The sequence below is a fragment of the Sphingobacterium sp. KH_072 genome (assembly GCF_057837975.1).
In genome coordinates this window covers 1,843,088-2,073,773 of record NZ_CM174457.1, presented here as the reverse complement: position 1 = coordinate 2,073,773, position 230,686 = coordinate 1,843,088, and the positions used below count along the sequence as shown (strand labels likewise).

The 230,686-nt window shown below is 40.4% G+C and carries 205 protein-coding genes, 4 tRNA genes and 3 pseudogenes (2 of these 212 cut by a window edge); 131 read left to right on the top strand and 81 right to left on the bottom strand.

Features of this window, described 5'->3' with window-relative positions:
• On the top strand, positions 1–2,456 hold the 3' portion of the coding sequence (locus AC3IRT_RS09685; RefSeq protein WP_489393059.1) for an outer membrane beta-barrel protein. Its footprint begins 283 nt before the window's first position; the window shows 2,456 of its 2,739 coding nt (coding positions 284–2,739); the start codon falls outside the window, past its left edge; its stop codon occupies positions 2,454–2,456.
• Positions 2,457–2,580: 124 nt separating this feature from the next.
• A complete protein-coding gene (locus AC3IRT_RS09680; protein ID WP_489393058.1) occupies positions 2,581–4,158 on the top strand; it encodes a calcineurin-like phosphoesterase C-terminal domain-containing protein in 1,578 nt (525 codons plus the stop codon).
• 45 nt (positions 4,159–4,203) lie between these two features.
• On the opposite strand, the gene AC3IRT_RS09675 is transcribed toward AC3IRT_RS09680, so the two are convergent.
• Positions 4,204–4,524: a GIY-YIG nuclease family protein gene (locus AC3IRT_RS09675; protein ID WP_489393057.1), complete on the bottom strand. Its 321-nt coding sequence runs from the start codon at positions 4,522–4,524 to the stop codon at positions 4,204–4,206.
• Positions 4,525–4,643: 119 nt separating this feature from the next.
• Between AC3IRT_RS09675 and AC3IRT_RS09670 the strand changes: the two genes are divergently transcribed.
• From AC3IRT_RS09670 to AC3IRT_RS09650, 5 genes are all read left to right on the top strand, one after another.
• Positions 4,644–5,417, top strand: a complete 774-nt coding sequence (locus AC3IRT_RS09670; protein WP_489393056.1) for an XRE family transcriptional regulator — start codon at positions 4,644–4,646, stop codon at positions 5,415–5,417.
• A 340-nt stretch (positions 5,418–5,757) separates the two neighbouring features.
• Positions 5,758–8,214, top strand: coding sequence for a glycoside hydrolase family 31 protein (locus tag AC3IRT_RS09665; protein WP_489393055.1), 2,457 nt, complete (start codon positions 5,758–5,760; stop codon positions 8,212–8,214).
• 97 nt (positions 8,215–8,311) lie between these two features.
• On the top strand, positions 8,312–10,252 hold the full coding sequence (gene glgB / locus AC3IRT_RS09660) for a 1,4-alpha-glucan branching protein GlgB (protein ID WP_489393054.1): 1,941 nt from the start codon (positions 8,312–8,314) through the stop codon (positions 10,250–10,252).
• Positions 10,253–10,256: 4 nt separating this feature from the next.
• Positions 10,257–11,687 (top strand): glycogen synthase, encoded by a 1,431-nt coding sequence (locus AC3IRT_RS09655; protein WP_489393053.1) that lies wholly within the window; start codon positions 10,257–10,259, stop codon positions 11,685–11,687.
• Positions 11,684–12,952: a glucose-1-phosphate adenylyltransferase gene (locus AC3IRT_RS09650; RefSeq protein ID WP_489393052.1), complete on the top strand. Its 1,269-nt coding sequence runs from the start codon at positions 11,684–11,686 to the stop codon at positions 12,950–12,952. The genes AC3IRT_RS09655 and AC3IRT_RS09650 overlap by 4 nt, the downstream gene beginning before the upstream one ends.
• Before the next feature lie 66 nt (positions 12,953–13,018).
• On the opposite strand, the gene AC3IRT_RS09645 is transcribed toward AC3IRT_RS09650, so the two are convergent.
• The gene (locus tag AC3IRT_RS09645; protein ID WP_489393051.1) at positions 13,019–13,810 is read right to left on the bottom strand and encodes a Cof-type HAD-IIB family hydrolase; all 792 of its coding nucleotides are present in this window, start codon (positions 13,808–13,810) and stop codon (positions 13,019–13,021) included.
• Between the two features lie 81 nt (positions 13,811–13,891).
• Here AC3IRT_RS09645 and AC3IRT_RS09640 point away from each other — a divergent pair, with 81 nt between their 5' ends.
• Complete coding sequence (locus AC3IRT_RS09640) at positions 13,892–15,097, top strand: class I SAM-dependent methyltransferase (RefSeq protein WP_489393050.1); 1,206 nt, start codon at positions 13,892–13,894, stop codon at positions 15,095–15,097.
• Here the strand turns inward: AC3IRT_RS09640 and AC3IRT_RS09635 are convergent.
• From AC3IRT_RS09635 to AC3IRT_RS09625, 3 genes are read right to left on the bottom strand one after another with little or no spacing between them, the layout of a single operon-like run.
• Entirely contained in the window at positions 15,094–17,190 is a 2,097-nt protein-coding gene (locus AC3IRT_RS09635) for a TonB-dependent receptor family protein (protein WP_489393049.1), read from the bottom strand. The genes AC3IRT_RS09640 and AC3IRT_RS09635 overlap by 4 nt on opposite strands.
• Positions 17,191–17,215: 25 nt before the next feature.
• The gene (locus AC3IRT_RS09630; RefSeq protein WP_489393048.1) at positions 17,216–18,511 is read right to left on the bottom strand and encodes a BamA/TamA family outer membrane protein; all 1,296 of its coding nucleotides are present in this window, start codon (positions 18,509–18,511) and stop codon (positions 17,216–17,218) included.
• 17 nt (positions 18,512–18,528) lie between these two features.
• Positions 18,529–19,413: a 1-aminocyclopropane-1-carboxylate deaminase/D-cysteine desulfhydrase gene (locus AC3IRT_RS09625; RefSeq protein ID WP_489393047.1), complete on the bottom strand. Its 885-nt coding sequence runs from the start codon at positions 19,411–19,413 to the stop codon at positions 18,529–18,531.
• A gap of 63 nt (positions 19,414–19,476) precedes the next feature.
• Here AC3IRT_RS09625 and AC3IRT_RS09620 point away from each other — a divergent pair, with 63 nt between their 5' ends.
• From AC3IRT_RS09620 to AC3IRT_RS09590, 7 genes are all read left to right on the top strand, one after another.
• On the top strand, positions 19,477–20,508 hold the full coding sequence (locus tag AC3IRT_RS09620; protein ID WP_489393046.1) for an RluA family pseudouridine synthase: 1,032 nt from the start codon (positions 19,477–19,479) through the stop codon (positions 20,506–20,508).
• A 22-nt stretch (positions 20,509–20,530) separates the two neighbouring features.
• Positions 20,531–21,388: an aminotransferase class IV gene (locus tag AC3IRT_RS09615; protein ID WP_489393045.1), complete on the top strand. Its 858-nt coding sequence runs from the start codon at positions 20,531–20,533 to the stop codon at positions 21,386–21,388.
• Positions 21,389–21,500: 112 nt separating this feature from the next.
• Positions 21,501–22,487, top strand: a complete 987-nt coding sequence (locus AC3IRT_RS09610) for a glycosyltransferase family protein (protein ID WP_489393044.1) — start codon at positions 21,501–21,503, stop codon at positions 22,485–22,487.
• A gap of 3 nt (positions 22,488–22,490) precedes the next feature.
• Entirely contained in the window at positions 22,491–23,156 is a 666-nt protein-coding gene (bamJ, locus tag AC3IRT_RS09605; protein ID WP_489393043.1) for a BamJ family beta-barrel-assembly machinery protein, read from the top strand.
• A gap of 2 nt (positions 23,157–23,158) precedes the next feature.
• The gene (locus tag AC3IRT_RS09600) at positions 23,159–24,064 is read left to right on the top strand and encodes an aldo/keto reductase (protein ID WP_489393042.1); all 906 of its coding nucleotides are present in this window, start codon (positions 23,159–23,161) and stop codon (positions 24,062–24,064) included.
• A gap of 271 nt (positions 24,065–24,335) precedes the next feature.
• Positions 24,336–25,211: an AraC family transcriptional regulator gene (locus AC3IRT_RS09595; protein WP_489393041.1), complete on the top strand. Its 876-nt coding sequence runs from the start codon at positions 24,336–24,338 to the stop codon at positions 25,209–25,211.
• 4 nt (positions 25,212–25,215) lie between these two features.
• Positions 25,216–25,668, top strand: a complete 453-nt coding sequence (locus AC3IRT_RS09590) for a DUF983 domain-containing protein (RefSeq protein ID WP_489393040.1) — start codon at positions 25,216–25,218, stop codon at positions 25,666–25,668.
• Positions 25,669–25,745: 77 nt separating this feature from the next.
• Here AC3IRT_RS09590 and AC3IRT_RS09585 read toward each other — a convergent pair whose 3' ends face one another.
• Positions 25,746–27,281: a family 43 glycosylhydrolase gene (locus tag AC3IRT_RS09585; RefSeq protein ID WP_489393039.1), complete on the bottom strand. Its 1,536-nt coding sequence runs from the start codon at positions 27,279–27,281 to the stop codon at positions 25,746–25,748.
• 314 nt (positions 27,282–27,595) lie between these two features.
• Between AC3IRT_RS09585 and AC3IRT_RS09580 the strand changes: the two genes are divergently transcribed.
• From AC3IRT_RS09580 to AC3IRT_RS09570, 3 genes are read left to right on the top strand one after another with little or no spacing between them, the layout of a single operon-like run.
• Complete coding sequence (locus AC3IRT_RS09580) at positions 27,596–27,973, top strand: VOC family protein (protein WP_489393038.1); 378 nt, start codon at positions 27,596–27,598, stop codon at positions 27,971–27,973.
• 47 nt (positions 27,974–28,020) lie between these two features.
• Positions 28,021–28,383 (top strand): hypothetical protein, encoded by a 363-nt coding sequence (locus AC3IRT_RS09575; protein WP_489393037.1) that lies wholly within the window; start codon positions 28,021–28,023, stop codon positions 28,381–28,383.
• A gap of 25 nt (positions 28,384–28,408) precedes the next feature.
• Positions 28,409–28,813, top strand: coding sequence for a two-component regulator propeller domain-containing protein (locus AC3IRT_RS09570; protein ID WP_489393036.1), 405 nt, complete (start codon positions 28,409–28,411; stop codon positions 28,811–28,813).
• A 594-nt stretch (positions 28,814–29,407) separates the two neighbouring features.
• Here the strand turns inward: AC3IRT_RS09570 and AC3IRT_RS09565 are convergent.
• Positions 29,408–29,947 (bottom strand): hypothetical protein, encoded by a 540-nt coding sequence (locus tag AC3IRT_RS09565; RefSeq protein ID WP_489393035.1) that lies wholly within the window; start codon positions 29,945–29,947, stop codon positions 29,408–29,410.
• Between the two features lie 166 nt (positions 29,948–30,113).
• Here AC3IRT_RS09565 and AC3IRT_RS09560 point away from each other — a divergent pair, with 166 nt between their 5' ends.
• From AC3IRT_RS09560 to AC3IRT_RS09550, 3 genes are read left to right on the top strand one after another with little or no spacing between them, the layout of a single operon-like run.
• Complete coding sequence (locus AC3IRT_RS09560) at positions 30,114–30,695, top strand: hypothetical protein (protein ID WP_489393034.1); 582 nt, start codon at positions 30,114–30,116, stop codon at positions 30,693–30,695.
• A 3-nt stretch (positions 30,696–30,698) separates the two neighbouring features.
• Positions 30,699–32,822 (top strand): cation:proton antiporter, encoded by a 2,124-nt coding sequence (locus AC3IRT_RS09555; protein WP_489393033.1) that lies wholly within the window; start codon positions 30,699–30,701, stop codon positions 32,820–32,822.
• A gap of 8 nt (positions 32,823–32,830) precedes the next feature.
• Complete coding sequence (locus AC3IRT_RS09550) at positions 32,831–33,193, top strand: hypothetical protein (protein ID WP_489393032.1); 363 nt, start codon at positions 32,831–32,833, stop codon at positions 33,191–33,193.
• Positions 33,194–33,267: 74 nt separating this feature from the next.
• Here AC3IRT_RS09550 and AC3IRT_RS09545 read toward each other — a convergent pair whose 3' ends face one another.
• Together AC3IRT_RS09545 and AC3IRT_RS09540 are read right to left on the bottom strand one after the other, a co-directional pair.
• Positions 33,268–34,869 carry an SDR family oxidoreductase gene (locus tag AC3IRT_RS09545; protein WP_489393031.1) on the bottom strand — a complete coding sequence of 534 codons (1,602 nt, stop codon included), beginning with the start codon at positions 34,867–34,869 and terminating at the stop codon, positions 33,268–33,270.
• A 19-nt stretch (positions 34,870–34,888) separates the two neighbouring features.
• Entirely contained in the window at positions 34,889–36,112 is a 1,224-nt protein-coding gene (locus tag AC3IRT_RS09540) for an AMP-binding protein (RefSeq protein WP_489393030.1), read from the bottom strand.
• 705 nt (positions 36,113–36,817) lie between these two features.
• Between AC3IRT_RS09540 and AC3IRT_RS09535 the strand changes: the two genes are divergently transcribed.
• Positions 36,818–36,905, top strand: a tRNA-Ser gene (locus tag AC3IRT_RS09535).
• Positions 36,906–37,582: 677 nt separating this feature from the next.
• Here AC3IRT_RS09535 and AC3IRT_RS09530 read toward each other — a convergent pair.
• The 4 genes from AC3IRT_RS09530 to istA (AC3IRT_RS09515) form a co-directional block, all read right to left on the bottom strand.
• Positions 37,583–37,795 carry a hypothetical protein gene (locus AC3IRT_RS09530; protein ID WP_489393029.1) on the bottom strand — a complete coding sequence of 71 codons (213 nt, stop codon included), beginning with the start codon at positions 37,793–37,795 and terminating at the stop codon, positions 37,583–37,585.
• A gap of 555 nt (positions 37,796–38,350) precedes the next feature.
• Entirely contained in the window at positions 38,351–38,599 is a 249-nt protein-coding gene (locus AC3IRT_RS09525) for a hypothetical protein (RefSeq protein WP_489393028.1), read from the bottom strand.
• Positions 38,600–38,849: 250 nt separating this feature from the next.
• Positions 38,850–39,599, bottom strand: a complete 750-nt coding sequence (istB, locus tag AC3IRT_RS09520; RefSeq protein WP_489393027.1) for an IS21-like element helper ATPase IstB — start codon at positions 39,597–39,599, stop codon at positions 38,850–38,852.
• Between the two features lie 19 nt (positions 39,600–39,618).
• Entirely contained in the window at positions 39,619–41,148 is a 1,530-nt protein-coding gene (gene istA / locus AC3IRT_RS09515) for an IS21 family transposase (RefSeq protein WP_489393026.1), read from the bottom strand.
• A gap of 155 nt (positions 41,149–41,303) precedes the next feature.
• Here istA (AC3IRT_RS09515) and traM point away from each other — a divergent pair, with 155 nt between their 5' ends.
• The 7 genes from traM (at position 41,304) to AC3IRT_RS09480 (ending at position 46,486) form a co-directional block, all read left to right on the top strand.
• Positions 41,304–42,020 (top strand): conjugative transposon protein TraM, encoded by a 717-nt coding sequence (gene traM / locus AC3IRT_RS09510; RefSeq protein WP_489393025.1) that lies wholly within the window; start codon positions 41,304–41,306, stop codon positions 42,018–42,020.
• 100 nt (positions 42,021–42,120) lie between these two features.
• Positions 42,121–43,023 (top strand): conjugative transposon protein TraN, encoded by a 903-nt coding sequence (gene traN / locus AC3IRT_RS09505; RefSeq protein ID WP_489393024.1) that lies wholly within the window; start codon positions 42,121–42,123, stop codon positions 43,021–43,023.
• A 17-nt stretch (positions 43,024–43,040) separates the two neighbouring features.
• Entirely contained in the window at positions 43,041–43,598 is a 558-nt protein-coding gene (locus AC3IRT_RS09500; protein ID WP_489393023.1) for a conjugal transfer protein TraO, read from the top strand.
• Positions 43,599–43,652: 54 nt separating this feature from the next.
• A complete protein-coding gene (locus AC3IRT_RS09495; RefSeq protein ID WP_489396123.1) occupies positions 43,653–44,057 on the top strand; it encodes a DUF3872 domain-containing protein in 405 nt (134 codons plus the stop codon).
• Between the two features lie 104 nt (positions 44,058–44,161).
• Positions 44,162–44,437: a molybdenum ABC transporter permease gene (locus AC3IRT_RS09490; RefSeq protein ID WP_489393022.1), complete on the top strand. Its 276-nt coding sequence runs from the start codon at positions 44,162–44,164 to the stop codon at positions 44,435–44,437.
• Positions 44,438–44,500: 63 nt separating this feature from the next.
• Positions 44,501–45,814, top strand: a complete 1,314-nt coding sequence (locus AC3IRT_RS09485) for a hypothetical protein (RefSeq protein ID WP_489393021.1) — start codon at positions 44,501–44,503, stop codon at positions 45,812–45,814.
• A gap of 288 nt (positions 45,815–46,102) precedes the next feature.
• Positions 46,103–46,486: a response regulator gene (locus AC3IRT_RS09480; RefSeq protein ID WP_489393020.1), complete on the top strand. Its 384-nt coding sequence runs from the start codon at positions 46,103–46,105 to the stop codon at positions 46,484–46,486.
• 31 nt (positions 46,487–46,517) lie between these two features.
• Here AC3IRT_RS09480 and AC3IRT_RS09475 read toward each other — a convergent pair whose 3' ends face one another.
• The 4 genes from AC3IRT_RS09475 to AC3IRT_RS09460 form a co-directional block, all read right to left on the bottom strand.
• Positions 46,518–47,234 (bottom strand): hypothetical protein, encoded by a 717-nt coding sequence (locus tag AC3IRT_RS09475; protein WP_489393019.1) that lies wholly within the window; start codon positions 47,232–47,234, stop codon positions 46,518–46,520.
• Between the two features lie 63 nt (positions 47,235–47,297).
• Complete coding sequence (locus AC3IRT_RS09470) at positions 47,298–48,290, bottom strand: hypothetical protein (RefSeq protein WP_489393018.1); 993 nt, start codon at positions 48,288–48,290, stop codon at positions 47,298–47,300.
• Between the two features lie 26 nt (positions 48,291–48,316).
• Complete coding sequence (locus tag AC3IRT_RS09465; protein WP_489393017.1) at positions 48,317–49,264, bottom strand: hypothetical protein; 948 nt, start codon at positions 49,262–49,264, stop codon at positions 48,317–48,319.
• 337 nt (positions 49,265–49,601) lie between these two features.
• Complete coding sequence (locus tag AC3IRT_RS09460) at positions 49,602–50,135, bottom strand: antirestriction protein ArdA (protein WP_489393016.1); 534 nt, start codon at positions 50,133–50,135, stop codon at positions 49,602–49,604.
• A 478-nt stretch (positions 50,136–50,613) separates the two neighbouring features.
• On the opposite strand from AC3IRT_RS09460, the gene AC3IRT_RS09455 reads away from it, so the two are divergent.
• Both AC3IRT_RS09455 and AC3IRT_RS09450 read left to right on the top strand, forming a co-directional pair.
• Positions 50,614–50,775, top strand: coding sequence for a hypothetical protein (locus AC3IRT_RS09455; RefSeq protein WP_162835070.1), 162 nt, complete (start codon positions 50,614–50,616; stop codon positions 50,773–50,775).
• A 26-nt stretch (positions 50,776–50,801) separates the two neighbouring features.
• A complete protein-coding gene (locus AC3IRT_RS09450) occupies positions 50,802–52,439 on the top strand; it encodes a recombinase family protein (protein WP_489393015.1) in 1,638 nt (545 codons plus the stop codon).
• Positions 52,440–52,530: 91 nt separating this feature from the next.
• Here AC3IRT_RS09450 and AC3IRT_RS09445 read toward each other — a convergent pair.
• The 4 genes and pseudogenes from AC3IRT_RS09445 to AC3IRT_RS09430 form a co-directional block, all read right to left on the bottom strand.
• Positions 52,531–52,869: pseudogene (locus AC3IRT_RS09445) on the bottom strand (TlpA family protein disulfide reductase); the annotation flags it as partial.
• Between the two features lie 184 nt (positions 52,870–53,053).
• Entirely contained in the window at positions 53,054–53,905 is an 852-nt protein-coding gene (locus tag AC3IRT_RS09440) for an IS3 family transposase (protein ID WP_489393014.1), read from the bottom strand.
• Positions 53,902–54,180, bottom strand: coding sequence for a transposase (locus tag AC3IRT_RS09435; protein ID WP_489393013.1), 279 nt, complete (start codon positions 54,178–54,180; stop codon positions 53,902–53,904). Before AC3IRT_RS09435 ends, AC3IRT_RS09440 begins: the two co-directional genes overlap by 4 nt.
• A gap of 117 nt (positions 54,181–54,297) precedes the next feature.
• Positions 54,298–55,545, bottom strand: a complete 1,248-nt coding sequence (locus tag AC3IRT_RS09430; RefSeq protein ID WP_489393012.1) for a TlpA family protein disulfide reductase — start codon at positions 55,543–55,545, stop codon at positions 54,298–54,300.
• A 485-nt stretch (positions 55,546–56,030) separates the two neighbouring features.
• Between AC3IRT_RS09430 and AC3IRT_RS09425 the strand changes: the two genes are divergently transcribed.
• From AC3IRT_RS09425 to AC3IRT_RS09360, 14 genes are all read left to right on the top strand, one after another.
• Positions 56,031–56,603 carry a discoidin domain-containing protein gene (locus tag AC3IRT_RS09425; protein WP_489393011.1) on the top strand — a complete coding sequence of 191 codons (573 nt, stop codon included), beginning with the start codon at positions 56,031–56,033 and terminating at the stop codon, positions 56,601–56,603.
• Positions 56,604–56,634: 31 nt separating this feature from the next.
• The gene (locus AC3IRT_RS09420; RefSeq protein WP_489393010.1) at positions 56,635–59,733 is read left to right on the top strand and encodes a SusC/RagA family TonB-linked outer membrane protein; all 3,099 of its coding nucleotides are present in this window, start codon (positions 56,635–56,637) and stop codon (positions 59,731–59,733) included.
• Between the two features lie 25 nt (positions 59,734–59,758).
• Positions 59,759–61,567, top strand: a complete 1,809-nt coding sequence (locus AC3IRT_RS09415; RefSeq protein ID WP_489393009.1) for a RagB/SusD family nutrient uptake outer membrane protein — start codon at positions 59,759–59,761, stop codon at positions 61,565–61,567.
• Between the two features lie 496 nt (positions 61,568–62,063).
• Positions 62,064–62,999 carry an ABC-three component system protein gene (locus AC3IRT_RS09410; protein WP_489393008.1) on the top strand — a complete coding sequence of 312 codons (936 nt, stop codon included), beginning with the start codon at positions 62,064–62,066 and terminating at the stop codon, positions 62,997–62,999.
• Positions 62,996–63,232, top strand: coding sequence for an ABC-three component system middle component 8 (locus tag AC3IRT_RS09405; RefSeq protein WP_489393007.1), 237 nt, complete (start codon positions 62,996–62,998; stop codon positions 63,230–63,232). The genes AC3IRT_RS09410 and AC3IRT_RS09405 overlap by 4 nt, the downstream gene beginning before the upstream one ends.
• Positions 63,229–65,043 (top strand): DUF2326 domain-containing protein, encoded by a 1,815-nt coding sequence (locus AC3IRT_RS09400; protein WP_489393006.1) that lies wholly within the window; start codon positions 63,229–63,231, stop codon positions 65,041–65,043. Before AC3IRT_RS09405 ends, AC3IRT_RS09400 begins: the two co-directional genes overlap by 4 nt.
• A 670-nt stretch (positions 65,044–65,713) precedes the next feature.
• Positions 65,714–66,709 carry a ComEC/Rec2 family competence protein gene (locus AC3IRT_RS09395; protein ID WP_489393005.1) on the top strand — a complete coding sequence of 332 codons (996 nt, stop codon included), beginning with the start codon at positions 65,714–65,716 and terminating at the stop codon, positions 66,707–66,709.
• Positions 66,693–69,089, top strand: coding sequence for an RNA-directed DNA polymerase (locus tag AC3IRT_RS09390; RefSeq protein WP_489393004.1), 2,397 nt, complete (start codon positions 66,693–66,695; stop codon positions 69,087–69,089). Before AC3IRT_RS09395 ends, AC3IRT_RS09390 begins: the two co-directional genes overlap by 17 nt.
• On the top strand, positions 69,090–70,526 hold the full coding sequence (locus tag AC3IRT_RS09385) for a DNA polymerase (RefSeq protein ID WP_489393003.1): 1,437 nt from the start codon (positions 69,090–69,092) through the stop codon (positions 70,524–70,526).
• A gap of 660 nt (positions 70,527–71,186) precedes the next feature.
• Positions 71,187–71,831: a hypothetical protein gene (locus AC3IRT_RS09380; protein WP_489393002.1), complete on the top strand. Its 645-nt coding sequence runs from the start codon at positions 71,187–71,189 to the stop codon at positions 71,829–71,831.
• A 27-nt stretch (positions 71,832–71,858) separates the two neighbouring features.
• On the top strand, positions 71,859–72,140 hold the full coding sequence (tnpA, locus tag AC3IRT_RS09375) for an IS66 family insertion sequence element accessory protein TnpA (protein ID WP_489393001.1): 282 nt from the start codon (positions 71,859–71,861) through the stop codon (positions 72,138–72,140).
• A 1-nt stretch (position 72,141) separates the two neighbouring features.
• Positions 72,142–72,480: an IS66 family insertion sequence element accessory protein TnpB gene (gene tnpB / locus AC3IRT_RS09370; RefSeq protein ID WP_489393000.1), complete on the top strand. Its 339-nt coding sequence runs from the start codon at positions 72,142–72,144 to the stop codon at positions 72,478–72,480.
• A 48-nt stretch (positions 72,481–72,528) separates the two neighbouring features.
• Complete coding sequence (gene tnpC, locus AC3IRT_RS09365; protein ID WP_489392999.1) at positions 72,529–74,004, top strand: IS66 family transposase; 1,476 nt, start codon at positions 72,529–72,531, stop codon at positions 74,002–74,004.
• A gap of 263 nt (positions 74,005–74,267) precedes the next feature.
• Entirely contained in the window at positions 74,268–74,546 is a 279-nt protein-coding gene (locus AC3IRT_RS09360; protein ID WP_489392998.1) for a helix-turn-helix domain-containing protein, read from the top strand.
• A 675-nt stretch (positions 74,547–75,221) separates the two neighbouring features.
• Here AC3IRT_RS09360 and AC3IRT_RS09355 read toward each other — a convergent pair.
• Positions 75,222–75,497 (bottom strand): helix-turn-helix domain-containing protein, encoded by a 276-nt coding sequence (locus tag AC3IRT_RS09355; protein WP_489392997.1) that lies wholly within the window; start codon positions 75,495–75,497, stop codon positions 75,222–75,224.
• Positions 75,498–76,369: 872 nt separating this feature from the next.
• Between AC3IRT_RS09355 and AC3IRT_RS09350 the strand changes: the two genes are divergently transcribed.
• From AC3IRT_RS09350 to AC3IRT_RS09335, 4 genes are read left to right on the top strand one after another with little or no spacing between them, the layout of a single operon-like run.
• Positions 76,370–77,005: a thioredoxin domain-containing protein gene (locus AC3IRT_RS09350; RefSeq protein WP_489392996.1), complete on the top strand. Its 636-nt coding sequence runs from the start codon at positions 76,370–76,372 to the stop codon at positions 77,003–77,005.
• Positions 77,006–77,022: 17 nt separating this feature from the next.
• On the top strand, positions 77,023–80,229 hold the full coding sequence (locus AC3IRT_RS09345; RefSeq protein WP_489392995.1) for a SusC/RagA family TonB-linked outer membrane protein: 3,207 nt from the start codon (positions 77,023–77,025) through the stop codon (positions 80,227–80,229).
• A 13-nt stretch (positions 80,230–80,242) separates the two neighbouring features.
• The gene (locus AC3IRT_RS09340; RefSeq protein ID WP_489392994.1) at positions 80,243–81,670 is read left to right on the top strand and encodes a RagB/SusD family nutrient uptake outer membrane protein; all 1,428 of its coding nucleotides are present in this window, start codon (positions 80,243–80,245) and stop codon (positions 81,668–81,670) included.
• Positions 81,671–81,685: 15 nt separating this feature from the next.
• On the top strand, positions 81,686–81,976 hold the full coding sequence (locus AC3IRT_RS09335) for a hypothetical protein (RefSeq protein WP_489392993.1): 291 nt from the start codon (positions 81,686–81,688) through the stop codon (positions 81,974–81,976).
• An 88-nt stretch (positions 81,977–82,064) separates the two neighbouring features.
• On the opposite strand, the gene AC3IRT_RS09330 is transcribed toward AC3IRT_RS09335, so the two are convergent.
• On the bottom strand, positions 82,065–82,406 hold the full coding sequence (locus tag AC3IRT_RS09330; protein WP_489392992.1) for a hypothetical protein: 342 nt from the start codon (positions 82,404–82,406) through the stop codon (positions 82,065–82,067).
• A gap of 407 nt (positions 82,407–82,813) precedes the next feature.
• Here AC3IRT_RS09330 and AC3IRT_RS09325 point away from each other — a divergent pair, with 407 nt between their 5' ends.
• Complete coding sequence (locus AC3IRT_RS09325; RefSeq protein WP_489392991.1) at positions 82,814–83,248, top strand: DUF1810 domain-containing protein; 435 nt, start codon at positions 82,814–82,816, stop codon at positions 83,246–83,248.
• A 63-nt stretch (positions 83,249–83,311) separates the two neighbouring features.
• Here the strand turns inward: AC3IRT_RS09325 and AC3IRT_RS09320 are convergent, their stop codons facing one another.
• The 4 genes from AC3IRT_RS09320 to prmC form a co-directional block, all read right to left on the bottom strand.
• The gene (locus tag AC3IRT_RS09320; RefSeq protein WP_489392990.1) at positions 83,312–83,590 is read right to left on the bottom strand and encodes a DUF3761 domain-containing protein; all 279 of its coding nucleotides are present in this window, start codon (positions 83,588–83,590) and stop codon (positions 83,312–83,314) included.
• A gap of 295 nt (positions 83,591–83,885) precedes the next feature.
• Positions 83,886–85,118, bottom strand: coding sequence for a site-specific integrase (locus AC3IRT_RS09315; protein ID WP_489392989.1), 1,233 nt, complete (start codon positions 85,116–85,118; stop codon positions 83,886–83,888).
• Positions 85,119–85,368: 250 nt separating this feature from the next.
• Positions 85,369–85,441: transfer RNA gene (locus tag AC3IRT_RS09310), tRNA-Lys, on the bottom strand.
• Positions 85,442–85,620: 179 nt separating this feature from the next.
• Positions 85,621–86,478, bottom strand: coding sequence for a peptide chain release factor N(5)-glutamine methyltransferase (gene prmC, locus AC3IRT_RS09305; protein WP_489392988.1), 858 nt, complete (start codon positions 86,476–86,478; stop codon positions 85,621–85,623).
• 63 nt (positions 86,479–86,541) lie between these two features.
• Here prmC and ribD point away from each other — a divergent pair, with 63 nt between their 5' ends.
• The 3 genes from ribD to AC3IRT_RS09290 are packed head-to-tail and all read left to right on the top strand — an operon-like array spanning position 86,542 to position 88,917.
• Positions 86,542–87,594, top strand: a complete 1,053-nt coding sequence (ribD, locus tag AC3IRT_RS09300) for a bifunctional diaminohydroxyphosphoribosylaminopyrimidine deaminase/5-amino-6-(5-phosphoribosylamino)uracil reductase RibD (RefSeq protein ID WP_489392987.1) — start codon at positions 86,542–86,544, stop codon at positions 87,592–87,594.
• A gap of 32 nt (positions 87,595–87,626) precedes the next feature.
• Positions 87,627–88,118, top strand: a complete 492-nt coding sequence (locus AC3IRT_RS09295) for a DUF2851 family protein (protein WP_489392986.1) — start codon at positions 87,627–87,629, stop codon at positions 88,116–88,118.
• The gene (locus AC3IRT_RS09290) at positions 88,084–88,917 is read left to right on the top strand and encodes a DUF2851 family protein (RefSeq protein ID WP_489392985.1); all 834 of its coding nucleotides are present in this window, start codon (positions 88,084–88,086) and stop codon (positions 88,915–88,917) included. Before AC3IRT_RS09295 ends, AC3IRT_RS09290 begins: the two co-directional genes overlap by 35 nt.
• Here the strand turns inward: AC3IRT_RS09290 and AC3IRT_RS09285 are convergent.
• Entirely contained in the window at positions 88,912–89,562 is a 651-nt protein-coding gene (locus AC3IRT_RS09285) for an ankyrin repeat domain-containing protein (RefSeq protein ID WP_489392984.1), read from the bottom strand. The genes AC3IRT_RS09290 and AC3IRT_RS09285 overlap by 6 nt on opposite strands.
• A 337-nt stretch (positions 89,563–89,899) precedes the next feature.
• On the opposite strand from AC3IRT_RS09285, the gene AC3IRT_RS09280 reads away from it, so the two are divergent.
• The 7 genes from AC3IRT_RS09280 (at position 89,900) to AC3IRT_RS09250 (ending at position 96,177) form a co-directional block, all read left to right on the top strand.
• Positions 89,900–90,460: a UbiX family flavin prenyltransferase gene (locus tag AC3IRT_RS09280; RefSeq protein WP_489392983.1), complete on the top strand. Its 561-nt coding sequence runs from the start codon at positions 89,900–89,902 to the stop codon at positions 90,458–90,460.
• A 189-nt stretch (positions 90,461–90,649) separates the two neighbouring features.
• On the top strand, positions 90,650–91,921 hold the full coding sequence (locus tag AC3IRT_RS09275) for a dihydroorotase (RefSeq protein ID WP_489392982.1): 1,272 nt from the start codon (positions 90,650–90,652) through the stop codon (positions 91,919–91,921).
• Positions 91,922–91,930: 9 nt separating this feature from the next.
• The gene (locus AC3IRT_RS09270) at positions 91,931–92,599 is read left to right on the top strand and encodes a hypothetical protein (protein WP_489396086.1); all 669 of its coding nucleotides are present in this window, start codon (positions 91,931–91,933) and stop codon (positions 92,597–92,599) included.
• Between the two features lie 10 nt (positions 92,600–92,609).
• Entirely contained in the window at positions 92,610–93,233 is a 624-nt protein-coding gene (locus tag AC3IRT_RS09265) for a DUF4199 domain-containing protein (protein ID WP_489396085.1), read from the top strand.
• A gap of 57 nt (positions 93,234–93,290) precedes the next feature.
• Positions 93,291–94,241 (top strand): glycosyltransferase family 2 protein, encoded by a 951-nt coding sequence (locus tag AC3IRT_RS09260; RefSeq protein ID WP_489396122.1) that lies wholly within the window; start codon positions 93,291–93,293, stop codon positions 94,239–94,241.
• Positions 94,242–95,237, top strand: coding sequence for a glycosyltransferase (locus tag AC3IRT_RS09255; protein WP_489396084.1), 996 nt, complete (start codon positions 94,242–94,244; stop codon positions 95,235–95,237).
• Between the two features lie 175 nt (positions 95,238–95,412).
• Positions 95,413–96,177, top strand: coding sequence for an MBL fold metallo-hydrolase (locus tag AC3IRT_RS09250; RefSeq protein WP_489396083.1), 765 nt, complete (start codon positions 95,413–95,415; stop codon positions 96,175–96,177).
• 9 nt (positions 96,178–96,186) lie between these two features.
• Here the strand turns inward: AC3IRT_RS09250 and AC3IRT_RS09245 are convergent, their stop codons facing one another.
• Both AC3IRT_RS09245 and AC3IRT_RS09240 read right to left on the bottom strand, forming a co-directional pair.
• Positions 96,187–96,981 carry a murein L,D-transpeptidase catalytic domain family protein gene (locus AC3IRT_RS09245; RefSeq protein WP_489396082.1) on the bottom strand — a complete coding sequence of 265 codons (795 nt, stop codon included), beginning with the start codon at positions 96,979–96,981 and terminating at the stop codon, positions 96,187–96,189.
• Between the two features lie 76 nt (positions 96,982–97,057).
• Positions 97,058–98,068: a L,D-transpeptidase gene (locus AC3IRT_RS09240; RefSeq protein ID WP_489396081.1), complete on the bottom strand. Its 1,011-nt coding sequence runs from the start codon at positions 98,066–98,068 to the stop codon at positions 97,058–97,060.
• 402 nt (positions 98,069–98,470) lie between these two features.
• Here AC3IRT_RS09240 and AC3IRT_RS09235 point away from each other — a divergent pair, with 402 nt between their 5' ends.
• The 3 genes from AC3IRT_RS09235 to AC3IRT_RS09225 are packed head-to-tail and all read left to right on the top strand — an operon-like array spanning position 98,471 to position 104,324.
• The gene (locus AC3IRT_RS09235) at positions 98,471–99,637 is read left to right on the top strand and encodes an efflux RND transporter periplasmic adaptor subunit (protein WP_489396080.1); all 1,167 of its coding nucleotides are present in this window, start codon (positions 98,471–98,473) and stop codon (positions 99,635–99,637) included.
• Positions 99,638–99,689: 52 nt separating this feature from the next.
• A complete protein-coding gene (locus AC3IRT_RS09230) occupies positions 99,690–102,857 on the top strand; it encodes an efflux RND transporter permease subunit (RefSeq protein WP_489396079.1) in 3,168 nt (1,055 codons plus the stop codon).
• 3 nt (positions 102,858–102,860) lie between these two features.
• Positions 102,861–104,324, top strand: a complete 1,464-nt coding sequence (locus AC3IRT_RS09225; RefSeq protein ID WP_489396078.1) for an efflux transporter outer membrane subunit — start codon at positions 102,861–102,863, stop codon at positions 104,322–104,324.
• 4 nt (positions 104,325–104,328) lie between these two features.
• On the opposite strand, the gene AC3IRT_RS09220 is transcribed toward AC3IRT_RS09225, so the two are convergent.
• Entirely contained in the window at positions 104,329–105,765 is a 1,437-nt protein-coding gene (locus AC3IRT_RS09220; protein WP_489396077.1) for an alkaline phosphatase, read from the bottom strand.
• A gap of 204 nt (positions 105,766–105,969) precedes the next feature.
• On the opposite strand from AC3IRT_RS09220, the gene AC3IRT_RS09215 reads away from it, so the two are divergent.
• The 4 genes from AC3IRT_RS09215 to AC3IRT_RS09200 are packed head-to-tail and all read left to right on the top strand — an operon-like array spanning position 105,970 to position 110,412.
• Positions 105,970–106,962 carry an NAD(P)H-dependent glycerol-3-phosphate dehydrogenase gene (locus AC3IRT_RS09215; RefSeq protein ID WP_489396076.1) on the top strand — a complete coding sequence of 331 codons (993 nt, stop codon included), beginning with the start codon at positions 105,970–105,972 and terminating at the stop codon, positions 106,960–106,962.
• Positions 106,963–106,970: 8 nt separating this feature from the next.
• Positions 106,971–107,864: an oxygen-dependent coproporphyrinogen oxidase gene (gene hemF, locus AC3IRT_RS09210; RefSeq protein WP_489396075.1), complete on the top strand. Its 894-nt coding sequence runs from the start codon at positions 106,971–106,973 to the stop codon at positions 107,862–107,864.
• A 15-nt stretch (positions 107,865–107,879) separates the two neighbouring features.
• Complete coding sequence (locus AC3IRT_RS09205; RefSeq protein ID WP_489396074.1) at positions 107,880–109,136, top strand: M16 family metallopeptidase; 1,257 nt, start codon at positions 107,880–107,882, stop codon at positions 109,134–109,136.
• Positions 109,126–110,412 (top strand): M16 family metallopeptidase, encoded by a 1,287-nt coding sequence (locus tag AC3IRT_RS09200; protein WP_489396073.1) that lies wholly within the window; start codon positions 109,126–109,128, stop codon positions 110,410–110,412. The genes AC3IRT_RS09205 and AC3IRT_RS09200 overlap by 11 nt, the downstream gene beginning before the upstream one ends.
• 315 nt (positions 110,413–110,727) lie before the next feature.
• On the opposite strand, the gene AC3IRT_RS09195 is transcribed toward AC3IRT_RS09200, so the two are convergent.
• A tRNA-Cys gene (locus AC3IRT_RS09195) sits at positions 110,728–110,798 on the bottom strand.
• Positions 110,799–111,120: 322 nt separating this feature from the next.
• On the opposite strand from AC3IRT_RS09195, the gene AC3IRT_RS09190 reads away from it, so the two are divergent.
• Positions 111,121–111,756: a porin family protein gene (locus AC3IRT_RS09190; protein ID WP_489396072.1), complete on the top strand. Its 636-nt coding sequence runs from the start codon at positions 111,121–111,123 to the stop codon at positions 111,754–111,756.
• A 115-nt stretch (positions 111,757–111,871) separates the two neighbouring features.
• On the opposite strand, the gene AC3IRT_RS09185 is transcribed toward AC3IRT_RS09190, so the two are convergent.
• From AC3IRT_RS09185 to AC3IRT_RS09170, 4 genes are all read right to left on the bottom strand, one after another.
• Positions 111,872–113,068: a glutamate-5-semialdehyde dehydrogenase gene (locus AC3IRT_RS09185; RefSeq protein ID WP_489396071.1), complete on the bottom strand. Its 1,197-nt coding sequence runs from the start codon at positions 113,066–113,068 to the stop codon at positions 111,872–111,874.
• Positions 113,069–113,100: 32 nt separating this feature from the next.
• The gene (proB, locus tag AC3IRT_RS09180; RefSeq protein ID WP_489396070.1) at positions 113,101–113,901 is read right to left on the bottom strand and encodes a glutamate 5-kinase; all 801 of its coding nucleotides are present in this window, start codon (positions 113,899–113,901) and stop codon (positions 113,101–113,103) included.
• Positions 113,894–114,709: a pyrroline-5-carboxylate reductase gene (proC, locus tag AC3IRT_RS09175; RefSeq protein WP_489396069.1), complete on the bottom strand. Its 816-nt coding sequence runs from the start codon at positions 114,707–114,709 to the stop codon at positions 113,894–113,896. Before proC ends, proB begins: the two co-directional genes overlap by 8 nt.
• Before the next feature lie 279 nt (positions 114,710–114,988).
• Positions 114,989–115,723 (bottom strand): DUF4397 domain-containing protein, encoded by a 735-nt coding sequence (locus AC3IRT_RS09170; protein WP_489396068.1) that lies wholly within the window; start codon positions 115,721–115,723, stop codon positions 114,989–114,991.
• A 420-nt stretch (positions 115,724–116,143) separates the two neighbouring features.
• Here AC3IRT_RS09170 and AC3IRT_RS09165 point away from each other — a divergent pair, with 420 nt between their 5' ends.
• The gene (locus tag AC3IRT_RS09165) at positions 116,144–116,422 is read left to right on the top strand and encodes a transposase (RefSeq protein WP_489393147.1); all 279 of its coding nucleotides are present in this window, start codon (positions 116,144–116,146) and stop codon (positions 116,420–116,422) included.
• Positions 116,419–117,270: an IS3 family transposase gene (locus AC3IRT_RS09160; RefSeq protein WP_489396067.1), complete on the top strand. Its 852-nt coding sequence runs from the start codon at positions 116,419–116,421 to the stop codon at positions 117,268–117,270. The genes AC3IRT_RS09165 and AC3IRT_RS09160 overlap by 4 nt, the downstream gene beginning before the upstream one ends.
• A gap of 131 nt (positions 117,271–117,401) precedes the next feature.
• Here the strand turns inward: AC3IRT_RS09160 and AC3IRT_RS09155 are convergent, their stop codons facing one another.
• On the bottom strand, positions 117,402–118,088 hold the full coding sequence (locus AC3IRT_RS09155; protein WP_489396066.1) for a hypothetical protein: 687 nt from the start codon (positions 118,086–118,088) through the stop codon (positions 117,402–117,404).
• A 322-nt stretch (positions 118,089–118,410) separates the two neighbouring features.
• Between AC3IRT_RS09155 and AC3IRT_RS09150 the strand changes: the two genes are divergently transcribed.
• A complete protein-coding gene (locus tag AC3IRT_RS09150; protein WP_489396065.1) occupies positions 118,411–118,893 on the top strand; it encodes a hypothetical protein in 483 nt (160 codons plus the stop codon).
• A gap of 146 nt (positions 118,894–119,039) precedes the next feature.
• Here AC3IRT_RS09150 and AC3IRT_RS09145 read toward each other — a convergent pair whose 3' ends face one another.
• The 6 genes from AC3IRT_RS09145 to AC3IRT_RS09120 form a co-directional block, all read right to left on the bottom strand.
• The gene (locus AC3IRT_RS09145; protein WP_489396064.1) at positions 119,040–119,777 is read right to left on the bottom strand and encodes a hypothetical protein; all 738 of its coding nucleotides are present in this window, start codon (positions 119,775–119,777) and stop codon (positions 119,040–119,042) included.
• A 198-nt stretch (positions 119,778–119,975) separates the two neighbouring features.
• Positions 119,976–121,142 carry a molecular chaperone DnaJ gene (gene dnaJ, locus AC3IRT_RS09140; protein ID WP_489396063.1) on the bottom strand — a complete coding sequence of 389 codons (1,167 nt, stop codon included), beginning with the start codon at positions 121,140–121,142 and terminating at the stop codon, positions 119,976–119,978.
• Positions 121,143–121,154: 12 nt separating this feature from the next.
• Positions 121,155–121,700, bottom strand: a complete 546-nt coding sequence (locus AC3IRT_RS09135) for a nucleotide exchange factor GrpE (protein WP_489396062.1) — start codon at positions 121,698–121,700, stop codon at positions 121,155–121,157.
• Between the two features lie 147 nt (positions 121,701–121,847).
• Complete coding sequence (locus tag AC3IRT_RS09130; protein WP_489396061.1) at positions 121,848–122,528, bottom strand: cell division ATP-binding protein FtsE; 681 nt, start codon at positions 122,526–122,528, stop codon at positions 121,848–121,850.
• Between the two features lie 6 nt (positions 122,529–122,534).
• Positions 122,535–122,738 carry a fructose-6-phosphate aldolase gene (locus AC3IRT_RS09125; protein WP_489396060.1) on the bottom strand — a complete coding sequence of 68 codons (204 nt, stop codon included), beginning with the start codon at positions 122,736–122,738 and terminating at the stop codon, positions 122,535–122,537.
• 133 nt (positions 122,739–122,871) lie between these two features.
• Positions 122,872–123,885: an acyl-CoA reductase gene (locus AC3IRT_RS09120; RefSeq protein ID WP_489396059.1), complete on the bottom strand. Its 1,014-nt coding sequence runs from the start codon at positions 123,883–123,885 to the stop codon at positions 122,872–122,874.
• A gap of 172 nt (positions 123,886–124,057) precedes the next feature.
• Between AC3IRT_RS09120 and AC3IRT_RS09115 the strand changes: the two genes are divergently transcribed.
• Together AC3IRT_RS09115 and putP are read left to right on the top strand one after the other, a co-directional pair.
• Complete coding sequence (locus AC3IRT_RS09115) at positions 124,058–124,408, top strand: 4Fe-4S dicluster domain-containing protein (RefSeq protein WP_489396058.1); 351 nt, start codon at positions 124,058–124,060, stop codon at positions 124,406–124,408.
• Positions 124,409–124,530: 122 nt separating this feature from the next.
• Positions 124,531–126,027 (top strand): sodium/proline symporter PutP, encoded by a 1,497-nt coding sequence (gene putP, locus AC3IRT_RS09110; RefSeq protein WP_489396057.1) that lies wholly within the window; start codon positions 124,531–124,533, stop codon positions 126,025–126,027.
• Between the two features lie 69 nt (positions 126,028–126,096).
• Here the strand turns inward: putP and rpsU are convergent, their stop codons facing one another.
• Entirely contained in the window at positions 126,097–126,288 is a 192-nt protein-coding gene (gene rpsU, locus AC3IRT_RS09105; protein ID WP_066753982.1) for a 30S ribosomal protein S21, read from the bottom strand.
• A 103-nt stretch (positions 126,289–126,391) separates the two neighbouring features.
• Entirely contained in the window at positions 126,392–127,021 is a 630-nt protein-coding gene (locus tag AC3IRT_RS09100) for an HAD family hydrolase (protein WP_489396056.1), read from the bottom strand.
• Positions 127,022–127,109: 88 nt separating this feature from the next.
• Between AC3IRT_RS09100 and AC3IRT_RS09095 the strand changes: the two genes are divergently transcribed.
• The 6 genes from AC3IRT_RS09095 (at position 127,110) to AC3IRT_RS09070 (ending at position 135,442) form a co-directional block, all read left to right on the top strand.
• Positions 127,110–127,183: transfer RNA gene (locus tag AC3IRT_RS09095), tRNA-Ile, on the top strand.
• Between the two features lie 184 nt (positions 127,184–127,367).
• A complete protein-coding gene (locus tag AC3IRT_RS09090) occupies positions 127,368–128,633 on the top strand; it encodes a phage integrase SAM-like domain-containing protein (protein ID WP_489396055.1) in 1,266 nt (421 codons plus the stop codon).
• 432 nt (positions 128,634–129,065) lie between these two features.
• Positions 129,066–130,205 carry a cysteine desulfurase family protein gene (locus AC3IRT_RS09085; RefSeq protein ID WP_489396054.1) on the top strand — a complete coding sequence of 380 codons (1,140 nt, stop codon included), beginning with the start codon at positions 129,066–129,068 and terminating at the stop codon, positions 130,203–130,205.
• Positions 130,206–130,225: 20 nt separating this feature from the next.
• Positions 130,226–131,104, top strand: coding sequence for a DUF4007 family protein (locus AC3IRT_RS09080; protein ID WP_489396053.1), 879 nt, complete (start codon positions 130,226–130,228; stop codon positions 131,102–131,104).
• A complete protein-coding gene (locus AC3IRT_RS09075; RefSeq protein ID WP_489396052.1) occupies positions 131,091–134,324 on the top strand; it encodes a hypothetical protein in 3,234 nt (1,077 codons plus the stop codon). The genes AC3IRT_RS09080 and AC3IRT_RS09075 overlap by 14 nt, the downstream gene beginning before the upstream one ends.
• An 8-nt stretch (positions 134,325–134,332) precedes the next feature.
• Entirely contained in the window at positions 134,333–135,442 is a 1,110-nt protein-coding gene (locus AC3IRT_RS09070; protein WP_489396051.1) for a phosphoadenosine phosphosulfate reductase domain-containing protein, read from the top strand.
• A gap of 15 nt (positions 135,443–135,457) precedes the next feature.
• On the opposite strand, the gene AC3IRT_RS09065 is transcribed toward AC3IRT_RS09070, so the two are convergent.
• The 14 genes from AC3IRT_RS09065 to AC3IRT_RS09000 form a co-directional block, all read right to left on the bottom strand.
• Positions 135,458–137,044: an ORC-CDC6 family AAA ATPase gene (locus AC3IRT_RS09065; protein ID WP_489396050.1), complete on the bottom strand. Its 1,587-nt coding sequence runs from the start codon at positions 137,042–137,044 to the stop codon at positions 135,458–135,460.
• Complete coding sequence (locus AC3IRT_RS09060; protein ID WP_489396049.1) at positions 137,037–137,747, bottom strand: hypothetical protein; 711 nt, start codon at positions 137,745–137,747, stop codon at positions 137,037–137,039. Before AC3IRT_RS09060 ends, AC3IRT_RS09065 begins: the two co-directional genes overlap by 8 nt.
• Positions 137,748–137,760: 13 nt before the next feature.
• Positions 137,761–139,596 (bottom strand): ATP-binding protein, encoded by a 1,836-nt coding sequence (locus AC3IRT_RS09055; RefSeq protein WP_489396048.1) that lies wholly within the window; start codon positions 139,594–139,596, stop codon positions 137,761–137,763.
• Between the two features lie 83 nt (positions 139,597–139,679).
• On the bottom strand, positions 139,680–140,417 hold the full coding sequence (gene istB / locus AC3IRT_RS09050) for an IS21-like element helper ATPase IstB (RefSeq protein WP_489396047.1): 738 nt from the start codon (positions 140,415–140,417) through the stop codon (positions 139,680–139,682).
• A 23-nt stretch (positions 140,418–140,440) separates the two neighbouring features.
• The gene (gene istA / locus AC3IRT_RS09045; RefSeq protein WP_489396046.1) at positions 140,441–141,991 is read right to left on the bottom strand and encodes an IS21 family transposase; all 1,551 of its coding nucleotides are present in this window, start codon (positions 141,989–141,991) and stop codon (positions 140,441–140,443) included.
• Between the two features lie 204 nt (positions 141,992–142,195).
• Positions 142,196–145,618, bottom strand: a complete 3,423-nt coding sequence (locus AC3IRT_RS09040; RefSeq protein ID WP_489396045.1) for a hypothetical protein — start codon at positions 145,616–145,618, stop codon at positions 142,196–142,198.
• Positions 145,618–147,090 (bottom strand): DNA phosphorothioation-dependent restriction protein DptG, encoded by a 1,473-nt coding sequence (dptG, locus tag AC3IRT_RS09035; RefSeq protein WP_489396044.1) that lies wholly within the window; start codon positions 147,088–147,090, stop codon positions 145,618–145,620. Before dptG ends, AC3IRT_RS09040 begins: the two co-directional genes overlap by 1 nt.
• A gap of 2 nt (positions 147,091–147,092) precedes the next feature.
• Positions 147,093–148,811, bottom strand: a complete 1,719-nt coding sequence (gene dptF / locus AC3IRT_RS09030; RefSeq protein WP_489396043.1) for a DNA phosphorothioation-dependent restriction protein DptF — start codon at positions 148,809–148,811, stop codon at positions 147,093–147,095.
• Between the two features lie 9 nt (positions 148,812–148,820).
• Positions 148,821–149,045: a hypothetical protein gene (locus AC3IRT_RS09025; RefSeq protein WP_489396042.1), complete on the bottom strand. Its 225-nt coding sequence runs from the start codon at positions 149,043–149,045 to the stop codon at positions 148,821–148,823.
• 330 nt (positions 149,046–149,375) lie between these two features.
• Positions 149,376–150,230, bottom strand: coding sequence for a DUF1016 N-terminal domain-containing protein (locus AC3IRT_RS09020; RefSeq protein ID WP_489396041.1), 855 nt, complete (start codon positions 150,228–150,230; stop codon positions 149,376–149,378).
• 11 nt (positions 150,231–150,241) lie between these two features.
• Positions 150,242–150,664: a tetratricopeptide repeat protein gene (locus AC3IRT_RS09015; protein ID WP_489396040.1), complete on the bottom strand. Its 423-nt coding sequence runs from the start codon at positions 150,662–150,664 to the stop codon at positions 150,242–150,244.
• Positions 150,665–150,765: 101 nt separating this feature from the next.
• Positions 150,766–151,350 (bottom strand): ORF6N domain-containing protein, encoded by a 585-nt coding sequence (locus AC3IRT_RS09010; protein ID WP_489396039.1) that lies wholly within the window; start codon positions 151,348–151,350, stop codon positions 150,766–150,768.
• Between the two features lie 56 nt (positions 151,351–151,406).
• A complete protein-coding gene (locus AC3IRT_RS09005) occupies positions 151,407–151,907 on the bottom strand; it encodes a mismatch-specific DNA-glycosylase (RefSeq protein WP_489396038.1) in 501 nt (166 codons plus the stop codon).
• Between the two features lie 79 nt (positions 151,908–151,986).
• A complete protein-coding gene (locus tag AC3IRT_RS09000) occupies positions 151,987–152,577 on the bottom strand; it encodes a hypothetical protein (protein ID WP_489396037.1) in 591 nt (196 codons plus the stop codon).
• A gap of 776 nt (positions 152,578–153,353) precedes the next feature.
• Here AC3IRT_RS09000 and AC3IRT_RS08995 point away from each other — a divergent pair.
• The 4 genes from AC3IRT_RS08995 to AC3IRT_RS08980 are packed head-to-tail and all read left to right on the top strand — an operon-like array spanning position 153,354 to position 158,934.
• The gene (locus tag AC3IRT_RS08995; RefSeq protein ID WP_489396036.1) at positions 153,354–153,989 is read left to right on the top strand and encodes a thioredoxin domain-containing protein; all 636 of its coding nucleotides are present in this window, start codon (positions 153,354–153,356) and stop codon (positions 153,987–153,989) included.
• Between the two features lie 20 nt (positions 153,990–154,009).
• Positions 154,010–157,213, top strand: coding sequence for a SusC/RagA family TonB-linked outer membrane protein (locus AC3IRT_RS08990; RefSeq protein WP_489396035.1), 3,204 nt, complete (start codon positions 154,010–154,012; stop codon positions 157,211–157,213).
• 14 nt (positions 157,214–157,227) lie between these two features.
• Entirely contained in the window at positions 157,228–158,655 is a 1,428-nt protein-coding gene (locus AC3IRT_RS08985) for a RagB/SusD family nutrient uptake outer membrane protein (protein ID WP_489396034.1), read from the top strand.
• Between the two features lie 12 nt (positions 158,656–158,667).
• Positions 158,668–158,934, top strand: coding sequence for a hypothetical protein (locus AC3IRT_RS08980; RefSeq protein ID WP_489396033.1), 267 nt, complete (start codon positions 158,668–158,670; stop codon positions 158,932–158,934).
• A gap of 219 nt (positions 158,935–159,153) precedes the next feature.
• Here the strand turns inward: AC3IRT_RS08980 and AC3IRT_RS08975 are convergent, their stop codons facing one another.
• Together AC3IRT_RS08975 and AC3IRT_RS08970 are read right to left on the bottom strand one after the other, a co-directional pair.
• The gene (locus AC3IRT_RS08975) at positions 159,154–159,495 is read right to left on the bottom strand and encodes a hypothetical protein (protein ID WP_489396032.1); all 342 of its coding nucleotides are present in this window, start codon (positions 159,493–159,495) and stop codon (positions 159,154–159,156) included.
• 349 nt (positions 159,496–159,844) lie between these two features.
• Positions 159,845–160,363 (bottom strand): cyclic nucleotide-binding domain-containing protein, encoded by a 519-nt coding sequence (locus AC3IRT_RS08970; RefSeq protein WP_489396031.1) that lies wholly within the window; start codon positions 160,361–160,363, stop codon positions 159,845–159,847.
• Between the two features lie 515 nt (positions 160,364–160,878).
• Here AC3IRT_RS08970 and AC3IRT_RS08965 point away from each other — a divergent pair.
• The 18 genes from AC3IRT_RS08965 (at position 160,879) to AC3IRT_RS08880 (ending at position 173,411) form a co-directional block, all read left to right on the top strand.
• On the top strand, positions 160,879–161,832 hold the full coding sequence (locus AC3IRT_RS08965; RefSeq protein WP_489396030.1) for a hypothetical protein: 954 nt from the start codon (positions 160,879–160,881) through the stop codon (positions 161,830–161,832).
• 530 nt (positions 161,833–162,362) lie between these two features.
• Positions 162,363–162,971, top strand: coding sequence for a LytS family sensor histidine kinase (locus AC3IRT_RS08960; protein WP_489396029.1), 609 nt, complete (start codon positions 162,363–162,365; stop codon positions 162,969–162,971).
• Positions 162,972–162,982: 11 nt separating this feature from the next.
• A complete protein-coding gene (locus tag AC3IRT_RS08955; RefSeq protein ID WP_489396028.1) occupies positions 162,983–163,726 on the top strand; it encodes a LytR/AlgR family response regulator transcription factor in 744 nt (247 codons plus the stop codon).
• A gap of 137 nt (positions 163,727–163,863) precedes the next feature.
• Entirely contained in the window at positions 163,864–164,730 is an 867-nt protein-coding gene (locus tag AC3IRT_RS08950; RefSeq protein ID WP_489396027.1) for an RteC domain-containing protein, read from the top strand.
• A 296-nt stretch (positions 164,731–165,026) separates the two neighbouring features.
• The gene (locus AC3IRT_RS08945; protein ID WP_489396026.1) at positions 165,027–165,164 is read left to right on the top strand and encodes a hypothetical protein; all 138 of its coding nucleotides are present in this window, start codon (positions 165,027–165,029) and stop codon (positions 165,162–165,164) included.
• Between the two features lie 171 nt (positions 165,165–165,335).
• Positions 165,336–165,629: a hypothetical protein gene (locus AC3IRT_RS08940; RefSeq protein WP_489396025.1), complete on the top strand. Its 294-nt coding sequence runs from the start codon at positions 165,336–165,338 to the stop codon at positions 165,627–165,629.
• Positions 165,630–165,740: 111 nt separating this feature from the next.
• Positions 165,741–166,016 (top strand): hypothetical protein, encoded by a 276-nt coding sequence (locus tag AC3IRT_RS08935; RefSeq protein ID WP_489396024.1) that lies wholly within the window; start codon positions 165,741–165,743, stop codon positions 166,014–166,016.
• Between the two features lie 27 nt (positions 166,017–166,043).
• Positions 166,044–166,886, top strand: coding sequence for a DUF8464 domain-containing protein (locus AC3IRT_RS08930; RefSeq protein ID WP_489396023.1), 843 nt, complete (start codon positions 166,044–166,046; stop codon positions 166,884–166,886).
• An 18-nt stretch (positions 166,887–166,904) separates the two neighbouring features.
• Positions 166,905–167,858 (top strand): DUF8464 domain-containing protein, encoded by a 954-nt coding sequence (locus AC3IRT_RS08925; RefSeq protein WP_489396022.1) that lies wholly within the window; start codon positions 166,905–166,907, stop codon positions 167,856–167,858.
• A gap of 622 nt (positions 167,859–168,480) precedes the next feature.
• Positions 168,481–169,605 carry a DNA cytosine methyltransferase gene (locus AC3IRT_RS08920; RefSeq protein WP_489396021.1) on the top strand — a complete coding sequence of 375 codons (1,125 nt, stop codon included), beginning with the start codon at positions 168,481–168,483 and terminating at the stop codon, positions 169,603–169,605.
• Positions 169,606–169,618: 13 nt separating this feature from the next.
• Positions 169,619–170,029 carry a plasmid mobilization protein gene (locus AC3IRT_RS08915; RefSeq protein ID WP_489396020.1) on the top strand — a complete coding sequence of 137 codons (411 nt, stop codon included), beginning with the start codon at positions 169,619–169,621 and terminating at the stop codon, positions 170,027–170,029.
• Positions 170,030–170,040: 11 nt separating this feature from the next.
• The gene (locus AC3IRT_RS08910; RefSeq protein ID WP_489396019.1) at positions 170,041–171,186 is read left to right on the top strand and encodes a relaxase/mobilization nuclease domain-containing protein; all 1,146 of its coding nucleotides are present in this window, start codon (positions 170,041–170,043) and stop codon (positions 171,184–171,186) included.
• Between the two features lie 38 nt (positions 171,187–171,224).
• The gene (locus AC3IRT_RS08905; RefSeq protein ID WP_489396018.1) at positions 171,225–171,860 is read left to right on the top strand and encodes a ParA family protein; all 636 of its coding nucleotides are present in this window, start codon (positions 171,225–171,227) and stop codon (positions 171,858–171,860) included.
• Positions 171,857–172,204 carry a hypothetical protein gene (locus AC3IRT_RS08900; protein ID WP_489396017.1) on the top strand — a complete coding sequence of 116 codons (348 nt, stop codon included), beginning with the start codon at positions 171,857–171,859 and terminating at the stop codon, positions 172,202–172,204. Before AC3IRT_RS08905 ends, AC3IRT_RS08900 begins: the two co-directional genes overlap by 4 nt.
• Positions 172,201–172,521 (top strand): hypothetical protein, encoded by a 321-nt coding sequence (locus AC3IRT_RS08895; RefSeq protein WP_489396016.1) that lies wholly within the window; start codon positions 172,201–172,203, stop codon positions 172,519–172,521. The genes AC3IRT_RS08900 and AC3IRT_RS08895 overlap by 4 nt, the downstream gene beginning before the upstream one ends.
• Positions 172,522–172,528: 7 nt before the next feature.
• Positions 172,529–172,834, top strand: a complete 306-nt coding sequence (locus tag AC3IRT_RS08890; protein WP_489396015.1) for a DUF4134 family protein — start codon at positions 172,529–172,531, stop codon at positions 172,832–172,834.
• 41 nt (positions 172,835–172,875) lie between these two features.
• Complete coding sequence (locus AC3IRT_RS08885) at positions 172,876–173,184, top strand: DUF4134 domain-containing protein (protein WP_489396014.1); 309 nt, start codon at positions 172,876–172,878, stop codon at positions 173,182–173,184.
• Positions 173,181–173,411 carry a plasmid transfer protein gene (locus AC3IRT_RS08880; protein WP_489396013.1) on the top strand — a complete coding sequence of 77 codons (231 nt, stop codon included), beginning with the start codon at positions 173,181–173,183 and terminating at the stop codon, positions 173,409–173,411. The genes AC3IRT_RS08885 and AC3IRT_RS08880 overlap by 4 nt, the downstream gene beginning before the upstream one ends.
• 16 nt (positions 173,412–173,427) lie before the next feature.
• Here AC3IRT_RS08880 and AC3IRT_RS08875 read toward each other — a convergent pair whose 3' ends face one another.
• The 4 genes and pseudogenes from AC3IRT_RS08875 to AC3IRT_RS08860 form a co-directional block, all read right to left on the bottom strand.
• Positions 173,428–174,474: an IS3 family transposase gene (locus tag AC3IRT_RS08875; protein WP_489395111.1), complete on the bottom strand. Its 1,047-nt coding sequence runs from the start codon at positions 174,472–174,474 to the stop codon at positions 173,428–173,430.
• A pseudogene (locus tag AC3IRT_RS08870) lies at positions 174,387–174,590 on the bottom strand (transposase); the annotation flags it as partial. The pseudogene AC3IRT_RS08870 and the gene AC3IRT_RS08875, both read right to left, overlap by 88 nt.
• A gap of 39 nt (positions 174,591–174,629) precedes the next feature.
• The gene (locus AC3IRT_RS08865) at positions 174,630–175,106 is read right to left on the bottom strand and encodes a ParA family protein (RefSeq protein WP_489396012.1); all 477 of its coding nucleotides are present in this window, start codon (positions 175,104–175,106) and stop codon (positions 174,630–174,632) included.
• A 157-nt stretch (positions 175,107–175,263) separates the two neighbouring features.
• Entirely contained in the window at positions 175,264–175,455 is a 192-nt protein-coding gene (locus AC3IRT_RS08860) for a hypothetical protein (RefSeq protein ID WP_489396011.1), read from the bottom strand.
• A gap of 376 nt (positions 175,456–175,831) precedes the next feature.
• On the opposite strand from AC3IRT_RS08860, the gene mobA reads away from it, so the two are divergent.
• The 6 genes from mobA (at position 175,832) to AC3IRT_RS08830 (ending at position 183,033) form a co-directional block, all read left to right on the top strand.
• Positions 175,832–176,266: a conjugal transfer protein MobA gene (mobA, locus tag AC3IRT_RS08855; RefSeq protein ID WP_118197117.1), complete on the top strand. Its 435-nt coding sequence runs from the start codon at positions 175,832–175,834 to the stop codon at positions 176,264–176,266.
• 94 nt (positions 176,267–176,360) lie between these two features.
• Positions 176,361–177,227: an AadS family aminoglycoside 6-adenylyltransferase gene (locus AC3IRT_RS08850; RefSeq protein ID WP_489396010.1), complete on the top strand. Its 867-nt coding sequence runs from the start codon at positions 176,361–176,363 to the stop codon at positions 177,225–177,227.
• A 13-nt stretch (positions 177,228–177,240) separates the two neighbouring features.
• Complete coding sequence (gene mobB, locus AC3IRT_RS08845; protein ID WP_489396009.1) at positions 177,241–178,545, top strand: conjugal transfer protein MobB; 1,305 nt, start codon at positions 177,241–177,243, stop codon at positions 178,543–178,545.
• A gap of 152 nt (positions 178,546–178,697) precedes the next feature.
• A complete protein-coding gene (gene mobC, locus AC3IRT_RS08840) occupies positions 178,698–180,695 on the top strand; it encodes a conjugal transfer protein MobC (protein WP_489396008.1) in 1,998 nt (665 codons plus the stop codon).
• Positions 180,696–180,905: 210 nt separating this feature from the next.
• On the top strand, positions 180,906–182,108 hold the full coding sequence (locus tag AC3IRT_RS08835; protein ID WP_489396007.1) for an MFS transporter: 1,203 nt from the start codon (positions 180,906–180,908) through the stop codon (positions 182,106–182,108).
• A gap of 136 nt (positions 182,109–182,244) precedes the next feature.
• Entirely contained in the window at positions 182,245–183,033 is a 789-nt protein-coding gene (locus AC3IRT_RS08830) for an RteC domain-containing protein (RefSeq protein WP_449369346.1), read from the top strand.
• Positions 183,034–183,121: 88 nt separating this feature from the next.
• Here AC3IRT_RS08830 and AC3IRT_RS08825 read toward each other — a convergent pair whose 3' ends face one another.
• The 4 genes and pseudogenes from AC3IRT_RS08825 to AC3IRT_RS08810 all read right to left on the bottom strand — a co-directional run.
• Positions 183,122–183,925: an rRNA adenine N-6-methyltransferase family protein gene (locus AC3IRT_RS08825; protein ID WP_118196619.1), complete on the bottom strand. Its 804-nt coding sequence runs from the start codon at positions 183,923–183,925 to the stop codon at positions 183,122–183,124.
• A 394-nt stretch (positions 183,926–184,319) separates the two neighbouring features.
• Positions 184,320–186,179: a type IA DNA topoisomerase gene (locus AC3IRT_RS08820; RefSeq protein ID WP_489396121.1), complete on the bottom strand. Its 1,860-nt coding sequence runs from the start codon at positions 186,177–186,179 to the stop codon at positions 184,320–184,322.
• 42 nt (positions 186,180–186,221) lie between these two features.
• Positions 186,222–187,268, bottom strand: coding sequence for an IS3 family transposase (locus AC3IRT_RS08815; RefSeq protein WP_489395111.1), 1,047 nt, complete (start codon positions 187,266–187,268; stop codon positions 186,222–186,224).
• Positions 187,181–187,384, bottom strand: a pseudogene (locus tag AC3IRT_RS08810) (transposase); the annotation flags it as partial. The pseudogene AC3IRT_RS08810 and the gene AC3IRT_RS08815, both read right to left, overlap by 88 nt.
• A 76-nt stretch (positions 187,385–187,460) precedes the next feature.
• On the opposite strand from AC3IRT_RS08810, the gene AC3IRT_RS08805 reads away from it, so the two are divergent.
• From AC3IRT_RS08805 to AC3IRT_RS08780, 6 genes are all read left to right on the top strand, one after another.
• On the top strand, positions 187,461–188,420 hold the full coding sequence (locus AC3IRT_RS08805) for an ArdC family protein (protein ID WP_489396006.1): 960 nt from the start codon (positions 187,461–187,463) through the stop codon (positions 188,418–188,420).
• A gap of 30 nt (positions 188,421–188,450) precedes the next feature.
• Complete coding sequence (locus tag AC3IRT_RS08800) at positions 188,451–189,260, top strand: DUF4099 domain-containing protein (RefSeq protein ID WP_489396005.1); 810 nt, start codon at positions 188,451–188,453, stop codon at positions 189,258–189,260.
• A gap of 14 nt (positions 189,261–189,274) precedes the next feature.
• The gene (locus tag AC3IRT_RS08795) at positions 189,275–189,883 is read left to right on the top strand and encodes a hypothetical protein (RefSeq protein ID WP_489396004.1); all 609 of its coding nucleotides are present in this window, start codon (positions 189,275–189,277) and stop codon (positions 189,881–189,883) included.
• Positions 189,884–190,176: 293 nt separating this feature from the next.
• Positions 190,177–190,461 (top strand): ATP-binding protein, encoded by a 285-nt coding sequence (locus tag AC3IRT_RS08790; RefSeq protein ID WP_489396120.1) that lies wholly within the window; start codon positions 190,177–190,179, stop codon positions 190,459–190,461.
• A gap of 122 nt (positions 190,462–190,583) precedes the next feature.
• Positions 190,584–191,354 (top strand): type IV toxin-antitoxin system AbiEi family antitoxin, encoded by a 771-nt coding sequence (locus AC3IRT_RS08785; RefSeq protein WP_489396003.1) that lies wholly within the window; start codon positions 190,584–190,586, stop codon positions 191,352–191,354.
• On the top strand, positions 191,338–192,237 hold the full coding sequence (locus AC3IRT_RS08780) for a nucleotidyl transferase AbiEii/AbiGii toxin family protein (RefSeq protein WP_489396002.1): 900 nt from the start codon (positions 191,338–191,340) through the stop codon (positions 192,235–192,237). Before AC3IRT_RS08785 ends, AC3IRT_RS08780 begins: the two co-directional genes overlap by 17 nt.
• Positions 192,238–192,376: 139 nt before the next feature.
• Here the strand turns inward: AC3IRT_RS08780 and AC3IRT_RS08775 are convergent, their stop codons facing one another.
• Positions 192,377–193,609 carry an IS256 family transposase gene (locus AC3IRT_RS08775; RefSeq protein WP_489393422.1) on the bottom strand — a complete coding sequence of 411 codons (1,233 nt, stop codon included), beginning with the start codon at positions 193,607–193,609 and terminating at the stop codon, positions 192,377–192,379.
• A gap of 417 nt (positions 193,610–194,026) precedes the next feature.
• Here AC3IRT_RS08775 and AC3IRT_RS08770 point away from each other — a divergent pair, with 417 nt between their 5' ends.
• The 10 genes from AC3IRT_RS08770 (at position 194,027) to AC3IRT_RS08725 (ending at position 210,214) form a co-directional block, all read left to right on the top strand.
• Positions 194,027–195,538: a glycosyltransferase family protein gene (locus AC3IRT_RS08770; RefSeq protein WP_489396001.1), complete on the top strand. Its 1,512-nt coding sequence runs from the start codon at positions 194,027–194,029 to the stop codon at positions 195,536–195,538.
• Between the two features lies 1 nt (position 195,539).
• Positions 195,540–195,956 carry a GtrA family protein gene (locus tag AC3IRT_RS08765; RefSeq protein ID WP_489396000.1) on the top strand — a complete coding sequence of 139 codons (417 nt, stop codon included), beginning with the start codon at positions 195,540–195,542 and terminating at the stop codon, positions 195,954–195,956.
• A gap of 30 nt (positions 195,957–195,986) precedes the next feature.
• Complete coding sequence (locus AC3IRT_RS08760; RefSeq protein WP_489395999.1) at positions 195,987–197,264, top strand: hypothetical protein; 1,278 nt, start codon at positions 195,987–195,989, stop codon at positions 197,262–197,264.
• A 116-nt stretch (positions 197,265–197,380) separates the two neighbouring features.
• Positions 197,381–197,737: a hypothetical protein gene (locus AC3IRT_RS08755; protein WP_489395998.1), complete on the top strand. Its 357-nt coding sequence runs from the start codon at positions 197,381–197,383 to the stop codon at positions 197,735–197,737.
• Between the two features lie 227 nt (positions 197,738–197,964).
• The gene (locus tag AC3IRT_RS08750; protein ID WP_489395997.1) at positions 197,965–199,146 is read left to right on the top strand and encodes a DUF4934 domain-containing protein; all 1,182 of its coding nucleotides are present in this window, start codon (positions 197,965–197,967) and stop codon (positions 199,144–199,146) included.
• Positions 199,147–200,271: 1,125 nt separating this feature from the next.
• Positions 200,272–201,210, top strand: coding sequence for an efflux RND transporter periplasmic adaptor subunit (locus AC3IRT_RS08745; protein ID WP_489395996.1), 939 nt, complete (start codon positions 200,272–200,274; stop codon positions 201,208–201,210).
• A gap of 10 nt (positions 201,211–201,220) precedes the next feature.
• Positions 201,221–204,400 (top strand): efflux RND transporter permease subunit, encoded by a 3,180-nt coding sequence (locus AC3IRT_RS08740; RefSeq protein WP_489395995.1) that lies wholly within the window; start codon positions 201,221–201,223, stop codon positions 204,398–204,400.
• Between the two features lies 1 nt (position 204,401).
• Complete coding sequence (locus AC3IRT_RS08735; RefSeq protein ID WP_489395994.1) at positions 204,402–207,434, top strand: efflux RND transporter permease subunit; 3,033 nt, start codon at positions 204,402–204,404, stop codon at positions 207,432–207,434.
• A gap of 3 nt (positions 207,435–207,437) precedes the next feature.
• On the top strand, positions 207,438–208,898 hold the full coding sequence (locus AC3IRT_RS08730; RefSeq protein WP_489395993.1) for a TolC family protein: 1,461 nt from the start codon (positions 207,438–207,440) through the stop codon (positions 208,896–208,898).
• A gap of 83 nt (positions 208,899–208,981) precedes the next feature.
• Positions 208,982–210,214: an IS256 family transposase gene (locus AC3IRT_RS08725; protein ID WP_489393422.1), complete on the top strand. Its 1,233-nt coding sequence runs from the start codon at positions 208,982–208,984 to the stop codon at positions 210,212–210,214.
• 304 nt (positions 210,215–210,518) lie between these two features.
• Here the strand turns inward: AC3IRT_RS08725 and AC3IRT_RS08720 are convergent, their stop codons facing one another.
• The 6 genes from AC3IRT_RS08720 to AC3IRT_RS08695 form a co-directional block, all read right to left on the bottom strand.
• Positions 210,519–211,376, bottom strand: a complete 858-nt coding sequence (locus AC3IRT_RS08720; protein ID WP_489395992.1) for a peroxiredoxin family protein — start codon at positions 211,374–211,376, stop codon at positions 210,519–210,521.
• A gap of 104 nt (positions 211,377–211,480) precedes the next feature.
• Positions 211,481–212,089: a hypothetical protein gene (locus tag AC3IRT_RS08715; RefSeq protein WP_489395991.1), complete on the bottom strand. Its 609-nt coding sequence runs from the start codon at positions 212,087–212,089 to the stop codon at positions 211,481–211,483.
• Positions 212,079–212,288, bottom strand: coding sequence for a hypothetical protein (locus tag AC3IRT_RS08710; protein ID WP_489395990.1), 210 nt, complete (start codon positions 212,286–212,288; stop codon positions 212,079–212,081). Before AC3IRT_RS08710 ends, AC3IRT_RS08715 begins: the two co-directional genes overlap by 11 nt.
• A 230-nt stretch (positions 212,289–212,518) precedes the next feature.
• Positions 212,519–213,370 (bottom strand): IS3 family transposase, encoded by an 852-nt coding sequence (locus AC3IRT_RS08705; protein WP_489393126.1) that lies wholly within the window; start codon positions 213,368–213,370, stop codon positions 212,519–212,521.
• Positions 213,367–213,645, bottom strand: coding sequence for a transposase (locus AC3IRT_RS08700; protein ID WP_489393147.1), 279 nt, complete (start codon positions 213,643–213,645; stop codon positions 213,367–213,369). The genes AC3IRT_RS08705 and AC3IRT_RS08700 overlap by 4 nt, the downstream gene beginning before the upstream one ends.
• A gap of 23 nt (positions 213,646–213,668) precedes the next feature.
• Positions 213,669–214,487 carry a DUF4934 domain-containing protein gene (locus tag AC3IRT_RS08695; RefSeq protein ID WP_489395989.1) on the bottom strand — a complete coding sequence of 273 codons (819 nt, stop codon included), beginning with the start codon at positions 214,485–214,487 and terminating at the stop codon, positions 213,669–213,671.
• Positions 214,488–215,329: 842 nt separating this feature from the next.
• Here AC3IRT_RS08695 and AC3IRT_RS08690 point away from each other — a divergent pair.
• Both AC3IRT_RS08690 and AC3IRT_RS08685 read left to right on the top strand, forming a co-directional pair.
• The gene (locus AC3IRT_RS08690) at positions 215,330–215,521 is read left to right on the top strand and encodes a hypothetical protein (protein WP_489395988.1); all 192 of its coding nucleotides are present in this window, start codon (positions 215,330–215,332) and stop codon (positions 215,519–215,521) included.
• A gap of 1,579 nt (positions 215,522–217,100) precedes the next feature.
• The gene (locus AC3IRT_RS08685) at positions 217,101–217,784 is read left to right on the top strand and encodes a Crp/Fnr family transcriptional regulator (RefSeq protein ID WP_489395987.1); all 684 of its coding nucleotides are present in this window, start codon (positions 217,101–217,103) and stop codon (positions 217,782–217,784) included.
• 66 nt (positions 217,785–217,850) lie between these two features.
• Here the strand turns inward: AC3IRT_RS08685 and AC3IRT_RS08680 are convergent, their stop codons facing one another.
• Genes AC3IRT_RS08680 through nirB form a run of 4 tightly spaced genes read right to left on the bottom strand, consistent with a single transcriptional unit; the run spans position 217,851 to position 221,981 of the window.
• On the bottom strand, positions 217,851–218,237 hold the full coding sequence (locus tag AC3IRT_RS08680) for a hypothetical protein (protein WP_489395986.1): 387 nt from the start codon (positions 218,235–218,237) through the stop codon (positions 217,851–217,853).
• A 10-nt stretch (positions 218,238–218,247) separates the two neighbouring features.
• A complete protein-coding gene (locus AC3IRT_RS08675) occupies positions 218,248–219,057 on the bottom strand; it encodes a formate/nitrite transporter family protein (RefSeq protein ID WP_489395985.1) in 810 nt (269 codons plus the stop codon).
• A gap of 29 nt (positions 219,058–219,086) precedes the next feature.
• Positions 219,087–219,425, bottom strand: coding sequence for a nitrite reductase small subunit NirD (gene nirD / locus AC3IRT_RS08670; RefSeq protein ID WP_489395984.1), 339 nt, complete (start codon positions 219,423–219,425; stop codon positions 219,087–219,089).
• A 30-nt stretch (positions 219,426–219,455) separates the two neighbouring features.
• On the bottom strand, positions 219,456–221,981 hold the full coding sequence (gene nirB / locus AC3IRT_RS08665; RefSeq protein ID WP_489395983.1) for a nitrite reductase large subunit NirB: 2,526 nt from the start codon (positions 221,979–221,981) through the stop codon (positions 219,456–219,458).
• Positions 221,982–222,102: 121 nt separating this feature from the next.
• Here nirB and cobA point away from each other — a divergent pair, with 121 nt between their 5' ends.
• The 5 genes from cobA to AC3IRT_RS08640 all read left to right on the top strand — a co-directional run bounded on the left by cobA (position 222,103) and on the right by AC3IRT_RS08640 (position 229,709).
• Positions 222,103–222,867 (top strand): uroporphyrinogen-III C-methyltransferase, encoded by a 765-nt coding sequence (gene cobA, locus AC3IRT_RS08660; protein WP_489395982.1) that lies wholly within the window; start codon positions 222,103–222,105, stop codon positions 222,865–222,867.
• 793 nt (positions 222,868–223,660) lie between these two features.
• Positions 223,661–224,797, top strand: coding sequence for a formylglycine-generating enzyme family protein (locus AC3IRT_RS08655; RefSeq protein ID WP_489395981.1), 1,137 nt, complete (start codon positions 223,661–223,663; stop codon positions 224,795–224,797).
• 270 nt (positions 224,798–225,067) lie between these two features.
• Complete coding sequence (locus AC3IRT_RS08650) at positions 225,068–226,591, top strand: sulfatase family protein (RefSeq protein WP_489395980.1); 1,524 nt, start codon at positions 225,068–225,070, stop codon at positions 226,589–226,591.
• Positions 226,592–226,649: 58 nt separating this feature from the next.
• The gene (locus AC3IRT_RS08645) at positions 226,650–228,089 is read left to right on the top strand and encodes a sulfatase-like hydrolase/transferase (protein ID WP_489395979.1); all 1,440 of its coding nucleotides are present in this window, start codon (positions 226,650–226,652) and stop codon (positions 228,087–228,089) included.
• Positions 228,090–228,188: 99 nt separating this feature from the next.
• On the top strand, positions 228,189–229,709 hold the full coding sequence (locus tag AC3IRT_RS08640) for a sulfatase (protein ID WP_489395978.1): 1,521 nt from the start codon (positions 228,189–228,191) through the stop codon (positions 229,707–229,709).
• Between the two features lie 381 nt (positions 229,710–230,090).
• Here AC3IRT_RS08640 and AC3IRT_RS08635 read toward each other — a convergent pair whose 3' ends face one another.
• Positions 230,091–230,300: a hypothetical protein gene (locus AC3IRT_RS08635; RefSeq protein ID WP_489395977.1), complete on the bottom strand. Its 210-nt coding sequence runs from the start codon at positions 230,298–230,300 to the stop codon at positions 230,091–230,093.
• 244 nt (positions 230,301–230,544) lie between these two features.
• On the opposite strand from AC3IRT_RS08635, the gene AC3IRT_RS08630 reads away from it, so the two are divergent.
• Positions 230,545–230,686, top strand: partial view of an SDR family oxidoreductase gene (locus AC3IRT_RS08630; protein WP_489395976.1) — the beginning only. Its footprint extends 755 nt past the window's final position; 142 of the gene's 897 nt are visible here — the first part of the coding sequence; the start codon lies at positions 230,545–230,547; its stop codon lies off the right edge, out of view.

Sequence of the window (230,686 nt, the reverse complement as noted above, 5' to 3'; positions counted from 1 at the left end):
GTCTGTACGAACACGATCCCAATCCACTGGTCTTATCGCCCATCGTATTAGTTTCTGGAGTTTCTTTTATCGATCCCGTACAGGTATTGCGTACCATTCCGATTGTACATAAAGGTGATACGACTGTCTTCAATATGTCTGGCTTCTCTTATATGAAACAGTCTTTGCTGGAAGATGTCTTACGGAGTTCATTACCGGGATTCAATGTGCTACGCGATGGCACCACATTTTACAACGGCCAAGTAATTACTTCGGTGCAGGTAGATGGGCGCAAATTTTTTGGTGGGGATGTATTGACAGCTACTCGAAATCTGCCCGCCGATTACATCAAGCAAATTGAAGTAATCGACCATTATGGTGATATGGCGGAAATAAAAGGTATAAAAAGTAGTACGCCAGAAAAGATAATCAATATCATCCTGCACGAAGACCGGAAGAAAATTATGTTTGGACAAGCCACGGCAGGTGGCGGTACCAACGATCGTTATTTAGGAAGCGTCGGGCTTAATAAGTTCGATCGTGGACAAGAGGTTTCTATTATTGCATCGTCCAACAATACCAATACGAGTCTATTTACATTTGGCTCGCCAGATGGCGCTGGTGGACGATTGGCAAGTCTCTCTGATATTGGAGATTATGCAGATCAGGCTGACGGACTCAACACGATTAATTCCTTTGGTGTCAATTTTTCTGACAATGTTGGTCAGCGGAGTACGTTAACCGGAAGCTATGCCTATTCACGTCGGAAAAATGAAACAGTGGGAAACTCCTTATTACGATCTACGTACGATGGATATCAGATTACCAAGTCGGAAGATTTTACGTCGATCAGTGATGATCGAACACACAAATTTGATCTCGAATTAAATTCTCATTTTAAAAACAAAGATTTACTAAAAATCACCCAATCTATTGTCTTGAATAGATCAGTGCGAGATAATAAGCGTAATATCTTACTGGATAATTTTAAGGTCAGAAATGATGGTTGGTATCAAGATTCGTCCACTATAGATCGTCCTAATTATCAACTCAACGCCCTATATTCTAAATATTTTCAACATCAGAAAAGAAAATTGATAGGAGATATACGAGTAGGATATAATCGACTCGATAAAATTGAGGATGTGTCAGAGCAATATGAGATTTTTGACAATACTGCTAGTCAACCTAGTTTTAGCCGTTTCAATCAAGAGCAACTGGTTAATCAGTACGATGCGACTAAATCATTGCGCGCAGCGATATCGTATGTGGAGCCATTTTTTGATCATAGCTTGTTAGAAATCTCGTATGAGTATGACCTCACTAATATAGAGATGTCGCGACGCGTAAGGTTACCCGGGGAGGCAAATATGCCGATTATCGATTCCTTGGGGCTTAATTACGAATATTTATTTACCAGTAATAGAACAGGTTTATTGTACCAATACGAACCCAATAAGCGGTTTCGTGCCAATCTTGGTTTTGGGGTGCAGCCTTTACGTTTAGCAGGTGCGGTAGCCAATGATACGCTGAATTATCGCTATGATAATATCAATCTAATTCCTTCCGCCATGATGCGATATCGTTTCAATGATGAATTGGATTGGCAATTCACGTACAATGGACGAAACAGTCAGCCAAACTTTTTGCAGATCGCACCCATTCGTGACAATACCAATTCCCGTTTGATTATCGTCGGAAACCCCTTGTTGCGTGCAGAGTTTGTGAATCGTTTGTCGACGATTTTGCGGAAATCGATCGCCAGTAAGGGTCAATATTTGGAGTTAAATTTCGCATATAATTTTACCAGCAACAAAATTGTCACTTCCAAGACGGCAAATTCCGACGAGACGATACAGGAAACTTCCTTTGTCAATACGGATGGCTATTACGAATTGAAAAGTTACTACACCTTCAATACACCAATTTTTAACGATAAATTCAATCTGGAGACGACTGGTAATCTAGATTACTTTAACAATATCGTTTTTGTCAACGCCGAGCGTAGCCTAACCCGTCAATACCTTTTTGCTCAGAATCTACAGTTGCGCTACAGCTGGGACGAGTACTTTGAATCCGTATTTAATGCAAACTACATGCTAAATCAAGCGAATTTTGAACTGCCCCGACGTCAGAGAATCGCCGCACATTCTGCATTATTCAGTTTGGGAGGAAGAGGGTATGTAAGCAATCGTTTTATGCTAGGAGCCGAGATGTCACAAAAATTCTTTCGCGGATATGTACAGGACATCACTGATGTGAGTCCAACGATTATCAACACCTACCTAGAATACTCCTTCTGGAAGAACAAGATGGCACTTTTAAGGCTAGAATGTTTTGATTTATTGGATCAAAACAAGAATGTTGGAGTAGTCACAGAATATGTCGGTAATGATATCTTCGAATCTCGAAACAACCGATTAGGCCGTTATTTCATGCTGACGCTGAACATGCGCTTGCAACGTTTGCCAAAGTAAGCAGGTATTGCCTACGTAGATCAATTAATATTCTATTTACAGCAAGATCATGATTTCATAATATCCTCAAGTGCCCAGCACATGTCGTAAATAGTAGTTTTGCAAGTAAACTATCTATTTCAAAATGAATATTTCAAGTGTACTTTTGAGTGTTGGGTTATGTGTTTCGTTGGGCGCGTACGCACAAAATCAGGTGTCGGGCGTAGTTTTCGAGGATAGCAACCGCAATGGTAAGATCGATAAAGGGGAAACTCGCTTACCGAATGTTGCGGTAAGTAATGGTCAGGAAGTAGTGACGACCAACAACAAAGGCGAATACCAACTACCCGTGGGCAATGACAATATCATTTTTGTTATCAAACCGAGTGGCTATACTTTTCCGACGGATGACAACAAGCTGCACCAATTCTATTATATACACAAACCGCAAGGTTCACCGAAAGAACTAAAATATGCAGGCTCTGAACCGACCGGAATGCTTCCAAAATCGGTAGATTTTGCCTTGCACAAACAGGATGAATCTGAGCGATTCCATATGTTTGTATTTGGCGATCCACAAACCTACGACAAGAGAGATCTGGCATATTTCAAGAAAGGTATTATACAAGATATTGAGGCAAAGGATCATATTTCTTTTGGACTTAGTTTAGGTGATTTAGTAGGAGATGACTTGAGTTTACATCCCGACTATCAATCCACTATGGCAGCGCTTGATCTGCCTTGGTTCAACGTGATGGGTAATCATGATATGAACTATGATGTGACGGTCGATTCTTTGTCTGATGAAGCCTTTGAAAAGAACTTTGGACCTGCCAACTTCTCCTTCAATTATGGCAATGCCCACTTCATTATTTTAGATAATATTATTTATCCTAATCCAGATACGGGTAAAGGTTATACCGGCGGTTTTCGCGATGATCAGTTGACTTTTTTGGCCAATGATCTGAAGTTAGTACCTAAAGATAAATTGATTGTTATTGCGTATCATATTCCCTTGTTTCTGAATGATAAGTCTTCTACGCACTTCCGCACAGAAGATCGTCAGCGCTTTATGGATTTATTAGCGCCATTTCCCAATACACTGTCGCTTTCTGCGCACACCCACTTTCAGACACAGGTATATTTCCAAAAAGAAGATGGTTGGAAACGCGAAAAACCACATCATGAGTACAACGTAGGTACAACCTCGGGCGATTGGTATTCTGGAGAAATGAATGAGCAAGGTGTGCCGGTTTCTACCATGCGTGATGGTACGCCAAAAGGATACGTCACGCTAACGATTGATGGCAGCAAGTACGCCTTTGATTATAAAGTAGCTGGCAAACCAGCAACATATCAGATTGCACTAACTGGAACAGAGAAGGTCGCGGAGGAATTTGCGAGGAGTCATGCTTTGTTTGCTAATTTCTTTGTAGGTCAAGAAACGGATAAGGTAGAATATAGCGTTGACGGTGGCAAATGGAAAGATATGGAGTATGTACAAGAAGCGGATCCGGATTACGCCTTTAAAACACTATCGTACGATCAAGCGAAAGAAGCGATGAAGTCAGGCAAAAGACCATCCGATGCTGTGCCATCAACTCATTTATGGAAAGTGAGGTATCCTAAATTATCTGTAGGTAAGCATGAGATCGAAGTACGCGCGACGGATATGTTTGGAAAAGAACATCGCGCAACCAAAACGATTGAAGTGATGCCGTAAATAGGCCGATCAACTTCTTACATTAACATATATAACTCCACGTATCTAGCTTGCATAGTGCGTGGAGTTGTACATAGGTACCACCGGCTTTACCGCTGGATGCAGGTTCAACCAGTTTGGGTTTTGCCGTCTTACCAAGCGTTCGCGTTGCATGCGGGTGTAGGTTTGTAGTTCTTTCAGGCGATCCATTGCATTGTTTTCCGTCGCATACGTCTCCTCATAAACAATTCTGGATAGCTGCGTTGAGATATTCATCTGCGTTTGCTGTACTACATTTATATGATGCAACACCTCCGAAATGTTGTTCGTCATTAATACTTCTAAGTATCTTCTATTGCAGTCAGTAAGGATGACTATTTTATACATATCGCTATTTTTTGTTTGATAATAGATGGGTTGCAATTTGGTAGTCCATCATATTATTACTAATTTTATTGGCACAATATTACTAATAAATTTAGTCTTTCAAAAATTTACTAAGAAAAATGTCAAACATATCTACCAATCTCAAGTATCTCCGCAAAAAGAAAGGTCTTACCCAACAGCAGTTTGCTGATGCGTTAGCGATCAAAAGAGCATCTGTAGGAGCTTATGAAGAGGATCGCGCCGAGCCTAAATATGATTTGCTAAAAAAAATAGCGGATTTTTTTGAGCTGACGATGGATGAGTTAATCGATCAGGTCATTGATGAGAAGTGGAAACCTACTGCTCGCGGCAATGCAGCTAACTTGCGCGTGCTAAGTATTACGGTAGATCAGCATGATAATGAGAATATCGAACTTGTACCCGTGAAAGCCAGTGCAGGGTATATGAATGGCTACGGGGATCCAGAATATGTGCGCGAATTACCACGTTTCTCTCTACCGATGTTCAATCAAGGTACGTACCGCGCTTTTGAGATCAAAGGAGATTCTATGTTGCCATTACCTACAGGTAGTATTATTATTGCAGAGTATGTAGAAAACTGGGCCGATGTCAAAGTAGGGCAGACCTATGTCGTCGTTTCTAAATCCGAGGGTATTGTGTACAAACGAATCGGTCAAAAATTTAAAGAAGATAAGGGATTGCGATTGGTATCAGACAATAAAACGTACGAGCCCTATTGGGTAGAATCTGCAGATGTGCTAGAAGTATGGAAAGCAAAGGCATTTATTAGTACAGAATTGCCAGAACCTAATCCAGAGCCTTCGCTAGAAGCTCTGAGTTCCATGATGGCGCAGATGCAAAAAACAATAAATGCGGTAGCGGATAAGAAATAGTTTGGCCGCTTAGATTGCTGTTAAAACAGTTGTTAAGGCGTCTGCATATTCCAACATGTGGAGCGTTATGGTGTGGATGAGGGTGTACATAATAGTGCGTATTGGGTTAATAATTCGATGTATTATGACGAAATATAGGAGTACCTATGACGATGTGGTAGGTACATTAGGTTAAATGGCTTTGCCGATCGGCGAACAGCCATTATTTTTCGGCTAAAACACCTAGTCGATAGAGTGCTTGAGTTTTTTGAAATGAATCGGGTTAGATAGTGTCATTTTTACAAATAAGTCGTAATTTAAAGCAGTAATTCGAAAATTGTACTGCGATAAGATGACAGATATGACGCCCAAAGACGATAAATTAGAACAGATAAATGCCAATACAAACTCGGTAGAACTGGAAGACGAGATACATCACGTCAATAATCCGGTATTAGAACTTCCCACTATTGAAAAAAAATACCTCGGCCAAGTCACCGGATTTGTAAAAGACGGCTCGTCCTTTTACTTTACAGATGGCAAAGCCAAGGTAGAGGTCAAGCTTTTTTCTGATGAAATCATTCGGGTTCGCTTAGCGCCAGAAGGTGTTTTTTTGGCAGATTTCTCCTACGCTACGGTGAGTATGTCCAGTGGTCCGACTTCTTATACGATAGAGGAACACGATGATACCTATCAAATCACTACCGCTCGAACTTCTTGTATCATTCGTAAAGCTGATTTTCATATCTCTTTTGCCGATACCGAGGGCAAGGTGGTCAATCAGGACGCGAAAGCCATGCACTGGGAAGAAAATGTGGATTTTGGTGGCTATTATGTGTATTGTACTAAGTCTGCACCGCAAGACGAAGTGTTTTTTGGACTAGGAGATAAAGCTTCCAATCTCAACTTGCGCGGCCACCGCGTTAAGAATTGGAATTCTGACACCTATTCCTATGCTTTCAATCAAGATCCGCTTTATAAAACCATTCCCTTTTACCTCGGTGTTACGGAAGGGCAAGCATATGGTATTTTCTTCGATAATACCTTTAAGACTTATTTTGACTTTGCGGCGGAGCAGTCGGATCAAACTAGTTTCTGGTCGGAAGGCGGCGAGCTACAATATTATTATATTCAAGGACCGCAAATGATTGATGTGGTGCGCCGTTATCATCAATTAACTGGTACGCATTATTTGCCACCTCTGTGGGCGATCGGCTATCACCAATGTCGCTGGAGCTATTATCCAGAGAAGATGGTGCGCGACGTGACCACGGAGTTTCGTAAAAGACAGATTCCTTGTGATGCTATTTATCTGGATATCGATTATATGGATGGCTATCGTTGTTTTACATGGAATACAAAATATTTTCCCGATCCGCGTAAGATGATCGCTGATTTGGCAGCGGATGGTTTCAAAACGGTCGTCATGATTGATCCCGGTATTAAAGTCGATGAGAATTATTGGGTTTTCCAAGAAGGGCAATCCAACAACTATTTCTGCCGTCGTGGAGATGATTATTTTATGGAAGGTTTTGTATGGCCAGGCCGTTGTCAGTTCCCAGATTATACTAATCCTGCGGTTCGCGAATGGTGGGGAGGGTTGTACAAAGGTTTGGTGGAAGATGGTGTAGCCGGTTTCTGGAACGATATGAATGAGCCTGCCGTGTTTGGGCGGGGCACATTTCCAGATGATGTACGACATCATTACGATGGCTACCGCGGGTCGCACCGCAAAGCACACAATATTTACGGCATGCAAATGGTGCGCGCCACGTATGACGGTTTAAAAAAGCTGTATCGCGACAAAAGGCCATTCACGATTACGCGTGCCGCTTATTCTGGTGTTCAGCGTTTTTCTTCGGTGTGGACGGGGGATAATATTGCGACTTGGGAGCACTTACGCATTGGATTACTCCAGTTGCAGCGACTTTCTGTATCCGGTCTTTCGTTTTGCGGTACAGATATCGGCGGATTCACCGGAAATCCAGATGGCGAATTATATACACGATGGATGCAGTTTGGCGTGTTTTCGCCATTTATGCGCGTGCACTCCGCAGGCGATACGCGCGACCGCGAACCTTGGAGTTTCGGACCAGAATGGGAAGCCATCTGCAAGAAATTTATTGAACTAAGGTATCAGCTTTTACCTTATATATACACCGCTTTTTGGCAGCAGCATAAATATGGCGACCCAATTTTGCGACCTATTGGCATGTTGGAACAGCACATTCCGGAAAACTTACGACGAGAGGAAGAATTTGCCTTCGGCGATCATATCGTAGTTTCACCCGTTCTCAATCCAGGTCAAACCAGCAAAACGGTGTATTTACCAGAAGGTGGTTGGTATTACTATTTTGATAATACGGCTTTCGCTGGTGGTCAAGAACATCAAGTGGCGACGCCATTAGATGAAATGCCCATCTTTGTGCGTGGCGGCAGCATGATCCCCGAATATCCGATTATGCAATATACCTCCGAAACAAAGATTCCCGTGTTGACACTTCGTTTGTTCTTTGCAGAAGGTCGCTTTAACTCCTATCTATATGACGATCAGGGAGAAACATTCGGTTATGAAAATAAAGAGTATTCTTGGAAACATTTTATAGTCGAAGCAACATCCGATTCCCTGAAAGTTTCACAATTGACCGAGGGACATTATACTTCCTATCATTCTCAGTACAAGGTTTATTTGATTGGTTTGCCTTTAGAAGTGTCCGATGTGAAAGTTGATGGTGTGTTTACTTCGTTGGATAAAGATGAGCTCGGCACGTATATCTTGGTAGATCCTGCATTTAAGAAAATAGTTTGTAAGGTGTAGAACAAACGTTACAATACCATGTTGATTAGCATAGGTATGTAAGACAAGAGGCATCCTAAATCAGTATTTTTAAGCATTAGATAACAACAATCAAAATATGGGAGAGCCTGTGGTGGCATTTACATTGTTCACCGAATACGACATCATGTTGTTCCGTTCCGGAAAACACTACAAATTATACGAAAAACTGGGTTCGCGCACCGCTCAAGTCGACGGCGTGGACGGCGTATATTTTGCGGTGTGGGCGCCCAACGCAAATTATGTCTCCGTTATAGGCGATTTTAACGGTTGGAACTCATCATCCCATGCATTACAGGTACGCTGGGACGAAAGCGGTATTTGGGAAGGATTTATTCCAGCATTAGAAAATGGTACTGCGTACAAATACCATATTGGAACGCCCGGTGGTGAATTGTTGGAGAAAGCAGATCCATTTGCGATCCGAACAGAAATACCGCCGCTCACGGCATCCATTGTAGATACAACGTGGTACACGTGGGAAGATAAAGACTGGATGGGAAAACGCCAAGAACACAATGCATTGGATAGGCCTATGTCGGTATACGAAATGCATATCGGCTCTTGGATGCGTGACGCGAACGAACCAGAGCGATTTCTCACATACCGCGAAATAGCAACACGTTTGGTGCCTTATATTCAGGAAATGGGATTCACCCACGTGGAGTTTATGCCCGTGATGGAGCATCCTTATTATCCATCTTGGGGCTATCAGATCACCGGTTATTTTGCGTGCTCATCTCGCTACGGGAATCCACAAGATTTTATGCATCTTATCGAAGCATTGCACCAAGCAGATATCGGTGTAATCTTAGACTGGGTGCCTTCGCATTTTCCGGGTGATGCGCATGGTTTATATAAATTTGATGGTACACATCTGTTCGAACATGCTGATCCGAAAAAAGGATATCATCCCGATTGGAAATCATATATCTTCAACTACGGTCGCAATGAAATTAGATCTTTCCTGATTAGCAATGCGCTATTCTGGTTAGATCGCTATCATGTAGACGGGTTGCGTGTAGATGCTGTGGCATCTATGTTATACCTCGATTATTCGCGTAACTATGGCGAGTGGGAAACCAATGAGTTTGGGGGCAATGAAAATTTGGAAGCCGTTTCTTTTCTAAAAGAATTTAATGAAGCGGTATACACTCATTTTCCAGATGTGCAAACGATTGCCGAGGAATCCACTTCGTGGGCTGGCGTTAGTCGGCCGACTTTCCAAGGAGGTTTGGGTTTTGGTATGAAATGGATGATGGGCTGGATGCATGATACCTTGAGTTATTTCAAGGAAGATCCGATCAATCGAAAATACGCACACGACAACATGACCTTTGCTACGGTATACGGTTTCCATGAAAACTTTATGTTACCGTTTTCGCACGACGAAGTCGTGTATGGTAAAAAGTCGATGTTATACAAGATGCCGGGAGATGATTGGCAACGCGTGGCTAATCTTCGCACTTTGTACTTGTATATGTTCACATTTTTGGGAACAAAACTACTGTTCATGGGTGGAGAATTCGGACAAACAGGCGAATGGAATGTCGATCAATCATTAGATTGGCATTTGCTGGAGCACGCACCGCACCAAGGTGTCAAAAAACTGGTGGCTTCACTTAATGCGCTCTACAAATCGGAACCCGCATTATATGAAAAAGCATTTAGCCCCGAAGGATTTGAATGGGTAGAGATGGGCGACCGTGATCAAGGCGTGTTTGTGTATATCCGCAAAGGACATGATCGCGAGAATGACTTGCTAGTAGTTTTAAACCTCACACCAGTGGTGAGATCACAATTTCGAGTTGGCATTCCTCAAGAAGGCGTCTGGCAACCGATTTTCAATTCTGACGAAACCGATTATTACGGCAGCGGCATCAGCGCAACAGAATCGAAATCTGAGCCAATTCATTGGATGCACCGCGATCATTCGATCGCGATTGATTTACCACCCTTGGCTGGTGTGGTGTATAAGCAAAAAAAGACAAAAAGCAGAAAAGTTAAGCGCATAAACTAAGAAAATGAAAGTTATCCATTTGAGTGTAGAATGCTATCCCGTGGCCAAAGTAGGCGGATTAGCGGATGTAGTCGGCGCACTTCCTAAGTACCAGCTTACGACGGGCATCGATGCATCGGTGGTCATGCCGTGGTACGACCGGCCATTTTTGCAAAATCAAGAAACGATATCCGTAGCGACTGGTATCATTCAGCAAGGTGACGAACAGTTTAATTACGAAGTACTTAAAGAGAAAAATGAGAGCTTGGGTTTCCCCTTGTATTTCATACGAATACAGGGGAAATTGGATCGTCCAGAAGTGTATTGCTATCCCGATGAGGCCGAGCAATGGATAGCGTTCCAGCATGCTTTTTTAGATTATCTACACGGGAAAGAAGAGCTTCCTGATGTGGTGCACTGTCATGATCATCATGTCGGACTAACGCCTTTTTTGATGCAGCATAGTTTGGCCTATCGCGAACGCTTGGCCCATATTACCACCATCTTCACGGTGCACAATGGACAGTATCAAGGTTGGATAGATTGGAATAAAAGCGCCTTGCTGCCAGCGTATGATGCGTGGAAATGGGGTTTGCTCGAGTGGGATGAAGTTATTAATCCAATGGCGGCTGCCATCAAATGCTGTTCAGCGTATACCACTGTTTCCGAAGGATATTTGCAAGAGCTTTATCAGGAAGCTAATGGTTTACAAGATCTATTTAACATGGAATCTGGCAAAGCCGAAGGTATTGTAAATGGGATTGACGACGCGGTGTGGAATCCTGAAACGGATACCAGCCTAGACAAAAACTATAGCATTGGTACGGTACGATCTGGTAAGAACGCCAATAAAAAATGGTTGGGCAAAACGTATGGTATTGAATTCTCCCATCCGCTGATTGTTTTTATCGGCCGCTTTGCATTCGAGAAGGGCGCCGATTTGCTGCCTGCGATAATAGACGAAATATTTTCAAACACGAAGGAGGACTTTAGTGTTTTTATATTAGGATCTGGCGATGAAGAAATCAGCGCACAGTTGGAAGCGCGGAAATCCCGGTACGAAGGTCGGTTGGCAACTTTCATTGGTTATAACGAAGAATTGGCACATCGGGTGTATGCCGCGGCAGATCTGTTGCTGATGCCATCACGCGTAGAACCGTGCGGACTGAATCAGCTTTACGCTATGAAATACGGCACAATACCGATCGTGCGCAATACAGGTGGTCTGCGCGATACCGTGTTGGATATAACCGCAGAAGGCGGGTATGGATTTGTCTTTGACGAAGCTAATCCAGCAGACGCGGCAAATTGCACCGTTCGTGCACTTGATATTGTGCAAGATAAGAAACAGGTAGATCAGATCCGAAAAAGAATCATGAAGTTAAATTACTCATGGGAGCAATCTGCCTTGAAGTACGAAAAATTATACAACCGTTTTGTTGAAGAGAAGTTATGATACATAAAGTAGTTTCCATTGTGCTAGGTGGCGGTCGTGGTACACGCCTATATCCATTGACAGATCAGCGATCTAAGCCCGCAGTTCCGATTGCCGGTAAATATCGTTTAGTCGATATTCCCATTTCTAACTGCTTAAGCTCGGGGTTTAACAAGATTTTTGTATTGACGCAGTACAATTCGGCATCGCTTAACAAGCATATCAAAAACACCTTTAATTTTAGTGTCTTTAGTACAGGATTCGTTGATATTCTGGCAGCAGAGCAAACGAATGAAGGTGATCGATGGTACGAAGGTACAGCAGATGCTGTGCGACGTACGCAGAAAAATCTACTCGGTATAGATTATGATTATATTCTTGTGCTTTCCGGTGATCAATTGTACCAAATGGACTACTCTAAGCTAATTGATTTTCACGTAGCATCAGAGGCGGAGATAACCCTAGCCACGATTCCTGTTACAGCGAATGATGCCACTGGATTTGGTATTTTGAAAGCCAATGACAAAAATGAAATCGAATCTTTTATCGAAAAACCATCTTCAGATCTGTTGGTAGATTGGAATTCCGATGTTCCAGAACACCTAGAGAATGAAGGTCGTAAGTACCTTGCATCTATGGGGATATATGTTTTCTCGAAAGGAGTTTTGAAGCAACTACTGGAAGAAAATCCCGGAATGGATTTTGGGAAACATATCATTCCAGATGCCATTGGTGTGAATCGCGTCATGAGCTACCAGTTCGAAGATTATTGGACGGATATCGGAACGATTAGTTCTTTTTTTGAAGCCAATATTGGATTAACCGATGATATTCCTAAATTCAATTTGTTCGATAATCCGGTTTTTACGCGTGCGCGCATGCTGCCACCTTCTAAATTTGGCGGAACGACTGTAGATAATAGTATCGTGGCGGATGGTTGCATTGTACATGCCGACAAGATTAGCCGATCTGTGATCGGTATTCGTTCTCGCATTGGGATTGGAACAGTAATCCGCACGACGTATATGATGGGAGCAGATTATTATGAAAAGCTTGATGATTTGATTGAGCTTTATCACACGCAAGAACCACCTCCAATTGGTGTGGGAAATCGCTGCTACATTGAAAATGCTATTCTGGATAAGAATTGCCGTATTGGCAATGATGTACGCATCAAAGGTGGTGGCAAGCTGGAAGATGGTGACTTTGAAAAGTACTCTATCGTAGACGGAATTGTCATCATCAAGAAAGGCGTTATTATCGAAAATGGATTTACGATAGGGTAGAGAATCTAATTTTCTCGGATACTGACACATAGTATCCGAGAAAATTAGATTTTGTATCTGATTAACTTAGATTACCTGATAATGCATTAGGGCATTCCAGATACCATTCTTATCGACGTGATCGGTTATATAATCTGCACTTTCTTTTACCGCAGGGTTTGCGTTTCCCATAGCAATTCCTAGTCCGGCAAATTTTAGCATTTCAATATCATTGCCACCATCACCAAAAGCCATCGTTTCGGAAACATCAAAACCAAAATGACGGCAGAAGGCTTCTATTCCTACTTTTTTACTTTGTCCACCCGGATTCACGTCTGCGAATGTTTCAATCCAGCGCGTAGCGATGGAATTAGGCATAATGTTCGCCATGAATTCCGCTTCCTTGTCAGGATGAATAAATACATTGACTTGTAGAATACTGCCCGTATCCAATGTCTCAAAATTGGTGAGCGGAGGAGTTGGAAGATTTACTGCCTCGTACATCATATCAATTTCCGGTGTGACATGATGTATGGTTACCTCCTGTTCCGACATCAGCGAAAAGCTAACCGGTGTTTCTTTGCTATGTGCAATTAATCGCTCTACATCGGCAGAATCCATCGTAGCACGATGTAAAACAGCACCATCCTCGGCAACCACACAATATCCACCATTAAAAGTACTGTAACCATCAAAACCCAAATGTTTGATATGATCCAGATTATTGATGGAGCGGCCGGTAGATACGATCACCTTTATTCCTTTGTTTTTTAACGCTTGGATAGCATCTAAAGTAGATTGTGGTACAGTGTGCGTATTAAAGCTTATTAATGTGCCGTCGATATCGAAGAAAACTGCTTTTATATTAGGTAAGTGCATGTACAAACATATAATTATTTGCGATCATATCCTACGCGTTAACGTAGGAAGACCCTATAATTAATAGTAACTTTGCACCATATGAAATTCATACAGAAGTCGGACGTGTTGGAGCTGCTGAAAACGCATGTATCTTCCACGGAATTAGTGAAAGCAACGTTGGGAAGTTACAAAGGCGAAGAGGTGGATCTAAAGAATCTTTATCTAAAACCTGTTCGCATAAAAAACACCTACCAATTGTCGTTTACGTATCGGTATGCTAGACGCGATATCGTGAAGAACTATGCCATAGCGACAGCTGCTGAGATGCTAGCGACATTCTGTGAGCGAGAAGAATTTCATTCTATTTCTTTATTTCTACAGCGCGAAAATATCTTCTTCCAGTGGCATCCTACAAAAGGATGGAGTTACCGTGTAGAAGCAGTAGAAAAGGGCTGTGCGCCCGACCTAGAGCATAACAAGCAGAAAGAACGGAAGATCACGGACACCAAAAGTCCGTATTGGCATGAATTGCGGTTGACAGATGCCGATGGAAAAGTGTACAAGAACGCGCAGGACAAATGGAAACAGATCAATCACTATATCGAAATATTGAGCACAAGCTTGTCCGAATTGGCGGAGAATGAAACGTTGCGCATCGTCGATATGGGGGCTGGAAAGGGTTATTTGACCTTTGCGCTACATGATTATCTCACACAGCAAACGAATAGGAAGATCGAAACGGTAGGTGTGGAGTTTCGCCAAGACTTGGTAGATCTGTGCAATCAGATCGCTCAAAAATCAGAATTAGCTGGTTTGCAATTTGTAGAAGGAACTATAGAAGCGTACCAACCGGCTGTGCCGATGGATATCTTGATTGCCTTACATGCCTGTGATACAGCTACTGACGATGCGATATTTAAAGGTATTCAGCATCAAGCTAATCTCATCGTTGTTGCGCCTTGTTGCCACAAGCAGATAAGGCGCGAACTAGAACGCGTAAAAGCAAAGAATGAACTCGATTTTATGACGCGCCACGGCATCTTTATGGAACGCCATGCCGAGATGTTGACGGATAGCATCCGTGCTTTATTGTTGGAATATCACGGTTACCAAACCAAAGTGGTCGAGTTCATATCGGATGCACATACACCCAAAAATGTGCTGATTATTGGACTACGGAAAAAGATAAATCCATCTAGACAAAAAGAAATTCAAGCCAAATTAAAGGATTTGAAAACCTTCTTTGGACTTGAATCTCATTATTTGGAGCATCTACTGAAAGATGCTAATCTGTTAGCGGATTAGAAGCTTGCGCTCAATCCGCCGTAGAAATTTCTGGTAGGTGATGGATTAAAATATCGTCCGCCGAAGGCGTTGATATCGTTACCTAAACTATATGTTTGATTGAGCAGATTATCTCCACCAACAAATACTTGTATTTGCCAGTCACGACCAGTCGGAATCTGCCAATGGGCTTTCGCTTGCAGCAAATTATATCCATTGGCGAATGCCGTATTTGCGTCGTTTAATGGAATCGATGAAGTGTGGTTGTGCATGATATTGATTCCTGTACCATATGGGAATTGTAGATTTAGGGAGTTGACGGACATCCAAGCTGGGATAGAGGTGACTTTGTTGTCACTATGATCGACATTTTCTCCACCTTCCAATACGGTATACGTCTGGAATTTATAATCCTGATACGTCAGTGCCGCAGAAACGTTCATCGCGCGAATAAAGCCTGCTGAGCGCGGCGCGATTAGCTGCCCCATCAATAAAAGCTCTATTCCGCGTTGATTGATATTCCCTGCATTCACAAAGAATTCTGCGCCATTTTCCCGCAGTTGACGTACAATTCCTTCCTTTAAGGTGTATTGGTACGCACTGAGATCTACCAGCCAGCGTCTATTCTTAGTTTCAGCGCGAACGCCCACTTCGTAGTTATATCCACCTTCAGCTTGTAAGTCAGCATTAATCTGATTGTCTGACGAGCGAACTTCGGCGATGGTTGGTGGCGAATATCCCTTCGATACAGAAGCTCGCGCCGCGACTTGCGGTGCTAAGAGATAGGAAAGTGCCAATCTGGGCATCCAAGTCGTGCCAAAATTAATATCACCACGGTTATTGTCTACCGCTGGAAATCGTTGCGTAAAGCGAATATCGTTATAATTCAATCCGATGGAGGCTTCGGCTGTTAATCTCTCCAAAATGGTGGCGGCGGCTCTGTAGAAATAGAAATGTTGACCATTTCGTAAATCATCAAAGCTTTGCGGATCACCTTTCACGCCCGCCAGATTATCGAAGTTTTCAATTTTGTACCAGCCTGCTTGTGCTTCCATGCCCAACTGCATCTGCCAACTTATCCATTCATTCTGCTCTGGCGTGTACGAAACATAGGTACGAAAGCCTGCATTGCGCTCATCGCGGTGCTCGTAGTTAGTGATAAAAGGGTTTTGGAAGTCTGTAAAACTACCAAATACAGAAGCGCTGTGCAGCCACCGATCACTAATTTTATACTCATGTACTAGACCGGAGATCAAGGTTTTATTATAGATTGTGGCCTGTTGATCTTCCGCCCCCGGCATTGTGGCGGTTGCTGGTCGTGCTTGTCGCGGATTTGCATCAAACTGTGCTTGCGTGAGTCCGCCCGGCGTATTGTATGAAAGATCGGAATAAATAGCTAACAGCTTCAATTTGGCTTTTGGATGATATTGCCATTGATGTGTTGTCTGGAGATAAAGTCGTTTCATGCCAGTATGATCTCGGTAGCCATCAGACCGCATATACGCTTGATCGAATGAAAATTGATACGTATCGCTCACCTGCTGTCGGTGACTCAATTGCTGATTAAACGTGCCAAACGATCCACCAGAAAGCAAAACTTGTGTTGCGGGATCGAAGTTATCAAATCCATAAGGTGATATGCGAACCACACCGCCTGAGTTGGGGCCAAATAACGAACCATCTGGTCCCTTAATGATCGTGATTTGTTGTAATCCCACCGGATCCAAACTATTCAAATAACTATTGCCGCCGGCGTCGGTTAGTGGAATTTCGTCGATATAAATTTTGGTATTTCGCACGCCAAATGGAGAGCGCAGCATACTTCCACGCAAAGCTAAACGATAACTACCGGGCGAGCGCTCTTCCATGCGTACACCCGGTGTGCTATTGATCGCAGGTAAAATAGTGCCCGGCATTTGCGCGGTCAGCAGATCGCTTGTAATCACTTTCGCAGAAGAGGTATGCTCTAGGAACGGTTGGCTGCTAAAGTAAGAACGGATTTTCACTGGCGCGATTTCGTACCGTGTACTATCTTGCTCGGTTTGCGCAAGCACAGGGTTTGCTAGACAACATAGTAAAGCAGCACGCCAAAAATGAATTATAGGAGATTGCATAATAGTTAGTAGTGAGCATTATAATTTAAAAGGCTTCATTTAAACCCAAGAAGAATCCGCGCTGACCAAATCTCCCCATAGCGTAATCAATACACAGATTTGTACGTGTTGTTTTGTTGAATAAGACGCGCAAGCCAGCGCCGCCCGCAGGTTGCCAGTATCGGAATAGCTTAGTCCCCATTTGATCGTTTGCCGTTTGGGCGTTAGCAAAAACAACACCGCTCAAAAACCTATTTTCCAAAATCGGAAAACGATATTCTAATTCTGTGTAATAAAATGAAAGTCCCTTGAAATAGCCAAATGTATAGCCACGGCCACTTCGTGCATAGGCATCTTTACCCGTTCCGGGCAAATCAAGGTAGGGTAAATAATCATTGCCAAGCTTAAAAGATCCTAAGCTCCAGAAAGCCAGCACATGATTAGATTCATCTTTCGAGAGGTTCCAATATTTTCGGAAATCGGTGACCAGCTGATACGCGCTATGTTGGCTTCCCATCCAAGTTTGATTGGATCGTAACACCACATCTGCATAAATCCCTTTGTAGGCATTGTTTGGGTTGTCACGCGTCATGTATTGAAAATTGAGCATCAGCCCGTTATTATTATTTTGTGTATCATCGAAGTCATTCCATTCGCTATAAATACGATTTGGTGATATATCTTCTTCGTTGTTAACGGAAATACCGCGTTTTAGTTCGAAAAATACTCCAGCACCTACAAACATCCCTGGTAACAATTGCTTATACAACCGTTCATTGAAATTGTAGACATTATAATTATACGTAAATCGTTGTCGCTCAGGGTTGTTCAAAATCAGTTCATCTGCCGTAGGGTTTGGTAGCGGCTGGCCGATCCCTAGACCATAATCCAAACCTACCATGCGGGCAATATTGATATTCCCTTTCAGATTCCATTTATTTTCTTTGGTGTAGATATCATGGTTAAAGTAGCCGACGATTATTCCACGGGTAGTAACCGATAATGCGGTCGCAAAGACAGACATTGTCGTGTTTTCACGATCACCAAAAACGTGACCAGCAACCATCTTTACTCCGATCTGTGCGCCAATACTCGGATTATAATTGACATTAGGCAAATAAGCAATTCCAGACCTTCTCTTAGGTACAGCAGTGGTGTCTTTGCGTGGAAAGATGCTTTGATACGCATCTACAATATCATAGGCATCTTGATCTCCGCGAATGGTATCTGCTCGACTGATCGTAAGCACGGTGTCCGGTGCTGTACTAAGGCTGTCGGCCTGTGCATACACAGTTATAGAAGCAAACAAGAGGGCAATGAAAACAAAAAAGCGATTAAGCATGATTTCTTTAAAACAGTTTAAAATTTGTCATACATGCCTAAAAATCCTGTTAGGCCACCAGTATGAATTATGACTACGTGATCGCCCGGTCTAAAATAGTCATGCTTTACCAGATCCAATAAAGCATAAAATGCTTTGCCTGTGTAGGTTGGCTCGGTCATAATGCCCGTACTTTGTACGAAGTCGGTCACGAAAGCGAGTAGCTCTGCAGTATATTTAGCATATCCTCCAAAATGATAATCCGTGTGGAAAATGATATTATCCGGATTTACACCAAGTGTTTGTATATCTCCTTTCAAAAAATCGCCACCTTTAAGTACGGGAACCGTGTGAACCTTAGTAGGCAGATCCTGTCTGTGCACGTTAGCAGCTATACCTGCCACAGTTGTTCCGGTACCGCTAGCAACAAAAATATGATCATATTGCCGGGGTAATTCTTTCACAATCTCTTCACAGCCGAGGGTAGCATTTACACTAAATCCACCTTCTCCAATATATACAGCATCTTGTTCCAAAAAGTTTTGCTCATAAAGCATTTTTTTATCCCGGTAACTAGATCTGTCAACAAACTGCAACTCCATGCCATACAATCTGCACATCGCCAATACAGGATTATTGACTACCTCACCACGCACAAAACCATGTGTCTTAAAGCCGAATTTTGCTCCTGCACAGGCCGTCGCCAAAAGGTGATTGGACCAAGCGCCACCGAAAGTTACCAAGGTTTTTTTTTGTTCTTCACGAGCTTGTGCAAGAATATATTTGAGTTTACGCCACTTATTTCCCGAAATAAAAGGATGAATGAGGTCATCGCGCTTTACCGAGACCTGTACTTTGCGCTCGCGAAGAAGAGGTAGGTCGAGTACCTCTACTGGGCTATTGAAATGGAAATCCAAAGACATCAACCAAAGGTACTATTTCTTTCTGCATCCTTTATATATTCGAAAAATAGGTACTTTTGCAGGATGGTTGATCACTTAGAGGAAGAACACGACGAGCAGGAGCTTTTTGAGCACATCAGAATTGTTACCGACAAAAAACAAAGTCCGCTGCGGATAGACAAATTTTTGATGAATCGTGTGGAAAACACGTCTCGAAATCGCATTCAAAATGCGATTGATGCCGGTTCCGTTCTTGTAAATGATAATTTGGTAAAATCAAATTATAAGGTAAAGCCATTAGATGTTATTTCTGTGGTCTTTCCAGATCCGCCACGTGACACCGAAGTATATCCCGAAAATATTCCTCTGAATATTGTATACGAAGATGATGACGTGCTCTTGGTCAATAAAACACCAGGTATGGTCGTACATCCTGGTTTTAATAATTATACAGGCACGCTGGTCAATGCGCTTACTTATCATTTGAATCAATTGCCTACGATGCCCGGCAACACCGGTAGACCAGGTTTGGTACACCGGATCGATAAAGATACATCTGGACTGCTCGTGATTGCAAAAAATGAATGGGCGATGACTTATCTGGCCAAGCAATTTTATGAACACAGTATTGATCGTAAATATGTCGCTCTCGTGTGGGGAGATATCGAAGAAGATGGTACAATTACAGGATATATCGGTCGTGAACTAAAAGATCGCCGTATCATGACGATGTACGATGATCCAGAAAAAGGAAAGTGGTCTGTCACGAATTACAAAGTATTGGAGCGATTGGGCTATGTTACGTTGATTGAATGCGTGCTCGAAACCGGACGTACGCATCAGATTCGTACACACTTAAAATCTATCGGACATCCGCTTTTCAATGATGCTGCTTATGGTGGCGCCAGTATCAGAAAAGGCACTGTATTTGCAAAGTACAGACAATTTGTAGACAACTGTTTTTCACTTTTACCAAGACAGGCACTACATGCACGAAGTTTGGGATTTGAACACCCAACTTCCAAACAAAAAGTGGCTTTCGAAGTTCCAATACCAGCCGATTTTCAGGCTGCGTTGGACAAGTGGCGTGCGTATGCCACGATGAAAGACCAGTAACATTCTCTTACTTAAAAATTATATGCCCATACACTATATAAATGCTAATGGTAGTTTGGTCGCAGAAAATAGCCCGATCCTATCCATAGAAAATCGGGCTTTTCGGTATGGCGACGGTGTTTTTGAAACCATGCTTTGGCGGGATGGCGATATTCGCTTTCTTACCCAGCATGTCAAACGATTGCAAGAGTCTTTACAGATCTTACATATCGAAGATCACGTGCTGTACGATGCCTACTTTATTCGCTCCAAGACAGAAGAATTGATTCGCAAGAACAATTTGATGGGTAAAGATGTTCGTATCCGTCTTATTGTATATCGGGCAGGCGATGGCCTGTATGCGCCACAAACTAATAAATCAGCATACACCTTGCAGGCCGATCTGCTAACAGCGCCGATCAAAGACAAGAAAGTCGGATTAATTGTGGGACTATACAGCGAATATAAAAAAGCGTATAGCGAACTTTCCAAATTAAAATCCCTAAATGCATTAGTGTACGTGACGGCCGGCTTATTCAAAACCAAATTTGGTTTTGATGACGTGCTATTGCTCAATCAAGAAGGATATTTATGCGAATCCTTAACTTCCAATATATTCGTGTATTACGACAAAACCCTGTATACGCCAGCCATTAGCGAGGGTTGTGTAGCGGGCGTAATGCGGCAAGTGGTTATGGATATGGCGGCCGAAGAAGGCATTCCCGTAGTGGAAGCGCAAATCAGTCCAGATATTATGAAAGAAGCCGATGAGATATTTTGCACCAATGCAGTGCAAGGCATCCAGTGGGTAATGGGTTACAAGCAAAAACGATATTTCAACATGATCGCTAGGGTGTTGCAAGATAAGCTGAAGAACTTTACGTACGACATTTCATCATAAACCCATCTTGTTAACGGGATGTTACGCCGTTGTTATGGCTTTTGTCAAAATAGGATTGTATTCGGATAGCTTGATCAGAATTTATTAAATTGCTCATAAAAAAAATCACTTTATGAAGATACTGTATGCTGTACAAGGAACAGGCAATGGCCACCTGTCACGTGCCATGGATATCATACCATGCCTTCAGCAGCATGGCGAAGTAGATGTGTTGATCAGTGGAATTCAAGCAGATCTTGTATTGCCTTTTGAGGTAAAATATAAGCTACATGGACTCAGTTTCATCTTTGGTAAGCATGGCGGGGTGGATTTGTGGCGTACTTTTATGAGTTCAACCGTTCGCAAATTCTCGAAAGAGATTAATGGTCTACCCGTGGATCAGTACGATTTAGTGATTAATGATTTTGAACCTATTTCGGCTTGGGCGTGTCATCTAAAAGATATTCCTTGTATTGGTTTGAGTCACCAGATCGGTGCGCTCGATCCATTGAGTCCCAAACCTGCAGAATCGGATACGCTGGGCAAATTTATCATGAAAAATTATGCGCCAGCATCCATTTCATATGGATTTCATTTCAAATCCTACTCCAGCCGAATTTATACTCCCGTCATTCGCCAATCAGTGCGCGAATTGGATGTAGTTGATCGCGGTCATTATACCGTGTATTTGCCATCGTACGATGATGGCCATTTGCTCAAACACTTATCTCGATTTGAAGATGTCAAATGGGAGGTATTCTCTAAACACAATAAGAAACCATTTGTACTTAAAAACGTACACATCAATCCCATCAATAGCGATGCGTTTGTACAAAGTATGGCACATTCTGCAGGCGTGTTGTGTGGTGCAGGTTTTGAGACTCCGGCAGAAGCCTTATATTTGGGCAAAAAATTATTGGTAATCCCCATGAAGAACCAGTATGAGCAGCATCTGAATGCTGCTTCTTTACGGGAAATGGGTGTGCCAGTGATCAAAAGTTTAAAACGAAAATACGAATACGATATCGAGTCGTGGTTATATAGCAAATCTCGGGTGGCGGTTGATTACCCAGATAATACGGCACAAATCATTGCCGATATTGTAGAAAAACATAAATAATACATGAAAATTATTGTTGGAGCTGCCTTTCTAGGTCTATTTGCGCTAAATTCTTCTGCGCAACAATTACAATCAGGTGCCGATTCTTTGTCCTATGCTTTAGGACAAGATATTGCTCGTTCAATCAAATCCATCGGTGTGCCGATCAATGCTACTATTGTGAGCGAGTCGCTGACAAAAGCTTTGCAAGGAGAAGCTGGTCTGTTTGGAGAGCAGGAAGTGCAGCAGATTATTCGCCAGCAGCTTATGGCTGCGCAAGAAGCTAAGTCTGCCGTTTTCAAAGAAGAAAGCGATCGGTTTTTTGCGGAAAATAAAAAGCAAGAAGGTGTAGTTGTAGATTCTTCGGGCATACAATATTTGGTACTGCAACCGGGCACTGGCGAACAACCGACCGAAGATGATGAGGTGACGGTACATTATATTGGTAAGCTACTTGATGGCACTACTTTCGATAATTCATACGATCGGGGAGAGCCTATTACTTTCGGGTTGGATGGCGTGATTCCCGGTTGGCAAATTGCCTTACCATTGATGCAGAAAGGTGCGAAATATCGCTTTTTTATTCCTTATAATTTAGCGTATGGGGAGCGTGGTTCGGGTAAGATTCCACCATTCAGCACCTTGATTTTTGATATAGAATTGTTGGGCATCACGCCACAAGAAGGCTAAATATGAATTACGGAAAGATCGGCCACACCGATATGATCGCTTCAACCGTAGGTTTGGGCGGTATGTCTTTGACCGGCGGCGCAACCAAAACGAATGTTGAAATCATTCACCGCGCCTTCGATGGCGGAATTACTTATTTTGACACAGCCGATTTGTACGGAAAAGGCTTAAATGAAACCTTGTTTGGTCAGGCATTGAGTGGTTTTAGACAAAACGTGATCTTGGCGACCAAGGTGGGCAACAAATGGCGGCCGGATGGAGAAGGCTGGGATTGGAAACCAAGCAAAGCACATCTAATACGGGAGGTAGAAACCTCGCTCACTAGATTAAAAACCGATTATATCGATCTATACCAATTGCATGGCGGTACGATAGACGATCCGTTTGAAGAAATTGTGGAAGCATTTGACCTGTTGGTCAAACAGGGGAAAATACGGGCGTATGGCATTTCTTCGATCAGGCCTAATGTTTTTCAAAAGTATGCCAACCACACGGCGATTGCGAGCAATATGATGGCGTACAATCTGTTGGATAGAAGGCCGGAAGCCTATTTTCAGACGCTGGAAAGTACCGGAGTGGATGTGGCCGTTCGTGGCGCATTAGCACAAGGATTATTAATCAATAAACCTGTAAAAGAATATCTACATAATTCAGCGGGCGAGACGGCGCTTGCGCAACGAAAGGTCAATCGATTAGCGGATGAGCTTGGTCAGTCTGCTACAGCTATCGCATTGCGTTATGCGATTACGCCGTCTGCAGTAAAGCGACTCATAATCGGTATAAGATCGATGAAGCAGTTGATTGATGTATTGGATGCTTCTACTACTTTGGAATCTTTAGAAAGCCATTGTCTGGCAGATCTCGAAAAAGGATTACGCAAGGCGGAGTACACCGATCATCTCGATTAGAGAAAATTTTCTATCACTTTAGCGTATGGTTCAAAGGCCTTCTCGCAATCAAAACGCTCTATGAACCTATTTTCAGAACTTTTAAAGTTGGGCAAATTCACTATACAGAAGTTAGGAATTTAAGAACAGTTAGATTCGAAACCAATCGGAATACTGTTGTCTTAAGGTATAATGACATACTACAATGCCTAAAACAGCAAATCGTTGAATAGTACCATTATCAAAGTAATCAGTACCATGTTTTGTAGCGATTCTCCCGTAACTTTGAGGTATGAAAAATGAGATTCCTATTTACGACATTCAAAGTATCGGTGGCTTTCAACAAGACGATATTTATGTAGGTAGGTTTGGTCCGTATTCGCAAATGCATCAGCATTTACATCATCCACATCGACACAGTTTCTATCATGTCGTTCTATTTACAGCCGGAAGTGGCACACATTCCATCGATTTCGAACAGTTTGAAGTACGGCCTTGGCAGATTTATTTTATGATTCCTGGCCAAGTGCATAGTTGGAATTTTGCCGAAGCGGCAGATGGCTATGTACTCAACTTTTCAAACGCGTACTTTCAGTCGTTTTTATTGCTTTCAGATTATATACAACGGTTTAGTTTCTTTCAGGGAATTATACGTGATTCTGTAGTACAAATTCCTACCGATATCCGGGAGCCGATCAAAGCTAGCTTTGAAAAAATACTACGAGCAGGAAGCGAGAAAACGAACTTTAGTGAAGATCATATTAGAGTATTGCTTCTCGATATGTTTATGGAAATATCGCTTTTAGGTGTACAAACATCGAAGAACTACGTTCCTAACTATAACTATTTATTGCTGAAGAACTTTCAAAAATTAATTGAAACCAATTTCGCAACGTTACGACTGCCGAAGGATTACGCACAGCTACTTTACATCACGCCCAATCATCTCAATGCCTTGTGTAAGGATCTAGTGGGCATGCCAGCAGGAGAGGTGATCCGAAAACGGGTATTATTGGAAGCGAAAAGATTGTTAGTCAACTTAGATTTGTCGATCAGTGAAATTTCATTACAGCTCAATTTTAGTGACAATTCTTACTTTACCAAATTTTTCAAAAAGTATGAAGAAGTTACACCGGATGAGTTTAGAAAAAAGAGTTTTAAAAAGTAGTATTATGGAAAATAGCAAAAGCACTATAAATAGCGGGACTTCACAGGCATTTACTGTTCCGACCGAATTTAACGCTGCCTTGCAGGCTAAATGCCCGAAATGCCGACGTGGAGATATATTTGCCAATTCTATGTACGGATTTAAGGCTCAAAAGATGAATATCTATTGTCCACATTGCGATTTCAAATTCGAGCGAGAACCCGGCTATTTTTATGTTTCTATGTTTGTGAGTTATGCTTTTAACGTAGCTCAGATGATTACCATTGCGGTAGCAACCTACATTCTAACAGGTAATTTAGAAAATGTTTGGCTGTATTTAGTGAGTATCTTCTCAGGTGTATTTTTGCTTGCTCCCTTTAACTATAGATATTCCAGAGTGGTGCTATTATATTGGCTCAGTCCGGGTTTGCATTATGATCCTGAGAAGAGTAAAGATAATCCTTACAAATATCACTAATTCTTTGGGGTTAGAAATTAGGGATGCGTAAAGTGAAGGACTTTTCGCATCCCTTTATTATGATTTATGTAGTTGTATTACAATGCTTTATTCATCTTGAAATAATTAAAGATTGCGGGTTCATGTACGTTTCCAGCATGTAATAGCCCAGGGCGAGCTACGCGATCCCAACGTGTAAGTGCAGTAGCATCTATCACTTCCTTGTTAAATTTTTTCCAAATTTTACCATCTGTACTCGTAAAGAAATTGCAGTAAACTCCCCGATTCACTTCTATCTTTAGAAAGGTCGTATCTTTTTCACTTTTGGCTGTGGCTAGCAAAGATTCTTTGCCATCTTGTATCGATTTCAATGAAACATTATTGCCATGTACACTCAGTAACAAGAGATTTTGATGATCACCATACAGGGTTAATCCTTTGGACGATGCATTTTGGTTCGTCACTTCTGTTTCAAACGTATAATGCGAAGCAGTCGGACGCACACACATGACTGTACCATATTTATTATCTGGCTTTGCACCACCTTTTAGGTGAAGTTGCTGATCCTTGAGTTCATACTCATTTGTTGCATAAGGATAATTCCAAGTCCATTCAGACTTCAGCTTTTGTCCATCAAACGAATCATCAAAATCGGGAGTTTGCAAATTCTGACTAGCTCTGCTAATTGTCTGGTTTCTGATGGCTTCTTTTCCAGTTACAAAATATGGCCAAGCTTCTTCATTCATCTTAATCTGTTGTAGGATTGGTTGTCTACCTTGATATACGTTGTCACCAGTGAGATACCCGTGGCACAAGTAATAAAGTTTATCGTTCAAGCCTTTAACTCCCGTTCCATGACCTACAGATACGTATTCGTTTCCACCAACTAAAATCGGGTTTCCCTCGTATTTTTCATAAGGACCAGTAAAGTTTTTGGAGCGAGCCACTCGCACATCATAATTACTTTTTGGACCACAGCAATCGCGTGCCGCATAGATCAGATAATGGTAGTCACCATCTTTGTAGTGATATTGGCCTTCCATACCGATGCCTTCATCATCGCGCAACATCGAAAATAGCTCACCTTCTAAACGTAAACCATCTGCTGATAATTTACTTCCTACGATCTCAATATTTCTATTATCCAGTCCGTACGCTTTCCAAGTAATATACAATTGTCCATCATCGTCAAAAACAAAAGCATCAATAGCTTCTTTTCCATGCGCTATAATGATACCACGATCCACAAACGGACTTTCGGGCGAATCTGCCACCGCTACACCGATGCAACTCACACCATCCGTGCGGCGACGTGCGGTATAATAACAATATACTTTTCCGTTCAACTCATAAAGCTCCGGTGCCCAAAAAGAGGAAATAGTCCATTCAGGTTGCACCTCGAAAATATGTCCGATCTGCGTCCAATTCACTAAATCCTTGGATTTGAAGTAAGGATAAAAGGGCGCCCATTCGGAAGAAGTAGCTGTTGCGTAATACGTATCTTTCACCCGAATAACACTTGGGTCGGGGAGGTCGCCAGCTATGACTGGATTAGTAAATTGTTGCTGGGCAGAGCAAAATAAGACTACACACAATAACAGTAGAGATAAAAAGTACTGGTAGATTTTATTCATAATTAAGATGCATTTTGCATGATTAGGCAACTATTTATTTATAGTGGTAAAACCATACAGGATGTATTGATAATAGAAGTTCTTAAGTTACTAATTAGAATCTGATATCAAAACTTGACAGCTTCTACCTCCTTAAAATAAATAGCAATAATGATCTCGTCAATCGGCTTGAAATAGATACATCGTATGGATTAAGTAGTCGAGATACGACATTCTTCTCTTATGGCAATTTTGCGCTGGCATGAATTTCTTATGTTTGTTGTATGGCGTAGTAAACCACGTTACGCTCTATAGAACTTAAAACATGATGCCTTATGAATCCAAAATTCGAAGCAGGGATTAACATTGCTATTAAAATCCCGAAAGCTAAGTACGATCAAACTGTAGCATTTTATCAAAACATCCTCCAACTAGAGGTTAGAGAACAACCAATTATGCATAAAACGGTATCTCGAACACATAAGGTACAATTTGGACATAATGTAATATGGTTGGATTGTGTGGATTATTACATCCATTCCGAGACCTGGCTACCACTAACTGTTCCTGATATGGCGCAAACCAAAAGATATCTAGATGATCATCAAATCAACACTTGCGACGAATTAGAAGAATTGCCAGATAATATGCACTGGATTCAAGATCCTGCAGGTACGGTCTTCAATGTGCAGCAACGTAGAGAAGAATCCTAAAGAAATGTAGTCTACTATCTCCAAAACCCTTAAAGAAAAAATATAATATGAAAATTACTACTCCAACAGATTGTGACAACTGCCCTGAAAGAAGTATCGTAAGGGATTTTTTAATTGCTTGGCATCAGGGGCAATGGGATCAAATTGGTCATACGCTCCACAATGATTTTTCCTTTCACTTAGTAGAAAGATCGCAAACAATCTCGAAAGAAGATTTAAAAGTATACCTAAATACTCAAAAAGAACTAGAGCATCTGAGTCTCGAAAAGATCATATCTTCTGGTAATTTCAGAGCATGCAAAGGACAATTTGTGGAATCAGACAAAACAACAAACTTTGCTTATTTTATTGAGTTTACTTCACCAGATAGTCGTGTCATAAAGTCTATCGTGCTTTATAATGTAATTTAAAATAGTCACTCATAAAGATAGCTCATTGCAAAATATTCGTAGCATTATAAAAGACAAAGAGGGAAGAATGTGGTTGGGTGGTAAAAATGGGCTTTGGCGATATGAAAAGGCTGGTTTTACACAGTTATCGAAGGATTTTGTTGGCAACATCTACGAGGATAAGAAAGGTAATATCTTAACTAGTTCTTCGGACAATAAAAATGACAACGTTAATCTCAAACTAGATAAAAACAATGAATTAAAAATTTGGAAAATAGTTCGTTACGATAAAAATGATTTAGATAATGATGTTGTTTTACCGAATATCGTCATAGAAAATCAATTAATGCTCTTTGGAATGTTGCAAACGGATGATGAAAACCTATGGTTTGGTACTTTATATGGTATCAATCGCTTCGATGGTCATACTATTCAGGATTTTAAGAATTAAGTAGGTTTTATAATAGTGAATAGATAGCATGCCGCTTATATACCAATTTGGTTTAATGGTATTCTGGCTATAGCTGGAACGATCATTTACAAGAAGAAATCCAATATTCCAATTAGTATAAATCGTGCAACCTGGTGGCTGAAATAGATCAACGACAAAGGAAGATGGCATTGGAAAATCAGGAATTTTCCTAATTATTGTTAAAAATTACCTTCTTTTGGTAAAATATTGATTTTTTACAATATCATTGTGCTATTAATCGAATAGCGATCCGGAATGGATCGTTATAAATTCACTGCCAAAAGTTGATCTTTATATGTTTGCCTATTTTATCAGAATGATTGTCGCTTTATGTGCCTACATTGTTTTTCCCGCTGATGTACAAGCGCAAAATGGGAGCGAAGTGGGGTTTCATACTAATAATTCGAACACGGAGGAATTATGCATAAAATTGGAGGATGAGTTGCCAGTAGGTTTGCATCATATTCGCACACCAAAATTAGAAAATTCTTGCAACGACCCATTTACAGTCTTCTTTTCGACTACCATCTTCGCATCTAAGTTTTAATATCGTACGTACTGGTGGATATAGATCTAAATAAATCCTTTCGGTAGCGCTGAAATACTTAAATGGTCGGGAGAAGCTCCATTTCGAAGAGATCCAATTACTTCTTCTTGCTTGAATTCCTGAAACTGATCATAGCTTAAATCGAAAAGTGCCTGCAGGTTTACCTTTTCCATTTCTTCCTGCTCATCCACAAAATCGTCTGCATAAATCCAGATGAATTCGATCTTTAGCAAATGATATATCCCATTCTTACGATGCGTATAAAATTCACCTTCCTTTACTTTTAAGATCCTTTTTAATTGTACGAAATCAAAATATTCCGAGTTACTAATGACCCGGTCTTTCAAAATGTAATCGGCATATTCCAACAAAAAATCTAGTGCCTTTAACTTCCCGTTCGGCAAATTCAAGACTTCGTTTGCAGTGCTTATAAACTCCTGATCACTCATTTGCGTTTCTTTTGCCACAAAAGAAAAAAATAGATTTAGCAGAGGATCTGATTTTTTCTGCTCTAAGGCTTCAAGGTCTACGAACGCTTTAAAATGTGGAGATAAAGAGATCATCATAGGATGTTAAAGAAAACTAATATAGGACGAATTTTGCGATTTATTAACCTATTTTTACGTGATGATCGGATCAGAAAGGATCCTATTACGGTAGTTGAAAAACAAATAGCAAGATTACTAGTTAAACAGGTAGGCACGCGTCTATCAAATCCAAACAAATTTTACGATGCTAAAGACATTTCCCTATTTTATTACCGCTTTCATATTGCTCACCGTTGCTTGTGGCGACAATTCGAAAAAGGAAGAATTAGACAAACGGGAGGCAGCGCTAACCGAACGAGAACAGCAGATTGCTACCATCATGGAAGAATATAACCAGCTACTGCTTATGCGAGATAGCTTGTCACATATGCAGGCATCACAGCTTGATTCTATTAAAGAAAACGCAGCGTGGACAGATAGCCTTGTCGGTGAATGGGAAAGTCGGTTGGTGTGCATATCTACGAGTTGCCGCGGTTATGTGATTGGTGATCAACGTACAGAACAATGGACATTTCTGTCGGATAGCAGCGGCTTTCAATTGCAAGTAGCTGGAAAAACCAGTGACACCAAAACTTACTGGGCGCAAGCATCGGACACCAGAAACGATTTGGCGCTGAAAGAAAAGGATGCCGACAATAGCAAACCGGCGACTATATTATCCTTTGCGGAGATCAGTGGCAAACAAATACGCGGGCAGAAACGAAATACTGGGCCAGACAATTGCAAATTAGTTTTCTCCGTACTCTTAACGCCGAGATCTAGATAAAACATGGTAAACTTAGCTATACACGGATTCACTTTGCCGGTAGAAGATCCGATCATCAAGTTTTTAATCGAGTTGGTGATCATTCTCTTTATTCCCATTCTATTAAATAAAATTAAAGTTCCCCATCTTTTAGGACTAATCATTGCTGGCGCGATCGTGGGGCCAAATGGTTTCAATATCTTGCTGCGCGATAGCAGCGTAGTCGTGATCGGTACTACTGGATTGCTCTATATCATGTTTCTGGCTGGGCTTGAAATCGATATGGGCGACTTCAAAAAGAATAAATGGAAAAGTATTACTTTCTCCATATATACCTTTGCTGTGCCTTTTGTATTAGGTTTGATCGGAGGATATTATGTGTTGAATTTCTCCATCCTGACGACTATTCTATTTGCCAGTCTATTTAGTTCGCATACGCTGATCGTTTATCCGTTGGTAAGCAGTTTAGGGGTTACCAAGAAAATCTCGGTCAATGTCACCGTCGGAGGTACGATGATCACTGATGTGCTTTCTTTATTAGTGTTGGCAGTTGTCGTTGGAATGACGCAAGGCGAAGTGGGTACTGCATTTTGGGTACAACTCACAGTTTCCATGATCTTGTTCTCCCTAATTGTGCTTTTTGTGTTCCCCATTATCGCCCGTTGGTTTTTCAAGACAATACACGATAAAATATCTCAGTACATCTTTGTCGTTGTGATCATTTATTTGGGAGCACTTTTAGCAGAAATCGCTGGTGTAGAAGCTATCATTGGAGCGTTTTTCGCCGGATTAGCATTGAATCGATTGATTCCACATACTTCACCTTTAATGAATCGCGTAGAGTTTGTTGGGAATGCCTTATTCATACCTTTCTTCTTGATCAGTGTTGGTATGTTGATTGATTTTCGAGCTTTCATCAGCAGTTGGGAAACTTTGGGTGTTGCTTCAGTGATGTTAGTAGCGTCTATTGGTGGTAAATACGCGGCAGCGATGTTGACCCAAAAAACTTTCCGCTTTACCAAAGATGAAGGTATGCTGATCTTTGGTATGAGTTCGGCATCCGCGGCAGCTACTTTAGCCGCAGTGCTCGTTGGTTACAATATTATTTTGGGCGAATCACCTAATGGTGAACCCATTCGTTTGCTCAGTGAACATGTGCTAAACGGTAGTATTTTACTGATTTTGGTCTCCTGTACCATTTCTTCTTTCGTATCCATGTCTAGTGCACAGCGCATTGCGGAAGCGGAAAATGAGAAAACCGTGTCGGATAGTGATGGACAAGAAGAGAAGATTTTGATGCCAATCAATAACGAAGAAATGTCTCAAAAGATGATTAATCTAGGTTTATTGATTAAAAACAAAGGCACCAAAGAAGGAGTGTACGTGATGAATGTCATTAACGAAGAAACCAAAGAATCTTCCTTGAAAAATGCCGAGAAAATTCTAGATAATGCCGTTAAGCTAGGTGCCTCTGCCGACACCTTGATCACGCCGATAAAACGATATGATAGTTCTGTGGTGTCTGGTATAAATAATGTGATTAAGGAGAATAATGTCACCGATTTGATCATTGGTTTGCAAAAAGAGCGTGGTTTTACGCCGTCGTTTATCTATAATCTGTACAATGGTTATTTGAAAAATGAGCATGTCAATCTGATGTTGTACCATGCGATTCAACCGCTATCTACGATCAAAAAATACGTTGTGCTGATTCCACCTAGTGCAGATCGTGAGCCCGGATTCTTCTATGCGCTACTTCGGATCTGGAATATTGCTAAAAATTCGGGCGCTACGATGCAATTCTATGCAAACAACGCCATGATTGATGTACTTCAACGTATTCTCAAAAAATCCAATATAGAGGCCGAAATGACAGAAATCGCGACCTGGGAAGAAGCGCAGCAGAAAGCAGAAGATCTTGGACGAGATCAAGGGTTAATCATTGTGATGGCCGATCGAAATCTCTTTAGCTATGCCTCTCAAATGCACGCCGTGCCTGATTATCTGAATAGACAGGCGGTGGATAATAATTATATCTTGATTTATCCTTTCTCGAAAGAGCGAGACATTGCACAAGAATCTAGATCAGTCAATAATATCAATGATTTCGCCACTATTGGTAAGTTGATATCGAAAGTTTTTAAATAGTTCTATTTATGCCTAGTATATCTATTCGAGAGCTCGTAATGACATTTTATTACAAAGGCGGCGAATTATTTCGGGAAAAGCGTCTGAATCGTGACTTAAAATTGTATGATAGGCCCACAATTGAAAAAGTACAGCAGCGATATAAAGCAGCCGATGATGTTTTAAACAAAGCTAAAATGATATTAGCAGATCAATTGTTTACGGCTTCATTGAGTGGGCATACAGAAGCTAAATCAGCTTTCTTGCAATTTCATACGTGCTATCCTGAACTAAGTGGAGTGTACCTGCATCAATATCGTATTTTATCAGAGATGCTTAGCGCTTGGGAAAAAGCGGATGAAACTCTTTACATCGCCGTAGCCTCGTGCTAATTCTGAGAGCATGCAAAAAATAAAAGCGCCATTTTGGTGTCAAAACGGCGCTCTTTACTACCTAATTTCAACTTTTAATCTTCAATCACACCCATATATTTTAAGTAGGGTGTCATCAATTTTTCGTCAAAAACAGGTGGCTCTACATCTGAATCAGACAAGAATCTCTTCGTATTTGAACGATCGTAATAATAGGTGTTTTCGTATGCTTCCACCAAGCATTTACCTTCGTGGATATCTTCTGTAAACAGTGCTAACAAAGGGTAGATCGGTAATTGATCATCATTTATCCATTGTTCCAACCATTGATGGTATTCCATTCCCTCCAACTTAAGATCATAATACTCTTTCATTTTCGAGCAAAAATCTGTAAGTGATACGTCATTCTCGGCCAGTGGCGAGAGATGAAAATTTAAACCTACGGATTCTTTTTTCTTACTTATATGCACAATGGCCTTACACATATAATCTACGGTCGTCAATTCGTCTTTCAGGCCCATCACCAATGGAAATGATTTCAGTTGCACGCAGCTCCTGATTAGAGCTCCCCACCATTGATTCATCACGGTAGCTCCCGAAGTACTGTGGCATACCGCAAAACCTAATCTGAAATTGATGATAGGTAATCCTTTGGCTTTTGCCTTTTCGGCGATACTTTCCATCACCCATTTGCTTTTGATATATCCCAAATCTCGCGCTACGGCGGGCATATTTTGGTAAATGGAATCATCTTCGTACATCCAAGTTTTTTGAGTAAATGGTCGACCCCAACTAAATACCCCCATGGAAGATAGTAACACAAGATATTTTGTCTTTTGATGAACAGCCAATTCGATAATATGGTGCAAACCATCTATATTCGGCTTTTTTATCAGGGAATAAGGCTGTACGTAACTGACCGAACTACCAGAATGATAGATTACTTCCATCTTATCGGAGACAAAATCATAATCGTGATCACTCATGCCTAGTTTATTCAAAGATAGATCGCCGATCATTGCAATGGTGCGTTGGTCGTATGCTGGTAACCACGGCAATCTGAACTTTGCAAAAGTGTCTTTGATCCTTTGTATGCCATCTTCGGTGTTGGCTGCGCGCACCAAACTGTAGATCGTAGCCGAGGTATTTTTCAATAGTTCTTCGAGCAGATGCGAGCCCACAAATCCGGTTACTCCAGTTAGAAATATAGACTTCGGATTGGCCAAGACGGCAGGATCGGGCAGAGTCGTAATGTTGAAATCTGTATGTAATTCGGCATCTTGAATTAATTCCTTTTCCATTTCCTGCGCCTTGGTTTTTTGAGAAACTTCTACTTGTCTCAGCCGACTTTCTACCTCCGTCACGAAGGAAGATACGGTGGTATAGATGTATAATTCTGGCAGTGTGATTCTAGTTCTAATCTTTTCTGGTAACAATACATGCCAATGTGCAACCAGAAGTGAATAACCACCAAGTTCAAAAAAGTCGTCTTCATCGTTGATCTCTTCGATATCCAACAGTTCAGACCAAATATGCTTTATTACCTTGTGGAGATTATCTTCGTTCCATACCGGAATATGTGTAGCTTCAGATACCGTTTCTGGAATGATAAGTTTTGCCTTATCTACTTTTCCGGCATGCGTTAGTGCCATTTTTTCTACAAAGACAATCTTATCAGGAATCATGTATGCTGGCATCACCTGTTGCAGTTTTGTTTTAATAGCTAGAGGAGTTAGACTTTGTCCGATATTCACCTAATTGTTCGTGAAGCCATTCTGGCGCATCGATAAATGATTTTTTAGTGTCTTCCGGTCTGTTTAAATACCTTAAAGCTAATGGTAAACCACCAACATAAAGTTCTCCGGCAACAGATGTACCAACAGGCATTAAGTCTTCATCCAATACGAATAGGAGTGCATACGGTACTGCTTTGCCAATAATTCTTGGATTAGATTCTTCTTTAAATTCATAATTAGTAATGGCAACTGTAGCCTCGGTCGGACCATAGCTATTGATCAGTCGAATTTTCCGGTACCACGCCATCACAGTAGATTCCGTACACGCTTCTCCACCAACTCCCATTGTACGTAGCCGGCCGATCGACTTATTTGTAGGCAACGAAGCCAATACCATAGGAGGCATCAAGGGTACGGTATCGATATGATGCGCGACGATATAATCTAGCAGTGGTTCGCCAACAACTTTATTATTGGGATAAAGATAAACCGTAGCTCCTTGGACCAATGGGACCCAAATATCAATAACCGCGGCATCAAAACTTGGAGAAGCAAATTGTAATGTCTTACTGTTATAATCTATACCTAAAATCTCTGCTTGATGAGTCACAAAATGAAAAAAGGAGCGATGACCTATCATCACTCCCTTTGGCACTCCTGTACTTCCTGAAGTATAAATAACGTAAGAAGTAGAGGCGGGATCAAAATTTACATTAATATTCTCTTTTGATAAGGCATTACAATCTGCATTGTAATGCAATAAATCCAGAGATACAGAACGCGTAGTTTGATTATCTATTTTATCAAGATATATTTCCTCGCTTAAAAAGAAATCTAATCTGGCATCTTCTATCATAAAATTAATCCTAGCTTGTGGCAGATCTCCGTCAATTGGCAAATAGGCAGCACCGGTTTTTAGTACCGCCAAAAATGAGATAATTCTTCGTGCTGATTGTGCTACACATACGCCTACAATACTACCTGCTTGGATGTTTTGCTTTTGGAGGTATGCGGCCAGCTGATTAGCCTGTTGATTCAGTTCCTGATAAGTAATCTTATCATCACCATCGACCAATGCAATTTTAGTCGGATTTTGATCACTTTGCTTCTCCAACGCCGTAACGACATTGGGGTACACATTCCATAGCTCTGATTGTTCAATATAAGATTGGAAGTTGTTGGTTGTTAATGTTTTTTCTTTCATAGGAATTTTAAATTAATGATTGTAATAACGATTGTGTTTGAGGAAAACGACCATCATTGATATACTACTGGAGAGGTATTAGGGAGGATGCCTGCTGCTATATTCGCTTAATAAGTAGGTCGAAAACGATATGTATCCACATTTCTTTTCCATAACTGACTGCTAAAAACTTCGTAACTGAAATAGGGGAAATTTTAAGGTTTATATAGCTTTTAAGATCTGTAGAGCTGTAGTAAAGAATTGCGTAACTCTATACTTTAAAATACGTTGCAACTACAGGTGGCTTATTAAAAATAATATTAGATATTTACGTTGATAATTGATAAAAAATTCACACATATGATCGTTATTTTAAGATGGCAATTTATTTCCAGTTTCTGTGTTGATTATGACGCTTTTATAAATATTTAAAATGCATATAATTCAGTAAATCAAATATTTATTGATGTATAATCTGTTGTCAATATCGATTGCTAAAATCGTACGTAGCGTACCAAACGATATGGATATACAAGTAAATTGAAACTAAAAGTTTCTCATGGATAGTTTATTTACAAATAAACAAAAAACTTAAATATATTGTAGCAATTTATTGTTACTTTTTTTTCTATAAAATAATTAACAAATCACAACACGACATACCGGGTGCGTATAATTATTGTTTGGTGTTAATGGGGATAAATACTATATTTGCACTCCATTCACGGATAGGTGTCAGAGTGGTTGAATGAGCAGACCTGGAAAGTCTGTATACGGGATGACCGTATCGAGGGTTCGAATCCCTCCCTCTCCGCAGAAGTTTTTTACAACTTTTAGAAAAGGGATTAGAATAACATCTAAATCCCTTTTTTTAATACCGTTAAGCCATAAAAATACAAAAAAGTATCCTATTCTCCGCCTAAAATTTTCAAATAGATTTATTTAAAAAGTTCTGTAAATTCACGAATATTGGCAGAGTTTTGGCAGAGTTTTTTAGGTCTGCTCATTCAACCACTCTGACACCTATCCTATCATTAACGCAACATTTATATACAGGTGATCATTTACACTGTCAGAGTTTATTACAAACGCTCTGGTGATCGCTGGTTACTGTTGTATGGGTGAGGTGGAAAAAGTATTTGAAAGTGGGAAAAGAGACGGAGGTGCTTACATTAGGTGAGTGTTCACTTACTCTTAACTACCTATAAATCAATATACTTAACCCCTAAATACTACCTAATAAATCAATTATATAAAATAATCCAATCTTATATTAATCTATTTAAAAAGAGATTATTTATTTATAGTCTACCAATAAAAGTGAATATAAATGGATTGTTATATCTCTTATTACATCTATTACATCTAATAGTCTTTTGTATTCAGGATATACAGATATATTAAAATCACTACCATACATAACAGTAGAAAAGCGATAATAACATTGTAGTAACCTTTATATCTAGTTTCTTTGCTCATATGTATAGTATTTTAAATTAAGCATTCTTTGACTAGATAACCCAACCAGAATGCATCTATTGCTTTCAGCTCTGTACCATCCTTTGGTGTTATACTTACCCAACTATTCATTATACCCAAATCGTAGTCCATATCACAGTACAGCAATATACCCTGTCCCTGTATAGTATCTTCCAATGCTTCGAGAATAGCAAGTACAATGTGGTCTTGCGTGGTTATCATCATATCATTGCAAAGATAGTTTCAGGTTAATACTTTAAATTACGGTTTTCCCTTATATTATCATAATTGTAGTATTTCATTCACAAATATCTTTTATAATTATTATTGGATACTTTAAACTAATCTATTTAAAAGCTGTTACATTTATTATTGATCATTACGGTATGATTTGACCTCATATAAAGCTATCTAAGGGATTATTACACTATGAGTGGTATGGAATGTATCATATAAGGGTAAGATGTCTTATATCGCTTTATATGGCTTAATTTAGATTTATTTAGATTTTTCATTCTATTTTAGTCTATTTCTTTTTAATCTATAAATAATGTTACTTGTTATCTCTCTATCACCTTACATAGAGGCAAGACGTTATTATTAAGTTTTGATACCAGTAGTCCAGAATGATGTAAAGTGTCTTATATCGACTTATGTGAAGTGATTAGGGTGTATACTAAAAAACCCCTTATAGTTATAAGCTATAAAGGGCATTTTTAATCAATTGCTATCCAGACCAATTGGGAGTGGTCTATTTGTATGTAATATAGCATCTTTTTGTTATTTGCTCAACATTAAACTTAATGCTTTATTACTTACTTCTGCTAAATCGTGTTCAATGCTTTTTGGTGATTTTATTTTATCGGTGGCAAATTCGATAAGTTCTACTATAAGCGTTTCATCTGGTTTTACAACTGCAAACGTATGCAACAGACGATACAACGTATTATAATGTCTTACATCCAAATCTTGTACGATTGGATTTTTTGTTAGATAAGTATTGATCAATTCATTTGATTTTGCATTCATTTTGCAAAGGTAACAATAATTCACAGATATGTGATTTTTAACTGGTTATGATCTTTTGTAGTTTAATGTTTGCTGGTGTGTATGCGTTTATGTATTCTATCTCCAATATTTTGAAATAACTGTTACCGTGTAGATTTCGGAGAAACTGACCATGTAATTCCGTGGCAAATTGACCACCTAATTCGCTGGCGAACGAACGTTGCAAATGCTATAGAGGCGTTAACAAAAGTAGTGATTTAAAAGTTGTGTTTTATTGGAAGCTATTTTCTTGCACAGGCATCCTTTTCTTTCGCATTGATTCTCCCTTGAGTTCAATACGGTGTGCATCATGAACAATCCTATCCAATATTGCGTCAGCAATGGTTTTTTCACCGATCACTTCATGCCATTTGCTTACCGGCAGCTGTGAGGTAATGATAAGTGAGGTCTTTGAATGGCGATCCTCGATGATCTCCATCAAAGCCGCCCTGCTCTGGGCATCGAAGGGCTGTATGCCGAAATCATCTAGGATCAATAGCTGCTGTTTTTCAATTTTTGCAACCTCTTTGATATAGGAGCCATCGGCCTTGGCCATTTTCAGTTTGGCAAAAAGCTTTGGCGTACTGGCATATAATACCCTGTAGCCCAGCATACATGCCTGATGTCCGATTGCCGAGGCAAGGTAGCTTTTTCCGATCCCCGTACTTCCGGTAATGAGCAGGTTTTCAAACCTGTCGATAAAAGTACAGTCTGCCAACCTCATCACCTGGTTTCTATCAATGCTCCGATCCACATGGTAGTGGAGCTCCTCTATGGAAGCTTTATAACGGAATCTGGCATACAGTATCTGGCGTTCGATCCGCCGGTTCTGGCGGTAATCCCATTCGGAATCGATAAGGTGCGCCAATAGCTCATCGGAGGTGTACTGGTCGGTCTGTCCGGTTTCGATGCTGCTCTTAAAGGCATGGAACATGCCGTAGAACTTCAGTTTCTGTAATTTGTCAAGTGTGCTCGTGTTCATTTTTTATCTATTTTAAGGGTTATTGGTAATAGTCTTCGCCACGGATATTGTCATGGCTGGGCATAGGGAGTTCATCGGCAAAGAGGCTTTCGGGGTACTGGTCCATATTCTTCTCCAATATCATCTGTATGGTCTTATAGGAGTAGATACCAAAGCCCAGCGCCCTTCTACAGGCATTGATCAAACGTTCGTTGCCGGCTTTTTTGGCAAAGCCAAGGATACCCACGCATGATCTGTAGGCCTGCTCTGGATGTTGCTTGCGCTCCAGTACCTTTAAGATATAGAGCCTCACGTCGTCATGGATGCTGGTGGCCCATTCCAGAAAACGCTCTGGTGTCCAATCAGTAACGAACCTATGGGTGGTGGCCATATGCTCCCTGTCGGTGGTATAGTTGTAGGGGCTTTTCATCCGCTTGTGCATGGCGATGCGTTCATAATGATAGAATACCTCCACATTTGAGCTGCTGTACATTATCTTGACCTTTTTACCGATAAAGCGGAATGGTACGCTGTAATAATGTTTGTCCACTCCTAGGTTCACGTGCCCGTTCTTCATAACGGTGGCATAGTGTTGCTTTTTGAAGGCATAGCGCAGTACCGGAAGAGGATTCAGTGCCTCTTTTTCGATCTCTTCGAACTGCAGCCTCCTGCTGTAGTTGCGACCTTTCAAAAGTTGTGTGTTATGGGATTCCAGCGCCTCCAGTATGGCCGAATTGAGCTCGGACAGCGAATGGAATACCTTTTTGTTCAACGGGGCATAGATGCGGCTATAGGCTATCTTTACCGCTCCCTCCACCAGTGCCTTATCCCTTGGGCGGTATGCCCTGGCCGGCAGGATCGTTGTTCCATAGTGGTCTGCGAAATCGGCAAAGGTATCGTTTAGGGTAGGCTCGTAGCGGTTGCTCTTGGTAACCGCTGCCCTGAGGTTATCAGGTACGATGGCTGCCGGAACACCGCCAAGATAATGGAGCGTGTTCTCGCAGGCCGAGATAAAGTCCTCTTTCTGTTGGCTCATGACCGCTTCAACATAGGTGAGCTGGCTGGCGGCCAAGATGGCAACGAAGACCTCCACCTGGGTTACCTCGCCCGTATTCTTGTCTACGATGGCGAGTTTCTGTCCCGCAAAATCGATAAAAAGTTTATCGCCCGCTTTATGGTCCAAGTGCATCACGGGGTTCACCCTGTTCTTCCACTGGTTGTAGTAGAAACAGAACTGGGTATATTGGAAGCCATCCGGAAACTCCTTCATATAGGCCTCCCATAGCATCATACGACTGACCCCGGTCCGCTTTAGTTCACGGTCAATGCGGGGAAAACAACGTTGAAGCGATATTAACCGGTTATTGGGAGCTTGTTCACGGCTCTTGCCAAAGAAATCATCCAGTTCCTTATCGTTAAGTGAATCAATCTGCTCAAAACTACAGCCGCTGGAACTGAAGGCCCTTAAATAAACTTTGACCGTATTACGGGAAACACCAGTATGGGTAGCGATGGAAAGCTTGCTACGCCCTTGGGAATACATTCTGAGTATCTGTCTGATCTTGCTCATGCTTATAGTGGAATTGGCCATTTCGATGGATTATATATCCATCAAAAGTAGGCTGGCCGCTATAGCATTCACGCATTATTCGAACTGGTCAATTTCCCCCGAAATCGGGTGGTCAATTTCAAGCGGAATAGGTGGTCAGTTTAAACCGAAATCGGGTGGTCAGTTTCAGCGAAATCTCCAACCTGCCATCAAATCCGGCACAGACGGATAATGCGGACACAACGGTTTCGGCAAAGATTTCCTCGCAAAAAGAACATTTCGTGGCATTCACACCCGTAAGGAAAAATACGGTTTCCGCATTGTACCGTGAGCCGACCGACAGTGCTTTTTTGGCAAACTGGAACGAAACCCGAAACCGTGGTTTCTATACGGCAGGCGTTTCGGAACAGGTCATACAACCGAAAAACAGCATTAGGGCTGTGGTGCAGGAAACACAGACCGTGACAGGCGAAAGCGGTGTACGGTTGCGTTTGTTGGAAACGGCGCAAACTCCCGTCCGTTCCATTCCGGCAGGAACGGTATTGACGGCTAACGCCAAGTTTCAAAGTGGCAGGTTGCAGTTAAAAGTAACATCCATCGAATTTGAGGGCAACATTATTCCGGTCGATATAACCGTTTATGACGTGGACGGACAGCAAGGGCTATATGTGCCGTATTCCCCCGAAATGAATGCCCTGTCAGAGATTGCCTCCAACATGAGCCAAACCTCCGGCACGTCCATCATGATGACACGCTCGGCAGGGCAACAGATGGCAGGCGACCTTTCCCGTGGTGTGGTGCAAGGGGTATCGGGTTATTTCTCCAGGAAAGTGAGGACACCGAAAGTAACCGTCAAAGCCGGTCATCAGATTTTCCTCGTTTCAAAAAATTAATGTTTAACTAAAATCAAAAAGAAAATGAAATGTTCATGTTTCCAAAAAACTAACACACATGAACATTCCATATCTCCATTAAAAAATAAATAATAACGATATGAACGCAATATTTAAAAGCCTCATGACAATAGTCTGTTTAACGGTCTTTATCACAGGTGCAAATGCACAGCAAATTGCATGCAATACAACAAAATTGAGCATGGGCAAGGTTGACCCTTACGAAATGCAGGTGACGTACAGCAAAACCTCGCACCTCATATTCCCGTCCGCAATTCGCTACGTGGATTTGGGCAGTGAATACCTTATTGCAGGCAAAGCCGAGGATGCGGAAAACGTACTGCGCATTAAGGCAAGCGTAAGGGATTTTGACGAGGAAACCAATTTTTCCGTCATCACGGACGATGGTCGGTTTTACAATTTCAATGTCTTTTACAGTCCTTATCCTGCAACGCTGAATTATGATTTGCTGACCATGCAAAAAGCATCGGACAGGGAAAACGGCAACGATGTTCTGTTTGAGGAATTGGGGGGCAATTCGCCGTCACTCGCTGGTTTGCTCATGGAAACGATTTACAAAAAGAATAAAAGGATTGTAAAGCATATCGGGGCAAAAAGCTACGGCATACAATTCCTGCTAAAAGGTATCTACGTCCATAACGGAAAATTCTATTTCCATACGGAACTGCGCAACAAAAGCAATGTTCCGTTCAACATTGACTTTGTGAATTTCAAGGTTGTGGACAAGAAAGTCGCCAAGCGTACCGTGGTACAGGAAAAGGCAATGAACCCGTTGCGTATGTACAAAACGCTCGGTGAAATTACGGGCAATACCACCGACCAAAACGTGTTCCTGCTTGACCAGTTTACCATCACAGATGACAAGGTTCTGGTTATCGAAATCTTTGAAAAGAATGGAGGCAGACAACAGGTATTGCAGGTGGAAAATTCCGACCTCGTACACGCCAAGCTGGTAAGCGATATGCACCTAAAGATTAATTAACCCATAAAGAACGAACAATGATGAGATACATTTTTGCCATGGGGCTTGCCATGCTAAGCATGACGGCGGTACAGGCACAACGGATGCTCCCCAAACAAAAGGGATTGGAAATAAACGCAGGTATGCTGTCCAAAGAAATAAGCGACAATTACTATCTGAATTTGACATTGACCGTGAACGGAAAGAACGGCAATTACTGGATATGGGGTGCGGAGTACACCCATCAGCTCTCGGATTACGGGGATGTACAGATACCGCTCGAAACCTATACGGGCGAGGTGGGTTACAGTCTTCAGCTATTGGGCGATGCAAGAAAGACCGTCACGCTGAATGCAGGGCTTACCGCCGTGGCAGGTTACGAAACCATCAACCGGAGCGAAGCAATGTTACCGGACGGCTCGACCATCCTCGACAAAGACAATTTCGTCTATGGTACGGGCGGACGGCTCACGCTCGAAACATACCTGTCCGACCGCTTTGTCCTGCTCCTGCAAGGGCGGACAAAAGTATTATGGGGTACGGATTTGAAACAGTTCCGTCCATCGGCAGGGATTGGACTAAGGTTTAACTTTTAAAATTGATTTACGATGAAAATATTAATCAGAAAGTACGGGCTACATTTGCAGGCAATGTTCATGCTCTTGGCGATGTTGGTCTGCGCCGTGGTGCTGACCTCGTGTGAAAAAGACGACCTCGACATCAGGCAGAATTACCCTTTTGAGGTACAGGTGATGCCTGTACCCAAAGAGGTAACGAACGGGCAGACCGTTGAAATACGGATTACCGTTCAACGGTCGGGCAATTTCAACGATGCGAAATACTTTATTCGCTATTTCCAGTTTGACGGACAGGGAGCATTGCGCTATTACAGTGAACCGCCGTATATGCCCAATGACGTGTACCTGTTGCCACAGACACAATTTAGGCTGTATTACACCTCGCAATCTACCGTATCACAGTCGTTTGATATTTGGATTTCGGACAACTTCGGGAACGAAAAGCAAATAAGTTTCCAGTTTAACAGCCGTGATTAAAAACAGAAAATCCCGTCCAAAGTGACGGGATGTTTCCATTTTTTAAGCCTGCTATTCGTTGCTTTTTCGTAAATTCAAAGTGTTGAATTATAATAGCTATCGTTATGGGTGCATCATTGGTTTTAGGCATAATAGCATTGGTTTTGGGATTAGGTCTGCGTTACTGGATTAACCGCAGGAAGTTTTACAGGCGTAGCCCGACCGGAGCAGAGAGCTTTTCATCTTATGAGAAATCCGTTATTATTAAAACTTCTGAACGTTTGGGCAAATGGATAGCTTATGCTTTGATTATCTTCGGTGTGCTGTTTTTATGGAGTTATTCGAGACAGAAAAAGGCAAAAGAAAAAGCATCCCAAAATATGGAGATACGTAAACCGTAAAGCATCCTTTTACTTTTATAAATTTCTAATAGGTGGCAAGCCCTAATAACAAATACTTATAAATTGAAAAATAAAATTCAAACTATTGTATATGATTTTTTCGTGAACTCTTCGGACTTCAACGGAATTCCCTTACGGAATATTTCCCAAAAGCTTAATATAGAATATGAAGCTTCAATAGACTTAATAAAAGAACTTGTTATTGAAGATTTCGTTTCAATTCAGTCAAGCACCAATCCCCATATTATAGGTTTTCAGCATTATCCAATTGACAGCCAATTAAGTATTTTGGAAGAAGCAAAAAAAACTAAAGAAGTTATTCATTCATTTGGTGATTTCAAAATCTCATCGGAGGATACAGAATTCCCTATTTGTCTCTATCCAAGTAAAATTTTCCTTACCAAGAATAGAACTTTAGCTGAATTTGGTAACGCTTGTTATACGCAACAGCTAGCACTCGGAGAACCTCATTTAAAACCAATTTTTTTTGAAATAGAAGTGTTGGATAGGTATTCTAATGACCCACGATTTGATTTCAAGTTTGAAGATTATTCTGGGCGTATTTCTTGCAAATATGATGAAAATGAAAAGCCAATTGTAAGGGATGAAGATGACATCTTTCTAAAAACATTTGGATTAGGTTTCGATGAAAATGGAAACAGGTTGGCAGTAGTTTACTTAAGATACCTAAAGGATTTAACCGCCGAGCATCAAATCTATTGGAAAAGCAGAGAGAAATCAGGTAACTGTAAAATGCTTGAAGAATATCATCAGAATACAATTCAAGGCAACTGGTCATCTTCTTATTCTATTTTTTCTGGCTTCATTGGAGAACAAAAATGCATAAACGACCTAACTGAATTGATTTTTTCCAAGACTCTATTTAGAAAAACATTTGAAGAAGAGAATAGACCAAAGGAATTCACGTTTTTCTTTACACCAACTTTGAAAAATTATAATGATTTCATATTGCTACTTGATAAAATGATTTCAGAAAACATCAATAAAGATTTTTTCGAGGGGAAGGTTGAACTATTTGAATACAAAGAATTAGGAAATGGTTTGGTAGAAAAGCAGTCTAAAGGTACACTACAAATTTTCGAAGAATGGCTAACTTCAGTTTTTAACGTAGAGGGAGACGGTACAATCAGTGAACTTTTTAAACCGTTAAAGAAAATACGAAGGGAAAGACAAAATCCGGCTCATAGAATTAGTGAAAACCAATATGATTTGAAGTTTACTGATAAACAAAAACAAATTATAAGTGATGCTTATTCAGTGTTTAGAAATCTAAGAAATATATTCCATCAACATCCCAAAGCGAAGAGCTTTGAAATTCCGAATTGGTTGGAAAATGGTAAAATCAAAACTTTCTAATGAGAGTCACACTGCAAATTATGCATATTACGTTTGTTGAACCTTTTTGGCTTCACTATATTTGTATCTGAAAATATAAAAATCTTAAAGTGTTGTTACTTTAAGTCTCGATACTGAAAACTGGTAATTTTTAAGACAACGAGACGATAAGTAGGAATGCTCACGCCATAGGCGTGGGTGCTCGCTTATTCGTTGTCAGGCATACCAGTGCCCCAGTATCGGTAAGTGTAGTTGCCTGCGCTTTTTTTTAATGCAGGAACTCCATACAAAATGAAAAACTACGTCAATATGGAGACTAAGAACATAAGCCGAATTACCACTGCATTTATCAATGATAAAAGTCCAGTGATGGATTTAATACATGATGACCTCGTTGCTTCGGGGGTAGATGTTGTCTTTCGCTCTGATAACGTTGCGGACGCGAACAATCAGCTATCTTCGTTAACAACGCTACCCAATATTTGCATCATCGACCTCGATTTTTCGGATAAAGACATAATGAAGCAAATACGGGAATTAAGAAGTCAATACCCTACATTGAAGCTAATTGCACATAGTGATATGGATGATGAAAAAGTTATTAGAGAACTTGCGGAGCTTGGCTTCTCAAAATATGTGCTGATAGGCGAAAATATAAAAAAAGCCATTGACGGGGCGGTCAATGGCAGATAGATGTTTTCGAAGGTGATATCGAATTACCGGTTCATATTATCGTGACTACGAAGGGAAAGTCCGCTTCTCCTATCTTTGTCGGAGTCTGTTTTCCTTTTGTCAAATTACTTACTTGGGATTTTGCATTATCGAAAATATCTGAAGCGGTATAAACAGAATTCCTAAAATATTCGTGTGCATATAGGGCTATATCTATCATGACCTGCAAAAAGAAATAACTGTATGCACTTTCGTTGATATCACAAGCAAATAAATAAAGAATCCCATTTTCTGACTGCTGTAACACATTATTGAACTTTTCAACGGATTCTTCTCTTGTAAGAGGAAACTTGACAATTCCCCCATATCTATATTTTGGCACTAATCTATTAATCCTTTGAATATCTAATTCAATGTCTATAATATTTCTACATGATTCGATGATATGTAATTGCTTTTGACAGCCGAATTGAATTTGTCCAGGTTGTATGAATAAATTTTCCTGTAACTGAAATATCTGTATCCCATCCTTGTTTGCACCATGACCAACCAATACAATTATTAAATAATCTACTTCATTAAGTGTGGTTAGGTCATTGATAGTGTCAACATCCGGTTCTTCTAAAATAATTATTTCTGTATCAAAATCAAAAGCACCACCCGCATTGCTGGTGAAAAAATCAATATACAACTGGATAATTTTTCGGTCGTTTATTAATTCTGTTGGTGTTTTACTATAACCCTTGATAAAAAGTACGTTTCTTTCCATGATATTACTAATATTATCTTTTAGCAGTTATGTTGTCTTGCTCTTCAAATGAAACCAATTAGGCTACAACTCCTCGATTATACGGACAATCTCATCATCTTCTAATGTAAATATTATCTGCCCATATTTTTGTGGATGCTTTATTTCTGGGTCGTCAGAGATAGGGAAAAACTTTATACCGATTGTTACTATTGGTAAATTGAAATTCCATGATGACCTAATTTTAAGGTCTTTGAAACATAAGGACTGTGTTGCAGAATTAAGATACTCTTTGATTTCATCAATTCCGTTAGCGCGGAAAACCGTTTGCCAATTCTTACGTTTCTCAAAGACGATATTCTCACTAATATTTTTCAAAATATCCTTTTCATTGAAACTATTGCAAGCTTTAATGAAATCCCTAATAATTTTGCGAGGTATTTTTTGTGTCTCCCGAATTTCTTTCCGTTTGTTTTCAAGATACACAGTAAAATCGGCATCTACCAACTCATGCATTTTGTAGTACCCCTCATAAAAGGCTTCCAAAGGCGTTTTATACAGCTTGTCTTTTAAGATTTCTACATTGCTGTCTTCATTCTCAACCCTAAATTCGTTTAAAAGTAAAAAACCTTGTTCTTTTGTTGCTCTATTAAGTCCATCTATAATGTTCACGTAGTAATCCCGTTCTGTTTCTTCAAACATAACCTTGATTACAGGACTAAACCTTTCAGGCTTATCCTTTGACTTCTTTACAAGATACTTTGTTTCGTTTAGAGGGTTTTCAATCGGTCTTCCCCAACCATCAGTACAAAACTCCGATTGGTGTCTGGATATTTCAACTCTGATTTCTTTTCGTCCTCTTTCAAGGTCTGATGTAAATTCATATCCTGAGAAACACGCAAGAATAGCCTTATCCAATTCCCACTCCTCATAATCACTTGTGAAGCTTATTTGATAGCTAGATTCATACTCACGGATATAAACCGGGAACTGAATTTTACTCTCAATAATTTTTTGCTGTATCTGTTCTATATCAGACTTTCGATTTACTGCTATCTCGATTTGGGTTTCTATCATTGGGTGAATGCTATTTGTTCAACCGCCTATAAGTGGTTTCTTATTATTTCTATTTCCTCGATTTTCAGAACTTTTGTTTTGATGTTTAGTCTTTCAAATGTCTTTTCAGCTTTATACTTGCATCTATCATCATTTGTTAGGAAAAAGTCGAAATGGGATGCGTAAAAAGTATGTAATGCATCGTCAAACATATTATTGAAATGTCCGTCACTTTTATATCCGGAAAAATCGTATTTAAAAAAGATATCATGCACTTTTGAATACATGATGTTGTCGCTTGTTTTGTTGTTTGGGGTGTAAGCATCAAAAATATCGATAAGTTCCAAATGCTTTGGAATATCTTTTAAGTTCGTTTGAACAGATTTCAAAATTTCTTTGTTGTTTTTTACTCTGTTCAAACTATTCAATAGCTTGCTTCTAAATGACTTATACAATCCATAGTCAGATTTTAATCGAGACTGAAAATTGAAAATATCCGCTTGTAGGGCGTATTGCGTGTTGTGAATTTTTGAAAGAGGAAACATTATTCCCCAAAATTGCTCGGCAGAATATCCTTTTTTGAATTCTGGAGGAAGCGGTATGTGTTTGTAAAGGGCAACTGCACTTTTTAATAGAGGTTCGTCCTCGAATAATTCTTCATATGAATTTGGCTCAAACTCCCAATCAGTTAATTTCTCATCGAAGAAATCTCTGATTTCTCGATATTGCCAAGTAACATCATTTTGTCCCCAATATTGACAAATACACAGATTATTGGTGTATGACTTTATATTTGCTAAATGCCCATCAATAAAATTGGGGTTCTTCTGATAACCTCGAAACAAATCATTGAGATGAGCATTTGAATAGGCAGTAGTAAGCGTTTTATCCAATAACATACTTGATAGCTCTTGGTAGTGTGGTTTTTCTACCTCATCAAGTCGGTCTATTTTTTCTAATCTATCGAAAATATTTAAGTCAATATATGCTTTCATTTAGGTCTGCTATATAATCCTTTTCAATACAAAGGTTGTTTCAATATTACAAATTTAAAGAATTAAAGCCTTTCTTTATCAGTGACTGAAGTAAAGTTCATTGATTACAATAATCGGTTTCTTTGCTACTTTCTTTTCCGTCTCAACTCATGAAAGAAAGTAGACTATCCCGATACAGCCTATTTGGAAAATGCAGGTAAGGAACGGCGGAGCGGAAGCATTTAACAAAGGGGGTGTTCCGCTTTCCGCAAAAAGACTGTTCCGACCATCGGGCGGATCTGTCTTTTTGCCCACCGGATTTTAATAAAAATGGAAACGGCGTACCGTTCCCGAAAATTTACGAATTATAAAATACGTGACCGCTATTGCTCCAATAGTTACCGCTAAACAGGTCACGGGCATAAGCCTCATAATCGAAGTACGTTTTTGCAAATTCGGGCAAGTCCATTTGCTCTACCTGTTCATAGGCAAAATCTTCCTCGTCTTTGTACTCGCCTATATAGTCATCGTCAAAGTCGCTTATTAGGCCGTCAATATCGCCTTCGGATAGCTTACGGTGTCCGTTTTCGCACCATATTAGGAATGCCTCTTTTCGGGTTTCGTCCATATCTTCCAAAGCCTCCAAAACCTCAAAGATGCTATCGCTTATCCAACTTTCGCCCATTAATCCGTTTGGGATATTCTCGTAGTCTTGGAACATAAATTCGGGATCTTCCTCGTCATCGTGCAACTCCCTGCAAGCGTCGTAGAATTCGTCTTTGTCCACATAGTCGGATAGCGTTAGCCACTCCCCGAATATTGAACCGTCATTATATTTTGCGTATGTGCCGACATATACCCTTGCTTCCGATGTGTTTATTTGATGTGTCATTTCTTTACTTTTTTTGATTTATTCGGCAATGAGAGGTGGTGCTGTTGTTTTGTTTCAATACCATTTCCAATGCTTATATTCCTCATGCCTGACATTTTTTTTATTCGTGTAAAGAGCCGGAGTATGCTATGTTTCGTTTCGGGAGCATCAAAGGTTAGTGTTTAGTAGGCACAAGGTTTTGAAAAAAAAATACACCCAACGGGCTGGATATTTTTTTTTCAAACTTGCATGACCTTTTGCCTACGTTAAGAACACGGACATACCTTTGCTCCATGAAACGTGAACAACAGGCATACTCGCTTTATAGGCATAACCAAACGTGGAAATAATGAGGATAGCATTGCCGAAATGGTTCTAAACAGGCAGACTATGCCAAGTAATTCAACCTAAAGACACAATCCAATATCCACTCCATCAGTACGATAAGTTTGTCTGTGCGGATTAATCCGCTCGGTTAACAGGCAAAAATGAGTTGAAGATGGAGAAAGAAAAAGCGAACGATTTAACACCCGAAAGAGTTGTACAAATCTTGAAAAAGAAAGGAACAGAGGTCGATATAGAGGAAGCAAAAACCATCTTGGAGTTTGTCAAGAAGATAGCTCATATTGCAGTTAACCAATATCTAAGAGGAAAACTTTAACCCAATGAACAAGAAAAACTGTTGTGATGAGAAAGGCAGATTTATACATACGTGTATCGACAGACGAGCAAGCGGACAAGGGATATTCGCAACGTGACCAAGAAGACCGATTAAGAAAGTATTGTGAAATAAAAGGCATTCCGGTAAGGGATGTTTACATAGAAGACCATTCGGCAAAATCGTTTAAACGTCCAGAGTGGCAGAAATATTTATCTAATCTACGCAAGATAAAGAATAACAAATCGGGGTCAATAATCCTATTCACTAAATGGGATAGGTTTAGTAGAAACGCAGGGGATGCCTATCAAATGATTAACCAGTTGCGGACAAATGGCGTTGAGCCTGTTGCGATAGAACAGCCCTTAGACCTTACCATTCCCGAAAATAAAATCATGCTTGCGTTCTATCTTGCTTCACCGGAAGTTGAGAACGACAGGCGTGCATTAAATGTCTTTCACGGGATGCGCAGGGCGAAAAAAGAGGGGCGGTATATGGGTACTGCTCCATTGGGATATGCCAATAAGATAACAGAGGGCAAAAAGAAGTTCATTGCACCCCATGATTTTGAAGCACCGCTTTTACAATGGGCGTTTGAACAAATCGTTTCCAATAACTTCAATACCGAACAGATATGGAAAATGGTTCGGGATAAAGCCGATGGAAAAGGTCGGTTCAGCAAAAATAACTTTTGGGTAGCCGTCCGAAACCCCTTGTACTGTGGCAAAATATTCATTCCTCCCTACAAAGAGGAAAAGGGATATTTTGTCAAAGGACAGCATGAGCCATTAATCAGCGAAAAGACGTTTGCGGATGTACAGGATATTCTCGATGGGAGAAAGAGGGTTGTAAAGCCTAAAATCGTGGCTATGGACAATCTACCGCTTAGAGGGTTTATTAAATGCCCTAACCCTAACTGTAATAGGATGCTCACAGGAAGTGCCTCAAAGGGCAAGATGGGCAATTACTATTACTACTACCATTGCACTTCCTCTTGCGGAGTACGGTTCAAAGCCGAAACCGCCAATGAGGCTTTCTTAAAACAGTTACGGTACATGTCGCCAAAAGAGGGTATGGTCGATGTCTTTATCGAAGCCTTTATAAAAGACTTCAATAACAAAACCAAAGCCCAAAATACCGAACGGGTAAATATCATAGGTGAGATTGATGCGTTGAACAAACGCTATCAAAATGCGCTTTTAAAAAATGCCGATGGAGAAATGGCAGACGATGATTTCCAAGAAGTAAAAAAATTGACCAAAGGAAAGATTGAGGTTTTGGAAAGAAGATTAAACGACTTGGCAGTAGTTGGAACGGAGATTAAAGACTTGGTAGCATCCACCTTAAAAAAGGTCGCAAACATTGATAGACGGTATGAAAACGGTGATATTGAGGAAAAAAGGCTTATAGTGAGTTCGATGTTCCCCGATTTTTTGGAATTTGACGGGACACAACATCGAACTCCGAGACTAAATTCTGCGATTGCTCTTATCTATCAGAATAACAGTAAGTTACAAGGTAAAAAAAATGGGACAAGTCTTTCTTTTTTAGACTTGTCCCAAGATGTGATCCCGCTGGGATCATGTTTTGAGTGTAAAATCGCTGATAATGATGGTTTAAAGTCACTTTTAAAAAACGACTCACCGCAAAGCTCACCTTCTTTTTAGCTGCAAATGCTATTTTATAAATATAGGTATGAAAAAATCAAAAGTGAAATAAATGAATTTGTATAATTGTAGCTTTAAACTTTTCTACTGTCTACAGCTCAATCAATTTATCGAGTAGACTTTCCCAATCAAACTGAAACGAAGTAGAAATCAATTTACCCTCCGGTGATATTAGAAATTTACTAGGGTAGCCATTCACCTTATAATCCCTTTCTACAATAGAATTAGACATCAGTACCGGAATCTGATAGCTGTTTGTTGCCAAAAACTTCTCGACCTTATATTTAATATCGTAGCAGGCGATGGTTAATAATTCGGCTTTGTTCTGCTTATCTTTTAAGTGAAAGGCATTGAGCTTTGGCATCTCTGCAACACAAGGACCACACCATGTTCCCCAAAAGTCGAGCACTGTCCAGCGGCCTTTTAGTTGATCTGAAGAATAATCCTAATCATTCAGTGCTTTTAATAGGAAAGCGGGTGCATCTGGCAACTTCGGCATGAGCTCTGTATGAAAATATTTGCTAAACGATTCCTGTGGATACGTTTTAAGGTAGTGAGCTTGAATATGATACTACCTATTTGTTGGACAACATTTGTACTAAACTAAGATATAATTACGATACATTTTTGATTTGCTGATTGAACATTTCGTCGGGAGTTATCCGCCCAATTGATTTGTGTCTTCTTTCTGTGTTGTAGAAAACGATGTAATCCTTGAGCTGTCTGTAGAGATCCACTCCACCATTTGGTGGATTTAGATATATTTTCTCCCTTTTGAGTGAACCCCAAAACCTTTCGATGTATATATTGTCCAAGGCTCTGCCTTTGCCATCCATGGATATTTTTACCTGATTTTCTTTAAGAAGTTTTATAAAAACTTCTGAGGTAAACTGCGAACCCTGATCGGTATTGAATATCTCGGGCTTACCGTAGTTCTGCATGGCATCTGCCAGCACATCCCGGCACCATTCGGCGTTCATGGTATTAGATACATCCCAACCCATTATCTTTCTACTGTAAACGTCGATTATGGCGAACATATACATGAAACCCCTGAACATAGGAATGTAGGTGATATCTGCCTGCCATACCTGATTAACTCGTCCAATCTTTAGATTCCTGAGCAGATAAGGAAATTTGTAATCCGCCTTACAGGCCTTACTAAGGTTCTTTTTAGGATGTATAGTCTTTAGGTTCATAATCTTATACAACCTTCGAACACGCTTGTGTCCGACAAAGTATCCAAGATCCTGCCGCAGGTAGTCCGTCATGCCCTCAACGCCATAGAAGGGGCAATCCAAGAACTTACGGTCTTTGAGATTCGTAAGTTGTAGATTGAATGGGGACTCTCCTTTACCCTTAAAATAATAACTACTGCGGGGCAGCTCAATCACTTTACACTGCTGATAAACGCTCATCTTCTTATAAGAGGGGCAAACAAGTCCGCGCTTCTCGTTCAAACTCATTTGCCCAATACTTTTTTTAAGAAATCAACTTGTATCTGGAGCTCACCGATCTTCGAATAAAGCTCCTTCTCTTTGGAATCATCCTTTATTGAGGATTTCTCAGCCGTAAAAACCGATTCTGCATTGTCCAGAAACTCCCGTTTCCAAGTATTGATCTGCGTAGGATGTAGCTCGTACTTCGACGCCAGTTCTTGGATTGTTTGCTGTTCTTTGATCGCTTCTATGGCAACTTTCGCCTTAAAACTTGCACTAAATTTCCTGCGTTCTCTTTTCATTCTCAACTGCTAATTTAAACATTTATACAGTTGTCCAATAGTTGGATAGTATAATAATTCTGTTCTTATACCATAAACTTAGAGCAAATCTTTGATAAATACAGAAGTACTGAACCCTTATTTCCTATTGCTCAATTGACGATCTAGTTCTTCTCCACTAAGATTAAACCCTACTACTGTGCCCATTTTATCGATCAAGAAGTTTGATGGTACTCCATGGATCTTATATTGTTTCGCTACCACATTATTCCATCCTTGCAGGTCTGAAACATGTAGCCATTTCAGATCCTCCATCTGTATTGTCTGTGTCCAATTTTCATGATTTATGTCGACCGATATGCCTATGATTTCAAAATCTTGACCATTATATTTATTATAAATGTTTTTGAGGGCTGGCAAATGTTCTCTGCAAGCCCCACACCAACTGGCCCAAAATTGAATTAGTACGGTTTTGCCTCGCAATTGAGATAATGTTTGCGGATTTCCCTTCCAATCAGTTTGAGTGAAATCGAGTGCTTCCTTGTTAAGGATATCTTGGGCGAACTCTCGCGCAGTAATAAAATTCTTAATTCTCCATCCTGTCGGTAGATTTTTCACCCTTTCTGAGAGATTGTCGTAGAGGGCAGTAAGAGATTTCATATCCATAAGCTCACTATCATAATATTCCTCAAGTTCTATAGTTGATGCGGGAGAGTTGGGATGATCCTTTACGAAATTTAGAATCTTATCGTTATAATAAATTGGGTATTGCGTACGCACGAAATCCATTACAATAGGTCGCACGATGGAATCTTTGTATTTCTGATCCTCAATATCTCGATGTTCATTAAGCAGTTGCTGATATTTTGCTTCGATGACTTCATAAAAACCATCTTTTAATTTCAAAAGAAGCGCATATTCTTTTTGAGCAGCTGTAGGGGTAGTAATTATACTATTGGCTATAATACTATCAGATTTAATATGGTGTTGACCTGCCTCAGCCAAGAAAATGTAAAAATTATCTAATTCTGCTGCAATCTCATTGAGGCTTTTATTTGGGTTTTGACTAATTGCATCATCCGGGAAAAATGTCACGAATGACCTGCGTGGTTCGTCTAATGGCGCGGTTATTTTTATAATGTTATTTTCAACCTCTGGTATGATCGAATGTCCTCCAACCGTTATCATAAATTTGCCGGAACGATTTTGCAGTTGATTAATGTCAATGGTTAATTCAAAAAGTCCTGAGTCTCTATCATTATGATTTGCTTTGTTGCCAGCAAAGCTAATGTTAAGGGATATTGCTGTTATTATACCTAGTGATAATAGGTAAGAAATTATTTTGTTGATTGTGGTTTGACGAATTGGTGTTAATATAATTTCCATAGTATAATGTTATCAGGTCTGCAATATATATATATTAAGGTAGGGAAAATTATTGTAAAAAGCTTGTTTCCATGCGAACTTTACAAATATTCTTTTAGCGAAACTGCTTTTATAACAGTTCGGAGCTCTTCAACGTACTTAGAGCTATTATTGGTAACCACTCGAAGATTTGAAATACAACATTATGATGAGATTAACCGGTACTTGTGAACCCATATCATAAGACAATAATATAATAACATTTGCTTACGATTTTGTAATCTATTCTAGTTTAAAAAGCTGTTGTGATGCTACAACTTCGACCGTTTAAACTAGCGTAATCGAATTTATCACTGAGTTAAAAATTATTCACAGCCTGCCTCATCCTTTGTTTTTTTATGTGTATTTGTGTCATTAACAATGTGTTAACAACCTTGTGGCTTTTAGCTTATTATATTTGGTTATAACTAAATCGTTATAGCTAAACTATACTAATAATACCTTTTATGAAGAACAGAACCATGGTAATCTATGCGCTCTTTGCTGGGTGCATGTTAACTGGAGTCAGTAGTTGTGAAAAGGAGGAAGTTCGATATTATGAACTACTTCCAGAGCAAGAGGAGCCAGAAATGGATATTACTTCGTCTGGCACTATTTCAGTAAATTTCGAAAATAGTGGCGGTGCAGGAGGAAATGAAGGGTCTCTCAAGCTCGTGGACAATGATTACAATTCCAAATTCTTAATCAATCCCTATCGGGATAATCTTTACTTACAATTAAGTTTTCCGGGAACAATTGCTGTGTCCGCCTACATTCTTGCCTCAGCGAATGATGCTCAGGATCGTGATCCAAAGAACTGGGAATTGGTAGGATCGAACGATTTAGATAACTGGACGGTTCTAGACAAGAAGGAAAACTACATGTTTACTTCTCGATTAGAAAAAGTTCGTTTCGATATCGAAAACACCACACAGTATCGTTATTACCGATTAAACATTACTGCTATTCGTGGGGGAACTGGCTTATTTCAGATGGCAGAGTGGCGCTTAATCTACGATCCAAACAGAAATACTGACTAACAACCATTTTATAACCAACAAAATAACAATTATGAATAATAGAAATTTACTATTCATGATTGCATGTTTCTTTGCTGTTCTATTGGCTAGCAGCGCCTTTGGACAAGAAAATTTGCAATCAAATGTATCCGGTATTGTTCGAGACGAATTGGAAGTTGCTCTTAGCGGCGTAACTATTCAAAATCGTACGACTGGTGAAACACAAGTTACAGCCAACTTAGGAGATTTTACAATAAGAGCGCTACGAGGTGATTCCTTAGTTTTCACTTTCGTAGGATATAAAACCTATATTACCCGTATAGGTAATATCACTAACCTAAATATCACCTTGGAAGCCGACGATCAAAGTATTAACGAGGTTGTGGTGGTCGGATTTGGGGCTCAGAAAAAAATTAGTGTAGTAGGGGCTCAATCAAGCGTAAACGTTGATAATTTAAAGCAACCAGTCGCGAACTTGAGTGCAACATTAGCAGGACGGATTGCAGGCTTGGTTGGTGTTCAGCGGACTGGTTTGCCCGGAGCAGATGGAGCAGACTTATGGATCCGTGGTATTTCTACATTTAATCGATCAGGCAACAATGCAGGCCCTTTGGTAGTGGTGGATGGTGTGCAGGGCAGGGATATTAATAGCTTTGATCCAGAGGACATAGCATCTTTTTCTATTCTTAAAGATGCAGCTGCGACTTCAGTATATGGTGTTGCTGGAGCCAACGGTGTTATATTAATTACAACAAAAAAAGGAACAAGCGGTAAGCCAACTTTGATGTTTAATTATAACCAAGGTATCACTGCTTTTACTCAAAGACCTGAACTTACTGATGGTGTTACTTATATGCTATTGCGTAATGAAGCGCAACGCGCTTCGGGAATGACACCCGAGTATTCGAACAATTACATCAACAACACTATTTTGGGAACAGATCCCTATTTGTATCCGAACGTAAATTGGATGGATGCATTATTTAACAATGTTTCAGACAATAGAAGAGCCAATTTTAGTGCTCGGGGCGGGTCGGATTTTGCAAATTATTACGTTTCTGGTGCGTATTATGACGAAACATCGCTATTAAATACCGATGCACTACAGAGTTACAATGCTTCTACACGTTTCAAGCGATATAATTTCACCTCCAATGTCGGCATGAACTTTACCAAAACCACCAAGTTTGAGTTGGGTATACAGGGGTATATTTCAAACTTAAACTATCCTGGTGTCAATCCGCAAGATGCTTTTGCTAATGTAATGCAAACAAACCCGGTCTTATATCCAGTAATGTATCCAGGTGGTTTCGTTCCAGGAGTAAGCTCAGCTGGTGCACAACCCAATCCTTATGGTCAGGTTACCCAGACTGGAACACAAAATACGTTCCGCAATCAGATCATGTCTAATGCACGACTTATTCAGGATCTAGGTGTTTTGGTACCCGGATTAACCTTTAATGCATTATTTTCATTTGATATTTGGAATTCACATCGAATCGATAGAACTCGTACCAGAAGTACCTATTTAATAAATAGATTATTTCCATACGATGCAGAAGGTAATCCAATTTTAAATATTATCTCACAAGGATCTGACGATTTAGGGTACGGAAGAGGAAATGATTCGAATAGGCAATTCTATACTGAAGCCTCATTCAACTATAATACTACTATTGCTGATGACCACAGTATTACTGCACTAATTTTATATAACCAGCGAGAAGAAGTTCGTGCTTTCGCAACTTCAGTTACTTCATCCTTGCCTTATCGTAATCAAGGTATTGTTGGCCGCTTGACTTATGGTTTCCAAGATAAGTACTTTTTCGAAGGGAATTTTGGCTATAACGGTTCAGAAAATTTTGCTCCTGGATTTAAATATGGATTCTTTCCATCGTTTGGTTTGGGTTGGGTAGTATCAAATGAAAAATTCTTTGAACCATTAGCAGAAACAATCAATTTCTTGAAACTGCGCTACTCCAATGGTATCGTGGGTGACGGCGGCAACGGCGGAAGACGATTCGGATACCTCACTTTAGTAAATACGAACGTAGATGGCGGCGGATACACCTTCGGTAATGGCACTAACAACGTTGGATATGCTGGTGGCGCAATTACCGATTATGGTACAGATGTACGTTGGGCAGAAGCTCATAAACAAAACTTAGGTATTGAGATCAATACACTAAATAATAAACTGTCACTAATTGTAGACTTATTCAAAGAACGTCGTAGTGGGGTGTTCTTGCAACGTGAATCGTTGCCTAATTTCGTTGGATTAAACAGTGCACCTTGGGGTAACCTCGGGATTTTGGAAAATAAAGGGATCGATGGAACGTTAGAACTTTCGCCTTTTCCAATTGGTAATGTATTTCTAGATGTGCGGGCGACCTACACGTTTAATCGTGATAAAGTAATTGAAAACGACATGCCGCGTCAACCATTTCCATACATGGAACGCCGCGGTGTAAACTATTTATCAAATTTTGGATATGTAGCTGATGGTCTCTTCCAATCACAAGCAGAGATCGACCAGCATGCTAACCAGTCTGCACTTGGTCAACAACGTGTAGGAGATATTCGGTATAAAGACCTTAATGGAGATGGTATTGTTGATGCGAATGATATTACTAGAATAGGAAATGGAGATGTGCCTAACCACATCTATGGATTTGGATTGAATCTTACCTATAAGCAATTCTATATCGGAGCATTCTTCCAAGGTGTTTCGGGCGCTGAAAGGCTTATTTCCGGAGATGGAATCATCCCTTTTAATAACAGTACCGGCGCAGAGCGTAGCAATCTTTTCGCCATTGCCGAGAATCGTTGGACAGAAGAAAATCCGCTAGAAAACCCATTCTATCCACGTTTAGCATATGGAAATACAGCTAACAGAAATAATGCAGTAGCATCAAGCTGGTGGATTAAGGATATTGATTTCCTTCGCCTCAAAACAGTAGATCTGGGTTACAATCTTCCAAAGTCTACGGCTGAACGCCTACTGCTACAGAACGCAAGGATTTATCTACAAGGATATAATCTCCTTACTTGGAGTAAGTTTAAGCTGTGGGATCCAGAATTAAATACTTCTAATGGGTCACGGTATCCAAACATCCGAACGTTTACCCTAGGTCTTCAAGCATCCTTTTAATACCGGTTTTTAAAATTTAAAAGACATGAAAAAAATAATTAATCTTTGCGTCCTTCTAACAATAATCCTCTGTGCAAGCAGTTGTACTGATTATTTGGATCAGGTGCCCGATGATGTAATCACTATTGATAAAATATTTGAATCCAAAGTCAACACAGATCGTTTTTTGGCCAATATCTATAATACCTTGCCTAATGAACACGCACAACGATTTGTAGGAACTAACAACGCTGGTCCTTGGAATGCCGCATCAGACGATTCAGAATATACGTGGGATTTCAATTATGCGAATAATATGAATCGTAGTGTGTGGGCTAATACCGATGGTGTAGTAAATGGATACTGGACAAATTATTATCGTGGAATTCGAAATGCATCCTACTTTATGGAAAATATAGATGGCGCAAATAGTGCTGAGGTGACTGACCTTATGAAAACTACTTACAAAGCCGAAGCAAGAGCATTACGTGCCTTGTACTATTATTTCTTGGTGCGTATGTATGGTCCAGTTCCGTTAATTGGAGAAAGTATCTTAGATCTGAATGCACCAATTGAAGATCTTAAGTTAAGCCGTACACCATTTGATGAATGTATATCATTTATCGTATCAGAATTAGATTTGGCCTACAATGATCTTCCATATTTACCTGCGAATGATGAATTTGGGCGTATAACTAAAGGTGTTGCTAAAGCATATAAAGCGCAGGCATTGCAATTACAAGCGAGTCCTTTGTTTAATGGAAACCCAGATTATGCAGGAGTCAGTAATAGGGATGGCACAGCATTGTTTAGTCAATCCGTCGATCAAGGAAAATGGACTTTGGCAGCAACTGCAGCAAAAGATTTTTTGGATGAATTTGTGCCCAACTATTATGATTTGTATACTGTCAGCAATGCCGATCCTTTCCAAGCAGCTTACTTAGCTTGTAGAAATGTGATGACAGTGGATTGGAACAAAGAATGGATTTTTGCTCGAGCAAATAGCGGAAATAATATGCAATACGATCGTACTCCAAAGCATGTTGGTTTTCCTTCTGCGGCCCAAGGAGGGGGAGCGCACGGCGCCACACAATCTATTGTAGACGCTTATTTTATGCGTAACGGTTTGCCTATTGAAAACTCAGCTTCGGAATATGTATCTTCTGGATTTGTAAGTTTTCGCGCACCATTTGATGTTGCTAATCGTACTACCTTTGCGATGTATGCGAACCGAGAACCACGTTTTTATGTAGGCATTACCTATAATGGTAGTTATTGGCTCAATCAAGCAAATAGTTCCACTCCAATAGTTTCTAATTTCAATTTTAATGGTAACTCTGGTCGTGTACAAAGTACTTCTGATGTGACACCGACGGGCTACACAGTTCGTAAGAATGTTGCAGCCAACGGTAATAGTCGTGGAGCACTATTGCTGCGCTTAGCTAATGTTTATCTTGATTACGCAGAAGCACTAAACGAGTCTAGTCCGGGTAATGCTGATATATTGCGCTATGTAAATCTAATAAGAACCAGAGCCGGTGTGCCAATATATGGTTCTGCCAGCATTCCAGTGCCTAGTTCTCAGGAAGCCATGCGTGAAGCTATAAGAAGAGAGCGTCGGGTTGAGTTGGCTTTTGAAAGCGTGAGGTATTTTGATACTCGTCGGTGGAAAATTGCAGCATCTACAGATAACGGACCTATTTATGGCTTAAATCTTCAAGCAGATGGAGACGCGTTCTATCAGAGCACAGTGATTGAAACTAGAATATTTCGAGAAAATAGAGATTACCTATTTCCAATTCCAAATAACGAAGTTCTTAAAAATGAAAACCTAGTCCAAAACCCTGGCTGGTAATTAGTAGTAGTATTGTGATTGGTTGGGAGCTTCTTTCGGGGAGTTCCCTTTTTTATCTCATTTTTATAGTACATAAAGAGTTTGGAGACTTTCGTTAGTAAGCTTGAATCCGTCACGATCTTATGTGTCATTATCGTTGCAGCACAGTCTGATTAACTAGGAGGTCAACAAAACCCGAAATTCCACTTTTGACAGTCTGATTAACTGGGAGGAGGTCACTAAATTATAAATCTACATTAATAACTGCAGCTGTTTTTAGGAAAGATTACATAGGGCATGACAATCACATCGGTGAAGAGAAAGTGTGAATTAATTGCTTGTTACCATTCAATACTGAAGATCTAGATCTAGTAATGGTACACTTGCTTAGGTCTGTTCCTAAGCTAAAATTTAATCTTTATCTACTAATATGTGAGTTTTTCCTAAATTTATCGTTTACAATTAGTTGTTTTAGAGTAATGCGCATTCTCATTTAGAGAAACACCTAAATATCTTTATGGATTATAGATTAGAATTATTAGATGACGCTGTTTTTGAAAACTTGGCAAACCGTATATGTCAGAATTTGTTCGGTATGGGGGTGGTTTCTTTTGCTAAAGGTAAGGATGGGGGGCGAGATGGGAAATTTGAGGGTACAGCCACCTGTTTCCCTTCAATCAATGCCCCTTGGAAAGGTAAGTTTATCGTACAATCTAAGCATACGTCTAATCCCATAGCTTCTTGTGCTGATAAGGAATTTTCTACAATTGTGGACGATGAGATCAAAAAAATAAAAAACCTGAAGGCCAGTGGTGAAATTGACTGTTACATATTGTTTACAAACAGAAAATACTCCGGTATCTCGGGAGAAGATATTTTAAGAAAAATTAAAAGTGAAACTGGCTTAAACAATGTGCATATTATAGGGAAAGAGACTTTAAATGATCAATATATAAATCCAAACAAAGCCATTATCAAAGAATTCGGTTTAGATTTGCATCACATCCCGTTTGATTTTTCCGAGAGTGAGATAAAGGAAATAATAGTTGCGTTTAAAGCTCAATTAGGAAGTCTGTCTGTTGATTTAGCAGCAGAAATTGACAAAATAAAGTTCGATTTAGACCGTATTAAAATAGAGGAAAAGAATCAAAAAAACGATTTAAGTCCTTTGTACTTTGAGAATGAAATTTTAGCTCATTCTTTGCAGGATTTTGAAAAAATACAGTCATTTCTCGCAGATTTGAGAAATGAAGATTTAAAAGAACAATATTTTGATATTGCTGCTGAGTTGAGGAATGTAATTCAAATTAAAAGAGATAACTTTGCAGACTTTCAGCAAGTCTTTGTATTTATATACAAGAAGATCTGCGATGGACAAAGTTTTAAAGGGAAGCGGCATATTTACACATTATTACATTATATGTACTATGAGTGCTTAATTGGTATAAAATGATAAGGCCTGACAGACATACAAATCTTAAATATTCCATTATAAATATTAGTTCTGTTATTTTATCCGAGCTCAATGCCTTTTATGCTGTTAAATATGATGTCTTAATGCATAAGGTACTCAAAGCATTGGGAGATGATGCAAGGATTAATTTCCCCTATGCGCTCAATTTCCTGTATTTAATGGACAAAATCAGTTACGAACAAACAACGGATTCCTTTAAATCAATCTTATGAAGTTAAGTAAATTATATTGTAGTGATACGCGATTTAAAGATATTACCTTTAATTTAAGAGGTCTCAGTGTTATTTATGCCGATGTATTAACCGATCTTAAAGAGCGAAAGAATTCACATGATCTAGGTAAAACGAAGCTTGCTGAACTGATCGATTATCTGTTGATAAAGAAAATAGATAAGAAAAACTTTCTTATTAAGGTTTTAGACAGTGACAATACCCAGGTTTTTAGAGATCACGTTTTCTATTTAGAGGTATTATTGAATGATGGTCGATACCTTACTATTAAAAGAAGTGTAGAATACCATACCAAGACCTCCATAAGTATACATGAACAACGTACAAACGGATATGAACCTCCATTACATTGGGATTATGAAGATCTAGGAATTGAAGCAGCTAAAAAGACACTATCCGAGTATTTCAAATTTGACTTGTTTAAAAATAAAGAGTACGATTATAGAAAGGCTGTCAACTATTGTATTCGGATGCAGCCCGATTATGAAGATGTTTATAGATTATCCAAATTTAAAGGGGGAAAAGATATAGACTGGAAGCCTTTTATGTTTGATTTGTTGGGATTTGATGGCGATGTGCTGAGGAAAAAATATAGAAATGATGAAAAACAGGATAAGATCAATGAGCATATAGCTCAATTAAAACAGGATTTTTCAATTAGCAATATCGACCGAGATGAAATTATTGCCCAGATTGGTTTGCAGGAGTCAAAGACGAGAGAGGCGGAATCTAAAATCGATCATCTCAATTTTTATGAGCAAGATAAGCTGATGATCGAAAATGGTATCGATGAGATCGAGAATAAAATTTCGTCGTTAAATACCTTGTCTTACAATCTGAATTTTGATCTCAATAAATTAGAGGGATCAATAAAAAATAATATCTCTTTTGACCTTAATAAGGTAGAAAAGGTTTTCAAAGAGTCCAAGTTGTATTTTCCAGAGGAATTAAAAAAAGATTATGCTGATCTACTTAAGTTTAATGAAGAACTGACAAAGGATCGGAATCGTTTATTACGTAAGACTTTAAAACAAAAATCGGAAGAACTTCAAGGTGTCAATGAGCAATTACAAACGTTAAATTCAAAAAAGGAAGATCTCTTAAGTTTTTTGAAAGATACGGATACATTTAAAAAACTAAAAGTTTATCAAAAGGAATTAGCCCGCTTAGAATCAGAGCTGATGCAATTAGGCGAAAAGCTTAAAATAATTGACCTTGTTATAGCTGAAGATAAAAAGAAAGAGGAACTGAAAAAAGACATTGAAGCGACTGTTGCCGAGATTAAGGAGATAAGCAATCATACCGAGAAAAATGCCAAGTACAAGTTGATTCGTGATTTTTTTTCTAAATATTTTTCAGAAGTGATGGACGAAGATACTTATATATCGTGGTCTATAAATTCAAATAATAATGTAGACTTCAAACCTCCCGTTATTAAAACAAAAGGTAAACTTACTATGGATACGGCAAAGGACGAGGGAAGAACTTATCGCAAAATACTTTGCGTGGTTTTTGACTTATCTATTTTGGTTGCCAATAATGTGGAGTCTTATTTTCGTTTTGTCTATCATGATGACGTATTATCTCAACAAGACAATGGTATAAAATATAGACTCTTGAAACTAATTCGTGACATTACTTTAAAATATGATATTCAGTATATTTTATCTGTAATTAAGTCTGATTTACCAACTGATGAAGAAGAAAATCCTGTTTATTTTAGTTCGGATGAGATAGTCTTGGAACTTAACGATAAAGATGCCAATGGCACATTGTTCGGATTTGAATTTTAAGTGCGGTGTACGTAAAATTTGTATCAGCAAGCGGAAGTAGGGCAGAGCCTCAATTTTATAGCTTCATGCCTTGCAATTGCGCTTTTACGTATACTCCGGGGATACTTTTCTAGTTTGTACATACATCAATAATCAATTAAAGGTACTTTGAAATATACTAAACTTCTTCAAAAGTGCTTACAGACAAAATTGCCGTAACTATTCCTTTATTATTTATCGAACATTTATAAAAGAAAATATTTTTTGCTTCGGGAGTTTGACCGTTGGCTCAACAGGCAACGCTATCGACTCCATGTTTTAAATTCCCCATCATAGGACTTGATATTTCCTGTGCTAATAAAATGTTCAATTTCGTCTATATTTCTTATCGGATATTTAAATTCATTGCTCATAAATATCTTATTGGAACTCATGACATAGGACACCACTCATGATACACCATTGTATGGAAAGTTTTTCAAAAAAATATCGAATTTGAATCTAGGTTAGGTGTATCTGTAGTTAAATTTAATAAAATTCCAACGGTCAATTTGAAGCCTTACCATTTTTAGGTAAGGCTACCAATTCAAATAATTTCGATTGGTAATGACAGTAATATGGATTTGAAAAATGGATGTCTTGGTAGCTCAATTCTCTTTCAAGTTGTATATTAGAGAAATTATTCCAATTAATGACTGTTAAATTTTTAAAAGCTGGATCTGGAGATTCCATTTTATTGCAAGATGGAAATTATAATGTGTTGATAGACGGAGGAAATGATTTCACCCATATAAGAGCTGAAATTACCAAAATTTATACCGCTGGACAGAAATTAAGCTTAGTTGTAGTTACCCATCACGATGACGACCACATATCTGGAATTATCGAACTTATTCAGGCTGCCATTGACGGTAATTTTGGAGATGGATTTGTTGAAAAAATATTGGTAAATACCCCGAGAAAAATTAATGGTACAATAAAGACTGATGACACCAATAATTTATCTTATAGACAGGCCTTCGACCTCGAAAAACTTCTGTTGACCTACAAAACTTCGTGGAGCATTGTAACTAATGAAACTCCTGATATGGTTCTCGGTGGAATCAAACTAAGATTTCTTTCTCCATTAAATGAAGACTTAGGGAAGTACAGCTCTAAAAAAGGCGCTTATCTTACGAGTGACTATCGCTGTGACTGGGATTCAACGATGGCAGAGCTTGATCCTTATATATCCGATAAAAGCCAAGACAGTTCTGAAGCAAATAAAACAAGCATCGTAATTCTCGCAGAATCCGAAGGTCAGAGAATCTTGTTGACCGGTGACTGTATACCAAAAAGACTAGAAGTTATTGTGGATGAATTGATTAGTGAGGATCCTAGCAAACCCCTGAAGTTGGATTACATGAAATTACCTCACCATGGGAGCTATAGAAGTCTGTCAAAATCAATTCTATCCAAGATAGACTGCTCAAGGTTTATTATTAGTACAAATGGGAATAAAAACTATCTTCCAAATAAACGTTCCCTTTTAAAAGTAATAAAATATATCAGTCCGCAGAAGCAGGAAATTGAGTTTATTTTCAACTATTCAGAACCAATAGCTAAACTGAAAACAACTGCTACAGAGAAAAAGAAATTCAAGTTTAAATTGACACCGAACAATCAAATCTATGGCCACAGTATCTGATAATCTAAGAAGTTGCGGTATTAAGATTAATACAATTGTTGCGGGGGTAAAGGTGTGTGGTTCTGGAATCCTGTATCTAACTTCCAATTTATTGGAATATAACTATGTGTTGACTGCGAAACACATTTTTCAGGAAGATACAAATACGCCCTATGATGAAAGTTTACTGGGGCACATTGAGATCTTATACAGTGACAAAAAGCTGTTTAAGAGGCTAGAGTATATTAAAAAGAAGGAGGTCGTGGAAAAACTCATTGTATTTGATCAGGATTTGGCCATTATCAAAGTCAATAAAAATCCGGAAGTCAACTTTCGACAAATACTGGTGTCCGATGAGTTAAGGGATACTGATGATGAATTTTTTGCATGGGGTATTTTTGCTGCAAACGAAGATCAGTTGCAGAAATTCGACTTCGGTAGGAGCGATAGTCTTGTAAAGAGATTTGGACTACATGGTTCCAACGAACATAGGTGGTTAAAGGGTATGTCAGGTGCGGGTATATTTTCCAAATCCAGAAGTACTTTATTTGGTATTATCACGGATTACCCGAATCGAGAATTTCAAAATTCGACCATCGATCTTGCTGATATTACTTTTGCCGAAATTAATGTTAAACTCAAAAGTCTGGGCTTGGTTGAATTGGATACAGATTCTTCTTACCACAAGCGAGAGATTAACAGAGATGTAGTGGATATCCATCAAGCGATCATAAACAATACAACACTAAACCTTGAAACTGCACGAAAGCGATTGAGTTCCGATATTATCGACGATTGGTTTCATGATCCATTAAAATACATTGATTTGTTGAATCAAGACTATCTTTTCGCACAATTAGAGGAATACTTCAACAACAAAACATACGTCGCTAAGCCTGCAGAAGCATTTTACGTTCCGAAAAAAAAGTTTACATTAAGACTAGCTCTGGTTTCGCCCTTTATTGATCGTATTATGTACATGGCCTGTGTAGGAATACTTGCACCCAAACTTGATCAGGCACAAATCGCAAATGTATATTCGGCAAGGTATAACCACTTTGACGAAAGAAATTTAATTTTAAATGGTGTGGAACAGTGGAAAAGGATGCAATACCAGCTTCAGGAGGTTGTAAATGTTAAGGATGTCAATGACGATTATTTATACAATTGTGTTATTGAAATTGATTTGCTCAATTTTTACGATAACATCAGTAAAGAAATGCTGCATAGCAAAATACTACGGGTTTGTGAAACGGAGAATGAAAGAAACGCTGCAGAAATGTTACGAATGATCGTAGGGAGTTTTACGAATAAGTCTGTGGGACTTCCTCAGAACAGTGATGCCTCGGCATTACTTGCCTCGTTCTATCTTAACCAGGTAGATGTCTTTATGCAACACCACGCGCCACAATATTATCGTTTCATGGACGACATCAGGATTTTTTGTAAAGACAAATACGAGGCAAGAAAAATCCTGCAAACTTTTGAATTTGAATTAAGGAGATGCTATCTTTCTGTTAATTCCCAAAAAACAGAAATCTTTACGATCGTTGATGATGGCAAGGAAAATCCACAGCCCAGACCTGGAGAAAAAAGACGCGAAGAGTTTAAGGGAGCCTTCGATTTGTCTACCGCCAAAATTGCAACTTTCAGAAAGTCGAAAAATTTTCAGTACCGCAATGAAGCATTTCATTCTGCGGTTGAGATGCTTAGGGAAAATCTTGCGGTACAAGCTGATCAGCAGGATGAGGCTTCTAAGAAAATGAATTTTGCGCTCAACTCCATAACGATGTTGGCAGTGGGAGGCTTGGAAGATAGTGTGTTCAGCAGTACGATTATTCAACCAATAATTGATGCTTGCGCCGAATTGATCGACCGTCCTTGGATTACAAATGAAGTTTGTAAACTTTTAAGTCTTATGCCAACAGATATTGTTGAGCAAGGCATGATGAACCACCTTGTACGATTGGTACTGGATGAAAGATACACGACTTACGCATATCAAATCTATCAGATCTGGATGCTGCTTGCAAAGCACAAAATAGATCTTCAAGAGTTAAAAACTCACGCCGTTAAGCATATTGAAAAAAATGATCATACGAATAAGCCTGTTATTGCTGCGATGGTCATTTATCTGTGTTCTGTTGATTTGGAATATAGACGGGTGATCCTTCGAAAATATTCTGAGAACTTTACACAGGGATATTTCCAAGACAGGTTGGCTTTGATCGCGTTAAGGTCATTTAGGCCCGACATAGTAATTGGCACCCCCGATGCGAGCCTCACTGCGTCGCATAAGTTTAGCCACAAGTACAAGGATCGCGACCTGGTTTTCGTGAGCGGCTTCGATGAGTCGGATAGTGAAACTAATACGGAAACTGAACAACAATACTCCCTTTAAATGAGCAGATGCGTAATATTATATATTGAAAATAGATGGCATTCTCTGAACCTTGATCGACCTACGGATTATCGTGAAGACCATCGATTTGGAACCGATGCGGTATTGGTTACTTTTCAGAGCCCAGAACTCCTTCGATATCTAAAAAAAAACAGACGTATTCAAATCATCCCAGAGATTGTGGATCTAGAAGGTTTTGAAAAACAATTTGCTCAAGAGGGTAAGGATCTCAAATCTTTTAAACCCTGGACGATGTTAGCTGTATTGAGATACCATAACATCGCAAGCAGTGATTTTACACTCAGCAATTCGACTATCAGGGATTTTCTTGGTTACATGGCGGTTTTGTATGAGTTCCTAATATTAAAAGATGCTGAAGAGACCACAAGGTTTGAGGATTTGGAGCGAAAGATAAATAAGATCATTTACCAAAGACAACTCCTAGGTGTGCCAATTGATTTTAGTGTCGCTGAAAGCCTGTGTACAAAACTCGAAAAAGATATCTACTTTACAAAAAATCAGCTTCAATTAAAATATAGGATTTTCAATCCTGATAATGAGGAATGGCAGATTCAATATTTGAAACAAAAGGGCTATAGATTGATAAAATCGACGCTGTTTACCTTCAAATCATGGCGAAACGAAGATGAGATTTCTAAATTAATGTATGAAATGATTAGAAATAAAAGAGATTTGGAAAGTCTATTATATATGCACGCTCACTGGGGAGCTAAAGCAAATGCCTATCCGAAATATCTTGGGTTTGGTACAATCACCTCAAGGATTACCATGAAGGAACCATCATTTCAGAATCTCCGAAAATCGAACCGAAAAGTAGTTGTTGCGGAGTCCTTCCATAAATTATTATATGTTGACTATTCACAATTTGAAGCAGGCATACTGGCCTCTCTAAGTGGAGATCAGCAGCTGATCGATCTTTACAATACAGATATTTACAAAGATCTGGCTAAATTTGTATTTAATGACGAAAATAGACGCTCAGACGCGAAAGTTGTATTCTATAGATTTATGTATGGAGACACATCCCTAAGTGTAAGAGCACTACAATATTTTAAGCGATTCAATGGTCTTCTGGCCTTTAAAGACAAGATTGATCAGGATATGATGCATGACGAAAAAGTGGGTACCTCTTTTGGAAACTACCGGGTAAGAGGAGAAGAGGAAGTAAGTTGGGCTTTAAGTCATGTTATCCAAGCTACCGCTTCATTGATTTATAAAAGAGCTGTCGTGCGTGTTTTCGATGAGTTGGACCAGGCAAAATTCCTGATACCAATGCACGACGGTACGGTTTACCAGATAGCCAATAATTGGTATGATGAATTAAAGTCAAAGATTGAAAACATCTATATTGAGGAATTTCAGCGAGCATGTCCTAAAATTATCGGAAGGGTAAATACAACAGATAGTTTTAATTGAGACATTTTTTTAGACATGGCTAATTTTTTGGTCGTGTCTACTGGTAATAGGTCTTCAACATTCGGAGATTGACCTTTTTTTGAAAAATTGCAATATGCAATAAAGGTTTGATACATTGGACGAAGTCGATAGGGTTAAGTGTGCGAAGGAAAAAAGATAGTCCTCAATAACATGATTTATAAACAACAAATCAAAGATTTTAAAACTTGTTGAGTTATACATCGACGGGGTTCTTTGATCATTGCTGACTCGCACCTTTCAATTATTCACTTCCTTTTTTCCTGTCTTTCTTTTATCCTTCGTTTTATCCTTTAAGTATACTAAAAAACCAAAAGGCCTAGATATGAGTTTCATAGTAAATCGAGCATTGATCTCACAAAACGCAGACAATTTTTAGTTGTAAAATTAAAAACCTGTCTGCTTACTTATCTGAGCATGTAGAGATATGTATTTCCAGTCATATAAATATCACTAGGGTTGCCTATCCTTATCGTATTTCTATGTCACCTTATTTGTAAGTATCCTCCTGTCAAATGGCAGTTTACGCTTTGCAAACAGCTTTATGCATCGTATTGGCCTATCAAATCATATTTTAAAAAATGAACTTCTTAGATTTGGTATATGCCGATAAGATATTTTAAATGCAGACGACCTTTCCAAATGAACGCTCAGCCCTATGAGTTAGGCAATATATTGGGATTGAAAAAAGGGTATGAGGACAATCACTTTCTACTGAAAATTTATAGCATTGATCACTCTCATTTCAAGAGCTATTATAATTTTCATCTAGAATACTTTTTAAAGCAAAATCCGCCGCATAGTGAAGAGGATTTCTTTTCGCATGTTTGGTCTATTGTCAATGCTCGGATTTGCTTCTTTGAAACAAGAGATCCATTTTCGGCTAAGCATCCACGGTATGTCTCCAATATTCAAAAGCTAAAGGAGTTCAGTGAATTCCTTTCCAACTACGATTATGATAACATGCTTCCGAATGGATTACTGATTAAGAAAAAAGATATGATCATCGCCGAACTTCACAAAAAGCTTGAGGATAGAGACAAGAGATTAAGAAAACTGGAGGAGCATGAAGTGTCGCTTAAGATTATGATTCAAGACGATCATTTACCAACGTTTATAGATCTGATTCACCAGATTAAAGAATTGACATTACCGGGGTCTGGAAGGAAACTTTTGAAATCAGATTATGATAGTCCTTACTATAAACTCATCTCCAAATACTTTTCGCATCAGGGTAAAGATATTCCAGTTAATACGTATCCGCCCGTCCAAGTACATATTTCCTAAGTTCTTGATAAATCAGACCTTTGGTTTATGAGCAAAGAAGAGAAAAGAGTTCAGATGTTTGCTATGATAGCAGACTGGCAGCAGAGCGGCAGGAGCAAGAAACGATACTGCGAGGAAAAAGGGATCAATGAGGCTACGTTTTATTACTGGTTTTCGCGCATTAAAGAAGACGATACGTCCAGCGGGCGTTTTATATCGATCGATAAGGCCGTCAAAAACAGTACTATTGAGGTTGTATATCCCAATGGGGTGCGGATCAAGGTAGATACCGATCTTGGTTTACTTTCCCAGTTGATCCGCCTTTATTGATATGTTTTCATTGGGTTCCTCGCATCGGTTTTATCTTTATGATGGTTTTTGCGACATGCGGAAGTCTTTTGATGGACTTTGCGGACTAATCAGTTCAGGGATGCAGCGCGAGGCTACCAGTGGCGAGGTGTTTGTGTTCCTAAACCGTAGCCGTACGCACGTGAAGCTGTTGCATTGGGAAAAGGGAGGCTTTGTGTTGTATTACAAACGTTTGGAAAGTGGAACTTTCGTGTCACCACACACAAAAAACAGCGAGTTGTCCTGGAGTGATCTGGTACTGATGGTTGAAGGCATACAGGTTGTAAAAAGCATTCAGAAAAGACGTTTTTCTTTTGCTTAAAAGCGGTTTATTATAGGATAAAGACCGCTTTTTCCGTATATTTACATTATGGAAAAAGTGCTGGAAAATCTCTCAAAAGAGGACCTTCTCAAGGTCATTTCCAGCCGTGATGAAAAGATAAACTACCTAGAGTCCCAGCTCGCCATGTACAAGCGTATGCAGTTCGGACAGAAGCGCGAGCGCTTTGAAGGCGATCCTGATCAGACCATGCTCCCTTTTGAAGCAGAGCCGGCCGAAGCTGTACAGCAACAGGAAGAAATCAAAGAAAAGATCGAGTATATACGCAAACGACCTAATCATAAAGGACGTGCTAAATTGCCTGCGCACCTTCCTGTAGAAGAGGTTGAAATGCATCCCGAAGGTGATCTATCCCAAATGGTTTGTATCGGTAAAGAAATTACGGAAGAATTGGAATGCGAACCTGCAAAGTTCTATATCAAACGTTACATCCGTTATAAATATGCTGCCAAAGATAAATCTGCCGTGACCATTGCCGAGCTTCCCGAGCGTGTAATCGACAAAGGAATTCCTGGGGCCAGCCTGCTTGCTATGATCCTTACCGGTAAATACCAAGATCATCTCCCGCTATATCGACAGAAACAGATCTTTGCCAGAGAAAATATACAGATAGCCTCCTCAACCATCGAAGGATGGACCAGACAAGCGCTGGAGAAACTGGAACCACTCTATGAACAACTCGTCTTCCAGACCAAATCACAGGGTTATTTACAGGTTGATGAAACCCCAATAAAAGTATTGGACAGCGATAAAAAAGGTGCTACCCATCAAGGCTATTATTGGGTATACCATGCCCCATTGGAGGGAACCGTATTATTTGATTATAGCCCTACCCGTGGAGGTGTTGCCGCTGTACCGATGTTGGGGAACTTCAAAGGTTATCTCCAGACAGACGGCTATGCTGTGTATGAAAAATACGGTAAAAAGAAAGAGGTGACACATCTGGCTTGTTGGGCACACGCCCGTCGTGAGTTTGAAAAAGCCCTGGATAATGATAAAGCAAGAGCAGAAAAAGCCCTGTTGATGATACAGCAACTATATGCCGTTGAACGTCGAGCCAAAGACGGTAAGCTGGATGCCGAGCAGACAAAAGAATGCCGTCTGGCCGAATCCCTATCTGTTATCAACGAGCTTGGCAAATGGATGTTTGAGGAGATAAAAAACACACTCCCTAAAAGCCAGATCGGAAAAGCAATGGCCTATGTATACGCCAGATGGGATGCGCTTTCAGCATACCTGTATGATGGAAATCTGCATATAGACAACAATCTTGTCGAGAATGCTATTCGCCCTGTCGCCATGGGACGAAAAAACTACCTCTTTGCAGGAAGCCATGAAGCGGCACAGCGTGCTGCGATGATCTACTCGTTCTTTGCTATCTGTAAAAAGCATGAGGTGAACCCTTACCAGTGGTTGAAGCATACCTTGGAAAACATCATGTCAATAAACCATAAAAACTTAAAGGATCTTTATCCTCAGAACTTCAAAAAATCAGCGGATCTGTAGTTAATAGGCCGGATACGTTAATACAGCGCGGAACTATTTTGTTCAAAAGTGCCCAAAAGACGCCACTAAAGGGTCTAAAATACCAGAAGATAAAAAGTTGTTTTCAATTACTACAAAGAATGGAAAAGGATTGATCTAATCTATATTCATTTGGTGACCAACAGTTACGGGTGGTCATCCGCTGATAGATAGTATTTGCCAGTTTTGCTAACAACGCACAGGAGAGTCCTGTAGCAATTAGACGCTTAACTATTCCATTTATCATGCAAGTAAACATCTTGACCAAAGAAGACCTAAACCAATTCAAGACAGAACTTTTTCAGGAGATTAAACTCCTACTTTCGAGTAATGACAACTCTGTTTCAAACAAACCACGCTGGCTACGGAGCTCGGAAGTCAGAAAGCTTATGAGCATTTCGCCAGGAACACTCCAAAACCTTCGAATAAATGGCGTTTTGCCCTACCGCAAAGTTGGTGGAATTATGTTCTATTCCATGGAAGATATCCAGAAAATGATGGAAGGAGGGAAGTATAATGACTAGTCATATTGCAAATGATACAAATCCTTTAAAATGTATTTGCGAATCCCTTGCAAGTAATGATAGTCTGTTGCACACTCACATAGCGCTTGTTTTTGCGCTTGTGTATTTCCAAGATACAGATAGACCTATGAAGACCTTTTTTACCAGCAGAGCTAAGCTAATGCGGCATGCTCATATTAAAGGTGCGGCTACTTATCACAAGTGTTTATCAGACTTGGTAAAGGCTGGTTATATTGAATACACACCTTCTTGGCATCCAAAACGAGCAAGCCAATTCCGTTTTTTAGTGGAGAGATTATGATTTCAGTTCATCCATTTAGAAAGCAGTAACTAGCACCTGTTAGCCTTATAAAAGTGAGTTGCGAACTTTTTATTTCCTCCTTAATTATTTGCGAGATCAGATCTTGCAAATAATTAAGGCAAGTTCGTTTTTGTATGGCAGATTTGACGCAGGAGAACTGTACGTACAAAGACACAACTTGCAGACTGCAAAACAACATAAGTAGGTTATCCCTAAGTGGTTTTAAAAGCCCTCCACTACATATTCGTATATTCAGATATACATATATTAAGAAACATCTTTAGACAATTGATCGCTTAGAAAATAAAACTTTAATAAAGCAATTTTCAATGAATTTGGACAAAGTTATGGGTAATTTTTTCATGATCACATACCTATACCTTTGACGATGCATAATTTTCAAATTTCTCAAAAAGATCTTTTGGTGCAATGTCTTCGAATTTGCAAAGTTTATATATTGTCGAAAGGGGTACATCATAACCGGTCCCTTCATTTAACCTAGAAAGTGTTCCTCTTGAAATACCGCTTTTTTCAGCATATTCATTTCTGCTAACCTTTTTTCCGTCAACTTTATATGGGGAACAAAATGCTTGTTTAAGATATTTAATGAAGTCTTCTTTGAAGATTTCCAATTCTTGATCGTTGTCCATTTAAACTTTCCTAAGAGATTTTTTAAAATAAGCGGACGAGTAGTCGTCCTTTTGAGTATTTATTTCTATATTTGTTTATATAATTGAAATAGCGACAGTTAACTAGTAGGCTTTGCCTATTAAACGATGTCACTCATGAACGAAACCGTCAAATTCCACATGAGTAGATCGTGAGCTCGCTTTCTATTGGTTTTTCTATCTTTGTAAGGTATTATTCCAATAGAGCGATGCTCATGTAAGTCTTCTGTGGAAACATAATTTAGGTTATGGGCTCTTGACGGTGCCAGTTCGGAAGCTTTGAGTATCGCTCTATTGATTCTTTTCAAATCGCAATACGTAAGCTTTTAGAGTGCCTCGTTACCATAAACCAGAAAATGATTATGACAACGAACCGTAAGCACAATACCCTAATCACAAGCTTGATCTTAGATCAGCAACTATGGTTTTCACGCAAACATCAAATAAAGAACATCATTCGCGCTCCCGAGTAGGATAGTTTTTGGAATAGATGGCAAAGTGTGTCGAAATAGCGTCTCCGTAAAATTTACATAGAACGCTAAAACATACCTTATGATTCGATATCAAAAATATCAAATCATAAAACGCATTTAAAGTCAGGATATAGTATATCTTTTAGACCTCACCAATGCTAGTTATTCCTTAACTCTTGTCTACATTTCTAAGATTTGCCGGTCCTTCAATTTCACGATGCAAAAATAGACGTTAGACTCCATTTCTTAAGCAATCTAAAATTAGCCTTTCTTTTCCAGTACCACAAGGTGATTTTGTCTACAGCCACTCGTTACACGTAGGTGGTAGACGGTTCATTGAAGGCTATTCAAGACATACAGTCTTATTAATACAAAAAAAATATGACGTTTAAATACGCATTGGCCGCGCTTTGGCCTAAACCAAAATATATCATCATAGCTTTCGTAAGGCTGTCCATTTTACTCATTCTATGTTCTTACGTGTTTGTTAATAGCGCCTTTGCCCAGTCTCGCTCGGATAGCGAGGCTGGTGCGAAGGTCGAACAGGCTAGCCCAGTTTTCATGGGTGAGAAGCTACCTGAGGAATTCTGGACTCAGCAGCATCTATTTTACACCGCTGGCGACACCGTTCGCGGAACGCTGGAGCAGTTTAAAGGTAAACTGTTGATACTAGACTTTTGGGCTACCTGGTGCGGAGCGTGCCGGTCGGGATTTGCCAAACTGGATAGGTTCGCCCAGCAGTATCCCGATGATGTAGTCTTTGTACTGGTCAATCCTCTGAAGTATAAAGACTCTTTTGAAAAAATCGATCAGTGCTATAAGGACGTATTGGCTGATATTGGCGGCACGGATCTACCCTCCATTATTTTTGATGAAACGCTGATTGCGCAGTTTCCCCACCGTTTAATACCTAATTACGTCTGGATATCTAGGAACGGCTTCATCCGCGCATTCACAGGTGGAGGCGGAGTTGTACAGGATATCATCGAATACCACCTTGATAAACAAAACCTTTAACCAGCCACCCTATACTTATGATGAAAACAATATACTTACTTGCACTAACCCTAGCTTTATCCTACCATACAGCGCGCGCCCAGCAGCTGCGCGGCAGGGTCGTATCAAAACACGATGGCCTGCCCATTCGCGGGGCAACGATCCGTCAGTCGGGTTTAGATAATTCTACACTTACCGATCTTCGCGGCCGCTTTGTATTGGGAATACACCCATCTGCAGAAAGACGATTTGTGGTTGAACATCAAGGTTACCGCTCATTTACGACAGCAATCATCGATGTGGATATGGATACGTTGACCGTGCGACTGGAGCCTGATGTGCGCTGGGTAGACTCAGTTACAGTTGTCTCCACCGGGTATCAGCAGCTACCGCGCGAACGGGCAACCGGTTCTTTCTCATCAGTAGATAGGGATCTTTTGAATCAGCAGGTTGGTCCTGATATCATCTCTCGACTACCCGCTATTGCCAGTAGCATCACGACAGATAATAGTTTAACTACGCCAAGGCTAATGGTTCGCGGGCTATCCACCATTCAAGGGCCTCGTGATCCGCTCATTGTGCTGGACAACTTTCCATATGAAGGTGATATCAACAACATTAATCCTAATATCGTCGAGAGTATCACCATCTTAAAAGATGCCGCAGCATCCAGCATCTGGGGTGCTAGAGCGGCTAATGGCGTTATTGTGATCACCACAAAAAAAGGGTCCTTTGATAGACCGATATCTATCGAGTTCAATAGCCATATGACCATTACTGCTAAACCAGATCTAGGTTACATCCGCCAAATGTCTAGTGCGGACTATATCGATATGGAAGTAGAACTATTTAATCAAGGATTTTACAATAGCCGCATCTCTTCCGCTTCTCGGCCGGTGATTTCTCCAGTGGTGGATATGCTGAGCAAACTAGCAGAGGGATCTCTAGATGCCAATCAGGTGGATTCCGAATTACAGTGGTTACGAGGCATTGATGCACGGGATCAGCTGAATCAGCACATGTATCGAGCTGGGATAAATCAGCAGTACTATTTGGGATTACAAGGAGGATCAGAAAAGTTGTCCTGGTCATCGGCAGCTGGATATGATCGTAATCGAGATAACTTAGGGGAAGGATATAGAAGGCTGAATTTGCGCTTTGAAAACACCTACAAGCCGCTAGAGTCACTTTCCATACGTACGGGCATCTATTATACCGAGTCGGGAACACGCTCAGGTAGGCTGGGCTATAGCGGTATTTCGATGAACGGCGGCGTGTTTGTTCCATACATGGAACTTGCCGATCAGGATGGCCAGCCAAAGGCCGTATCTAATACTTGGAACAATAGCTATATCAATTCGGTCGGACAAGGCTTATTGCAAGACTGGAATTACTATCCGCTGACCGACTGGCAGCATAATACCAGTTCTAGCCGCTCATCAAATATGCTGGCTACCGCGGCACTTGATTATAAGATACTGCCTGGGCTTAACGCGTCGGTTAATTATCAGTTCGAGCGGCAGTATGATCAGGGCAATACGCTTGCAGATCCACAGAGCTACATGGCGCGTGACTTTGTTAACCGCTACACGCAAATCAATAATCAAGGGCTGGCCAGTTATGCCGTGCCAAGAGGCGGCATACATGACCTTTCTGGCGGTATGCTCCGCAGCAACAATGTACGCGGTCAGTTGGCCTATGATCGTAGTATCAGCGATCTGCATCATATCAGCGGCATTATTGGTCTCGAGATGCGCTCGGTTGTTCGGGAGGCTGACCAGCACCGTCTGTATGGGTATAATCCTGATAATATGACAAGCGGTCTGGTGGACTTCACCCGCAGTTACCCTAGTTTTATTTCAGGTAGTAGCTTTATCCCCAACAATCAGTTTGTCTCAGCTACCCAGACACGCTTTTTATCGCAATATGGTAATGCGGCCTATACCTATCTCGGCAAATATACACTCTCAGGCAGCGTGCGCCGGGATGCGAGCAACCTATTCGGACTAAACACCAATGATCAATGGAACCCATTTTGGTCAGTGGGTGGTGCATGGAAAATCTCCGAGGAATCTTTTTTCAGCTCGGAGTTAATAGGCTACCTGAATGTGCGAGCGACTTATGGCTTTAGCGGTAATATTGACCCAGCGATGGCGGCGGTAAATACCATTCGCTATCTGCCTGGCAATTCTAACTACACGGGTAGACCTGTTGCTGTAATTAATAACTACTACAACCCCTCATTGCGCTGGGAGACATCCAACATGATCAATCTAGCCGCTGATCTGCGTATGCTGGATAATCGGATCATGGCTAGCATAGAATACTTCCGTAAAAAAGGTACTGACCTGTTTGGCGCTGCGCCCCTAGACTACACGACTGGCATTCCGCCATACACGCTACGTAATGTTGCCAGTATGTCGGGAAATGGGGTAGATGTGGAACTAAAAACGATCAATATAAAAACAAACGCACTAGAATGGTCGAGCATAGTAAACTACAGTTTCTTTAAAGATCAGATCGAGGAGTACCTGATCAATCGTACGCTAGCTAATCAGTATGTCAATCCGAGTAATGTCCCCATATCGGGCGTGGCAGGCAAACCAGTATATGCGGTATTTGCCTACCCCTGGGCAGGCCTTGATGCACAAACAGGAGCTGCGCAAGGATACTTGGATGGAGAAATCAGTACGGATTATCGTACGATTATCGGTGCAGGAACAACGCTGGAAGAGCTGGAGTTTTTCGGCTCTTCGATACCGACCAGTTTTGGATCTTTTATTAACTCATTTTCTTACAAAAATATTAGTCTGCAGGTGGGGATATCCTATAAGTTAGGCTACTGGTTTCGCAGAGGATCGATTCACTACACTAATTTATTCAATAGCTGGCGCGGGCATAGCGATTATGAGAACCGGTGGCAGCAGCCCGGTGATGAGCTGAATACCGACATTCCAGCAAATATGTACAGCACGAACTCCCAGCGGGATAACTTTTATGCTGGATCTAGCGTGCTGGTGGAAAAAGGGGATCATATCCGCTTGCAATATATCAATCTGAACTACCGTTTGCCCCTGCGAGTTTCTGGCAGACAGCATCAGGTACAGCTTTATTTGAATGCCAATAATTTGGGAATACTCTGGCGAGCGAATAAGCATGGAATTGATCCAGACTTTAATAATACGGCCGGTACAAGGCTAGTCCGTCCAGCAGGCTACACCATAGGAATGCGCGCAAACTTTTAAAATCAATATAGCGATGGAATTACAAAGCAGAAAATATAGAAACTGGCGAATCAGATTTGTGTCCATACCATCAAAACAGATGGTGTATGCAGGAGTCCTGATGGCCATAGTCATGATCCAATTATCAAGCTGCAATAGCTTTCTGGAAGAAAAGGCGGATCAGCGCTTATCTGTCCCGGCCACAGTAGGGGACTTTCAAGCGATGTTAGATAATTTTGGCAATATAAATAACGACTACGTTGCCGCAGCAGAGGTGAGTGCAGCAGACTTCTATCTAAGTGATGCCGATGTGCGGGGATTAGGATATGAAAGTGATCGCAGACTATACACATGGCAACCAGACTTTGTGGCGCGTCCGCAAAGTTCGGGTGGTGACGAGTGGTACAATTGCTATTATGCAGTTAACATTTGCAATCTGGTGCTTCAGGGTATGGATGAGCAAAATCTAAATGGGGTGCAAGCCGATCAGATCCGCGGCCATGCACTATTTATGCGCGCAAGCCGCTTCTTGGATGCTGCGCAAACTTGGTGTGTCGCTTATAATAACCAGACTTCCCAGCAGGATTTGGGCATCGTACTAAAACTCGATCCAGATCCCAATATACCTTCGGTGCGTGCTACGCTAGAACAAACCTACCAGCAGATTATCAGCGATTTTCAGCTTGCTATTACGCTTTTGCCCGAGCGTCAACCGGGAAAGACAGCACCGACCAGACCAGTCGCGCTCGCGATGCTCGCCAGAACGTATTTATACATGGGAGACTACGACCAATCACTTCAAAGCCTGCACGAAATAGATCATTCAAGTTTAAGCCTTATTGATTTCAACACGATCAGCGAGACGCCACTATATCCGATTCCAGTCAAGAGCAATAGTAGCGAAGAGTTGCTACTGTGGAGCAATACGCTCTATGGCGGGCCGCTGAGTACAAGCATTGCCAAGATAGTCCCCGAGTTATATAATATGTATACAGCGCATGACCTGCGCAAGCGAATCTATTATCGGGCAAACCCAGATGGCACCTATTTTTTTCGGGGTAGTCATACTGCGGCGATGAATGTAACCAACGGAATAAGTTCGGCAGAGATACTACTGATGATAGCGGAGTGCAAGGCGCAGCTGGGAGACCTTGGTGGTGCAGCTGATGCGCTGAATCAACTTTTGGTAACTCGCTACCAAATCTCGAATTTCACAGATTACACATTCATGGATAAAGATACCGCTATAGCGATCATTAGAGATGAGCGACGTAAAGAGCTGGTGATGCGCGCACTGAGATGGGCGGACATAAAGAGATATAATCGGGATGGGGTAGGTATCACGCTGGAAAGAGTTCTCGAAAATCAGCGGTACCAGCTACGGCCAAATGATCCGAGTTACGCTATTGCTATCCCAGAGGAAGTAATTGCGCTGTCGAATATTAAGCAGAATCCGCGCTAAGGCAAATCTTGAGATATGTTATTCATTAAAAAGGAGAATGTCATTAAATACTATCTAGGTAATAAAGCAGAGATGAAAGGCTGGAAATCTGAGCACATCATGTTGCTGGAACGGCTACTTCTGCGGGAGATTGATGTATCTGATGAAAACTTTCTTGTTAGGGGTAGCATCATATTTGCAGCTGTTAGTGATGCGATCAAAAACAAAGGAGATCTTCTAGATGTGATAAGAGCAATTGGTGAAACCAAAATACAGGAAATCAAAATACAGAAAGAGACTAACTCAGGAAAACCTAATGATTATTAGATCAGATGCCTACGTTTTTTTAAGATAAGAACAAAAAGCAAGAGGTCAACACATTTTGTGTTGACCTCTATCATTTAATTTGCAGAACTTAAGGACGCCTAGAGTTAGGGTTTAATTGTAATACTGCCTGATTGCTCATTCCACTAAGATAAGTTTCCAGCTCATCCAGATCGTTCGCTTCCACGCTTATTTCGCAGGGCTTTTCTCCGGTGTCACCACAAGCATCAGAGGCGGGGCCGGGTTGCCAGTTATCAATTTCAGAGAACTGACCTTCGGTGTTACTATCTCCGATAAAATGATAGGAATTAACCACCTTGCTGCTAGCAGTCTTGGTTTTAATCATCACGGCATTAAAAGCAAACGTACCGATTGCTATTAATGCTAATATTAATGTGAAGAGTGATGTCTTCACTGCAAATGTGTTTTTCATGTTTTTAAAATTTTGAATGTTTATTAATAGCTTACTTACGATTAAGCGTAAAATATCGTTGATCTTATAAAGGCCTACTAGCCAAGTCTGACCAGTAGACCCACATCGGGAATACTGCGAACTTTCTTCTGTTATATATTTTAAATGTGTTCATGATCAATATTATTTTTCGGTGTTGCAATGTTATGAGCAAGATTTCAATCGCTTCATATTTCAAAGTTAGGGACGAGCGATCGCAAATAGTTGGCAAAATTTTGCCAACTATTTGCGATGGATTTTTCTTATGGGAATGGGTTATATGTTGAGTTAAATTCTGGTATGGCAATGATACATTAGTACACCTAGGAAATCTAGAGGAATCAATATTGATACCTATTTCGTAAATTGCTGCCATACAATCTTACCGAATGACTATTAATCTTGACCGATTTTTAAAAGCACAGAATCAAGTTTATTTGAACGCATTGATCGAAATTAAAGGCGGTCAGAAACAATCGCACTGGATGTGGTATGTTTTTCCGCAGATCGCCGGTTTAGGTAATAGTGATACCTCAAAGTTTTATGCCATTCAAAGTTTGCAGGAGGCATCCGCATTTTTAAGACATCCTGTGCTTGGTCAGAATTTGAGAGAAGTCTCAACTGCGCTATTCAATTTGAACGGTCTAACAGCTCACGATATATTTGGAAATCCGGATGATCTGAAGCCGCATTCCTGTATGACACTGTTTTCTGAAATATCGGAAGCTAAGAACATTTTTCAACAGGTCTTAAATAAATACTTCCAAGGTAAGTTGGATCAAAAAACACTGGAGATTCTAGGCGGCATGAAAACTCAGGAGTAGGCCGGCAAGCTGATTTAAATCCTTTATTTAATAGTTTGGAGATGGTCAATCGCACTGATCACGCTATAACCATTGGGCTACACCACCGTGCCCCGAACAGTTTCCGCTCTTGCTTCTACTAAAACTATAGCTGTCGTCCAGGCAGCGAGTTGTAGCATTTGATGGTGCAGTCTTGTAATGAGTTGCAGATTGAACGCGCTCTCCAGCAGTATTGGCGTAGTGTCTTATTCTGGAAGTAGCAACATTGGTTGTTTGTTTTTCACTGGATAGGTATGCCGAGTTTACATAACCAATCACGCCATTGTAATTCACCCTTATCCATGGACAATCACAATCTTCCATCAGTTGAACAGAGGTGCTCGAGGGTATGGTAGAAGTTGAGATGATGAATTAGGGGCACTCCTCATATTCAAATTAGATGAGGTGTACTTTTGTATTTGTGCTAATTACGATCAATAGCTTCGCAAATAACAAAAGAAGGAATTTCATGACTAGACTGGAGATGTAGGGTAGTAGCGGTTTTTATAATTTATTAAATATAGTGAAATTTATAAATATTGTATAAAGAGGTAGAGATAGATATGAAAAATGGTGCTCAGTTTGAGCACCATATAAAAATAAAGAACGTGTATCAATATTATTCGTCAGTTTGCAATGCAAACTTCTTCATCAGTGGTGCCATATCATCACTCACTTTCTTATCGAGAACTTTTGCATAGAGCTGCGTGGTGCGAATATTGGTATGACCAAGCATTTTCGACACGCTTTCGATAGGGACGCCATTCATGAGTGTTACGGTGGTCGCAAAGGTTCGTTTGGCTACACGATTGCCCAGCGTCTTATTGATACCGCATATGGCAGCAATCTCAACTAAGTATTCATTCATCTTTTGGTTGCTGGATATAGGCAAGGCGCGGTTATTATGAACGCACCAAGGATTCTCCGCATACTTTGCCAGTATGGTAGCTGCTACGGGCAGTAGTGGAATAGAAACCCGTGTGTCTGTTTTCTGGCGATAGGTGAAAATCCATTTTCCACCGTCAATACCAACGCCAATATCGGTTAGTTGAAGTTTATGTACATCGGCGTATGAGAGGCCTGTATAGCAGCTAAACAGGAAGAAGTCACGAACCTGTTCTAATCTTTGCGTTGTCAGCTCCTTCTCGACAATACGGCGCAATTCATCTGAGGTCAAAAAAGTTCTATTCACGGGCTTAGATTGAAGCTTACGACCATCAAAAGGATCGGCATCAATCCATTTATAGCGAATGCAGATTAGAATGATCTTTTTAAGATTCTTCAGATGCTTATTGGAAGTGTTGATGTCATTAAGCTTAACAGATCGAAGATAGAATTCAAATTCATCAATGAATGTCTGATCTAGATCTTTCAGATCAACATCGGATTTATGGTAAATAACCTCAATGAAAGTTTTAATGTGTCTTAGGAGTACCTGATATCGTTTGAGTGTACCTACGGCATACTCGCCATGCTGCACCAGCGTTTGCATTTTTTCATTGTGCAGCTCGATGGCATAACATAAAGTGTAACCGGTATCTGTAATACCTAGGTAGCGTTTTTTAAATGCAGAAATATCAAAACTGGCCTCATCCATCCGAAGATCATGATAGATAGCATGTAACCTCGCATTTAGGTTGTCCAAGAAAGCATTCATTGTTCTGGTTTGTTGCGATTTTCCCAAGAATCTACCAGCGTCGACATTCCACTGTTCTGGGAATGCTTTTTTTCCGGTTGGGCATTCCCACCGCTTTCCATTCAAGGTAACGCGCCAATAAACGAAGGACGGATTCTGTGATTTTTGATTTTTTGACTTCTTCAAAAAGAAGAGTACACTAAAATTAGTCTTCATAACTAAAGAGTTAAGGTGAAACAAAATTAGCTTTGCAGTACTATTTTAACAAGATGTTCTTGGGTTAAACACGTTTAATATCAATAAGTTAAGTCCTTATTCGGTGAGTCATTAGAAAAATTCCAATGACTCACCGAATAACTCACCGCGAATATGCGAATTCGTGCATATTTTGGTGCTTTTTTCCAAATAAAAAACCCTGCAATCTGTTGATTTGCAGGGTTTTAATGTTTTTTGGTGTTACTCTCTGTGATCCCGCTGGGATTCGAACCCAGGACCACTACATTAAAAGTGTAATGCTCTACCAGCTGAGCTACGGAATCGAACTTCTTATTTTTCGAAGTAACCTTCGTTGTTTGAAGTGATGCAAAAGTAGAAAATTCATGCATTCAGTCCAAATTATTAGCGCAAAAATTGTGCTGCGATGCAATAAATCATTGTTTATCAGTCGGAAAAAATGTTAATTATTTTCAACCTCCTCGGCCTTATCATTGCAAAAAGGCTATTTGCGGCAATGCAACATCCTTTTTGCACCATTGATATCTTCCAAAATCGCTACGAAATCGAATCCCTGCGCCGTTACAATCGCTTTGGTCTCTGTTGCTAGGTATTGATTGATCTCAAAATACAATGCACCATCCGCTGCTAAGTACTGCGCGGCAAATGCGGCAATCTCCCGATAGAAAATCAAAGGATCAGTTTCCTCTACAAACAAAGCACTGTGTGGTTCGTGGTCGAGCACCTGCGCACTCATCTCCAATTGCTCACTCGGCGTGATGTACGGCGGATTGCTGACGATTACGTTATAACTTCGTTTTTCACCTTTCCAATTGCGCCAGTTTAACATATCGCGATGGGTGAAGCGGACGGCTGCATCCAGCTTATCCGCATTGCGCTGTGCTACGGCCAAGGCTTCGATCGAAATATCCATGGCTTCTACCTGGGCATTTGAAAGCTTCTTTGCCAAACTAATGGCAATACATCCACTACCAGTGCCAATGTCTAACACCTGCACTGTCGTTCTATTTTTCTCTTGTTGGATGATGAGGTGTACCAATTCTTCGGTCTCGGGGCGCGGAATCAGCGTGTGCTGATTTACCTCAAACTCAAATCCATAGAAGGGTGCATGTCCTACGATGTGCTGTATAGGCAACTGTTCTGTCAGCGCCTTCAACATGCGCTGAAACTCGTCGTGTTGTTCATCATTCACCTCTCGGTGCAAATTCATCTGCGCTTGAAGCTTTGAGATAGACAGCGTTTCGACCACCACGATATAAAAAAGGCTATCGATTTCATCGGTTGGATAGAGCGCAGCAAGCTGTTTGCCAAATTCTGTGCGTAAGGAGTGAAGCGTTTGCATATGCAAACTTACGAAAGCCTATTCTTTTATTATTTATTGATGCGTATTTGATAGCTTTGCGGTATGATACTGGATGAGTTATACATGCGTCGCTGTTTGCAATTGGCCGAAATGGGCGCAGGCACGGTAAGTCCGAATCCGATGGTGGGTGCTGTGATTGTTCACGATCAGCAGATTATCGGTGAAGGTTATACCTCACCGTATGGTGGTTCGCATGCGGAGGTAAATGCCGTTCAAGAAGTAATCGCAAAATATGGCGAAGCTGATGCCGCTACGATGCTCAGAAACAGTACAATTTACGTGAGTCTAGAGCCTTGTTCACATTTTGGCAAAACACCACCCTGTGCCGATATGCTCGTAAAATACCAACTCCAAAAAGTAGTTATCGCTTGTCAAGATCCATTTGCCAAAGTGAATGGGGCAGGAGTACAACGATTGCAAGATGCGGGAATAGCCGTTGTATTAGGCGTCTTAGAAAAAGAAGCCCAGTGGCTTAACAGGCGGTTTTTCACACGGTTGGCACAACATCGACCGTATGTGATTCTTAAATGGGCACAGACGAGCAATGGTTTTTTGGCATCGCTCGAGCCAAAGCAGCATTGGATTTCTAATCGCGCTAGCCAGCAATTGGTGCACAAATGGCGCGCGGAAGAAGATGCCATTTTGGTCGGAACACGAACCGCTTTGATCGATAATCCGGCCTTAACGGTGCGCGACTGGGTCGGGAATCATCCGAAGAGAATATTGATCGATAAAAATCTGTCGGTAGCGGCTGATTCGGCTATCTTTAGTACAGATGTAGAAACTTTGGTATTTAATGCACAGAAGACCGATTGGAGTAGCCATGTCAAGTACATTGAATTGGAGAATTTTGATCTTTATTTGCCTCAAAATATCTTGTATCAGTTACATCTGATGGATGTACAATCCATTATTATTGAAGGCGGCTCCCAAACCCATCAAATGTTTATCGATGCGGGATTATGGGATGAGGCACGTATATTTTCTGCTGATTTTGCATGGGCAGATGGTTTATCTGCACCTATTATAAAAGGCAGACTCATGGAGAAAATGTCGGTTGGAAACGACAGCTTAGAGATCATTTGTAAAGACTGATTTCTTTTTGATTAATTTGTTTAATTTTAAAGGTGAAATATCCGGAAGAATTAATACAGGTTTTATGGAAATGTCGGCTTTATGCCAACACTGATATCAGATGTGTTGGCGGTGATCAAGTGCAGGTTTTCTCTCCAGGGATTTACAATAGGGATGCTGGCCCTGATTTCCTACAAGCCAAGCTTCGGATAAATGATATCTTGTGGGTTGGTCATGTCGAGATTCATTGGGATGCAAAAAGTTGGTTTGCACATCGGCATCAGGATGACCTGCGGTACGACAATGTAATTCTACACGTTGTTTGGGAGAATGCCTGTGAAATACGGCGCAAGGACGGTAGCAACATTCCAACGCTGCAATTAAAAAAATATGTCTCTTCTGATGTTTTAAAGCAGTATCATGTACTTCACCAATCGACAGCTTGGATACCATGCCGCGAGTCAATTGCAGCATATACCATTGCATGTAAAGCTACAGGTGCTAGATCGCATGCTGAAAAGTCGTCTCGAAGCGAAAGCGTCTGAAATAGCTATACTACTTGCACACTACAAGAATGATTGGGAGAAAGTAACGCAGCAGTTATTTGCGGAATCTTTTGGTATGCGGGTCAACAAGCATCCGTTTTCACAGCTAATAGCCTCATTACCGGCAAATATTTTGGATCGCTATCAGGGAAAGGGCGGGGAGATGGAAGCGCTATTATTTGGGCAATCTGGTCTGCTTCCAGACGATCCACTCGACGAACATGCTGCCGAGTTGCTTAAAAGGTATACCTATTTGCAGCAACTTTATCAACTCAAGCCTATGGCTTCGTACGAGTGGCGCTTCTTGCGGATGCGTCCTGCTAATTTTCCAACGGTTCGTATTGCGCAGTTGGCTTCCGTTTTCTCGCAAATTAGTCGCATGTGTCAGCTGATCATATCTACGGATGATCTTCGCGCTTTACAATTTCTTTTTTTGGATATTTCGCCTTCAGCCTATTGGTCTACTCATTATCAATTTGGCAAAAGCATTAAAACGCGGACAGTGCGACTGACCTCGACTTTTCTAGATCACATCGCTATCAATTGTTTTATTCCCATTTTGTATACGTATGGGCACATTCATGGAAATGACTTATTACAGCTACGCGCTATAGACTGGCTTAATCAAATTGCAAAAGAGCGAAACAGCATTACGTCGAATTTTGCGCGAATTGGCTTGGCAGCCCAGCATGCTGCAGATAGTCAGGCATTGATCCAGTTGCATCGCACATATTGTGAGCCCAAGCAATGCCTATCTTGCGCTGTAGGAATCCATTTGCTAGGCCGGCCTAGATCATAAGGTCAAGATTTCACCTAATTCTTTAAAACCTTTATCAAAAGCGATGTCGGCTGCAGTCAAGCCTTGGTCTGAGCGCGTTGTTACGTCTGCTCCTTGCTCCAAAAGGATAATAATGATGTCGATATTGCCATGCTGTGCCGCCAGATGTAATGGCGTAAGGCCACCTTGTTGTACCACGTTTACCTCAGCGCCAGCTTCAATCAGCAATTTTGTGATGGCTGTGTCATTGCCGCTAAGTGCGGCGTGAATCGGAAAAACATTAAAACCATTCTGTGAAGGGATATTTGGATCCGCGTAATGTCTCAACAAAAGGCGTACGGTGGCTTCGTGTCCAAAATGCGCCGCAATACCCAGTGGCGAAAAACCGTTTGTCGATATTTCGTTGACTACATCGGGTTTTTGAGCGATTATCAATTCCAACTGTTCTACATTTCCCAATGCACAAACCTCATGTATATTGATGTTTCTTAGGTATTTGAGAATGACTTGTATGATTTGATTTTTACGATAGTAGCAAGCTAATAAGAGAGCCGAAACCTGATGGCTTGTTAGCGCATCAAGGAGTTCAGGCTGCCGAGATAGAAGCATGTCTAGGTCCTGAAAATTCCCCGTTTCGACATATTCCTCTAAAATAATTATGCTCATGACAAGAAAAATTAATTTTTACGAAAAATTCATTTTTTGATAAAAATAGTGAATAAATCGTACTGTTTATGTTTAAATGTTGTGATTATGTTATCAGTGCAACGATTGCTTGTTATAATAACTTAAATTGTAAAATCAATTTTTTTAACTGAAATTGTGGTTTTTTCGCTACAAAAGTAATGTAATGTCGTTATCTGTATTGTTTATTACCATTAAATAGCTACTTTTGTTATGCCCCTCCCAAGGGCATGTTTTTCATAGGTAGATGTAGGGTCGATTAAGTTCTTATTCGGCCCTTTTTTTTATTTTTGATCCTAAGATATACAAAATCGAACGAATGAGCAGGAAAATAGTTGTAGCGATTACAGGGGCTAGTGGCGCTTTGTACGCCAAAGTATTATTAAATAGTTTGGTACAGTTGAAAGAGCATGTGAGTGCTATTGGTGTCGTCATGTCGCAAAATGCTAAAGATGTGTGGAAGGTAGAGTTAGGAGATGAGTCATATCAGGATTATCCGGTGACTTTTTATGATCGCAATGATTTCTATGCGCCATTTGCATCCGGTTCGGCTGGTTATGATACCATGATTATTTGTCCATGCTCGATGGGGACTATGGCTCGTATTGCGCAAGGAATATCTAATGACCTAACCACACGCGCTGCCGATGTGATCTTGAAAGAGCGTCGTAAATTGGTGCTTGTGGCACGCGAAACTCCATATAGTCTGATTCATCTTAATAATATGACCACCATCACGCAGGCAGGTGGGATCATCTGCCCCGCAAGTCCATCGTTTTATAGTAATCCTCAATCTTTGGAGCAGCTCATTAAAACGGTCACCGATCGCGTGCTGAATTTGGTCGATTTGCCTAGCAATGGATATCAGTGGGGGAATTGATTTACCTTTAGCTATAGGCAAAACTGATCCTATTTTGTACATTTGTTCTCCAATGACACTACTTAGATATTTGAAGTTGGAAAATCTACCTAAGTGCAGCCAGATCATATCTGGAAGCCGTTTGATGCAAATAAATCAAATGGTGAATAAATTGTTGTATCCACATTACCTATTCACGTACAAACATACATGGCTACTGTTCTAATTACTTCAGCAATGTTGGTATCGCCCGGGCATGCGTATCACCTTTCGGAGGTGGATGTATTTCTGGAAGATGGTATCATCAAATTTATTGGTAAGCAAAATACCATCGATCAAGCAAATTTAGATGTGATCGATGCCAAGGGTAGCTACTTAGCGCCGGGATTTTTTGATTTGAATGCTAATTTTGGTGAGCCAGGATTAGAAACCAAAGAAGATCTGCAAACTGGGATTGCAGCGGCGGCAGCTGGAGGTTTCACCGGTGTAGCGATTCATCCCAATACGAATCCTGCTATCTACACCCGTTCGGAAGTGGCTTTAATAGTCAATCAGAGTCGCGGTGCAGCGGTCGATGTACATCCGGTTGGGGCAATCAGCAAAAAACGCCAAGGGGAAGAATTAGCAGAATTATACGATATGAAACTGGCTGGTGCGATTGCTTTTAGCGATGGTGACCGCAGTGTGCAACAGGCAGGCTTGATGAGCCGCGCATTGTTGTACTCCAAAGGATTTGATGGATTGATCATGGCGTTTGCGCAAGATGAATCCATCGCTGGCGGCAATAAAATGAATGAGGGAGAGGTGAGTACCTACCTTGGCATGAAAGGTATTCCGAATCTTGCTGAAGAATTAATGGTATCCCGTAATATCAAATTAGCAGCCTATCATGATGCGCGCATTCACTTCTCCACAATTTCTACTGCTGGAAGTGTTGATCTTATTCGGCAAGCGAAAGAAAATGGATTGCGCGTTACCTGCGATGTGGCAGCGCACCATTTACTATTGACAGATGCAGAGGTGACGAGTTTTGATAGCAATTATAAAGTGAGCCCTCCGCTGCGCACGCAGCACGATGTAGATGCACTGCGTGCAGGCTTGCGTGATGGGGTGATTGATGCGGTCGTTTCGCAGCATACGCCACACGAAATCGAATTCAAACAAGTGGAGTACCATATTGCCGCAGATGGTATTGCCTCGTTGCAGACTGTATTGCCTACCTTGCTATCCGCTGGCCTATCGGCCGAAGAGATTGTAGAGATATTAGCCATCCGTCCGCGCAAGGTCGTAGGACTAGAAATACCTGTTTTTGAAGAAGGTGCGGTGGCTAACTTCGTATTGTTCGACCCAACAGCAAAATGGATATACGATCAGAAAAGCAACCAATCTAAAGGAGCAAATAATCCTTGGTTTGGCCAAGAGCTTGTCGGCAAAGTATGGCTAACAGGAACAAATAAAATACTTACACGTAACACAAAATAATACATCGATATGGATGCACAAGTAAATAATGCCTTGCACAATGCTTTACAATTTTACGCTACAGTAGAAGAGCAGGATTTCAGTACTATTGAATCGGAACTGACGACCACATTTGAGGCGGATCTTCCTTTTATGGATAAAGTTTCTAAGTTAGATGAAGCTTTTGATAACCACCCACTATTCGAAGAGTTGCGCGAATACGTTTTCGATTTGCTGATGATCAACTTCTTTGCCGAAGATGTTCAAAAGTTGGAAGAGGATTATCTAGACTCGGAAGAATGGGAAGCTATTGAAGAAGATACGTTGGATCGCGGTAGCGAACTACTTAATGTATTACTTTATCTAAGAGAGTGTGAAGATGCTGAGGTTGAACCTTCTTTAGATGATTACTTGAAAGAGTTTTTGCTAGTCGAAGAAGATGAATTCCAAGACGAGCACCGCATTTATGAGGAAGTGATTAAAAACCAAATCTTGGTAGAAAGTAGCTTTGCAGAAATCGCGAAAGTGGGTGCTAAGATTGACGTCGAAGAAGAGATCAAAGATATATTCTATCCGTTGATGTCCTTTTTTGCGGAACCACGTCCGGATCAATCGGCTATCGCAGAATTTTTGGAACAAAGTGATCGCAAATCGTTAGATTTGGCTATTTACCAACTGATTATTCAATTCAACAACTAAAATCTTTTTTATGAATAGCATATCCGTGGAGTCAACAAATCTGAAGAAACAAGCCGCTATCTATGGTGTCTTTCTCGGTATTATCAGTTTTATGTTAGGTATTGTCACACTGATTATTGGTGCTAATGCGACGGGTATCATGACGGTTTCTTTCGTCAGTATATTATTGGTATATGTAGTTCCCTTAGTTATTACCTGTTTCTTGGCGCTTCGTTTACGTCGTCAGGTTGGTGGTTATTGGGACTTCCGCACGGCATTGAGTCATATCTTTATCGTGTTGGCTGTGTCTGTTGTGCTATCCACGGTTGGTTCAAAAATTGTCAGTCAAGTAATGCCATCTTTGGAAGAGCGAGCCATCGACAACATGATGAATCTATCCATTGAATCACTTGAATCGATGGGTTTTCCGGATGAGCAGATCGATTCCACGGTAGAGCAATTAGAAGTGCAGAAAGAAGGATTGTATACCTTTTCTTTCGCTAATCTTATTCAGGCTTTGGCCGTATCGCTAATCATGTACTTTATCTTAGCGCTAATCTTAGCAGCGATTTTCAAGAAAGAGCAACCCGTATTTGTGGATGTGCCAGCTGATAATGCACACCCTTGGCAAGAACCACAAGATCCTAATAATTAGGGTCTTTCATTCTTGTATTTAAATTATTTATTCTGCTAGATGTTACAGCCTGTACGCATAGATATATCGGTGGTAATACCACTTTATAATGAGGAAGAATCCCTGCCCGAGTTGACCACTTGGATAGATCGAGTGATGGTGCAACATGGTTATGCGTACGAGATTATTCTAGTAGATGATGGTAGTACCGACCGATCATGGAAAACCATCGTAAAGCTGAAAGACGCGAACCCACATATTACTGGAATTCGCTTCCGTCGTAATTACGGAAAATCGGCTGCGCTGAATGTTGGCTTTGCCGCCGCAGAGGGAGAGGTGGTGATTACGATGGACGCCGATCTGCAAGATAGTCCGGATGAGATTCCAGAGCTATACGATCGCATCACCAATCAGAATGCAGATCTGGTTTCTGGTTGGAAACAAAAGCGGCATGATCCACTTTCAAAGACGATTCCTACCAAATTGTTTAACTCCGTTACGCGCAGCATGTCGGGCATACACAATCTACATGATTTCAATTGTGGCTTGAAAGCGTACCGCAAAGATGTGGTCAAAAGCATCGAGGTTTACGGCGAGATGCACCGATATATTCCAGTATTGGCCAAGTGGGCTGGGTTTAGCAAGATACAGGAACAGGTTGTACAACATTATCCGCGAAAATATGGTACGACCAAATTTGGTCCTGGTCGCTTTATAAAAGGTTTTTTGGATCTGGCGTCGATCTTTTTTGTAGGCAAGTTTGCCAAGCGGCCCATGCACTTTTTCGGGCCGATTGGCGTGCTGAGCTTCTTAGTAGGTTTCGTGATTACGCTATATCTTATTTTCGATAAATTGGCGAGCATCGCCAATTCCACTCCTTACCGTAATGTGACCGATCAGCCTTTGTTCTATCTTTCGCTAGTCGCCATTATTCTGGGTACACAACTATTTCTGACAGGTTTTATAGCGGAGCTGGTATCTCGCAATGGTTCTGACCGCAATAAATACCATATCGAACAAGTTATTTAGATGTTTTTCTCCCTCATTATACCGCTCTACAATAGGCCACAGGAGATTCATGAGCTGTTGCAATCATTGACTGAGCAACAGTATCCAAATTTTGAAGTCATCATTGTAGAAGATGGTTCTCGCATACAAGCGCAAGATATTGTGCAAGCATTTGCCGGTCAGCTCGATGTGCATTATTACCTGACCGAAAATACGGGTCAAGGATTTGCTAGAAACTTCGGCTTTGAAAAAGCGAAAGGAGATTTTTTCATTGTATTGGATTCTGACGTTATTGTACCGCCGCAGTATCTGCAGCAAGTTGCCACAGGCATACAAAAACAACAGCTCGATGCATTTGGTGGTCCTGATGCGGCGCACGATTCTTTCTCTGATATGCAAAAAGCGATCAGCTACAGCATGACATCTCCGCTAACCACCGGCGGTATACGTGGTAATAAAAAACACATCGGGCCTTTTCACCCGCGCAGTTTCAATATGGGGATTTCGCGTGCCGTGTGGGAGCGTACGCAAGGATTTCGTCTTTCCAGACGATCCGAAGATATCGAGTTTAGTATCCGAATGATAGCCGAAGGCTTCCATGTCGGATTGATCCCGGAAGCTTTTGTGTACCACAAAAGACGTACAGACTTATCCCAGTTTTTCCGACAAACCTATCTTTTTGGAAAAGGAAGAATAGATATTTACAAGATTTATCCTAAAGAGCTAAAATGGGTGCATGCTTTGCCCGCTGCATTCGTGGTCGGCTTGGTGGTCATTGCTATGCTTACGCTGCTCAACGTATTGACTTATGGCGGCATCACGCTGTTTGTAAAGACCGCTTATCTCGGTTATGCTTTTTTGTTGATATATACCATCGCATTATTTGCCCACGCGCTCAAAGCGACAAAAAACCTTTCAGTAGCCTTTAAATCTGTTCCTGCGGCTTATGTACAACTCGTCGCGTATGGATCGGGTTTTATTCAAAACTATATGGACAAAATCTGCTTTCAGAAATAATCTCCAAGTTTTGATCTTAGCAGAATCCTTCTTAACTTGAAGACGGTAACAAGCGATGGGGTTCATTGTCGCATTGCCAGCAGTACGAATATAAAATCGCAATAATCGTAAGCTCTATTTATCAGCGTTTTGATACCACTTTAGCGGGTGTATAACACAAAAATCGATCAATAATTTGAAAGTTACATTTTTAGGAACTGGTACCTCTCAAGGTGTGCCGATGATCGGTTGCCATTGTCATGTGTGCTCGTCCGCGGATGGTAAAGACAAGCGCTTACGTTCTTCTATTCTCATCTCGTACGGTGAGCGCCAGATTGTGGTGGATACTGGTCCTGATTTCCGAGCGCAAATGCTGCGAGAAGAAGTGCCAAGATTAGATGCCGTGCTCATTACCCACTCGCACAAAGATCATATCGCTGGATTGGATGATGTGCGTGCCTTTAACTATCTGCAGCAAGAATCCATTCCTATTTATGGTACAGATGTATCGCATGATGCCCTTCGGAGAGAGTTTTACTATGCTTTTTCAGATCATAAATATCCGGGCGTGCCACAACTGGAGTTGGCAGAAATCCATGCAGCTCATGCTTTTGACTTATTTGGCAAAGAAGTGATGCCAATCGAGGTGATGCACTATCGTATGCCCGTTTTGGGCTTTCGTATCGATAAGTTTGCTTATATCACCGATGCAAAGACAATATCTGAAGAATCGTTTGGTTTATTGGAAGGCGTGGAAATATTGGTGCTAAATGCCTTACAACGTGAAGCGCACATCTCACATCTTACGCTGGAGGAAGCGCTAGCGGTGGTGGCTCGTGTACAGCCTAAACAAACCTACCTTACGCATATCAGCCACCGTTTTGGCCGACATAAAGAGATACATGCGGAGTTGCCTCCGCATGTATCTTTAGCTTATGACGGTTTGCAGATCGAAATCTAACAGATAGTATTAATTCAATACCACCGTAGGTGCAGTGGTGTTTTCCACCTCATCATGCTGAGCTAGCATAGTTTTCGAGGCCGTTTTGGTTTTCAAAATTGTACTACTAGCCATGTAATTCTTGTTGTTCGCATAGATGTACATCATAGAACCACCTTTGATGGTATTGATTACAGCTGCATTTATTTCGCGCGGTAGCGCTGGACAACCATACGAGCGGCCTAATCTTCCCATGCTCTTAGCCAGATTTACATTGCAATAATCTGCTCCGTGCATCACAATGGCACGTGCTCGCGCTTGGTCATTGATTCCTTTTTCCAAACCATCGAGGCGTAGTGAATAACCATTTCCTCCTTGATAAGTCTCGGCAGTAACATAAAATCCCAATGAACTCTGAAAGGATCCATGTGTATTAGAAAAGTTAGTGGCATAGTTTTCGCCTGTATTACGACCATGAGCTACCACTGAATGATGCATTAGCTTTTTGTTCTTTAGGTCAATGACATACAGACGCTTTTCGGTAGATGGTAGTGTAAAATCAATGACCGTAATCAGTTCCTTCTTGCTACGGTGTCCCATAGATTCGTACCCGTACATGGCTTCTTCGAATGCCTGATAGTTCAAGGTTCCTTCTAAATGTAAACTATCGTATAATGCACGAATTTGATAAAATGGATCTGGTTTTGCGATGTCGATAGCCGTTATTACTTTGGCAGGTTGGTCAACATATCGGTCTTTAAAGCTGGCGAATGCAATAAATATTAAACTAACAGACGCCAAAATTCCAAAAAAAATCTTCCTCATAATCCCTTCTTCCCTTTTTTTATGAATACACAAATCTAGTAATAAAGGTGTTACGAAGATGTTAAATTATGTCAAACTACTCAATGACAATAATTAGGGAAGATAATGTTTTTGTCCAATTGTACACAAATTCAGCATGAGAAGAAGCATTGCGTACACACATATGAGAGCGAGGTACTGTGCCCAATGACCAGCTGTACTCCACAATTTTGCCTTTAGGATTGTTGACCGGCACACCATGGATGTATCCACCATTACTGAATCGCGTAGCATATGGAGCAAATCCCTGAATACTCGAGGTGCCATCTTTTAAGAACATCATTTTCTTCTTCTTCTCCTGTACTACATAAACTCCTAAGGGTGTTTCGGTGGAAAATGGCGGTTTGTGCATACCACTGGTTGCTGGATTCATACTTAATACTTTCCAAGCACCTTTATCGGTTTTTTGGAAAGTGGCGATATTCTGATTGGTAACATCCACTACTACGACGCGGTCAAATACAACGGTATCACCTAAAACTTTGACGTAACGATCCGGTACATCAAACTTACCAGGTAAAGAGATGCCTTCTACTTCCATCATATCTGCGGTTGTGTCATTCTTAGTGATAATGACTAAATATCCATCACGACCGTATAATTCTGGGGCATCATGTTGGCCAGTAGCATAAAGCGGTACACCTTGCCAGCGTTCTGTTCCCAACGAATCGGCCACACGCTTGTAGGCATTTCGTTTCCAGTTTTTTACCAATGGCGCTTCCTTATTCTTATTTCGGTGATTCTGTAATACACCATATTGATGTGGCATGCGTTGGAAATTCTCTACAACAGCCAATCGCGCTTTGATTTTATCCCACTGGAATACTCTGACCGTATCCTCATAAGGATAGCTATCTTCCAAGGTATGTTTGTCGTATTCCAAGTCTTTCGTAAGATTGATATCAGCTGCCTTAACGGGTTGTTTCCGAACTTCTTCTTCTGCCGCTTTTATTTGTGCTAGGGAGTCGGCGGTCTTTTTTTCCGCATCAGATACGGCCTTTTCTTCCGCTGTCTTGTGTTGGCAAGAATAGAAAAGTATGACGGACATTAGGGCACAAAATATTATTCGAATCCTGTAGACGTTTTTAACCATTTTATAATTTTAAAAGAAACAGAAAAGCCATTTAAATCAAGCGGTAGACAATTTCCTGTGGAATATTTATCAATGCTTAGAAACAAAAAGCCGACCAATTATTATGCGTTATTCGTATATTGTTGCCACAAAATGATCTACTAAAGAAAGACTGCTACATGCGAAAAAATTCTACTACGCCTCTTCGCTTAGAGAATATGGTTGATTTACAAGGAGTTCGCCTCTAATTAGCTAGTCTAAAAATAAGTATTTTACGCGTTAAATTGGCGTTAATTTTAGCTTGATCATACAAATTGGCGTTATTTTAGCGTTTAGTAGAGTAAATTGTAATAAAAACGTTACTTCTTAAGGACATCTATGCTAATAAAGAAAAACAATTGGTTTCAACCACAATGGATTATCGTACTCCTCAGTGCGATTTTTTTATTGGATAGCTGTAGTCACAGCGAGTCCAAAGAAAAGGAGAAGGGGGAGAAAGCCCTTGCTTTGCCAGTACATATCGTAAAACGTAGTGATGCCGTGACCGTAAAAACCTATCTCGGTACCATCGAAGGTAAGGTCAATGTGGAAGTTCGTCCGCAGGTAGAAGGTCTTTTACAAGAAATTTATGTAGACGAAGGAGCCTATGTGCAAAAAGGGCAAAAGCTTTTCAAGGTCGATCAATCGGCTTACCAAGAAAGCTTAAATAACATGCTAGCAACGGCCGAAGTAGCCAAAGCGCAGTTAAAGAATGCGCAGCTGGAGATCGATCGCCTTAAGCCTTTGGTTGCGAATGATGTGATATCTGATGTGCGGCTATCTGCGGCACAGTCGGATTACGAAGTAGCACAGGCTACCTTGCAACAAGCGCAAGCCGCGGTGCGTAGTGCCGAGATCAGTAAAGATTTCACGCTTATTACGGCACCAGTAAGTGGATACATTGGTCGTATTCCGAAACGGATCGGTAATCTCGTGGGCAAAGGAGATAAAGAACCGTTGACTTTCTTGTCGGATATTCAAGAGGTTTATGTGTACTTCGCGATGAATGAATCGGATTTTCTATATTTTTCTAAAGCACAAGCTAAGAAGGATAGCATTGCTGGTCGCGAATACAATAGAAACAATAAACTTACCTTTCCAAAGGTGACCTTGATGTTGGCTGATGGTGAAGAATATCCCATTAAAGGTGTTGTCGATGCGGTAAACGGACAAGTAGACCGGAGTACAGGTGCCATATCATTGCGTGCCACCTTTACCAATCAAGACAATATCCTGCGTTCGGGTAGTAGTGGTACACTTAAAATTGCCGAAGTAAAAGAAGCTGTCTTGCAAATCCCTCAGTTGGCTACCAATGAATTGCAAGATCGTACGTTTGTGTATGTGGCTGATAGCTCCAACCAAGTGCAACGCAGAAATGTCGTCGTGAGTGGCAAAAGTAAGGACAATTACATTATCTCCGAAGGCATTGAGGAGGGCGATCGTGTGGTGTTGAGTGGCTTTGATAAGCTGACCGACGGTTCGACGATCATTCCGATTCAGAAGTAAGGAGGAGGATAGTAGATCCTTGTTTCTTATTCTTTTACATTAACATCTATCTATGCTTAAAGTATTTGTCGAACGTCCGGTGTTGGCCACGGTGGTATCCATCGTGTTAGTCATACTAGGATTAGTAGGAATGAAATTATTGCCGGTTACCCGCTTTCCGGAAATCGCACCGCCGAGTGTAGTGGTATCATTAAGCTATCCCGGTGCGGATGCGGAAACCGTTGCTAAAAGCGTTTTGCTTCCCATAGAGGAAGCAATCAATGGGGTGGAGGATATGACGTATATCCGATCCAATGCGTCGAATTCTGGCGCGGGAACGGTTACCGTATTCTTTAAAACTGGAACAAATCCAGATGTAGCATCGGTGAACGTACAAACGCGTATCTCGCGCGCTATCAGTTCGATTCCGGCCGAAGTAAATGAAGCTGGTATTACCACAATGCCGCGACAGAGTGGGGTGATCATGACGATCAATCTGTACTCCGATCACCGCGATACCGTGTACGACGAAACGTTTTTACAAGCCTATGCGCAGATTAATCTGATGCGTCCGCTTTTGCGGGTAGATGGTGTGGCGCAGGTATCCAGATTAGGAGCGCGTGATTATGCGATGCGTCTTTGGTTGAATCCAGAAAAACTCGCGTTATACAATCTCGTTCCGCAGGATGTGATGAAAGCCATCAGCGATCAGAACTTTGAGATGGCACCGGGTAAGTTCGGGGAGACCTCGGAAGAAGTTTTCGAAACAGTGATCCGGCACAAGGGGCGTTTTTCTCAACCAGAACAATTCGAGAACATGGTCATCAAGACCAATAACGATGGCTCTGTTCTATACTTAAAAGATCTGGCTCGCATTGAGTTTGGTGCTACCAATCTCAACTCGGACAATAAGGTCGATGGCAACCCCGGTTTGACACTGAATCTGACGCAGACTAGTGGATCCAATGCCCACGATATTGATGTCGCCGTTCGCGAAGTGTTGGAAGAGCAAGCGCGCTCTTTTCCAAATGGCATCAAATACGAGATTACCTATTCGGTACGGGAGCAAATTGATGAATCTATTAGTCAGGTGCAGCACACGCTGTTCGAAGCCTTTATCTTGGTATTTATCATCGTATTTATCTTTTTACAAGATTTGCGATCTACGCTAATCCCCGCTATTGCTATTCCGGTTTCGTTAGTGGGTACGTTCTTTTTCTTGCAGATGTTTGGCTTTTCGCTCAATGTACTCACGATGTTTGCCCTCGTGCTGGCCATTGGTATCGTCGTGGATGATGCCATCGTCGTGGTGGAGGCCATTCACCAAAAGATGCATAGTACCGGTTTGAAGCCAAAGGCAGCCACGATTCGTACGATGTCGGAGATTACCGGAGCGATTTTGTCCATCACGATGGTGATGGCCGCAGTATTTTTGCCCGTTGGGTTTATGGAAGGGCCAGCAGGTATTTTCTATCGACAGTTTGCCTATACATTGGCCACCGCCATCTTAATCTCCGCGCTGAACGCGCTGACCTTAAGTCCGGCACTATGTGCCTTATTGCTGAAAGCACCAAAACATGAGGATGCCGAAGGCGAACATCCTGTTGTGAAGAAGAATAAATTTGCACTGTACCGCGATCGGTTTTTTACCGCCTTCAATACGGCATTTGATCGCTTTACGGATAAATACATTGGGGCGGTTAAGTTTCTAATCACACACAAGACAGTCGCTTGGGTTGGTTTAGCACTTATCACAGTAATAGGATTGGTGTTGATGTCACGGTCTCCTCAAAGTTTTATTCCTACGGAAGATGATGGGTTTATCACCTACAATCTTGCGATGCCTCCAGGCGCTTCTTTGGCGCGTACAACAGAAGTATTGCGTAAGGCAGATAGTATTTTGCGCAAACGTGAAGATGTGTTGGGGATGACGACTGTTTCTGGTTTCAATGCTTTAGATGGAAGCGCCAGTCCGGCATTCGCCGCAGGCTACATCAATATGCATCCGCATGCCGAGCGGTTGGGTATAAAAGGGATTGAAGCATTTATGGACACCGTTCGCAAAGATCTTTCCCAGATTCATGAAGCACAATTCACCGTGTTCGCGCGACCGACCGTGCAGGGATTTGGTGATTTTGCCGGTACCGAGTTGGTGTTGCAAGATCGGATGGGAGGCGATATCCGCGACTTCAATATGATTGCAGATACGTTTATCAATCAGCTCAATACCTTGCCGGAGATCGATAATGCCTATACGACGTTCAAATCCAACTTTCCGCAATATGAAGTGAATATTGATGTGGTCAAAGCAAAATCTTTGGGCGTGGATGTGCGGGATCTGATGTCGACCATTCGGTCGTATTATGCCCGTGTACAAGCCGGCGATTTTAGCCGTTTCGGCAGGCAGTATCGGGTGTACATTCAGTCAGATTTCGATTATCGGAAAGATCCTGAATCGTTCAATTCGATCTTTGTACGTAATAAGGCCGGAGAGATGGTGCCTATCAATACCTTACTCACGTTAGAGAAAGATGTCGGGCCGGAAACCATCACACGCTACAATTTGTATAACGCCATTGCCGTCAATGCCACACCAGCGCCGGGCTACAGTTCGGGTGACGTGATGGAAGCAATCGAAGCCTTGGCCGATGCCCAATTGCCGGGCAACTATGGTTTCGAATGGACGGGAATGAGTTTTGAAGAGAGTCAGTCGGGCGGTCAGATGTTGATGATCTTTGCTTTAAGTATTCTATTCGTTTACTTTTTGCTGGCCGCACAATATGAAAGCTATATTTTGCCATTTGCTGTGCTGCTTTCCATTCCGGTAGGTTTGGTTGGTGTATATGCCACGATTGGTTTGGTCGGCTTGCAAAATAATATCTATGTGCAGGTCGGATTAATTATGTTGATCGGTTTGCTCGCGAAGAATGCTATTCTGATTATCGAATTTGCGGTACAGGAACGAGATAAAGGGTTGACAATTGTGGATGCCGCCATTATGGGCGCGCGATTACGTCTACGTCCGATTCTCATGACAAGTTTGGCTTTTGTAGCTGGTTTGGTGCCTTTGATGTGGTCGGTCGGCCCGTCTGCGATTGGTAATCATTCCATCAGTTTCAGTGCCGCCGGCGGTATGCTCTCCGGTGTAGCTTTTGGAATTTTTGTGATCCCGATGCTATTTATTGTCTTCAAGACGTTGGACGAAAAAGTGAGGGATAAATTTAAAGAGGAGGAGGACTAAATTATGCGTAACAAGTTTTTATTTGGTTTCTTCGGTCTGGCCTTCTGGATATTCTTTGGTGTACAAGGATGCAAGGTAGGGAAGAAATATGTGCAGCCAGAGTTGGATCTGCCAGAAACGTATCGTGGCGATACGATTGCGTACTTTGCCGATACGATTAGCATTGGACGTATCGATTGGCGTACGTTTTTTCAAGATACGATCTTGAAGGATCTAATCGATTCGGCTTTGGTAAACAATAATGATATGCGGACCGCACTGCTCAATATAGAAATTGCCGATCAGCAAGTGCGGCAAAATCGGGCGAACTTCTTGCCTTCGGCAGAAGCGCGCATCGCTAGTGCCAATCGGCAGTGGCGCTCGCGGGATTTTATTTCTGCTCCGCCGTCCAAATATTATGGCGATGGCGGCCGGGAGTTGCCTGAAAACATGTATTTGTTGCTTTCGCAGTTTGGTACGGATATTAGTTTCAGTTGGGAGTTGGATATCTGGGGCAAAATCCGCAATCGTCAGGATATGGTGGTGGCCGATTACTTAGAGACTCATGAAGCCCGCAAAGCGGTGCAAACCGATTTGATTGCGCGTGTGGCTATGGGGTATTTCAACTTACTGATGCTGGATGCGAAGATCGAAGTGGCTAAACGAAATGTGCAGCTCAATGATAGCACTTTGCAGATTATCAAATTGCAATATGAGGCCGGAGAGATCACCGCTTTAGCGATCCAGCAAACCGAGTCGCAGCGATTGCTGGCCGCTTCGCTTGTGCCAGAATTGGAACAGGAGATTGCCTTGCAGGAGAATGCACTGCGTGTGCTCGCTGGCGAGATGCCCGATCGTATTGCGCGAGGTAATAGTTTTGAAGAACTGTTAGACGATGCCAACGAAATTTCGTTGGGCACTCCGGTAGAGGTGATTCGCAATCGTCCAGACATTCGCAGTGCCGAGCTGCAATTGATCTCAGCCAATGCCAATGCCAATGTACAGCAGGCCATGCGCTATCCTGCTCTTAATATTGGAGGTACACTGGGCGTGAATGCGATGTTACCCAAAAATTGGTTTAATATACCCGGCGCTTTGCTAGGTGGAATTAGCGGTGATCTTACCGCGCCGATTTTCCAGAATCGCCGATTGAAAACGCAGTATGAGATTGCCCAATTAGAACGTGATCAAGCTGAAATTGGCTTACAACAAACGGTATTAGAAGCGGTTGGTGAGGTGTCGGATGCCGTGATTACGGTAGGTAAGCAGCGCGAGCAATTGGAGTTTGCGGAGCAACGCGTCAGCAATTCGGCTTTAGCGGTGCGCAATGCTGGCTTGTTATTTAAAAGTGGCTATGCTTCGTATTTAGAAGTAATCACTGCCCAGAGCAACGCGCTGGACAGTGATCTGGCTTTGGTAGAATTGCGTCAGCAATACCTAGCCTCTTATATTGATTTATATCGCTCCCTTGGCGGAGGTTGGCGATAAGCGTTTAACGAGTTGCGGCAGCTTGGGATGCCATAGGCAATCCTGCAGCTTCCGCAATTTTACGTGGAATATCTATGTTGTCCATCTTTTGGTGGAATAGATCTGCACCTTGTCCAATCGCATAAATTGGAATATGTGCCGCCGAGTGATTACCCGATGCCCACGAAATGCTAGCTGCTCTATTCAATGCTTTCACTGCTAGTGCTGCGATACGATCGTCGATCGCATAAAGACTTTTCTCAGTTTCATTCTGGTGTTGTACGAAGCTGCGATTGTAGGCTTCTTTGATCTCGTTTTCCTCTGTTTCGCTTACTTTTACCGACTTCCAAAGTCCCGTGTTTTCTTCCAACAATTGCTTTACGACATCCCAAGATGCATTGGGTGTTGCTTTGCGCAAATCAGAAATTTTGTTGCTAAGCACACCTTGTGATACTTTTTGATGCTGGATACGGCCAAGTTGCAAGGTCGAACTTCCGTTGCCCAATACCATGCCGCCAGTTTCATGATCGGCAGTTACCAAGATCAACGTTTCTTCCGGATGTTGCTCATAAAAACGGAATGCTTCGGCTACTGCCGCATCAAAATCCTTCGTTTCTTGAATCGCTGTAGCGCCATCATTGCTGTGGCAAGCCCAGTCAATCTTTCCACCTTCCACCATTAGGAAGAATCCTTTTTCGTTATCTTTTTGCAAAGTCTGAATAGCCGATGCCGTAATCTGTTGCAAGGTTAATTCTTCGGGTGTACGATCTATCGCATAAGTCAGCGCATCAGCAGCGGTGCCTTTGTCTGCCATCAAAATCACCTTATCAGCCGATTTTGCTATTTTGTTATATTCTTTCAATCCATAAGCTAGTGTATAGCCTGCTTTTTCAAATTGTGGGAACAGGGAAGGAGCTGCTTCTTTCTTGTACGTCTTTTCCGGACTTAGGAATCCGGCTCCGCCGAAAAAATCAAATCCAGACTTAATCAAATCCTGGCCGATCTCGTAATACATATTGCGATCCGCTTGGTTCGCGTAAAAAGAGGCCGGCGTCGCATGGTCTATACTCACGCTTGTCGTGATCCCCACTTTCATACCTTGCTCTTTAGCAAAGTAAGCAATGCTTTTGTACGTTTCTGTACGGCTAGAATCCATACCGATCACGCCATTTTTTGTTTTGTGGCCTACGGCCAATGCCGTACCAGCCGCAGCAGAATCCGTCACACCATGCGATAAAGAAAAGGAAGTAGCGAAAGTACCAAACGGAAATTTGGTGAAGGTCAATGGAAACACCGTATTGCGGTTTTCCAGTGCGGCTTGGTAGGATTCAGCAATATGTACTTGATTCAATCCCATGCCATCTCCAATCATATAGAAGATATATTTGGGCTTATTTTGCGCAAAGGATGCGCTAATTTGTAGGACAAATAATAAAATAACGTAAAAAATCTGTTTTCTCATGGGTTGCTTTTTTTGCAAAGATATGCTCTTCATGTTAAGACACTGTTACTATTGAAGGTGATATTGTTGATTAATCATCAGAAATATGCGATTCGCCGTATCAATTATTCGCATTGATCTATGCAACGCTGTTGGTTTATCCATTCGAGTATTGCCTCGGATTATGTACCTTTACCAGATTATCAAATGCAGCAAATATAAGGTATGAAGATAGGCGTAATCGGTAGCGGAAGTTGGGCAACAGCCATGATCAAAATGCTTTCCGACAACAATCAGCCAAAGCAAGTTTACTGGTGGGTTCGCAAGGAAGAAGATGTAGCACACATTCGCAGCTACAAGCACAACCGGAACTACTTGAGTTCGGTAGAAGTGGACTTCGAAGACGAATTTGTCACTTCCAATCTCTCTGAGGTCGTTGCACAATCAGATATCATCATCCTCAATACTCCCGCCGCTTACTTAAAAGCGGTGTTGCAACCTTTGTCTGCCGCGGATTTTGAAGGCAAAGTCGTGGTTTCGGCTATCAAAGGGATCGTGCCCGACGAGAATATGGTCGTAGGCGATTATTTGCCTTATGCGTATCAAGTTCCTTTAGAGCAGATCGTCGTAGTAGGTGGGCCTTGCCATGCCGAAGAAGTTTCTTCCGAGCGACTGTCGTATCTCACCATCGCTTCGCGTACGGTCGATCATGCAAAAACAGTAGCCAGTTTGCTAGAAACACGCTACATCAAAACGATCATTTCTTCGGATATCATTGGTATCGAATATGCCGCGGTGTTGAAGAATATCTTTGCCTTAGCGGGTGGTATTTGCCATGGTTTGGGTTTTGGAGACAATTTTCAAGCGGTATTGGTATCCAACGCGATCCGCGAAATCGATTATTTTGTGAAAGCGCTCGATCCGAGCGATCGCGATATCAACCATTCAGCCTATTTGGGGGATTTATTGGTTACCGCTTATTCACAATACAGCCGCAATCGCACCTTCGGTGCGATGATCGGTAAAGGATATAGTGTGAAATCTGCACAAGTGGAAATGAATATGGTTGCTGAAGGTTATTATGCTTCGGCTTGTATTCAATCTATTATCAAGAAAAATCAACTCCACATGCCCATCTGCGATACGGTGTACCAAATCTTGTATCAAGGCGCACAGCCTATGCAGGAGATCAAACAATTAGCAGATTCCCTTACTTAATGAAAAACATGACGAGAGAACATATCGCAAATACCTATAAAAAAATTCAACAGGAAATCACCGATGCTCTGGAACAATTGGATGGCGGCGCTCGATTTGTAGAAGAAAACTGGGAGCGCGATGGTGGTGGTGGCGGTCGCACGCGCGTCATTCAGCATGGTGCTATTTTTGAAAAGGGCGGTGTGAACTTCTCCGAGGTACATGGAAAATTGCCAGAGCCCATTCGCAAATCATTTGGCGTAGAAGAAGACGATTTCTTTGCCACGGGCGTATCCATTGTGATCCATCCCAATAATCCTTGGGTGCCCATCATTCACATGAATATTCGCTATTTTGAATTGAATGATCAGGTGAAATGGTTTGGCGGTGGTATCGATCTCACGCCGCATTATGTGGATCAAGAAGACGCGCAATACTTTCACCAAAGCTTGAAAGCCGTTTGCGACAAACATCACCCAGAGTTTTATGCTAAGTACAAGGCGTGGGCAGATCGTTATTTTTACATCAAGCACCGACAAGAAACGCGTGGTATCGGCGGCATATTTTACGATAAGATCACGCCGCAAAATACGGAATTGAGTTACGAAGAGATCTTTGATTTCTCCTGCGATCTGGGTCGTTTATTCCCCAAAGTATATACGGAATTGGTGAATAAATCACGCCATAAAACATTTACCGAACAGGAAAAGGAATGGCAGCTACTACGTCGTGGCCGTTATGTAGAATTTAATCTGGTGTACGATTCGGGTACAAGGTTTGGCTTAGAGACAAACGGACGTATAGAATCCATATTGATGAGCTTACCGGAACAGGCAAACTGGTTTTACAACTACCAAGCTGAGCCCGGTTCACGTGAAGAAAAAACACTTTCGCTACTCAAGCAAGATATTGTTTGGGTATAAAACTGACAAATTTAAATGGTAAATTATAACAAGTTTGTGCTAGCAAACGGACTTCGTGTATTGGTACACGAGGATCATACGACGCCGATGGCCTGTGTGAATGTATTGTATGACGTAGGCGCTCGAGATGAGGATCCGGAGCGTACTGGTTTTGCACATTTGTTTGAGCACCTCATGTTTGGCGGTTCGGTCAATATTCCCAATTACGATGAAGTATTGCAAAGGGTAGGAGGCGAAAACAATGCCTTTACTAGCAATGATATCACCAATTATTATATCACCCTTCCTGCGGTCAATTTAGAAACGGCACTGTGGCTGGAGAGCGATCGTATGTTAAGTTTAGCTTTTAATGAACAAAGTTTAGAGGTACAGCGACAGGTGGTGATCGAAGAATTTAAACAGCGCTATCTGAATCAACCGTATGGCGATGTGTGGTTGAAACTGCGCCCTTTGGCGTATCAAGCACATCCGTATCGCTGGGCTACGATCGGTAAAAATATCGAACACATCGAACAGGCGACGATGGATGAAGTGAAGCAATTTTTTGAGACATTCTATCATCCTTCCAATGCGATTCTGGTCGTTGCTGGAGATGTGAAACTCGACGAAGTGAGACAATTGGTAGAGAAATGGTTTGCCAATATACCAGATCATCCTGTCAAAAAAAGATCCCTGCCACAAGAATTGCCGCAGCAAGCTGCTCGGCGTGAGTCGGTAGAAGCAGATGTGCCTGTAGATAGCATCTACATCGCGTTTCACGGTCCAGATCGTCATCATGTCGATTACTATACCTTGGATCTGATCTCTGATTTACTTTCACGCGGCGGCTCGTCACGATTGTACCGTACGTTGGTAAAAGAAGAGCAATTGTTTGTGGATGTGAATGCTTATTTGATAGGAAGTGTGGATACTAACTTATTTGTCGTAGAAGGTAAGCCTTCGGAAGGCATTACTTTAGCGCAGGCGGAGCAAGCGCTATGGCAGCAGTTGGAACGATTGAAGACCGAATTGGTCGCTGAAACGGAACTGGATAAGGTCAAAAACAAAGTAGAATCTACCATGGTATTCGCTGAACTTTCTGTCTTGGACAAAGCGATGAATCTAGCCTATTTCGAGCTGTTGGGCGACGCAGATGCGTATAATACAGAAGTGGCTAAATATGCGACTATAAGCAATGGAGATATTCATCGGGTCTCGTCCGAAATCTTTAAGGCAGAAAATTCGTCTACATTACTTTACAAAGCAAAATCCCCCGAAGCACATGTTGAATAGAGCAGAAGCACCGCAGTCGCACGAAATTCAAGGAATGTCTCTAGTCAGTCCCGAGCACATGGTGTTGGAGAATGGCTTGCCTGTTTATATATTTCACTCGCAGGACCAACCTTTGGTGAAGGCCGAATTTGTGTTTAAAAATAAGTTTGGTACGCAAGCAGAGAATCCTTTGCGCAACACCGCTTTGAGTGCCCTGATGAAAGAAGGTACGAGCAGCATGACGAGCGCACAGATTGCCGAAACGGTCGATTACTATGGTGCATTCCTGATGCCCGAATTTAGTTTTGACCATACTGCCTATACATTATACACGCTTAATAAGTATGTATCTCAGGTACTACCTTTGGTGTACGATATCTTAGTCGATGCGCAGTTTCCGGAGCACGAACTGGATAATTTTAAGCGTACCAACCGTCAGAGTCTGCAAATCTCCTTAGAGAAAAATGACTTCCTTGCCAAGCAATCATTCTATAAAACGCTTTTCGGTAATAATCGGTACGGTGCAGTCGTCACCGATCAGGGCTTGCAAGATGTGAATCGCGCGGATCTGGCGCAATTGTATGCGCAGCAAATACGACCAGAAAATTGTACGCTATTTTTGTCTGGGAATATTACTGCTGATGTAATTCGGGAGGTGTCCGACTATTGCGGCAGCAAATGGAAGAATACTACTGCTACTGGAGCTGTTAATAGTGAGATTCAAATTTCTAACGAATACGATACCGAATTGCAATTTCAAGAGCGTGCCGATGCGGTGCAATCGGCGATTCGTTTGGGTAGGCAAAGTCTTCGACGTACCGATCCTGATTTTCCAGCCTTACAATTCGTCAACTCCTTGTTTGGTGGATATTTTGGATCCAGGCTCATGCGCAATATTCGCGAAGATAAAGGCTATACTTACGGAATCGGTTCGTCTGCGGTCACCTTCGAGCACACCGGAATGCTCGTGATTTCTACACAAGTAGGAACGGATGTGACAGGGGCAACGTTGCAGGAGATTCAAAAAGAAATGAATGTGCTTCAAAATGAGCTTGCCAATGAGGCAGAGATCAATTTAGTGAAGAATTATATGCTAGGCGCGATGTTAGGCAGTCTGGAGTCCATCTTTTCGCACGCAGACAAGTTCAAGGCAGTATATTTATCCGGTTTGGATCTTAGCTATTATGCTTATTACACGAAGATAATACAGGAGATGGATGCCAAAAAGGTGCAAGTTATGGCGCAAAAATACCTGCGCTACGAAGATATGGTAAAGATTGTTGTCGGGAGGATGTGAAGATTCCCGATTACACGATCGGGCATAAAAAAGGAAGGATTTTATAATCCTTCCTTTTTTTATGCTCTAATGAAAACCTACAAAGGTTTTATACTTAGTTTGTGCTGTTAGATAATGAATCTAAAACCGCGTTGTTAAGTTTGATTTGATCTTTATCAGACATTCTGCTTTTTGATCCCAACTCGATGTTACGGCCTAATTTCAAAAACTGAACTTGAACGCGTGAAACAGTTTTGTTTCTTCTATCTTTTCTTTTTAAACGACTAACTCCCATTGTGCTAAATTTAATGTTTTACCTTTTATTATTTAAGTACGAGGTCGGAAGCGGATTCGAACCGCTGTAGGAGGTTTTGCAGACCTCAGCCTAGCCACTCGGCCATCCGACCATTGCCCTTTCGGCTTGCAAAAATATACTTTTACTTTGATATAATAAAGTTTTTTTTGAATCTGATGGCTAAAAATGCTGAACTGCAGCCGACAAGTAGCATGACAAATTGGAGTAGGCCTTGTGTATTCTAAATCTGCCGAATGTGTGATATGTCAAATCTATCTCAAAATTAGAATGACTATAGTAAATTAAGGAATTGAAACACTGTGCTTTGAATATGGAGCTGTAGGCGAAAGTTTTTTTTTGGTCTGAACTTTGTATTGTATATCAGCAGAGGCGCTAGGCATTAAGTCTGCGTTCAAAACTTAAAGATTAAAGTGATGAAAAAAGTTTTACTATCATTCGGTGTAGCTATGTTATTAGCTGGTGCTGCACAAGCTCAGGTTTCTTATGGATTACGCGCTGGTGTTAACTTGGGTAAAATATCAAATCTTGGTGACAACCAGTCTAACAATACCTCCTTTAACGTGACGGGATATGCGGATCTTCCTGTAGCTCCAAATTTCTCGATCCAACCAGGTTTATCTTTGCAAGGAAAAGGGACGAAATTTGATGCTGGAAATCAAGATGGTTTTGCATCAGGTAGCTGGACCCGCAATACTATGTCGTTGGAGATTCCGGTAAATGCAGTATATTATATCCCGACTGGTTATACAGGAAGCATCTTTTTGGGGGCTGGGCCTTACGTAGGATTTAATCTTAGTGGAAAGGATAAATTGAGAGGCGAGGTTGCTGACGCAATAGGGCAAACCGATCGTGATTTGAGTTTCAGCGGAAACGATAAGGATATGAATGTGATCGATGCCGGTGTCAACTTTTTGGCCGGATATAGATTTAATGGTGGATTGTTGCTAAATGCGGGATATGGTCTAGGTTTAACTAATATGGTGCCTAACAATTCAAACACGACTTACGCCAACCGCGTTTGGTCATTCGGAGTTGGTTTCCAATTCTAGAGAGAATAGTAGATATCTCTTTGTACAATAATTATGCAGTAAAAAGGCGAGCACTATGCTCGCCTTTTTTATACTATCTAGTTTTTAAATAATTGACCTGTATAATTAAGATAATCTATTCGCGAATCTGTCCTTCGCCAAATACATAGTATTTGTTGGTGACCAATTGTTCCAGACCAAGCGGTCCGCGATGATGCAGTTTATCCGTACTAATGGCCAGCTCGGCACCAACGCCCATCTGTCCACCATCGGTGAAGCGTGTCGATGCATTGTGATATACCGCTGCACAATCTACTTGCTCCATAAAGGATTGGGCTTTCTCGGTGTCTTTGGTGAAGATAATGGCCGAATGGCCACCACTGCAATCATTGATTTTTTCGACGGCAGCAGGCAATTCATGAGCTATGCCGATGGCAATCTTTTTAGCTAAGAATTCCTCATGCCATGCTTCCTCAGAAAGCGGCTGAGAAGAGGCGAAATATGTACGAAGCGATTCATCTGCCAATATTTCGACGGATTCTTGCGCAAAATGCTTGCCCAACTCACGTACTCTGTCTTCGAAATTCGGCAACGCCGGATTAATCAAAATCTTATCTAAGGCATTGCAGGCGCTGATTTTGTCGATCTTAGAATGTACGGTCACTTTTAGTGCCATTTCCCAATCAGCATCCTCAGCAATGTATGCGAAGTTATTGCCGCGGCCACTAATCAATACCGCGCAACGCGCATGTTCCTTCACGAAAGCAATTAGGCGCTCGCCACCGCGAGGTACGATAAGGTCTAAACGCTGCGGTGGATTACGCAAGAATTCTTGTGTATCTTCGCGATTTAGGGTTAATAATTGAATCCAGTCTGCCGATAAATTATGCTCGGCTAGAGCCTTGTGCCAACAATCAACCAATGCCTGATTGGTATGAATAGCTTCTTTGCCACCTTTTAGTAAGATGCGATTATTGGCTTTGAAAGCCAGCACGGCTGCCTCGATAGTAACATCTGGCCGTGATTCGTAGATAATCATAATGGTGCCAAATGGCGCCGTCTGGTTGACGATATGCAAGCCATTCTCTAAGGTAAGATCAGAAATAGTTTTCCCGACTGGATCTTCCTGTCCGGCTACCGCACGTACCGCGCGGATCATTTCGTCGATCTTCTTATCATTGACCAATAATCGGTCGTAAAGCGCCTGATCCTTGCCTTCAAAATTGGCAATATCTTCCGCGTTAGCGTCCAAAATTTCGGTGCGACTAATTTCTAATATGTTGATCATTGACGTCAACACCTGATTTTTAATGTCTGTATGTAAACGTTTCATGTTATTTTTCTTTTTGATGTAATGGATTGGGTTTAAATGGTAAATTTCGTGCCTACGTCCATACCATTCACGATATCTAGTACTACATTTGGCCGTTTGCCATTTGCAATATAGGTTGTAATACCCAGATTAGCGGTCTTTTTAGCGATATTAAGTTTGGATTTCATACCTCCGCGACCTTGTGCTTCGCCTTTGGTGCTTTCTTGCACAAATTGCTCTACTGGTTCATCCGCACTAATGTGACTTAGTAGCTCACTCTCCGGATCTTCCGGGTGCCCGCTGAAGAAGCCGTCGGCATCTGTTAGTAGGATAAGCATATCTGCTTTGATCAATTCGGCAACAAGGCTTGCCAATTCATCATTGTCCGTAAAGGTGGACATAGATAGCGATACAGCATCATCTTCGTTAGCAATGGGTACTACGCCTTCTTGCAGTAATCCCTCGTAGCAGTTGATCATATTCTCGCGGTGCGGTCCTGAATCAAAATCTCTTTTGGTTGCGAGCACCTGTGCACAGCGGATTCCGTACGACCGGAATAAGGTGTAATAGTGCCGCATCATCCGCGGCTGTCCGATCGCGGAGAATACCTGCCGGCGAATAATCTTGTCATCCGTTTTCAACTGATGACGCATCACCTCTTTTCCCGCGATGACGGATCCAGAAGATACGAGCACAGTCATGATATCTTGTTCGTGCAGGTATGCAATCTGGTCTACTAATTTTTGCAGCACCTTTTCTACGATGCGATTGTCTTTATTCGTAATAACGTGAGTCCCCACTTTGATGACTACACGTTTTATAGTTTTAGATTCTTTCTGTGTGTTATTATGCATGATTAAATTCTTTTCCAAGTTCTACTGCTCTGTTAAATGCAGCGTATGCGGCTTCTTTAATTTGTTCTTTTACGTTATTGTCTTCCATGGAATCTAGGGCAGCTTGCGTGGTACCACCTTTGGAAGCTACTTTGGCCATCCACGCATTTGGATCTAAATCGGACGAGCCGAAGAGCTCTACTGCACCAGCAAATGTTTGGTACACTAAAGTGCGCGCTTCCCTGTCAGAGAATCCCATTTGCTGAGCTGCCTCCATCATGGATTGCATAAAATAAAAGATATAAGCCGGTCCACTTCCAGAAATTCCGGTGGAAGCGTCGATGTCGTTTTCGGTATCTAAATAGATGGATCGACCTGTCGTATCCAATAATTGCTTGATGGTAGAGCGCTCCAATCGCGAAACCTCTTTGGATGCGGTAAAGGAAGTCATTCCTAATCCAACCTGTGCTGGTAGGTTTGGCATAGCACGTATTACTTTCGTCATGCCGAGTCCTTCTTGAATAACCTTGATCGTAACGCCGGCCATGATAGAAACGAAAACCTGTTCTTCGTTAACATATGGACGCATCTGTTCCATTAAGCCTTGCGCATGATTAGGCTTAACGGCGATAAATATCACGTCTGCCGACGGTAAGCACGCACTCAATTCGGTATAACCATCTAACAATGGGTTGGTAGATAATTCTGCGACACGTTCTTCCGATTTGTCCAAAATCATCAGATCGTTCGTTTTTAATATAGTAGATTTTGCAATAGCTTCCGCGTAGGTGAAGCCCATATTTCCCCCTCCAATTACGAGTACCTTCATAGATATGTAATATTGATTTTAAAAATTCTGAAAATGAAGATTTTCTTCACTTTTTCATCCAAAATGGTGCAATATTCGTGCAAAACGTGTGAAAATCGGTGATTTTTTTCATTTTTTGATAGAATCAATGTTTTCTGAAAAATCAATATGGAGGGTATTTCGTGCCTATCTCGCCCCAAAGGTACAAATGCAGTCTAGACTGTAAATGTGTCATAACTACACTTTGCTAGTTCAAAATCGAGTTTTGGTACTGACAAATGTGCATTCTACACCAAATATCTACTGTATTATCGTTCTTATTCGTAGACTCCTAGCACGATCTGCTATATTGGGGCTTTGCTCATTAAAGGCATGATCTCCTACCAGTGCAATTGTATGATGTAATGATGCACCAAAGCTATAAGATGGTAGCGTGGCTAAAATGTTGCCAGTGATATCTCTTACCGTAATATCGGCAGCTCCCGGAGCTCGCTCACTTAGTACAAATATGGCGCTTCGGTTTGTGGTAGCTTGCACCTCGGGAATGCGATTACTCAGTCTTTCTATTTTTTCATCACCGATAAATAAATCTACCGCTTCAACCCCTTCTGCTAGATTTAGAAAACGAATACGTGGATTTGTTGAAGTACTTTGCAAAGCGGTATCATTAAGCAAGATGAATTTGGCGGGTACCGTATTGCCAAAAATCAATCCAGTGTAATGCCTGTCTACCTCTATGTTGAGTGTTGCACGATCGACCAGTACTTGATTGGTTGTTTGATTGACAAAAGTCAAGTTTAGCCCGGACGGATCGGGGAAATCCAAATAGCCCACTGCTTCGCCGTAAGGAATCTGTCCGGACGCGATGTCATTTATTCTCATTTGGGCTGAAGCAATCGGCGAATAAGCGTTTAGTACAATCAATCGCGCTATTGGCACGAATTCTAATGGGTCATTATTATCTGAACAGCTTGCAAAGAATAATGTGCTGAAAAGTACTAGTAGGGATTTTTTAATATTTTGTAAATGCTTCATCGTCATTGATCGTTAATCTTTTTAAAATGGTTTAAAGCATTAAACGATCCTAATTTTCGTTTCGATACAATTTATTTACAAAATAATAGTTTATTTTTATTCATAATTTATGTAATGAAAGAATAGCATCCTATGTGGGAGAAAAAAATAAAGGCCATTATCGTGAGATAATGGCCTTTATACTACAATGCTGTGGGACTATTTATAGTCTATAAGCATTGATTTTAAGCGCTTTTACTAATTTTTAAGTCAGTTTTTAAATTTCTTCTAGGTGGTACGAAATCTTAATAATTAACGGATGATGGATAGATTTGAAATCTCGTAATTATACTCCTGTCAAATTCGGTCGAAAAAATGTAATCTTATAATACTCCCCAAATATTGGACAGCTGATTAAATTCGATAATTTAACAGTTGAAAATGAAAAAAGAGCGTAGAAAATTCAGTCCGGTTTTCAAGACCAAAGTAGTCTTAGAAGCCCTTAAAGAAGTTAGTACCATGCAGGAACTTGCTTCCAAATACAGCCTTCATCCCACACAAATCACCGCTTGGAAACGGGAATTTCTGGAGAAAGCTGACACGGTGTTCGGTTCAGAGAAACCTACACAGAAAGAAGAGTCTAAAGAGAAAGAACTTTATTCCAAGATTGGTGAACTTCAGATCCAAGTTGATTTCTTAAAAAAGGTATTGGGGAAATGAGCATGATTGAAAGGCGCGGACTTGTTTCCCCAGGATATGAACCGCTAAGTATTGTGGGGCAGTGCAAGCTGCTGAATCTTCAGCGTAGCTTCTATTATTTCAAGCCTAAAGGTGAATCCCTTTTTAACCAGTCCATCATGAAGATAATTGACCGTAAGTTTCTGGACTGTCCATTTTACGGTGTGGAACGTATGACTGCGTATCTCAACAAAGATCTAGGGTATCGTATAAATGCCAAGCGCGTACGGCGTTTATATCGGCTAATGAGCCTTCGGACCATTTACCCAAAGAAGAACCTAAGTAAAGCAAATGCAGCACATTACAAATACCCGTACTTACTCAAAGGCTTAAAGATAGAGCGGCCAAGCCAAGTTTGGCAGGCCGACATCACTTATATTCCTATGTTTAGAGGTTTCATGTATATGTTCGCCATTATAGATGTGTATAGTCGAAAGATTGTGGGGTGGAGTATCTCTAACACCATGACGGTGGAATGGTGCAGAGATGTGCTGTTGGAAACAATAGCAGAGCACGGCACTCCTGAAGTATTCAATACCGATCAGGGTTCACAATTTACCAGTCCGATCTTTACCAAAGTCCTCAAGGATAATCGTGTGAGTATATCTATGGATGGAAAAGGAAGAGCGCTGGACAACGTGTTTATCGAAAGGTTCTGGAGATCAGTGAAGCAGGAATACATTTATTTGAACCCGCCTAACGGTGGCATGGAGTTATTCCAAGGTGTGAAACGGTATGTCGAATTTTACAATACGGAAAGAAGACATCAGTCTATCGATCATTTTACCCCAAATCAGGTATTCTATCAAAATAATAAAAAAGTGTCGTAAATAAACTTAAGTTTGAACTATTGCTGTCCAGCAAAAAGGGAGTACTATATCTATTAATTTTCTATCATTGAAAACATTATCGGTGTTTAATCATTTATAATTCCATTTTAGACATATTGTCACAAATAATTTTAGCGATCTATTACTATATGTAGATTTTGATTAGCTCTGACATAATAGGTGGCTTCATCTCTATCTAGATTTAGGAATCCCTTCTTATAAGTGTAATGAATTGGTATTAAAAATTTTTGATTTCGAGGTGGAAAACCGCCTATAGTAACAATTCCAACCTTGGTTTCAGTTAAATGATTAGCAGGTAGCCACACATATCCACCACGCTGTACACTTCCTTTATAGCTGTAATAATATTTATATGCAACTGCCTCCATGGTACTAGGGGATGTCTCAGAGTAATGACCTAAGCCATCAGGTTGATTGATATAGCTAAAAAACTGATTATCTTGTTCGAAGGCTGACATCCATACTGGATCATAGAAATAAGTTCTAACAATACTTCTGCCGTAAGGTTTTCTTGTAGTATCGTGAGACTTCATGCGCCATGCTACCAAACAGTACCAAATGCCATCTGCACCTTTTTTAGCTTCGAGGATTCGGGGTTCAAATTTATCTGAGTTATTTTGTTCAAAAATAGGATCCGATGGTGCGGGTACTGACAATCGTGTGCCTGGGAAAGGGTAGTAATTAGGGAGTTCGAAGCCTTGAGAATATGTTATGTTGCTAACGTTAATGAGTGATATTGTGAAAATAAGCAGGTAAAATATTCTACGCTTTTTTGCTGATAAATTCTTTTTTTTCATACGTTTTTGTATTAAAATTAATGTTAATAATAAATTTATATTTATGATATTTTTAATTCTCAAATATATGATTTTTCTATAAAAAAAAATGCTGTTTTACTTTTAAAATTTATAAATATATCAATTGAATAGTTTAATATCAATATTTTAATTATAATAAATTAATTATTATAGGGATATTTATAATTTTTTAAACAACGTATTATTCTGCCATATTGATTTATTAGATGTAATTTATATTAAATTTATTGTTTATGGTATTTTTATTGGAAACTATATTATATTTGCATTTAATTGTTTACTAAAAAAAGTTTATCTTATTATGAAACGAACAGAAAGTATTGTTTTAAACCTCCTTATTTTATTCTTTGTATCTTGTAGTCGAGATGATTCAAGTAGCAGCCAAGTAGTAGATTTTAGTATAGTTGGTGAATATAGTTTACTTAAGTCAATATCTATAGCCACGGACAATAACGTGATTTTAAGCTCAGATGAGACGGATTACAGTTTAAATAAAGAAAGGTCATACATCATTTTTGGTGAAGACAATAATTTTGAAGCTGAAATTGTTTATGGATTAGAAAATAGCAAGGAATTACAGACTATTAAGACCTACGGTACATATAATGTCAAAGAAGGTGAAATTGTGATGATAAACAGAAACGAATCTGATGGTAAGGATGAAGTTTTCTCAGGTACGTGTCAAATAGATGGCAATATCTTAACTTTAGCTTTCACAGATAATGTAAATCAGGATAATGCGGTTTTCTCAATTCGTAATACTACTACTATGGTGAAAAATTAGGTGGGAAATATACCTGCCAGTACTGAGGTTGTAAAGAGTTTTTAGCTCATAGGTGTTCCTTTTTTGATAAGGATAGTGACATCAGTAAAAGCCCCTATGCTTTGATTAGAAAACATAGGGGCTTTTTCAATAGAATATGTAGCGTATTATTGACCAGAGAAGAATGTTGAAATCTTCAATGCTTTTGCTTTCGCTTCCGGTGTGTCTCCTGTGCTAGCTTTGTCTCCTAGTAGTACAATGGAAATATAACTGTTATTTCTTAAATCAGCAGACGCTAATTTTGCCAATTCTTGACCATCCAGGCTTCTTACAATAATATCCGCAGCTCCGCCACTTTTAGGGCTAATAATGAATTTTTCACTGTTCGCTGAGTTCGCTTGGGTTTCAGGTGCTCTATTGCTTAGAGCAGTCACTTTTTCACCAGCAATAAAAAGATCTACCTCTTCCACTCCAGAAGCTAAATTTAAAAATCTGATGCGAGGTGCTGTTTCTGTACTTTGATCTGGCGTATCGTTCAGCATAATAAATTTTGCAGGTACAGTATTTCCAAAAATGTAAGCCGAGTAAAATTTATTTTCTGTTGTTTTTACAGGTGCTTTATCGACCAGGATTTGATTAGTCGCTTGATTGATCGCCGTTAGCGTCAACGTTGTTAAATTTGTATTTGGAAGCGCACCTGAATTTCTATCATATTGAAGTGTTCCTGCAGTCTGATCTCCAAATTTTACTTGAACGCCTGTCTGCAAAGGAGAGTATGCGTTGATAATAGAAAGGAAAGAAGCTGGTTGCGCCGGCGCCGGTTCTTCATTTTTCATACAACTGCCAAACAATACAACGCTTAATGCTACGGCACAAGCATTTCTTAAATTCACTAATTTTTTCATGTAGATGTTACGTTAGTCTTTTTTATATTACTAATTGTTTTTCAATATCCATTATACGATGCGGTAGGTAGCTTCGCTACAGATACTATTTACTTTTCTTAAAGATCCATTAAAAATACGAAGAGGTCGCCATATTGGCAACCTCTTTGTCTATTAAATCCTATATCTCGCTCGCATTTCGGCGAGTCTGATATTGTATTATTCGAAATATTCCTTAATGCGTTCAAAGAATGATTTTTCATTTTTGCCTGGTTGTGGTTTGAAGTTAGAAGATTCTTTGAGTTTTTCTAAAACATCACGTTCTTCTTTCGAAACCGCTTTTGGCGTCCATACGTTCACATATACCAATTGATCGCCTTTGTGGTACGAGTTTACCTCGGGTAACCCCTTGCCTTTCAGGCGCAAAATCTTACCGCCCTGTGTGCCCGGTTCTATTTTGATTTTTGCTTTTCCGTCAATGGTCGGAATTTCTACGCTGGTACCGAGTGCCGCATCGGCAAAGTTAACGTACAAATCATAAATCACATTGATGCCATCACGTTTTAAGGATTCGTGGGGAATTTCTTCGATTAGAATAATAAGATCTCCAGGAATACCGCCACGAGGTGCCGCATTTCCTTTGCCGCTCATAGACAATTGCATGCCTTCGCTTACACCTGCCGGAATGTTGATTGCAATGCTTTCGTCGCTACGCGATAAACCTTCGCCTTTACAAGTTGTACACTTAGCAGTGATCTCAATACCTTCGCCATTACAAGTAGGACAGGTGCTGGTTGTTTGCATCTGACCAAGAATGGTGTTGGTTACACGGCGTACCGAACCAGATCCGTTACAGGTGCTACACGTATGGTAAGAGCTTTTATCTTTTGCACCAGTGCCATCACAGGTTTGACAAGTAACCTGTTTGTTTACCTTTATTTTCTTCTCAACACCTAGTGCTACTTCTTCTAGCGTGAGTTTTATTTTTACGCGCAGGTTCGAACCACGTTGTACACGACGGCCACCGCCGCGTGAGCCACCGCCACCGAAGAATCCTTCGAAGGGATTGCCGCCACCGCCGCCACCGAAGATATCACCAAATTGGCTGAAGATATCATCCATGTTCATGCCGCCACCGCCGCCACCATATCCGCCAGCAGCACTATTTCCTGCATGACCAAACTGGTCATAACGTCTGCGTTTCTCCGGGTTGCTGAGCACTTCATAAGCTTCAGCAGCTTCTTTAAATTGCTCTTCTGCTTCCGCATTGTCCGGATTTTTATCCGGGTGATATTTAATCGCTAATTTTCGGTAAGCAGATTTAATCTCTGCGGCTTCTGCACCTTTAGAAACGCCTAATACGTCGTAGTAATCTCTTTTTGACATCTTTATCCTTTTCTATTGACCAATCACCACTTTGGCAAATCGGATTACTTTATCATTCAACAGGTAACCTTTCTCCACCACGTCGATCACTTTATTCTTCATATCATCTGTCGGTGCTGGTATCGCGGTGATAGCTTCCTGAAATTCAGAATCGAATGCTTGACCAACCACGTCCATTTCTTTAAGACCTTGTTGTTCCATCAACTTTCTGAATTTGGTATTCACCAATTCTACGCCTTCTTTCACCGTTTCTACATCTTGCGCAGCAGTCATCGAGACAAGGGCACGATCCATATCATCCAAAACGGGTAATAGTTTTCCGATCACTTCTTTTCCAGCGGATTGTATGATTTCGATTTTCTCGCGAGAAGTTCTTTTCTTATAATTCTCAAATTCAGCTAGTAAGCGCGCATATTTATCCTGCGCTTCTTCCAATTTTAGAGCGATATCATCCGATTCTTCGACAATCTCTGCCGTCTCCTGCTCATTATTTTCCTCGTTGGTATCAAGATTATCTTGCTCCAAACTTTCTTCTTCTTGATTATGTTCGTTTACCATGTTGCTATACTGTAAAACAATCCCTTGTTATCCACAAGGATGTTCAATTTTTTTGCCAATACCCGATTCGCCGACAGGCTGTCAGTTTTCGCGGAGATGGACTTACAATTTGTCTGATTTGTGTAATTGTGTCAGTTAGTGACGGTCTTAAATAGTGACATTGTCGTGCAAGGCACCATCTGCCGTGCGCAAGATACGAGCCGGCATGTTCCGGATGATTTGATAATCGTGCGTAGCCATCAATACGGCAGTGCCTGATGCCGCAATGTCGCGCAATAAGAGGATAATCTCTTCTGAAGTGGATGGATCTAAGTTTCCAGTAGGCTCATCGGCTAAGATGATTTCTGGATCGTTGAGCAAGGCACGAGCAATGACGACGCGCTGCTGCTCACCACCAGATAGCTCGTGTGGCATTTTTTTCAATTTGGAGCGCAGACCTACTTTCTCCAATACATCTACCATGCGGTTTTCGATCAGTCCACGATCTTTCCAACCTGTTGCTTTGAGCGCAAATTCTAGGTTTTTTTCGACGGTACGATCATTTAGCAAGTGAAAATCTTGAAATACAATGCCCAATTTACGACGTAGGTACGGCACTTCATTGTCATGCAGTTTTTTTAGATCAAATCCAGCAATCATTCCTTCGCCTGTAGCGATATATAGATCGCCGTAGATAATTTTCAAAAGGCTACTTTTTCCAGATCCGGATTGACCGATCAGATAGATAAATTCACCTGATTGGATGCTAAGATTCACATTAGCCAATACAAGGTGTTTTTGCTGATATATATCGATATTTTTGAGTCTGATAACCGAATGTTCTGTCATAAAAAATTATAAATCAAGTTTGACGATCTGACCGAAAGGAATTTCGTTGGCGATCTGCATAATGTAATCCATTTTGTCCCCTAAACCTATTTTGTCTAAAGACTTATCAGGCCGGTCTACTCTAAAGTAAGCCAATAGGGTAAAAGCTTCATCACGTAATTGTACGTAATCCGGAATTTTTGCGACACCTTTTACTTTTATTAAATACATCTTAACGATCAAATGCAAACTTTAGTTGCCAAATGTATAGTTCAATTATCAAATGTATAGTTTTTTCATGATAAGCGCCCGTATTGCAGTGAAAATTAACAATTCTTTAGATGATCAGGGGCGCTATGTCAAGCTACCTATGCTGCTGCAAGAATACTAAAATATCCACTCCATCCGCGTAATCATCCAACGCCGGACATTGGCTTTCGCCAAATGAAAATACAGGTGTCTCCAATGGGATTTTTGCGTTTGTGACCACGCACTGGATTTGATCCTGCGCTGCATTAATGTCTTTTGCTACATCGGTCAATGCGGCGTAACGCTCGAAATGTACTACGGCGAGAGGAGATGCCCAACTTTTATCTTCTTTGAGCAATAGAAAGCCATTGTCAAAGTGCACATCAGCATTGATCAGGAAAATAGACTTGTTGTAATCATAGTTGTTGCCATACTTATGATGTTGATTGATAGATTGAAAGTCTTCAACACCTTCATAAAATTGGGCAATATCATACGTGTCGGGAATATAGAGTTTCGATACCGAGCGACAGCCTAAACCAAAGTAATCAAAGATATCATGACCCAATTGCGCTAGTTGCTCTGCCGTTTCATTACCGTCAAGTACAGCGACAGAATTGCGATTTTTGCGAATGATGTTTGGCTTCTTTCCAAAATAATACTCAAAATAGCGCGCAGAATTGTTGCTGCCAGTCGCGATGATCAGATCATGCGTGCCCAACCGATCTACCAATTCGATTTTGTGCGCAAACTGCGGTTCTATTTCGATCAACTTCTCTAATAACCAATTGGTTAATCCGGCATCATCCGATGAAGGTTTGATCTGCACGCAGAAACCGCTAATAAGTACGCTGAGTATATCATGAAATCCTACCAACGGTATATTACCTGCTAACACGAGCGCAACGATTTTATCCGATGGTTCGTCTGGAAGCGCTTCCGTCCAGTTTGTTAGCTGCTCCGTCGTGAGGTTTTGCGCGATAGCGCTTAGCTGCCGATTCACGTTTTCTGTGGTATACCAAGGATTTTTCACCTCGGCACGTGCTAATAAGCTTACACTGTCCGGATGATCTGCCCGCAGATAATCTCCTAATTTTGCAAATGCTGCTATTCGTTGATTCTTTGTCAAAATGCTACTTTCTTTAAATTATTTAGAACAAATCTCACCAAATTTTGCTCTATCTTTGCGAGTAATTGCAGTCCTGTTAAATAATAATCTATAAAATTTGTAGATATTAATTAAGGGATTGTTTAACTTTGAAATGCAAAACTAGTTTAAAATAATTATTGAGAGGATATAAATGGCAATTAAAATAACAGACGAATGCATCAACTGTGGAGCTTGTGAGCCAGAATGCCCTAACAATGCCATCTACGATGCAGGCGTAACTTGGAAATTTTCGGAAGGAACGGCTTTAGATGGTGTGATTGATTTTGGAGATGGGGTAACATTAGATGCGAGCGAATCTCAGGATGCTGTATCCAATGAGGTATATTACATCGTGTCGGATAAGTGTACAGAATGTGTTGGATTTCACGATGAACCACAATGTGCTGCGGTATGTCCGGTAGACTGTTGTGTAGAAGATGAAGATGTGGTAGAATCTGAGGAAGAACTATTAGCTAAGAAAGCTTGGCTTCACGCAGAATAAGTTTAATTTCTTGTAACAATATTAAGTTTATTATAAAGAAAAGTGATAGGTTTGTCCTATCACTTTTTTTTGTTTGCGATTTTTCGATATCTTCAAACAAATTTGACCTTTAAATCTAAAGTATGAACACTTACGAAGGTATATCCATCGGCCTATACATGGTCTTGATCTTATTGATAGGATTTTATTCCTACAAAAAATCAACCGCTAATACAGAAGAATTTTTATTAGGCGGACGCAGTTTGGGCGCAGCTGTGACGGCTTTGTCGGCTGGTGCATCGGATATGAGCGGCTGGCTTTTGATGGGCTTGCCCGGTGCCATGTACCTGTCAGGCTTGTCGGCGTCTTGGATCGCGATCGGATTGACCTTTGGTGCTTTTATGAATTATGTATTGGTAGCGCCGCGTTTGCGTGCTTACACCGAAGTCGCGAATAACGCGATTACCTTGCCGGTCTTCTTTGAGAATCGCTTTCGAGACAAGTCACAGTTGCTAAAGATTACTGCCAGTGTGCTTATTCTGATCTTTTTCACCTTGTATACTTCTGCTGGTATGGTGTCTGGTGGTCGCCTGTTTGAGTCGGCTTTTAATTTGGATTACACCACTGGTTTGATATTGACGAGCGTGGTGGTTGTCGCATATACTTTTTTAGGAGGCTTCTTGGCTGTTAGTTTGACGGATTTTGTACAAGGTGCTATTATGGTGCTTGCACTGGTTATTCTGCCGGTTGTGATGATTATTGAACTCGGGGGGCTGGGAGAGACGTTTTCCATTATTCAACAGAAAAATCCGGATTATCTCGACCTTTTTAAAGGAACAACTACGGTTGGTATTGTGTCGCTGTTGGCTTGGGGTTTTGGTTATTTCGGACAGCCACATATATTGGTTCGTTTTATGGCGATAGACAAAGTGAGCCAGTTAAAGAAAGCAAGAAACATTGGAATTAGTTGGATGATCTTCACCGTAGGCGGTGCGATGTTGGTGGGTCTGTTTGGAATTGCTTATTTAACTAAAAACGATGCTGCCATGATGGTGCAATTTGACGGTTCTAAAGAAATGGCGGAGACGATCTTTATTTATTTGTCGCGCATTATGTTCCACCCTCTGATTGGCGGTTTCCTACTGTCTGCCATTTTAGCGGCAGTGATGAGTACCATTTCTTCGCAATTGTTAGTTACAGCTAGTTCGATGACAGAGGATGTTTACAAAGCCTTGTTAAATAAGAAAGCATCTGCATCGCGTATGCTTATTGTAATTAGGTTATCAGTTCTGCTGGTGGCGCTGATAGCCATTGTACTTTCGTTGAATCCGCAGGATAGCATTTTGAATTTGGTCGGTAATGCTTGGGCTGGTTTTGGAGCGGCATTTGGTCCTGTTGTTTTGTTGTCGCTATTGTGGCGCAAGTCGACACGATGGGGTGCGTTAAGTGGCATGTTAACGGGCGGTATTGTGGTGCTATTATGGGTATACGTGCCGCACAATTATAAGGAGTTATATGAAATCATTCCGGGTTTTTTCGCCGGTTTGCTGGTCAATGTGCTGGTTTCGTTGGCTACTTATAAACCGGATGATACCATCACAGAAGATTTTGACAAGATGGAGCGCATGCTGCAAGAATAGCAAAAGCGCTAGAAATAATAAAAGCGACCTTTTTGGGGTCGCTTTTATTATTTTATTTAGTAAGAGTACTTACGCGTTGTCTAACTGTAAGGATTCTTTATAGATCGCTTTCTTCACTTGGGTACGACGAGTAATAGATTTTTTCTCGTAAGCCTGACGTGAACGTAACTCTCTCAAAACGCCTGTTTTCTCGAATTTCTTCTTGAAACGTTTCAATGCTCTATCTAACGATTCTCCTTCTTTTACATTTACAATAATCATAGCTTTTTATATACCTCCTTTCGTTGTGGAATTCTTGGTGTGCAAAGGTAACCTAATTAGGGGATAATTTAAAGCTTTATTGCAAAAAATAAAAGATCACCGATTAGAGTTGCCAATCGGTCACGATTTTTTCCAGCGGATCTTCAGCTGAGCACAGTGCCGTACGTATTCCCAAAGATTTGGCGGTAGCCAAATGTTGCGGACTGTCGTCGATAAATAATGTCTCTTCTGGTTTGATCTGAGCGTCATTCAATACAAAATCGAAGATCTCGCGATCAGGTTTTCGCATGCCCATCTCATGCGAATAGTATGTTTTCTCAAAAAATACTGCATTGCTTTTTACGCCATACACATCTTGTATGTGCTGCATACAATACGCGTAGTGAATCTCATTATTGTTACTGAGCAGGAAAAGACGGTATCTACTTTTCAACGCTTCCAGTACTTCGTGCTTACCGGCGGATACGCCAATCAATAAAGCATTCCAAGCTTGATCGATATCTGCATCAGAAAGGTGAGGAGCATTGGCCAAGGTTCTGATGCCTTCGCGAAATTGTGCCGGAGTAATCAATCCTTTGTCAAACTGGTCAAAAATTTCATTTTGCTGTTTATGTCCAAATACTTCTCCGACATTTTGTACACCTAATTGGCTAAAAGCTTGTTGCGCCAACAGAAAGTCGATAGAGAAGATCACGTTGCCATAATCCAGTATGATATTTTTGATATTTTGCATGCGAAGATTTTGATTTGTCGCTACAAATATCGATAATTGCATCGTCAAAACAGCGCGACACGCGCAGTTTCTGATAGCAAAAATAACCGCGCCTATAGCTCAGTTGGTTAGAGTAGAAGACTCATAATCTTTTGGTCCCTGGTTCGAGCCCAGGTGGGCGCACAAGTTATAAAAGTCGTTTTTCTGTACGGAAAACGGCTTTTTTCGTTTCTCAGGGTACTATAGGAGCTATTACCCTGCGCTAGATCGGAGTTCGCCGATCGGTATGATTTACATAGTTTTTTGTTGAACTTCACGTAAAAGTGTTACAAATGTGTTACAGCTTTTACGTGGCAATTCTAAAATTATGGCAACAGTTAGCGCCAAGGTGTTTGGCCACCACAAAAAAACAGATGGGACTTACAATGTTAAAATCTGTGTACAGCACAAAAGAGTTAGAAAGTATTTAGACACGTCACACTTTCTCGTAAAAAAACAACTGACGAAAGACTTTAACATCAAGGATCCGTTCGTCGCTGATAAAATTGAATCTCAGTTACGAAAATATCGAAAACTGATCAGTGAATTAGACGACAGGTTAGAATTCTTTACTGCAGAAGGATTAAGAGATTACTTAGTAAATCAAAATGAGGAGATTGACTTTTTAAAGTTTTGCTCATCTCATATCGAGAGTCTGAAACGGGGTGGTAGAATAGGATCAGCAAATAATTTTAGAGTAGTTCGGAATAGCTTGATTGACTATTTTAAGAGAGAAGCCATCTCGATAAAGGACGTGCATTCTAATATGCTTGTAGATTATGAAAAGTATTTGCGCTCAGAACGAAACATTATTAGGATTAATCAAAACGGAACCAAAATTCCAACCAAGAAAAAAGGTCTTTCTGATAGTGGTCTTCATAATCACATGCGTGATTTACGTACCCTTTTTAACGCTGCAAGAGATCATTACAATAATGAAGATTTAGGTCTCTATCGAATAAAACATTATCCTTTTAGAAAGTATAAAATTGGCTCAGCGCCGCTAACAAGGAAAAGAAATCATACAATTGAGCAAGTACTTAAGATTAAACAGTGCATTACTGAAATGGGAAGTAGGGCTGAACTTGCGAGAGATATGTATATGCTGTCTTTTTACTTATGCGGAATGAATGCGGTAGATTTATACAGCATATGCGCAGATAATATTGTTAACGGTCGGGTAGATTACAATCGATCAAAAACGAAAGGTAAGCGAAAAGACAATGCTTTTATTAGCGTGAAATTGATTGATGAAGCGAAGCCCTTATTAATAAAGTATATTGGCAAAATTAACCATCGGTATTCTACAGTGGATGGCTTTAATTGGGCTTTATGCAAGGGGATGGAACAATTAAAGGATATTACACATCTGCCTGAAGTTACGATGTATTGGGCTCGGCATTCTTTTGCAAATATTGCTAGAAACAAATGTAGGTTGAGTAAAGACGACGTGGCTTTGGCCCTAAACCATGTAGACAACGGTAACCAAACGACAGATATTTACATTTCGAAGGATTGGAGTATCGTAGACGACGTGCAAAAGCGCGTAATATCTGAACTGAAAAAAGTTGAAGGTAAACTCGTAAAAGCTTGAACAAGTTTTTTTGAAAATTTAAAACAGCATTTATGAAAACGTTAATAAGACTTGTGCTCACTTCCATTATTTCAACTATCGGATTATTTGCAGCCTTAAGTATGAAAGGGCCATGGATTGGTTTTGCTATTGCATTTGGGACTTGGATTTTGTTTATTTGGAGTGCGAATAGTGGACGTCGAGGATAAATATAATTTATGAAATAGGTTTTGCGACATCGCGGGTCATATCTAAATATATAGTGGATAAATTTCATGTATGAAAAACTGAGATATCAGAGAAGTCATATTTCGAACTCAAGACTAATTTAATTGTATTGCTAGAAAAGTGAAACGTCTTTCGGTAATAAGCAAAAAGAACTTCTTTGGAAGTGAACTGCTAGATACAATTATTTTAAAGTTATCTTTGCAACTAAGTTAAGTGTCGGCCTCAATGAATGATGATTTTATTTATCTGGATAATAATGCCACCACACCGTTAGACCCTAGGGTTTTAGACGTGATGATGCCGTATTTGACGGATATGTACGGCAATGCGTCGAGTAGCCATAGAATGGGGAAGCAGGTGAAGGTTGCTGTGGACAATGCGAGACAGCAAACGGGTGATCTGATCGATGTTAATGCCGAAGATATCTACTTCACTGCTGGAGCTACCGAAGCAATTAACATTGCTCTGCAGGGGGTGACAGCCGGCGAAGATCGATCGAGACATATCATCACGGTGCAGACCGAGCATCCCGCCGTGTTGGACACTTGCCGGTATTTGGAAACGATAGGGGTAGAGGTGACCTACCTTGCCGTAGACCACAGTGGGCTGATCGATTTTGATGAGTTGCAGCAAGCGTTCAAGGACAATACGGCACTCGTATCAGTGATGTTGGTAAATAATGAGACCGGCGTTATCCAAGATGTAGAGCAGATTGCCCAGCTTTCGCACAAACGAGGCGCACTGTTCATGAGTGATGCCACACAGGCTGTAGGTAAGATTCCGGTACAGGCCAGCGACTATGCAGATCTGCTTACCTTTTCGGGACACAAGTTTCACGGCCCCAAAGGTATAGGGGGGCTTTACGTCAACCCTAGAGTCAAGATAAAATCGCTTCTGCACGGAGGTGGTCATGAGCGAGGGTTGCGCAGTGGCACACTCAACGTGCCGGGAATTATAGGTTTGGGCAAAGCTGCGGCAATTGCACAAGCTAATATGGAGGATGACCATACACGGATAAAGCCCTTAAGAGATTTGTTAGAAAGCAAACTCTTGGAGATTCAAGGGACAGTGGTCAACGGAAGTAGGGAATCTCGTATTTACAATACGAGCAATATCCGTTTTGACGATGTAGACAGCGAAGCAGTTGTTTTGGGCTTGAAGGACATTTGCGTGTCCAATGGTTCCGCCTGCCATTCTTTTGTGATGGAACCGTCACATGTGCTCACGGCCATGGGGCTTAGCAAGGCAGAGGCCAACACCGCCGTCAGGTTTAGTTTGGGGCGATTTACGAAAGAGGAAGAAATACAGCAGACCGTGACAGCGATACAGAATATAGTGGCCATGTTACGGGCAATCGCTTTTTAAGTAAAGCAGTAATATTATCCATGAGGAAATTATCATTTTCAGGGCACGAGACGTTTGCGTGCAAAATATATTGGTTGAAGAAAGGCTATGACTTCGTCAAGCAAGGTAAAAGCTTTAGCAACGATGATGCAGTAGTTGATCTTGGGGTTGGGAAGAACATGGTTACTTCTGTCCGTTACTGGCAGAAAGCTTTTGGACTTCTGGATCAGGATACCGACCTGCCAAACAGATTCGCAGACTTTCTTTTCGGAGATAATGGGGCCGACCGGTATTTAGAGGACCCACTTACGCTATGGCTGTTGCATTATCAGCTTATCAAAGAAGAACGCGCCTCTATCTACCACTTAGTATTCAATAGATTTCGTCGGGAACGCATCGAATTCAGCCGAGGACAGCTGAAGCGGTTTATTGACCGGGTTTGTGCGGAGCAAAAAGCTTCGTTCAGTCCCAAGACGATAGATGCTGACATTAAGGTGTTTTTAAGCAATTATGTCACGCCCGATAGTGGCGAACTGGAAGAGGCGTATAGTAATGTTTTACAGGAATTGGGGTTGATCTCAGGAGCCAAACAGCTCGATGAAGATGACCATCTCGTGGATGTTTATCGATTCCACTTGTCGGATAAGCATATCCCCTTTGAAGCGCTATTGTATACCATATTGGATCATCCGGGTTTTGGGCAGAGCATTAGCCTGACACAGTTGGCCAACGATCCCCATTCGCCCGGCAACATCTTTTTACTTACAGAGTCCGCTTTAGTGGATTTGTTGAAGCAGATTCCTTCGGAATATGCTGTTTTTTCGGAAACCGCGGGCAACCAAGTCTTGCAGCTCAAAGGAGACTTAAACAAATACCAGATTTTAGAAAGATATTATCAACATGTATATGCAGACCAGTAGTTTTTCACCATCCGTCAATATCATTCGTGACAAGGATCGTGAAATAAACTATGTTCGCACGATCAATGGACAGCTCACCTTTGAGCAAATCGTGGAGAATGCAAAGACCGCCATTCGTTCGTTTTCAATTATTGGTGCATACGGTACGGGCAAGTCTACTTTTTTGTGGGCGTTGGAGAGGGCGGTGTTGCACAGTAATGATTTCTTTGATCATTTCGATTATTTTATCCGAGGTTATGCCTCGTACAAGACTTTAGATATCGTTGGTGAATTTGCTTCATTGCAGGAAATGTTTGCCAGAGAGTTAGGATGCGATGTCAACGAGGTCATCCCGGCATTGAAGAAAAAATGCGAAAGACTCAAGAAAGACACCATCGGACTGATCATACGCATCGATGAGTTTGGTAAATTTTTGGAGTATGCGGCAAAGAACAATCCTGAAAAGGATTTTTACTTTCTGCAGCAGCTTACCGAGTTTATCAACGACGACAAGGGCAATGCTATTCTGATCACTACCCAGCATCAGGATTTCTCCGGTTATGGCGTACAGCTTTCCGAATCCCAGCGCAACGAGTGGATCAAAGTCAAAGGGCGTTTCAAAGAGATCGGTTTCAATGTGCCTGCCGAACAGCTATTGTTGATCGCTGCCGATCGTTTGCATATGCTGGACAAACCAAAAGTGGCCACCAAAAAAATCAATAGCCTTTTAAAACTGGTTGCCACCTCCAAAGCATTCCCCTTAAAGGATTATTTTGATCAGACGATCGCTACAAAGCTCTTTCCTTTGGAGTTGCTAGCTGGTAGTGTCGTGAGCTTGGCTTTGCAACGTTACGGGCAAAATGACCGCTCCATATTTACTTTTTTAGACTCAGAAGATTTCAAAGGCATCAAGCAGTTCTTGAATGCCAGTGATTCGGGCTTTTACGACTTAGTCGAGGTCTTTGATTATATACTTTACCATTACTATGGTGTGGTCAATACACAGCGCAATCCCGACTTTCGGGGCTGGCGCTTGATGCAAGATTCCATTCAGCGGGCCGAAGGGTTATTTGAAGGGGATGAGCTTTTGCATGCACTAGCGTGCATCAAGGTCATTGGTCTCCTGCAGCTGTTTGCTAGAAAGTCGATGGCCATCAATGCACAATTTGTAGCCGCTTATCTAGAAGCAACACGAGGCTACAACGTAGAGAGCGCATTGCGTAAATTACAATCCTTTGCTATTGTGCGCTTTAGAGCGAAAGAAAATCGGTTTATCCTCTTCGAAGGAACGGATGTAGATATAGAAGAAACGATCGAAGAAGCCAAGAGTGAAGTAGTTACGGACGGCAGTATACAGTTATTGAGCAAGTATTTCAGTTTCCCGACACTTCTCGCCAAGCAACACTTTCTGGAGACCGGGACGCCGCGCTACTTCCAGTTTAAATTGTCGGATACCCCACTAGCCGAAGCGCCCAAAGGTGATTTTGATGGTATTGTGAACCTTGTGTTTGCAAGCAATACCTCTCAACAGGAAGTGCAGCGTGTCTCTGCTACGCAAGAAGAAGCGGTTGTTTATATCAGTTATAGACATACAGCATCTATTGTGGATCAGATCAATTATCTGCAACAAATCGAGATTGCTCGAAAAAAATATGAGGACGACCGCATTGCCTCGAAAGAATTCAACGCCTCCTACCGATATGCTTCCCAAGAGTTGCATCAGGCTGTGATGCATAGTTTGCAACGCATGGATGCCGCCCATTTAAGCATATACTACCGGGGCGAACAAGTTAATGACAGGATAGCGAGTTGGAAACAGTTTAATACCTTCTTGAGTACTGTCGTAGCCGAGGTGTACCACGGTAGTCCGGTGTTTAAAAATGAGATGGTCAATAAGAATAAGCTGTCTTCTCAGATTTCCTCTGCACGGCGCACCTTGCTGGGCAATATTATAGCGCAAGAGCGGATGGAAGATGTAGGCTACGAATCACACCTATTTCCTCCTGATAAGACGATCTATCTTTCCTTGCTCAAGCTCAATCGCTTTCACCAGCAGGTCGGTAGCGAGTGGCAGCTGACTGATCCCACCGCTCCCGGGTTTCAGGCCATATGGCAGGTGTTCTTGGAGTTTTTGGAGAAAAGCAAGCAGGCGAAGCTATCGCTAAAGGAGTTTGTCGATACCGTTTCGAGACGTCCTTTCAAAGTGAAGAAAGGATTGTTAGACTTTCTGTTGCCCTTATTTTTATTGGTCAAGCGAGATAGTTACGCCCTTTATTACGAAGGTACGCGCTTTATTCCGCAGCTTAGCGTGGATGCCATTGATCTGATCATTCGTAAACCCGAGCAGTACAGTGTGAAAGCTTTTCACGTCGAAGGCGTACGTCTTGACGTGTTCAATCATTACCGCGATCTACTGAGCCAAGTGGCGACTAACGAGTTGTCGAAGAAAGGTTTTATCGATACCATTATACCTTTTCTCACCTTCTACAAAGAGCTACCGGCCTATGCCAAGCACACCGGCAGTATATCGAAGGGTGCGCAGCGTCTCAGGGAAGCAATCACCAAGGCGACCGATCCCGAGAAGTCTTTCTTCGAAGATTTTCCGCAGGCCTTGGGCTATAGCTTGTCCGATTTGCAGGACTCGGCAGATAGGCGGGAGGTGTATTTCGAAGAACTTCGTCAGAGCATCAAACAGATCCAAAACAGTTACGAAGCGTTATTAGATCGATTCGAAGCATTTATCCGCAAAGAGGTTGTTGGCGTAGACGACAGCCACGACTTTCTGACTTGGCGATCGATGTTGCAAAAACGCTTTGCCAAAGCGAAGAAGGAGGTATTGCCTCCGCAGCTCAAAACGTTTTGGATGCGGGTCAATTCCCCACTGGATGACAAGCAGGCCTGGCTCAATTCTGTGGCGCAAGCTGTATTGGGCAAGTCCTTGGAAGGTATACAGGATTTTGAGGAGCAGTCACTGTACCGCAAATTGAAAGAAGCGGTAGAGGAATTAGACAACTATACCGAGATTCTGGCCTCCGCTGTAGAGGATGAATTACTGCAGACGTTCAAAGTGCAGGTCACGAATGTGCAGTCCGGTTCGCAGAGCCGTATTGTCAAAGTAAACCCACAAAAACTACAGGATGTCCATGACCGGCAACAAAAATTGACGCAGTCTTTGACAGATGATAAAAATTTGAATATCTTTATTCTCGCTCGGCTTCTAGAAGAAGAGCTAAAAAAATAACGACTTAAATGGGTAGACGGGTAAGACATGTAATGGGCATATCAGGGGGCAAGGATTCTGCCGCCCTCGCTATTTATATGAAAAATAACTATCCCGATCTTGATATCGAATACTATACCACTGATACCGGCAAGGAACTGGACGAGACCTATCAGTTGATCGATAATCTGGAAGTCTATCTTGGCAAGAAGATTCATCTGCTGGAAGCCGCTAATGAGAGCCACGAGAATCCCTTTGATCATTTTTACGAGATCTTTGGCGGATATCTGCCCTCATCCCAATCTCGCTGGTGTACGAAGAAGCTTAAGCTAGAGCCTTTCGAAGACTACGTCGGCGATGACTTGGTGATCTCTTATGTGGGGATTCGTGGAGACGAAGACCGCGAAGGCTATATTTCTACCAAGACCAACATACAGTCTATCTTTCCATTCCGGCAAAATATCTGGTCCGTGGATGTGATGAAGAAAGTGTTTGACAATGTCAATATCAACTTGGTCGAACAGTTGTATTCAGAGCAAAGCGAATCGGGGGGACCCTCACGTATCTACGAAGTGATTCAGCGGGAAATTAGCCGTTCGTTCTTGTTGGAGAATAAGGTGCAATTGCTCTTGGATCTGGATACCGCATTATTTAACAAAGTGGTATACGGCTTTTTAAAGATGACCGACCGCCCTATCGCTTCTGAAGATTACTTTCCATTGTTGGACAACACGGACAGGCTGGTGAAAAAAGACATATTTCAACTTCTCCGCGAAAGTGGGGTAGGCGTACCGGCTTATTACGAGCCGATAGAATTTGAGGTGGATGGGCAGACGGCGACGTATTCACGCTCCCGCTCCGGGTGCTACTTCTGCTTCTTTCAGCAGAAGATCGAGTGGGTTTGGCTCTTAGAGCAACACCCTGATCGCTTTGCAAAAGCTTTGGAATATGAGAAGGAGGGCTATACTTGGATGGACGAACGTTTGGAGGATCTCGCCCGACCAGAGCGAGTCCTACAGATCAAACGGGATTATATCAAGCGTCAAGCTCGAGCCACCAAAGCCAAAGAGACCAATTCCGAATTATTAATGGATATCCTGACCGAAGAATCGGAAGGATGTGTCGCTTGTTTTGTTTAACCAAAAAAATAACCATTACCCGGATATTGTTTCAAGAAGTTCAGATATTGCGGCATTCTTCATTGTACGTGCTTTTATCTTTCCAACGTAATACAGTTTACTTATTAACTCACCCTCGGTTATATCTAAAAGTTTTTGTATCGTATTAATATCGATGCCCTTTAATTTGGCTTTTTGCCAGGGAGTTAAATCCAATACAGAAATATTTTTCTCAAGCTGATTACTCAAGGTGTTTAGGAACTCTCTATGAGTGAGATCAAGAATGTTTTCATCACTTAAATTATTATATAATGAGTTGTTTTGGCCATATTCAGTTACAAAATCTAGCTTTAGGTTAGGTACTATTTCTTTAGAGTTACTTGTAGGATTAGAGTATTGCGCTAAAACACAACCGTATTTTATTTCATATCTAGATCCTATTTTTGATTTAGTAGCTTTTACGCCACTATCAATTTTTCTTATAATTCCAGTGTAACTGAGTAATCTTAGCGCCTCTTTGATAATCTCAGGAGCATCTTTGCTTATCCAAAAAAAGATAGTTTTTCTATCACTTGATTTTTCGTTTTTTTGAAATGTGGCAGGAATAACATGATCTTCAATAAAGCTTCTACCCCAGTCAATTATTTTCTTTAGTCCCCTGTATTTTTCGCCTAATTGGCTATGTTCGACCCATATTTCAGATCGATAAAAGTTTCTAATAAAATCACTAACTTTGCTACTTGTAAACGAATCAATATTATCCAGAGTTTTTAAGAATATTCGTGGATTTCCGCCTGAACAATAAGCTAATGTATTGAAGTTTTCCATTTGGCTTGCAATTTTTCTGTTCCATGATTCTCCACCTTGTTTTAAAACCATTGATTTCATATCCATTAAGAAAGAAACAGAGGTTATGTTTCTTTCTACTATTCTATGCAAAGCATCGTGAGTCATTTCAAAGCTATTACCATAGTGAGTAACTCCAGGGTAAACAGCTGCATTGCATGAGATATAGGGAGATTTGAAATCTCTGAATAATGTAAAGAATTGTCGCTGTTGTTCTGGTCGAAAAACATGCGCCGCTTCATCGAAAAAGTATACTATCCTGAAAATGTCATTTTCATCACAAACGGTTTCAATAACTTCTATTATATCACTGATCTCGGGAAGATTGCTGGTGTTTATGTTGGCTTCAGGAGTCTTATATGAGTTTTCAAATAAACCGATTAAGTTCTCTAACCTGTTTTCATCGTTTCCCTTTATCAATGAATGAGCATATTTGCTGATTGTAAGACCTCTTTTTTCAAATGCTTTCAAAGTTTCTTTCAATATCTTGGCAAGCATCCAGTGAAAAAATTGATTAGGGTCGTTTGAGTGAAGCAGGGAGCTACTTGCGAATGTTATATAAATAGGAAGAACCTTGTCTTCATTGAAATGATTATTTAATTCGCTTTCCGCAATCTTCATAATAAAAGACTTCCCAGATCCCCTGCTACCTTCTAATACAACGTGAGAATCCGATTTAAAATCACCTATAATCTCGCGTTCTACTTCCGTTTCGACAAAAAAATCAAATAATTTTTCTTTACGTATTCCTTCTGTTCTATATTGAAAATTACTCATCTGATGGTCCTCCTATTTCTTTTCTGATATTTTCTATGTGACCGATACTTGAGTTTATGTAGCTTTCAATTTTTTCTTTTTCCCCATCGCTAAATTGCTTAAGATACTTTAAAGAAAATCCAAAGTTTAAAATTTTACTCAAGGAATCTACATATGCTTTATGTTGGTCTCTTAATTGTGTTTTGAATTCTATTTTGGGGTCCTCAATGTTCCATGTATTGTTGTTTCCATGTACCATCTCTGATAATTTTCTATATAATGACTTTGTGAGATTTTGGAAATATTCAAGATCTTGATCAAGTTCAGGGAAATATGCATTAGCAAATCTAAGTGAAAAAACTCCATTTTCAGTACATAATAACCTACTCCATACTAAGTCCTTCGATCCACGTTCCCATTCCGTGTACTCTAAATCAAAAGCGGAATAGTACAATGAGCCACAAATCATTTCCAAGGCTAGCCTCAATGATTTAAAAGAACTTCTGTAAAAACCAAATAGCAGATGTAAACATGAAATATCTAATTCTTCTAAAGCGTTACCAAGCATTTTTGAAGACTTCCATTGATGTGTTAGGTCACGCCAAAGAGTTAAATTAGATTTAATGTCGTTTATTTGGCCAAGAGCTTCTAGATCCTTAATAGAATTCTCAAATACGCTACTACTTTGATCTTTTATAAGTGTATAATATTGTGCTGCATTCATAAAAATATAGTTTCTACTCTGATAGAGTATTTAACTCCCAAAAAGCTAAATCCTTGATCTTAATTGGTATGTTGTTCCCTAGGTTGACAATACTATAATGTTTGTCTAGATTTCGAATTTCTGATATTAATGCTTCCTTTTCTGTTTTAGAATCAACCTTAAATATTGATTGGATTTCTTTATCTCTAACTTCGCTGACGCGGTGTAGGATCCAAGTAGCCATGTAAGGTAAGTAGTCATTATCTTCTGTGCTAAAGTGATTTAAAAATTGAGTGGATAAAATTGTTCCGACACCAAACTCTCGACCTTCTTTTAATATTTTTCTGACAGATTCAAAATCTTTACTGAGGAAATTATCAGCTTCATCAACTAGGATTAATTTAGTGAGTTGTCGGGAATTTCCATCAATCACACTATGCCCATTTATTTGCATTTGTGAATAGAACTGATCTAATGTGATAGCGACCACCAGATTTTGAATGTTTGGTGGTACCCCAGCTAAATCAATTATTGTTACTCCGTCGATAAGCGAATACAATGGCTGGGTTTTTTCAGAATTGGGTTCAAATATTTGAAGATCGTAGAGAGTATCGATAGCGGCCAACAAGCTATCTTGCTTTACTTTATCTGTTTCTAAGTATCGTTCAAGTACCTCTTCTAGTGTTGGAGCCAGTTTATTCCAAGTTGACCTATCATCTTTATATATACCACGATCTTCATAGGCGTCATTAATAATGCGTTTTAATAATAAAGTCTGTACTTTCCCTAATCCGAAAGCCTTAACTAATGTTTCTAAGAAAGTGTTTGCAGTAATGACTGGAAGACGGAATTGTTCTTCAGATCCTATAGACAAAGCCAGTGGATTGAAGGGGAGTTTGTTTACTTTGAATTTTTTAGCATTATTAGCTTTTACGAAATCATCTTTAATATAATCGCCTTTATAATCGAATATTAAAATTCCAATAGATTTACGATCGACATTATTATTCTGATTCCTAACTAACTGGGTTATTAGGGATTTGGTAAATTGTGTTTTTCCAGTTCCCATTGTACCAATAATGCCAGTATTAGTGTGCATGACCTTATCTGTAGAAGTAGGAAACCAATCGACTGATTCGTTAGTGTTAGCTTGATATCCAAAAGTAACCTTTAGAGGTTCCGATGCCCGATTTATACCATTGGCTGAGGTACCTTCGTTTATATCATCTTCTTTTGCTCTATATTGATCGTCTTCTGCGGCCATATTGACCGAGGTATTTTCCTGTAGAGCTATATTTGTATATAAAGTTTGAACGTTCTCATTTAAAGCTATATATTTTGATTCTAAAAGGTCCGTTTTTGTAATGCCTACAGCAGTTTCTGATGTATAGCGATCTTTTAATTCATCTATAGATTTAACTAGATCGTTCATTCCATCTGTATCAAATAGTTCTATAAGTAGGCATTGATCTGCAGCTTGAATCTTCCGCTTTCCAAAACTTGCACTAGTTTTAAACGAAATTATAGCTGCTTGTTCAATATGATCCTCCAACGAACCGATATCGAAGTCATCGTTTAATAAGCGACCTCTTAACGAGTCCAAATCAACCCATTTCTTTGAATAAGCAGGCCAAATATCATATAGCGCTAACTTTTGAGCACTACTAAGAACTAGGTTAATAAGATAGTTCCTCAATATTTTACCATTGAAATCATCCTTAGAAAGGGTATTGTTTAATAGTTCTACTGTATTCGAAACCTGTTTTATAGCCTTCGCAATTGTTTGATTAGCATTATTGCCGATTTTTACTTCAATAGGATAGAAGTAGACTTTTATTTTATCGTCAATCTCCTCTACGCCTACCATCATGGGTATTTCGGAGCGATGGTGCCAGTGATTTCGGTCAAACCGTGCCACTTAAAAGATCATACAATTATATAAAAAAGTAGTTGTTATTCCTGTTTTAATATTCCTTTTCTTAGGGATTCACCTTTCAGGTCGATCCTGTGCGAGGAGTTTACAATCCTGTCGAGTATTGCATCGGCAATAGTCCCTTCGCCTCCGATGATTTCATACCAAGCGGATACTGGTATCTGGGAAGATATTATGGTGGATTTTTTACCATGTCGATCGTCTATGATATCCATCAATGTTTCCCGATCCTGGTTATCGAAAGCCTGCAGCCCGAAGTCATCAAGTATCAACAGTTCTGTCTTGGCCAGTTTTTCCAGCTCCTTGAGATATGTTCCGTCAACTTTACTCAATTTCAACCTCTTAATGATTCTGGCAGTTACTGTGTAGAGTGTTTTTATTCCCGTGAGACAGGCCTGATTCCCCAGTGCCTGCGATAGATAACTTTTTCCTGTGCCGGAGGCACCACAGATTATGATGTTTTCTTTACGCTGTACAAAGTCCAGGGTACCAAGACGAGCGAACATGTTTTTATCCAGATTTCTTTCACTTCCGTATTTTATATCGCCAAGACTGGCGTTCTGCCTAAAGCCAGCCTGTTTGAGCAACCTGTCGATCTTGTTGTTTTCACGGTCTTCCCATTGGTGATCGGTCAATAATGCAAGGTATTCGTCACATGTCATACCTTCGAACCTGTTTTCCTTAACGCACTGTTGGTGCAGCTGGGCCATGGCGCCCAGACGCATGTTACGTAGTTTTTCAACTGTCTGATTGTTCATCTTCTGATTTTTGATTGTTATTATTATTCGTATGCCGAAGCTCCGCGTATATTACTATGGAATGGTATATGCTGTATCTGCTGGATGGGATCATCCGATAGATGGACTCTGTCCATATTGTTCTTAAGCATATTCTTTATCCTCAGATAAGAGCATGCATCTGTATCCAGTGCCCTTTTGCACGCATTATTGAGACGCTGCGAGCCATAGGCACGGTGCAACTGGATGATACCCAGAGAGCGTTTATAGCTTATTTCGGGATAGTCCTGTGATGCCAATATCTTTTCAATACATGCCAGAACATATTCACCATGGGATAGTGCTTTTTTCTTAAAGAACTCAGGGCTCCACTCCGAGTAGAACTTGTGGGTACTGCTCAGGTGATCCGTATTTGTTATATAGCTTCCTTTTATCAAATTACGCTGGTGCAATGCGATCCTTTCATGGCTGTAGAATACCTCAACACGGCTTTTGGTATAATGGATGGAGGTTTCTTTTCCGATGTAACGGTACGGAACGCTATAATAGCTTTTGTCGGGAGAAAAGTATACATAGCCCATCTTCTGCACCTTCGCTCTTTTATAGTTCTTAAGCTCATAGGTCTCAGCAGGTAGATCTTTGAGATACTGTCTCTCGGTACGCTGGAACAGTTCTATACGACTGGATTCTTTCCGTTTGAAGAGCAGATTGTTGTATCGCTCCAATAAAATGGTAATTTCTTTGTTGAGATCCTTCAGTGAGAAGAAGGTCATCTCACGCAAGGGATAATAGATACGTTGATAAGCCAGGTGGACCGCATTCTCGACCAATGCCTTGTCTTGGGGAGAGTACCCCCGGGTTGGATTGATAACACAGTTGTAATGGCGCGCAAAGTCTTTAAAGCTACGGTTGATTTCGGGTTCATATCTGCTCGATCTATTGACAGCCGACTTTAGATTGTCCGACACTATAGCTTTGGGTACACCTCCATAGAAACGCAAGGCATTACTGCAGCAGGATATCATATCTGCACGTTTTTGGCTTGTGCAGGCCTGGACATAGGTATACTGACTGCATGGAAGTATGGCGACAAATACCTCAACAGGAATGATCTCTCCGCTATGCCTATCAATGATATGTAGCTTCTTGCCTGCAAAGTCAATAAACATTTCCTCACCGGCTATGTGCTGAAGTTTCATCGAGCCCTTTTCTTTTGGGTATTTACGGCGGTAATGCTCCAGGAACTGGGTATAGCTGTAGGGTTCTGCCGCTAGCTCGACATATTGCTGATAGTGATATAGAAAAGTGAAGCCGGGATGGTTGCGGGCTTTGTTGACCCCTTCGAAATAAAGCATGAGCTCATTATGCCGTGCTGTGTCCAAAGTGGTATGCGATGAGAATAGTTCGCTTAAAGCAGCTATATCGAAGCCCAGAAGTTCCTCAAAGGAGTATTCGCTGCCTGCAAATAGCTGCATATACGTGTTGACCGTATTACGGGAAATACCAAGTACGGAACCTATTTTACGGTTACTGTAGCCGTCCAGATGTAATGTAAGTATTTGTTTTAAGTCCATCGGATCAAGTGTGTTGGCCATATCGCTTCAATTATTAGAGCGACAAGGTAAGTTCTTGATCTTTTAAAGTGGCACTAAACGAACCGTAATCTTGGTAGTGTGTCGGGTATTAGAGTACCCTAATACGAATGGCACAAAACGAACCGTAAAACTCTAATCCAAATATTCTAAAATGGCACGTTTTGAACCGTAATAGATGGCATCAACTGACCGAAATAACTGGCACTAATCGATCCGTAATATCCACATCAAAATATCATCACTAAAAGAACCAGATTTTTGGAGCGATTTAACAGAAAATAGTGCATTAGGATCGGTCTGTTTTAAACCTGCACCAGCAGTGACGCGTAATATTTCTTCCAATGATAGAGATATCCAGGTAATATTGGGATGATCTAAAATAGCAAAAGCTTCCTTGAAGGCGGAAAGCATGCTTATTTTTTCGCGCTCCACATTTGAGGATTGAGAACCTAATCGTAAAAGCCAATAGCCGTTGATAGCATTAAACATATTGATAATGTTTTTAATGTTATTATCAATGAACGATACTTTCCCTCTTAAGTATTCTTTTATAATGTGTTCATACTGCTCCCATTTGCTGGTCACCGTTATAGAGTCATATCCCGTAGAGTTTCCAAATTGATCCGTATAGTGTATTATAACAACATCTTTATCTTCTTTGAAAAAACTTAAGTCTACTCGCGGATTAATAAAAGTTATCCATTGACTTGCTGAGTATATAGATTGAAGTCTTTGTTTAACATCATAATTAATAACAGAAGCAAAGGCATTGCTATGCTTAAATATATTAGAAGTATTGTTTATGTAAGCGAGCGCATTTAAATTTTGGCTTAACTCAATTAGATCATTGGAATAGTTTAGCCCTTTCGTTCCGAAACTTGTTCTGTAATTTCCTGTTGCATTGACGGATGGCAGATCATTAATTACTGCATTTAAATTGACACCTGTTGAAATACTATTTGTATTGTTTAAAGATTTTTCTATTTCTCTCTCTTCAAACTGATAAAAGGATATATGGGCATAGGTATAATTTGTTCCTTTTATATTAGATAAATGTACTTTCTCATGATATAGAGAGAGTAGATCTGATAACTCAATTTTGTCCTTGATCTTATTTGTTATATCAATATCTAGTTTATCTCTTATATCTTCAGCTTCATCAAATTTAGAAAATTGATCGAAAGCAGTCACAAATGATTCCGAGCCGTATATGCTTATATGTATAGGCGTTAATTCATTTAGATTTTCACCCTTTGATAATTTGTCGTTAACCTCACTTATAAAATAGTTAAAAATGCCTTTTAATGCTTCTCTACAATCACCAGTGTTGATGAGATTAATTTTAATAGGTGAGGTAGAGTCAATAAACAAATACGAGAAATGTTTAATGAATTCTGCAATCTTTGATGCTAACATTTCGGGTACATTTCTTCTACTCAATGACTGCCCTTCTTTTGAGGCATCAACATATTCTACCCATTCTAGACTATGTTCTTGCTCGGAACTGATATAATAGTCTTTGTTCCCACTTCCTTTGTTAATAAACGGTAATAGATTAATTGGAGTTAGCCTTTTAACAATCGCATCTAACGGTTCATTTAAGAAATTTCTATCTATTTTTTCCTTTAAATTTAGCTGGTAACTTATTACAAGAGGGTGTAAAGGTGAAAGATAAAATCTAGAATTGTTTTCATTAAAGACAGAACCTAATTTAAGCAATTCTTGTTGAGCGAGAGTTAGTGCTTGATCTTCCTTTATTTCATTTAGTGCTTTGGTATAACAATCTAATAGTTTAGTATAAAGAGACTTTAACTCTGGTTCTATGTATGCTAGACTTGGTAATAATTTTAGCGAATCCGACGATTTGGACTTAAAATATTTTATAACGTCAAGATATGCATTCGCGACTTCCTTATCAATATTTGCAGATCGACAAGTCATTGTATTATTAATACTGATGTTTCCAATAAGGATCTCATTAGCTATCATTAGATCTTCATAGAGAAGATTATTACGTCGTGACTCACCTGAAGGAAAATAGTTGGTGTTACCATGCTCGAGCGTAATGGTTATATCAGAATGACCTGGTTTGATACGCTTGTTGAAGTAAATTGATTTTCCAGACTCGTTTTTCTTTAACCAAGCTGCAGTACTAGTCAAAGTTAAGGGTTTAACTTCTGCTAGTTTTGCAGTAATAAATAGGGGAAGAGCTCCATGTTTCAGTTGAAATCTGATTTTAGCTTTATCTAATGTATTAGATTCCGTTAAGTTTAGTTTTAGAGTCTGATCGTCAAATAGTTCATATTTTTCGTTTTCAACGAGGTCTGTATCTACGACTTCATATCCGGGATTGATTAATAAATCTTCATTAGCAAAAATCTCTACAAAAGAGTATTCTTTGCCGATTTGAATGGTATATTTTGTTTTGAATTCCCTGAAGAAATTCTCGCCAAAAGGAACAATTAGGACTTTGAACTTTGTGATATTTACTTTACCTCTTTTTTCCTCTCTATATTGAAAATCTTTAAAGAATACCGTAGACCCCAAAGCAAGTGAAAAATCAATATAAAAGATATAATCCGAATCACTACGCTTGGTTGAAATATTAAAAAAATCTTTGTTAAGTTTGTTTTTGAACCTTATAGGCAAGGAAATCTCTCTACGCTTATCGGGATTAAAGATTATAATATTTCTAATCTTTTCCTTTGTTTTAGTATCGCCATCCGATTTATCCCAAGCAATTAATCCATCAGAGATTTCATTCTTTATAGGTGCGTATTCATTAAATTTTATTTGCCCTTTTTGTTCCTCCATTTTTAGTAGCTCACCAAAGCTAATTTCACTCCAATTATCTTTGTTTTTAAGCTTACTTATATTTTCCTGACCAAAAACTCTATCAATATAGTTTTCAAGAGAACCAACACTTTCGTGCATACTCATATCAGTATGCCATTTTTGATTTTTTTGAACTCTTTTTAATAGTTCTCTACGAGGGATATTTTCTTCAAGAATAATATTGTCATGAAATAAATTAAGGTCAGCAAAGTCTTTGGCTGTTAGTTCTTCGTTGACTAATATATTTAAGTATCTTGATAGGTCGAAAATATTGCTATTTTCTACGTGAAAATCGTTATTCTCAGACTGTAAGATTAAATCAATGAAGTCACATTGGGTAGGAGAGAACTTTTCAGTCTCTCTAAATCTCTTTGTGATTTCATTCGCTATATTTTCATAATGAAAGGGCATGTGTTTTGTAGACAGATCTAATGCACCTTTATTAATACTTTCTAATTCTGAATTATGAATAAATAGAATACCTGAATTATGTTCAAATCCCACTACTTTTTGAAAATTATTTCGTAAACCAGTCAAGAAATCATCGTTTTTAGCCGACGCGACAACTAGTTTAAAGCCGTTAAAATCAATGTGGTAAGATGTGTAGTCATTATAGGTGTAACTCAAATCATTAGCCGCACTTATTAATTTTAGCGAATCATAGAAAAGTTGCACATTCAATTTCTTTTCAAATTTTAAATGAAACTTATCACCATTTCTAAAATTATACGCTTTGAAAAAATCATATAGTATCTGTGAGAAAAAAAAGTATACCTTATTGTGTGTTATCATTATTTGTGCATTTTAGTTACATATTGGGCGTCTCCACTATCACTTTTCTTTTCTAGAGCATTTATTTTTTGAAAGTATTGAATAGCTTCATTTTTAGACTGATTGTCTAAATGAATACCTCTTATTTCTAGCTCTTCCCAAAGTGTAGTTAATAGAATTTTATCCTTACCAGTATTCAAGATTGCTAGTTCCGTGAATAACAATAAATGGTCTTTGCTCAATGATAAGGTATTTCCCAAACGTCCCCTTGTTTTTACAAAATTTAGTTGTACAAATGTTTTGTACCAAGTACTGAAATCAGTATTTGCTCCTTTTCTTCCTGATTTCTCAAATTGGTAGCGCATAGCATAAAATAGCTGTCTTACTATCTTTAAGCCCTGAGGATCTTGACTATCCGAACTTGTCTGCAAAGCGTCGATAGCGCTTTCAGTTCCCCAATCAAAGCCTCCTTTTTTTGCTTCGACTTGGCTGATGAGCCTTAAATATTGCCTTAACAATTTATGTAATGATGCCTCTAGGTCAAGAATTTCGTTTTCTGAGCAACTTTCATAAAGGTAGATGATGTCTTTATAAGTCACTATTTGATTGGGTAGCTTTTCCGAGAAGTCTATAGTGTTTAACATTTCAAGACAGTTACTATGCGAAAACATGTCTGTTACTATTGTCTCAAGTTTTTTATACCCATTGTCTACAGCTAATCTGGATTGGGATAGCTTCTCCCATTCCAAACTAAAGAACAATTTTGTTTTAGATGTATTAGTTATTGATTCGTTAAACTCAATAGCTAGAAGTTGGATGTATAAATAGTAGTAATATTTAAAAAGTTGATGTAGATGCTTTTTAAATAAATCTTCATTTTCACTTAACAATAGGTAGTCTCTTTGGAATAATTTCCTTACCTGTTTACTGATTTCTCCGTCAAAATAAGGTCTTTTACCTATTTCATTTTTAGTTTCTACTATCTTATTGTTTAGATAATTAGAAACTAATGTATATAAAGTGTTTGAACTACCCTTATTTAAAAGACAACCATTGATTTTATATGAGAAATCAGGTCCATCAAAAAGATGAAATAGAAATGTAATTAGGTTAGATATTTTTGCATTCTTCTCGCTTCTCTTAATGAAAGGGATAATAGATTTTTGGAATATAACTAGATTACCTTTACTATCAAATATTAGCTTTTTTATAATATCCTTTAGTTGGCTTTTCTCTTCTGTACTGACTGATTCAATTATTCCTTCAACAATCTCTTCAGTTAGATCTGGCAGATGTATTTCTGTGTTAGTCCAGTTTCTATGAATAGCAGCAGATATACTCTTGAAATCCTTAAGTGTAGATTTTGTATCATTTATACCAGTGGTGTCCGTAGCAAAAGGAAAGAAGATAGATGTTTTACCACTGGAATGCTGAAATCCTTTAGTCGTAGGATAAAATGTATTATTATACTTTTCTTCTAAAATCTGAAACATAATTAGGCTTTCTTAAATGTATAATTCCCGAACATATCGATCGATAATTCATACCTGTCAATCTGATTCCCATTAATTCTTTCGAAATTTAGTCCGTCATTATTAGAGAGAGAGGCGTTTATTAACAAGTTGACAAAATTTTGAAAGTCTATATGATCTTCTTTATCCTTTTTATTTGGAGAATACCCGTTTCTTACTTTTAATAGGAGAGTATATAGTGCTAGATCTAATACAAAAGTATATTCTTTGTCTTTCGCCTCTAAAGTTATAGGAATAGTGTAGTCAAACTCGTTCAATATATCCTGCTTATTATCTATCACCTTAATAATGGGACGAAATGATATCTTTTGAGTAACGTTGTACTCAATCTGATGAGTAGCTATAGGGATATTTACTTCATCATTTACTTTGGCCGAACCATTCCAACGTTTAATAGCTTCATTGACTTCAATGTATAACGACTGTAAGCCGATTTTATTTCCCGTATAGTAATGAAACAGATATTGACAGAATGTATGGAAATTATGAAGAGAATTGTTAAAAACAGGACTTTTATGAAGAAATAAGGCTCTTACGAAAGTTTTGATTATTTTATTTCTCAAGTACGCTTCATCAAGTACACTATGCAAACCTTTAGGCATTTCGATATCGTGCTCTTCAAAAATTGTTTCTGGATTTTGGGTCGAATTAAGGTTAAATATTACACGATCAATAAATTCTTCTCTAATCGTTAACGGGTCGACTTTACTAATGCAGGTCATTAGGGCAGACCTCTTTGATGATTCAAAGAGCTTGTACGCTAAGTTGTTTTCGATAATGAAGTTTTGATCTAAGTAATCTTTTCTTGTTTTTATTTGGTCGCTAGATAGTGCTTGATATGTGAACGGAACTAATAAATCGTATACGAAGTTTAGTAGATCTCTAATAGATAAGATTAGTTTTTCCTTAATTAGGATATAAATAATAATGGAGGTCAAACTGTCTTTTATTTCATCCTTGGAAAGTTGTAGGAAGTTATTTCTCAGAATACAATTGTCCCGATAAGGATGATTTAGATAATATTGATTGAATGCATTATAAATGGGGTTATTATCAGAATGTGCAGTTATTTTATCTAATATCCCGCGTATAATGGAAGAATGAACCGTGTTCTCCGTTAGTTCAAACAGCTTGAAGTCAGCTAGGTTAACAAACTGAAAATAGGATTTATCATTGTAAGAATTGTTGTAATTTAAATGCTCGATTATCCCCTTATCAATTACAAAGGATTTTAGCAGCTTGAATTCATCTCCCTTTTCTTGTATAAAACGAGATAGCACACCAAGATTTATCGCAACTATCTTAACGTGCTTGTTATTATCTTTTTCGATCTCGCTATCACTTAAATGAGCCAAGAAATCAGATAGCTCTTCTATCCAGCTCCTACTCAGAAAATTACTTTCCGTAGCATCATTCCGAACCTCAACCTGACTCATTTGTTCTGGAAGCTTTTGGTAAAGCTTAGCAAGCATATGTGACTTGCCATCTCCTACGTTGCCTGAGATTAGTATGAGTTTGGAAGTTTTGGATTCTATAGAATCGAGAACTATATTTTGTAATACTTTTTCTACTTTCCTATCTATATGTAGATAATCTTTGAAAGCGTCAAGATTATTGAAAGTTCCATCTATGACTGCCTCTTTTGAATTGATACTTAACTTATCTAAAGTTTCTTTAAACATAATGTCGTACTACGGATTGACTAAAATTTCGTTTATTACTTTCGTAAGGGTTTCTTGGGAAAGAGGACCATTTCCTTCAGCTAGTTGCTGCCATAAGCCTATTTCATCTCGCCATATGGTTACCCTAGTCGTGAAATCCGTTATTTTATATTTTAAACCTACAAAGGTTTCATCTCTCTCGTAACCAAACCTATAGGAGTTGCCATCAATTTCTATCTGTCCTGTTTTTATCATAATTTTTCGATAATCCCCTTGGTTAACAATAATCAAAAAAGCGGTGATCTTTTCGCATAGATGTCTGTTCCCTTAAAGTTGTGCTTAGAACTATTAGTATTAAACACCTCCATAGTCCTTAATTTGTTAATGACATCGATAAAACTAAAACAGTCAGTATCTTCAACGTCTTTCCGGTCTCCGCCTGAAAAGGAAATGGAATTGTCATCTATTGATTCTATAATATAAGTTTTAGGGTCATTACCTACACTTTGAAATTTATACCCTACTTGCATTGTTTTAATCAATTTGTTCCAGATATCATTTGGATCAACCTCTTGACCTTTATTGTTAAATATATAGTTGACCATATGTTCTTTTCTTAACTATGAATTTCTCCCTTTCCCATACACCATTCCCTGCTCTCTCAATATATTTTTTCCCCGTTCTATTTCTGCGATCATTTTCATAAACCACTTCCTTTGCCTTGAAGCCTAGGAACTCAAAAGAGAATGGAGACTTGATCATATCTTCTACTGTCAAACTCTCTGCTTTCTGATTGACAATTTTGGACAGTTGATCCGGTTTTTTGCTTATTCCACTGCGTTCGTAGTATAGTGTATTGATCTGTCTTTTCAACTCGTCTACGCTCCAAGCTTGCTGAATACATTCTACTTCATAGAAAGTACGTTTCCTCATGTCATGAATCGGGATTAGTTGTACGAAATGAGTAAAAGATATTTTTGAGAGTATTTCTGTAGGATCTATGAGAAAGCTGTTATTAATTTTAGTGCTTTCTTTTGATTTACTCAATTCATCAGTTGCCGCCTGATGAATTTCAAATTCTTGTAAGCCAGTTTTTTGTAATTGGTCAGTCAATAACTGACCAATTCGATTGACTTGTATGCCGTTGTTTTCTAATACTTCTTTAACCGCGGAAACCAAATGCGGATATGCTATATAGAACTGTCTAGAAAGCTTTAAGTTTGTTTTGGATAAACCTCTGATACTAATAGATTCGGCAAGTTCTTGTAGTAGACGCTCACCATACTTCGCACGGTCTTCACCTATCTGCTCAAATTCGACGATGTATAAGCCGATCAGCCAATTGCGCACAGTAAGCGACTGGTTCACCGCTTTGACGGCCGAACGCTGTAACTCCTCGTGCGTGTTTTGTATGCTAATGACTAATTTGTGGAATTTCATTGTCTATCTTTTTAAAATTCCTTACAATAGTTATCAACTAATTGTGCAGATTCCTCATCACCGAGACCTGCTGCCAATTTGTAATCCTTACATCCGCCATGGAGATCTCGGTTTGTGAACTTTAGTAGGCCTCTACCATAATAGGCGAAGACCAATTTCGGATCGATTTCAAGAGCCCTGTTATAATCTACTAGTGCAAGTTCATTGCTATCGCATTCGTAGTATGCCCTGCCACGATATGCATACGCTGTAGCGTTTTCTGGTTCTATTTCTATTGCTTTTGAATAAGTATCAATCGCACTGACGTGATCCTTTAGATCGAGGTAAACACTTCCTCTGGATACATAGGCCTTAGAATAGTTTTTGTTGAAATTGATTGCATAAGAATAATATTCATGAGCACCTATCAAATCTTTTTCCTCATGCTTTGACACCCCTCTATTATAATAGTATTTCGTTATTAGGCTATCTATAAAGTTGCAAGATGTGCAAAGCATACAGACAGATAAAATAAATGTAAAATTGAACAATATCTTCATTTCTTCTTCCTCCCAACATCAAATCCCTTTACCACCGTTACACCTTTAGAAGAGGGGTGGGGTGTCGTCTCCTGCAAGCGGTCTATATATTCAAAGAGCAATTCAATATTCTGATCATGTCCTTTCTGTTTTTTTGCGATTTGTTCCACGGTGTATTTGATTTCGGCGATTTCCAGTTTCATTTCAGTGTTGATGTATAGCATGTCTCTCAGCTTTACAAACACATCTATAATGCGAATACTCATCGTGATGGCTTGCTCGCTCTTTAAGACATTTGAAAGCATTAGCACTCCATGTTCGGTAAACGCGAACGGTAGGTACTTGGAGTAACGTCCCTGTTCTAAGGTCGCATTTTGCGATCTTAGGATTATATCATACTCCTCTTTCGTTAGCTCAAACATAAAGCGATCGGGAAACCGGATGATATTTCTTCTAACTTGTTCTTTTAGCCTACGGGTCTCTACACCATATAACTCGGCAAGGTCACTGTCCAGCATAACCTTTTGTCCTCTGAACTCATATATCTTGTTCACTAGGATTTCGTCTGTAATTGCTATTTCATTGGAATGGCTTTTACTCATAACATATTGGTTTGCTGTCTTATCCTAAGATCACAATTTGTGATCATAGAGTTTGCTTATTTTTCATTAATCAATTTTTTCAACTCAAGCCAATAGTTTTCATTCCAGTGTCGCCTTGAACTTCCGGATGTGGAAGGGAGTACGAAAAGTTTTGATTTCCCTAAAGTTTTGTCCTGTAATCCATATTTTACTAGGCTAGTGACACCTTGATATCCTAAAAAAAAGGAGGCTGCTGTTTTACCGTTAAAAGCAATGTACTTTGGCTGAAACTTTTCCATTTTTGCAATGAAGCCCGCCACATCATAATTCTCGCTAGAAATTTGGTTATCATTACCGTATTCATTATGGACTAAGTCAGTTAGACCAATTTTATAATTGCCCACATCATAGCAATCTCTCGGATCTAACTTTTTAGGTGTAAAGCCTGCAGAGTGTAAGATGCTGTAAAATTTATTGCCAGGTCCCGCGTAATAGAATCCTTTTAGTGCAGAAGCTTTTCCCTTTGCGGTTCCGCAAAAGACTATATCAAGGTTGGTGGTAAGTACATCTCTTAACATAATTTTTCTATCAATTGGTTATATAATTCTGATCAGTGCAGTTCTTTAAAATACATGTCAAACAGCTCTAAGCCTGTCCCTATTTTTCTTTCAATTTCTTTAGAAGATCTTCCATTGATTTTTTAGCTTCTGCCGAGATGAATCTGTAAATGTGATTGGTTCCATCCTTTTTGTCAGCATATTGCACAAAATTTCTTAAGCTACCTGTTTTGAAAAGTACGGTAACACGATTGGATTCAACTTTTGATTTAATATTCTCTGGTAACTTTCCATGAATGGATTTTGGAGTAAATTCGCTTGACAGCTCGAGTTTTGAGAGGACTTCTATTGTGTGCATGGGAAGATTTAGTTCTGTGTCAATTTCTACTTTAGAAGGGCCATTTTTAATCCGTTCGTTTATGGCTAAAATGGTTCTCTTCGGGAGCTCATCCTTTGCAAGGAGCTTTGTTTTTGGATTTCCGAACTGATAATACTTCATTCCAAAAACAGAAGCAATTTTATTAGCACGTTTTAGTCCCAAGGTTCTTTCGAGGCTGACAATGTTTCTAATATCAGTCGCATTAGTTCCAATTAGTTTGCCTATATCACCTTCTTCCAGTCCATACAATGTCATTGCCTCTGTTATTCTGGAGGCAAATTCATCGTCAGGGTTGTATTGATTTCTGTTCAAAATATATAATAACTTTGTTTTTTATATTTTATTATTTATCTTTGTTTTAGTTATATAAGCGATTAATAGAGCAGGGGGCTAGAGCCACTGCTTTAACGATGTCACTCACAGCAGAAAACCGCTAAAATTTCCATGTGAGTTGATCGTGGGTTCGCTATCTATTGGAATTTGTTATCTTTGATGATAATAATCCAATAGGGCGGTCCATGTCAGACTCTGTGGAACCATGAATTCGTTCATGGGGGTTCTTAGCGGTGCCTCTGCCAGAGCTTTGGATTTGCCCTATTGGTTTTACAGCCAATCAGCCTTCCTCCAAGCTTTACCGAGTTTCATCGTTATCATAAACTAAAAGATTATGACACGATTTGATAACACCAAGCAGAACCACCCAGACCCGATCCAAGATCAGCGTCTCCGGTTTTCCCGTAAACAGCAAACAAAGAACATTATTCGTCACCCTGAATAAAACGGCCCTTTGGACTGAAAGGAGAGGGGGGCTATCAAACAAAAGATAGATCCCTCCGAAGTCGGGATGACAATATTTTTGTTTTGCACCCGTTCTCCCGGATGTCCTGACCGACCTTTTAAATCTGACAAAAATTCTTTTCTGGCAGTTACAATTGGATCGTTAAGGTAGTTTTTTTCTTAAGCACTCTAAAATTAGCTTTTCTTTTCCAATCCGCCAAAATGATTTTATTAGCACTCCCTGTGCCCGGAATTTAGGGACTTATAGGTAGTAGAAAATCGAAATACCAACATTATTAATCCAACAAAAAATGACATTTTCCTATGCCTTGGCCACGCTTTGGCCTAATTCAAAATACAATTTTAGGGCCTTAGCGAGGCTATCCATTTTACTGACTCTAAGTTCATACGTGTTTGTTAATAATGCCTTTGCCCAGTCTCGCTCGGATAGCGAGGCTGGTGTAAAGGTTAAAGCAGTAAGCCCAGTTTTCATGGGTGAAAAGTTAACTGATGAGTTCTGGACTCAGCAGCATCTATTTTATACCGCTGGTGACACCGTTCGTGGCACGCTGGAGCAGTTCAAAGGCAAGCTGTTGATCTTGGACTTTTGGGCTACTTGGTGCGGAGCGTGCCGTTCAGGCTTTGCCAAACTAGATAGGTTCAGTGAGCAATACCCCGATGATGTAGTCTTTGTATTGGTCAATCCTTCAAAGTATAAAGACTCTTTTGAAAAAATCGATCAGTGCTATAAGGACGTATTGCCTGATGTTGGCGGCACCAGTCTGCCCTCCATTATTTTCGATGAAACGCTGATCGCGCAATTTCCCCACCGCTTAATACCTAATTACGTGTGGATATCTAGGAACGGCTTCATCCGCGCATTCACAGGTGGGGGCGGAGTTGTGCAGGATATCATCGAATACCACCTTGATAAACAAAACCTTTAACCAGCCACCCTATTCTTATTATGAAAACAATATACTTACTTGCACTAACCCTAGCTTTATCCTACCATACAGCGCGCGGCCAGCAGCTGCGCGGCAGGGTCGTATCAAAACACGATGGCCTGCCCATTCGTGGGGCAACGATCCGTCAGTCGGGTTTAGATAATTCTACACTTAGCGATCTTCGCGGCCGCTTTGTATTGGGAATACACCCATCTGCAGAAAGACGATTTGTGGTTGAACATCAAGGCTACCGCACATTTACGACAGCAATCATGGATGCGGATATGGATACGTTGACTGTTCGACTGGAGCCTGACGTGCGCTCGGTAGACTCAGTTACAGTTGTCTCCACCGGGTATCAGCAGCTACCGCGCGAAAGGGCAACTGGTTCCTTCTCATCAGTAGATAGGGATCTTTTCAATCAGCAGGTTGGCCCCGATATCATCTCGCGGCTACCCGCTATTGCCAGTAGCATCACGACTGATAATAGCTTAGCTACTCCAAGGCTAATGGTTCGCGGGCTATCCACCATTCAAGGACCTCGTGATCCGTTAATCGTGCTGGACAACTTTCCATATGAAGGTGATATCAACAACATTAATCCTAATATCGTCGAGAGTATCACCGTCTTAAAAGATGCCGCAGCATCCAGCATCTGGGGTGCTAGAGCGGCTAATGGCGTGATTGTGATCACCACAAAAAAAGGATCATTTGATAGACCGATATCTATCGAGTTCAATAGCCATATGACCATTACTGCTAAACCAAATTTAGGTTACATCCGCCAAATGTCTAGTGCGGACTATATCGACATGGAAGTAGAACTATTTAATCAAGGATTTTACAATAGCCGCATCTCTTCCGCTTCTCGGCCGGTGATTTCTCCAGTAGTGGATATGCTGAGCAAACTGGCAGAGGGATCTCTTGATGCCGGGCAGGTAGATACGGAGTTACAGCGGCTACGAGGCATTGATGCACGGGATCAGCTGAATCAGCACATGTATCGAGCTGGGGTAAATCAGCAGTACTATTTGGGATTGCAAGGAGGATCTGAAAAATTGTCCTGGTCATCGGCAGCAGGATATGATCGTAATCGAGATAACTTAGGGGAAGGATATAGAAGGCTGAATCTGCGCTTTGAAAACACCTACAAGACGCTAGAGTCACTTTCCATACGTACCGGCATTTATTATACCGAGTCGGGCACACGCTCAGGCAGGCTGGGCTATAGCGGTATTTCGATGAATGGCGGCGTGTTTGTTCCATACATGGAACTTGCTGACCAGCATGGCCAGCCAAAGGCCGTATTTAATACTTGGAACAATAGCTATATCAATTCGGTCGGACAAGGGTTATTGCAAGACTGGAATTACTATCCGCTGACCGACTGGCAGCATAATATCAGTTCTAGCCGCTCTTCAAATATGTTGGCTACCGCGGCGCTTGATTATAAGATACTGCCTGGACTTAACGCGTCGGTTAATTATCAGTTCGAGCGGCAATATGATAGCGGCCAAACGCTGGCAGACCCGCAAAGCTACACGGCGCGTGACTTTGTTAACCGCTACACGCAAATCAATAATCAGGGGCTGGCCAGTTATGCCGTGCCAAGAGGTGGTATAAATGACCTTTCTGGCGGTATGCTACGCAGCAACAATGTACGCGGTCAGTTGGCCTATGATCGCAGTATCAGCGATACGCATCATATCAGCGGTATTGTTGGTATCGAGATGCGCTCGGTTGTTCGCGAGTCTGACCAGCACCGGCTGTATGGGTATAATCCTGATAATATGACCAGCGGTCTGGTGGATTTCACCCGCAGTTACCCTAGTTTTATCTCAGGCAGTAGCTTTATCCCCAACAATCAGTTTGTCTCGGCAACCCAGACACGCTTTTTATCGCAGTATGGTAATGCGGCCTATACCTATCTCGGCAAGTATACGCTCTCAGGCAGCGTGCGCCGGGATGCCAGCAACCTATTCGGACTAAACACCAATGATCAATGGAACCCGTTTTGGTCGCTGGGCGGTGCATGGAAAATCTCTGAGGAGTCTTTTTTTAGCTCGAATTTAATAGGTTACCTGAATGTGCGAGCTACTTATGGCTTTAGCGGTAATATTGACCCAGCGATGGCGGCGGTGAATACCATTCGTTATTTGCCTGGCAATTCTAACTACACGGGCAGGCCCGTTGCTGTAGTTAATAACTATTACAACCCCTCATTGCGTTGGGAGACATCCAACATGATCAATCTAGCCGCTGATCTGCGTATGCTGGATAACCGGATCATGGCTAGCGTGGAGTACTTCCGTAAAAAAGGTAGTGACTTGTTTGGCGCTGCACCCCTAGACTATACGACTGGTATTCCGCCATACACGCTACGTAATGTAGCCAGCATGTCGGGAAATGGGATAGATGTTGAACTAAAAACGATCAATATAAAAACAAACGCACTAGAATGGTCGAGCATAGTAAACTACAGTTTCTTTAAAGATCAGATCGAGCAGTATTTGATCAACCGTACGCTAGCCAATCAGTATGTCAATCCGAGTAATGTCCCTATATCGGGCGTGGCGGGCAAACCAGTTTATTCGGTATTTGCCTACCCCTGGGCAGGCCTTGATGGACAAACAGGTGCTGCGCAAGGATACTTGGATGGAGAAATCAGTACGGACTATCGTACTATTATCGGTGCAGGAACCACGCTGGAAGAGCTGGAGTTTTTCGGCTCGTCGATACCGACCAGTTTTGGTTCTTTTATTAACTCCATTGGCTATAAAGGGATCAGTGTGCAGGTGGGGATATCCTATAAGTTGGGCTACTGGTTTCGCAGGGGATCGATTCACTACACTAATTTAATGAATAGCTGGCGCGGCCATAGCGATTATGAGAACCGGTGGCAGCAGCCCGGTGATGAATTGAATACCGACATTCCAGCAAATATGTATAGCACGAACTCCCAGCGGGATAACTTTTATACTGGATCTAGCGCGCTGGTGGAAAAAGGCGATCATATCCGCTTGCAGTATGTTAATCTGAACTACCGTTTGCCCTTGCGAGTTGCTGGCAGACAGCATCTGGTACAGCTTTATTTGAATGCCAATAATTTGGGCATACTCTGGCGAGCGAATAAGCATGGAATTGATCCAGACTTTAATAATACGGCCGGTACAAGGCTGGTCCGTCCGGCAGGCTATACCATGGGAATGCGCGCAAACTTTTAAAAATCAATATAGCGATGGAATTACAAATTAGAAAATATAGAAACTGGCGAAGCAGATTTTTGTCCATACCATCAAAAAAGATGGTGTATGCAGGAGTCCTGATGGCCATAGTCATGATCCAATTATCAAGCTGCAATAGCTTTCTAGAACAAAAGGCAGATCAGCGCTTATCTGTTCCCGCCACGGTAGGGGACTTTCAAGCGATGCTAGACAATTTTGGTAATATAAATAACGACTACGTTGCTGCAGGAGAAGTGAGTGCAGCGGATTTCTATCTAGGTGATGCCGACGTGCGGGGATTAGGATATGAAAGTGATCGGAGAATGTACACCTGGCAACCAGACTTTGTGGCTCGTCCGCAGAGTTCGGGTGGTGATGAGTGGTACAACTGCTATTATGCAGTTAACATTTGCAATCTGGTGCTTCAGGGTATGGATGAGCAAAACCTGACAGGAGTGCAAGCCGATCAGATCCGCGGGCATGCACTATTTATGCGCGCAAGCCGCTTCTTGGATGCTGCACAGACTTGGTGTGTCGCTTATAATAACCAGACTTCCCAGCAGGATTTGGGCATCGTACTAAAACTCGATCCAGATCCCAATATACCTTCGGTGCGTGCTACGCTAGAACAAACCTACCAGCAGATCATCAGCGATTTGCAGCTTGCTATTGCGCTTTTGCCCGAGCGTCAACCGGGAAAGACAGCACCGACCAGAACAGTCGCGCTCGCGATGCTAGCTAGAACGTATTTATACATGGGAGACTATAGCGGGTCACTACAGAACCTGAATGAAATAGATCTTTCAAGTTTAAGCCTTATTGATTTCAATACACTCAGCGAGACGCCACTATATCCAATTCCAGTCACGAGCAATAGTAGCGAAGAGTTGCTGCTATGGAGCAATACGCTTTATGGCGGGCCGCTGAGTACAAGCATTGCCAAGATAGTCCCCGAGTTATATGATATGTATACAGCGCATGACCTGCGCAAGCGAATCTATTATCGGGCAAATCCAGATGACACCTACTTTTTCCGGGGTGGTCATACTGCGGCGATGAGTGTAACCAATGGAATAAGTTCGGCAGAAATACTACTGATGATAGCGGAGTGCAAGGCACAATTAGGAGATCTTGGTGGTGCAGCTGATGCGCTGAATCAACTTTTGGTGACTCGCTACCGGGTATCCAATTTCACAGATTACATATTCAAGGATAAAGATACCGCTATAGCGATCATTAGAGATGAGCGGCGTAAGGAGCTAGTGATGCGCGCACTGAGATGGGCGGACATAAAAAGGTATAATCGGGATGGGGTAGGTATCACCTTGGAAAGGTTTTCCGATGGGCAGCGGTACCAGCTACCGCCGAATGATCCGCGTTATGCTATCGCTATTCCAGAGGAAGTAATTACGCTATCGAATATCCAGCAGAATCCAAGATAAGCAGATGCATATATGTTATTCATTAAAAAGGAGAATGTCATTAAATACTATCTAGGTAATAAAGCAGAGATGAAAGGCTGGAAATCTGAGCACAGAATGCTACTGGAACGGCTACTTATGGTAGAGCTTGACGTAGCAGATGAATACTTTGTTGTTAAAGCTAGTGTACTATTTGCCAGTATTAGTGGAGTGCTCATCAAAAAAGGAGATCTTCTGGATGTGATACGGGCTATTAGTACAATCGAAATCCAGTGTAAGTTTGATGCTAAAATCCATTGATTAATAATATGTTAACAATTATTATGACCCATAATTTATAAGGATTACAACTGTAGAAGGATAGCGAATTGATCCGTGATTAGCACAGTATTCAGTAGCTTGGACTACTGATTGTTCGATGAAGATAAATGATAGACAGAATGGGCTTCCATCTAGGGGATATTAAATTAGGCGGTCAACACCATTTTGTTGACCGCCATTTTCATAACTCGACAACGGTTAAGGACGCTTCGAATTTGGGTTCAGTTGTAATACTGCTTGGTTACTCATTCCACCAAGGAAAGTTTCCAGCTCATCCAGATCGCTTGCTTCCACGTTTATTTCACATGGCTTTTCGCCCCTGTCACCACAAGCATCAATGGCGGGACCGGGTTGCCAGTTTTCAATGTCCGAAAACTGACCTTCGTCGTTACTATCTCCGGTAAAGTGGTAAGTACTAACAACCTTATTTAATGGAATATTGGTTTTATTCATCACTGCGGTAAATGCAAATGTTCCGATTGCAATTAGCGCTAAGATTAACGTGAAGAGTGATGTCTTCACTGCAAATGTATTTTTCATGTTATTAAAATTTTGAATGTTTGTCAATCGCTTACTTACGTGCAAGCATAAAATATCATTGATCTTATAAAGGCCTACTGGTCGAATAAAACCAGCAGACCCATATCGGGAATACCGCGAACTTTCTTCTGTTATATATTTTGAATGTATTCATGATCAATATTATTTTTCGGTTTTGAAATGCTCTCAGCAAGATTTCTACCGCTTCATATTTCAAAGTTAGGGACGAGCCATCGCAAATAGTTGGCAAAATTTTGCCAACTATTTGCGATGGATTTTTCTTATGGGAAGGGGGGTAATGGTTAGATTTGATGTACTATTATCAATGTGTTATGTTCTGCAATAATGTTTAGAAAAATCTTCTTAAATATTCAGTGCTGGTATCTAAATGATCGGCTAGCTCTTTCCTTGAGACAAGGCTCGCTATTGTTGAGTAGCTCTTTTTAAAATATTCTAATCTTTCACTTTTAGGGAGTTTTAAAAGGCGATATCTGAACTGAAGATCATGTAAATGGACTTCTTTGATCTTCTCAAATAAGATGAGAGCTTCAGGAGATTTCTTTATTATAGAATGAAGTTTTTTGCGTTCAATTTGATACACCTCGGAGCTGGTTAATGATTTAAAATAATTCGAGTGAGTGGACAAGGGGATTATTATGAGCTCACCAGGTGCTACGTATCTTTCGGGCTTCTCCTTATAGTACTTTCCGAGATATCCAGTACTAACAAAAAATATATCACCTGAGTTATTTGGTAGATACTCTCCATCTTCAAGTGAAACCGTATTAATATGCTTCCAGAAATTTGGAAGGAAATCTTGATAACTCTTATCAAATTTTAATAGGAAAGAATGTAGGTCTGCATTCATTTCTTTTCCTTTCGATGTTTACATCCTGATCGAAATTGACCTTGAATTTTCGAGAAAAGTTAATCAATGAAATCAAATTCTGCGAAACATAGGCTATAATGCCATTTGCCTAGAGTATTATGGCATTTGCTGTGCTTCTTTCCACTTATATAATATTTTACAACTATCAACAGGTATTATGATACCTGATTCTTGACTGGCTATACCAAATACCTGAATTTAGGAGCTGATCGATCAATTAGTCTTCAAGGCCTGAAGCCGTTTTTCCGATGCGAGATCGGAATTTGGTTTTATAAAAGTAGAAGGGATACATCATGGATTTACATCAGATTGTGAACCTGTATGAAATCTTCTCAGCAGTTCCATTATCTCTCGAAGAGGTTTTGGTTGTTGCCGAAGAGGAGTCACCAGGAAGAAAATGCTTAATAGCTTTTCCTTTCTGAGATTAAATTTTTAGGCAGCGTTTAATCACGCTGTCTAACTTTTAATTCCCGAAGCTTAAAAGTAATCTTGATATGTTAATATCGAAAAGTAATAAAGTAAACGATTATTATCTAAATAGTGGACATTCTTTAGAATTTGCACTCTTCTCTGCTAATATCCAGCATATTTCCAATTTGTCAACGTTCGAAGAGTTGTCTAACATTTATGAACAAAGTAAAGTATTTCAAAAAATTCAAGCAAGCTACGATGTAGGTAATCGGTCGCAAAAACTTTCAACACATTTTTTTGATACACTTAAAATAACCTCATTTATAGTGACCTTTCATTTTGGTATGTATCGTATCCTTCCTTTAAAAATGGTTAATGATGGATACAAATTATGCATACCTGTTGCAAAACAAATACTTGACTCGCAAAGGAAGTACTATACTTTCATTTTAGGAGTAGAAAGAGCAAAAAACATCACTCTATTAGATGCTGAGGATCCCTTTCTTTTTCTCAAAATAGCCAAATATTTAAAATTAGGTTACCATACACTATGCTATCTTGATGGAGGGTCTGGGGTTCAAAATTTACATCCAGAAAAAAAGCGATCTCAAGTGAAGATACCTTTTGGGCATGGTCACATTTTTAGTAAAATTTCGTTTCTGAAGTTTGCATACATGTTCAATTTGCCTGTCGCTCTCTATATTCAGACTGGTGATATAGATGACAATGAAAGAGACAATAATACCCTAAAAATTTATCCTAAGCTTCCAAATGATTCTCCAAGTTCTTATGCTAAGCGGGTAATTGCTAAAATATATTCGGATTTTGGATATTTTCTGTTGAAAAATCCGGAAATGTGGGAGTGTTGGTTTCATTTACATCAATCAAACCGTCCAAAGTCTGATCTTTCACATTGGGATACAGTTAATAGGTTTGCTCCTTATATTTTGAAGGGTAGCTATTTCATTTTAGATAAATATTCGTACAAATCATATGCTACATCGAGAGAAAAATTGGACGATTTGTTGATTATATAGTTTGAAGATATGTAAATTAGTATTTTTCATGAGGCAATGAATAAAATCTCCATTTATTCCTGCTACTAACTAAATCTCTTATTATCAATATCGATATGAAAACTAGAGGGAATATTTATCGTCACTGTTACTTTTGGCTTATCTACCTACTGTACTTCTACAGTGTAAATCTGCTAGGGAATAGGGATATGTCTTTTATGCTAGCGGTTTTCAGTGTTCCCTATTTCGCGGTCATATTTTATGTAATAGCGGCTATTCTAAAGAAGTGTTTTAGAAGAAGTAAGATTGTGAGTGGTATCCTTTTAATGATATTATTTTACACGCTTTCATCCTGTGTGATTTATATTTTAACATATGGGAATCATCATACCGCCTTACTTTACGGAGCCTATGTTGTATCGGATTACGCATTTAATCTACGCGAATTTTTGCAGACATTATTGATTATGCACGGACATTTTACATTACTAGCTATACTGTATAACGAATACGAGCGGAGAATTGATGAACTGAGAAACAAAATCGAGCAGATGGAGCAGAAAGTATCTGCTGAAAAGCAGCGAGATAAATTTGAATACTTTTCGCTAGCTGAACACGTATCAGCACATACGATGGTAAACGTATTTGGGTACTGGAAAAATAATTTGCGTAACACAAGCCCAATGTTATCAACCCAAATCGATAACATGCATGAACTTATGATGTATTTCATGCGCTCCCATGATTCGGATACACCCAAATTTATATTATGTAGCGAGGAATTAAACACTGTAAAATCTTATATCAATATACAGCGATCCTTGACCTCTGCACCGATTGAGGTGGAGTGGAAAACAAACGGTAACCTGAATAGTAACTTAATTCCACCTACAACTTTAATGACTTTGGTAGAGAACGCCCTAAAACATGGTGTCACAGATGATCCGGCATTTCCAATAACCGTCGTTTTTAATGTTTTGAGTGAACACATTAAGGTCTCAGTTGAAAATAAAATAAGACAAAATAGATGTCCGATAGGACATAAAGTTGGATTGAGAGCCTTAAAAAGGCGTTTGCAATATGTTTATAGGACTGGTTTTCAGTTGAATATTGATAACGAGGAATCTCAGTTCAAAGTGAAAATAAAAATTGAAATTTAAATGTTTAGGTAATGAGAAAGTATCATACGATAATTATCGATGACCAGCAAGCAAGTATAGATCATCTGCTGGATCTTAGTAAAAATATTGAATTTGTAGAGATCATAGGAACTTTTCAAGACCCTTTAAAAGCGCAATCATTTATAAGACGTAACCAGATTGACTTTATTATAATTGATGTAGAGTTAGGAACTATAAATGCTTTTGATTTCATGACAACTTTACCGAATCCTAGAATTCCCACTATACTATATACTGCACATTCTAAATACGAGGATCGCGGATATGATTTGACACTAGTTGATGTGCTGTTAAAGCCTGTTAGCCCAAGTAGGTTTCGTGGAGCTTTGAGGCGAGTAAATAAAGAACTTCGCGACAGTATTCTTGCCGATAGTTCATTAGATGAGCTTTGTGACTACCATCAAGTGAGAGGTCCAGCAAAGTTTGAACGACAAATAGTCTGGTACAAAAATGTTATGTATATCGAAAGTAGAGATAAAAAAGTACTTATCTATCAGATAGGATATGACGAGCCCTTGGTAAGTAATATGCCACTGCGAGAGGTCATTGATATGCTTCCTCGGTATTGGTTTATCCAGTGTCATCAAAGTTATATCTTTAATATCAATTTCTTCCGGAGATATCACAACCGAGTGGTTCATCTTACTGTAAACCAAATTCAGATACCCGCAGGAGACAGGATGTTGTATAAAAAGTTTGATCAATTTTTAGAAGACGAAAACAGATTGTGCTAAAGAAAATGCACACCACTATAGTTTAATTACTCTTTTCACTGACGTGTAACGTTCATCTAAATAGTTTTTCGCCTTAGGTGTAGAGTATCTAAAATTGATATACACCATTCTTAATAGTTATTAATATGATCGAAATAATGGCTGAAGAGCTATATATAGATATGATTAGGAGACTGGGAGAAATAAATAGCGATTTGAGAGAGTCTGTTGACGATCTTACGCTATCATTAACCTGTATAAACAGTACCGTTAAAAGCTTAAAGTCTCACTTTCAATCTTCCGAAAATATTGATGAAAGCAAAGAGGTACGTTTTTTTAAATTTCAAAAGCCACGTTTCTGTGCCTGGCAGATATTTGTGGTCGAGCTGCATCAGATAATTTCCTCTACTCCCAAAGGTACCGATAGTATGCTAGTGGAATACTACAACCATGAGATAGACATTATCAACAGATTTTTCCGACTTCACGCATTTTACTATCAATATTATCTTATGAACGAATCCGCAATGGATAAAGACTTTTTCCTCGTTCGTAAAAGATCTTTGTTCCCACCAGGGAGAGAACTCTTAGAAGGTGATCATGAATTTTCCACTGAACTTGATCATTTATTTGCTGTTTTTAGAGCCAACGACATGCTCCTTGATTTCCTAATCACGCGCATTAAGTTATTGCACTTTAATTCGGAATATATGTTAGCCCAGCAAGTTATAAATAAGAAAAAACGCTCGTGGTCAGGTACTAAAATGGAACTTGTGGAATTTGCATATGGGATATATTTTACGCGGCGTGTTAATGGAGGGAATGCCGATATTTCGGATATAGTTACTTGGTTAGAAGAAAGTTTTAACGAAGATTTGGCGCAAGCATACCGCATGTTTGTCGATATTACTCGGCGCAAGACCATTAGCCATACTAAATATCTTGATGAGATGCGCGGTGCCATTCACAAGCATATTGAAGAGTCTTTAAAATACAAAACCCAGAAAAGACGCCAAAAAAATTAATTGACCGACCGAAAACCACCAAATTCAAAAAAAATAACTATACCAATATCCCCATCTTGTTAAAGGATTTGACCCATACCAATTTCGGAAAACTCCTAAAGTTCCTCTGTTAGAACAAATACGCTGTTTCTATCCTCAATTCACAGATAATCCCTCATAACGCCAAAAAAATCTTTCTGATACTACATTCTAACACCTAGAAAAACCACCTAATAAAAATCGATACCAATATCTCCATATTGGGAAATCCCTGTCTGCAACCTCAACAATTTTGACCCCACAAAAGGACACGTTCTTTGACATTGGGGGAAGAAGCATTTCCGGCGATGAGCCGAGAAATTATTGAGCAGTCGGGCAGTTTTATTCCAGCATACGTGTATGCCGGAAGTGTCGCTACGATGAACCATAGGCAGCCGGTTTCGGCGGGTACGTAGATACCCACGTGAGTATTCCCGATTGAAATATAGAGCGGTCCGTTCCGTAGCGATACGTTATCGGCTTTACAGCAAAAATCAAAGACATTATTTGAATAAAAATATACAGAGGGAGCCTTTTGGCTCCCTCTTATTTTACAAAAAGCCATTCAGAAACGATACCATACAATTATGCCAACACGCAAAAACCACCTTTCGAGCAACGAGCTAGCAACACTATTAAAAAAATCTGTTCAAGAGGGGATTGGTAATGCCCTGAAAAAAGAACAACCTATTTTCGATAAACTGACCAAAGCTACAGCTTACCGGCTTTATGGCCGAAGTAATGTCGATAGATGGTTACGAGAGGGGCTGATCTGCACACATACAGATGAGAGCTCCCGCATTTTTCTCGACAGATCGGAACTTGAAACCATATCAGGGTTAAGTAACCGAATGACCTATCTGCCTGTAACGGACAGATAAACTGACCAGCCGATAAGAGCGGATCATAGTAGGCTAATTATATGTTGCCAGCTCCGCTGGAGTAACTTCTTACTCCCCTATATCAGTAAATCGTTAAAACCTCAAGACACTATGCGCATACTACTGACACCACTGCAATTGCAAACACTGCTATCCTATGCCGCGGAAATGGGTGCAAAATTGGCTCTTTCCAAGACCGGATACATCAGGCCATACCTTAAAAAATCGGAGGCATTCAGTCATTATGGTCGAAAGAACGTTGAGCATTGGATCGGTCTGGGTATCATCACACCACTCAAAGACGGAAGTAACTCCGCAGCATGGCGGATCGACCGCATGGAGATCGAAGCCGTGAGCAAATCTCGCGAAGCGATGCGCTACCTATAAATCTAGCCCCACATTAAAAGTATTTCTATGACATTTTACAAAAGCAATACATCACACGATGAGCTGTTGACTATCGTCACCTTGCTAAAATCATTGGGACATGAACCTGTATCGACGGATGGCGATGAATATCTATACGCAAGCGTAATCGGAAATCGAACCAACAACAAAATAGTCTTAAAGGTCAATAAGCGATTAGACACTTGGTTTGATAAATCATCTGGTCTACTTGGTAAGGGTGGTAACCTCATGGACTTTGCCCGAACCTATTGGCCCAATCTATCCACAGAACAGATCGAAGAGAAACTTCGAAGCATACAGCACCAATCAGCTAAAGAAGATAGATCCCGTCGGAAGCGTAAAGCGACAAAGATACCCGATTATAAAATTGACCGTACCCGCCCATTAGGTTACAACAACGAGGTTACAGATTTCCTGAGGGAAACCAATCTTTGGGAACTCGCCGATCTGAACATCCGAGAAGTTTATTATTATGCAACCGATCAAAAGTGCAACCGCAAAGATTTCTGTGCTGCAGGTTGGATGAATGAAAACGGAGGTTGGGAAGTACGCGCCCAAAACTACACGGGCTGTATCGGTCCACGAGGAATGACTTTTATTTCTGCAAGTGAAACCGCGCTTGCCATATTTCCCGAATATGTAGACTATCTGAAAAAGCGAAGCGACAGGTATCTGCATTACGCATCGGTACTGATATTGAATCATCCAGATTTTATATCCGCATCGTTGAAACGTACTAGCCATTTTAAAAGAGTGCGACTGTACACCGATCAAGCTAGGGGCAATTACCAATCGCTTGCCGAAATGTTCAAGGACAGATTACCGAACACAGAAGTAATACCACTTTAACAATCCAAATCCCTGCTTATGTCAAAATATATAAACGTGGACGATCTTCGGGAAATGCCAATTTCGGACTTCCTCGCCCGGCTCGGCCACCTTCCGGTACGCAAATCCGGCAAGGAACTTTTTTACCACAGTATGCTACGGAAAACCAAGCAAGATACCCCGTCGCTCACAGTTTGGGATGAGGGTGGAAAATGGCTAGACCGAGGCGGCCCGAACTCGACGGGCATACAAGGCGGCAGTATAGTTCAACTCGGCCTTGCGTATTGGCCAGATCTTACCTTTGTGGAGGTACTTGGGAAAATAAAAGAAACTTGCGATATGCAGGTCTCTACGATACCTGTCTATAATCTCACCCCATCCCCTGCGCAACAGGAGCAAAAAGGCTATACCTTTGAACTTGTCCGAACTGGGCCCATTGGTCGAAACTTCGTCCTGACCAAATACCTTGAAGAACGCGGGATATTGGACGTTGCACATGGACACTTGCAAGAAATCTATTACAGAAACCGTCTTGACAACGAAAATAAAAACACTTTCTATGCGATTGGCTGGAAGAACGATCAAGACAGTTGGGAGTTTACCAATGCTAAAGGTTTTAAGAGCAGTATTGGCAAAAAAGGAATATCAGTGATTCCCGGTAATAAGGGACATGCTGTCCTTTTCGAAGGCTATATGGACTATTTAAGTTGGCTCAAATTCAACCGGCCAGATCCTGCGCCTACCGCTATTGTCTTAAACTCAATTGTCCAATTGAATAACGCCATAGAGCGGATAAAAGATATACCGACTGTGGACGTCTATTTCGATAATGACGAACCCGGCCGCAACTGTACAAAAAGGCTTATCGAAGCCGTGCCACAGGCCCAAGACCGTTCCAGTGTTTATAGTGCGTACAAAGATTACAACGATATGCTGAGGGTAGCCATGAACGAACACAAAATACAGCAACAGCGGGCAGGACCCAGACATTGATTTTCGGAAAGTCGAAATCGGCTATTCCGATATAGGGATAACTGTATATGAGGATATACGGATAATCGGATAACGATATATACAATTATATAAATAAGCAGCTATCACGATATTTCGATAGATAGCTATACAGATAGCAGTACGCACAGATATTTATCTATTCCGATATATGCACATCCAAATAAATAGCTATAACAATATAGTTATAGCTACATATCTGCATATATAGCTGTACACATACTTACCCATACAGATATATAGCTATCCGGATAGACATCCATACTTATAGTTATATGTATTTATATATGACCGATCGAAACGTAGGCTATCGTTAGGTTACCATTGAGCATATTGCCTTAAACACGCTCTAATCCACTTTTTTTGTCCTTCGCGGCATAACCTCACTTTTTTGTTTTGTAGTGTGCAAGTTGTGCCTTTGTACGTACGACACTCGATCCTCGACCGTACTCACAAAAGCCGAACTTGCCCGGAAGCCACCCATCCCTGCGGGAACGGGCAGCGACCGAGTAGGAAAAAGGTCGCAACTCCTTTTTCTTCTTGTAAAGCGCATCATATTCGCTGAATGGCGATAATACATCCATAATCCTTTAAAACCATTATTATGCTAAAACACGGTAGCCTTTTTTCGGGCATCGGCGGTTTTGACATCGCCGCTTCTTGGATGGGTTGGCAAAACGTTTTCTCATGCGAGAAAGACCCGTTCTGCCGAACTGTCCTCAAATATTACTGGCCAAATACAATACATTATGAAGACATCTACGATTTTCAGGCAACTCACTACCGAGGACACATCGACATCATCAGCGGCGGGTTTCCATGCCAGCCATTCAGTCAGGCCGGACGGAGAAAGGGCACGAAAGATGACCGATACCTCTTCCCGGAGACTATCCGAATTATTAAGGAAGCACGGCCAGAGTGGATCGTTCTTGAAAACGTTGCGGGCCTATTCACCATTTTGGAGCAAGAGAGTCTTTCTGAAATGGAAGTCCAAGCGGTTGAGCTTTTTTGTGCAGACAGTAGTCAAAAAACGAATCCGACCATTGTCCGTCTCCAGCGAAGAGTCATTGGACGAATTATATCAGAAATTGCATCAGCAGGATATGATCTTCCGCAAATGTCCGACGGCACACCAATCATTCTGTGTATTCCAGCTGCTGCCGTCAATGCCCCACACAGAAGGGACAGGGTCTGGTTTGTTGCCCACGCCAAACACATTACAGATCGACCGAATCATCATAGACACGAAGACACTGCAAGCAGTAGAACGAAGAATGACAGGTGGGAAACCAAAACAGCGTTCGATCAAGGACGCGCTAATCATGATGGCAGCAGAAAATGGTCTGATACCGCCTGTGAGGGAAATGGGTCAAACTGTAGTCGAACAGGAGAGGGTACAATCTACTCACGAAACGAATTGCAGCATGCAAACTATAACACTAAAGCGGTTGATAGATCTTCTTCCATCGGTAAACAAATCGATAAAGGAGCGATCGGCAAATGTTCCATTACACAAGAACGCAAGGAAATTCCTAACTGGGATGTCTGGCCAACTGAATCCCCGGTTTGTGGCCGAGATGATGGGCTTTCCGAAAGACTGGACGGAGTTACCTTTCCTAAGTGGCAAGCAGAAAGTATAAAAGCCTACGGCAACGCCATCGTTCCGCAGGTTGCTCATGAAATCTTTAGGGCAATACAATCTGTAAGCTTGAACCATAAAGAACCCTGAAACAAAAAGCACCATGAAGAACAGAAAAGGGAAGCTAAAAACCGGGGCTCCCCAACAGCGTACCAAACGCTTTGAACTCCGGTTGAGCGAAGCGGAACGGGCGCAGTTTCTTGAACTTGAAAAAGCACTTGGCCTGAGCCGTGCGGACATCGTTCGTATTCGCGTACTCCAACACGCTAAAAAGATGTTGGTCAATACCACCGAAATTATGAAAATGTTGGACGGTATCGGCACACAGATAGGTCGCTCGGGCAACAATATCAACCAATTGGCAAAGCATGCCAATACCCTGCAGCAACAGGGAATGCTGCACCCCACCATTATGCTTGACCTTTCTGTATTGCTGAAGGAATATATCCAATTGCAACGGAAGTTGGAACAATCCATCCGGCAGCTCATCAGACTTATTAGGGGGCAGACATGATCGTCAAGATATTGAAACCGTCTGCCACGTTCAAAGGTGTTCGTTACAACACGAACAAAGTGGACAAAGACAAGGGCGAACTGATGAAAGTGGCAAATTTCGGTGCCTTGCAGGCCCTGCAAAATCTTCGCCCAAAGGACTACGTCAATTATCTTGAAGCCCAATCCGCAGCCAGTAAACGGATCAAATATCCACAGCTCCATGCAGTCATTTCCTGTAAGGGACGTTCCCATAGCAAGCAAGAACTTACAGCTATTGCAGAACAATGGTTGAGCGGTATGGGCTACGCCCAGCAACCTTATCTTTTGGTATTTCATAAGGACACGGAAAACAACCATATCCATATCGTTTCTACACGGGTAGACCGAGACGGCAAAAAGATAAATGACAGTTTCGAGAGAATCCGTGCCTACGAGGTATTGAACCGCATAATCGGCGCGGACGAAAAACAAGAGATCGGCAAGAATATCGAAAAAGCATTGAGCTATGGTTTCTCCACGCGTGCCCAATTTATGATGCTCCTTGAAGCAAGGGGGTATTCACTTAAACTCTCCGACGGCGTATACCACATCAATCGTTACGGCAAAAGGCAAGGCATGGTCTCTTTGGAAAAAGTAGACGCCAAAATTAGTGCTTTTCACAAAGACATCGATCGATTGTCACAGCTCCGGGCAGTCTTTGCCAAGTACCGTAGGCAGTACGATCCAGCGGTCGTCCATGTTCCGGCCCCACTTCCCGTGGGTATGCCATCCCCAAAATCCGGCTATACCTCGGCAATGGCGCAGATGCTTTTGGGAAAATTCGGGGTACAGATTATATTCCACGGCAAGGATGCGAAACCGCCATACGGTTATACCCTCATTGATCATTCAAAGAAAAAGGTATATAAAGGCAAAGAACTCATGCCATTGGCAGGGTTCACCAGATCGCCCGAGGATAGCCCCGAAATATCGGCCAAACAGGAAAGAGCTGAATCGACCGAAAAAGAATGGAAATCGACATCAGAAGAAACTGTAACGGATACTGATTTTGTGTATGGAATGGCAGGCCAATGGATGCCAAACATCCAAATCTACATATCCGACGACATCGACGATGAGGCGATCCATGGCCGTAACCGGAGGCGTAAGCGAAAGGAACGGACGAATACCCGTTAACACCCATTAATTAAGAATACCATTAAACCAAATGCACTATGCTCATATTAATAGGAAACCAAAAGGGCGGAGCAGGGAAAAGTACGCTCACCCTGCTGCTGGCCAACTACTTGACTCAACAACAAGAACGGCGGGTTACGGTGCTCGATATGGACTATCAGCAATCACTTTCCGCTAAAGCGGAGAAAGCAAAGATTCTGGAAAATGAACCGTTGTATGAAATCGTACCTGCCGACCTCAGTCATTTTCCTGCAATGCAACGGAAGTTAGGGAAGTCACGGAATGAAATTGTACTGATAGACCTGCCCGGCAAGATGGACGACGACGGACTGATCCCCATATTTGTCGCCGCCGATACGGTAATCTGTCCGTTTGCCTTTGACGAATTTTCCGTGGATTCCACATTGCTGTTTGCAATGGTCATCGGCAAAATCAACAAGCGGGCGCCCCTAATTTTCGTGCCGAACCGTATCAAGAATACCGTCAAGTACGAAACCCGAACGGAAATCGAAAAGGTACTTCGCGGTTTCGGCACGGTCGCACCCAGCCTGCCGGATCGCATCGATTTCCAACGTGTAAATACATTCCACACACCGATCATATTGTATCCCGTGATCCTGCCACTCTTAGACCTGATCTATGAGCAATACATTGCAAAGGAGGAACCATCATGAGCGAAATAAAAAGCCTTGCCGATGAGCTTCGGGATTCCATGCGGAAAGCGAAACCACCACCGGCAATAGAAATCCCACCGGCAGAGCAAATAAAGGCCATACCAAAGAAAAAGACGGAAACGCTGGAACGCCTGTTTGAAAATATCCTGAACCATGAACTGACCGGACGTGAAAAGCTGCTTATCCGTTTGGACGACAAGACTCTTTTCCTGCTCAAACAACTCAAAGTTGCCAAAGGTATCGATATGAACAAGATGATATCTTACAGCCTGCACCTATTCCTAAAAAACCATCCCGAACTCACTCAATATATCAAAGAACAAATTAAAACCCTTGATCTATGAACTGGACAGAATTCCTGCTCGGCGTTGTCGCTTTCTATGGCATTTATTATGCCTTAAATGTACTGTATGACCTATTTATCTACCCTCGCGCCCCAAAGGTGGCTGATGAAGGAAACGAATTGACATTTTATGAAGATTCACCGCCAGAAAGGGTTATTCCCAAGATAAACCAAAAAGAACATGAACCCACATCCGTAGAGGGAAAAGCGGTTATCTCGTCTGGGCCCCTGCAATCCACAGGAGGCATAAACCTAAAGGAACTCGTATCACTCATGCAAAATGACGTGGTCGAGTACAGCAAAGCCATTCCTTATTAAATTCAATATGAGAGCAATTAGTTTTGTGATAGTATTCCTTACTATCCCTTTTTTTGCCCATTGCGCCATCGCCCAACCCGGCCTTGACGAGTTTTATAAGGTCACCGGAGAAGTCAACCGTTTTTATTTCAGCTTCTCTGACCTTGCCCTTGTCATCGGCGCGGTATGCGGACTGCTCGGTGGATTGCGGGTGTACAGCAATTGGCAGTCCGGCAAGCACCACATCGATGCACAGGTTATGGGATGGTTTTTTTCCTGCCTGTTCCTGTCGATCATCGGTGCCGCACTTAAGGCCCTTTTCGGGGTATATTAACAGCTCAATTATTTTTCATTCACTTTTTAATAATTATCTCAATGACAGTAAACACTAACAAACTGTTTGCCATGGCCGCGCTTTGCCTTTCTGCGGTACAATCGACATTCGCACAGGGCGGTACCGTGGGTATCGATGCCGCCACTTCGTCACTAACTAGCTACGTAGATCCCATTTCGACGCTTATTCTGGCGATCGGCGCCGTGGTCGGACTGATCGGGGGAATACGGGTATACATCAAGTGGAACAGCGGAGATCAGGACATCAACAAAGAATTGATGTCATGGGGCGGCTCGTGTCTGTTTCTTGTTTTGGTCAGCGTCGTTATCAAAGCGTTTTTCGGCATATGATTGGACAACGTTATTCGATTTACAAGGGGCTGCAAAAGCCCCTTATTTACCGTGGTTTCAAGGGGAAGTTTATCTATTGGGGCATAGGTTCCCTGGTCGGTGGTCTGTCTATCGGTGGACTTATCGGCGCATTGACCAACCTGCTGTTGGGAGGCTTTACAACCCTGCTTCTGATGGGTGCAGGACTTGCCTATACATTCATGAAACAAGGATGGAACTGCAACTAAAAATGAGAGACTTTTTTTACGCTGCTAGTTTTTCTTTGTTCAGCAGCATTTCTTCCATTTGCTTAGGTGTTTTATACCCTAATGCCGAATGTGTTCTTCTGGTATTGTAAAAGCCTTCAATATATCCGAATACCTCTAATTTAGCGGACTGCTGATCAATAAATCTTCTGTGGTAGACCATTTCAGCTTTTAGTGATTTGAAGAAGCTCTCAGCCACCGCATTATCCCAACAGTTTGCCTTCCTACTCATACTCTGGGTTATATTATTATCCCTGAGTATCGATTTAAATTCGTCACAGGCATACTGAACCCCTCTGTCGGAGTGAAAGATCAGTCCATTCTTGGGAGCTCTGTTCCCAACAGCCATGTTCATGGCGGCTACCGAGGTGTTTTCAGCTGTCATATCGGTGCTCAAAGACCACCCGATCACTTTTCTGTCCGCCAGATCAATAACGGTTGTCAAATAAAGCCAGCCCTTGCTGGTATGGATATAGGTGATATCGCCGACCCACTTTTGCGACAGGGTATCCGCTGAAAAATCTCTTTGGAGGAGATTTTCAGCTATCCGATAGCCATGGCTGGAATCTGTTGTCACCTTATACTTCTTTTTCACTTTACTGCGTATACCATGTTTCTTCATCAACCTTGCTACATAGGATCTGGAAACCGGGTCTCCAGCTTTATGCAGTTCAGCTGTTATTCTTGGGCTGCCATATATACAATCACTCTCCTTGTGTATTTTTTGTATTTTCTCAACAAGTATTTTAACCCGCTGTTCACCAGGGGACTCTGGAGAAACCAACCAGCGGTAAAAACAACTAGCGCTAACACTAAATACATCGCACATCTTCTCTACGGAATATACCTCTCGATTCGCTGCTATGAACCGGTATATGGACCGTCTCCCTTGGAGAAGATGGCGATGGCCTTTTTTAAGATGTCGCGCTCTAGCTCCGCATCTTTTAGTTTTTTGCGCAAAACCCTCAACTCCTGCTCCTGGGGGCTTATCTTGGGGTTGTCCGGAAGAACTTTGTTGCCATTGAAACGTGGGTTCCTGCGCCATTTACTGAGCAAACTGGGATCGATATCCAGCTCCTTGGCCACTTCCGAAACTGAGCCTTTCACAATACTCAGCTCAACAGCCATTATCTTAAACGAATCATCAAATTTTCTATGCATATCATCAAATTTAAAATTACTGATTAAATCTGTCTCGCACTAAAGGTAGCAACTCCAAAAGCTCAATGTGCTTTCCATGACCACACGGTCTGCCGTGATGGGCGAAAAGATATGGTGCATTCCTGCCAGTGTATTCAGCAAGCCCGAAGTGTTCACCGTACCCGTCAAGTCGAAGAAAACCATATCCACGGGAACGGTCGGAGACTGTATGAACGCTTCCGCATCCGTTAGGGCATTGTCAGCCCTACTTTGCAGTACCGGATAGGCTTTCTTGTTGATGGTCGAGAATTGGCGGTGTGCCAGTTTTTTCAATACCTCGTTCTGCATGACCGCTTTCAAATCCCGTTCCCTCATCTGACAGATGCTGTGCTGTGGATAATCGCAGTCAAAGACGGCTACGTTATAACCCATTTGGTAATGGAGTATGCTTGCCGTAACTGTCGTAAACGTGCTTTTCCCAACGCCTCCCTTTTGGCTTGAAAAAGCGATAAATTTTGTCCTGTTTGTTGCTTCCATTTCTATTCTGTTTTTAAGTTTCTATTTTCCGTGTACTGCCTGCCGTCCGGCATGAAACAGGGCTGTCATCCCTGCACACTGTCCGGCAGTCTTGATACAATTCCGCCTGTCGGGCTTGCCGTCATTCGTTCAATCAGCCATGCCGTCATTCCGGCTTTCACACAGGCAAGACCGATGGCTTGCCTGTCGTCCTGCCCGTTGGAATGGCTACGGGATAGCTTTCATGCCATCCGGTATTCCTGCCTGCCGTGCGGAACGCCGTCATGCGTTCCGGCATTCCTGCGCTCCGTCTTTCAGAACTGCCATCGGGAGCGGATGCCTGCAAACAGGCTTGCGTGACTGACACCACAAAGAAGCAGGTTATTCCGTTCCATTGATTTAAAGCGGTAATCCACGGCATTTTTTGGCAACGTTTGGTCGTGGTGGACAGGGCAATGCTTTGAAAAAGCTACCCTTACTTTGTAAGGGCTTAAATGCAAAAGGTGGATGGAAAAATCATTGGAGAATAGAAGTTATGGGCGGAACGGCACAAAGCCGTTTTTTTCCGCTTTACCCAATCCGCATCCGCCGATATGCGGACGGATTTTCTGTTCACCCGAACAGAGCAAGTTATGTTTTGAGATGCTCGAAATAAATTCCGCACCTCAAAACCACTTGCCCTTGCAGGGGGCTTGGAAAACACCCTCCGAAGTCGGGTTTTATGATAATTATTAATGGATTTAGATATGGAAAACAACAGAAGAAACCGAACAAACAAAGTTGGTCGCAAGCCTAAGAAAGACCCTGCCATCCACCGTTATTCGATTAGTCTCAACGCCATGGAAAACGCACAGTTTCTTACACTGTTCGAGCAATCGGGAATGAAAGTAATGGCGCATTTCATTACAGCCTGTATCTTTCAGAAGCCAATCAAGACCGTAAAAATTGATATGGATGCAGTCGATTTTCATACGAGGCTCACCAATTTTTACAGCCAGTTCAGAGCGGTCGGCGTGAATTACAACCAAATCGTGAAGATACTTTACCGCAATTTCTCGGAGAAAAAGGCATCGGCTTACCTCTTTAAACTGGAAAAGCAGACGGCAGAAATGGCGGACTTATGCCGGAAAGTGATTGAGCTGACGCAGGAATTTGAGAAGGAGTATTTGAATAAACAATAGAAAAATGGACACAAATGCGTGGTATGAGTAGCGAACAACTACCCGATTTGTATAATTCCTTGATTTTATAATCATTTAAAGATATATTAACAGAATGCAGTTAAGAGAAGAAAAACTAAAAGCCATTATCGATTGGGCAGGAAAGAACAAGGACGTAAGAGCTGTTTTGCTTACAAGCTCCCTTGTGAATCCACTGGCACCCGTCGATGAATTCAGTGATCTGGATATTGAACTCGTTTTTGAGAATAAAGCAGTATATATTTCGGATAACAGCTGGACACATTATTTCGGCAATCCCATTGCAATGGTTGAAGAAGACGAAAGCTACTTCGATTATAAACACGCGATGAAAATGGTTTTGTATGAAGATTATGTAAAAGTTGATTTCAAACTGTATAGCGTCCCTGATTTTTTAGAGGAAGTAAACCAAGATGAATTGTGTGAAGATTGGGACATCGGCTATAAAGTTTTGATTGATAAAGACTGCATCACACAGAATATGAAAGAGCCCACTTATCGGGTTTCCATCATTAAAAAACCTACAGAACAGAAATTCAGGCAGACGTTAAATGATTTTTGGTGGGATACTACATACTTGGCTAAAAGCCTTGTAAGAGATGAATTATTTTACGCGAAATTTATGTCGGAAAACAATATTCGAACCGACTATTTAATCCCTCTAATCGAATGGCATATCGCTAGTCAGCACGATTGGAGCATAACAACCAATAAGTTTGGAAGGCTCTTTAAAAAACTTCTCACCCCTGAAATGTGGAGCAAAATAGAACAGACATTTTCAGGAAGGAAAATTGAAGACAATTGGGATGCATTGTTCGCAATCGCGGATTTAGTGTCGGAAATCGGAACAGAGCTTTCAGAAAAATTAGGTTATGAATACCCTGCAAAATTAGAAATGGATATAAGAAAATATTTAAGCGAATTAAAAATGAAGTCCCAATGAAAAGAGTAACGCAATGATAGCGAAGATTGGAAAGGGCGAGAATTTGTACGGTGCAATTTCATACAACCAAAAGAAGATTGACAGTGAAAACGGGCAGGTTTTATTATTGAACAGAATACCCGAAACATTGGATAATACCTATTCGACCAGTTACCTGCACCAGTGTTTTGATCCGTATCTGTTGGCAAATATCAGAACGGAAAAGCCAGTGCGCCACATATCGCTGAACCCCGATCCTGCGGATAGGGTCAGCGATGGGCAGTTCGTACAAATGGCGCAGGAATATATGGAGCGCATGGGATATGGCAACCAACCTTATATCGTTTTTAAGCATACTGATATTGAACGTACCCATATCCATATCGTAACGGTATGTGTGGGTTTGGACGGGAAAAAGCTACCGGATAGTTACGACCATCCCCGTTCGATGGCAATCTGTCGGGATTTGGAGCAAACGTATAACCTCATACCTGCAACGGAAAAACAGCGTACCGGAAACGAGCAGGTATTCCGTCCGGTGGATTACAGAGCCGGAGACGTTAAGAGCCAAATCGCATCGATGGTGCGACACTTGCCGAAGTATTACAGTTACGCAAGCCTCGGAGCGTACAACGCTTTGCTATCGCTTTTCAATATTACGGCGGAGGAAGTCAAAGGGGAACTGCACGGACAGCCTAAAAACGGTCTTGTTTATTTTGCGCTGAACGAACAGGGAGAAAAAGCGAGCAATCCTTTTAAGGCATCCCTTTTCGGGAAGCAGGCAGGACTGGACGAATTGCAAAACCAATTCGCAAAGGCTAAAGAGAAAATGAAAGCCGACCCCGTAAGAGCTGTACTCAAAAGCACCATTGAAGTGGCAATGCACACCGCTACAAACGAAACCGATTTTAAAAAGCAACTGATGGAACAGGGTATCAATACCGTGGTACGGCGCAACGATGAGGCGCGTATCTACGGTATAACTTTTATCGACCACGAAAGCCGTACCGTTTGGAACGGTTCAGCTTTGGGCAAAAACCTATCGGCTAATGTCTTTAATGATTGGTGGAATGAGCAGGCGGTCGGGCAACGCCAAGACGCTGAAAAAGCAACCGCACAAAACCAGTCGCCAACCGCAGGTAACAGCACCGCCGTAGAGAGAGAAGAAGCCCACGCACTTTTTAACTTCCTTAATAAAGAACAGCCGACCGATGATTTATTGATAGACGGATTGGGTGGGCTATTGCCGGAAGCACAGGGCGAAGACTACGAGGAACAGGCATTTGCCAACCGTATGAAGAAAAAGAAGAAACACCGAAAACGGGGAAGACAACAATAACTTTTTTGACTATCAATGACCGGGATTAACATCTTGGTCATTGTGGTTTTAAAATACTGTCAAACTAAGCCACCAAAAGCCATCCGACACCCCTTTGGATAAGCCCTTTTAAATAGCCTCTAAATTATCCTGCATCACTAAAGTTTTTTGTTATGCAGGGAGAAGACGATTTGAGAGGATTAGCCAAAATCATGGCTTTTATGCGTGCCGTAAGTATTCTTTTGGTACTAATGCACTTTTATTGGTTCTGTTACGGGTTCTTTGCCGAACGTGGGTGGACACTGGAAATTATCGGTAAGATACTGACCAATTTCAACCGTACCGCAGGGCTTTTTTCACACACGCTTTACACCAAAATTTTTGCGCTGATATTATTGGCGTTAAGCTGTCTCGGTACTAAGGGCGTAAAGAATGAAAAGATAACGTGGGGCAAGATTTACACCGTCTTAGTTATCGGCTTTGTACTGTTCTTTCTGAACACACCATTGTTAAAGCTGTCGGCAGAGATTGCCACATCGCTTTACATCCTTACAACGAGTTTGGGTTATATAGCCTTGCTCATGGCAGGGGTATGGATGAGCCGACTACTCCGCAACAATCTGATGGACGATGTTTTCAATAATGAAAACGAGAGTTTCCAACAGGAAACCCGTCTGATAGAAAATGAATACTCGGTTAATCTTCCTACAAAGTTTTTTTACAAAGGCAAGTGGAACAACGGATGGATTAATATCGTCAACCCTTTTCGAGCTTCGATTGTACTTGGTACTCCCGGCTCCGGAAAATCCTACGCCATCGTAAACAACTACATCAAGCAACATATCGAAAAGGGGTTTGCGATGTATATCTACGATTTCAAGTTTGACGACCTTTCCACGATTGCCTACAACCATTTGCTGAAACATTCCGATAAGTATAAGGTAAAGCCGAAATTTTATGTTATCAATTTTGACGACCCACGCCGAAGCCACCGATGCAATCCGCTAAGCCCTGCCTTTATGACGGACATTTCCGATGCCTACGAAGCCTCTTATACCATCATGTTAAACCTCAACAGGTCGTGGATTTTGAAGCAAGGGGATTTTTTCGTGGAAAGCCCAATTATATTGCTTGCCTCAATCATTTGGTTTCTGAAAATCTATGAATACGGAAAGTATTGCACGTTTCCACACGCTATTGAATTGCTGAATAAAAAATATGCAGACGTTTTTACGATACTTACCTCATATCCCGAACTTGAAAACTATCTTTCGGCTTTCATGGATGCGTGGCAGGGCGGAGCGCAAGACCAGTTGCAGGGGCAGATAGCATCGGCAAAAATTCCCTTGTCACGGATGATTTCGCCACAGCTTTATTGGGTGATGACGGGGGATGATTTTTCACTGGACATCAACAACCCCCAAGAGCCGAAAATCTTATGCGTGGGTAATAATCCCGACCGTCAAAATATCTATTCGTCCGCATTGGGGTTGTACAATTCGAGGATTGTAAAACTCATCAATAAGAAAGGACAGCTTCAAAGTTCCATTGTCATAGACGAGTTGCCCACCATTTATTTTAGGGGTTTGGATTTTATCAGTACGGCACGTTCAAATCGGATTTCGTCACTTTTTGGCATCCAAGATTATTCGCAGTTAACGAGGGATTACGGCGATAAAGAAAGTAAAGTTATACAAAACTTGGTCGGTAATATCTTTAGCGGACAGGTCGTTGGAGAGACAGCAAAAACACTTTCCGAACGGTTTGGAAAGGTATTGCAAAAACGTCAGAGCATCACCATTAACCGCAATGATAAATCCACATCCATATCCACCCAATTGGACACCCTTATACCTGCATCCAAAATATCTACCTTGACACAGGGAATGTTCGTGGGGTCTGTTTCAGATAATTTTGATGAGCGTATCGAACAGAAAATATTTCATGCTGAAATTGTCGTGGATAACGAAAAGGTTTCTGCCGAAACCAAAGCCTATAAGAAGATACCGCATATATTATCCTTTACCGATGAACACGGCAACGACAATATGAAACAGGTAATCGAAGCCAATTACAGGCAGGTCAAAGCGGACGTCGTGCAGATTGTGGAAAGCGAAATGGAGCGCATCAAGAATGACCCCGATTTACAGCATTTGGTGCAGGCAGAGTAAAGAAAAGGTTATTGAAGATGCTTGCCCAAACGGAAAAAATGCGTATTTTTGCATCAATATATAGAAATCCATGAGCGTTACAAATTAATATTCTAAATCAACAGAACTTTCTGTTTTTGTTATCAAACAGGGTAGCAGTTACTGTTACCTAAATATTTCACGTCATTTTTTTTACGAGGAATGACATAACAATTTAGAATATTAATTTTAATGGAAAAATGGAGAAAGACCTTCCTTCTCATATGGATAGGTCAATTTATATCGTTATTAACGAGTTCAACAGTTACTTATTCTGCTTTCTTTTGGCTAAGTCTGGAAACTAAATCGCCCGAGGTGCTTGCCTATGCCGTGTTGTCAGGGTATTTACCTCAGGCGGTTTTAGGATTGTTTATAGGTGCATATGTCGATAGATGGCATCGGAAGACTATAATGATAGTATCCGATTTATTTATAGCGTTCTGTACGCTTATACTGATTGTACTTTTTCTGTCTGGCAATGTTCAACTTGAATACCTTTATGCGCTTTTTGCCTGTCGCTCAATAGGGACGGCATTCCATACACCTGCGATGCAAGCATCTATTCCCTTGTTAGCACCCAAATCTGAATTATCTCGAATAGCCGGCATTAATCAGAGCATACATTCTTTTTCAGGAATAGTAGCTCCTGTGATAGGTGCTACACTTATTAGTTTTGGACGCATAGAGTATATTCTTTTCTTGGATATTATCGGTGCCGTTTTTGCATGCTTGTTATTGTCTTTTGTATACATACCTAATCCTATAACTAAAAAAGCTGGAAACAGCTTGTTTCAAGATGTAAAAGAATGTATTCTGCTAATACATTCCAAAAAGGGTATGTCATACCTATTTATCTGTTCCGCACTTGTAACCTTTTCATTTATGCTAATTTCTGTACTGCTACCATTAATGACTATAGAGCATTTTAACGGTAGTTCGTTTCAAATGGGGCTAATCGAAATGTTATGGGGCATAGGTGCTTTAGCAGGTGGGATTATTATAGGGATAAAACGTCTGAATATAAATAAAGTGACACTTGTAAATATAATGTATTTGCTTTTTGGTGCATATTTGGTGATTTCAGGAGTTTTATCAGAAAATGCTTTCGTGTACTTTGCTCTGCTAACCGTAATTGGTGGATGTTCTTATGCTATTTACAATGCTATATTTTTAGTCATCATCCAACTTACGGTCGAAGATGCTTTTTTGGGCAGAGTTATCTCCACTTACAACAGCTTGATATTGCTCCCCTCTATAGCGGGTATAGTAGGCACAGGAATAATTGCTGATTATATAGGAATTGCTAATGTGTTTATCATAGCGGGTATTGTTAGTGTCTTTACGGGTTTCATTAGCTTGTTCGTGCCATCAGCACGAAAATTGGGTAATATATAGCCCTCCTTCGAGTAAACGATAAACACCTTCAATAGAAATAGATGGAGTGTTCATCTATTTCTATTAAGTACTCATTCATTAATTTCATTATAGAGTTATGGATAAATTTTACTATGATACATTATATAGGCTTGATATGGCAATAAAGGATTTGGAAATCGAGACCGATCGCTCATTACAACGGATAGAGGCAGTGATACACCTCATTGTTGAGTGCCTATCTGAAGTAAAAGAAAATATTCTAAAAAAAGGGTTCAAGAACAATGAAGCGGAAATTCGATTTTTCAAATTCCAGAAGCCTATTATCGTAGCCAAACTTATTTATTACAATTCAATTTATAAAATTGAGACAAGGAAACCCTATGGGTCAAAACCTATCAAGAAGTATCTCAACAGAGAGTTGAAAAAACTCAAACGTTATTTTGACAACAACCTCGATTTCTATAAGTACTATCGTACCAATAACACTTCGCTTGACGAGAAGCTCTTTATACGTGGAAACCACGATATAAAGTTATGTTTGGACACTGGTTATTTTCAGTCCGACCTAACATTTTCCACCTCGCATGATTACAAAGTTGCTAAAATAATAGCCAATGATTTGATACAGGTATATATCGAAGACCAGTTGAACAATAAAGACCAAGAAGATAAGCCTCAAGCCTTGAAAAAACTCAATTGGACGGGTAGCAAAGTGGCAATAATAGAACTAATTTATTCACTGCATTATCAAGGTGTATTTGACAATGGAAATGCAGATATACGATTTATTGCTAAGTATTTTGAGAATGCGTTTAACGTCAATTTAGGCAACTTTTATCAAACGTATTTGGAACTGCGAAATAGGAAAATGAACCCTACAAAGTTTCTTGATACACTTCGGGAAACGCTTCTAAAGAAAATGGACGAACAGGAAGGAAAGTAGCAATGATATGAAATGTATTCTTTAGACTATTACCTAAAACTAATAGAAGAACAACACTGAACCATAAGGTACAGCGTTGTTCGTTTTTTTAAGTATGATAATCAACGGGAACAAGCCTTAGCATATTCAAAAAACAACCTAAAAATTGTTCAGAGGACATTAAACTCACTGGATTATCCAATTCCAGACCATAACAATTTGCAAGATCCCTTACTTGGTGCTTTCTGAAAATTCTTTTTAAAACAGTTCTTGATGGCAAATGTGGCGACTTAGTCATAAAATAAAGAAAGCTAAGATATTTCTCCTTTGTTTCGATACCAATATTATCAATACATTTTTTTTTACTAATTTTCACTAAAGCCGATTTTACAGTCGGCGGGGGCATGAAACATTTAGGACTTATTTCGTAGATAATCCCTACCTCAAAAAACGTGTGGTAAAAGACTATGTACGGATTGAAATACTTTTTCCTAATAAGTTTTTGAGCAGCCTCTAACTGCATAATCAAACAACCCCGTTTAAAAAATTCCATATTGGAATACATGAGGGATTTGAGAATTTCGGAAGTTAAAGCAAAAGGTATGTTAGATACTACTTTAAAGCTTTTTTGTGGCACTACAAATTTTCGGTAGTCATCTCCGACGATAAAAACATTTCTATTGGTCTTGAATTTTGAACGTAATTCCGAAACTAAACTGTTATCGTTCTCTATAGCAACCACATTTGTAGAATATTTGACCAAATGTATCGTCAAAAATCCAGAACCCGCACCAATATCTAAAACAATATCTTCTTTCTGTATGTTTGCCAACCGAATGGCGTCTTTTATTAGTATAGTATCAATTGTAAAGTGTTGCCCCGTAAACCTTACTGGTAAGCTACGCTTTTTCATAAAATGTTTCTTTTGAATAATTACTGAACTGAATATTTAGATAACTTTTAGACTGTCTATCGCTTAGATAACAGTCCATAGTTTTATAAAGCAAGCGCAACAATTCACACCCATATCAAATGTTCTTTGTACAAAGATATAAAAATAATATTACACCGATTTGCCAAACACTGCATTTCAACTGAACTATTTTTGATTTTAATTATCGGTAATTTAGGGTAAGCTCAACAGTGATTTTAGGCGTGCCACCGTCTGCATTTTAGCACCATGCCCAGGCTATCGAAAAAATGCAGACGGGTCGGGCTATCCGCTGTATCTTTTGCGGATCTGCGAGGACCGCAAAAGGATGTCGCTTCTATCCCTCACGCTGTATGCCGTCCAAAAAACAAAACATTTATTTTCTTTTTGGTTTCCTGTTTTCAAATTCAAAAGAGGTTTCGGCTTTATCGTTCATGACGATATAGGCATTGAATTTATTGCCCGAATTGCTTTTCATGCTTTTGATAAGGTTGGTCTTTCCTTTGGTCACAAGGCTTTCTATATCGGAAAGGCCCAACGGCACTCCGCACACGGTACGGAATTGAAGCCAGTTGCAAGCCTCATCGGGGCATTTTACAACCTTGTTCCAAACCAATAGCTGACGGCTCTTGCATTTGGGGCAGGTCATTTCGGGTTGCTTTTCATGGGCAATGCCCGTGTCCAAAAGCTCCCGTGTAATGGAAGTCGCATAGGCTTCCATTTCACGGTGAAAAGCACCTGCATCCGCCTCGTTGTTTTCGATTTTCTGCAATGCCATTTCCCATTCGGCGGTCATGGCTACATCGGCAATCTTTTTGTCCTTAACCGCTCCATAAACCTGCAATCCCTTATGGGTAGGGATAAGGGATTTCTTTTCACGCCGAATGTAATCCCTCTTAAAAAGCGTTTCTATAATAGAGGCTCTTGTGGCAGGTGTACCGATGCCGATGTCTTTTAGGGCTTTCCGTTCTTCCTCGTTGTCAATCTCTTTTCCGGCATTTTCCATTGCGGACAACAGACCTGCCTCGGTGTAAAGCACAGGCGGTTTGGTTTTCTTTTCCAGTACGGATGCCTCTTTGATTTTCAATTCATCACCGACCTTTAATTCCGGCAGTTCCTGCACAGGTTCGCTGTCCTCGTCTGTAAATTTTTCTTTGATGCCTCGCCAGCCGGCTTCGAAGATTTTACACCCTTTCAGTGTAAAATCATAATGAAAAGCCTGCAATCCGATGTCTGTTATTTCTTTGGTACAGGCAGACGAAAGGGCTTCCAACAGGCGGTGCGCAATCATATCATAGATAACATTTTCGTGTGCCGTTAATTCGGACGGGATTTTTTCGGTAATCAGCAGACCGTGGTGGTCTGTGACCTTTACGTCATTCACGATGCGTTTGTTGAAACGACCCCATTTCACTTTTCCGACCGCTTTTTTGCAGGAAGCCCGTGCTTCCAAATTCCTTACCAGTGCAGGGATTTCCGACCACATATCTTCGGGGATGTACTTGCTCCCTGTACGGGGATAGGTGATAAACTTCTTTTCATACAGGATTTGGGCAATGTTCAATGTTTCCTCGGCAGTATAGAAAGCCCTTTTGTTCGCTTCTTTCTGCAATCCCGTAAGGTCGAACAGCAAAGGCGGTTGCTCCGAAACCGTTTTGGTTTCCACCGCCGTAACGGTTGCTCTTCCGATACGCTGAACGGATTTCAGCGTATCTTCAGCAAGTTTCCTGTCATCCCATTTGGTCTTGGAAAGGCTCTTAAAGTCTGTAAATTCCTTGCGGTGTTCCAACTGGATTTGAAAGTATTTTTTGACGGTAAAGTCTTTGTTTTCCAAGTATCGCTTGCAGATAAGGGCAAGCGTAGGCGTTTGTACTCTACCAAGCGAATAAACGCCACGCCCTGCCGAAATGCTCAACGCCTGCGAGGCATTGATGCCCACAAGCCAGTCGGCTTTGCTCCGCCCTTGTCCGGCACGGTACAGCCCGTCAAATTCGCTTCCGGCTTTTAGGTTGTCAAAACCCTGTTTAATCGCCTTTTCCGTGAGTGAGCTTATCCATAGACGTTCAAAGGGTTTCCGGCATTTTAGGTATTCATAGATATACCTAAAGATGAGTTCGCCCTCACGTCCGGCATCGGTGGCCACGATGATACTATCGCATCTACCGATGACCTGTTCGATAATCTTTAATTGTTTTAATGCCCCGTTATCGGGAACATAACTTTTGTCCTTTTTTATCTTGCGTACCGTGGAACTGCAACTAAAAATGAGAGACTTTTTTTACGCTGCTAGTTTTTCTTTGTTCAGCAGCATTTCTTCCATTTGCTTAGGTGTTTTATACCCTAATGCCGAATGTGTTCTTCTGGTATTGTAAAAGCCTTCAATATATCCGAATACCTCTAATTTAGCGGACTGCTGATCAATAAATCTTCTGTGGTAGACCATTTCAGCTTTTAGTGATTTGAAGAAGCTCTCAGCCACCGCATTATCCCAACAGTTTGCCTTCCTACTCATACTCTGGGTTATATTATTATCCCTGAGTATCGATTTAAATTCGTCACAGGCATACTGAACCCCTCTGTCGGAGTGAAAGATCAGTCCATTCTTGGGAGCTCTGTTCCCAACAGCCATGTTCATGGCGGCTACCGAGGTGTTTTCAGCTGTCATATCGGTGCTCAAAGACCACCCGATCACTTTTCTGTCCGCCAGATCAATAACGGTTGTCAAATAAAGCCAGCCCTTGCTGGTATGGATATAGGTGATATCGCCGACCCACTTTTGCGACAGGGTATCCGCTGAAAAATCTCTTTGGAGGAGATTTTCAGCTATCCGATAGCCATGGCTGGAATCTGTTGTCACCTTATACTTCTTTTTCACTTTACTGCGTATACCATGTTTCTTCATCAACCTTGCTACATAGGATCTGGAAACCGGGTCTCCAGCTTTATGCAGTTCAGCTGTTATTCTTGGGCTGCCATATATACAATCACTCTCCTTGTGTATTTTTTGTATTTTCTCAACAAGTATTTTAACCCGCTGTTCACCAGGGGACTCTGGAGAAACCAACCAGCGGTAAAAACAACTAGCGCTAACACTAAATACATCGCACATCTTCTCTACGGAATATACCTCTCGATTCGCTGCTATGAACCGGTATATGGACCGTCTCCCTTGGAGAAGATGGCGATGGCCTTTTTTAAGATGTCGCGCTCTAGCTCCGCATCTTTTAGTTTTTTGCGCAAAACCCTCAACTCCTGCTCCTGGGGGCTTATCTTGGGGTTGTCCGGAAGAACTTTGTTGCCATTGAAACGTGGGTTCCTGCGCCATTTACTGAGCAAACTGGGATCGATATCCAGCTCCTTGGCCACTTCCGAAACTGAGCCTTTCACAATACTCAGCTCAACAGCCATTATCTTAAACGAATCATCAAATTTTCTATGCATATCATCAAATTTAAAATTACTGATTAAATCTGTCTCGCACTAAAGGTAGCAACTCCAAAAGGGAGAAAAAGCGACCTTGATCCAATTTGTCAAAACCCATGAACTGGTTTCCAAAAGAGATGAACAGGGCAAACCGATTTTGGACGAACAAGGTAAACCCGTAAAATCAAAAGTTGGTCTGGACAGGGCAATCATTACCAACGCTTGGGTATTTAATGCGGAACAGATAAATGGTATCGAACCTTTGGTGAAATCAGAAACTAAGCAATTTCAATGGGATTCTATTCAAAGAGCAGAAAACATCATCCAAGCCTCGGGAGCAGATATAAACCACAAAGCAGGTAACCGGGCGTACTACAGCCCAGCAATGGACAATATCACCATGCCATTGCGTTCTCAGTTTGATGCCCCGGATAAATATTATGCCACTGCGCTTCATGAGCTCGGTCATTGGACAGGGCATAAAGACCGTCTCGACAGAAGCATGGTTAGCAGTTTTGGAACGCAGGGGTATGCCCGCGAAGAACTCCGTGCCGAAATAGCTTCTATGCTTATCGGTCAGGAACTCAACATTGGCCATGATCCTGGACAGCACATGGCCTATGTTGAGAGTTGGATACAGATATTGCGGGATACCCCGTTTGAAATACACGCTGCTGCTGCCGATGCTGAAAAAATCCTGAATTACCTTTTGGCATTTGAACAAAAAAGAGAAATCAAAGCCGCTGCTAATGTTCAGACAGAGATGCAGACCGACGTAAAACCCCATAGGGCAAAAGAAGCAATCCTGTCAATGGGCGATGAAATTGCCTATAATAATACTGTCTACAGTGTGCAAGGAAATTTGAAACGTGGGCGTTTGCTCTTGGAAGATTTATCTAATGGGAACACATTTTCCCTAGCGAAAACGGATGGCCTTTACGATTCCCTTGTACAAGTCAAGCGGAACGTAAACGATATCAAGGTAGGTGAAACCATGAAAGTATCTGTAAAAGATGAAAAGCAAACTGCTTCTGTCAATAGTATAAGAAGATAAACATTACAAAATTTAACAAACAATTACTTTATGAAATATTCAATCAACGAAAATGAAATGCCCCTGAATGAGCTTGAAAAATTGGGACTTTACAAGGATGGCGGGCTCAATATCGGCTCGGAGAATATTGACGCCCTGCTTGCAGGTAGAAGAACAGATATGTTGAGCATGTCAAATCTAAAGATTGACGGGTTTGCCATCGGCGGTCTAGATGCAAAATTATCTATAAGTCGGAATACAGAAGGTACAATACAGCTTAATATTCACCCTATATACCGTGAACCTAAAAGAAATCCATTATTGAGTGATGATGAGGAAAAAGCCTTGGTTGCAGGAGAAAAACAAGTAGTAAGCAAAGAGATCGAGATTGATGGAAACAAAAAGAAGAAAGTTAACATTGAATATGACGACGTAACTAGGGAGTTTGTGGCCTACGAGCCCGATAAGGTGCAGGCTCCCATCAGCGTAAACGGCGAAAAACTTTCGGAAAAGCAACAAAACGTTTTCCGTAACGGAAACGTAGTGGAACTAAATGACGGAACCAAAATACAGCATTCGGCGACAGACAAAAAGGGTATCACTTCAGATAGCAAACGGCTTATCCTATCTGTGCTATTAGACGGAGGAATATCTTACCTGATTTTTCGAGGGATCAATAATCTCAAAGGTAAAAGTGAACCTCAGAGCACAGGGTACACAGAGGGTTATAATCGCGCATTAACGGATATCATGGTGGCTGACAAAAAAGAAGAAGGCAATGAAAAAACCGTTCAAGACCTTGCGCAGAATCTTCAGAGTAATCAAGAGAAAAGAAGCTACGGACGTACTATTGCGAGGTAGTGGACCTTATCCAATTGAAAGCCGAAGTAGGGAATTTTTTTGTCCCTTATATCGATATGGTCGATGGTGATATTCTATTCCCTTATACATTGGGAAGCCAGATCATAGACCATGAATGTTGGAGCGAAAACGGTGTTCGTATTCCTGTTTCTAATGGTATCTGGTTAGCGACAGATAGCCTACCTAAATTTATTACCAATCTTTTTATCGCACATTCTGCAAGTGATGTACTGTGCTTCTGTCATTATTACCCCAATTGGGTTATTCCACATTGTTCGAATGCTTTTGCTTCATTAGGTTTATTGCCAAACCAAGAGCAGTTTACTTCGCTTACAACTCTTTTCCCAAATGCAAAAATCCATACGGTATTCGAGGGGGGAATAAGTGGCAGGGCAGCTGATTGTAAAGTGGCTACATGGCAACTTGGGAAGCACGCAAGTTTTCATCTGGCCGATGACCTCGTAGAGTTTTACTGCAACAAAAAGACATACCGAATTCCGGTCAGTATTTTTTCATTGAGCCGTTTTGAAAAGTTGTCAGGTATCCGTTCTGGCATCCGAACCCATAAACCAAATCCACCATTTGAAACGTTCTATCAGTCCTTTGTAAATGGGATTATTTGAACAGACCAACGTTCACCCCCTGACTCTTAACTTGGTCAGGGGGTTTTGTCGTTAAAATAATCCCAAAGGAAATAGATAGTTATACCATGTTATAATACGTATATTGTAACATTTTAAAGTGATGTTCGCATGAACAATCTTATGTGCTAAGTAAACGATCACGGTTGCATTTTTGTGTAAGGTTATGGCAAAATATGAAATTATATGGCTGATACTAATGTAGTATTTCAAGGTTCATTATTGGAGAAGATTACCTGATTAGAGCATTGGGAACAATAGTTCATTCCCCTTAAATTGCTTTAACCGCATTTGTTGCAAATGCTTGGGATGCAGGAACGACAAGTGTCGATTTTTTTATCCCACAAGATTACAACCAAAAGTTAATTGTACAGGATAACGGAACAAGACTAACCGAGGAACAGTTTAAAGAGCGTTGGATGAAACTTGGTTATAACCAAATTAGGCATCAAGGGAAAAATGTAATATTCCCAATAAACGTTGAGGGTAAACGATTTGCCTACGGTAGAAATGGGGTCGGTCGCAATGGATTACTTTGCTTTGATAAAGAGTACACCTGAAGCCTTACCATTTTTTATTTTAATATTTCATGTTTTTATACACTATAAGTATCGTTATTTGTATTTTTTTAAAGTTCACATTGTTTTAACTTTATTTTTAATGTATTTTTGATACTGTAAGTATGAAAAATACATCAAAAATAAATACGCTTCTGCAATCACAGCCTTATGGGACTATCTTCACTAGTGTATGGCTCATACGTAATGGATACAGTCACGCGTTACAGCAACGTTATCGGGAAAATGGATGGTTGGAGTCAATAGGTCGTGGAGCAACAAAACGTATTGGCGATCAAGTATCCGTAGAAGGTGCAGTTTACACTTTGCAAAACCAATTAGAACTTTCGGTACATATCGGTGGAAAGTCGGCAATCGCTCGTTTGGGAAGGTCTCACTACTTACAGATGGGTGTCAATGACCTGATGCTTTTTGGAACGCAAGATGAGCAGCTTCCAAAGTGGTTCAATCAGTTTGACTGGGGTGTAAAGATCGATTACCGCGCATCTGGCTTCTTGCCAAGGGATATAGGGATGGAGGAATTTTCCAAGGGAAATTTCTCAATAAAGATGTCGGGACTTGCACGGGCGCTACTAGAATGTTTATATGTTTCAAACGGACACGATCTTGTTGAATGTTATGAATTACTGGAAGGTATGAGCGGACTTAGACCAAAACTTGTACAGTTGCTGCTAGAAAACTGTAGTTCTGTAAAGGTGAAGCGCCTGTTTCTATTTATGGCCGAAAAAGCTGGACACGCATGGCTAAAGTATCTAAACTTAGGGGTGATTGACCTTGGTTCGGGGACGAGAAGTTTGATAAAAGAGGGAGCGTATGTAAAAAAATATGATATTACCATACCAAAGGAACTAATGGAAAATGGAGAAAATTTATAAAGGTCAGGTCAAACTGTTATTGGATGTGCTTCCCCTTGTATCAAAGGAACAATGCTTTGCACTGCACGGGGGAACAGCGATTAATCTGTTTATCCGGAATATGCCTCGACTCTCAGTGGATATTGATCTTACCTATCTTCCGATAGAGGATTGGGATGCCTCGATTGGGAATATTAATGCGGCTTTAAAAAGGATTGGAACAGATATCGAAAAAAGTATGCCGGGAACTAAGGCTACGTTAAGGGAAGAAGCCTCTAAACTCGACATCGCTACAGCATCGGCAAGTATCAAGTTAGAAGTGAGCAAAATAGGGCGGGGAACCTATGCTCCACCTGAAGTTAGGGTACTTTGTGAAAAAGCACAGGAACAATACAATGCCTTTTGCGAGATTGCCGTTGTTCCCTTGGGTCAGTTATATGGTGGAAAGATCTGTGCGGCATTAGACCGTCAGCATCCCAGAGATCTTTTTGACGTCAAGTATATGCTGGCAAATGAGGGGTTGACAGGAGAGATAAAGACGGGATTTATATTCTGTTTGTTGGGGGCAAAAAGGCCGATATCGGAATTGCTAGCTCCCAATTTCATCGATCAAAAATCTGCATTTGAAAAACAGTTTCTGGGGATGACGGAAGAAGAGTTCAGCTATAGGGAATATGAATTGGTCAAGGCACAGCTTGTAAAGGAAATAGCCATCGTACTTGATGACAGCGATAGGGACTTTCTTCTAGCGTTCAAAGACACATCTCCAGTCTGGGATAGATATCCATTCGGGGAGTTTCCGTCAATTAAGAGAAAGATTCAGCTATTGTTAGATTTGAAAGAAAAAAAAATAGAAAAACATACAATTCTTTTGCAAAAGCTGAGCGATGTTTTAAGTAGATAATCATTTAAATAAACTTCTGAAAAATAGGAGAGGGGTTACAAATATGTCACAATAATCTCAGCGGGAGTGTAAAGCGAACTGTGTCACGTCACTCTTTTTAGGGTTCGTGCTCAGAGGCTGAAAGCCTCGAGTGCGAACCCTAAAAAGAGTTGCCGAAGGCCTTAATTCTATCTCCAAATTTAATATGTAATTGTTGCATTGTCAAACCCCAGTTTCGAATAGGCATAGTCCATTTCTTGGATATATCCTTAATGGTGAGATAAACTAGTTTTAACAGTGCCTGATCCGAGGTGAATGCTCCCTTCGTTTTCGTGATTTTTCTAACCTGCCGGTGCATTGCCTCGATAGCATTTGTCGTATAAATAGCTCTTCGAATCTCGGGTGAATACTCAAAATAAGTAGAAAGATTCCCCCAATTATCCAACCACCCCTTTACCGAAAGTGGATACTTCTTGCCCCATTTTTCATCAAATTCTAAGAGCTTTTCGTAGCCTTGATCCTGATTGATGGCCTGATAGATAGGTTTTAAATCTGCAACAACAGCCTTTTTATCCTTTTCCGGGACATATCGAAGACTTGAACGTATCTGATGAACTATGCAAAGTTGGATCTGGGTTTTGGGATATACCGCTTCGATAGCATCGGGAAAACCCTTTAAGCCGTCGATGCAGGCAACTAGGATATCCTCTACGCCCCGCTGCTTCAGATCGGTCAGTACCGAAAGCCAGAACTTCGCACCCTCATTTTCTGAAAGATAAATACCGATTAGGTCTTTTCGTCCGTCCCGATTTACCCCAAGTATATTGTATACTGCACGGGTTTGAACACTGCCGTTGTCTTTAACTTTATAATGCATGCAGTCCAGAAAAACAAAGGGATATACTGATTCAAGTGGGCGATTGCGCCATTCGTTCATCGCAGGAATGACCTTGTCGGTGATGTTGGATATTTCCGTAGCAGATATGTCCATCGCATACATTTCTTTCACATAGCCCGAAATATCTCGTGTGCTCATGCCTCTAGCATACATGGCAATCACGTTTCCTTCCAGTTCATCAGTAATGATTAACTGGCGCTTGGGAATTATCTTAGGCTCAAAAGTGCCGTTTCGATCACGGCCACTCTCCAGTTCAAAATGACCAGACTGAAGGCTTCGTACCGTCTTTTTGGTCTTCCCGTTTTTACGATTGAGCTCGCCAGATGCTTTATTTTCTTGTAGATGGTGATTCAGCTCACCTTCAAGCATACTTTCAAGAAGGTGTTTCAGCATTGGAGCAAAAACACCATCAGTACCACCCATTTTCTTGCCTTCATACAGGCTTTTCATTGCTTCTTCTTTGAAGCGCTCAAAGTCAAATCCCTCTTTTTCCATTGTTATGTGTCTAATATAAAAAATCTATACTTGACACAGTTTAGTTTACACCCTCATCTCAGCGTTCTATTATTTGGTATTTGCAATTGTCTGATTATGAGTTTTTACAATCGTTATACTATATTGCGCTTGAAAGACTAAACATCTTTCTGTCTCTAAGCATTTTGCCAAAATTATTCTTTTACCTTTAAATATATCACTTTTTTTAACAGGGAATTTATCTCCTGTAACATTTCAATAAGTGTAAGCCTCCTTGATGTAACTACTAGTCCACCACTAATTCACCGATGTGTTTCTTTGTTCAGCATACTTCAAATTTCATATAATACGTTGATAATAATTTCTTTTTTTTGTGATTTTATTATTAATATTGTTTGTCTCTTGAGAGAAATTATTGTGAAGTCTACCAACTAATTAATGAATTCTAACCAAATAAGTGATTATCGAATATATCTTGTGCTGGCTATAGCTACGATTGTTTATATGGTTGCTGCTTGGTTTAGTATGGGGTATTATCATGCTGATGAACATTATCAGTTGATCGAATTCTCTGGTTTAAAATTAGGTTGGAATAATGAAGAGAATCTAGCTTGGGAGTTTCATAGTAAGATACGCCCTACATTTCAAGTTTGGATTTGTTGTCTTATTTTGAGTTTATTACAAGCTCTAAGAGTTACTGATCCTTATATTTTATCCTTCATCCTTCGTCTGACTACCGCATTGCTCGTTATTTCAGGTATATATCTTTTTTATAAACGATCAAAGTATATGTTGCCTGGGAGCAGTCATTTTACCTATGCTTGTTTGTCGTTTTTTATTTGGTTTATTCCTTTTGTTAGTGTTCGGTTTTCTTCCGAGACTTGGTCTGGAATATTGTTTATGATAGGGTTGTCTTTTTTGTGTATAGAGGGAAATTATACAAAAAGAAATTCATCCTTAGCAGGGTTATTTGTGGGTATTTCGTTTCTATGCCGATTTCAAACCGGTTTTATGATCATCGGAATGATTGCGTGGTTAGCTCTTGTTAAGAAATATTCATGGTCTAAATTGGCAGATATTATCGTTCCTATTTTAGTCATGGTTCAAATCGGAGTATTATTGGACTCTTTGTTTTATGGGGAATATGTAGTCACATTCTGGAATTACTTCAAAGCAAATATTCTGGAGGATGTTGCATCAAATTATGGAGTATCTCCTTGGTGGACCATTTTGATTTACCTGATAAAAAAACCCCTATTGCCTATTGGAATAGCTATTACGCTAGCTTATGTCATTACAACTGTTGGATCAGTGAAATCTCCGGTCGTATGGTGTACACTTCCTTTCATTGTGGTACATGTATTTATTCCGCATAAAGAATTACGTTTTCTGTTTCCATTGGTTTGGTTTGTGCCACTTACGGTTATGCTTGCCTTCACTCATGTTATGTCGCTAAAACGTTTTCTTTCCATTAGGTATCGATCTGTTATTCAGATTGGTGCACTTGGCATAGTCCTATTCTTGATTAGTGTAAATATTGGTGCATTGATCCAATCAATATCTACTCCAGTAGGCTATCGTCAGAAGTGGTTGACTAAAAAAATTAGAGATGATTTCAACGGAAGTCCCGTTAAAATTCTTCATACTTCAAATGGTAATCCTTTTGAACCTTGGCCAATACTCGACGAAAATTTTTACAAGGAAGAAAACGTGTCTTATCAAAGAATCGATGATTGGAGTGATATTAAAAAGTACAGCACACTGGAATCTGACACTACTTATCTGTTGGGGATGCGTCGGTTTGATCGGCTAAATAATTCACTTACACAGTTTCCGCTCATAGCGACTGAGCCGTTGTATACGACAGACCCCGGTATGGATAATAATTCCATCTTCCTATCGGACAATCGAAATACTAATTATTTTATTATTCACTCAATAAGTAGATGACATGAACAAATCTGAATTATGTAAAATATTAAAGTTCGGGATAGTGGGTGGATCGGGATTGATGATAGATATGGGGTTGACCTGGTTTTTCAAGGATTTTTTCGGATTTAATCCCTACATGTCCCACGTAATAGGATTCCTTTGTGCGGTTGGAAATAATTATGTTCTAAACAAGTATTGGACCTTCAACGAGCGGGACAAAATATCAGGAGGTCAATTCAGTTACTTTCTTATTGTCTCGTTGATGGGTTTGGTGTTGAGTACCTGCAGTTTGTTCGTCTTGTATCATTATTGGAATATTAACTTCTACCTATCAAAATTTATTTCGATTGGGATCGTATCAGTATGGAACTATCTAATCAATAGATATTGGGTGTTTAGCGGTCAAGTCAAGAAAATAAAAGTTTATAACGTTTAGTATCCATTATTGAGTATGTCAACAACTATTTTGAAAACAAGTATAATTTCTGATAGGGTAGCCTACATATTGATCAGCTTTTTCGGAATTTGTGCTTATTTTTCTGCTTTTGGTCACGATTTCCAAAGTTTTTGGGATGATCAATGGGTTGCAGTAAATGCTTATACGGAACGAGGTCTGACTTATTCCAATCTAAAAAGAATAGTAGTGGAGTTTTATCAGGGACAGTATGCTCCTATGAACCAACTATATTATTCCATCTTATACCATTTTTTTGGATACAATGCCTTTGCGTTTCATGCAGGGAGTATTCTCTTTCATATCCTCAATGCGTTACTGATGTATGTGTTAGTAACGCGGCTATCCGCTGTAAATGGGATGCCGGACGACAAGTTAAAGCTTATTTCGTTAGTTTCAGCAGTTTTATTCGTAATACATCCCGTCACTGTAGAATCTGTTGCATGGATCGCAGCATCCAAAGTGGTTATTTATGCTTTCTTTTACCTTCTGGCCTTAGTCTTTTACGTTAATTATTTGGATAGTAAAAGATGGACAGATTTTCTATTGGTTTTTATACTATTTGCCTTGTCGTTTGGAGGGAAAGAGCAAGCAGTGACTTTACCCGTATGTCTGTTTCTTATCGATTATTTCTATAAACGAGATCTGCGAAGTAAGCAAGTGTATTTGGAAAAACTACCATTGCTAATTTTAGCGCTAATATTTGGGTATATCACCATGTTGTCACAGGCGGCTCAAAATCAAGGTGCACTAACTTTGAATGAGCAGTATCCTATGTATCAACGGCTGATATTCGCCAGTTACGCAATCGTGGAGTATCTGACAAAGTGCTTGGTGCCGGTTAAATTATCCTACATCTACCCGTTTCCCATTCAAATAGGAGAGTCCTTGCCAGTTCGATTCTGGATTTATCCACCAATTTGTCTAGTTCTGCTTCTCTTCGTCTGGAATAACTTTCGTAATATGGTTTTGCTTTTTTGGAGTGCTTTTTTTGTATTGCATCTGACCGTAGCATTGCACATTATTCCTATTAGTCGCTTTACGATTACAGCAGACCGATATGCCTATATCTCTCTAATAGCGATCTGTTACTATCTGTCCTATGCCATCTTGTATCTATGGAAAATTAAACCAGCGTATACGTACACGATACTATGCTGTTATATCATTCTACTGTTATCGTATTCTGTGTATAGAGTGAAAGTTTGGGAAAATACAGACACGTTAAAGCAGGAAATCAGGAAAATTTTAGAGGTTCGTAAAGCAGAAAATACCATTATTAATAAATAATTTCTTAACTAAGTCAAAAAACAATGAAAAAAAACAAAGTTTTAAGATGGGTAGGCCTGTGTGCCCTAACCCTGGGTCTGTTTTTCAATCTGCAGTATGCCTTGATTGATTATGGAATGCACGAAAATTCTCTTGGTTATCAGCTAACTGCTCAAGCGAATGAAGATGGGGCAGGCACAGGTGGTGGCGGTAGCGGTTGCTACTATATTACAACTTTGAAATGTGGTTCATTTATTGGTGAATCAGCAGAACAACAGGTCTGTAATTTTACAGGTGTATATGGCGCGCCTTATCAATGCAAGAACATTAAATGTCCGTCTTCATGGCCTTTTGATGAGGAGACGAGATACTGCGTGCCGCCTAATCCTCCAGGAGGTGGCAATACTAATGGCGGAGGTAGTAACGGTGGCGGTAATACTAATGGCGGAGGTAGTAACGGTGGCGGAGGTAGTAACGGTGGCGGTACCAATTAAGTAATGGCTTAGTCATAAGCAAATTGAAAATCATGATCCTGATAATACTAAATACTTGACTTATTAGAGCTAAAAAAACGGTTTGAGATAAGCCAATTAAGCCCTCATTATCCTTCTCTGTTAGATAACTCTATTCGATTAGTAACTTAGCTACGAAGTTGGCTAGGTTACTATTTTTTCAGAGAACAGATTTTAAACAATTATGTATATTTTACTAAATCTATTAAATGCGTTTTTTTTTAATTCTCGGAATTATTTTCCTAATATCTTGTCACGATAAGAATACGAGCCATAGTTATCTTGTTGAAAACTATACTGATACAATATCTATAGATTGTAATACAATCAGAGATTCTGCCAATATTGATACATTAATAGAAAGTATTGAGTTGTTACCAATTATTGAAGATAAAGATCATTACATCGGTGATGTATACAAATTATTGACTGATGGAAATAAAATTATAATTCACGATAGAAGCTCTACTCGCCAGATACTGCTTTTTAGCAGCGATGGAAATTTTGAGAAGAAAATACTCGGAATAGGTCATGGTCCGAACGAAGCCCTGCAAATCGATGACTGTTGGCTAAATAAAGATGGCACATTGGAAGCATATGATTTCGCGCAGAAGAAAATCTATCAATTCTCCTCTAAAACCTTCACGTTAAATAATTACATTAAAGCACACGATGGTATATATCATAATCTATTAAGAATTCCTGAGACTCAGGATTATTTAGGGTATTCAACATTTAACGCAAATAACGAGAAATTTGCAGGTAAAAACTATCAATTATCGATCTTGAATTCTGAGCTTAAACCAAAGAAGGGTTTTTTACCATTCGGTAAAAGTTTAGAAAATGTATTACTAGTTTCAGCGGAGAATCATTTACGCTTGTATGGTGATACCATCAGATTCTCTAAACCTTATGATAATACGCTTTATAGTTTTTATAAAGACGACATAGTAAGAACAACATTTATCAGGTACAATGTAGAGCCTTTAACTTCTGAAGTTTTTGATGAGCTAACTCGAAAAAATAGCAACATTCTTAGAAGTGGTGATATTTCACCAAACGATAGACGTAAGGTTTTTCAAGATTATAGTTTTTACTATGGATCTCATATAGAGACTAGTAGATACGTTTGTTTTACATCCGTCTGTAAATCAAAATCATTTACATCTTTATTATCCAAAGCAACCGGCAAAATTATCAATGCAAATTTTTTTTATGAAACTAAATATAAATTGCGGTTGCCAGAGTTTGTCGCGACTTCCGATGGTTATTTAATCGGGATAATGGATGCGTTTTATTTTGATCAATATTTGATGAAAGGATCTGAGATTCGTAAACAATATAATCCAGATGATAGTACATATATATTAGTTAGAATTAAGCTGAAATAATATGAAGAATCTACAACTTTATTGTTACGTTATCCTTGGAGTTATTCTATTGAACTCTTGCTCGTCCTTTACGGATAATTCAGAGCCAATGGTTTTTGACAGTTTAGCCTATTATCGATCAGAAAACAGCTATCTCACTGATATGATCAGCAGGAATTTGTCAATCAACAAAATACAATTAAATAAAATACAAGATGTGTATAGTCTCGAAGATATCGAAAGAAAAAGTCCTCTCACTTTTAATATAAGCGATAACGATAATGTATTAATAATTCGCTACACACAGATAGGATGCAGTCTTTGTGATGATCTTCTATTTAAGTCATTAAAAAAACACAGAGATCAATTTAAGGAGATCGATAAGGTTATGATTTTTGCGGATTATAATGATTATCACGGATTCATAAAATGGCTTAAAATTAGTGACATCGACGAAGATGTCATAATAGTTCCTAGAGGTAAATTGCCTTTCGAAGAGGAGAATAATTTTGAATCCTATTGTTTCGTGATTGATAAAGAAGGGTACATTACTTCAAAGTTTACTCCTAGTAGCATTTTCCCAAAATACATAGATCATTTTTTTCATATAATATAAGAGAGTATGCCACCAATAATTTACGATGTTTTACAAATACTGATCATTTGTTTAATAGTATCTTTTCCACTAAGAAAATATCTTATGTGGTACTTCAAGATTGAAGAAAAGCTCGCCAAGCAAAATGAAATCATATATGAGTTAAAAAAAATAAGCCAAAAGAATACATAAAAGTTTGCTAAATATGTAGGATCCAAAAAAATGCTTAATAGATACTATTATCTACGAATGTGTAAATAGTAGTAACGACGTTTAGGCAAACAGATTTTGGCAATCTATATTGATTCACATTTTTTTAGTATAACAAGTTGCGCTTCATTCTTGTCAAAATTGAAGCATATTATTTTGGTTAAATGATTTATATGTGCTTTAATTACCCTCTATATTACTATCGAGTTAAAGTTGTTTTAATAATTCGGTTATTGTCGTTAGTCACAATTACATTTTCATGTACAGGAGAACATGAAGGTGGCAATTCAGATGATGTAAATAGTTATGACGCGGTTAATTTAGTCGAACCACCAATCTCTGTGTCGACTATAGTAGTTGAAAAAACTCCATTTTATAGTGAACTAATCGCTAATGGCAAACTGATGGCTAATCAACGTGCAGACTTGCACTTTCAGGTATCTGGGATGATTACTTCAGTTTTGGTGAGTGAGGGGCAACAAGTATCGCGGGGACAGGTGCTCGCCCAACTGGATGATACTGAGCGGCGTATGGCTTATCAACAGTTAGTTCTAGACAATCAAAAAGCTAGCTTAGATTATGAAGACCACCTATTGCGGCTGGGCTATAGGTTGCAGGATACTGCCGGCTTAGATGTGGAAATAAAAAAAATGGCGCGTTTACGAAGTGGATTAACTGCGGTAGATATAGCTAAGGAAAAGAACCGGATGGAAATGGATAAATTGACACTGCGTGCACCATTTACCGGGCGTGTGGCTAACCTCAAAATACGCCCGCACAATATGAGCAATTCTGATGAAGGATGTACCATCTTAGGTACACAAAAATTATCCGTCGAATTTAAAGTACTCGAACAGGAGCTACAGCATGTTGGTAAAGGACGTATCGTTGAGGTCACTCCATTTAGTCTAACCGGTAAAAGCTATAGTGGAAAGATTGTGAGCAACAATCCCATGGTTGATGGTTCTGGAATGGTGACCGTGCATGCCGTTATAGCTAACAACGGGGATTTGCTGGACGGAATGACAGTAAATATCTCTACAAAACAACTGATAGGTACAATGCTTAGTGTACCTAAGGAAGCGGTGCTTGATCGGCAAGATCGTAAGGTTGTATTTACGGCGAATAGTGGTATTGCGAGGTGGAACTACGTGGAGATTGCTTATGAAAATAGTACCCACTATGCCATCCGATCCGGATTAAGCATTGGAGATTCGGTGGTGTATAGTGGGAATTTTAACTTGGCACACGATAAAAAGATACGTGTCGAGAACGACTGAGTGACGGATTATGAATCGTGAACCCGGGATACATTCTTTTTCTTCGTTTAGTGTACTGATTGTCTTTTTACTTTTATCGACGATCGGTGTACTTACCATACCTTTTCTTTCCATTCAGCTGTTTCCTAGTCACACACATGCTTCCTTGACTATTAGCACGCAGTTGCCTGGTGCATCTGTGGAAGTAACGGAATCTACGCTGACATCGCCGATCGAATCTGTTGTGTCTCGCCTTCGAGGAGTGGCCAATCTATCTTCAAGCACAGAAGCAGGCTACACTAGGATAAGAATAGAGTTGGATAAATTCACGGATGCGGAGATTTTCCGATTTGAAGTGGCCACACTGCTGCGTCAACTTTACCAAAAACTTCCGGCCCAGGCTGCCTTTCCATCGATACAACTCAATCAGCCTGATGAATCAAAAGGCACACAAGCGATCGTAGGATATGTCGTATATGGTCCCGGTTCAAAAACAGATATTACGGAAGTAGTAGAGCGATATATACGCCCAGTAATAGCAGATATCGCAGGCGTGTATAGATTCGATGTCTTTGGAGATCGAGCGAATGAACTGGCTATATATACCGATCCCCGTAAGATGCGTACCGCAAATATCACGATGGACGGTCTACAGAGGGAGTTAAGTAAAACCTTGCAGAATCGTGCTTTGGGTACGGGAAATTTTGTAGACGGCAAATATGCTATTTTTTTAAAAAGTACGGTAGAAGATGTAGAACACCTGAAGCAAGTTTCCGTCTCGAATAAAGAAGGCAGGATATTCCGATTGGAAGATCTGGCAGAGGTTACGATCAGCCAAGCACCTGCCTACTCGTATCACAGGATCAATGGACAAGATCTGGTCAATATGACTTTTTGGGCTGAGGAGCATGTCAATACCATTCGTTTGGCAGAAAGTATAAAAAATAAGCTGCAGGCAATCGAAGCGTCATTGCCATATGGCTATACATTGGATATGCAGTTTGACGGCACCTCACATATCAAAGAAGAGCTCTCTAAGATATTTTTGCGGACCGTACTATCCGTGGGGATATTATTGCTATTCGTTGTTTTGATTACTCGGAATCTGCGATATACGGTTATTGTCATCGCTTCACTCGCAGCCAATCTTGCTTTATCCTTTATTTTATATTTTATATTCGATATTACCATTCATTTGTATTCCCTAGCGGGGATTACGATTGCCATGGGACTGGTGATCGATAACGTGATTGTTATCGTGGAAGATATACGGCACACGGGTCGCAATAGAATATTTGCTGCTATATTAGCTTCTACACTGACTGCTTTTGGGGCGTTGTCCGTGGTCTTTTTTTTGGATGAAAGCCAACGTCTTCATTTAATTGATTTTGCATTGGCCATCATTATAAATCTGTTGGTATCCTTACCGATTGCTTATTTTTTGATTCCAGCATTGTTAGAGCAGCTACCCGTCACTATAAAACAGACGAAAATAATCTACCGCAGGAAAAGACGGTCAGTACGATTTTCTGCATTTTACCGACGACAACTTGAACTTATGCTCCGGTTTAGATGGCCGCTTGCCATGGTATTTGTCCTTTGTTTTGGATTGCCTTTTTTCTTATTGCCCAATAAGTTGGAGGAAGAAAAGGGGTGGTGGTCTAGCTGGTATAACGCTTCTATTGGCAGTGAATTTTATAATAAATATCTACGAGAACCCCTTAACACCTATTTGGGAGGCACGCTTCACTTTTATATCAACAGTAATAGTTCGAGGTCACATTTTGGGAACGGAGAAGCTGAAAAGCAGACCCAGCTATACGTGAATATCACTATGCCCAATGGTGCTACACTGATGCAAATGGATGAAATATGTCGTGACTTCGAGCGTGTTATTTCTCCTTATCAGTCCTATTTGGAAACATTTACAACGAATGTCGGCAGCGGCACAAATGCTCAAATACAGATCCTCTTTAATAAATCGGCGTCATCCAGAGAGGCATACCGATTAAAAGATGTGTTGGAGCGTGCGGCCATATTGTCCGGTGCAGCAGATTTTGCAGTTCAAGGAGTTGGACGCGGATTTAGTAATAATATAAACTTGGAACGCTTTGATTCGGCTATCCAATTAAAAGGGTACAACTATCAACAACTACAGCATATTGCGCTAGTAGTACGAGACAGCTTATTAAATTATAAAAGAGTAAACGATGTGTTACTCAGTTCGCATCGTGAATACGGGGGCAACGCGACATTTGAACATGTTGTCCGTTTTACCGCACCCGATTACCTCGCTATGCGCCAAGTTGCGAGATGGAATATTTCGAATACGCTGATGGACGGCCGCGGGTCTGGGCATAGCATGGGGAGAGTTGTCAATTCTGATGGTACTCCGCTTGATGTAAAAATCCATCCCGCAAGAGAACAGATGGCTGATGTCTGGTCTGTGATCCATCAGCCGCTGCAGGTAAACGACTCGACAGCTATTCGATTAGCGGGAATCACACAGAGGGACAGGGTACGCGTTGGATCCAATCTGATTCGGGAAAACCAAGAATATGTATTATATGTGAACTATCGGTTTATTGGTACCTATCAACTCAATCAGATTGTGAATGAACGTATCGTAAGGGCAGTATCTCTTGTCCTTCCTTACGGATATACCATCAAAGAAGCAGAATACGGGGCTTGGGGGCAGGATGGGTTCAACTATCTTTGGTTTATCCCCTTAGTACTCGGGATTATTTATATGATCTGTGCAGTTTTGCTGGAGTCTCTTTCACAGCCTATTGCCGTTATTCTGATGATTCCTTTCTCCTTTATCGGTGTATTTCTTGGATTTCATTTTTTAGGGCTTCCCTTTGATCAGGGAGGATATGCTGCATTACTCATGTTATCCGGCATTGTGACCAATGCAGCTTTGTATATTATCAATGATTACAATTACTTTAAGCATCAGGATAATGGTCGTAAAGGATCGATAGACCAATATATACGAGCCTTCAATACTAAGGCGATGCCGATTATGGTGACTACATCAGCCGCATTGCTAAGCCTATTGCCCTTTATGATTGCTGGAGAAGAGAAAGGATTTTGGTTTACATTATCAGCTGGAACAATCGGAGGGCTGCTCTTTTCATTAATTGGTGTCTACCTAGTGCTTCCAATCTGTTTGTTGAAAGCAACCCGTAGAAAACCTGTAAATAGTTAATATGGTAAGATTTTTAATTAAGCGACCGATTGCCGTCATAGTGAGCTTTTTTGCCTTGCTGCTGCTTGGAATAGTAGCGCACTTTAAGCTCCCGGTTTCCTTGTTGCCAGACATTGATATTCCACGAGTGCTTGTCAAGATCGATGCAGATGGAATGTCGGCGCAGGAAGCTGAGCATCGCGTAATAGCACCGATTCGAACGAGCTTGCTACAGCTAAAGGGACTGCAAGAAATAGAGAGCAGTAGTTCTGATGGTCGTGGTACCATAAAACTACTGTTTGATCGTAGCGAAGACATTGGTATGGCTTTTATTCAAGTCAACGAACGGATCGATATGGCGATGAGCAGTCTGCCAAAAGAACTTGAGCGTCCATTGGTCGCGAAGACGAGTATATCTGATATTCCGATTTTCCGAATCAATGTATTTCCTAAGATGGATAGGGGGGAAGCCTCCATGGCAGAGGTTAGTACTTTTGCACGTGAAGTAATAAGACGTCGGATAGAGCAGATACCAGAGGTGGCGATGGTGGACATTACCGGTTACACAAGTTCACAGGTGGAGCTACAGCCCAAAACAGGATACCTGGAATCTATTGGATTGACAAGTAATACGTTAATTCAAGCATTTCGCGAGAATAATATAAGTTTTGGGAATATTTTGGTGCGAGATGGTATTTTTAGGTATTATCTCCGCTTTACCGCAGAGCTACAGGATTTGCAGGCCATTCGGCAGATACCGTTATATATTGATGGTCGTCTTTTTAAGTTGTCGGATTTGGCCGATGTCAAATTGGTCCAGACCGAAGCCAAAGGATACTATCATGCGCAGGACAGACAGGCCATCAATTTGATGGTCATCAAGCAATCAGCGGCAAGAATAGATGATCTTAGACAAAATTTTGATCAATTATTAAGCCAGTTGCAGACTGATTATCCCGATATCCAATTTGAAATTACACAAGATCAATCCGCATTATTAGACTTCTCTATTGGAAACCTGCAACAGGACTTGCTGTTGGGAGGCATCTTAGCCTTTTTCTTTATGTTGGTGTTTATCCGGAAGCTTAAAATGGCACTATTGATTGGCGTCACTATTCCACTCTCTTTAGTTATTAGTCAACTAGGTTTCTTTCTCTTTGATGTGTCGATCAATGTGATATCGCTAGGTGGACTGATACTAGGACTCACTATGATAATCGATAGTTCTATTGTGGTGATGGATACGATATCCGGTCACCAAAATGAAGGGAAAGAGGTGGAAGACGCAGCGGTGGTGGGCACAAATGAGATCATCAGGCCATTGATCACGTCTGTACTTACCAATTGTGCGGTATTCATACCGTTAATATTTTTAGGAGGGCTTGCTGGAGCCATATTTTACGATCAAGCCCTGTCCATCGTGATTGGTGTCTTCTCTTCGTTAGCAGTTGCAATTGTAGCATTGCCACCGCTATTCGTACTTATGCATCGTAACAAGCAAAGCAATAAACGAAAGTCGATTGAAATACCTGTTATATTCAATGTCACGAACTTGTATGATAGATGTCTAAGGTGGTGCTTTAGATTTCCTGTTATTGTTACTATTGTGGTAATCGTTGTCTCTGTTTTGGGTGTATTTTTATTTGCCATTATTGACAAAAGCAGATTGCCCGAGATTACGCGTGATGATTTTGAGGTACATATCGACTGGAATGAGCATATCAATGCCAAGGAAGCAAGTCAGCGTGCCATGGAATTTATTAATCAGCTGCAAGAGCAGAGCGAGATTATTAATATCTGGAGTGGAGAACAACAATACTTGTTGCCGTTGATGGATGAGATGACAACCTCTCATAGCCACCTTTATATAAAAACGAATCGATCCAATCCGATATCGCTGCTTTCAAATACGATAACTAGCCTAGTACGACAAAAGTATCCCTCTGCGGTGGTAGATTTTTCTCCTTCAAGAAATGCTTTTGATGAAGTATTCTTCGATGATAAGGCTCCACTTGTTTTGAAAATCAGGGATGCGGAACGTAATGTAATGCCGCCTCTAGACTCTCTATCTATCGTGATCGATGAATTGATGAGATCGCTTCCAGAAGCGAATATCAAGCCAATTACCCAAAGCCAAAAGATGGACATAAAAGTGAATTATGCGAAAGCGATGGTGTATGGAATCAATCCTGATGATGTGGTTGCGAAAATTAGAAACGCATTTCAATATCAAAAAATTGCGGATTATCAATCTTTTAATCAACAAGTACCTATCGTACTTACTACTCCTAAAACTGAATCTGTGATAAATCTATTGCGTGAAAACTTTGTCAAGAATAAAGAGTCTGATGAGATCCCACTTTCTGCCTTTGTTGCTTTTTCTAAGAGTCATGATTATAGTAAGGTATACGGTGGTAAGTCGGGAGAATATTATCCTATTGAAATTCATTCACTCAATCCAGAACATGATCTCCGTGTAGTCAAGGAGGTGCTAAATAAATATTCTGATAGGATGGATGTCATCTATGATGGAGCTTATTTTGATAATCAAAAGCTCATCAGGGAAATGGGTCTTGTATTATTTGTGTCGGTATTACTACTGTATTTTATATTAGCCGCGCAGTTTGAATCACTGGTACAGCCATTATTTATTTTAGTCGAGCTACCTGTAGCGATGAGTGGTGCCCTGCTATTCTTGTATCTAGGGAATAACAGCCTAAATCTGATGTCTATGATCGGTATTATTGTGATGAGCGGTTTGATCATCAATGATTCTATTCTAAAAATCGATGCCATCAATCAATTAAGAAATCAAGGATATCCTTTGATGCATGCTATTTTTGAAGGCGGACATCGTCGATTACGCTCGATCGTGATGATTAGTTTAACGAGTATAGGAGCACTATTTCCCACATTATTAATGAATGATTTGGGCTCGGAATTACAAAAACCATTGACATTGTCGTTAATGGGCGGGATGATCATCGGGTTGTTTGTCAGTCTGTTTTTTGTTCCTATCGTGTATTGGGCCGTCTATAAATCAAAAGAAAACTAACGTATGAAAATTGTTACTACCTGCGCTTTAGTCGTATTGAGCTTTGCTTTGGTGCTCCAAAGTTTTGCGCAGGATAATCTGTTGACGCTTGAAAAAGCCATTCGTCTTGCACAAGAAAAATCCTACGCTTTTAAAGTAGCACAAAATCGTATGCAAGCGAGTTCTTGGCGCTTTATGAACTTTAAAGCTTCATTTTTACCATCATTGTATTTGGATGGCAATATTCCTGATTATTCGCGTGCAATATCGAGAATCACACTCCCCAGTGGAGAGGATATTTTTGTTAGTCAAAATCAGGCATACAGTTCATTGAATTTAGGTCTTCGACAGAATTTGGGTTTTACAGGAGGCACGATCTCTGCAAATACGTCGTTGAATAGGATTGATGTATTTGGGGATAATCGTCAGGTTACTTACGCTTCGACACCATTTGCTATCGAATATTTCCAAAACAACATAGGTTATAATGCTTTCAAATGGCAAAAAGAAATTGAGCCATTGCAATTAGAATCTGCCGAACGCCAGTTTTTAACAGATATGGAAAGTATCGCGGGTACAACAGTAGAATATTATTTTAATATGCTAGCCGCTCAATCTCGATTAAATTTGTCACGACAGAATCTGGCCAATGCAGATACTTTATATCGTATCACTCAGGATCGCTTCAAACTGGGGACCGTTGACAATAACGAAATTCTGCAATTGCGGCTTAATATTCTTGATTTTAGAAGACAGCTCACACAAGATAGTATTGATCTTGTACTAGAAACGCAGCAGTTTTCACGCTATCTATTGCTGGACGATAGGATCGTATTAGATGAGAACTTTTTCGTTGATTTCTTTACTATTAAGTATGAAGATGCCTTAACATTTGCTAAAGAGAATAGTCACAACGTAATGAAGTTTAGGCTGCAACGTCTTGAGGCAGAAAAACAGGTGATGGAAACCAAATCCTCTACAGGACTACGGTTCAATGTACGAGCAAATTTTGGGGTAGCCAGTACCGCTCCAAGACTTAGTAATTTGCTTACAGCTCTAGAGAACCAGCAACGTGTCGTCGTGGGTTTTTCTGTACCTATTTTAGACTGGGGGTATGCTAAAACACAGCGGCAGCAAGCAGAAAGTAACCTTGCTATGGTAGAAAGTGAAATCAAACAAGAACAGTTGACTCTGGAGCAAGAGATTACACTTCATACCGCTCGATGGGGACTACAACAACAACAGATGCAAATTGCGGAAGAAAGTCAACGTGTGGCTATTCAAAATTTTGAGCTTCAAAAAGATAGATTCCTTCGAGGGTCTGCTACGATAAATGACTTAAACATTGCCCAATCTCAAAAAGACCTGACAACTAATAACTACATCGCAGCGATAAGGAATTATTGGGTGTTATATTACACGATTAGAAGATATACGCTATACGATTTTGAAAAAGAGCGGTCACTGAAATATACGGAGCGTTAATTGTATGTGAAGCCTTACCCTTTTTGAAGAGGGTGTAAACTAAACTGTGTCAAGTATAGATTTTTTATATTAGACACATAACAATGGAAAAAGAGGGATTTGACTTTGAGCGCTTCAAAGAAGAAGCAATGAAAAGCCTGTATGAAGGCAAGAAAATGGGTGGTACTGATGGTGTTTTTGCTCCAATGCTGAAACACCTTCTTGAAAGTATGCTTGAAGGTGAGCTGAATCACCATCTACAAGAAAATAAAGCATCTGGCGAGCTCAATCGTAAAAACGGGAAGACCAAAAAGACGGTACGAAGCCTTCAGTCTGGTCATTTTGAACTGGAGAGTGGCCGTGATCGAAACGGCACTTTTGAGCCTAAGATAATTCCCAAGCGCCAGTTAATCATTACTGATGAACTGGAAGGAAACGTGATTGCCATGTATGCTAGAGGCATGAGCACACGAGATATTTCGGGCTATGTGAAAGAAATGTATGCGATGGACATATCTGCTACGGAAATATCCAACATCACCGACAAGGTCATTCCTGCGATGAACGAATGGCGCAATCGCCCACTTGAATCAGTATATCCCTTTGTTTTTCTGGACTGCATGCATTATAAAGTTAAAGACAACGGCAGTGTTCAAACCCGTGCAGTATACAATATACTTGGGGTAAATCGGGACGGACGAAAAGACCTAATCGGTATTTATCTTTCAGAAAATGAGGGTGCGAAGTTCTGGCTTTCGGTACTGACCGATCTGAAGCAGCGGGGCGTAGAGGATATCCTAGTTGCCTGCATCGACGGCTTAAAGGGTTTTCCCGATGCTATCGAAGCGGTATATCCCAAAACCCAGATCCAACTTTGCATAGTTCATCAGATACGTTCAAGTCTTCGATATGTCCCGGAAAAGGATAAAAAGGCTGTTGTTGCAGATTTAAAACCTATCTATCAGGCCATCAATCAGGATCAAGGCTACGAAAAGCTCTTAGAATTTGATGAAAAATGGGGCAAGAAGTATCCACTTTCGGTAAAGGGGTGGTTGGATAATTGGGGGAATCTTTCTACTTATTTTGAGTATTCACCCGAGATTCGAAGAGCTATTTATACGACAAATGCTATCGAGGCAATGCACCGGCAGGTTAGAAAAATCACGAAAACGAAGGGAGCATTCACCTCGGATCAGGCACTGTTAAAACTAGTTTATCTCACCATTAAGGATATATCCAAGAAATGGACTATGCCTATTCGAAACTGGGGTTTGACAATGCAACAATTACATATTAAATTTGGAGATAGAATTAAGGCCTTCGGCAACTCTTTTTAGGGTTCGCACTCGAGGCTTTCAGCCTCTGAGCACGAACCCTAAAAAGAGTGACGTGACACAGTTCGCTTTACACTCCCTTTTTGAAGCCTTACCAAAACAGGTAAGGCTACCAAAACAGGTAAGGCTACCTATGCATCTGATTGTTTCAGTAGCATAGCTAGCTAGGGTAAGATTACAGAGGCTTGTCGTTGCCTCTTCTTTGAAGCGGTCAAAATCAAATTTCTCGTTATCCATGTGCTGTGTCCAATATAAAAACTCTTTATCTGACACAGTTTAGTTTAAATCCTCACACTAAGCCCCAATCTTATGACCGTCCTAGTGTATCTAACGAATCACTAATGTCGCTTTCATTTAATAATTCTTTTTTGAATACAACTTTTCCATTAGTATCTATTATGATGAAGGTTGGGGTAGTTTGTAACCCATATCTGATCTTCATTGAGCTATGATCAGTCTTGAAATCGCTAATCCAAAAATAATTGTTGCTGTATTCATCTTTAGAAGCTATCAACTCAGAAATATTTTCTGATAAATCATCAAAGATAACTATTTTCAAATTTGATTCTAAATGCTTTTCACTTAAAGAAGAGATGAGATCTCTACCTGCTTCGCCCATACAGTTAAGGCCTCCATATATGATCAATAAATTAGAATTTAGTAAACTGGAAAAACGAATTGTATCGCCTAAAATATTTACAGCATCGAAATCAAAAAATCTATCTCCAACTTGAATCTGCTTATGTTTTAAGTGATATTTTAGACTTTCAATATATGCAATATTCTCCTCTATCGCAGGAACTGAATCAATAATTCGGCGTAAAGATTCTTTTTGGATGTTTAGCCTAGAAGTAAATAATCTATTTGCACCATCTGGTAGATGATAATATTTTAAAGCTATATCAGCAACGTTATTTTTATATGCTTGAAGAATAATATCTGCACTATCCTTATAATGTTCATTAGAACCGACTTTTTGGTTCGCAATTTTTGTATTCAATTGCTGCATCTTCTCCGAGAAATCCATCCAAACTTCCTTATTTACCTTTTCAAAGCTGATTGAATCTTGGTTTTGCGCAAAGACAGAATTTGTGCATAATTGCCAAAGCATTACAAGATTTACAATATATCTTACATTTAAATGAAGCATTAAATATATTTTCATTCCTAGATTTTTTAATATATTACAGTTTAAAATTTATTAAAAGTGTATTAACATATAAATAAAAACAATTATGATATATGTGGAAGAAACAGGTAAGGCTACCACTAAAGTAACAATAGATAATTTGTTATGTAATTTAAATTGTAATAATTAGCAACAAATAGTGCATCAACTTCCCCATGATCATTCACAACGCAAAATGCATTATCAACGTAATCTACGTCGAAATTTCCCTCGAGAAAAACTAGTTTTATTTTGGAATTTATATTGTTATTTTCCTTATATCTATCATATGTTTTATCATTGATAATTGCAATGACCGAATATTTCTCAAACACGTTTGAAAATTGGGAATCATTTAGGTTTGACAAAATTTTGTCAAAGCAATCATTACATCCGCCGTTTTTTCGAAAAACCATTAAATAGCGATTGTCTGATGATAATGTAACTTTATGTCGAACGCCATCGATTCTTTCAAAGAAACTAAGTGCGTTTATTTCCTTGCTAAGGGTCTTTTTATTTTCCCTATCATAGTTTTTTAAAAGCAATGATTCAAGATAAAAACATTTACCTTCTAAATCATTAATAGATTTGTTCGAAGATTCTATTATATATGTGTAATTCTTAAAATTTTCTTTATTTCTGTAATTAAGATATGATATGATTATCGTTGAAACAATCAGTATAATTATGATAGATATGTCAAATTTCATTTTTCAATTGTTTAAAATTGATAAATGTTAAAATAGGATTGTCACCATTTTGGATATTTTCAAGTTTTACTAATTCTTTGCTATCAACACCGGAATCATTTATTGTTTTAATGAACATCTCTTTATTTTTAAAAGAAACGTCTATAGCGCTTATAAAACCTTTGTCACATAAACCATATATGTTATTATTTAATGGCATCTTAGAAGAGATTTTTTCGGCAAGAGATGTTGAGTTGGACTTTCGATCATGAAGAACGCTAGTAAGATTATCATCTCGAACTATACCAAAATAAAAAAAATTCTCATTTTGATATATCTGGATTATGTCTTGTATATATTTAAATTTTTTCAACCTGTTATCCGTTTGCCTTAACACAGTATATAGTACTCCCTTTTTGCTGGACAGCAATAGTTCAAACTTAAGTTTATTTACGACACTTTTTTATTATTTTGATAGAATACCTGATTTGGGGTAAAATGGTCCATAGACTGATGTCTTCTTTCCGTATTGTAAAATTCGACATACCGTTTCACACCTTGGAATAACTCCATGCCACCGTTAGGTGGGTTCAAATAAATGTATTCCTGCTTCAATGACCTCCAGAACCTTTCGATAAACACGTTGTCCAGCGCTCTTCCTTTTCCATCCATTGATATACTCACACGATTATCCTTGAGGACTTTGGTAAAGATCGGACTGGTAAATTGTGAACCCTGATCGGTATTGAATACTTCAGGAGTGCCGTGCTCTGCTATTGTTTCCAACAGCACATCCCTGCACCATTCCACCGTCATGGTATTAGAGATACTCCACCCCACAATCTTTCGACTATACACATCTATAATGGCGAACATATACATGAAGCCTCTAAACATAGGAATATAAGTGATGTCGGCCTGCCAAACTTGGCTTGGCCGCTCTATCTTTAAGCCTTTGAGTAAGTACGGGTATTTGTAATGTGTTGCATTTGCTTTACTTAGGTTCTTCTTTGGGTAAATGGTCCGAAGGCTCATTAGCCGATATAAACGCCGTACGCGCTTGGCATTTATACGATACCCTAGATCTTTGTTGAGATACGCAGTCATCCGTTCCACACCGTAAAATGGACAGTCCAGAAACTTGCGGTCAATTAGCTTCATGATGGACTGATTCAACAAGGATTCACCTTTAGGCTTGAAATAATAGAAGCTACGCTGAAGATTCAGCAGCTTACACTGCCCCACAATACTTAGCGGTTTATATCCTGGGGAAACAAGTCCGCGCCTTTCAATCATGCTCATTTCCCCAATACCTTTTTTAAGAAATCAACTTGGATCTGAAGTTCACCAATCTTGGAATAAAGTTCTTTCTCTTTAGACTCTTCTTTCTGTGTAGGTTTCTCTGAACCGAACACCGTGTCAGCTTTCTCCAGAAATTCCCGTTTCCAAGCGGTGATCTGTGTGGGATGAAGGCTGTATTTGGAAGCAAGTTCCTGCATGGTACTAACTTCTTTAAGGGCTTCTAAGACTACTTTGGTCTTGAAAACCGGACTGAATTTTCTACGCTCTTTTTTCATTTTCAACTGTTAAATTATCGAATTTAATCAGCTGTCCAATATTTGGGGAGTATTATAGTAGCAATTTTTTCTTCTCCCAAGATTTGATCACTCTTTAGCGTCACTATTTTTTTTGGCATACCATCATTCTCAACCGCATAAATGTTATTTGTAAATCTTTTATAGTATACACGTGATTTGTTTGAATGATACAGCCCGAACAGACTATAATTTACTATGTAACTCCGATCGTAAAAATGGTCTTTGTACTGATATCGCGATGAAAATTCATTCATCTTGATGTCAAACGTATTGAATAGATAGCTGAAATCAATATCGTCAAACGTTTTAAAGAGTATAATTTCATTGGCCTTATAAGGATTTAAGGAAAATTCTAGTGCTGGTGGTTCGACCCGCACTTCGTGTACCATACGCTCCTTATCATATTGAAGTACCTTTCTTGATTGCACATCATAAATGAATACATCCCCATTTTGATCAACATCAAAATCACTCAGTTCTATGTATTCACCGTAACCTCTGCCTCTATCATCAATTTTATATCTAAACTTTCCACTTGAATCAAAAACAAATAATGCGCCTGTGCCAAAGCGGTCTAAAATGTATATTGACTCATTTCTGTAGATTAGTTTGTTTATATCAGAAAATATCGACTGATCATTTGTTTCCAGAGGGAGGAATTCGTATGAATCAATCTGTAGCATATCTTCAACATTGGTATTACCATTCAACGTAATCTCACAATGATTTGCTGCAAGAGTTTCATTTTCAGTGGGTTCTTGTGTGTTGCAAGCCGTTAAGTTGATTAAGGTAACAAAAGTTAATACAATTAATTTATTCATGTTTAAATACTATACCGAACGCTTAAACTATTTATTTACTCATTCATTAAATTAATTCGGTGCCGTGGCAGGAGGCGGAGTAGGGGGCGGGGTGGGAGGGGTTACAGGTCTAGTTCCTCTCACACACTCGTTGTATCGTTGGATATTTAAGCAATTTGTAACATCAACTTTCCTATTTGGGTCATAATAGGTATAAGGATCGTATTCTTTTGGTTTAAATTCGCTGGCAGAGGCAGCTTGAGTTGTAACGTTCAACTTAGTGTCAAATTCAGGATATAATCCCATAGTAAGCAAAAATGATACAGATGCTAACACAAAACTTTTTTTTATTAATGTCATAATTTCTCTTAGTTAAAATGTATAATAATGGCGTTCGGTATAGGCTGTGTTTACAAACGCGATAATTACTAAATCTTAATTATCACATCTAATATTTCCCAATAATAATAAAAAAATATAAATATTCATGTATAGAAGATTCGATTTTTTAAAATTCTATTTCCCTATATAAGCTTGATAAGTAATGATTTATCAAAAATTATTTTTGTGCTATTTACTTTTTTCACATTTATTGGAAAGTGTTTTTGGAATGAATAAAGTTTAGAGAGTACTCGTATTTAACGTTTTCTCTCAGCTTTCTAGGTATGTTATATAACATTTTGTTAAACAGAAATCATCATTTTAATTTTCATGGAATTAGTATTTTTAATCATTATTGTGCAGATTTTGATAATGTTAAGGGTCAAGCTACCAAAATGGTACGGCTTCGTTATAAAGCACAACGGAATTATAATATATGTTACAAATAGGTTACAGTCCGTTTGCGTGACAAATTGAAAATTATGGCAACAGTTAGCGCCAAGGTGTTCAGTCACCACAATAAAGCAGATGGAACTTTTAATCTAAAAATCTGCATTCAAAACAAGGGATTGAGAAAGTATTTAGATACCTCTCACTTTCTAGTCAAAGAAACAACTGACTCATTGAACCGTTTTGAAAAATTATCGGGTATCCGTGCAGGTATCAACCCATAAACCTAAAGCGCCATTTGAAACGTTCTACCAATCCTTTAAAAATGGGCTAATCTAAAGCAGGCCACTCGCACCCCTGATCCTTATTGTGTTATGGGTTTTTGTTGCGTTAGGCTTGAGAGTTTTAGTATTCATACAAATTGTGAAAACCAATCAATCATTTATAATTTTCTGATTTTTAGGATTTAACATAATAGTTGATTCGCCGCAAACTTTAACATCATCCTCGGAAACGCTATGATACATATGTGAATTTAAGATGTGGTAGGGGATGGTTACAAATAGGTTACAGGATATTGTTTGTTAGGTTAAGAGTAATTACGTAAGATTCTCACTATGTGATATTTATTTCGCTGTTTAGGTGGTTTACTTATAAGTGCTCAAAAGACTAAAGATCTTATGGTTATCAACGGTATATCATCGACGAGATAGTCCAAAGCAGCACGCACACTTCTCAAGGGCAGTCCTGTACTGATTAATTATTGTTAAATAAAGTTTTTTCCGCGACGCACCTAGGTATATCGGCTTCGAGGCAATCGTAGCACATTTAATCCGAAAGGATAGTATGGTAGAGACAGGGAAGTTTACGTAAATAATTCCATCATTCTTTTGAAAGTACGTAGTGCTTTTGTTATCAGGTGGGATATTTCATAAAACCGTTCTGTTGTCATTCCATGAAACTAAGAGTAGTTGCTAGGTGCAATATAACGTGATCGTAGTTGGTACTTGACTAATAGTAAAGTGTCCCTTTTTTACTTTGTCAAAGGTTCAATGATATACAAGTGATCATTTTAGTAGTGACTGCCGAAAATATCATGTTGGCAATCATTGTTCCTGAATAATGTGAACAGAACCATTCATAGAGTTCTTCGTTCCATATTTTTAGAGACGTTTCAGTCAAATCCAGTCTTGGGCTGACAATTTCTATAAGAGCAAGGTCATATTTATTCAACCTATCTAATATATATTTCATGCGTGTCACCCGTGTCCCTGTCTGGGCGTATGATAACTGTATTGTAAGCAATTAGAGTAAATTTAACACCTACTTTGCTATTAGGGTACACACTTATAAGTTTGTCCAGCATTTCAAAAAGAATATGGCAACGTTTTTGAATACTGCCTCCATATGCATCACTGCAGTCGTTGGTATGGGGATATCTCCAAAAAATGGACGATGCCTGTCCGAAACTGGGGCTTGACAATGCAACAATTGCACATTAAATTTGGAGAAAGGATCAAAGCCTTAGGCGGATCCTTTTAATGTTCGGAGAGAAAAAACCTCAAACATTAAAAGAAGCTAGTGACACAGTTCATTTTTACACTCGCGCTTTTTAAGTTTAATAATTATCTGCGTGGTATCCAGTAAAACGCGGATGTTCAATGTGATTAAAGTTTGCGATTGCAGCTATAATATTCGACTTAGAGTTGTTTCTGTTATTGGTGAAATCAATTATTTTACAAAGAGGACATTTAATTTGTTGCGGTTTGCTGTATGAATATGATAATGGTTATATATTTGCGCTATAAACCGTCAAAAATGAAGGTTTTTACCTTAACGGAGCAAAATTTCTCACTGAAAAGCATGGTAAGAAAGAAAAAAAACTGCGAGAACACCTGTTTTATGTGTAAACACATCATCCCGGCATGGAAAGAGGTGATCAATGCCAATAGAGAAGTCATTAAATTAAAGAAAGGCGAGCAATTTATTCAAGAAGGCACTGCTGCCAGCGGTATTTATTTCGTGCAACAAGGCATAATCAAAGTATACAAGCAATGGGGCGCTAAAGAAAGTATTGTGCGCTTCGCAAAAAAAGGAAGTATCGTGGGTCATCGAGGTTTGTCCTCGGCACAAACACGATTCCCGATCTCAGCAGCAGCACTGGAGAATAGTGAAGTATGTTTTGTTCCATTAGATTTCTTTAGAACGGTGTTGAAAGGAAACCCAGAGTTTACTTATGAGATGCTGCTGTTTTATGCCGACGAGTTACAAATTTCTGAACAGAAGAGCAATAATCAGGTGCAGCTCTCTGTGAAAGGTAGATTAGCGTGGTGCATCCTGCAATTAGCACACGATATGGGAAGTGAAGAAGATGGCTATATCGGCATCAGACTTTCTAAAACGGATATCGCGTCGTATATCGGAAGCACCTACGAGAGCATCTACCGCATGATGCTGGAACTGGAGAACGAAAAAATCATCGAGACGGCCAATAAGCGCATCCGGATATTGGATCGTATAAAACTCAGAGATTATAGCTTGATCTAATCCCTGAGCGCTACCGCATCAACCAACCGCAAAGGATCAGGTAATTCCAGTCTTGATGACCATCATTTAAAATTTGTATCCAGTACCTGCACCCAATTTCCACTGCCCATTCGTCGTCGCTGTCTTTGGTGTGTAGAAAGTCGGTATCTGAATAGCGATCTTTTTCAATACGATCACCGTAGCGCCAAAGCCTAATGTTGGTGTAAAGATGGAATTCTTGACGGCTGCTCTATCTTCTTTGATCTTGATAGAAGGAAGTAAACCCAGCAGAATGCTGTAGGTTGGTTTGCTCCATTTGACCGCAGGTCCAGTACAATTTATATACGCGCCATCATCCACATAGCCCGCAACAATGATTCCCTCAAAAAGCTTCGTACTTACTGTTTTTTCTTGCCCTTTGGCAGATAAGACACATAAACACAGAAAGGTGATCAGGATGTTTAGAAAAGACATAACTGGAGGTTTATTTGGTAGATAATCGATGTGCCTTGGTGGTATGCGTGTAGTAAATCGCCATACCAGTAAATAGCAAACCGCCGACAATATTGCCTGCCGTGACGATCAACTGATTGTACATCCACCAATCGCCAATACTCACCTTTGCGCCAAACATCATGCCTGCCGGAATGACAAACATATTGACCACTGCATGCTCATAACCCAAGGCAAAGAAGATAAAGATGGGAATACCGGCAGCCAATATCTTGCCCAAGGTAGATTTGGAAGTCATGGACATAATCACTCCCATGCAGACCATCCAATTGCACAATATGGCTTTGACAAATGCGGAAAACAAACCAGGAGCGCCATGGCTGGCATATCCGATGGTTTTCTTTTCGCTGATGGATACCAATGCCTGCTCGATCACGCCAATCTCGCGTAATTGTCCGGATTCTGTGCTTGCCGCCCAAAATAACACGGCAAATAGTAAGCTGCCTACGAGATTGCCCACAAATACCCAAAACAAGTTTTTCAGCATGTTGCCGCCAGATATTTTCTTCTCCATCCACGCGAGTGGCACTAAAGCAAAACTCCCTGTCACCAGCTCTAAACCCAGTATGACGATAATGACAAAGCCGACAGGAAATACAAAGGCGCCCATAAGACTGAGCGAGGTCTGGGTAGTCGCCATTAGTGCAAGCGTGACCGAAATGGCGAGCAAAGCACCCGACAGGGCTCCACGTATTAATAAATCTCCGACGGATAATTTGGACTTGTTGACGGCTGTCGTCATCATGTTGTCTGCAACTTCCTGTGGCGTGATGTAATCCATAATGGTATGTTTTAGTGGAAAAAAATAGGTTAATTTTCTAACGAAATATAGACCAGTCCAGCTTCTACTTTTACTGGATAGGTGGCAATAGCACATTCATCGCCCGATAGACATTCGCCGGTGTCTAAGGCAAATGTTTTCTTGTGAAATGGACAAGCGACCTTTGGTGTGTCGCCAAGCGATCCGGTCATTCCTCGACTCAAAATCATCTGTTTTTTATGCGGGCATTCATTCTGGGTGGCGTACCATTCATTGCGGCGCTTGAAGTAAAATAGGGCAATTTGCTTTCCTCCAATTTGCACGCAAACTCCGCCATTCTCTACCGCATCATCGATATGACAGGCTAATTCCCATGCTGTTGTCGTCATTGTTTCCATAGATATATAAAAGTTAAATGGTTATGGTGTGATCACCGTATTCCAATCTGCTGCTTTCTTCTGTCCGCGCATTTCATCAAACTTGACGGTGTCGTCTTTTTGATCTGGCGCATTCACAAAGTGCACAAAACGCTTACGAATGTTTGGATCATTAACGGCAACCTTCCACTCACATTGATAGGTATTGACCAATGCTTGCATTTCGCGCTCCCACGTCTCGGCCATACCCAGACTGTCATTCACGACGACATTGCGCAGGTAGTCGATGCCGCCATCCATCTTATTTAACCAAGTGGCTGTGCGCGTCAATGGGTCGGCTGTGCGGATGTAAAACATTAAAAACCGATCTAAGTACTGAATACAGGTATCGCTATCGATATCGCTGGCCAATAGCAGCGCGTGCTGTGGTTTGCTACCGCCATTGCCACACACGTAAAGGTTCCAGCCTTTTTCGGTGGCGATAATGCCAAAGTCTTTGCTCTGTGCTTCTGCACATTCGCGAATACAACCGCTGACGGCAGACTTGAATTTGTGTGGTGCACGCACGCCACGATAGCGTTCTTCTATTTTGATCGCAAAAGAAACGCTATCATGCAATCCAAAGCGACACCAAGTGCTTCCTACACAGCTCTTGACTGTACGCAGGGCCTTTCCATAAGCATGTCCGCTTTCAAATCCGGCGGCGATCAGTTCTTCCCAAATAAAAGGTAGATCATTGACATGCGCACCAAACATATCGATCCGTTGGCCGCCCGTTATCTTGGTGTATAGATTGTATTTTTTCGCTACCTCTCCAATCACGACGAGCTTTTCCGGTCGTATTTCGCCACCGGGAATGCGAGGTACTACAGAATACGTACCGCCACGTTGGATATTGGCCAAAAAACGGTCATTACTATCTTGTGCCACATCATTGCCTTTGCCCAAGATCATTTCATTCCAAAGACTGGCAAGCAAAGAGGAAACCAAGGGCTTACAGACTTCGCAACCGTGTCCTTTCCCTAGATCGTCCAGTACTTCATCATAATGGTGTAGCTCATGTATCTTGATCAGATCAAACAATTCTTGCCTGCTATAATCAAAATGTTCGCAGATGGTATTGCGGATATATTTTCCTTGCTGCTTCATGGTGTGCGTCACCAGATCTTTGACCATGGGGATACAACCACCGCAACCCGAACCGGCTTTTGTACACTTCTTGACATCTTCTACATTCTCGCAACCAGGCTGAGCTAGCGCGTCACAAATCTGCGCCTTCGTAATGCCTTCACAGCTACAGATCAAAGCGGTATCGGGCAATGCATCTAAACCTGTTCCAGCAGGCTGGTTACTGACCTTTTCGTGAAAAAGCAACAACTCCGGATGTTCGGGAATGGGCATATTGTTATTGACGGTCTGCAACAGCATATTGTAACTGCTCGCTTCTCCTACCAAGATGCCGCCCAATAATCTTTTACCATCCGCACTGATATTCAATCTTTTGTAGATGCCCTTATTCTTGTCTTCGATATGAATCGTTCGCGCGTCTGGTTCGCAGATAAAAGGATCTCCAAAACTCGCGACATCTACTCCCATCAGCTTGAGTTTGGTACTCATATCAAAGCCTGAAAACGTTTTATGTTCTCCAACAATGGTAGAGGCAGCAATTTCGGCCATTTCGTAACCAGGCGCCACGAGTCCATAAATCATCTCCTCGTACAAAGCGCACTCCCCGACAGCAAATATGCTGGGATCAGATGTTCTCATATTTTTATCGACCACTATACCGCCACGGGCACCTGTTGCTAGCCCGATTTCTTTGGCTAGTTCGTCACGAGGTTTGATACCTGCCGATACGATTAAGATATCCGCATCTAGCGATGTCTCATCGGCAAATGCTAAACCGGTGATCTTGTCGTCTCCGAGTATCTGTGTAGTAGATTTATGCAGTAGACAATGAAGACCTAGTGTGCGCAACTTATTTTGCAGAGTGGCGCTTGCCGCATTGTCAATCTGCCTGGGCATTAGTCGTGGGGCGAATTCCACTACGGCAGTTTCTTGAATCTGAAGATCGACTAAGGCTTTAGCGGCTTCCAATCCTAATAAACCCCCGCCAATCACGGCGCCTTTGCGAGCACGAGGCGCATATTCTTTAATGCGATCCAGATCTTCAATCGTTCTATATAAAAAGACGCCTTCTTTATCTATACCGGGTATTGGCGGTACAAATGCAGCAGAACCGGTAGCAAATACCATAAAATCGTAGGAAATCCGCACACCATTCCTAGATTGCACTAACTTTTGGACAGTATCTATCGCTATGATGGGATCATTTAAATGCAGATCTATATTATTTGCAGAATACCAGTCGGGATCTGATAGGTAAAGATCATTAATTCCAGTGTTTTTAAAGTAATCTGTAAGATGTACACGATCATAAGCACGAATTGGTTCTTCACTAAAGATAATTAGGTTAAAGTGGTTTCTTTTCGCTAATAATTTTTCACAAAACTTGTGACCAACCATTCCATTACCTACAACTACCACTGTTTTTTTAATAATATTCATACAAACTGGTGTTTTCATGATTTATTTAAGCTAATGTAGGTTTAAATTTTTAATAAAATCAAATATTTTATGACTAAAATCATAAAAAAACATATTTTTGATAGAAATAAATTCAAATATCATGGATAAATCAGAAAAAACACTTTTAATAATCGGATCTGGGCCGGGAGATCCCGATTTTTTGACTGTAAAAGCATATAACACCTTAAAAAAATCCAAAATAGTACTGTTCGACAACCTTGTTAGCCAAGAAATACTCGATTTGTGTCCAGAAGATTGCAAAAAAGTATATGTAGGCAAGCATCCTTACGGCGAATACGTTCCACAGGAAGACATCAACACACTAATAAGTTATTATTGCAATCGATTTTCTACGGTTGTGCGCTTAAAAGGAGGTGATCCTTATATTTTTGGACGAGGATTTGAAGAATGGCTGCACGCAAAGAGCTTGGGAATCACTGTAGAGTACATTCCGGGAATCAGTAGCATGCAAGGCGCTGGCAGCAATGCTATTCCTCTGACTCATCGTGGCGTGAGTGAAGGCATATGGGCCTTGACAGGAATGAAAAACAATGGAGAAATGGCGGCAGACCTGATGCTTGCGGCTCAAAGTAATTCCACTGTGATCATCTATATGGGCATGCGAAAACTAACGGAAATAGCGCGAACGTATGTATTATATGGTAAAGGCGATACTCCGGCAGCTATTATACAGCATGCCACTCGTCCCAATCAAAAGATAGCAACTTGCTCGGTCAAAGATTTACAAAAAACGAGTCAACAACACGAAATGGCTCACCCTGCGATTATTGTTATTGGAGACGTGGTCAACCTCCAGCATACGTTATACAATAATATCCTAACTGATAGCAGGAGAGTTGTCTGAATACTGGATATCCTTTCATGCTATTAAACGATAAGATAATCACATAAAATTCAGGTGTTATTTTAGACAGTATCCAATTATAAGAGAAAGTGGTTGAATGGTGTAGTACTAAAAATATTTGATACTAATATGCAATTCGTTATCAAAAAAAACACTTGAAGACGCAAAGTCTGCGTCCTCCAAGAATAGCTATCCCAGTCAAAACTACACGTTAATTAAATAAAATATTTTATTTATCTGTGCTAATTTCACTTTAAATGCGTGCTGAATAGAATATGAAAAATAATGCGCATCATACTGTACATTACCACCAAAGACTTTTTGATACGACTCTGATTGTTTATTCAATTGCTAGATGTTGCGTATTTCAATTCGAACTATTTAGATTTTTTTCTCAAGTCGCCATTTGCAAGCATATTTCTACTTTATTTTTTCGATAGTGATGGAGCATAAGTCTATTATGTTTAATTATTAATGACTTTATTTAGTTTCTCGAAATTTGCTTCTACTTAGGTAGATGTAAAACATATGGTCGCAATAGTATATTGCGCAGCTTGTTTCATAGTTTTACTGCTGTTAATAGGAATCTGGAAAACAATCGAAAAAGTGATATCGTTTTCGCAACGGACAATCAAAAGTAAAGATACATTTAGTAAAGACCTTGTATTAGTAAGTGATGAAGCATTAAGATTGATGATGGAAAAATAACTATATTTACTTCGATATTAATCTAAACCCATTAGGTTGTACGCTCATCTTTCCAATAATAAAAGAAAAAAATTCACTCTCACCTATGAATACACATACAAGCTACCAGATAGTTGTCTTGTTTATTTCTCTGACTTTATTATACGCTTGTCAACCTAAAAATAAACATGAAAATGACCAGAAAACACACCGCACTGCAGCTTTCTGTTCAAGTGAGTTGCCGTCACGTTTTGGTGGTCAAGCTTCCAATAGTACAGATTCTACAGTTTTAAGTATAAAATCAGTGTCCCATAAGGGTATGAAATTTATTAAAGGCGGCAGTTTTATGATGGGTGCTACAGATAAAGATGGGAGAAATGATGAATATCCAGCACACAAGGTTAAATTGGATAGTTTTTGGATCGACGAAACGGAAGTTACTAATCAACAATTTGCCGAGTTCGTGGAGGCGACGGGTTATGTAACGACTGCAGAACGAAAACCCGACTGGGAAGAGTTAAAGAAGCAACTTCCATCAGGGACACCAAAGCCACCTGAGGATGTTTTAGTGCCGGCCGCATTAACATTCAAGGCTCCGGATAGACAAGTAGACCTGAACAATCCGGGCGGATGGTGGAATTGGACTGCTGGAGCAAATTGGAGACATCCACAAGGTCCAGATAGTTCGATTAAAGGCAAAGAAAATTACCCAGTTACCCAAGTTTCTTGGGATGATGCAGTGGCCTATGCAAATTGGGCAGGTAAACGCTTACCCACCGAAGCCGAATGGGAGTTTGCTGCAAAAGGCGGGCGAGATGATGCTATATATCCCTGGGGAAATGAACCTATTGAACAGGGTAAAGCTAAAGCGAATACCTGGCAAGGCAATTTTCCAATGAATAATACCGTGAGAGATGGATTTGCGTCAATTTCACCTGTAAAATCATTCAAATCAAATGGATATGGCCTTTACGATATGGCTGGGAATGTATGGGAATGGACTGCTGATTGGTACGACAAAGATTATTACGACTCTTTAAATGGAATAGTTTCGGTGAACCCCAAGGGATCACTAAATAGCAACGATCCAATGGAGCCTAACGTCCCCAAAAAAGTAACAAAGGGAGGTTCTTTTATGTGTCATGAATCTTATTGTACTGGATACAGGATTTCTGGAAGAATGAAATCATCGATGGATACTTCTCTGGAGAATACCGGTTTTAGATGTGTTTCTTCAAAGTAATTATTTTCTTCGGTCTGGATCGAGGTACTATTCATTGTTAAAATGACAGAAAAACAGATCGCAGATAGATAAAAGTAGTCTTTGTTGCTGCATACAAATTTCTATATCTTGATACAAATCGACAAAAAATTGAACTGCTGTGGAAGATAATTTTCATTTACTTTGATGGTGTGTTTTTTACCGTAAGATTATGGTAGATATTGGAAATTAGTCGTTTACGGAACAATAGCATGTCCGTGTTAATGTCGCGGGTATGACAATCTAACTTTTATGATGAAATATATTTTAGAACATAAGAGACTGTCTGGTTTAATACTAACACTTTTTTGCGTTCAGCTAGCGTTTGGCCAAACCAGCGCGAAAGATGGGCCTAACATAGTTCTTATCATTGCCGATGATCTAGGTTGGGGTGACATTGGGTTGTATGGAAATAAAGATGTAAAAACGCCAAATATTGACGCGTTGGGCAAAGCTGGATTGGTGTTTAAAAATATGTACGTGACTACCAGTAGTTGTAGCCCGAGTAGAAGCAGCATTATTACAGGCCGTTATCCACATAATACCGGTGCACCAGAATTACATGATCCGCTACCTAAAGATCAATTTATGTTTCCTGAAAAATTGAAAGATGCTGGTTATTATACCGCGCTTTCGGGTAAAAATCATATGGGTGCAGGAGTAAAAAAAGCTTTTGATTTGATATCTTCTGGTCAAGGTCCTGGAGGAGAAGAAGATTGGTTGAGTATACTGCAAGAAAGACCCAAAAGTAAACCCTTCTTTTTATGGTTTGCCGCTCATGATGCTCATCGTGACTGGCAGATCAATGATAAGGGCGTAGAGTATGATCCCGCGCAACTTAGTGTCCCTCCCATGTTGTACGATGGTGTCGACACCCGACAGGACTTGGCTTCTTACTATCATGAGGTTTCACGATTAGATTACTATGTGGGTGTAGTGGTGGATGAACTTAAGCGGCAAGAGGTATTGGAAAACACCTATATCATTTTTATGAGTGATAACGGCAGCCCTTTTCCAAGAAACAAGGTTCGGCTATATGATAGTGGCGTAAAAAGCCCCTTTATTGTGAATGGTCCGGGCGTGCAGATTGCAGAAACACAAGCGTTGCTAAGTGCGATTGACATTGCCCCTACACTACTGGATATTCTTGGTTTAAATAGAGATGAACATATACAGGGTGTCAGCTTTAATGAGGTATTACAAGGAAGATCGCAAACTATTCGAGACTTTGTGTTTACCGAACATAATTGGCATGTTTTTCAAGGTTACGAGCGCATGGTAAGAAACGGAAACTGGGTATATATTAGAAATGGTTTCCCAGAGCGCAGAGTGATGGCAACGGAGTCATCTAAATTATTCCCAGCGGGTAAAGAACTCTGGGAAAAACATCATGAAAGCCTTACTCTACCCACACAAGAAGATGTGTTCCTTGTACCAAGGCCGTCAGAAGAACTGTTTAATGTTGCTGAAGATCCATTTCAGTTTACCAACGTAGTAACCGTTGAAAAAAATCAGAAAATACTTAATTATTTGCGTGAAGCTCTGGATACATGGATCCTAGAAACAGGAGACTCTAAGCCCAAAGATCCGACTCCCGATCGTGATGATATTGATGGTAAAAAGTTACCCGGAGAATGGATTAGGGGAGAAAAGCCTGGCGATGCTCATAATGCCAGTCAGATTAAACTTTCTGGACCAATTTTACAAAAAGATATCAAAATGGAAAAACCTGCTGAGTTATCGTGCTTAAAAGTACATGATGAAATAAAGAAATGATAGGGCACCGCTAATTTGAGTATATCTTGCTACAGAGTACATAATTTAATGATCAATTATGAGTTTATATAAGTTTAAGGAAAAGTTTTCATTCCTGTTCGTATTAGTATTTCTGATTATTTCGGGTTTCACACAAAATGCTAAAAAACATATGGTTGATCCTGAGGGCTACCATAATAAGCCTAACATAATTATGATTTTTATCGACGACATGGGTTGGTCTGATCTTTCTAGTTTTGGCAATACCGAAGCCCAAACGCCTAACATCGATAAATTGGCATCTGGAGGAATTAGCTTTGACCAGTTTTATGTAAATGCTCCTATCTGTTCTCCTTCCAGAGTGGCAATTGCCACAGGCACTTACCCACAGCGTTGGAACATCACTTCTTTTTTATCTAGCCGAGATGATAATGCCCAGCGTGGAATGGTAAATTGGTTAGACACTTCTGCACCTATACTTGCCAAAGATCTGAAACAAGCAGGTTATGCCACCGGGCATTTTGGTAAATGGCATATGGGTGGTCAGCGTGATGTAGATGAGGCGCCCAAAATTACCGAATATGGCTTTGATGAATCACTGACCAATTTTGAAGGAATGGGGCCTAAATTATTGCCATTGACTAAGGATGCCACTGGAAAGGTCGGCCGAATTTGGGAAGATGCGCAGCGGCTCGGAGGGCCTTATAGCTGGATGCAGCGATCGGAAATCACTACCGGATTTATTGATGCCGCCATGGATTTTATGCACAGATCAAAGAAAGGCGGCAAACCCTTTTTTGTCAATATTTGGCCTGATGATGTTCATAGCCCATTTTGGCCCGCTTTCGAGGATTATGGACTGACGAAAGCAGATGGCAAAAGGGCCTTGTATTTGGCGGTGCTTGAAGCAATGGATAAGCAATTCGGAAAATTATTTGAATATATTAACCATGATAATGAGCTCCGTGAGAACACACTTATAATTTTTTGTTCTGATAATGGACCCGAGGATGGTGCCGGAAGATCTGGTGGTCTTAAGGGCTATAAGGGACATCTATACGAAGGAGGAATTCGTTCATCTTTAATCGTCTGGGGCCCTGGTTTTATTACTGACGATGTTGCTGGCACACGTAACAGTCGAAATTATTTTTCGGCCATAGATCTTAAGCCTTCAATTTTGGATTTCGTTGGGTTGAATGCAGTGGCGAATACGATAATGGACGGGGAGAATATATTGCCGATTCTGCTTGGTAAAGCTACAAAATCAAGACAATCGCCCATATTTTGGGCTCGTCCACCAGACAGGAAGAGTTTTAAAGATTTTGATAAGCCCCTACCTGATCTGGCTGTTCGCGAAGGGGACTTTAAACTCCTTTGTGATTTTGACGGCGAAAGACCGGAACTTTATGATCTCACCAAGGATCCCATGGAGAGCAACAATCTCTCTGCGCAATCTCCTATCAAAGTTAAACAGATGAGCAGAAGAGCTATCGAATGGTATTATGGTATAACCAAATAAAAGGTTTGTCGTTTTATAATTGCCTGTACATCTTTTTACATGACATGTACAGTACGTAAAATCCAGAAAAACAAACAAATCAAATTATAAAACCAGAAAATGAAAAAAAAAATTAAAGTTAAAGCATGGGTGATGTTAGGTATTGTAGTAGTGCCTACGTTACTAATGGGTTTGACAGTTGATCGTGAAAAAGTGCAAAAGCGACCTAATATCCTGCTTATTCTTGTGGATGACCTGAAGCCTGCATTGGGGGCTTATGGTGATGTAATTGCGAAAACACCTCACTTAGATCGGCTTGCTACCAAAGGTATACGATTTGAAAAGGCTTATTCGAATCAAGCAGTATGCGCCCCATCGCGTATTAACCTTATGCTGGGGACAAGATCCACTTCTTCTGGGATTTACAATTTTGGTCAGAATTTTCGGGATTACTACCCTGATGCAGTGACCATGCCACAGTTTTTCAAGCAACATGGATATCACGCAGAATCCATGGGAAAAGTTTACCATATAGGTCACAATACTTTCGGGGATGAAGCATCATGGAGCGTATCACACCATAAAGATTTAGTTATTGAGTATGTAGATCCAGAGAGCAAACAGCATGGATTTACTCGGGAGGAAGCATTGTTTTCAAATCAAAGTGCCGATGGACTGCCTCGTGGTCTAGCATGGGAATCACCTGATGTGAAGGATGAAGCATATGCAGATGGGCGTATAGCCAGCCGTGCTGTAGAAAGGCTTAAACAGCTCCATAAAGACCCAGATCAACCGTTTTTCTTAGCGGTAGGTTTTGCACGTCCACACCTTCCGTTTTCGGTACCCAAAGCCTATTGGAATCTTTATGATCCCGAAAAGTTTCCACTTGCCGATTATCAGGTAGCCCCAGTTGGAGCTCCGGCCTATGCTGTCAAGCGTGATACTGAAATAGACCAGTATATTCCGATCCCACACTCTACTCAGCAGGATCCTTTTTCACCAGAACTTCAGCGCAAACTGATTCATGGATATTATGCAGGAGTAAGTTATGTGGATGCACAGATCGGAAAAGTACTATCGGCTCTTGAAAAATTGGATCTCGACGACAATACCATCGTGGTTATCTGGGGCGACCATGGTTATCATTTGGGCGAGTTAGGTATTTGGACGAAACACGTAAACTATGAACTAGCCAACCGCATTCCGGTGATTATGGCTGGTCCAGGCATCGGTAAGCGTGGAAGCAGTACCAAGCAAATCCTAGAAACAGTCGATATTTATCCCACTTTGGTTGAACTAGTAGGATTAAAACGTCCTAATGTTTCGCAACCTCTTGATGGAATGAGTATGGCTACTGTATTGAAAAGTCCCCTATTAGAGATAAGGGATCATGCGTATCATAGCTTTCCTCGTGGCGGACTTTTAGGTAGGGCTATACGTACGGAACGATATCGAATGGTGGAGTGGAAGAAAATCGGCTTCCCAAAAAATACGGCCATGTATGAGTTGTACGACTATAAAGATGGAAGTGTAGAGATGAAAAATATAGCCGATGAGCAATCGGAGGTACTTGACAGGCTTAAAGGTATTCTAGCCAAGCATCCCGAGGCAGCCCCTAATCGCCCGCTAAGTCCAATTTAAACATAGCGAAAAGGTCAAAGCTCCTTTCTGTACGAATGTAGTGTCAGGAAATGTAAAATGTAGCTCTGAATTCCTTACTATTGAAGAAATTGACGAAGTATTGACGTAATACCAGTATTGTATTTGTAAACATCGGTGGAAGTTACGCTTTTGCGAGAACTATGATACTCCCTATTTGCTGGATAACTAGTTTTACTAAACTAAGATATGATTATGACGCGTGTTTAATTTCCTGATGGAACTTTTCATCGGATGCTATTCGACCGATCTACTTGTGCTTCTTTCCGTATTATAAAAACTGACGTAGTGTTTGACCTGTTTGTACAGATCTACACCTCCATTAGGTGGATTAAGATATATCTTCTCCCTTTTGAGCGAACCCTAAAACTTCTCGATGTAAATATTATCCAAGGCTCTGCCTTTACCGTCCATCGATATTTTTACCTCATTTTCTTTAAGGAGTTTCACAAAGACTTCGGAAGTAAACTGAGAACCTTGATCGGTATTGAATATCTCGGGCTTGCCATTTAATCTGGCACGATCTCTCAAGATTGGATTATCTATCAGAATATCATCCTTACAAAAAGGCAATTTTCAATAGTGAGACCGCCCATCGTTAGATCAATATCCATTTAGGATTTTTTATTGCACATTATTAACATAAATGCCAGATCTAAGTCGAACATCAGCACTCTTTTTTAAATAAATTATCTTTCAAACACTTCCGTATTTACATTGTTTTGTTACTCTAAGTAACCTCATATTTATTGTATAACAAATGCTCAGGATATCTATAATGGCATTTGTGATTATAAACATATAAAAATTCAATACAATGGTGAACAATAAAAATAATACATTAGATCCCACGCAAAAATATCCTAAACCTCCCGTTCCGAAGCAAGACCAACTTGTGCCGGGTGTGGAAGATAAACTAAATCCTAAAGCAGATCATGGAGAGGATACTTACAAGGGCA

What these genes read in the sequence shown, in the direction of transcription:
- AC3IRT_RS09680 (WP_489393058.1), top strand. Translation starts at nt 2,581, where the DNA reads ATGAATATTTCAAGTGTACTTTTGAGTGTTGGGTTATGTGTTTCGTTG.
- AC3IRT_RS09675 (WP_489393057.1), bottom strand. Translation starts at nt 4,524, where the DNA reads ATGTATAAAATAGTCATCCTTACTGACTGCAATAGAAGATACTTAGAA.
- AC3IRT_RS09670 (WP_489393056.1), top strand. Translation starts at nt 4,644, where the DNA reads ATGTCAAACATATCTACCAATCTCAAGTATCTCCGCAAAAAGAAAGGT.
- AC3IRT_RS09665 (WP_489393055.1), top strand. Translation starts at nt 5,758, where the DNA reads ATGACGCCCAAAGACGATAAATTAGAACAGATAAATGCCAATACAAAC.
- glgB (WP_489393054.1), top strand. Translation starts at nt 8,312, where the DNA reads ATGGGAGAGCCTGTGGTGGCATTTACATTGTTCACCGAATACGACATC.
- AC3IRT_RS09655 (WP_489393053.1), top strand. Translation starts at nt 10,257, where the DNA reads ATGAAAGTTATCCATTTGAGTGTAGAATGCTATCCCGTGGCCAAAGTA.
- AC3IRT_RS09650 (WP_489393052.1), top strand. Translation starts at nt 11,684, where the DNA reads ATGATACATAAAGTAGTTTCCATTGTGCTAGGTGGCGGTCGTGGTACA.
- AC3IRT_RS09645 (WP_489393051.1), bottom strand. Translation starts at nt 13,810, where the DNA reads ATGCACTTACCTAATATAAAAGCAGTTTTCTTCGATATCGACGGCACA.
- AC3IRT_RS09640 (WP_489393050.1), top strand. Translation starts at nt 13,892, where the DNA reads ATGAAATTCATACAGAAGTCGGACGTGTTGGAGCTGCTGAAAACGCAT.
- AC3IRT_RS09635 (WP_489393049.1), bottom strand. Translation starts at nt 17,190, where the DNA reads ATGCAATCTCCTATAATTCATTTTTGGCGTGCTGCTTTACTATGTTGT.
- AC3IRT_RS09630 (WP_489393048.1), bottom strand. Translation starts at nt 18,511, where the DNA reads ATGCTTAATCGCTTTTTTGTTTTCATTGCCCTCTTGTTTGCTTCTATA.
- AC3IRT_RS09625 (WP_489393047.1), bottom strand. Translation starts at nt 19,413, where the DNA reads ATGTCTTTGGATTTCCATTTCAATAGCCCAGTAGAGGTACTCGACCTA.
- AC3IRT_RS09620 (WP_489393046.1), top strand. Translation starts at nt 19,477, where the DNA reads ATGGTTGATCACTTAGAGGAAGAACACGACGAGCAGGAGCTTTTTGAG.
- AC3IRT_RS09615 (WP_489393045.1), top strand. Translation starts at nt 20,531, where the DNA reads ATGCCCATACACTATATAAATGCTAATGGTAGTTTGGTCGCAGAAAAT.
- AC3IRT_RS09610 (WP_489393044.1), top strand. Translation starts at nt 21,501, where the DNA reads ATGAAGATACTGTATGCTGTACAAGGAACAGGCAATGGCCACCTGTCA.
- bamJ (WP_489393043.1), top strand. Translation starts at nt 22,491, where the DNA reads ATGAAAATTATTGTTGGAGCTGCCTTTCTAGGTCTATTTGCGCTAAAT.
- AC3IRT_RS09600 (WP_489393042.1), top strand. Translation starts at nt 23,159, where the DNA reads ATGAATTACGGAAAGATCGGCCACACCGATATGATCGCTTCAACCGTA.
- AC3IRT_RS09595 (WP_489393041.1), top strand. Translation starts at nt 24,336, where the DNA reads ATGAAAAATGAGATTCCTATTTACGACATTCAAAGTATCGGTGGCTTT.
- AC3IRT_RS09590 (WP_489393040.1), top strand. Translation starts at nt 25,216, where the DNA reads ATGGAAAATAGCAAAAGCACTATAAATAGCGGGACTTCACAGGCATTT.
- AC3IRT_RS09585 (WP_489393039.1), bottom strand. Translation starts at nt 27,281, where the DNA reads ATGAATAAAATCTACCAGTACTTTTTATCTCTACTGTTATTGTGTGTA.
- AC3IRT_RS09580 (WP_489393038.1), top strand. Translation starts at nt 27,596, where the DNA reads ATGAATCCAAAATTCGAAGCAGGGATTAACATTGCTATTAAAATCCCG.
- AC3IRT_RS09575 (WP_489393037.1), top strand. Translation starts at nt 28,021, where the DNA reads ATGAAAATTACTACTCCAACAGATTGTGACAACTGCCCTGAAAGAAGT.
- AC3IRT_RS09565 (WP_489393035.1), bottom strand. Translation starts at nt 29,947, where the DNA reads ATGATGATCTCTTTATCTCCACATTTTAAAGCGTTCGTAGACCTTGAA.
- AC3IRT_RS09560 (WP_489393034.1), top strand. Translation starts at nt 30,114, where the DNA reads ATGCTAAAGACATTTCCCTATTTTATTACCGCTTTCATATTGCTCACC.
- AC3IRT_RS09555 (WP_489393033.1), top strand. Translation starts at nt 30,699, where the DNA reads ATGGTAAACTTAGCTATACACGGATTCACTTTGCCGGTAGAAGATCCG.
- AC3IRT_RS09550 (WP_489393032.1), top strand. Translation starts at nt 32,831, where the DNA reads ATGCCTAGTATATCTATTCGAGAGCTCGTAATGACATTTTATTACAAA.
- AC3IRT_RS09545 (WP_489393031.1), bottom strand. Translation starts at nt 34,869, where the DNA reads ATGCCAGCATACATGATTCCTGATAAGATTGTCTTTGTAGAAAAAATG.
- AC3IRT_RS09540 (WP_489393030.1), bottom strand. Translation starts at nt 36,112, where the DNA reads ATGAAAGAAAAAACATTAACAACCAACAACTTCCAATCTTATATTGAA.
- AC3IRT_RS09530 (WP_489393029.1), bottom strand. Translation starts at nt 37,795, where the DNA reads ATGATGATAACCACGCAAGACCACATTGTACTTGCTATTCTCGAAGCA.
- AC3IRT_RS09525 (WP_489393028.1), bottom strand. Translation starts at nt 38,599, where the DNA reads ATGAATGCAAAATCAAATGAATTGATCAATACTTATCTAACAAAAAAT.
- istB (WP_489393027.1), bottom strand. Translation starts at nt 39,599, where the DNA reads ATGAACACGAGCACACTTGACAAATTACAGAAACTGAAGTTCTACGGC.
- istA (WP_489393026.1), bottom strand. Translation starts at nt 41,148, where the DNA reads ATGAGCAAGATCAGACAGATACTCAGAATGTATTCCCAAGGGCGTAGC.
- traN (WP_489393024.1), top strand. Translation starts at nt 42,121, where the DNA reads ATGAACGCAATATTTAAAAGCCTCATGACAATAGTCTGTTTAACGGTC.
- AC3IRT_RS09500 (WP_489393023.1), top strand. Translation starts at nt 43,041, where the DNA reads ATGATGAGATACATTTTTGCCATGGGGCTTGCCATGCTAAGCATGACG.
- AC3IRT_RS09495 (WP_489396123.1), top strand. Translation starts at nt 43,653, where the DNA reads ATGTTCATGCTCTTGGCGATGTTGGTCTGCGCCGTGGTGCTGACCTCG.
- AC3IRT_RS09490 (WP_489393022.1), top strand. Translation starts at nt 44,162, where the DNA reads ATGGGTGCATCATTGGTTTTAGGCATAATAGCATTGGTTTTGGGATTA.
- AC3IRT_RS09480 (WP_489393020.1), top strand. Translation starts at nt 46,103, where the DNA reads ATGGAGACTAAGAACATAAGCCGAATTACCACTGCATTTATCAATGAT.
- AC3IRT_RS09475 (WP_489393019.1), bottom strand. Translation starts at nt 47,234, where the DNA reads ATGGAAAGAAACGTACTTTTTATCAAGGGTTATAGTAAAACACCAACA.
- AC3IRT_RS09470 (WP_489393018.1), bottom strand. Translation starts at nt 48,290, where the DNA reads ATGATAGAAACCCAAATCGAGATAGCAGTAAATCGAAAGTCTGATATA.
- AC3IRT_RS09465 (WP_489393017.1), bottom strand. Translation starts at nt 49,264, where the DNA reads ATGAAAGCATATATTGACTTAAATATTTTCGATAGATTAGAAAAAATA.
- AC3IRT_RS09460 (WP_489393016.1), bottom strand. Translation starts at nt 50,135, where the DNA reads ATGACACATCAAATAAACACATCGGAAGCAAGGGTATATGTCGGCACA.
- AC3IRT_RS09455 (WP_162835070.1), top strand. Translation starts at nt 50,614, where the DNA reads ATGGAGAAAGAAAAAGCGAACGATTTAACACCCGAAAGAGTTGTACAA.
- AC3IRT_RS09450 (WP_489393015.1), top strand. Translation starts at nt 50,802, where the DNA reads ATGAGAAAGGCAGATTTATACATACGTGTATCGACAGACGAGCAAGCG.
- AC3IRT_RS09440 (WP_489393014.1), bottom strand. Translation starts at nt 53,905, where the DNA reads ATGAGTTTGAACGAGAAGCGCGGACTTGTTTGCCCCTCTTATAAGAAG.
- AC3IRT_RS09435 (WP_489393013.1), bottom strand. Translation starts at nt 54,180, where the DNA reads ATGAAAAGAGAACGCAGGAAATTTAGTGCAAGTTTTAAGGCGAAAGTT.
- AC3IRT_RS09430 (WP_489393012.1), bottom strand. Translation starts at nt 55,545, where the DNA reads ATGGAAATTATATTAACACCAATTCGTCAAACCACAATCAACAAAATA.
- AC3IRT_RS09425 (WP_489393011.1), top strand. Translation starts at nt 56,031, where the DNA reads ATGAAGAACAGAACCATGGTAATCTATGCGCTCTTTGCTGGGTGCATG.
- AC3IRT_RS09420 (WP_489393010.1), top strand. Translation starts at nt 56,635, where the DNA reads ATGAATAATAGAAATTTACTATTCATGATTGCATGTTTCTTTGCTGTT.
- AC3IRT_RS09415 (WP_489393009.1), top strand. Translation starts at nt 59,759, where the DNA reads ATGAAAAAAATAATTAATCTTTGCGTCCTTCTAACAATAATCCTCTGT.
- AC3IRT_RS09410 (WP_489393008.1), top strand. Translation starts at nt 62,064, where the DNA reads ATGGATTATAGATTAGAATTATTAGATGACGCTGTTTTTGAAAACTTG.
- AC3IRT_RS09405 (WP_489393007.1), top strand. Translation starts at nt 62,996, where the DNA reads ATGATAAGGCCTGACAGACATACAAATCTTAAATATTCCATTATAAAT.
- AC3IRT_RS09400 (WP_489393006.1), top strand. Translation starts at nt 63,229, where the DNA reads ATGAAGTTAAGTAAATTATATTGTAGTGATACGCGATTTAAAGATATT.
- AC3IRT_RS09395 (WP_489393005.1), top strand. Translation starts at nt 65,714, where the DNA reads ATGACTGTTAAATTTTTAAAAGCTGGATCTGGAGATTCCATTTTATTG.
- AC3IRT_RS09390 (WP_489393004.1), top strand. Translation starts at nt 66,693, where the DNA reads ATGGCCACAGTATCTGATAATCTAAGAAGTTGCGGTATTAAGATTAAT.
- AC3IRT_RS09385 (WP_489393003.1), top strand. Translation starts at nt 69,090, where the DNA reads ATGAGCAGATGCGTAATATTATATATTGAAAATAGATGGCATTCTCTG.
- AC3IRT_RS09380 (WP_489393002.1), top strand. Translation starts at nt 71,187, where the DNA reads ATGAACGCTCAGCCCTATGAGTTAGGCAATATATTGGGATTGAAAAAA.
- tnpA (WP_489393001.1), top strand. Translation starts at nt 71,859, where the DNA reads ATGAGCAAAGAAGAGAAAAGAGTTCAGATGTTTGCTATGATAGCAGAC.
- tnpB (WP_489393000.1), top strand. Translation starts at nt 72,142, where the DNA reads ATGTTTTCATTGGGTTCCTCGCATCGGTTTTATCTTTATGATGGTTTT.
- tnpC (WP_489392999.1), top strand. Translation starts at nt 72,529, where the DNA reads ATGGAAAAAGTGCTGGAAAATCTCTCAAAAGAGGACCTTCTCAAGGTC.
- AC3IRT_RS09360 (WP_489392998.1), top strand. Translation starts at nt 74,268, where the DNA reads ATGCAAGTAAACATCTTGACCAAAGAAGACCTAAACCAATTCAAGACA.
- AC3IRT_RS09355 (WP_489392997.1), bottom strand. Translation starts at nt 75,497, where the DNA reads ATGGACAACGATCAAGAATTGGAAATCTTCAAAGAAGACTTCATTAAA.
- AC3IRT_RS09350 (WP_489392996.1), top strand. Translation starts at nt 76,370, where the DNA reads ATGACGTTTAAATACGCATTGGCCGCGCTTTGGCCTAAACCAAAATAT.
- AC3IRT_RS09345 (WP_489392995.1), top strand. Translation starts at nt 77,023, where the DNA reads ATGATGAAAACAATATACTTACTTGCACTAACCCTAGCTTTATCCTAC.
- AC3IRT_RS09340 (WP_489392994.1), top strand. Translation starts at nt 80,243, where the DNA reads ATGGAATTACAAAGCAGAAAATATAGAAACTGGCGAATCAGATTTGTG.
- AC3IRT_RS09335 (WP_489392993.1), top strand. Translation starts at nt 81,686, where the DNA reads ATGTTATTCATTAAAAAGGAGAATGTCATTAAATACTATCTAGGTAAT.
- AC3IRT_RS09330 (WP_489392992.1), bottom strand. Translation starts at nt 82,406, where the DNA reads ATGAAAAACACATTTGCAGTGAAGACATCACTCTTCACATTAATATTA.
- AC3IRT_RS09325 (WP_489392991.1), top strand. Translation starts at nt 82,814, where the DNA reads ATGACTATTAATCTTGACCGATTTTTAAAAGCACAGAATCAAGTTTAT.
- AC3IRT_RS09320 (WP_489392990.1), bottom strand. Translation starts at nt 83,590, where the DNA reads ATGGAAGATTGTGATTGTCCATGGATAAGGGTGAATTACAATGGCGTG.
- AC3IRT_RS09315 (WP_489392989.1), bottom strand. Translation starts at nt 85,118, where the DNA reads ATGAAGACTAATTTTAGTGTACTCTTCTTTTTGAAGAAGTCAAAAAAT.
- prmC (WP_489392988.1), bottom strand. Translation starts at nt 86,478, where the DNA reads ATGCAAACGCTTCACTCCTTACGCACAGAATTTGGCAAACAGCTTGCT.
- ribD (WP_489392987.1), top strand. Translation starts at nt 86,542, where the DNA reads ATGATACTGGATGAGTTATACATGCGTCGCTGTTTGCAATTGGCCGAA.
- AC3IRT_RS09290 (WP_489392985.1), top strand. Translation starts at nt 88,084, where the DNA reads ATGCTGAAAAGTCGTCTCGAAGCGAAAGCGTCTGAAATAGCTATACTA.
- AC3IRT_RS09285 (WP_489392984.1), bottom strand. Translation starts at nt 89,562, where the DNA reads ATGAGCATAATTATTTTAGAGGAATATGTCGAAACGGGGAATTTTCAG.
- AC3IRT_RS09280 (WP_489392983.1), top strand. Translation starts at nt 89,900, where the DNA reads ATGAGCAGGAAAATAGTTGTAGCGATTACAGGGGCTAGTGGCGCTTTG.
- AC3IRT_RS09275 (WP_489392982.1), top strand. Translation starts at nt 90,650, where the DNA reads ATGGCTACTGTTCTAATTACTTCAGCAATGTTGGTATCGCCCGGGCAT.
- AC3IRT_RS09270 (WP_489396086.1), top strand. Translation starts at nt 91,931, where the DNA reads ATGGATGCACAAGTAAATAATGCCTTGCACAATGCTTTACAATTTTAC.
- AC3IRT_RS09265 (WP_489396085.1), top strand. Translation starts at nt 92,610, where the DNA reads ATGAATAGCATATCCGTGGAGTCAACAAATCTGAAGAAACAAGCCGCT.
- AC3IRT_RS09255 (WP_489396084.1), top strand. Translation starts at nt 94,242, where the DNA reads ATGTTTTTCTCCCTCATTATACCGCTCTACAATAGGCCACAGGAGATT.
- AC3IRT_RS09245 (WP_489396082.1), bottom strand. Translation starts at nt 96,981, where the DNA reads ATGAGGAAGATTTTTTTTGGAATTTTGGCGTCTGTTAGTTTAATATTT.
- AC3IRT_RS09240 (WP_489396081.1), bottom strand. Translation starts at nt 98,068, where the DNA reads ATGTCCGTCATACTTTTCTATTCTTGCCAACACAAGACAGCGGAAGAA.
- AC3IRT_RS09235 (WP_489396080.1), top strand. Translation starts at nt 98,471, where the DNA reads ATGCTAATAAAGAAAAACAATTGGTTTCAACCACAATGGATTATCGTA.
- AC3IRT_RS09230 (WP_489396079.1), top strand. Translation starts at nt 99,690, where the DNA reads ATGCTTAAAGTATTTGTCGAACGTCCGGTGTTGGCCACGGTGGTATCC.
- AC3IRT_RS09225 (WP_489396078.1), top strand. Translation starts at nt 102,861, where the DNA reads ATGCGTAACAAGTTTTTATTTGGTTTCTTCGGTCTGGCCTTCTGGATA.
- AC3IRT_RS09220 (WP_489396077.1), bottom strand. Translation starts at nt 105,765, where the DNA reads ATGAGAAAACAGATTTTTTACGTTATTTTATTATTTGTCCTACAAATT.
- AC3IRT_RS09215 (WP_489396076.1), top strand. Translation starts at nt 105,970, where the DNA reads ATGAAGATAGGCGTAATCGGTAGCGGAAGTTGGGCAACAGCCATGATC.
- hemF (WP_489396075.1), top strand. Translation starts at nt 106,971, where the DNA reads ATGACGAGAGAACATATCGCAAATACCTATAAAAAAATTCAACAGGAA.
- AC3IRT_RS09205 (WP_489396074.1), top strand. Translation starts at nt 107,880, where the DNA reads ATGGTAAATTATAACAAGTTTGTGCTAGCAAACGGACTTCGTGTATTG.
- AC3IRT_RS09200 (WP_489396073.1), top strand. Translation starts at nt 109,126, where the DNA reads ATGTTGAATAGAGCAGAAGCACCGCAGTCGCACGAAATTCAAGGAATG.
- AC3IRT_RS09190 (WP_489396072.1), top strand. Translation starts at nt 111,121, where the DNA reads ATGAAAAAAGTTTTACTATCATTCGGTGTAGCTATGTTATTAGCTGGT.
- AC3IRT_RS09185 (WP_489396071.1), bottom strand. Translation starts at nt 113,068, where the DNA reads ATGAAACGTTTACATACAGACATTAAAAATCAGGTGTTGACGTCAATG.
- proB (WP_489396070.1), bottom strand. Translation starts at nt 113,901, where the DNA reads ATGCATAATAACACACAGAAAGAATCTAAAACTATAAAACGTGTAGTC.
- proC (WP_489396069.1), bottom strand. Translation starts at nt 114,709, where the DNA reads ATGAAGGTACTCGTAATTGGAGGGGGAAATATGGGCTTCACCTACGCG.
- AC3IRT_RS09170 (WP_489396068.1), bottom strand. Translation starts at nt 115,723, where the DNA reads ATGAAGCATTTACAAAATATTAAAAAATCCCTACTAGTACTTTTCAGC.
- AC3IRT_RS09165 (WP_489393147.1), top strand. Translation starts at nt 116,144, where the DNA reads ATGAAAAAAGAGCGTAGAAAATTCAGTCCGGTTTTCAAGACCAAAGTA.
- AC3IRT_RS09160 (WP_489396067.1), top strand. Translation starts at nt 116,419, where the DNA reads ATGAGCATGATTGAAAGGCGCGGACTTGTTTCCCCAGGATATGAACCG.
- AC3IRT_RS09155 (WP_489396066.1), bottom strand. Translation starts at nt 118,088, where the DNA reads ATGAAAAAAAAGAATTTATCAGCAAAAAAGCGTAGAATATTTTACCTG.
- AC3IRT_RS09150 (WP_489396065.1), top strand. Translation starts at nt 118,411, where the DNA reads ATGAAACGAACAGAAAGTATTGTTTTAAACCTCCTTATTTTATTCTTT.
- AC3IRT_RS09145 (WP_489396064.1), bottom strand. Translation starts at nt 119,777, where the DNA reads ATGAAAAAATTAGTGAATTTAAGAAATGCTTGTGCCGTAGCATTAAGC.
- dnaJ (WP_489396063.1), bottom strand. Translation starts at nt 121,142, where the DNA reads ATGTCAAAAAGAGATTACTACGACGTATTAGGCGTTTCTAAAGGTGCA.
- AC3IRT_RS09135 (WP_489396062.1), bottom strand. Translation starts at nt 121,700, where the DNA reads ATGGTAAACGAACATAATCAAGAAGAAGAAAGTTTGGAGCAAGATAAT.
- AC3IRT_RS09130 (WP_489396061.1), bottom strand. Translation starts at nt 122,528, where the DNA reads ATGACAGAACATTCGGTTATCAGACTCAAAAATATCGATATATATCAG.
- AC3IRT_RS09125 (WP_489396060.1), bottom strand. Translation starts at nt 122,738, where the DNA reads ATGTATTTAATAAAAGTAAAAGGTGTCGCAAAAATTCCGGATTACGTA.
- AC3IRT_RS09115 (WP_489396058.1), top strand. Translation starts at nt 124,058, where the DNA reads ATGGCAATTAAAATAACAGACGAATGCATCAACTGTGGAGCTTGTGAG.
- putP (WP_489396057.1), top strand. Translation starts at nt 124,531, where the DNA reads ATGAACACTTACGAAGGTATATCCATCGGCCTATACATGGTCTTGATC.
- rpsU (WP_066753982.1), bottom strand. Translation starts at nt 126,288, where the DNA reads ATGATTATTGTAAATGTAAAAGAAGGAGAATCGTTAGATAGAGCATTG.
- AC3IRT_RS09100 (WP_489396056.1), bottom strand. Translation starts at nt 127,021, where the DNA reads ATGCAAAATATCAAAAATATCATACTGGATTATGGCAACGTGATCTTC.
- AC3IRT_RS09090 (WP_489396055.1), top strand. Translation starts at nt 127,368, where the DNA reads ATGGCAACAGTTAGCGCCAAGGTGTTTGGCCACCACAAAAAAACAGAT.
- AC3IRT_RS09085 (WP_489396054.1), top strand. Translation starts at nt 129,066, where the DNA reads ATGAATGATGATTTTATTTATCTGGATAATAATGCCACCACACCGTTA.
- AC3IRT_RS09080 (WP_489396053.1), top strand. Translation starts at nt 130,226, where the DNA reads ATGAGGAAATTATCATTTTCAGGGCACGAGACGTTTGCGTGCAAAATA.
- AC3IRT_RS09075 (WP_489396052.1), top strand. Translation starts at nt 131,091, where the DNA reads ATGCAGACCAGTAGTTTTTCACCATCCGTCAATATCATTCGTGACAAG.
- AC3IRT_RS09070 (WP_489396051.1), top strand. Translation starts at nt 134,333, where the DNA reads ATGGGTAGACGGGTAAGACATGTAATGGGCATATCAGGGGGCAAGGAT.
- AC3IRT_RS09065 (WP_489396050.1), bottom strand. Translation starts at nt 137,044, where the DNA reads ATGAGTAATTTTCAATATAGAACAGAAGGAATACGTAAAGAAAAATTA.
- AC3IRT_RS09060 (WP_489396049.1), bottom strand. Translation starts at nt 137,747, where the DNA reads ATGAATGCAGCACAATATTATACACTTATAAAAGATCAAAGTAGTAGC.
- AC3IRT_RS09055 (WP_489396048.1), bottom strand. Translation starts at nt 139,596, where the DNA reads ATGATGGTAGGCGTAGAGGAGATTGACGATAAAATAAAAGTCTACTTC.
- istB (WP_489396047.1), bottom strand. Translation starts at nt 140,417, where the DNA reads ATGAACAATCAGACAGTTGAAAAACTACGTAACATGCGTCTGGGCGCC.
- istA (WP_489396046.1), bottom strand. Translation starts at nt 141,991, where the DNA reads ATGGCCAACACACTTGATCCGATGGACTTAAAACAAATACTTACATTA.
- AC3IRT_RS09040 (WP_489396045.1), bottom strand. Translation starts at nt 145,618, where the DNA reads ATGATAACACACAATAAGGTATACTTTTTTTTCTCACAGATACTATAT.
- dptG (WP_489396044.1), bottom strand. Translation starts at nt 147,090, where the DNA reads ATGTTTCAGATTTTAGAAGAAAAGTATAATAATACATTTTATCCTACG.
- dptF (WP_489396043.1), bottom strand. Translation starts at nt 148,811, where the DNA reads ATGTTTAAAGAAACTTTAGATAAGTTAAGTATCAATTCAAAAGAGGCA.
- AC3IRT_RS09025 (WP_489396042.1), bottom strand. Translation starts at nt 149,045, where the DNA reads ATGATAAAAACAGGACAGATAGAAATTGATGGCAACTCCTATAGGTTT.
- AC3IRT_RS09020 (WP_489396041.1), bottom strand. Translation starts at nt 150,230, where the DNA reads ATGAAATTCCACAAATTAGTCATTAGCATACAAAACACGCACGAGGAG.
- AC3IRT_RS09010 (WP_489396039.1), bottom strand. Translation starts at nt 151,350, where the DNA reads ATGAGTAAAAGCCATTCCAATGAAATAGCAATTACAGACGAAATCCTA.
- AC3IRT_RS09005 (WP_489396038.1), bottom strand. Translation starts at nt 151,907, where the DNA reads ATGTTAAGAGATGTACTTACCACCAACCTTGATATAGTCTTTTGCGGA.
- AC3IRT_RS08995 (WP_489396036.1), top strand. Translation starts at nt 153,354, where the DNA reads ATGACATTTTCCTATGCCTTGGCCACGCTTTGGCCTAATTCAAAATAC.
- AC3IRT_RS08990 (WP_489396035.1), top strand. Translation starts at nt 154,010, where the DNA reads ATGAAAACAATATACTTACTTGCACTAACCCTAGCTTTATCCTACCAT.
- AC3IRT_RS08985 (WP_489396034.1), top strand. Translation starts at nt 157,228, where the DNA reads ATGGAATTACAAATTAGAAAATATAGAAACTGGCGAAGCAGATTTTTG.
- AC3IRT_RS08980 (WP_489396033.1), top strand. Translation starts at nt 158,668, where the DNA reads ATGTTATTCATTAAAAAGGAGAATGTCATTAAATACTATCTAGGTAAT.
- AC3IRT_RS08975 (WP_489396032.1), bottom strand. Translation starts at nt 159,495, where the DNA reads ATGAAAAATACATTTGCAGTGAAGACATCACTCTTCACGTTAATCTTA.
- AC3IRT_RS08970 (WP_489396031.1), bottom strand. Translation starts at nt 160,363, where the DNA reads ATGAATGCAGACCTACATTCTTTCCTATTAAAATTTGATAAGAGTTAT.
- AC3IRT_RS08965 (WP_489396030.1), top strand. Translation starts at nt 160,879, where the DNA reads ATGTTAATATCGAAAAGTAATAAAGTAAACGATTATTATCTAAATAGT.
- AC3IRT_RS08960 (WP_489396029.1), top strand. Translation starts at nt 162,363, where the DNA reads ATGGAGCAGAAAGTATCTGCTGAAAAGCAGCGAGATAAATTTGAATAC.
- AC3IRT_RS08955 (WP_489396028.1), top strand. Translation starts at nt 162,983, where the DNA reads ATGAGAAAGTATCATACGATAATTATCGATGACCAGCAAGCAAGTATA.
- AC3IRT_RS08950 (WP_489396027.1), top strand. Translation starts at nt 163,864, where the DNA reads ATGGCTGAAGAGCTATATATAGATATGATTAGGAGACTGGGAGAAATA.
- AC3IRT_RS08940 (WP_489396025.1), top strand. Translation starts at nt 165,336, where the DNA reads ATGCCAACACGCAAAAACCACCTTTCGAGCAACGAGCTAGCAACACTA.
- AC3IRT_RS08935 (WP_489396024.1), top strand. Translation starts at nt 165,741, where the DNA reads ATGCGCATACTACTGACACCACTGCAATTGCAAACACTGCTATCCTAT.
- AC3IRT_RS08930 (WP_489396023.1), top strand. Translation starts at nt 166,044, where the DNA reads ATGACATTTTACAAAAGCAATACATCACACGATGAGCTGTTGACTATC.
- AC3IRT_RS08925 (WP_489396022.1), top strand. Translation starts at nt 166,905, where the DNA reads ATGTCAAAATATATAAACGTGGACGATCTTCGGGAAATGCCAATTTCG.
- AC3IRT_RS08920 (WP_489396021.1), top strand. Translation starts at nt 168,481, where the DNA reads ATGCTAAAACACGGTAGCCTTTTTTCGGGCATCGGCGGTTTTGACATC.
- AC3IRT_RS08915 (WP_489396020.1), top strand. Translation starts at nt 169,619, where the DNA reads ATGAAGAACAGAAAAGGGAAGCTAAAAACCGGGGCTCCCCAACAGCGT.
- AC3IRT_RS08905 (WP_489396018.1), top strand. Translation starts at nt 171,225, where the DNA reads ATGCTCATATTAATAGGAAACCAAAAGGGCGGAGCAGGGAAAAGTACG.
- AC3IRT_RS08900 (WP_489396017.1), top strand. Translation starts at nt 171,857, where the DNA reads ATGAGCGAAATAAAAAGCCTTGCCGATGAGCTTCGGGATTCCATGCGG.
- AC3IRT_RS08895 (WP_489396016.1), top strand. Translation starts at nt 172,201, where the DNA reads ATGAACTGGACAGAATTCCTGCTCGGCGTTGTCGCTTTCTATGGCATT.
- AC3IRT_RS08890 (WP_489396015.1), top strand. Translation starts at nt 172,529, where the DNA reads ATGAGAGCAATTAGTTTTGTGATAGTATTCCTTACTATCCCTTTTTTT.
- AC3IRT_RS08885 (WP_489396014.1), top strand. Translation starts at nt 172,876, where the DNA reads ATGACAGTAAACACTAACAAACTGTTTGCCATGGCCGCGCTTTGCCTT.
- AC3IRT_RS08880 (WP_489396013.1), top strand. Translation starts at nt 173,181, where the DNA reads ATGATTGGACAACGTTATTCGATTTACAAGGGGCTGCAAAAGCCCCTT.
- AC3IRT_RS08875 (WP_489395111.1), bottom strand. Translation starts at nt 174,474, where the DNA reads ATGGCGCAGGAACCCACGTTTCAATGGCAACAAAGTTCTTCCGGACAA.
- AC3IRT_RS08865 (WP_489396012.1), bottom strand. Translation starts at nt 175,106, where the DNA reads ATGGAAGCAACAAACAGGACAAAATTTATCGCTTTTTCAAGCCAAAAG.
- mobA (WP_118197117.1), top strand. Translation starts at nt 175,832, where the DNA reads ATGGAAAACAACAGAAGAAACCGAACAAACAAAGTTGGTCGCAAGCCT.
- AC3IRT_RS08850 (WP_489396010.1), top strand. Translation starts at nt 176,361, where the DNA reads ATGCAGTTAAGAGAAGAAAAACTAAAAGCCATTATCGATTGGGCAGGA.
- mobB (WP_489396009.1), top strand. Translation starts at nt 177,241, where the DNA reads ATGATAGCGAAGATTGGAAAGGGCGAGAATTTGTACGGTGCAATTTCA.
- mobC (WP_489396008.1), top strand. Translation starts at nt 178,698, where the DNA reads ATGCAGGGAGAAGACGATTTGAGAGGATTAGCCAAAATCATGGCTTTT.
- AC3IRT_RS08835 (WP_489396007.1), top strand. Translation starts at nt 180,906, where the DNA reads ATGGAAAAATGGAGAAAGACCTTCCTTCTCATATGGATAGGTCAATTT.
- AC3IRT_RS08830 (WP_449369346.1), top strand. Translation starts at nt 182,245, where the DNA reads ATGGCAATAAAGGATTTGGAAATCGAGACCGATCGCTCATTACAACGG.
- AC3IRT_RS08825 (WP_118196619.1), bottom strand. Translation starts at nt 183,925, where the DNA reads ATGAAAAAGCGTAGCTTACCAGTAAGGTTTACGGGGCAACACTTTACA.
- AC3IRT_RS08815 (WP_489395111.1), bottom strand. Translation starts at nt 187,268, where the DNA reads ATGGCGCAGGAACCCACGTTTCAATGGCAACAAAGTTCTTCCGGACAA.
- AC3IRT_RS08800 (WP_489396005.1), top strand. Translation starts at nt 188,451, where the DNA reads ATGAAATATTCAATCAACGAAAATGAAATGCCCCTGAATGAGCTTGAA.
- AC3IRT_RS08785 (WP_489396003.1), top strand. Translation starts at nt 190,584, where the DNA reads ATGAAAAATACATCAAAAATAAATACGCTTCTGCAATCACAGCCTTAT.
- AC3IRT_RS08780 (WP_489396002.1), top strand. Translation starts at nt 191,338, where the DNA reads ATGGAGAAAATTTATAAAGGTCAGGTCAAACTGTTATTGGATGTGCTT.
- AC3IRT_RS08775 (WP_489393422.1), bottom strand. Translation starts at nt 193,609, where the DNA reads ATGGAAAAAGAGGGATTTGACTTTGAGCGCTTCAAAGAAGAAGCAATG.
- AC3IRT_RS08770 (WP_489396001.1), top strand. Translation starts at nt 194,027, where the DNA reads ATGAATTCTAACCAAATAAGTGATTATCGAATATATCTTGTGCTGGCT.
- AC3IRT_RS08765 (WP_489396000.1), top strand. Translation starts at nt 195,540, where the DNA reads ATGAACAAATCTGAATTATGTAAAATATTAAAGTTCGGGATAGTGGGT.
- AC3IRT_RS08755 (WP_489395998.1), top strand. Translation starts at nt 197,381, where the DNA reads ATGCACGAAAATTCTCTTGGTTATCAGCTAACTGCTCAAGCGAATGAA.
- AC3IRT_RS08750 (WP_489395997.1), top strand. Translation starts at nt 197,965, where the DNA reads ATGCGTTTTTTTTTAATTCTCGGAATTATTTTCCTAATATCTTGTCAC.
- AC3IRT_RS08740 (WP_489395995.1), top strand. Translation starts at nt 201,221, where the DNA reads ATGAATCGTGAACCCGGGATACATTCTTTTTCTTCGTTTAGTGTACTG.
- AC3IRT_RS08735 (WP_489395994.1), top strand. Translation starts at nt 204,402, where the DNA reads ATGGTAAGATTTTTAATTAAGCGACCGATTGCCGTCATAGTGAGCTTT.
- AC3IRT_RS08730 (WP_489395993.1), top strand. Translation starts at nt 207,438, where the DNA reads ATGAAAATTGTTACTACCTGCGCTTTAGTCGTATTGAGCTTTGCTTTG.
- AC3IRT_RS08725 (WP_489393422.1), top strand. Translation starts at nt 208,982, where the DNA reads ATGGAAAAAGAGGGATTTGACTTTGAGCGCTTCAAAGAAGAAGCAATG.
- AC3IRT_RS08720 (WP_489395992.1), bottom strand. Translation starts at nt 211,376, where the DNA reads ATGAAAATATATTTAATGCTTCATTTAAATGTAAGATATATTGTAAAT.
- AC3IRT_RS08715 (WP_489395991.1), bottom strand. Translation starts at nt 212,089, where the DNA reads ATGAAATTTGACATATCTATCATAATTATACTGATTGTTTCAACGATA.
- AC3IRT_RS08710 (WP_489395990.1), bottom strand. Translation starts at nt 212,288, where the DNA reads ATGCCATTAAATAATAACATATATGGTTTATGTGACAAAGGTTTTATA.
- AC3IRT_RS08705 (WP_489393126.1), bottom strand. Translation starts at nt 213,370, where the DNA reads ATGAGCATGATTGAAAGGCGCGGACTTGTTTCCCCAGGATATAAACCG.
- AC3IRT_RS08700 (WP_489393147.1), bottom strand. Translation starts at nt 213,645, where the DNA reads ATGAAAAAAGAGCGTAGAAAATTCAGTCCGGTTTTCAAGACCAAAGTA.
- AC3IRT_RS08695 (WP_489395989.1), bottom strand. Translation starts at nt 214,487, where the DNA reads ATGAATAAATTAATTGTATTAACTTTTGTTACCTTAATCAACTTAACG.
- AC3IRT_RS08690 (WP_489395988.1), top strand. Translation starts at nt 215,330, where the DNA reads ATGGCAACAGTTAGCGCCAAGGTGTTCAGTCACCACAATAAAGCAGAT.
- AC3IRT_RS08685 (WP_489395987.1), top strand. Translation starts at nt 217,101, where the DNA reads ATGGTAAGAAAGAAAAAAAACTGCGAGAACACCTGTTTTATGTGTAAA.
- AC3IRT_RS08680 (WP_489395986.1), bottom strand. Translation starts at nt 218,237, where the DNA reads ATGTCTTTTCTAAACATCCTGATCACCTTTCTGTGTTTATGTGTCTTA.
- AC3IRT_RS08675 (WP_489395985.1), bottom strand. Translation starts at nt 219,057, where the DNA reads ATGGATTACATCACGCCACAGGAAGTTGCAGACAACATGATGACGACA.
- nirD (WP_489395984.1), bottom strand. Translation starts at nt 219,425, where the DNA reads ATGACGACAACAGCATGGGAATTAGCCTGTCATATCGATGATGCGGTA.
- nirB (WP_489395983.1), bottom strand. Translation starts at nt 221,981, where the DNA reads ATGAATATTATTAAAAAAACAGTGGTAGTTGTAGGTAATGGAATGGTT.
- cobA (WP_489395982.1), top strand. Translation starts at nt 222,103, where the DNA reads ATGGATAAATCAGAAAAAACACTTTTAATAATCGGATCTGGGCCGGGA.
- AC3IRT_RS08655 (WP_489395981.1), top strand. Translation starts at nt 223,661, where the DNA reads ATGAATACACATACAAGCTACCAGATAGTTGTCTTGTTTATTTCTCTG.
- AC3IRT_RS08650 (WP_489395980.1), top strand. Translation starts at nt 225,068, where the DNA reads ATGATGAAATATATTTTAGAACATAAGAGACTGTCTGGTTTAATACTA.
- AC3IRT_RS08645 (WP_489395979.1), top strand. Translation starts at nt 226,650, where the DNA reads ATGAGTTTATATAAGTTTAAGGAAAAGTTTTCATTCCTGTTCGTATTA.
- AC3IRT_RS08640 (WP_489395978.1), top strand. Translation starts at nt 228,189, where the DNA reads ATGAAAAAAAAAATTAAAGTTAAAGCATGGGTGATGTTAGGTATTGTA.